This is a genomic window from Beutenbergia cavernae DSM 12333, assembly GCF_000023105.1.
In the GTDB taxonomy this organism is placed as follows: Bacteria; Actinomycetota; Actinomycetes; order Actinomycetales; family Beutenbergiaceae; genus Beutenbergia; species Beutenbergia cavernae.
The window spans coordinates 971,348-1,202,033 of the sequence record NC_012669.1; the positions used below are offsets into that span (position 1 = coordinate 971,348).

The 230,686-nt window shown below is 73.3% G+C and carries 195 protein-coding genes, 4 tRNA genes and 1 riboswitch (2 of these 200 cut by a window edge); of the genes, 126 read left to right on the forward strand and 73 right to left on the reverse strand.

From position 1 onward, the window contains the following. Positions 1–103: the start of a 4-hydroxyphenylacetate 3-monooxygenase, oxygenase component gene (gene hpaB, locus BCAV_RS04365; protein ID WP_012725911.1), read on the reverse strand. The gene continues 1,355 nt to the left of window position 1, outside the view; only the first 103 of its 1,458 coding nucleotides appear in the window; the start codon lies at positions 101–103; its stop codon lies beyond the left edge, outside the window. 21 nt (positions 104–124) lie between these two features. Beyond that, entirely contained in the window at positions 125–652 is a 528-nt protein-coding gene (locus BCAV_RS04370) for a flavin reductase family protein (RefSeq protein ID WP_012725912.1), read from the reverse strand. 121 nt (positions 653–773) lie between these two features. Between BCAV_RS04370 and BCAV_RS04375 the strand changes: the two genes are divergently transcribed. The 8 genes from BCAV_RS04375 (at position 774) to BCAV_RS04410 (ending at position 7,705) form a co-directional block, all read left to right on the forward strand. Next, on the forward strand, positions 774–1,502 hold the full coding sequence (locus BCAV_RS04375; protein WP_012725913.1) for an IclR family transcriptional regulator: 729 nt from the start codon (positions 774–776) through the stop codon (positions 1,500–1,502). A gap of 319 nt (positions 1,503–1,821) precedes the next feature. Beyond that, positions 1,822–3,474 (forward strand): thiamine pyrophosphate-binding protein, encoded by a 1,653-nt coding sequence (locus BCAV_RS04380; protein WP_012725914.1) that lies wholly within the window; start codon positions 1,822–1,824, stop codon positions 3,472–3,474. 81 nt (positions 3,475–3,555) lie between these two features. Beyond that, on the forward strand, positions 3,556–4,032 hold the full coding sequence (locus tag BCAV_RS04385; protein ID WP_012725915.1) for a MarR family transcriptional regulator: 477 nt from the start codon (positions 3,556–3,558) through the stop codon (positions 4,030–4,032). Further along, positions 4,029–5,354: an MFS transporter gene (locus tag BCAV_RS04390; RefSeq protein ID WP_012725916.1), complete on the forward strand. Its 1,326-nt coding sequence runs from the start codon at positions 4,029–4,031 to the stop codon at positions 5,352–5,354. The genes BCAV_RS04385 and BCAV_RS04390 overlap by 4 nt, the downstream gene beginning before the upstream one ends. A gap of 81 nt (positions 5,355–5,435) precedes the next feature. Next, the gene (locus tag BCAV_RS04395) at positions 5,436–5,747 is read left to right on the forward strand and encodes a type VII secretion target (RefSeq protein ID WP_012725917.1); all 312 of its coding nucleotides are present in this window, start codon (positions 5,436–5,438) and stop codon (positions 5,745–5,747) included. Then, positions 5,744–6,844: an HNH/ENDO VII family nuclease gene (locus BCAV_RS04400; protein ID WP_012725918.1), complete on the forward strand. Its 1,101-nt coding sequence runs from the start codon at positions 5,744–5,746 to the stop codon at positions 6,842–6,844. The genes BCAV_RS04395 and BCAV_RS04400 overlap by 4 nt, the downstream gene beginning before the upstream one ends. Positions 6,845–6,867: 23 nt before the next feature. Beyond that, complete coding sequence (locus tag BCAV_RS21410; protein WP_012725919.1) at positions 6,868–7,389, forward strand: ankyrin repeat domain-containing protein; 522 nt, start codon at positions 6,868–6,870, stop codon at positions 7,387–7,389. Beyond that, the gene (locus BCAV_RS04410) at positions 7,373–7,705 is read left to right on the forward strand and encodes a DUF2185 domain-containing protein (protein WP_012725920.1); all 333 of its coding nucleotides are present in this window, start codon (positions 7,373–7,375) and stop codon (positions 7,703–7,705) included. The genes BCAV_RS21410 and BCAV_RS04410 overlap by 17 nt, the downstream gene beginning before the upstream one ends. Positions 7,706–7,711: 6 nt before the next feature. Here BCAV_RS04410 and serC read toward each other — a convergent pair whose 3' ends face one another. Continuing rightward, positions 7,712–8,836 carry a phosphoserine transaminase gene (serC, locus tag BCAV_RS04415; protein ID WP_050761631.1) on the reverse strand — a complete coding sequence of 375 codons (1,125 nt, stop codon included), beginning with the start codon at positions 8,834–8,836 and terminating at the stop codon, positions 7,712–7,714. A gap of 8 nt (positions 8,837–8,844) precedes the next feature. Next, the gene (locus BCAV_RS04420) at positions 8,845–9,900 is read right to left on the reverse strand and encodes a citrate synthase (protein WP_012725922.1); all 1,056 of its coding nucleotides are present in this window, start codon (positions 9,898–9,900) and stop codon (positions 8,845–8,847) included. A 124-nt stretch (positions 9,901–10,024) separates the two neighbouring features. Between BCAV_RS04420 and BCAV_RS04425 the strand changes: the two genes are divergently transcribed. From BCAV_RS04425 to BCAV_RS04445, 5 genes are all read left to right on the forward strand, one after another. Beyond that, positions 10,025–10,735, forward strand: a complete 711-nt coding sequence (locus tag BCAV_RS04425) for an iron-dependent transcriptional repressor DtxR (protein WP_012725923.1) — start codon at positions 10,025–10,027, stop codon at positions 10,733–10,735. Between the two features lie 105 nt (positions 10,736–10,840). After that, positions 10,841–11,007, forward strand: a riboswitch (cyclic di-AMP (ydaO/yuaA leader). 3 nt (positions 11,008–11,010) lie between these two features. Continuing rightward, positions 11,011–11,784: a C40 family peptidase gene (locus BCAV_RS04430; RefSeq protein WP_012725924.1), complete on the forward strand. Its 774-nt coding sequence runs from the start codon at positions 11,011–11,013 to the stop codon at positions 11,782–11,784. A 219-nt stretch (positions 11,785–12,003) separates the two neighbouring features. Continuing rightward, positions 12,004–12,936, forward strand: coding sequence for a universal stress protein (locus tag BCAV_RS04435; RefSeq protein WP_012725925.1), 933 nt, complete (start codon positions 12,004–12,006; stop codon positions 12,934–12,936). A gap of 135 nt (positions 12,937–13,071) precedes the next feature. Then, positions 13,072–13,512 carry a hypothetical protein gene (locus BCAV_RS04440; protein WP_144016707.1) on the forward strand — a complete coding sequence of 147 codons (441 nt, stop codon included), beginning with the start codon at positions 13,072–13,074 and terminating at the stop codon, positions 13,510–13,512. A gap of 91 nt (positions 13,513–13,603) precedes the next feature. Next, positions 13,604–14,215, forward strand: coding sequence for a DUF305 domain-containing protein (locus BCAV_RS04445; RefSeq protein WP_012725926.1), 612 nt, complete (start codon positions 13,604–13,606; stop codon positions 14,213–14,215). 43 nt (positions 14,216–14,258) lie between these two features. Here BCAV_RS04445 and rocD read toward each other — a convergent pair whose 3' ends face one another. Genes rocD through BCAV_RS21415 form a run of 3 tightly spaced genes read right to left on the reverse strand, consistent with a single transcriptional unit; the run spans position 14,259 to position 16,838 of the window. Next, entirely contained in the window at positions 14,259–15,479 is a 1,221-nt protein-coding gene (gene rocD / locus BCAV_RS04450) for an ornithine--oxo-acid transaminase (RefSeq protein ID WP_012725927.1), read from the reverse strand. After that, a complete protein-coding gene (gene ddaH / locus BCAV_RS04455; protein WP_012725928.1) occupies positions 15,476–16,294 on the reverse strand; it encodes a dimethylargininase in 819 nt (272 codons plus the stop codon). The genes rocD and ddaH overlap by 4 nt, the downstream gene beginning before the upstream one ends. Before the next feature lie 31 nt (positions 16,295–16,325). Next, positions 16,326–16,838, reverse strand: a complete 513-nt coding sequence (locus BCAV_RS21415) for an SRPBCC family protein (RefSeq protein ID WP_012725929.1) — start codon at positions 16,836–16,838, stop codon at positions 16,326–16,328. 73 nt (positions 16,839–16,911) lie between these two features. Between BCAV_RS21415 and BCAV_RS04465 the strand changes: the two genes are divergently transcribed. Both BCAV_RS04465 and BCAV_RS04470 read left to right on the forward strand, forming a co-directional pair. Continuing rightward, a tRNA-Arg gene (locus BCAV_RS04465) sits at positions 16,912–16,984 on the forward strand. A 61-nt stretch (positions 16,985–17,045) separates the two neighbouring features. Beyond that, a complete protein-coding gene (locus tag BCAV_RS04470; protein ID WP_012725930.1) occupies positions 17,046–17,711 on the forward strand; it encodes an HAD family hydrolase in 666 nt (221 codons plus the stop codon). 13 nt (positions 17,712–17,724) lie between these two features. Here the strand turns inward: BCAV_RS04470 and BCAV_RS04475 are convergent, their stop codons facing one another. Beyond that, entirely contained in the window at positions 17,725–18,435 is a 711-nt protein-coding gene (locus BCAV_RS04475) for a DUF8017 domain-containing protein (RefSeq protein ID WP_144016708.1), read from the reverse strand. A gap of 210 nt (positions 18,436–18,645) precedes the next feature. Between BCAV_RS04475 and BCAV_RS04480 the strand changes: the two genes are divergently transcribed. Then, positions 18,646–20,394, forward strand: a complete 1,749-nt coding sequence (locus BCAV_RS04480) for an exo-alpha-sialidase (protein ID WP_012725932.1) — start codon at positions 18,646–18,648, stop codon at positions 20,392–20,394. A 9-nt stretch (positions 20,395–20,403) separates the two neighbouring features. Beyond that, positions 20,404–21,450, forward strand: a complete 1,047-nt coding sequence (locus tag BCAV_RS04485; protein ID WP_012725933.1) for a LacI family DNA-binding transcriptional regulator — start codon at positions 20,404–20,406, stop codon at positions 21,448–21,450. A 34-nt stretch (positions 21,451–21,484) separates the two neighbouring features. Here BCAV_RS04485 and BCAV_RS04490 read toward each other — a convergent pair whose 3' ends face one another. The 6 genes from BCAV_RS04490 to BCAV_RS23500 all read right to left on the reverse strand — a co-directional run bounded on the left by BCAV_RS04490 (position 21,485) and on the right by BCAV_RS23500 (position 31,049). Further along, the gene (locus BCAV_RS04490; RefSeq protein ID WP_012725934.1) at positions 21,485–22,222 is read right to left on the reverse strand and encodes a glycerophosphodiester phosphodiesterase; all 738 of its coding nucleotides are present in this window, start codon (positions 22,220–22,222) and stop codon (positions 21,485–21,487) included. Further along, positions 22,219–23,631 (reverse strand): ABC transporter substrate-binding protein, encoded by a 1,413-nt coding sequence (locus BCAV_RS04495; protein WP_012725935.1) that lies wholly within the window; start codon positions 23,629–23,631, stop codon positions 22,219–22,221. The genes BCAV_RS04490 and BCAV_RS04495 overlap by 4 nt, the downstream gene beginning before the upstream one ends. 37 nt (positions 23,632–23,668) lie before the next feature. After that, entirely contained in the window at positions 23,669–24,571 is a 903-nt protein-coding gene (locus BCAV_RS04500) for a carbohydrate ABC transporter permease (RefSeq protein ID WP_012725936.1), read from the reverse strand. Continuing rightward, positions 24,568–25,512: a carbohydrate ABC transporter permease gene (locus BCAV_RS04505; protein WP_012725937.1), complete on the reverse strand. Its 945-nt coding sequence runs from the start codon at positions 25,510–25,512 to the stop codon at positions 24,568–24,570. Before BCAV_RS04505 ends, BCAV_RS04500 begins: the two co-directional genes overlap by 4 nt. A 378-nt stretch (positions 25,513–25,890) precedes the next feature. Beyond that, positions 25,891–27,234: an MFS transporter gene (locus BCAV_RS04510; protein ID WP_012725938.1), complete on the reverse strand. Its 1,344-nt coding sequence runs from the start codon at positions 27,232–27,234 to the stop codon at positions 25,891–25,893. A 110-nt stretch (positions 27,235–27,344) separates the two neighbouring features. Further along, positions 27,345–31,049 carry a S8 family serine peptidase gene (locus BCAV_RS23500; protein WP_012725939.1) on the reverse strand — a complete coding sequence of 1,235 codons (3,705 nt, stop codon included), beginning with the start codon at positions 31,047–31,049 and terminating at the stop codon, positions 27,345–27,347. A gap of 280 nt (positions 31,050–31,329) precedes the next feature. Here BCAV_RS23500 and BCAV_RS04520 point away from each other — a divergent pair, with 280 nt between their 5' ends. Continuing rightward, positions 31,330–35,631, forward strand: coding sequence for a hypothetical protein (locus tag BCAV_RS04520; RefSeq protein ID WP_144016710.1), 4,302 nt, complete (start codon positions 31,330–31,332; stop codon positions 35,629–35,631). Positions 35,632–35,658: 27 nt separating this feature from the next. On the opposite strand, the gene mscL is transcribed toward BCAV_RS04520, so the two are convergent. The 3 genes from mscL to BCAV_RS04535 form a co-directional block, all read right to left on the reverse strand. Beyond that, a complete protein-coding gene (gene mscL / locus BCAV_RS04525; RefSeq protein WP_280956286.1) occupies positions 35,659–36,228 on the reverse strand; it encodes a large conductance mechanosensitive channel protein MscL in 570 nt (189 codons plus the stop codon). A gap of 21 nt (positions 36,229–36,249) precedes the next feature. Then, positions 36,250–36,930 carry an SAF domain-containing protein gene (locus tag BCAV_RS04530; protein WP_043346577.1) on the reverse strand — a complete coding sequence of 227 codons (681 nt, stop codon included), beginning with the start codon at positions 36,928–36,930 and terminating at the stop codon, positions 36,250–36,252. 98 nt (positions 36,931–37,028) lie between these two features. Beyond that, positions 37,029–37,364, reverse strand: a complete 336-nt coding sequence (locus BCAV_RS04535; protein WP_012725943.1) for an FmdB family zinc ribbon protein — start codon at positions 37,362–37,364, stop codon at positions 37,029–37,031. Positions 37,365–37,513: 149 nt separating this feature from the next. Here BCAV_RS04535 and BCAV_RS04540 point away from each other — a divergent pair, with 149 nt between their 5' ends. Further along, a complete protein-coding gene (locus tag BCAV_RS04540) occupies positions 37,514–40,108 on the forward strand; it encodes a penicillin acylase family protein (RefSeq protein WP_012725944.1) in 2,595 nt (864 codons plus the stop codon). A gap of 17 nt (positions 40,109–40,125) precedes the next feature. Here BCAV_RS04540 and BCAV_RS04545 read toward each other — a convergent pair whose 3' ends face one another. Beyond that, positions 40,126–40,752, reverse strand: a complete 627-nt coding sequence (locus tag BCAV_RS04545) for a 5-formyltetrahydrofolate cyclo-ligase (protein WP_012725945.1) — start codon at positions 40,750–40,752, stop codon at positions 40,126–40,128. A 183-nt stretch (positions 40,753–40,935) separates the two neighbouring features. On the opposite strand from BCAV_RS04545, the gene BCAV_RS04550 reads away from it, so the two are divergent. The 8 genes from BCAV_RS04550 (at position 40,936) to BCAV_RS04585 (ending at position 49,868) form a co-directional block, all read left to right on the forward strand. Beyond that, a complete protein-coding gene (locus BCAV_RS04550; RefSeq protein WP_012725946.1) occupies positions 40,936–42,150 on the forward strand; it encodes a molybdopterin molybdotransferase MoeA in 1,215 nt (404 codons plus the stop codon). Beyond that, on the forward strand, positions 42,150–42,743 hold the full coding sequence (locus tag BCAV_RS04555) for a GNAT family N-acetyltransferase (protein ID WP_012725947.1): 594 nt from the start codon (positions 42,150–42,152) through the stop codon (positions 42,741–42,743). Before BCAV_RS04550 ends, BCAV_RS04555 begins: the two co-directional genes overlap by 1 nt. A gap of 138 nt (positions 42,744–42,881) precedes the next feature. Then, entirely contained in the window at positions 42,882–43,922 is a 1,041-nt protein-coding gene (locus BCAV_RS04560; RefSeq protein WP_012725948.1) for a hypothetical protein, read from the forward strand. Between the two features lie 155 nt (positions 43,923–44,077). Then, positions 44,078–45,022 carry an NAD-dependent epimerase/dehydratase family protein gene (locus BCAV_RS04565; RefSeq protein ID WP_012725949.1) on the forward strand — a complete coding sequence of 315 codons (945 nt, stop codon included), beginning with the start codon at positions 44,078–44,080 and terminating at the stop codon, positions 45,020–45,022. After that, positions 45,019–46,320 carry an enolase C-terminal domain-like protein gene (locus tag BCAV_RS04570; RefSeq protein ID WP_012725950.1) on the forward strand — a complete coding sequence of 434 codons (1,302 nt, stop codon included), beginning with the start codon at positions 45,019–45,021 and terminating at the stop codon, positions 46,318–46,320. The genes BCAV_RS04565 and BCAV_RS04570 overlap by 4 nt, the downstream gene beginning before the upstream one ends. A 168-nt stretch (positions 46,321–46,488) precedes the next feature. Beyond that, positions 46,489–47,889: an ABC transporter substrate-binding protein gene (locus BCAV_RS04575; protein ID WP_012725951.1), complete on the forward strand. Its 1,401-nt coding sequence runs from the start codon at positions 46,489–46,491 to the stop codon at positions 47,887–47,889. Positions 47,890–47,958: 69 nt separating this feature from the next. Next, positions 47,959–48,906: a carbohydrate ABC transporter permease gene (locus BCAV_RS04580; protein ID WP_012725952.1), complete on the forward strand. Its 948-nt coding sequence runs from the start codon at positions 47,959–47,961 to the stop codon at positions 48,904–48,906. A 110-nt stretch (positions 48,907–49,016) separates the two neighbouring features. Further along, complete coding sequence (locus BCAV_RS04585; RefSeq protein ID WP_012725953.1) at positions 49,017–49,868, forward strand: carbohydrate ABC transporter permease; 852 nt, start codon at positions 49,017–49,019, stop codon at positions 49,866–49,868. A gap of 7 nt (positions 49,869–49,875) precedes the next feature. Here the strand turns inward: BCAV_RS04585 and BCAV_RS04590 are convergent, their stop codons facing one another. Next, the gene (locus BCAV_RS04590) at positions 49,876–50,883 is read right to left on the reverse strand and encodes a LacI family DNA-binding transcriptional regulator (RefSeq protein ID WP_012725954.1); all 1,008 of its coding nucleotides are present in this window, start codon (positions 50,881–50,883) and stop codon (positions 49,876–49,878) included. An 83-nt stretch (positions 50,884–50,966) separates the two neighbouring features. On the opposite strand from BCAV_RS04590, the gene BCAV_RS04595 reads away from it, so the two are divergent. After that, entirely contained in the window at positions 50,967–54,278 is a 3,312-nt protein-coding gene (locus BCAV_RS04595; protein ID WP_144016713.1) for a sugar-binding protein, read from the forward strand. A 167-nt stretch (positions 54,279–54,445) separates the two neighbouring features. After that, positions 54,446–54,518: transfer RNA gene (locus BCAV_RS04600), tRNA-Ala, on the forward strand. 96 nt (positions 54,519–54,614) lie between these two features. Here the strand turns inward: BCAV_RS04600 and BCAV_RS04605 are convergent. The 4 genes from BCAV_RS04605 to BCAV_RS04620 all read right to left on the reverse strand — a co-directional run bounded on the left by BCAV_RS04605 (position 54,615) and on the right by BCAV_RS04620 (position 59,793). Continuing rightward, positions 54,615–56,858, reverse strand: a complete 2,244-nt coding sequence (locus BCAV_RS04605; RefSeq protein WP_043346588.1) for a hypothetical protein — start codon at positions 56,856–56,858, stop codon at positions 54,615–54,617. Then, a complete protein-coding gene (locus tag BCAV_RS04610) occupies positions 56,846–57,640 on the reverse strand; it encodes a sugar phosphate isomerase/epimerase family protein (RefSeq protein WP_012725957.1) in 795 nt (264 codons plus the stop codon). The genes BCAV_RS04605 and BCAV_RS04610 overlap by 13 nt, the downstream gene beginning before the upstream one ends. Next, positions 57,637–58,605: a hydroxyacid dehydrogenase gene (locus BCAV_RS04615; protein WP_222836671.1), complete on the reverse strand. Its 969-nt coding sequence runs from the start codon at positions 58,603–58,605 to the stop codon at positions 57,637–57,639. Before BCAV_RS04615 ends, BCAV_RS04610 begins: the two co-directional genes overlap by 4 nt. A 168-nt stretch (positions 58,606–58,773) precedes the next feature. After that, positions 58,774–59,793, reverse strand: a complete 1,020-nt coding sequence (locus tag BCAV_RS04620; protein WP_187292847.1) for a LacI family DNA-binding transcriptional regulator — start codon at positions 59,791–59,793, stop codon at positions 58,774–58,776. A 360-nt stretch (positions 59,794–60,153) separates the two neighbouring features. On the opposite strand from BCAV_RS04620, the gene BCAV_RS04625 reads away from it, so the two are divergent. The 4 genes from BCAV_RS04625 (at position 60,154) to BCAV_RS04640 (ending at position 64,425) form a co-directional block, all read left to right on the forward strand. Next, positions 60,154–61,359 (forward strand): ABC transporter substrate-binding protein, encoded by a 1,206-nt coding sequence (locus tag BCAV_RS04625; protein WP_043346592.1) that lies wholly within the window; start codon positions 60,154–60,156, stop codon positions 61,357–61,359. Then, a complete protein-coding gene (locus BCAV_RS04630) occupies positions 61,359–62,318 on the forward strand; it encodes a carbohydrate ABC transporter permease (RefSeq protein WP_012725961.1) in 960 nt (319 codons plus the stop codon). The genes BCAV_RS04625 and BCAV_RS04630 overlap by 1 nt, the downstream gene beginning before the upstream one ends. Beyond that, positions 62,315–63,169, forward strand: a complete 855-nt coding sequence (locus tag BCAV_RS04635) for a carbohydrate ABC transporter permease (RefSeq protein ID WP_012725962.1) — start codon at positions 62,315–62,317, stop codon at positions 63,167–63,169. The genes BCAV_RS04630 and BCAV_RS04635 overlap by 4 nt, the downstream gene beginning before the upstream one ends. Positions 63,170–63,315: 146 nt before the next feature. After that, complete coding sequence (locus tag BCAV_RS04640) at positions 63,316–64,425, forward strand: helix-turn-helix transcriptional regulator (protein WP_187292848.1); 1,110 nt, start codon at positions 63,316–63,318, stop codon at positions 64,423–64,425. A 3-nt stretch (positions 64,426–64,428) separates the two neighbouring features. Here BCAV_RS04640 and BCAV_RS04645 read toward each other — a convergent pair whose 3' ends face one another. The 4 genes from BCAV_RS04645 to BCAV_RS04660 form a co-directional block, all read right to left on the reverse strand. Beyond that, a complete protein-coding gene (locus BCAV_RS04645; protein WP_012725964.1) occupies positions 64,429–65,628 on the reverse strand; it encodes a flavin-containing monooxygenase in 1,200 nt (399 codons plus the stop codon). A gap of 123 nt (positions 65,629–65,751) precedes the next feature. After that, positions 65,752–66,708 (reverse strand): intradiol ring-cleavage dioxygenase, encoded by a 957-nt coding sequence (locus BCAV_RS04650; protein WP_012725965.1) that lies wholly within the window; start codon positions 66,706–66,708, stop codon positions 65,752–65,754. Between the two features lie 93 nt (positions 66,709–66,801). Beyond that, entirely contained in the window at positions 66,802–68,664 is a 1,863-nt protein-coding gene (locus BCAV_RS21420) for a glycosyltransferase family 2 protein (protein ID WP_050761636.1), read from the reverse strand. An 89-nt stretch (positions 68,665–68,753) separates the two neighbouring features. After that, positions 68,754–71,048: an LLM class flavin-dependent oxidoreductase gene (locus BCAV_RS04660; protein WP_012725967.1), complete on the reverse strand. Its 2,295-nt coding sequence runs from the start codon at positions 71,046–71,048 to the stop codon at positions 68,754–68,756. 85 nt (positions 71,049–71,133) lie between these two features. Here BCAV_RS04660 and BCAV_RS04665 point away from each other — a divergent pair, with 85 nt between their 5' ends. Then, positions 71,134–71,664 carry a MarR family winged helix-turn-helix transcriptional regulator gene (locus BCAV_RS04665; RefSeq protein ID WP_012725968.1) on the forward strand — a complete coding sequence of 177 codons (531 nt, stop codon included), beginning with the start codon at positions 71,134–71,136 and terminating at the stop codon, positions 71,662–71,664. A 4-nt stretch (positions 71,665–71,668) separates the two neighbouring features. Here the strand turns inward: BCAV_RS04665 and BCAV_RS21425 are convergent, their stop codons facing one another. Next, positions 71,669–72,238: a TetR/AcrR family transcriptional regulator gene (locus BCAV_RS21425; RefSeq protein ID WP_083769948.1), complete on the reverse strand. Its 570-nt coding sequence runs from the start codon at positions 72,236–72,238 to the stop codon at positions 71,669–71,671. A gap of 87 nt (positions 72,239–72,325) precedes the next feature. Between BCAV_RS21425 and BCAV_RS04675 the strand changes: the two genes are divergently transcribed. From BCAV_RS04675 to BCAV_RS04695, 5 genes are all read left to right on the forward strand, one after another. After that, entirely contained in the window at positions 72,326–73,330 is a 1,005-nt protein-coding gene (locus BCAV_RS04675; RefSeq protein ID WP_012725970.1) for an aldo/keto reductase, read from the forward strand. Between the two features lie 87 nt (positions 73,331–73,417). Continuing rightward, a complete protein-coding gene (locus tag BCAV_RS04680) occupies positions 73,418–73,804 on the forward strand; it encodes a nitroreductase family deazaflavin-dependent oxidoreductase (protein WP_012725971.1) in 387 nt (128 codons plus the stop codon). A gap of 42 nt (positions 73,805–73,846) precedes the next feature. Beyond that, on the forward strand, positions 73,847–74,506 hold the full coding sequence (locus tag BCAV_RS04685) for a hypothetical protein (RefSeq protein ID WP_043346600.1): 660 nt from the start codon (positions 73,847–73,849) through the stop codon (positions 74,504–74,506). Continuing rightward, positions 74,503–74,733: a DUF6186 family protein gene (locus BCAV_RS04690; protein WP_012725973.1), complete on the forward strand. Its 231-nt coding sequence runs from the start codon at positions 74,503–74,505 to the stop codon at positions 74,731–74,733. Before BCAV_RS04685 ends, BCAV_RS04690 begins: the two co-directional genes overlap by 4 nt. Positions 74,734–74,743: 10 nt before the next feature. Beyond that, positions 74,744–75,799: an aminotransferase class V-fold PLP-dependent enzyme gene (locus tag BCAV_RS04695; protein ID WP_012725974.1), complete on the forward strand. Its 1,056-nt coding sequence runs from the start codon at positions 74,744–74,746 to the stop codon at positions 75,797–75,799. Positions 75,800–75,919: 120 nt separating this feature from the next. Here BCAV_RS04695 and BCAV_RS04700 read toward each other — a convergent pair whose 3' ends face one another. Then, positions 75,920–76,960 (reverse strand): glutathione S-transferase family protein, encoded by a 1,041-nt coding sequence (locus BCAV_RS04700; RefSeq protein WP_012725975.1) that lies wholly within the window; start codon positions 76,958–76,960, stop codon positions 75,920–75,922. 179 nt (positions 76,961–77,139) lie between these two features. Between BCAV_RS04700 and BCAV_RS04705 the strand changes: the two genes are divergently transcribed. Together BCAV_RS04705 and BCAV_RS21430 are read left to right on the forward strand one after the other, a co-directional pair. Beyond that, on the forward strand, positions 77,140–78,081 hold the full coding sequence (locus BCAV_RS04705) for a phytanoyl-CoA dioxygenase family protein (protein WP_012725976.1): 942 nt from the start codon (positions 77,140–77,142) through the stop codon (positions 78,079–78,081). An 11-nt stretch (positions 78,082–78,092) separates the two neighbouring features. Next, positions 78,093–78,962, forward strand: a complete 870-nt coding sequence (locus BCAV_RS21430; RefSeq protein ID WP_012725977.1) for a helix-turn-helix transcriptional regulator — start codon at positions 78,093–78,095, stop codon at positions 78,960–78,962. A 24-nt stretch (positions 78,963–78,986) separates the two neighbouring features. Here BCAV_RS21430 and BCAV_RS04715 read toward each other — a convergent pair whose 3' ends face one another. Continuing rightward, complete coding sequence (locus BCAV_RS04715) at positions 78,987–79,862, reverse strand: AraC family transcriptional regulator (protein WP_012725978.1); 876 nt, start codon at positions 79,860–79,862, stop codon at positions 78,987–78,989. Between the two features lie 108 nt (positions 79,863–79,970). Between BCAV_RS04715 and BCAV_RS04720 the strand changes: the two genes are divergently transcribed. From BCAV_RS04720 to BCAV_RS04765, 10 genes are all read left to right on the forward strand, one after another. After that, positions 79,971–83,426, forward strand: a complete 3,456-nt coding sequence (locus tag BCAV_RS04720) for a DUF5107 domain-containing protein (RefSeq protein ID WP_012725979.1) — start codon at positions 79,971–79,973, stop codon at positions 83,424–83,426. Next, positions 83,423–84,772 carry a cellulase-like family protein gene (locus BCAV_RS04725; protein WP_012725980.1) on the forward strand — a complete coding sequence of 450 codons (1,350 nt, stop codon included), beginning with the start codon at positions 83,423–83,425 and terminating at the stop codon, positions 84,770–84,772. The genes BCAV_RS04720 and BCAV_RS04725 overlap by 4 nt, the downstream gene beginning before the upstream one ends. After that, positions 84,769–86,094 carry an extracellular solute-binding protein gene (locus BCAV_RS04730; protein ID WP_012725981.1) on the forward strand — a complete coding sequence of 442 codons (1,326 nt, stop codon included), beginning with the start codon at positions 84,769–84,771 and terminating at the stop codon, positions 86,092–86,094. Before BCAV_RS04725 ends, BCAV_RS04730 begins: the two co-directional genes overlap by 4 nt. Next, positions 86,058–87,032 (forward strand): carbohydrate ABC transporter permease, encoded by a 975-nt coding sequence (locus BCAV_RS04735; protein WP_245528946.1) that lies wholly within the window; start codon positions 86,058–86,060, stop codon positions 87,030–87,032. The genes BCAV_RS04730 and BCAV_RS04735 overlap by 37 nt, the downstream gene beginning before the upstream one ends. Beyond that, entirely contained in the window at positions 87,032–87,910 is an 879-nt protein-coding gene (locus BCAV_RS04740) for a carbohydrate ABC transporter permease (protein WP_012725983.1), read from the forward strand. Before BCAV_RS04735 ends, BCAV_RS04740 begins: the two co-directional genes overlap by 1 nt. Next, a complete protein-coding gene (locus BCAV_RS04745) occupies positions 87,907–90,063 on the forward strand; it encodes an alpha-galactosidase (protein WP_050761639.1) in 2,157 nt (718 codons plus the stop codon). The genes BCAV_RS04740 and BCAV_RS04745 overlap by 4 nt, the downstream gene beginning before the upstream one ends. After that, on the forward strand, positions 90,060–90,902 hold the full coding sequence (locus BCAV_RS04750; protein WP_012725985.1) for a hypothetical protein: 843 nt from the start codon (positions 90,060–90,062) through the stop codon (positions 90,900–90,902). Before BCAV_RS04745 ends, BCAV_RS04750 begins: the two co-directional genes overlap by 4 nt. A 175-nt stretch (positions 90,903–91,077) precedes the next feature. After that, the gene (locus tag BCAV_RS04755; RefSeq protein WP_245528948.1) at positions 91,078–92,931 is read left to right on the forward strand and encodes a vWA domain-containing protein; all 1,854 of its coding nucleotides are present in this window, start codon (positions 91,078–91,080) and stop codon (positions 92,929–92,931) included. Between the two features lie 19 nt (positions 92,932–92,950). Beyond that, the gene (locus BCAV_RS23505) at positions 92,951–94,198 is read left to right on the forward strand and encodes a transposase (RefSeq protein WP_012725987.1); all 1,248 of its coding nucleotides are present in this window, start codon (positions 92,951–92,953) and stop codon (positions 94,196–94,198) included. Between the two features lie 47 nt (positions 94,199–94,245). Continuing rightward, positions 94,246–95,748 carry a family 20 glycosylhydrolase gene (locus BCAV_RS04765; RefSeq protein WP_012725988.1) on the forward strand — a complete coding sequence of 501 codons (1,503 nt, stop codon included), beginning with the start codon at positions 94,246–94,248 and terminating at the stop codon, positions 95,746–95,748. On the opposite strand, the gene BCAV_RS04770 is transcribed toward BCAV_RS04765, so the two are convergent. From BCAV_RS04770 to BCAV_RS04780, 3 genes are read right to left on the reverse strand one after another with little or no spacing between them, the layout of a single operon-like run. Next, positions 95,738–96,166, reverse strand: a complete 429-nt coding sequence (locus BCAV_RS04770; protein WP_012725989.1) for an MmcQ/YjbR family DNA-binding protein — start codon at positions 96,164–96,166, stop codon at positions 95,738–95,740. The genes BCAV_RS04765 and BCAV_RS04770 overlap by 11 nt on opposite strands. Positions 96,167–96,209: 43 nt before the next feature. Beyond that, positions 96,210–96,644, reverse strand: a complete 435-nt coding sequence (locus BCAV_RS04775) for a phage holin family protein (protein WP_012725990.1) — start codon at positions 96,642–96,644, stop codon at positions 96,210–96,212. Between the two features lie 47 nt (positions 96,645–96,691). Next, positions 96,692–98,383 carry a dolichyl-phosphate-mannose--protein mannosyltransferase gene (locus tag BCAV_RS04780; RefSeq protein ID WP_012725991.1) on the reverse strand — a complete coding sequence of 564 codons (1,692 nt, stop codon included), beginning with the start codon at positions 98,381–98,383 and terminating at the stop codon, positions 96,692–96,694. Between the two features lie 31 nt (positions 98,384–98,414). Here BCAV_RS04780 and rsmI point away from each other — a divergent pair, with 31 nt between their 5' ends. Continuing rightward, on the forward strand, positions 98,415–99,380 hold the full coding sequence (gene rsmI, locus BCAV_RS04785) for a 16S rRNA (cytidine(1402)-2'-O)-methyltransferase (protein ID WP_012725992.1): 966 nt from the start codon (positions 98,415–98,417) through the stop codon (positions 99,378–99,380). Between the two features lie 40 nt (positions 99,381–99,420). Here rsmI and BCAV_RS04790 read toward each other — a convergent pair whose 3' ends face one another. Next, entirely contained in the window at positions 99,421–100,899 is a 1,479-nt protein-coding gene (locus BCAV_RS04790) for a tyrosine-protein kinase domain-containing protein (RefSeq protein WP_012725993.1), read from the reverse strand. Positions 100,900–101,196: 297 nt separating this feature from the next. On the opposite strand from BCAV_RS04790, the gene BCAV_RS04795 reads away from it, so the two are divergent. From BCAV_RS04795 to BCAV_RS22890, 5 genes are read left to right on the forward strand one after another with little or no spacing between them, the layout of a single operon-like run. Continuing rightward, the gene (locus tag BCAV_RS04795; RefSeq protein ID WP_187292849.1) at positions 101,197–102,291 is read left to right on the forward strand and encodes a glycosyltransferase; all 1,095 of its coding nucleotides are present in this window, start codon (positions 101,197–101,199) and stop codon (positions 102,289–102,291) included. Then, on the forward strand, positions 102,288–103,430 hold the full coding sequence (locus BCAV_RS04800) for a hypothetical protein (protein WP_012725995.1): 1,143 nt from the start codon (positions 102,288–102,290) through the stop codon (positions 103,428–103,430). Before BCAV_RS04795 ends, BCAV_RS04800 begins: the two co-directional genes overlap by 4 nt. Beyond that, positions 103,427–104,521 carry a glycosyltransferase family 4 protein gene (locus BCAV_RS04805; protein ID WP_012725996.1) on the forward strand — a complete coding sequence of 365 codons (1,095 nt, stop codon included), beginning with the start codon at positions 103,427–103,429 and terminating at the stop codon, positions 104,519–104,521. Before BCAV_RS04800 ends, BCAV_RS04805 begins: the two co-directional genes overlap by 4 nt. After that, positions 104,518–105,942, forward strand: a complete 1,425-nt coding sequence (locus tag BCAV_RS22885) for a hypothetical protein (protein WP_012725997.1) — start codon at positions 104,518–104,520, stop codon at positions 105,940–105,942. Before BCAV_RS04805 ends, BCAV_RS22885 begins: the two co-directional genes overlap by 4 nt. After that, positions 105,939–117,347 (forward strand): PA14 domain-containing protein, encoded by an 11,409-nt coding sequence (locus tag BCAV_RS22890; protein ID WP_012725998.1) that lies wholly within the window; start codon positions 105,939–105,941, stop codon positions 117,345–117,347. Before BCAV_RS22885 ends, BCAV_RS22890 begins: the two co-directional genes overlap by 4 nt. A 238-nt stretch (positions 117,348–117,585) precedes the next feature. Here BCAV_RS22890 and BCAV_RS04820 read toward each other — a convergent pair whose 3' ends face one another. Next, the gene (locus BCAV_RS04820) at positions 117,586–118,170 is read right to left on the reverse strand and encodes an isochorismatase family protein (protein ID WP_012725999.1); all 585 of its coding nucleotides are present in this window, start codon (positions 118,168–118,170) and stop codon (positions 117,586–117,588) included. Between the two features lie 69 nt (positions 118,171–118,239). Here BCAV_RS04820 and BCAV_RS04825 point away from each other — a divergent pair, with 69 nt between their 5' ends. From BCAV_RS04825 to BCAV_RS04855, 7 genes are all read left to right on the forward strand, one after another. Continuing rightward, positions 118,240–119,427: an aminotransferase class I/II-fold pyridoxal phosphate-dependent enzyme gene (locus tag BCAV_RS04825; protein WP_012726000.1), complete on the forward strand. Its 1,188-nt coding sequence runs from the start codon at positions 118,240–118,242 to the stop codon at positions 119,425–119,427. 65 nt (positions 119,428–119,492) lie between these two features. Next, complete coding sequence (locus BCAV_RS04830; protein ID WP_012726001.1) at positions 119,493–120,602, forward strand: tryptophan 2,3-dioxygenase family protein; 1,110 nt, start codon at positions 119,493–119,495, stop codon at positions 120,600–120,602. After that, positions 120,599–121,777, forward strand: coding sequence for an aminotransferase class V-fold PLP-dependent enzyme (locus BCAV_RS04835; protein WP_012726002.1), 1,179 nt, complete (start codon positions 120,599–120,601; stop codon positions 121,775–121,777). The genes BCAV_RS04830 and BCAV_RS04835 overlap by 4 nt, the downstream gene beginning before the upstream one ends. A gap of 79 nt (positions 121,778–121,856) precedes the next feature. Continuing rightward, positions 121,857–123,968, forward strand: a complete 2,112-nt coding sequence (locus tag BCAV_RS04840; RefSeq protein ID WP_012726003.1) for a HelD family protein — start codon at positions 121,857–121,859, stop codon at positions 123,966–123,968. A gap of 28 nt (positions 123,969–123,996) precedes the next feature. Beyond that, a complete protein-coding gene (locus tag BCAV_RS04845; protein WP_012726004.1) occupies positions 123,997–124,596 on the forward strand; it encodes a GNAT family N-acetyltransferase in 600 nt (199 codons plus the stop codon). Positions 124,597–124,600: 4 nt separating this feature from the next. Beyond that, on the forward strand, positions 124,601–125,080 hold the full coding sequence (locus tag BCAV_RS04850) for a GNAT family N-acetyltransferase (protein ID WP_012726005.1): 480 nt from the start codon (positions 124,601–124,603) through the stop codon (positions 125,078–125,080). A 77-nt stretch (positions 125,081–125,157) separates the two neighbouring features. Next, positions 125,158–126,372, forward strand: coding sequence for a PQQ-dependent sugar dehydrogenase (locus BCAV_RS04855; protein WP_012726006.1), 1,215 nt, complete (start codon positions 125,158–125,160; stop codon positions 126,370–126,372). Between the two features lie 11 nt (positions 126,373–126,383). Here BCAV_RS04855 and BCAV_RS04860 read toward each other — a convergent pair whose 3' ends face one another. Further along, positions 126,384–126,944: a hypothetical protein gene (locus tag BCAV_RS04860; protein ID WP_012726007.1), complete on the reverse strand. Its 561-nt coding sequence runs from the start codon at positions 126,942–126,944 to the stop codon at positions 126,384–126,386. A 429-nt stretch (positions 126,945–127,373) separates the two neighbouring features. On the opposite strand from BCAV_RS04860, the gene BCAV_RS04865 reads away from it, so the two are divergent. Then, complete coding sequence (locus BCAV_RS04865) at positions 127,374–129,221, forward strand: MMPL family transporter (RefSeq protein ID WP_083769952.1); 1,848 nt, start codon at positions 127,374–127,376, stop codon at positions 129,219–129,221. On the opposite strand, the gene BCAV_RS04870 is transcribed toward BCAV_RS04865, so the two are convergent. Then, positions 129,207–129,818 carry a MarR family winged helix-turn-helix transcriptional regulator gene (locus BCAV_RS04870; protein ID WP_012726009.1) on the reverse strand — a complete coding sequence of 204 codons (612 nt, stop codon included), beginning with the start codon at positions 129,816–129,818 and terminating at the stop codon, positions 129,207–129,209. The genes BCAV_RS04865 and BCAV_RS04870 overlap by 15 nt on opposite strands. 61 nt (positions 129,819–129,879) lie before the next feature. Here BCAV_RS04870 and idi point away from each other — a divergent pair, with 61 nt between their 5' ends. From idi to BCAV_RS04910, 8 genes are all read left to right on the forward strand, one after another. Beyond that, entirely contained in the window at positions 129,880–130,455 is a 576-nt protein-coding gene (gene idi, locus BCAV_RS04875) for an isopentenyl-diphosphate Delta-isomerase (RefSeq protein ID WP_012726010.1), read from the forward strand. Positions 130,456–130,472: 17 nt separating this feature from the next. Further along, complete coding sequence (locus BCAV_RS04880; protein WP_187292850.1) at positions 130,473–131,552, forward strand: polyprenyl synthetase family protein; 1,080 nt, start codon at positions 130,473–130,475, stop codon at positions 131,550–131,552. Positions 131,553–131,620: 68 nt separating this feature from the next. Beyond that, positions 131,621–133,465 (forward strand): methionine--tRNA ligase, encoded by a 1,845-nt coding sequence (metG, locus tag BCAV_RS04885; RefSeq protein ID WP_012726012.1) that lies wholly within the window; start codon positions 131,621–131,623, stop codon positions 133,463–133,465. Positions 133,466–133,483: 18 nt separating this feature from the next. Further along, entirely contained in the window at positions 133,484–134,395 is a 912-nt protein-coding gene (locus tag BCAV_RS04890; RefSeq protein ID WP_012726013.1) for a TatD family hydrolase, read from the forward strand. A 100-nt stretch (positions 134,396–134,495) separates the two neighbouring features. Then, entirely contained in the window at positions 134,496–135,575 is a 1,080-nt protein-coding gene (locus BCAV_RS04895) for a resuscitation-promoting factor (RefSeq protein ID WP_012726014.1), read from the forward strand. A 183-nt stretch (positions 135,576–135,758) separates the two neighbouring features. Continuing rightward, positions 135,759–137,186, forward strand: a complete 1,428-nt coding sequence (locus BCAV_RS23510) for a resuscitation-promoting factor (RefSeq protein WP_050761645.1) — start codon at positions 135,759–135,761, stop codon at positions 137,184–137,186. Positions 137,187–137,324: 138 nt separating this feature from the next. Further along, positions 137,325–138,224 (forward strand): 16S rRNA (adenine(1518)-N(6)/adenine(1519)-N(6))-dimethyltransferase RsmA, encoded by a 900-nt coding sequence (gene rsmA / locus BCAV_RS04905; RefSeq protein WP_050761812.1) that lies wholly within the window; start codon positions 137,325–137,327, stop codon positions 138,222–138,224. Continuing rightward, positions 138,221–139,150, forward strand: a complete 930-nt coding sequence (locus tag BCAV_RS04910) for a 4-(cytidine 5'-diphospho)-2-C-methyl-D-erythritol kinase (RefSeq protein ID WP_012726017.1) — start codon at positions 138,221–138,223, stop codon at positions 139,148–139,150. Before rsmA ends, BCAV_RS04910 begins: the two co-directional genes overlap by 4 nt. A 31-nt stretch (positions 139,151–139,181) precedes the next feature. Here BCAV_RS04910 and BCAV_RS04915 read toward each other — a convergent pair whose 3' ends face one another. From BCAV_RS04915 to BCAV_RS04950, 8 genes are all read right to left on the reverse strand, one after another. Next, positions 139,182–141,032: an ABC-F family ATP-binding cassette domain-containing protein gene (locus BCAV_RS04915; protein WP_012726018.1), complete on the reverse strand. Its 1,851-nt coding sequence runs from the start codon at positions 141,030–141,032 to the stop codon at positions 139,182–139,184. A 55-nt stretch (positions 141,033–141,087) separates the two neighbouring features. Further along, the gene (locus BCAV_RS04920) at positions 141,088–141,654 is read right to left on the reverse strand and encodes an arsenate reductase/protein-tyrosine-phosphatase family protein (RefSeq protein WP_012726019.1); all 567 of its coding nucleotides are present in this window, start codon (positions 141,652–141,654) and stop codon (positions 141,088–141,090) included. After that, positions 141,651–142,202: a gamma carbonic anhydrase family protein gene (locus BCAV_RS04925; RefSeq protein WP_012726020.1), complete on the reverse strand. Its 552-nt coding sequence runs from the start codon at positions 142,200–142,202 to the stop codon at positions 141,651–141,653. Before BCAV_RS04925 ends, BCAV_RS04920 begins: the two co-directional genes overlap by 4 nt. Further along, a complete protein-coding gene (locus tag BCAV_RS04930) occupies positions 142,199–142,738 on the reverse strand; it encodes a MarR family winged helix-turn-helix transcriptional regulator (protein ID WP_012726021.1) in 540 nt (179 codons plus the stop codon). Before BCAV_RS04930 ends, BCAV_RS04925 begins: the two co-directional genes overlap by 4 nt. A gap of 50 nt (positions 142,739–142,788) precedes the next feature. After that, the gene (locus tag BCAV_RS04935; protein ID WP_012726022.1) at positions 142,789–143,733 is read right to left on the reverse strand and encodes an ABC transporter permease subunit; all 945 of its coding nucleotides are present in this window, start codon (positions 143,731–143,733) and stop codon (positions 142,789–142,791) included. Further along, entirely contained in the window at positions 143,730–144,617 is an 888-nt protein-coding gene (locus tag BCAV_RS04940) for an ABC transporter ATP-binding protein (protein WP_012726023.1), read from the reverse strand. Before BCAV_RS04940 ends, BCAV_RS04935 begins: the two co-directional genes overlap by 4 nt. Before the next feature lie 16 nt (positions 144,618–144,633). Continuing rightward, positions 144,634–145,029, reverse strand: a complete 396-nt coding sequence (locus BCAV_RS04945; RefSeq protein ID WP_012726024.1) for a GntR family transcriptional regulator — start codon at positions 145,027–145,029, stop codon at positions 144,634–144,636. 103 nt (positions 145,030–145,132) lie between these two features. After that, positions 145,133–145,756, reverse strand: a complete 624-nt coding sequence (locus BCAV_RS04950) for a TetR/AcrR family transcriptional regulator (RefSeq protein WP_043348593.1) — start codon at positions 145,754–145,756, stop codon at positions 145,133–145,135. Between the two features lie 163 nt (positions 145,757–145,919). On the opposite strand from BCAV_RS04950, the gene BCAV_RS04955 reads away from it, so the two are divergent. The 4 genes from BCAV_RS04955 (at position 145,920) to BCAV_RS04970 (ending at position 150,330) form a co-directional block, all read left to right on the forward strand. Beyond that, positions 145,920–145,991, forward strand: a tRNA-Gln gene (locus tag BCAV_RS04955). A 144-nt stretch (positions 145,992–146,135) separates the two neighbouring features. Beyond that, the gene (locus tag BCAV_RS04960) at positions 146,136–147,584 is read left to right on the forward strand and encodes a glycosyltransferase family 2 protein (protein WP_012726026.1); all 1,449 of its coding nucleotides are present in this window, start codon (positions 146,136–146,138) and stop codon (positions 147,582–147,584) included. A gap of 121 nt (positions 147,585–147,705) precedes the next feature. Beyond that, complete coding sequence (gene glmU / locus BCAV_RS04965) at positions 147,706–149,274, forward strand: bifunctional UDP-N-acetylglucosamine diphosphorylase/glucosamine-1-phosphate N-acetyltransferase GlmU (RefSeq protein ID WP_012726027.1); 1,569 nt, start codon at positions 147,706–147,708, stop codon at positions 149,272–149,274. 75 nt (positions 149,275–149,349) lie between these two features. After that, the gene (locus tag BCAV_RS04970; protein WP_012726028.1) at positions 149,350–150,330 is read left to right on the forward strand and encodes a ribose-phosphate diphosphokinase; all 981 of its coding nucleotides are present in this window, start codon (positions 149,350–149,352) and stop codon (positions 150,328–150,330) included. Between the two features lie 22 nt (positions 150,331–150,352). Here the strand turns inward: BCAV_RS04970 and BCAV_RS04975 are convergent, their stop codons facing one another. After that, on the reverse strand, positions 150,353–150,928 hold the full coding sequence (locus BCAV_RS04975) for a Uma2 family endonuclease (protein ID WP_012726029.1): 576 nt from the start codon (positions 150,926–150,928) through the stop codon (positions 150,353–150,355). A gap of 290 nt (positions 150,929–151,218) precedes the next feature. Between BCAV_RS04975 and BCAV_RS04980 the strand changes: the two genes are divergently transcribed. The 10 genes from BCAV_RS04980 (at position 151,219) to BCAV_RS05025 (ending at position 162,976) form a co-directional block, all read left to right on the forward strand. Beyond that, complete coding sequence (locus BCAV_RS04980) at positions 151,219–151,863, forward strand: 50S ribosomal protein L25/general stress protein Ctc (protein WP_012726030.1); 645 nt, start codon at positions 151,219–151,221, stop codon at positions 151,861–151,863. 60 nt (positions 151,864–151,923) lie between these two features. After that, positions 151,924–152,523, forward strand: coding sequence for an aminoacyl-tRNA hydrolase (pth, locus tag BCAV_RS04985; protein ID WP_012726031.1), 600 nt, complete (start codon positions 151,924–151,926; stop codon positions 152,521–152,523). Positions 152,524–152,567: 44 nt separating this feature from the next. Further along, positions 152,568–154,265: a hypothetical protein gene (locus BCAV_RS04990; RefSeq protein WP_012726032.1), complete on the forward strand. Its 1,698-nt coding sequence runs from the start codon at positions 152,568–152,570 to the stop codon at positions 154,263–154,265. A gap of 186 nt (positions 154,266–154,451) precedes the next feature. Next, positions 154,452–154,913: an FAD synthase family protein gene (locus tag BCAV_RS04995; RefSeq protein ID WP_012726033.1), complete on the forward strand. Its 462-nt coding sequence runs from the start codon at positions 154,452–154,454 to the stop codon at positions 154,911–154,913. A 15-nt stretch (positions 154,914–154,928) separates the two neighbouring features. Further along, positions 154,929–155,834 (forward strand): glycosyltransferase family 2 protein, encoded by a 906-nt coding sequence (locus BCAV_RS05000; RefSeq protein ID WP_012726034.1) that lies wholly within the window; start codon positions 154,929–154,931, stop codon positions 155,832–155,834. After that, a complete protein-coding gene (locus BCAV_RS05005; protein WP_012726035.1) occupies positions 155,827–156,612 on the forward strand; it encodes a CDP-alcohol phosphatidyltransferase family protein in 786 nt (261 codons plus the stop codon). Before BCAV_RS05000 ends, BCAV_RS05005 begins: the two co-directional genes overlap by 8 nt. Further along, positions 156,609–157,751: a DUF1972 domain-containing protein gene (locus BCAV_RS05010; protein ID WP_012726036.1), complete on the forward strand. Its 1,143-nt coding sequence runs from the start codon at positions 156,609–156,611 to the stop codon at positions 157,749–157,751. Before BCAV_RS05005 ends, BCAV_RS05010 begins: the two co-directional genes overlap by 4 nt. Then, a complete protein-coding gene (locus tag BCAV_RS21445) occupies positions 157,748–158,446 on the forward strand; it encodes a hypothetical protein (protein WP_012726037.1) in 699 nt (232 codons plus the stop codon). Before BCAV_RS05010 ends, BCAV_RS21445 begins: the two co-directional genes overlap by 4 nt. A 142-nt stretch (positions 158,447–158,588) precedes the next feature. Beyond that, entirely contained in the window at positions 158,589–162,041 is a 3,453-nt protein-coding gene (locus BCAV_RS05020; protein ID WP_012726038.1) for a PKD domain-containing protein, read from the forward strand. Beyond that, positions 162,038–162,976, forward strand: coding sequence for a glycosyltransferase family 2 protein (locus BCAV_RS05025; RefSeq protein ID WP_012726039.1), 939 nt, complete (start codon positions 162,038–162,040; stop codon positions 162,974–162,976). The genes BCAV_RS05020 and BCAV_RS05025 overlap by 4 nt, the downstream gene beginning before the upstream one ends. Before the next feature lie 20 nt (positions 162,977–162,996). Here the strand turns inward: BCAV_RS05025 and BCAV_RS05030 are convergent, their stop codons facing one another. Beyond that, positions 162,997–163,998, reverse strand: coding sequence for a DUF6492 family protein (locus BCAV_RS05030; RefSeq protein WP_012726040.1), 1,002 nt, complete (start codon positions 163,996–163,998; stop codon positions 162,997–162,999). A 313-nt stretch (positions 163,999–164,311) separates the two neighbouring features. On the opposite strand from BCAV_RS05030, the gene BCAV_RS22895 reads away from it, so the two are divergent. After that, entirely contained in the window at positions 164,312–166,444 is a 2,133-nt protein-coding gene (locus tag BCAV_RS22895) for a right-handed parallel beta-helix repeat-containing protein (protein ID WP_012726041.1), read from the forward strand. Between the two features lie 37 nt (positions 166,445–166,481). Further along, the gene (locus BCAV_RS05040; protein ID WP_012726042.1) at positions 166,482–167,660 is read left to right on the forward strand and encodes a glycosyltransferase family 4 protein; all 1,179 of its coding nucleotides are present in this window, start codon (positions 166,482–166,484) and stop codon (positions 167,658–167,660) included. Here BCAV_RS05040 and BCAV_RS05045 read toward each other — a convergent pair. Together BCAV_RS05045 and BCAV_RS05050 are read right to left on the reverse strand one after the other, a co-directional pair. Next, positions 167,612–168,979, reverse strand: a complete 1,368-nt coding sequence (locus tag BCAV_RS05045) for a hypothetical protein (RefSeq protein ID WP_012726043.1) — start codon at positions 168,977–168,979, stop codon at positions 167,612–167,614. The two genes, BCAV_RS05040 and BCAV_RS05045, sit on opposite strands and share 49 nt — an antisense overlap. Then, the gene (locus tag BCAV_RS05050) at positions 168,976–170,409 is read right to left on the reverse strand and encodes a tyrosine-protein kinase domain-containing protein (RefSeq protein WP_012726044.1); all 1,434 of its coding nucleotides are present in this window, start codon (positions 170,407–170,409) and stop codon (positions 168,976–168,978) included. Before BCAV_RS05050 ends, BCAV_RS05045 begins: the two co-directional genes overlap by 4 nt. Positions 170,410–170,644: 235 nt before the next feature. Between BCAV_RS05050 and BCAV_RS05055 the strand changes: the two genes are divergently transcribed. Beyond that, positions 170,645–172,189 carry a lipopolysaccharide biosynthesis protein gene (locus BCAV_RS05055; protein ID WP_012726045.1) on the forward strand — a complete coding sequence of 515 codons (1,545 nt, stop codon included), beginning with the start codon at positions 170,645–170,647 and terminating at the stop codon, positions 172,187–172,189. Further along, positions 172,182–173,153: a glycosyltransferase family 2 protein gene (locus tag BCAV_RS05060; protein ID WP_012726046.1), complete on the forward strand. Its 972-nt coding sequence runs from the start codon at positions 172,182–172,184 to the stop codon at positions 173,151–173,153. Before BCAV_RS05055 ends, BCAV_RS05060 begins: the two co-directional genes overlap by 8 nt. Positions 173,154–173,180: 27 nt before the next feature. Here the strand turns inward: BCAV_RS05060 and BCAV_RS05065 are convergent, their stop codons facing one another. Continuing rightward, entirely contained in the window at positions 173,181–174,488 is a 1,308-nt protein-coding gene (locus BCAV_RS05065; RefSeq protein ID WP_012726047.1) for a UDP-glucose dehydrogenase family protein, read from the reverse strand. 195 nt (positions 174,489–174,683) lie between these two features. On the opposite strand from BCAV_RS05065, the gene BCAV_RS05070 reads away from it, so the two are divergent. Continuing rightward, positions 174,684–175,907 (forward strand): glycosyltransferase, encoded by a 1,224-nt coding sequence (locus tag BCAV_RS05070; RefSeq protein WP_012726048.1) that lies wholly within the window; start codon positions 174,684–174,686, stop codon positions 175,905–175,907. Positions 175,908–175,943: 36 nt separating this feature from the next. After that, positions 175,944–177,440 (forward strand): hypothetical protein, encoded by a 1,497-nt coding sequence (locus BCAV_RS21450; protein ID WP_050761650.1) that lies wholly within the window; start codon positions 175,944–175,946, stop codon positions 177,438–177,440. Here BCAV_RS21450 and BCAV_RS23325 read toward each other — a convergent pair. Next, positions 177,424–177,699 (reverse strand): hypothetical protein, encoded by a 276-nt coding sequence (locus tag BCAV_RS23325; RefSeq protein WP_245528952.1) that lies wholly within the window; start codon positions 177,697–177,699, stop codon positions 177,424–177,426. The two genes, BCAV_RS21450 and BCAV_RS23325, sit on opposite strands and share 17 nt — an antisense overlap. Here BCAV_RS23325 and BCAV_RS05080 point away from each other — a divergent pair. The 3 genes from BCAV_RS05080 (at position 177,694) to BCAV_RS05090 (ending at position 181,819) form a co-directional block, all read left to right on the forward strand. After that, positions 177,694–178,854 (forward strand): acyltransferase family protein, encoded by a 1,161-nt coding sequence (locus BCAV_RS05080; RefSeq protein ID WP_245528954.1) that lies wholly within the window; start codon positions 177,694–177,696, stop codon positions 178,852–178,854. The two genes, BCAV_RS23325 and BCAV_RS05080, sit on opposite strands and share 6 nt — an antisense overlap. A gap of 93 nt (positions 178,855–178,947) precedes the next feature. Next, entirely contained in the window at positions 178,948–180,867 is a 1,920-nt protein-coding gene (locus BCAV_RS05085) for an ABC transporter ATP-binding protein (RefSeq protein ID WP_012726051.1), read from the forward strand. Positions 180,868–180,955: 88 nt separating this feature from the next. Beyond that, positions 180,956–181,819 (forward strand): hypothetical protein, encoded by an 864-nt coding sequence (locus BCAV_RS05090; RefSeq protein WP_012726052.1) that lies wholly within the window; start codon positions 180,956–180,958, stop codon positions 181,817–181,819. Here the strand turns inward: BCAV_RS05090 and BCAV_RS05095 are convergent. Beyond that, entirely contained in the window at positions 181,801–182,163 is a 363-nt protein-coding gene (locus tag BCAV_RS05095; protein ID WP_012726053.1) for a gamma-glutamylcyclotransferase family protein, read from the reverse strand. The two genes, BCAV_RS05090 and BCAV_RS05095, sit on opposite strands and share 19 nt — an antisense overlap. A 188-nt stretch (positions 182,164–182,351) precedes the next feature. Here BCAV_RS05095 and mfd point away from each other — a divergent pair, with 188 nt between their 5' ends. From mfd to BCAV_RS05135, 8 genes are all read left to right on the forward strand, one after another. Further along, the gene (mfd, locus tag BCAV_RS05100; RefSeq protein WP_012726054.1) at positions 182,352–185,969 is read left to right on the forward strand and encodes a transcription-repair coupling factor; all 3,618 of its coding nucleotides are present in this window, start codon (positions 182,352–182,354) and stop codon (positions 185,967–185,969) included. Positions 185,970–186,081: 112 nt separating this feature from the next. Continuing rightward, on the forward strand, positions 186,082–188,754 hold the full coding sequence (locus BCAV_RS22465) for a metallophosphoesterase (protein ID WP_015881515.1): 2,673 nt from the start codon (positions 186,082–186,084) through the stop codon (positions 188,752–188,754). Positions 188,755–188,833: 79 nt separating this feature from the next. Beyond that, positions 188,834–189,397 carry a hypothetical protein gene (locus BCAV_RS05110; RefSeq protein ID WP_015881516.1) on the forward strand — a complete coding sequence of 188 codons (564 nt, stop codon included), beginning with the start codon at positions 188,834–188,836 and terminating at the stop codon, positions 189,395–189,397. A gap of 4 nt (positions 189,398–189,401) precedes the next feature. Further along, the gene (locus BCAV_RS05115) at positions 189,402–190,049 is read left to right on the forward strand and encodes a histidine phosphatase family protein (RefSeq protein ID WP_015881517.1); all 648 of its coding nucleotides are present in this window, start codon (positions 189,402–189,404) and stop codon (positions 190,047–190,049) included. After that, complete coding sequence (locus BCAV_RS05120; protein ID WP_015881518.1) at positions 190,046–190,756, forward strand: MazG nucleotide pyrophosphohydrolase domain-containing protein; 711 nt, start codon at positions 190,046–190,048, stop codon at positions 190,754–190,756. Before BCAV_RS05115 ends, BCAV_RS05120 begins: the two co-directional genes overlap by 4 nt. A gap of 189 nt (positions 190,757–190,945) precedes the next feature. Beyond that, entirely contained in the window at positions 190,946–192,226 is a 1,281-nt protein-coding gene (gene eno / locus BCAV_RS05125; RefSeq protein ID WP_015881519.1) for a phosphopyruvate hydratase, read from the forward strand. A 132-nt stretch (positions 192,227–192,358) separates the two neighbouring features. Continuing rightward, the gene (locus tag BCAV_RS21455; protein ID WP_050761654.1) at positions 192,359–193,015 is read left to right on the forward strand and encodes an FtsB family cell division protein; all 657 of its coding nucleotides are present in this window, start codon (positions 192,359–192,361) and stop codon (positions 193,013–193,015) included. 71 nt (positions 193,016–193,086) lie between these two features. Further along, the gene (locus BCAV_RS05135) at positions 193,087–193,722 is read left to right on the forward strand and encodes a DUF501 domain-containing protein (RefSeq protein WP_015881521.1); all 636 of its coding nucleotides are present in this window, start codon (positions 193,087–193,089) and stop codon (positions 193,720–193,722) included. 33 nt (positions 193,723–193,755) lie between these two features. On the opposite strand, the gene dinB is transcribed toward BCAV_RS05135, so the two are convergent. After that, positions 193,756–194,961, reverse strand: coding sequence for a DNA polymerase IV (dinB, locus tag BCAV_RS05140; RefSeq protein WP_015881522.1), 1,206 nt, complete (start codon positions 194,959–194,961; stop codon positions 193,756–193,758). Positions 194,962–195,030: 69 nt separating this feature from the next. On the opposite strand from dinB, the gene BCAV_RS05145 reads away from it, so the two are divergent. Continuing rightward, positions 195,031–195,990 carry a Ppx/GppA phosphatase family protein gene (locus BCAV_RS05145; RefSeq protein ID WP_015881523.1) on the forward strand — a complete coding sequence of 320 codons (960 nt, stop codon included), beginning with the start codon at positions 195,031–195,033 and terminating at the stop codon, positions 195,988–195,990. Between the two features lie 126 nt (positions 195,991–196,116). Here the strand turns inward: BCAV_RS05145 and BCAV_RS05150 are convergent, their stop codons facing one another. Further along, the gene (locus BCAV_RS05150) at positions 196,117–196,941 is read right to left on the reverse strand and encodes an alpha/beta hydrolase (RefSeq protein WP_015881524.1); all 825 of its coding nucleotides are present in this window, start codon (positions 196,939–196,941) and stop codon (positions 196,117–196,119) included. A 57-nt stretch (positions 196,942–196,998) separates the two neighbouring features. Next, the gene (locus tag BCAV_RS23330) at positions 196,999–197,412 is read right to left on the reverse strand and encodes a VOC family protein (protein WP_245528956.1); all 414 of its coding nucleotides are present in this window, start codon (positions 197,410–197,412) and stop codon (positions 196,999–197,001) included. A 256-nt stretch (positions 197,413–197,668) separates the two neighbouring features. Between BCAV_RS23330 and BCAV_RS05160 the strand changes: the two genes are divergently transcribed. The 5 genes from BCAV_RS05160 (at position 197,669) to BCAV_RS05180 (ending at position 202,140) form a co-directional block, all read left to right on the forward strand. Then, a complete protein-coding gene (locus BCAV_RS05160) occupies positions 197,669–197,998 on the forward strand; it encodes a PadR family transcriptional regulator (protein ID WP_015881526.1) in 330 nt (109 codons plus the stop codon). Continuing rightward, entirely contained in the window at positions 197,998–199,215 is a 1,218-nt protein-coding gene (locus BCAV_RS05165) for a hypothetical protein (protein WP_015881527.1), read from the forward strand. The genes BCAV_RS05160 and BCAV_RS05165 overlap by 1 nt, the downstream gene beginning before the upstream one ends. A gap of 111 nt (positions 199,216–199,326) precedes the next feature. Further along, positions 199,327–199,830 carry an aminoacyl-tRNA deacylase gene (locus BCAV_RS05170; RefSeq protein ID WP_015881528.1) on the forward strand — a complete coding sequence of 168 codons (504 nt, stop codon included), beginning with the start codon at positions 199,327–199,329 and terminating at the stop codon, positions 199,828–199,830. 6 nt (positions 199,831–199,836) lie between these two features. Continuing rightward, a complete protein-coding gene (locus BCAV_RS05175) occupies positions 199,837–200,721 on the forward strand; it encodes a uracil-DNA glycosylase (protein ID WP_015881529.1) in 885 nt (294 codons plus the stop codon). A 9-nt stretch (positions 200,722–200,730) separates the two neighbouring features. Continuing rightward, positions 200,731–202,140, forward strand: coding sequence for an NAD(P)/FAD-dependent oxidoreductase (locus BCAV_RS05180; RefSeq protein WP_015881530.1), 1,410 nt, complete (start codon positions 200,731–200,733; stop codon positions 202,138–202,140). A gap of 9 nt (positions 202,141–202,149) precedes the next feature. On the opposite strand, the gene BCAV_RS05185 is transcribed toward BCAV_RS05180, so the two are convergent. Beyond that, the gene (locus tag BCAV_RS05185) at positions 202,150–203,016 is read right to left on the reverse strand and encodes a hypothetical protein (protein ID WP_015881531.1); all 867 of its coding nucleotides are present in this window, start codon (positions 203,014–203,016) and stop codon (positions 202,150–202,152) included. Positions 203,017–203,109: 93 nt separating this feature from the next. Here BCAV_RS05185 and BCAV_RS05190 point away from each other — a divergent pair. The 7 genes from BCAV_RS05190 (at position 203,110) to BCAV_RS05215 (ending at position 207,188) form a co-directional block, all read left to right on the forward strand. Next, positions 203,110–203,183, forward strand: a tRNA-Leu gene (locus BCAV_RS05190). 265 nt (positions 203,184–203,448) lie between these two features. Continuing rightward, positions 203,449–203,799, forward strand: a complete 351-nt coding sequence (locus BCAV_RS05195) for a PadR family transcriptional regulator (RefSeq protein WP_015881532.1) — start codon at positions 203,449–203,451, stop codon at positions 203,797–203,799. Beyond that, a complete protein-coding gene (locus tag BCAV_RS05200) occupies positions 203,796–204,161 on the forward strand; it encodes a DUF1048 domain-containing protein (protein WP_015881533.1) in 366 nt (121 codons plus the stop codon). The genes BCAV_RS05195 and BCAV_RS05200 overlap by 4 nt, the downstream gene beginning before the upstream one ends. Further along, on the forward strand, positions 204,158–204,973 hold the full coding sequence (locus BCAV_RS05205; RefSeq protein WP_015881534.1) for an ABC transporter ATP-binding protein: 816 nt from the start codon (positions 204,158–204,160) through the stop codon (positions 204,971–204,973). Before BCAV_RS05200 ends, BCAV_RS05205 begins: the two co-directional genes overlap by 4 nt. Next, positions 204,970–205,734, forward strand: a complete 765-nt coding sequence (locus BCAV_RS05210; RefSeq protein WP_015881535.1) for an ABC transporter permease — start codon at positions 204,970–204,972, stop codon at positions 205,732–205,734. The genes BCAV_RS05205 and BCAV_RS05210 overlap by 4 nt, the downstream gene beginning before the upstream one ends. Before the next feature lie 120 nt (positions 205,735–205,854). Next, positions 205,855–206,028 (forward strand): hypothetical protein, encoded by a 174-nt coding sequence (locus tag BCAV_RS22900; protein ID WP_015881536.1) that lies wholly within the window; start codon positions 205,855–205,857, stop codon positions 206,026–206,028. A gap of 98 nt (positions 206,029–206,126) precedes the next feature. Further along, positions 206,127–207,188, forward strand: coding sequence for a DNA polymerase IV (locus BCAV_RS05215; protein ID WP_015881537.1), 1,062 nt, complete (start codon positions 206,127–206,129; stop codon positions 207,186–207,188). Between the two features lie 10 nt (positions 207,189–207,198). Here BCAV_RS05215 and BCAV_RS22025 read toward each other — a convergent pair whose 3' ends face one another. Continuing rightward, positions 207,199–207,585, reverse strand: coding sequence for a hypothetical protein (locus BCAV_RS22025; protein WP_083769955.1), 387 nt, complete (start codon positions 207,583–207,585; stop codon positions 207,199–207,201). A 176-nt stretch (positions 207,586–207,761) separates the two neighbouring features. On the opposite strand from BCAV_RS22025, the gene BCAV_RS05225 reads away from it, so the two are divergent. Then, positions 207,762–208,241 carry a hypothetical protein gene (locus tag BCAV_RS05225; RefSeq protein ID WP_015881539.1) on the forward strand — a complete coding sequence of 160 codons (480 nt, stop codon included), beginning with the start codon at positions 207,762–207,764 and terminating at the stop codon, positions 208,239–208,241. On the opposite strand, the gene BCAV_RS05230 is transcribed toward BCAV_RS05225, so the two are convergent. Beyond that, entirely contained in the window at positions 208,183–209,115 is a 933-nt protein-coding gene (locus BCAV_RS05230; protein WP_015881540.1) for an NAD-dependent epimerase/dehydratase family protein, read from the reverse strand. The two genes, BCAV_RS05225 and BCAV_RS05230, sit on opposite strands and share 59 nt — an antisense overlap. 86 nt (positions 209,116–209,201) lie before the next feature. Between BCAV_RS05230 and BCAV_RS05235 the strand changes: the two genes are divergently transcribed. The 3 genes from BCAV_RS05235 to BCAV_RS05245 all read left to right on the forward strand — a co-directional run bounded on the left by BCAV_RS05235 (position 209,202) and on the right by BCAV_RS05245 (position 212,685). Then, positions 209,202–209,621, forward strand: a complete 420-nt coding sequence (locus BCAV_RS05235; RefSeq protein ID WP_015881541.1) for a PPOX class F420-dependent oxidoreductase — start codon at positions 209,202–209,204, stop codon at positions 209,619–209,621. A gap of 77 nt (positions 209,622–209,698) precedes the next feature. After that, on the forward strand, positions 209,699–211,456 hold the full coding sequence (locus tag BCAV_RS05240) for a bifunctional 3'-5' exonuclease/DNA polymerase (RefSeq protein ID WP_015881542.1): 1,758 nt from the start codon (positions 209,699–209,701) through the stop codon (positions 211,454–211,456). Between the two features lie 92 nt (positions 211,457–211,548). Further along, positions 211,549–212,685, forward strand: coding sequence for an NYN domain-containing protein (locus BCAV_RS05245; protein WP_015881543.1), 1,137 nt, complete (start codon positions 211,549–211,551; stop codon positions 212,683–212,685). Here BCAV_RS05245 and BCAV_RS05250 read toward each other — a convergent pair. The 10 genes from BCAV_RS05250 to BCAV_RS05300 all read right to left on the reverse strand — a co-directional run bounded on the left by BCAV_RS05250 (position 212,667) and on the right by BCAV_RS05300 (position 222,003). Beyond that, entirely contained in the window at positions 212,667–214,904 is a 2,238-nt protein-coding gene (locus tag BCAV_RS05250; protein ID WP_015881544.1) for a heavy metal translocating P-type ATPase, read from the reverse strand. The genes BCAV_RS05245 and BCAV_RS05250 overlap by 19 nt on opposite strands. Positions 214,905–215,258: 354 nt before the next feature. After that, on the reverse strand, positions 215,259–215,498 hold the full coding sequence (locus BCAV_RS05260) for a hypothetical protein (RefSeq protein ID WP_015881545.1): 240 nt from the start codon (positions 215,496–215,498) through the stop codon (positions 215,259–215,261). Further along, a complete protein-coding gene (locus tag BCAV_RS05265; protein ID WP_015881546.1) occupies positions 215,498–216,736 on the reverse strand; it encodes a hypothetical protein in 1,239 nt (412 codons plus the stop codon). The genes BCAV_RS05260 and BCAV_RS05265 overlap by 1 nt, the downstream gene beginning before the upstream one ends. Continuing rightward, positions 216,733–217,056: a type VII secretion target gene (locus BCAV_RS05270; RefSeq protein ID WP_015881547.1), complete on the reverse strand. Its 324-nt coding sequence runs from the start codon at positions 217,054–217,056 to the stop codon at positions 216,733–216,735. Before BCAV_RS05270 ends, BCAV_RS05265 begins: the two co-directional genes overlap by 4 nt. A 32-nt stretch (positions 217,057–217,088) precedes the next feature. Further along, positions 217,089–217,457 (reverse strand): YbaB/EbfC family nucleoid-associated protein, encoded by a 369-nt coding sequence (locus BCAV_RS05275; RefSeq protein WP_050761657.1) that lies wholly within the window; start codon positions 217,455–217,457, stop codon positions 217,089–217,091. A 60-nt stretch (positions 217,458–217,517) separates the two neighbouring features. Next, positions 217,518–218,030, reverse strand: coding sequence for a GNAT family N-acetyltransferase (locus BCAV_RS05280; RefSeq protein ID WP_015881549.1), 513 nt, complete (start codon positions 218,028–218,030; stop codon positions 217,518–217,520). A 58-nt stretch (positions 218,031–218,088) separates the two neighbouring features. Continuing rightward, positions 218,089–218,757, reverse strand: coding sequence for a response regulator (locus BCAV_RS05285; protein ID WP_015881550.1), 669 nt, complete (start codon positions 218,755–218,757; stop codon positions 218,089–218,091). Beyond that, complete coding sequence (locus tag BCAV_RS05290) at positions 218,754–220,019, reverse strand: sensor histidine kinase (RefSeq protein WP_015881551.1); 1,266 nt, start codon at positions 220,017–220,019, stop codon at positions 218,754–218,756. Before BCAV_RS05290 ends, BCAV_RS05285 begins: the two co-directional genes overlap by 4 nt. 155 nt (positions 220,020–220,174) lie before the next feature. Then, positions 220,175–221,059: an ABC-2 transporter permease gene (locus tag BCAV_RS05295; protein WP_015881552.1), complete on the reverse strand. Its 885-nt coding sequence runs from the start codon at positions 221,057–221,059 to the stop codon at positions 220,175–220,177. Further along, positions 221,056–222,003, reverse strand: a complete 948-nt coding sequence (locus BCAV_RS05300; protein ID WP_015881553.1) for an ABC transporter ATP-binding protein — start codon at positions 222,001–222,003, stop codon at positions 221,056–221,058. The genes BCAV_RS05295 and BCAV_RS05300 overlap by 4 nt, the downstream gene beginning before the upstream one ends. 363 nt (positions 222,004–222,366) lie before the next feature. Between BCAV_RS05300 and BCAV_RS05305 the strand changes: the two genes are divergently transcribed. The 3 genes from BCAV_RS05305 (at position 222,367) to BCAV_RS05315 (ending at position 226,117) form a co-directional block, all read left to right on the forward strand. Further along, entirely contained in the window at positions 222,367–223,263 is an 897-nt protein-coding gene (locus tag BCAV_RS05305; RefSeq protein WP_015881554.1) for a Bax inhibitor-1/YccA family protein, read from the forward strand. A gap of 136 nt (positions 223,264–223,399) precedes the next feature. Next, positions 223,400–224,797 (forward strand): cystathionine beta-synthase, encoded by a 1,398-nt coding sequence (locus BCAV_RS05310; RefSeq protein ID WP_015881555.1) that lies wholly within the window; start codon positions 223,400–223,402, stop codon positions 224,795–224,797. 96 nt (positions 224,798–224,893) lie between these two features. Beyond that, entirely contained in the window at positions 224,894–226,117 is a 1,224-nt protein-coding gene (locus BCAV_RS05315) for a cystathionine gamma-synthase (protein WP_043346643.1), read from the forward strand. A 38-nt stretch (positions 226,118–226,155) separates the two neighbouring features. Here BCAV_RS05315 and BCAV_RS05320 read toward each other — a convergent pair whose 3' ends face one another. Next, the gene (locus tag BCAV_RS05320) at positions 226,156–226,581 is read right to left on the reverse strand and encodes an SRPBCC family protein (protein ID WP_015881557.1); all 426 of its coding nucleotides are present in this window, start codon (positions 226,579–226,581) and stop codon (positions 226,156–226,158) included. Beyond that, entirely contained in the window at positions 226,578–226,913 is a 336-nt protein-coding gene (locus tag BCAV_RS05325) for an ArsR/SmtB family transcription factor (protein WP_015881558.1), read from the reverse strand. Before BCAV_RS05325 ends, BCAV_RS05320 begins: the two co-directional genes overlap by 4 nt. 99 nt (positions 226,914–227,012) lie before the next feature. On the opposite strand from BCAV_RS05325, the gene BCAV_RS05330 reads away from it, so the two are divergent. Next, a complete protein-coding gene (locus BCAV_RS05330) occupies positions 227,013–227,984 on the forward strand; it encodes an acetylxylan esterase (RefSeq protein ID WP_015881559.1) in 972 nt (323 codons plus the stop codon). Between the two features lie 28 nt (positions 227,985–228,012). On the opposite strand, the gene BCAV_RS05335 is transcribed toward BCAV_RS05330, so the two are convergent. Beyond that, the gene (locus tag BCAV_RS05335; protein WP_187292851.1) at positions 228,013–229,386 is read right to left on the reverse strand and encodes an MFS transporter; all 1,374 of its coding nucleotides are present in this window, start codon (positions 229,384–229,386) and stop codon (positions 228,013–228,015) included. A gap of 136 nt (positions 229,387–229,522) precedes the next feature. Between BCAV_RS05335 and BCAV_RS05340 the strand changes: the two genes are divergently transcribed. Further along, positions 229,523–229,924 (forward strand): FKBP-type peptidyl-prolyl cis-trans isomerase, encoded by a 402-nt coding sequence (locus BCAV_RS05340; RefSeq protein ID WP_015881561.1) that lies wholly within the window; start codon positions 229,523–229,525, stop codon positions 229,922–229,924. Positions 229,925–229,979: 55 nt separating this feature from the next. Here the strand turns inward: BCAV_RS05340 and BCAV_RS05345 are convergent, their stop codons facing one another. After that, the gene (locus tag BCAV_RS05345) at positions 229,980–230,489 is read right to left on the reverse strand and encodes a DinB family protein (protein WP_015881562.1); all 510 of its coding nucleotides are present in this window, start codon (positions 230,487–230,489) and stop codon (positions 229,980–229,982) included. A 75-nt stretch (positions 230,490–230,564) separates the two neighbouring features. Beyond that, a protein-coding gene (locus BCAV_RS22470) for an SRPBCC domain-containing protein (RefSeq protein WP_015881563.1) crosses the window boundary here: on the reverse strand, positions 230,565–230,686 show its final stretch. 880 nt of this gene lie beyond the right edge of the window; 122 of the gene's 1,002 nt are visible here — the last part of the coding sequence; its start codon lies beyond the right edge, outside the window — the gene reads right to left on this strand; its stop codon occupies positions 230,565–230,567.

A 230,686-nucleotide genomic window follows, 5' to 3' on the forward strand; every position in this document is an offset into this window, starting at 1 on the left:
GGTGGTCGGCGACGCCGGAGGTCACCTTCTCGCCGGCCACGTAGATCTCCGGCGTCATGGCGTTCAACGACTCGAGGTACTGCGCTCCCGTGCGGGCTCCCATGGTGCTCCCTCTCTCCTGGCTCTACAGCAGCGACTCGTGACCGGGGACGTACTCGGTCACGGTGGTGAACTGCCCGTTGACGAAGCCGAGGGCGTCGCCCGAGCGGTAGTCGAACTCCTGGACCTCGCCGAGGAACAGGGTGTGGTCGCCCGCGGGGTGCTCCGCCCACGGTGTGCACTCGAACCAGCTGAGGACGCCGGCGAGGCGCGGCGCGCGTTCACCCTCGATCCAGCGCGGCTCGGCACACGGCTTCCCGGCGAAGTGCATCGCGAGGTCTGCCTGCTCGGCGCCGAGCACGTTGACGGTGAACGGGCGCCCGCGGAGCAGTTCGTGCGCGGCGACCGTGCGCTGGAGCGAGACGAGGACCAGCGGGGGATCCATGGACACGGACGTGAACGAGTTCACCGTGAGGCCGTGCCGCTTGGCCGGGGCGTCGACCGTGACGACGGCGACGCCGGTCGCGAAGCGGGCCAGCCCGCCCCGGAAGAAGTGGTCCGGCGGGCGGTAGAGCGCGGACGACGGCGTGAAGCCGGGCTCCCGGTCCCTCATCCGCGTCTCCCTCGCAACGTTGCGTGGACACTGCCGACTCGCCGTCGTCGTCTGACGATGTGCGATAATCGAACATTGCGTTCGTTAATCGAACCTACGCCTGGTCTGGGAGGCTGTCAACGTGTCCGATCCCGTGCCTGCAGGCGGTCCCGGGCTGAGCGCCGCGCCTCGCCCCGACGCCTCGAGCCGGTCCCAGACGCTCTCGCGCGGCATCCGGACCCTCGAGGTGCTCGCCGACGCCGCCCGACCGCTCACGATCGCGGAGATCGCGACGGCGCTCGGCGTCCACCGCTCGATCGCGTACCGGATCCTGCGCACGCTGGAGGACCACGGGCTCGTCGTCCGCGACAGCGGCGGCGCCGTCGCGCTCGGTCCCCGCATGGCGGCGTTGGCGCGGGGTGTCGCGCGCGGCCTCCAGTCGGCGGCGCTGCCGGAGCTGACCGCCGTCGCCAACGAGCTCGGCATGACCGCGTTCGTCACCGTCCTCGACCACGACGAGGTCGTGACGCTCGTCAGCGTGGAGCCGCGCCACGCGGCCGCGGCCGTCGCCCGGCGCCCCGGGACCCGTCACCCGCTCGCGCTCGGCGCTCCGGGGATCGCGATCCAGGCCCTGCTCGACGGCACTGGGGGCGCGCCGCTGCGGCCGGAGGTCGCCGACGTGCACGACCGCGGGTACGCGCACAGTCAGGGCGAGGTCATCCCGGGCCTGAGCTCGGTGGCCGTCCCGCTGGACGTGCCCGACCAGCGCGCCTCGCTGGCGGTCGTGTACGTCGCGGGCGGCGAGGACGTCGCCGCGATCGGGGCGCGGCTCGGCTCCGCCGCACGGGCCATCGCGGCCGAGCTGCGCTGAGGCCGCTCCGGCTCCGCGGCCACCTCGGGTGGCGACCGTGTGGTTGGTCCCGCGAGGGAGCGTTTTCGGGGGACCAAGCGCACGGTCGGGCCACACATGGGTGAGAGCTGCACGAGCCCGGACGGCGCTCGCCGTGACGCCGGTCACACCGAGGTGGCTAGAGTGGGACGTGTCCGGCGCCGACCATGGCGCCCGGTGCTCGAAAAAGGGGCACTGAGCGGGCGACGCAGCCCACGTGCACGTCAGCACGACTCGCTGCCGCACCACGCGAGACACATACGGAAGCTCCTCGCACCGTCCATGTCTCGAGGTCAGCGCCATGCCGTCCGTCTCCGCCCACGTCGCCCACGCTCTCGCCGCCCACGTCACCGAGGCGTTCGGCGTGATGGGCCACGGGAACGCCCACCTCATCGACGCCCTCGCCGGCTGCGGCGTGCGGTACACGGCGCTCCGGCACGAGGCCGGGGCCGTCGTCGCCGCCGACGCGTACGCCAGGACCACCGGCCGCCTCGCCCTCGCGACGGCGACGTTCGGCGCGGGCTTCACCAACACGCTGACGGCGCTCGCCGAGGCGGTGCAGGCGCACACGCCGCTCGTGCTCGCCGTCGGCGACGCCCCCGACGCCGGGCCGCGACCCTGGGACGTCGACCAGGAGGCGCTCGCGGCGGCGGTCGGCGCGCGGACCTACCGGGTCCGCCGGCACGGCGCGGCAGGGGTGACCCTCGCCGCGGTCAGCCACGCGCTCGAGGCGCGCACCGCCGTCGTCCTGGCGATCCCGGCCGATCTCGTCGCCGTCGACGCCGGCCCGCTCCCCGTGCTGCCCGAGCTGGGGCGCATCGAGCCGCAGGCTGCCGACGGAGCCCAGATCGAGGCTGCCGCCGAGCTCCTCGCCTCGGCGCGTCGGCCGTTCGTGCTGGTCGGCCGCGGCGCCTGGCTCGCCGGCGCGGGCGAGGAGCTCGGCCGGCTCGCGGAGGCGCTGGGCGCCGTCACCGGCAGCACCGCGCTCGGCCGCGGTGTGCTGCCGGAGGAGAAGTACGACGTCGGCGTCGTCGGCGGGTTCGGCGCGCCGCGCGCGATGGAGCTCGTCCGCCAGGCCGACGTCGCTCTCGTGGTGGGGGCCGGGCTCAACCAGTTCACGACCAGGTTCGGCGAGCTCCTCGCACCCGACGCGCGGGTCGTCCGCGTCGACGACCGGCCGGTCGACCCCGGCACCGGACCCGAGGACTCCCTTCTGGTTCAGGGTGACGCCCGACTCGTCGCCGGCGCGCTCGCCGCCGCCCTCGCCCGGCGCGAGGTCGCGCCGAGCGGCTGGCGCGAGTCCGAGGGCGACCTGGCCGACGGCGCGCTGCTCGAGCGTGAGGCGGGCGTCGGCGTGTGCGCGGACGGGCGTCTCGACCCGCGGAGCGTCGCGAGCCGGCTGGCGGAGATCCTTCCGGTCGACCGCGTGGTCGTCTCCGACGGCGGGCACTTCATCGGGTGGGCGAACACGTACTGGCCGGTGACGTCGCCGGACCGGATGGTCATGGTCGGGACGGCGTTCCAGTCCATCGGGATGGGCCTGCCGAGCGCCGTCGGCGCCGGCGTCGGGCGACCGGACGCGACGGTGGTCCTCACCACCGGGGACGGGGGAGCCCTCATGGCGCTGGCCGACCTCGAGAGCGCCGTCCGGACCGTGCGCCGCGGCGTCGTCGTCGTGTGGAACGACGCCGCGTACGGGGCGGAGGCGCACGTCTACGGCCCGCGCGGGCTGGACTCCGCGCCGATGCTGATCCCGGAGGTCGACTTCGCGGCGCTCGCCCGCTCGGTCGGCGCCCTCGGCACGAGCGTCCGGACGCTCGCCGACCTGGACGCGCTCGCCGCGTGGCTGAGCACCGGTGACGACGGCGTGCACCTCGTCGACTGCCGCGTCTCGCGGAGCGTGGTGGCGCCGTTCCAGCGGGAGATCGTCGACGCGCTCGAGCGCAGGCGCTAGACCTCCCTGGTCCCGATCGGCGCGCCGACTCAGGCCCCCGGGTCTTTACTTTCGCTAACTAATCACTTATACTGGTTGCTCGTGACACGCACCTCCACCGCGCCGGCCCGTCCGGACACCCCTGACGCGCCCAAGCGCCCCGCGACGCAGGCCGACCTGGCCTCGCAGCTGCGGATGGGGATCCTTCGCGTCTCGCGGCGGCTGCGGGCCGAGCGGAGCGGGCGGCTCACCGAGGCGCAGTACTGCGTGCTCGCCGACCTCAAGACGCAGGGTCCGATGACCCCGTCCGAGCTGGCCGAACGCGAGCAGGTCCAGCCGCCGTCGATGACCCGTACCGTCGCCGGGCTCGCCGACGCGGGTCTGGTCTCGCGGAGCGAGCACCCGGAGGACCGCCGCCAGGTGCTCGTCTCGCTGTCCGACGCCGGCCGCGAGGTCGTCGTCGCGACCCGCCGCCGCCGCGATGCGTGGCTCGCCCGCCGCATCGCCGCCCTGTCCGCCGACGAGCGCCGCACGCTCGCCGACGCCGCCGTCATCCTGAGGAGGATCGCCGCCGAGTGAGTCCCACGTTCAGCTCGCTGAGGTACTACAACTACCGCCTGTGGTTCGCCGCCGCGCTGGTGGCGAACATCGGTACCTGGATGCAGCGGGTCGCGCAGGACTGGGTCGTGCTCACGGACCTCAGCGACAACTCGGGTCTCGCCGTCGGCATCGTGACGGCGCTGCAGTTCCTCCCGGTGCTCCTCGTGAGCCCGTACGCGGGCGTCCTCGCGGACCGCCTGCCCCGCCGTCAGACGCTCATGGCGACGCAGGGTGCGATGGGTCTGCTCGCGGCGGGCCTTGGCGTGCTCGTCCTCTCCGGCCACGCCGAGCTGTGGCACGTGTACGTGTTCGCGCTGCTGCTCGGCGTCGTGACGGCGCTCGACAACCCCGTCCGCCAGACGTTCGTCGCCGAGATGGTGCCGCCGGACGGCCTGCCGAACGCCGTCGGTCTCAACAGCGCGTCGTTCAACGCGGCCCGCCTCGTCGGGCCGGGCGTCGCGGGCCTGCTCATCGCCGTCGTCGGCTCGGGCTGGCTGTTCGTCATCAACGCGGTGACGTTCGCGCTCACGGTATTCGTGCTCACGCGCATGCGGACGGCGGAGCTCACGCCGATGCCGCTCGCGAAGCGAGGGAAGGGTCAGATCCGGGAGGGCCTGCGCTACGTGCGCCGACGCTCGGACATCCTCGTGATCATGGCCGTGGTCTCGGTGATCAGCGCGTTCGGCCTCAACTTCCAGCTGACGAGCGCCGTCATGGCGCGCAACGAGTTCGGGATGGGCGCCGGCGAGTACGGCATCCTCGGCTCGATCCTCGCGATCGGGTCGCTGACCGGGGCGCTGCTCGCGGCCCGGCGCAAGCAGCCGCGCGTGCGGCTCGTGGTCGGGTCCGCGCTGGGCTTCGGGATCGCGTCCGGGGCGATGGCGCTCATGCCGACGTACTGGACCTACGCGATCTCCGCGATCCCGGTGGGCTTCTTCACGCTAACGATGATCACGGCCGCGAACACGGCGATCCAGATGTCCACGGACCCGATCGTGCGCGGACGCGTGATGAGCCTGTACCTCATGGTGTTCCTCGGGGCGACGCCGATCGGCTCGCCCATCGTCGGCTGGATCGCGGAGCACTGGGGGCCCCGCTGGTCGATCGGCGTCGGCTCGATCGCCGCGATCGTCGTCGCGCTCGGTGCCGCTGCCTACGCGATGCGCGCATGGAAGGTCCGCGTGACGTACGAGTCCGAGCCGCGCCGCCGTTTCGTGCTGTCGCGCGCCGCGCAGGAACGCCTCGCCACCCGCGACGCTCTGGAGCTCGACGACGCCGGCGAGCGCGCCAGCGCGGCCTGAGCCGGTCGGGGAGTTCTCCCCATTCCCGTGACCTGCGTCACCTCCTAACGTGGCTCGCATCCCACGACCGAGGGAGGCAGCATGTCCGAGAGCTTCCACATCGACGACGACGTCCTGCGGGCCCATGCACGCAAGGTCGACATGGTCGCCGACGACGTCGCCGAAGCGGGTTCTGCCGCCACGTCCGTCGATCTCGATGGCGGGGCGTTCGGCCTGCTCTGCGCGTTCCTTCCGCCCATCGTGAGCGAGAGCGAGGCCTCCACCGGCGACGCCGTCGGCGCGGCCGCGCGGCTGCTCGCCGACACCGCCACGCGCGTCACCGAGATGGCCCGCGACTACGCGGCCATGGATGACGACCTGAGCGGCCGCTTGGCGCGGATGGAGCCGTCATGACCGGGAACTCGCTCGTCGTCAGCCCCACCGAGTCGTCCCCGCTCGCCGGCACCCTGCTCGTCGAGAGCGTCTCCGACCTGTCGACGTCGCTCGCCAACGGCGACTGGCTCGCCGCCGGGATGGCGGGTGCGTCGACCGCCCTGGACACCGTCGCGACGGCGATGGACCCGCTCGGCTCGCTGCTGGGCGCCGGGCTCGGGTGGCTGATGGAGCACCTCGAGCCGCTGAAGGGCTGGCTCAACGACCTCACCGGCGACCCCGGCGCCGTCGGCGGCTTCGCCGGGACGTGGGAGAACATCGCCACGCGGATGTCCGAGAGCGCGGAGTCGCTGCGCACCGCCGTCTCGAGCGACCTCGAGTCGCTCGAGGGTGCGGCCGTCACGTCGTACGCGAGCTTCTCCGACGACGTCGCGGCGATGCTGGCGGCGCTCGGCGGCTCGTCCGGCGCCGTCGCCGGCGCGCTGCGCACGTGCGCCACGATCGTGCAGGTCGTCCACGACCTCGTGCGGGACGCGCTCGCGCAGCTCGTCGGCTCGGCGATCTCCTGGGCGGCCCAGATCACGTTCACCCTCGGGCTCGGCACCCCGTGGGTGATCAGCCAGGTCAGCACGCGTGTGTCGTCGCTCGCGGCTCGGGTCGGCAGCAAGGTGACGGCGCTCGTCACCTCGGTGCGCAACCTGCGCGGCGTCATCGACTCGCTCGTCGCGCTGCTGCGCCGCACCCGCGGCACGCTCGACGACGTCACGGCCCGTCCGGACGCCGTCGCCCCGACCCCGCGCACCGACCTGCCGTACTCGAACCCGCGGCGTCGGCCGTCCTACCGCCAGGGTGTCCCCGAGGAGGTCTGGGACAACGCCCGCGGCCCGGACGGCGTGGTCCGCGACCCCAACACCGGCGACGTCATCGACTGGACCCCCGGCACGCCCCGCCGGGACGTGTGGGACATGGGGCACGTGCCCGGCGAGCGGTACCACGACGTCTGGGAGCGGTACATGCGCGGCGAGATGACCCCGGCGGAGTTCCGCGACTGGTTCAACGACCCCGCGAACTACCGGCCGGAGCTCCCGGGCAACAACCGGGGCCATCGCTACGAGTAGCCCCCCACGCATAGGCTCGGACGATGCAGATCGACATGCTCGCGAAGAGGTCGTCGTACGACGAGCTCGTCGCCGCGTTCCGCCCCGGCGACGAGTCGGCGGACTTCCACGGGACGACGCTGCTGCACCAGGCGCTCGGGAACGGCGACCTGGACGCGAGGTACGCCATCGCGGCGTTCCTGCTCGACGCCGGCGCCGACCCCGCGCGACTCGGACCGGACGGCTACGGCGTGCTCCACGTCCTCTTCGGCCAGAACAAGCACGACCTGCCCCGAACCGTCGAGCTCACGCGCCGCCTGCTCGACGGCGGCGCCCGCCTGGACGTCGTCGACGACCGCCGGCACACCGTGCCGTTGCACGAGCTCGTGACCATGAAGCTCACCGATGCCGACCTCGCGCCGCTGTACGACGTCGTCCTCGCCCACCGGGACCTCGGGCTCGACGTCCGCAACGCCGCGGGGCTCACCCCGCTCGACCTCGCCCGGAACCTGCCCTATCGCGCCGACCTCGTGCGACGTCTGGAGAGCCATGACACAGCGACCTGAGTACCTCGAGGGCGCCGGGGGCGTCATCGCCTCGCGCCGGATCCTCGACGGCACCGCCCGGCTGGCGTGGGCGGTGCGCGAGCGCAGCGTCAACCCGCAGGACAACGGGTGGCGGTTCTTCTCCGACGCCGACGACGACGAGTACCTCAACGACGCGTCGAACCTCGCCGTCGCCGACTTCAACACCGTGGCCAGGATCGAGCCTGCGGTGATCGGGATCTACTCCCTGCCCGTGGGCGCGGACCTGCAGCTGGTGCGCGACGGCGACCGGCGGCGCTGGGTGGACAACCACACCGGCGCGGAGGTCGCGCTGTAGCCCACGTCAGGCGAGGCGCTCGACCACGTGGTCCACGCAGGCCGTGAGCGCCTCGACGTCGGCCGGGTCGACGGCGGGGTACATCCCCACGCGCAGCTGGTTGCGGCCGAGCTTGCGGTACGGGTCGACGTCGACGATCCCGTTGTCGCGCAAGGCAGCGATGACGGCGCGGGCGTCGACGGCGTCGTCCAGGTCGATCGTGCCGACCACGGGGGAGCGCAGCGCCTCCTCGGCGACGAACGGCGTCGCCCACTCCCGGCTCTGGGCCCACGAGTACAGCACCCGCGCGCTGGCCGCGCTGCGCGCCGCCGCCCACTCCAGTCCGCCCGCCTCGCGCAACCAGTCGAGCTGTTCGACGAGCAGGACGAGCGTCGCGATCGCCGGCGTGTTGAGCGTCTGGTCCAGGCGCGAGTTCGCCAGCGCCGTCGTGAACGAGAGCGACTCCGGGATCCACCGGTCGGACGCCGCGACCGTCGCGGCGCGCTCCACCGCGGACGGCGAGACGACGGCGAACCACAGGCCGCCGTCGGAGGCGAGGACCTTCTGCGGGGCAAGGTAGTAGACGTCGGTCTCGGCGAGGTCCACGGGCACCGCACCGGCCGCGGAGGTGGCGTCGACGACGACGAGGGCTGCGTCCCCGCCCACGCGCCGCACGGGTGCGACGACGCCGGTCGAGGTCTCGTTCTGGGGCCAGGCGTACGTGTCGACGCCGTCGGTCGCCTCCGGGAGCGCGAGCCGGCCGGGCGGCACCTCGCGCACGTCCGGCTCGTCCAGGAACGGGGCGGCGCGGGTCGCGGCGGCGAACTTCGCGCCGAACTCGCCGAAGGTGGCGTGCTGGGCACGGCGAGCGACGAGCGAGCACGTGGCGACGTCCCAGAACGTGGTGCTGCCGCCGTTGCCCAGCACGACCTCGTAGCCCGCCGGGGCGCCGAGCAGGTCGAGCAGCCCCTCCTTGGCGCGGGCCACCAGCCGGCGCACGGGCGCCTGGCGGTGGGACGTCCCGAGGACCGTGCGGCCGAGCGCCGCCAGCATGTCGACCTGGGCGGGACGGACCTTGCTGGGACCGGAGCCGAACCGACCGTCCGCGGGGAGCAGGTGCGGCGGGATCGTGATCGCGTCCGACGTGGGCATGCCCGGGATCATCCCACCGTCGGCGCCCCGCCGGAGGTGCCGTCTCGGCCGGTGCGAGCCAGGAGCTCGGCGTGCGCGGCGAGCAGGTGGGCGGACCACCCGGCGCCGCGCCCGCAGCTGTACATGGCGGTGAACATGCGGGGGGCGACCCCGGCGGCGTCGAGCAGGATCCCGGCCCAGAACATGACGTTCGCCGTGTACGGCACGCCGCGCTCGGCCAGCGCCGCGGTCCCGGCCGCCTCGACCGCCTCCGCCGCCTCGAGCAGCGGTGCGCCGATCCGCGCGCACTCCGCGTGGAGGAGGGTCGCGCGCGGGTCGCGCCCGCGGTAGGACGGATGGCCGAACCCCATGAGGGGTCCCCGGGTCAGTGCGTGCGCGACGACGCCGGCCGGGTCGCCGGTGCGGTCGGCCTCCGTCACGAGGGCGAACGCGCGAGCGGCGGCGCCGGCGGCCAGGGGGCCGCTGGTCGCCGCCACGGCCCCTGCGAGGCACGCTGCGGCGTCGGCCCCGGTGCCGGCCATGAGCCGGGCCGCACGCGTCGACGGCGAGATGCCGTGCTCCGCGACGGCCACCCAGCAGGCGTCCAGGGCGCGCGCGTGCGCCGGGTCGGCCTCGCCGCGCCAGCGCACGAGGAACCGCTCCGCCGTCGTCGGGGCGAGCATGACCTCGCGCTGCGGGACCGCGGGAAGGTCGTCGCCGCGCGCGGACTGGGCGACGAACGACAGCGCCATGACGCTGGCCCGGGCGAGGTCCTGACGGAGCCTCGCCGCATCGAGGTCGAGCATCGGGCGGAACGCCCAGACCGGGGCCAGCTGCGCGAGGGCGCTCTGGACGTCGACGCGGGCGTCGCCCGTGCGGACCGGCAGCGGGAACGGCTCGGCCGGTGGGAGCGCGCTCCCGGTCCGGCCGTCGACGAGCAGCGCCCACACGTCCTGGAACCCGACCCGCCCGACGAGCGTCGCGAGGTCGTGGCCGCGATAGGCGAGGGACGGCAGGTCGGGATCGATCGCGGAGATCGGCGCGATCGGAAGGGCCGACTGCGGCGGTGGGTCGGGCTCGGTCATCGCAGCAGAGCCTACGGGCGCCCGGCATCGCCGCAGCCCGACCGTCGGTGAGGGGCCATAGGGTAGGACCCGGATGGCCGGCTGTGAAGGCCGGACAGGGGACGTTAGGGAAGGTGCCGCGCGCGTGAGTGACCTCATCGACACCACTGAGATGTACCTGAAGACCGTGTACGAGCTCCTCGAGGAGGGCATCGTCCCGCTCCGCGCCCGGATCGCGGAGCGGCTCGGGCACTCGGGGCCCACGGTCTCGCAGACGGTCGCCCGGATGGAGCGGGACGGCCTCGTCGTCGTGAGCGGCGACCGCCACCTCGAGCTCACCGACGAGGGCATGGCGAAGGCCACTCACGTGATGCGCAAGCACCGCCTCGCGGAGCGGCTGCTCACCGACGTCATCGGCCTCGACTGGGCGCACGTCCACGAGGAGGCGTGCCGGTGGGAGCACGTGATGAGCCAGCAGGTCGAGGAGCGGCTGGTCGGGCTGCTCGACCACCCGCACTTCGACCCGTACGGCAACCCGATCCCCGGGCTCGACGAGCTGGGCGAGCGCGGGTCGGAGTCGTTCCTCGCCGGGGTGCGTCCGGTGCTGGACGTCGCCGGCGACGACGCGCGCGAGGTGGTCGTCAAGCGGATCGGGGAGCCGTTGCAGGTGGACGTCGAGCTGCTCGCCCGGTTCGACGAGAGCGGCGTGCGCCCCGGCGCGCGGGTCACCGTGCAGCGGGACACGTCCACGTTGACGGTGCGGGCCGCCGGGTCCGACCTGGTGCTGGACCTGCCGGTCGAGCTCGCCAAGCACGTGTTCGTGGCCGACGGCGCGGCGGCAGCCAGCACTCCGTGACCGGAACGTGACATCTGCCGAGATCTTCGGGTAGTCTCCCAAACGCTCGTCGGAACCCTCCTCCGAAGAGCCCTCACGCGGTACGCCGAGCCCTGCCGCCGCACGAGGTCCAGAACGACAGACGGCAGGGACGGGGGACCCAGGTGTGACCGGGGTCCGGGCAACCGGACTCCTTGGGGTGAAGTCCCGGGTGCGGACGTACCGCACACGGGGCCGGGCGAATCCACAGTCCGAACCCGACAGCTCACCTCGCAGGCGTGTGGAGAGGCTTGCTCGTGACCAACAGTTCGACAGGCGCGCGTCATCGCGCGGCGCGCCGCCCTTCGACTCCGCTCGACGCCTTCGGCGCCACGATCACGGAGTCGATCACCGGCCCCGTCGGACGTCGCACCGCTGTCGCCGTGGCGTCCTCCGGTCTGATCCTCGGTATCGCTGCCCCGTCGGCGAGCGCAGCACCGCAGGAGACCGTCGCTCTTCCCGAGGTGAACGTCGCCTCCCTCACGCAGGACGCTCGCGACGCCCTCGCCACGGCGCCCACCGTCTCCGTCGACGCCGAGGCATCCTTCAGCTTCGCCGCCGTCGAGGTGAGCTCGGAGGCTCCGCCGGAGCCTGAGCCGGAGCCCGAGCCCGTCCGCACCGACGACACCGCGTCCCGCGGCGGCGACCGGTCGGCCGAGGCCGCCCCGGCGGCCCCCGCGGCGCCGATCGCGTCCGCGACGGCGGCTGCGGTCATCGAGATCGCCTACCGGTACATCGGCACGCCGTACGTCCACGGCGGTGCAGCCCCGGGTGGGTTCGACTGCTCGGGCTTCACCTCGTACGTGTTCGCACAGGTGGGTGTCAGCCTGCCGCGCTCGTCCTCGGCGCAGCGTTACGCGGGCACGGTCGTCTCCGCCGCCGAGGCGCAGCCGGGCGACCTCATCTGGTCCCCGGGCCACGTCGGCATCTACCTGGGCAACGGCCAGCACATCGCGGCGCGCAACTACAGCACGCCGCTTTCGGCCGGTCCGATCTACATGTCGAACCCGGTGTTCATCCGCGTTCTGTAGCACCAGGCAGCGGCGACGGCGCCTCTGCACGCACGACGGCCCGTTCCCTCAGGGAGCGGGCCGTCGTCGTCCCTGCCCGCATCGCGCGTGCACGTGCGCGCGGCAGCCCTCGCGCGTCGTCTCATCGGCGACACGTCGGCCGCGAGTCGCTAGCGACGGTGCTTGCGGAGGGGCACACTGGTGGTCAAGGAACGACCAAGACGGTGAAGGAGTTCGGTCATGAGCCACGAACCGGTCGTGCTCGTCGGCGTCGACGGCTCCGCACCGAGCCTGCATGCCCTGGACTGGGCTGCGGCCGAGGCCGTGCAGCGGCGCTGGCGGCTCCACGTCGTCTGCGCGTACTCGCTGCCGTCGTTCACGGCGGCGTCTCTCGACGGCGGATATGCGGCGCTCGACGACGGCGCCATCCGGGACGGCGCCCGGGCGGTGCTCGACGAGTCGGTGGCCCGGGTCGCCGGCTGCGGCGTCGAGGTCACGCACGCGCTCGAGACGGGTGACGCCGCCGGCGTCCTCATCGACCTGTCCCGGCAGGCGGGCCTCGCCGTGGTCGGCACGCGCGGGGGCGGTGGGTTCGCGGACCGGCTGCTGGGCACCGTGTCGTCGGCCCTGCCGGCGCACGCGCACTGCCCTGTCGTCGTCGTCCCGCACCGCGAGGACGACGCTGCGCTGCTCATGCCGCCCAAGCGGATGGTGGTCGGCGTCGACGGGTCGCCCAGCGCGCGGTGCGCGCTCGAGCGGGCCGTCGAGGAGGCGGCGTTGTGGGAGGCGGAGCTGACCGCTGTCGTCGGGGTCCCCCTCGCGAGCGGCGCCGGCATGCTCGCCTGGCTCCCGGCCGCCGTCGACCGCGACCAGGTGCTCGCCGACGTCACGGAAGGGCTCAACGTCGCCGTCGAGCAGGCCACGCAGGGCACGTCCGTCACCGTCAAGCGGCACGCCCTCGACGGCAGCGGCGCCGAGCTGCTCACGGAGTTCTCGACGGCGGTGGACCTGGTGATCGTGGGATCGCGCGGCCGCGGCGGGTTCGCCGGGATGCTGCTGGGCTCGACGAGCCAGGCGGTGCTGCACCACGCGGCCTGCCCCGTGCTCGTGGTCCCGAACCGGTCCAAGGACGAGGGCATCCCGCCGGCGCGCGTGCCCTGGACGCGTCGCTGACGCGTCCGGTCTCGGCTGCGGGCGGAGTGCCTGACCATCGATCGGCCGAGCGGGCACGTGTGCCCGATCCGCCAGCGTTCGTGCGCGGGGGCACCACGCCTTCGGCCCGCAGCGGGGACTGGCTACCCTGACAGGGTGAGGCGCATGCTGACGAGTGCCGGCGAGCTTCTCGCCGGGAGCCGGCGCTGGCGTGCGGGTGCGCTCATCGTCGCCGCGCTCATCCTCGGCGTCGTGACCATGCATGCGATGAGCGGATCGTCGAACGCTCACCTCCCACCGGCTGCCGCGGTGATCGCCACGAGCGACCACCACCACCTCATCCCCGCCCCGGTCGAAGGAGAACACGCCTCGGCGGCGACGTCGGCCGAGTGCGCCGACGGAAGCTGCGCCGGCCATGAGCTGGTCACGGCGATGTGCCTGATGGTGCTTGTTGCGCTCCTTGCGCTCGCGATCCCGGGAGCGCGAGCCATCGCGGCTTCGGGGAGTTCCTGGGCGCACGTCCTGCACCGGGCCCCACCCTGTTCGCGCCCGACCGCCGGGCCGTCGCTGCACGCGCTGGGCATCTCTCGGACGTAGAGCCACGCCGTCGTCGACGCGCTAAGGCGTCGACCGTTACGCGAACCCGAGGGGTTCGCGCGTGGTTCCCTCCGAATGTGAAAGGCCCAATATGAATAGCAAGCGCATGCTTCTGCCCGCCATCGTCCTCGCGACCGCTGTGAGCGTGGCGGCGTGCTCGAACGGCGAGGAGCCGTCTCATGACATGTCGGACATGTCGAGTGCTCCCGCGAGCTCCGGAGAGACAGCCGGCCAGGAGCAGGACGTCAACGACGCGGACGTGGTGTTCGCGCAGATGATGATCCCGCACCACGCCCAGGCGATCGAGATGGCCGACCTCATCCTCGGCAAGGCGGACATCCGACCCGAGGTCACCGACCTGGCTCTTGAGATCAAGGAGGCACAGGGGCCAGAGATCTCCCAGCTCGCTCAGTGGCTGGGGGAGTGGGGGGCGGAGGAGACCGCTCCCGAAGAGATGGATCACGGGCCGATGGACGGGATGATGAGCGAGGAGGACATGCAAGCCCTCGAGAGCGCCCAAGGCGCGGAAGCCGAGCGGCTCTTCCTCGAGCAGATGATCGTCCACCACGAGGGCGCCATCGAGATGGCTGAGACCCAGCTCGAGGACGGTCTGCACGAGCCCGTCCACAGGATGGCCCAGGACATCGTCGACACCCAGCAGGCTGAGATCTCCACCATGGAGCAGCTGCTCGCCACGACGTGACGCACGGGCCGGGGACACGCCGAGCGTGTCCCCGGCCCCGAGCTCAAGCGCGCAGCGCGTCCTCCAGGGCGTCCAGGCCGGTGTGCAGGTCCGCCTCGGAGACGACCAGGGGCGGTGCGAGCCGGATCGTCGCCCCGTGCGTGTCCTTCGCGAGCACGCCCCGGGCGAGCAGGCGCTCGCACAGGCCGCGACCGGTGATCCCGGCGTCCGCCGGCACGTCGATCCCGGCCCACAGCCCGGCGGTCCGCACCGCGGCGAGCAGCCCGGCGCGCTGCATCTCCTCGAGCCGGGCCGCCATCACTGCGCCGAGCTCAGCGGCCCGCGCCTGCAGGTCGCCCGGCTCCAGGAGCCGGCACACGGCGATCCCGACGGCGCAGGCCAGCGGGTTCCCCCCGAACGTCGAGCCGTGGGTGCCCGGCGTGAGCACGCCGAGGACGTCCGCGCGTCCCACGACCGCCGACACGGGCAGCACCCCGCCGCCGAGCGCCTTCCCGAGCGTCACCAGGTCCGCGCGGACGCCGACGCGGTCGGCGGCCAGCGTGGTGCCGGTCCGCCCGAGCCCCGACTGGATCTCGTCGAGCACGAGCAGGACTCCGGCCGCCGCCGTGACGTCGCGGACGCGGGGGAGGTAGTCGGCGGGCGGGACGACGACGCCGGACTCGCCCTGGATCGGCTCGAGCAGGACCGCCACGGTGTGCTCGTCGATCGCGGCGGCGACGGCGTCGGCGTCGCCGTACGGGACGACGCGGAACCCCGGTGTGTACGGGCCGAACCCGTCGCGGGCGTCCGGATCCGTCGAGAACGAGACGATCGTCGTCGTCCGCCCGTGGAACGCGCCGGCGGCGACCACGATCGTCGCGCGTTCTGGGGCCACCCCGCGCACGTCGTACCCCCACTTGCGGGACACCTTGATCGCGGTCTCGACCGCCTCCGCCCCGGTGTTCATCGGCAGCAGCATCTGGGTCCCCGTGAGAGCCGTGACGGCGTCGGCGAACGGGACGAGCAGGTCGTGGTCGAAGGCCCGCGAGGTCAGGGTCAGGCGGTCCAGCTGGTCGTGGGCGGCCGCGAGCAGGGCGGGGTGGCCGTGACCGAAGTTGAGCGCCGAGTACCCGGCGAGGAAGTCCAGGTAGGCGCGGCCCTGCGCATCGCGCACCCAGGCGCCGTCGCCGGAGTGCAGCGTGACCGGCAGGGGTGCGTAGTTGTGGGCGAGGACCTCCCGGCCGGGGGCCGTGGACCCCGTGGCGAGGCGCACGTCGGCGGTCATGCGGGCACCCCCGCCTCGCGGATCTCGAGCGTGCAGCACTTCGCACCGCCGCCGCCCTTGAGGAGCTCCGAGGTGTCGACGGCGATCGGCGTCAGGCCGCGCTCGCGCAGCTGCTCCGCGAACGTCGAGGCGCCGGGGGCGTGGACCACGTGCTCGCCGTCGCTGACGGCGTTGAGCCCGAGGTGCGCCGCGTCGTCGTCGCCGACGATGATCGCGTCCGGGAAGAGGCGGTGCAGGACCGCCCGGCTGCCGGGGGAGAACGCGGGTGGGTGGTACGCGACGAGGTCGTCGTCGAGCACCGTGAGCGCCGTGTCCAGGTGGTAGAAGCGCGGGTCGACGAGCTGCAGCGAGATGACCGGGAGGCCGAACACCTCCTGCGCCTCGGCGTGCGCCGCGCGGTCCGTGCGGAAGCCGGTGCCGGCCAGGATGTAGCGGCCGGCCAGGAGGAGGTCGCCCTCGCCCTCGTTGGTCAGCTGGGCGCGCACGGTGCGGAACCCGGCGTCGGCGAACCACTTCTCGTAGGCGGGCCCCTCGGCCGCGCGTTCGGCGTAGTGGAATCGTGCGGTGTAGCAGACCCCGTCGATGACGGTGGCGCCGTTCGCGGCGTAGACCATGTCCGGGCACCCGGGTAGCGGCTCGATGACGTCGACCCGGTGGCCGAGCTCGAGATAGAGGTCGCGCAGGCGTTCCCACTGGGCGAGCGCTGTGGCCGGATCGGTCGGCACGCCGGCGTGCATCCAGGGGTTGATCTCGTAGCTGACCGTGTAGTGCGTGGGTGGGCACATCAGGTAGCGGCGAGAGCGGACTCGGGGCATGGGTGACCTCCTCGTCGTTCGTGAGCCGATGCTAAGCCGCCGGACGCGTCAGCGCGCGGATCCTTCGGCAAACCTGTGGCGCGGCGCGCCAGGGCAGGCGGCCGGAGCTCACGGCGCGGCCCATCCGGGCGAGAGCGAGGGCGGCCATCGCGCGGCCGGACGCGCTCGTCGCACGACGCGTCGCGCGGGGCGGGAGAACGGCGAGCCACGCGTCGTACGACCAGGTCACGAGCGACGACGACGGCGCCGCGTCCGTGCCGTGCGGTCGCACCGTCAGGGTGGAGGTGCCCAGGAGCACCGGGCCGTGCTTGACGTACGTGGCCACCCCGACGGCGTCGTCGTCCGGCTCCCGCCAGACTGTGAGCTCCATCCGGTCGCGCAGCACGCCGAGCGAGAGCGCGCTGTACCGGGCTCCCGGGTGGGGGCGTCGCGGGCCCTGGACCCGGGTGAACGGGATCCATCTGTCGTGCCGGGGCAGGTCGGTCACCAGCGCGAACGCGTCGGCGGGCGGCAGGGCCAGGACGCGGCTGACGGCGGCGGGCACCGCGCCATTCTCGCCCGGTAGGCTGGCCCTCGCCCAGCGGCAGACCGCGCGGCGTCACCGGCGCCCGTGATCCGCCCCCGTAGCTCAGGGGATAGAGCAACCGCCTCCTAAGCGGTAGGTCGCGCGTTCGAATCGCGCCGGGGGCACGGGCCGGGGTGAGTCAGGTGGTCCACGGTGACCACGACGCCGTCCGAGCCCGGAGGTCCCATGCCGACGACGAGCCCGTGCCTCCTCATCGATCTCGACGACACGCTCGTCGAGCGGACCGCCGCGTTCACGCGCTGGGCGCGCGACGTCGTCGGCGAGGTCGACGGCAGCCCCGCCGACCTCGCCTGGCTCGTCGAGGCGGACGCCTCCGGGTACACGCCCCGGGCGGACCTCGCCGGGCGGATGCGCGACCGGTTCGCCCTGGAGGAGCCGGTCGACGCGCTCGTCGACCGGCTGCTGTACGAGCACGTCCGCTACGTCACGCCCGCCGACGGCGTCGTCGCCCGGCTCGACGCGCTGCGCTCCGCGGGCTGGCGCGTCGTCGTGGTCACGAACGGGACCGAGCGCCAGCAGGCGATGAAGCTGGACGGGACGGGGCTCGGCGAGCTGGTCGACGGGGTCGTCGTGTCCGAGGCGGTCGGCGTGGCCAAGCCGGACGCGCGGATCTTCACGCGCGCTCTCGAGGTCGCTGGCGCAGCGACCGAGGGCGGCTGGATGGTGGGGGACCATCCGCGCGCCGACGTCGAGGGCGGCCGGGCCGCCGGGCTGCTGACGGGCTGGGTGAGCCGGGGCCGCGAGTGGGTCGGCGGCTCGGAGCCGACGGTGACGGCGCGCACGACGGCGCTCGTGCTCGACGCCGTCGCCGACGCCGTCGCGGCGGCGTGAGGCGGTCGGTCGGTCACGTCCGCAGGCTGCTGGCGATCCGGACGAGGTCGTCCTCGGGCGGCGACCCGGGCAGCCCGAGCTCGCCGAGCACGAGGAAGAGGAACGTCCCTGAGCCGTCGGGGTACGGCACACCCCGGACGATGAGCATTGCCTCCGGGGCGTCGCACGGGTCGTCCGACGGGCGCATCGCGACCCCGGCGAAGACGGTGGCCCACTCGCCGCCGTCGTCCACCTCGTCGAGCGTGAGCCGCGGCGAGCGTCCGGGGTAGAAGTGTTGGGCGGCGCGCTCCGCCTCGGCGGCGACCGCCTCGTGGGCGTCGGTGGTCTCGTCCGTCCACGTGACGAGCGCGAGCGCCGTCACGAGCGAGGGATCGTCCGGGCAGAAGCCGCGTCCGTGGACGGGACGCGGGGTCTCGGCGTCGCCCTCGCCGACGATGTCGATCTCCCACGACGGCGGCACCGAGAACGTGCCGTTGCCGAACGACACGTCCTGCCAGGCGCCGTCGTCGGGACCGGCGGAGGGCGACTCGGACGGCGTCGTCGTCATCTCCTCTCCGGAGCCGGCCGACGGCTCGCCGGGCGGGTCCTGAGACACCGAGGACTCCTCGCCGCCCGGGGCCTCCGGCGACCCCGCACCGCCCGCGCATCCGGCGAGCAGGGCCGCCCCGAGCGCTGCGGCCACCGCGACCGTCCCGCCCGCACGTCGTCGTCGTCGTCGCCCCACCGTGTTCTCCCCGCTCTCGCGCCGTTCGCGGTCCGACCGAGCCGCGCTGCAGGCACGGTACGAGTGCGCGGTTGCGCGTCCCTTGCACGAGACGCGCCACCCTGCCGGGCGACGCAGCGCGCGTGCAGCGCCCTCTTCCGCAGGGGCAGGACCGCTGCTACGGTCGCGTTTGCAACGTGGCAATACTCATCGATCAGGGGAGCGACGACGATGTCGTGGACACGGAGCAGGACGATCCTCGCGGCGCTGGCGGCCGCGACGGTCAGCGGGTTGATGGCCGCCGCGCCGGCGGCGGCCGACGCACCGGGGGAGTACGTGCACACCCCGGCGGGCCCGGACGAGAGCAACATCTACGCCCGCACGATCGCGCTGGAGCACGCCGGCGAGCTGAACGGCCGGCTGCTCATGACGTTCGAGCGCGACAACCCGACCGGCGGTCCGATCGAGCTGATCGTCAAGAGCAGCGACGACGACGGCGCCACCTGGGAGACGCTCAGCACCGTGGCGGACGAGCGCGACGCCACGCCCGTCTCGCGCATGTGGCAGCCCGAGCTGTTCGAGTTCCCGACCGCTCTGGGCGAGCATCCCGCCGGGACGCTCATGCTCGTCGCGAACCTGGTGCCGGCCGACGGCTCCGTCACCGAGTTCTTCTCCTGGTACTCCCACGACCACGGCGCCACGTGGGAGCCCGGCGCCGTCGTCCAGACGGGCGGTACGTTCGGCCGCGGCATCTGGGAGCCGCACCTCGTGCTCGACCGGCGCGGCGCCCTCCAGATGTACTTCGCCGACGAACGCTCGGCGCCGGAGCACAGCCAGATGATCGTGCACGTCACGTCGCGCGACGGTGGCGCGACGTGGAGCGACGTCACGCGGGACGTCGCCAGCGCGTTGCCGGGCGACCGCCCCGGGATGCCGAGCGTGACGCGGATGGGCGCACGGGGCGACTACGTGCTGTCCTACGAGATCTGCGGCCGCGCGCACTGCAACGTGCACGTCAAGACCTCGCGCGACGGCGCCCGCTGGGGCGACCCGGCCGACGTCGGGCCTCAGGTCCGCACCGAGGACGGTCGCTACCCGGGCCACAGCCCGTTCGTCACGTGGGTCCCGAACGCGGACGGCGGTCAGCTCGTGCTGTCGGCGCAGCGCGTGTTCTCCGAGGTGGGCGACGCCCCCGCACCGGAGGACTACCGCGCGCTCTTCCTCAACGACGGCGACGTCGACGGCCCGTGGGACTGGGCCCCCGCGCCGTGGACCGTGAGCAACGCCTCGCCGGGCTGCAACGCCAACTACAGCCCGCACGTCATGCCGGCCGGAGCGCCGGGCGACGTCCGCCTCACCGCACCGACCAGCTTCGGTGCGGCGGGACCGTGCGCGGAGGCCACCGGCGTCGCACAGGTCGGGACGATGCCGTTCGCGTCGGCGTTCGGGGAACGTGGGGAGGCCGGCTGGATCACGTACGGCGGCAGCTGGCAGGTCGACGGCGACGTGTACCGGCAGACGGACGCGAGCGGCTTCCCCAAGGCGGTCACCGGGTCGACCGGGTGGACCGACTACACGGTCCGCACCGAGATCATGGTCGGCCCGCAGACCGTCGACGCCGGACTCCTCGCCCGGGTGAGCGACCCGGCGGAAGGGCCGGACTCGCACCACGGCTACTACGCCGGCGTCGACCCGGTCGGGGGGCGGATCTTCCTCGCGCGCCAGGACTACGCGTACATGGAGCTGGCGGGCGTGAGCGTGCCCGGCGGCATCGCCCGCGAGACGTGGCACGAGCTGGAGCTCACGGTCGTCGACACCCGCCGCGGCGTGCGACTCGAGGCGACCTGGCGCCCGGCGAGCGGCGAGGAGGTCACGGTCACGGCGCTCGACCCCTACGACTCGTTCACCAGCGGCATGGTCGGGCTCCGCAGCCATGACGGCGAGGTCGCGTTCCGCTCCGTCACCGTCGAGCCCGCCTGACACCGGAGGATGGTCACCGTCCGCGACGTCGCCGCTCGGGCCGGCGTCTCGCCGCGGACGGTGTCCAACGTCGTCAACGAGCATCCCCACGTGAGCGCCGAGACCCGGCGGCGGGTCGAGCTCGCCATCTCCGAGACCGGCTACCGGCCGAACCTGACGGCGCGCTCGCTGCGCCAGGGGCGGTCCGGCCTCATCGGCCTGGTGGTCCCCGAGGTCGACGTCCCGTACTTCGCGGAGCTCACGCGGGCGTTCATCGACGTGCTCGGCGAGGAGTACACGCTCGTCGTCGACCAGACCGACGGACGCCCCGAGCGGGAGCGGGACGTCGTGTTCCACCGCGGGCGCGCCGGGCTCTTCGACGGCCTGATCCTCAACCCGCTCCAGCTGGGCGCGGACGAGCTCGCCCGCCGGGGACCCGGTACGCCGCTCGTCCTCATCGGCGAGCAGGTCACGTCCGAGCTGTTCGACCACGTCGTCATCGACAACGTGGAGGCCGCCCGGGAGGCCGTGCGCCACCTCACGTCCCAGGGGCGGCGACGGATCGCCGTCGTCGGCGGCGAGCGCGAGTCCTGGACGCACACGACGATGCTGCGTGCCCAGGGCTACCGGGAGGCCCTGGAGGAGGCCGGGCTGCCGTACCGGGACGGGCTCGACGCGCGGACCGGGGCGCTCCACCGCGCCGACGGCGCCCGCGCGATGGCGCACCTGCTGAGCTCGGGCGAGCGGCCGGACGCCGTGTTCTGCCTCAACGACCTCGTCGCGCTCGGCGCGTTGCGCACGCTGGCGACCGCGGGCGTGCGGGTGCCCGACGACGTCGCCGTGGTCGGGTTCGACGACGTCGAGGACGGCCGGTTCAGCACGCCGACGCTCACCACCGTCGCTCCGGACAAGGCGCAGATCGCACGCCTCGCGGTCGAGCGGCTCCGGCTGCGGATGGCGGGCGACACCTCGCCCGGCGCCACGATCGTCGCCGACCATCGGCTCGTCGTCCGGGAGAGCACGGCCGGCCCGGCACGGGCGGAGCAGGAACGACGACGGCGCCCGCCACCCTCGTGAGGTGACGGGCGCCGTCGTCGTCGTTCGAGCGCGCTCAGCCCTGCGCGCTGAGCCAGCCGGCGAGCCGGTCCGGCCGGTCGGTGATGATGCCGTCCACGCCGATCTCGAGGAGCTGCGCCCACTCGTGCGGCTCGTTCGGCGTCCACACCATGCACTGCATGCCGGCTGCCCGGATCTTCCCCGGCAGCTCCGGACGCTCGAGCACGAGCGGGAACTGCGGGTTGAGGGCAGTGACGCCGAGCTCGGCCGCGAGGGCGAGCACCTCGTCGTCGATCCTCTGCACGAGGAAGCCGCGCGGCTCGTTCGGGACGATCTCACCGAGCATCCGCAGGATGTCCGGGTAGAACGTCTGGGCGAGCACCCGGTCCGCGATGCCCGCCTCGGCGACCTGCGTGAGCAGGCGCTCCAGCGGCTCGCGGTCCCACGGCGCCTTGATCTCCAGCAGCATCCCCACCTCGGGGTGGCTGACGAAGAAGTCCACCGTCTCGGCCCACATCGGCATGCGCGTCCCGGCGAACGACGCGTCGAACCACGCCCCGGCGTCGATCCGGCCGATCTCCTCCGTGTCCAGGTCAGCGACCAGACCCTGCGCGTTGCTCGTCCGGTCGACGGTGGTGTCGTGGACGAGCACACCCTCGCCGTCCGCGGTCATCCGGACGTCGACCTCGATCATGGCGACCTCGGCTCGCGCGGCCGCCGCGTAGGCGACGAGCGTGTTCTCCGGCGCGACCGACGAGTTCCCGCGGTGCGCGATGACGAGCGGAGCACTCACAGGTACGGCTCGATGTTCTCGGAGTACGCCCGCTCGAGCTTCGTCGTGACGTCCGGCCACACGTCCTCGGCGTTCGCGCCGTTGAGGACGAGCTGCTCGATGCCGTCGGTGATGATCTGGTCACCGCCCGGCGTGAACACGCGCACCCAGTCCTGCGTCCGCGTCTTCTCCTGCAGCTGGTCGACAGACGTGCGGAACTGCGGCGTCTCCTCGTAGAGGGCACCCATGACGTCGCCGTCGATGGCGGAGGTCCGCACCGGCATGTACCCAGTCGCCGAGGAGAACTCGGCGGTGCGGTCGGTGTCGGACAGGAACGCCAGGAACATCGCCGCCGCGAGCTGCTGCTCCGGGGTGCGGTCCTTAGCGATCGCGACGCCGGTGCCACCGGTCGGCACGTTCGGGCCGGCGACCGGACCGTCCGGCAGGTACGCCGTGCCGAGCTCGAACTGCGCGAGCTCGAGGTGCCCGGTCAGCGAGCCGGTCGACCCGATGAGCGAGGCGAAGATGCCCGCCTGGAAGTCCGCGTTGGTGTCCGTCCCGAAGCCGGCGAACGCGTTCTCGCCGTGGTACATCTCCGCGACGAAGTTGCCGGCCGCGAGCGACTCCTCCGAGTCCAGCGTGACCGTCCACTCGTCGCTCATCTGGGCGCCGAGGCCCCAGCTGATGTTCGAGTACCACCAGCCGGACCAGGACGGACCGATGCTCAGGCCGAGCGGGGCGCCGTCGGCCGGGATGTGCGCCCGGATCGCGGGGCCCCACTCCTGCAGCTCCTCCCACGTCTCCGGACCGCGGTCGGGCAGGCCGGCCGCAGCCCAGACGTCCTTGTTGTAGTAGAAGAGCGGCGTCGACCGGGCGTAGGGCGCGGCGTAGTGCAGGCCCTCGTACTCGTAGTCGCTGTAGAGCGTCTCCACGAAGTCGGACGTGTCCACCTCGAGGAACTCGAAGACGTCGTCGACGGGGATGATCTGGCCGTTGACGAAGTAGCGGAACCACCACACGTCGCTGGCGCCCACGAGGTCAGGGATCTCGTCGGTGCCCGCGGCGGCCTGGAACCGCTGCGCGATCTCGTCGTAGTTCGCACCCGCGGTGACGAGCTCGACCTCGATGTCCGGGTGCTCCTCGTTGAACGCAGCGATGAAGGACTCCTCGAGCTCCTTCGTGTTCCCGGGGTGGTTGCTCCACCACGTGATCTTCGAGGCGGGCTCGACGCTCGACCAGTCGGTCGCGTCCGACGTCGCGGTCCCGTCGTCGCCGCCGACGCTCGGCCCGCCGCACGCCGCGACGAGGCCGCCGGCAGCGCCGACACCCCCGATGCGGAGCACGTCACGGCGGGAGGGGGTCCAGGTCGCCCGCGCTCCACGGGACGGCGTCCACAGCCCGGACGGGCGGCGGGAGGTGGGGGACGGCATGGTGGTGCTCCTTCGGTGTGGGTGAGGTCGTTCGGGGTCAGCCGGTGACGGCGCCGGCGGTGAGACCGGCGACGAGACGGCGCTGCAGGATGAGGAAGATGAGGAGGATCGGGACGGTCACGAGTGCGCTCGCCGCCATCAGCACGCCCCAGTTCTGCTGCCCGTCGAGGCTCTGCAGCAGGGTGAGACCGACGGGCAGCGTCATCGTCCGCGTGTTGTCGGTGACGAGCATCGGCCAGAGGTACTCGTTCCATTCCGCGACGATCGACACGAGGCTCACGGCGGCGATCGTCGGCACGGACATCGGGACGACGAACCGCCACAGACGGCGCCAGTGGCCAGCGCCGTCGACCTCTGCGGCCTCCATCACGGAGATCGGGAGCGACAGGAAGTGCTGGCGGAACAGGAACGTGCCGAACGCGCTGGCCAGGCCCGGCACGAGGATGCCCTGGTAGGTGTTGAGCCAGCCGAGATCCGCGATGAGCGTGTAGTTCGGGATGATCGTGATCTGGCCCGGGATCAGGAGAGCGAAGAGGACGAGGTAGAAGACCGTCTTCTTGAACGGCACATCGATGAAGACGATGGCGTAGGCGCACGCCAGGCCGAGGATCACCTTGAGGCCGGCGCCGAGGATCGTGATCATGACGCTGTTGAGGAACATCCGCCCGATCGGGATGCTCGACGCGACCTGGGCGAAGTTCGAGAAGTCGAACGACTCCGGGAGCCACTGGAGCGGGATCTGCGCGAACTCGGGGAGCTCCTTGAAGCTCGCGAGGAACATCCAGATGAGCGGCACGGACATCACGAGGATCGCCAGGATCATCGTCAGGTACAGGGCGCCGTCGATCGGGAGCCGGGTCAGGAGCCGCCGCTGCCGACGGCGTCCGGGCGGCGTGGCCACCGGCGTCGGGGTGGGCGTGCGTTCGAGGGTCGTGCTCACGAGTAGTGCACCTTCCGCTCCAGGACCTTGAGCTGCAGGCCCGTGATCGCGAGGAGGATGATGAAGAGGACAGTGGCGCTCGCCGACGCGTAGCCCGCCCGGCCGGTCTGGAAGCCTTCGACGTAGATCTGGTACATGAGCGTCGTCGTCGAGCCGAGCGGCCCGCCGTCGGTCATGGCGCGGATGAGGTCGAACGACTGCAGCGAGCTGAGCATCGTGGTGATGAGCAGGAAGAACGTCACCGGGCCGAGCAGCGGGAAGACCACGGAGCGGAACGTCCGGGAGCGGCCGGCGCCGTCGAGCGCCGCCGCGTCACGCAGGTCCTGCGGGACTGCCTGGAGGCCGGCCAGGTAGATGAGCGCCACGTACCCGATGTGCTTCCAGAGGTACACGATGATGATCATGATCAGCGCCCACGGGCTGGTCGTGTACCACTGGGGCGAGCCCACGCCGAACCAGCCGAGCGCCACGGAGAGCAGCCCGTTGCGCGGGTCGAAGATGTAGAGCCAGAGCATCCCGACGGCGATGCCGGAGAGCACGTACGGCGCGAACGCGAACGTGCGGGCGATCCCGCGGCCGACCAGCTTCTGGTTCAGCAGCAGCGCCAGGGCGAGCCCGATCAGGAGCCCGCCGCCGACGGTCGTCACGGCGAAGATCGCCGTGGTCAGGAGGACCTGGGGCGTGTCGGGGTTCGTGAACCACTCGACGTAGTTGCCGAACCCGACGAACCGCGCGATGTTCGAGCCGAGGTTCCACTGGAGCATCGAGTAGTAGAAGCTCAGCACCAGCGGGCGGTACACGAACAGCAGCAGCAGCGCCACGTTGGGGCCGGCGAGAAGCAGGAACAGCAGGAGGTTGCGGGGGCGCACTCGTCGTCGGGAGCGCGAGCGGGGGGCTGAGGCCGTCGCGGAGGCGGCGGCGGAGGGGGTGAACGCGGTCATCGTGCGCTGAGGGTCCGATCGTCAGGGTGGGTCCGATTGGCGAGGCTAGCGCCGCCGGAGAGCCTCCGTTGCCGCTTTGCACGAATACCCGGCGCGGGGGTAATCGCTTGCACGGATGTGCCGCACGCCACATACGGTCGAACCGCCGCGGGCACACGGCTCGGCCCCGGGGACGGTGGCCTGAGACGGCGCCGGCGAACGCGCTGGTCAGGGCGATTCGGCGGGTGTCGCGGGCCGTGCCCGCGGGCCTCGGAGCTCCGCGCCCGACCGACCCGCAGAGACGCGATGCGACCGGCCGGCGCCGGGTCCGCGCGCCCGCGCGTCACCCGAGGTTGGCCGAACGTTCGAGCAGTCGCGGCCGGGCGTTCCCGCGGCGTCTCAGCTCTCGAGAGCCGCCCCGGCGCGTTCGGGCAGGGCGGTGGTGGCCGCCGCGGCGACGGCGAACGCGGCCGCGAACACGGCGAAGAGCAGCCCGACGCCCCGGGGCTGCAGCCACGCCACGAGGAACGGCGCGAGGATCGACGCGACGCGTCCGGCGCCGGCCGCCCAGCCGGCACCCGTGCCGCGCAGCGCCGTCGGGTACACCTCGGGTGTCACGGCGTACAGCGCACCCCACGCGCCGAGGTTGAAGAACGACAGGAGCGAACCGAACACGAGGATCGCCGTCGTCGAGCCGGCCGTCCCGAAGCCGACGGCCGCGAGCGCCGAGCCCACGAGGAAGACCGCCAGGGTCCGACGTCGTCCCCACCGCTCGATCAGCCAGGCCGCGACGGCGTACCCGGGCAGCTGGGCCAGCGTGATGATCAGCGTGTACTCGAACGACTTCGTGAGCGTGTGTCCGGCGGCGACGAGCAGGGTCGGGATCCAGATGAACGCGCCGTAGTACGACAGGTTGACGAAGAACCACACCGTCCAGAGCCCGCCGGTGGCGCGGCGCAGCCGGGGACGCCACAGCGACCGGACGCCCTGCCACGCGCTGCCGCGCTCCCGCGCCCCGGGCGGTTCATCGGCCGGCAGCGGCCCGACCGTCTCGACGCCTGACGCGCGCTCGAACCGGCGGACCGTCAGCTCGGCCTCCCGATGGCGTCCGCGCAGCTCGAGGAAGCGCACGGACTCGGGCAGGCCGAGGCGGACGACGATCGCGTAGACGGCCGGGACGGCGCCGATCGCGAGCGCCCAGCGCCACCCGTCGTCGCCGCGGGGGACGACGAGGAAGCCGACCACGGCGGCGAGCAGCCAGCCGAGCGCCCAGAACGACTCGAGCCACACGACGGCGCGGCCGCGCACGCGCCGCGGGGCGAACTCGCTGACGAGCGTCGACGCCACGGGCAGCTCGGCACCGAGCCCGAGACCGACGACGACGCGCAGTGCCGCGAGAGCCGCGACGGACCAGGCCAGGGCGGAGACGCCGGTCGCGACCCCGTAGACCAGCAGCGTCAGGGCGAAGACCGTGCGCCGGCCGACGCGGTCCGCGAGCAGACCTCCGAGCGCGGCGCCGACGGCCATCCCGACGAAGCCCAGCGAGGCGATCCACGACAGCTCGCCCGGGCTCGCCTGCCACGTCACGGCGAGCTGCGCGAGCACGAACGAGATGAGCCCGACGTCGAACGCGTCCAGCGCCCACCCGATCCCCGAGCCCCACACCAGCCGGACGTGCTCGCGGGAGACCGGCAGGTCGTCGAGGCGTTCGGTGCGGCTGCTGCGGACGGCGGACGTGCTCATGCTGACCTCACGGCACCATCGTCCCGCGGACCGGCCACAGGGTCGATCGCCGAGACGACGACGGGGCGGTGACCAGCAGGTCACCGCCCCGTCGTCACCTCACCTCGGCGTCAGCTGATCGACCACGAGCCGCGCTGGCACGTGATGCCCTCGTAGGCGACGTCGTAGACGCTCTCGCGCACCTCGCCGTCGACGGTCGCCGTCCCCGTCACCGTGACGGTGCCCGGGGCGATCGACCGCTGGAACGTCGTGACGACGTCGTAGACGGACCGGTCCGGACGCACCCGCGGGTACGTCACGTCCAGGAACGGCGTGTCGATGCTCACCCGCGCCGTGACCTCGTCCGTGTTCGTGACCTTCACGAGCACGTACGCGAAGCCGGCGAGGCAGCCCGGCCGCGTCGTCGTCTCCAGGCTCACGCCCGCGGGCGGCTCCGGCTCCGTCACCTGCTCGACCGGGATGACCTGGAACTGGGCGCCGACGGCGTTGTGCAGGTTGAGCAGGAGCACCGAGTCGTCGGTGGGCGTGACGTCGGACGCCGCCGCCGGGAACGGCGGTGCGTCCGGGTTGCCCGGACGGCTCACCGTGATCCCGGTGTCGGGCTGCGCCACGTACAGCGGTGACGTGCCGTCCCCGAACTCCAGCGTGTCGGCCGCGTCGTACGACAGGCCCTCGATCGTGTCCAGGACGAGGCCCTGGTCCTCGCTCGGCGGCTCCGCGTACCAGGAGAGGCCGCTCACGGAGTAGGAGAACGCGACCTCGTCCGCGGCGACCTGCTCGGGCGTGAACCCGAGCGCCGCCAGCTCCACCGGCAGGTACGCGACCGACGTGTCGAACGTGTTGGTGTCCGTGTCCCCGAGCACGTTGTTCAGGAACTCGAGGCCGGTGTTGGTGCCGGCCGCGTCGAACACCGCGACGATCGTGATGTCGTGCGGGTCGCCCACGGAGTCCGTGAGCTTCTGCACCTCGACGGTGTACGGGCCGGCGTTGTCGCCCGTGTCGACCTCCACGGCGAACGACGTGGCGCGACCGAGCGTCGTCCACGGCGCGTGCGTCGCGATGCCGAAGCCGACGTAGCCGTGGTCGACGCCACCCGAGTCGGTGAACGTAAACGGAGCCGTGCCGACGGCCGCGAGGTCCGCCCCGGCCGCTGACGGGTTCTGCAGCTCGTCCGCCGGGATCTGCTCCGACGTCGCAGCCAGCTCGAGCGGGACGACCGCCGAGGTGTACCCGTCCTGGGCGAGGCCACGACCCGTGAGCGGCAGCGTCGTCGTCGTGGCGGCCTCGTCACCGAAGACCACGTCACCGCCGGCGATGTCCGCCACCGGCTTCACGGCCGCCGAGACCGAGACCCGCAGCGGGCCCTCGACGTTCGGCGCACCGGTCAGCTCGAGCCACCCGGTCGCCGTCGAGAGGAACTCCCGCGGGAGCCCGTACGTGGCGTCGACGGCGCTCACCGTCGGGTCGATGTCCTTCGCGAGCGCTGCCGGGTCGGCCACGGTGAGCGTGACGTCGACGGACGCGGTGCCGCCGGCCGGCACGCTCACCTCGGACGCGGAGAGCGTGTACTCGACGCCGGCCACCGGCGACTGCGGCCGGTAGGAGGCACCGAGCGTCACGTCGGCCGTGCCGTGGTTGGCGACCTCGACGGTGCGGGTGAGGGACACGGCGTCCGCGCCGACCTCGACCACGCCGAAGTTCGCCGAGACGCCGAGCGGGTTCTCCGCGTCGTACGCGAGCACGGTGTCGAGCGTGGCCTGCAGGGCGTCGACACGGCCCGTGCCGACCCGCTGCGGGCCGAACGGGGTCTCGCCCAGCCGCACGTCGTGGTTGGCGGTGTTGATGACAGCCGTCTTGACCTGCAGGGCGCTCCAGTCGGGGTGCGCCTGCACGGTCAGGGCAGCGATGCCGGCGACGTGCGGCGACGCCATCGACGTCCCCGACTTCACCGACGCGCCGTTGCCCGTGCCGACGGCGACCGACGAGATCGACGTGCCTGGTGCGGCCACGTCGGGCTTGACGATGCCGCGGGAGCCGTGGACGCCGCGCGAGGACGACGCGTTGAGCGTGTCCGCGACGGACGGCGCAGGCGCCGTGACCGACAGGCTCGGGTCGAACCGGACGCTCAGCGTCTCCGACAGGATGTCGACGACGCCGGTGGCCGGGTCGAACGCGAACAGCTCGTCCGTCGCCGGGCCGGTCAGCTGGATGCCCGGGATGACCGCGTTGCCGGCGATCCCGGCCTCGAAGGCCTCGTCGGTGCTGGTCAGCACGACGCCCGCGGCGCCCGCGTTGGACGCGTTGGTGAAGCGGGCGGCCGAGCCGCACGGCAGGGCGACGGAGTTGTCCCACGCCAGGGTGACGACCTTGCCGGCCACGCGCGCGGCGTCGTCGGCGGTGAACGGCTCACAGCCCGAGTTGTACGGCAGCGTGCCCGGGGTCAGCGTGACGACCTCGATCGGGTCCGGCGGGTAGGTGCCCGTGAAGTTCACCGAGTACTGGCCCGGGAGGACGAGCGGCTCGGTCGCGCCGTCCACGTACGCCTCGACGCCCTCGAACAGGAACGTGTTGCCCAGGGAGTTCGCGACGGCGAGGGAGCCGTTCGCGTTCCCGGGCGAACCGCCGACGTCGTACACGTCGCCCGAGTTGCCGGCGGACGTGACGACGACGATGCCCGCCGCGACGAGCGCGTCGATGAGCAGGTTCTCGGGGTCGTCCACCAGCGAGAACTCCGAGCCGACGGAGAGGTTGACGACGTCGACCTCCGGCGCGTCCGGCGCGAGCAGCCAGTCGAGCGCGGCGCCGACGTACGCCGTCGACCCTGCGCAGCCGAAGACCTTGAGCGCGACGAGGTCCGCCTCCGGTGCCGAGCCGGGGCCCACCTGGAACGTGTTCAGCTCGTCGTCGGTGAGGGCCGCGTAGTCGCCGGCGAACGTCTCGCCCTCGGCGTCGACGCCGTAGCCGGCCGCGGTGCCCGCGACGTGCGAGCCGTGCCCGCTGCCCGGCGGCACACCCTCCGGGGGCGTGCACAGAGCCGCGCTCTCGTCGATCGGGTTGGAGTCCGGCACCGCCGGGTCGTCCGAGTACCCGCCGTTGTAGGCGTGGCCCACGAAGTCCCAGCCGTCCGTGATCTTGCCCTGCGGCCACGCGACGTCGTCGTCGAAGCCGTCCGCGGACGTCGGGTACGTGAGGGCGGAGTCGCCGAACGACGCATGCGTGTAGTCGATGCCGGTGTCGATGACGGCGATCGTCGTGTCCTCGCCGGTCACGCCCGCGAACTCCCACGAGTCGGCGGCGCCGGTGAAGATGTCGGTGCCCGAGTTCGACGCCGGAGTCTTCGGGACGATCGGAAGGATCGCGACGACGTCGTCGCGGGCGGCCAGATCGCGCAACGCCTCGGCGTCGGCACGCACGGCGACGCCGGCCACGCCGTTCGTCGTCGTGTAGAGGACGTCGGCGTCGCCGAGGGCGGCGACGACGGTGTCGGCGTCCGCCTCGACCTGCGCAGCCGCGTCCGCAGCCACGTCGTCCTGGGCCTGCGCGGATCTCGCGCCGGAGGCGTCGAGCGCCTCGAGGACGGGTGTGCTCGCCAGCTGGACGAACACCTCGGTCGGGCCCTCGAGCCCGACGAGCCCAGAGACATCAACGCCGCCACCACGTCCGGTGGCGGCGGCGAAGGAATCGGCGGAGGGAAGGTCGGCCGCTGTGCCGGCCGGTTCCGCATGGGCTGCTGTGACGAAGCCTGTGGTCGCAAGCGCACCGGTGAGCGCGCCGGCCATCAGGGCTCGCGTGACGCGCGAGCGGACGTGGGACATGGTGGACTCCCGTGTTCTCCATGGGCGGTGAGGAGGGTTCACCGCACGGCAACCCTCGCAAACTAGTGCTTGCGGGCCGTTGACAACACCCCCCACCGAGGCCGAGACCCGGAAGTTGTGTGCTCAACCGGTCGAGGTGCATACTGGATTTCGACGATGCGCGCCGCCTGCCCCCTGCGCGGTGCGCATCGTCTTTTTCGTGCCCGCACGCCCGCGTCCGACCCGTGCGAGCCGGGCGCGTCTGCCCGACGATGGAGCGCAGGATCGTTAGCGTGGCAGGGTGAGTGCTGCCATCCACGCCGGTCCGGGCGGGACAACGGCGCACGAGGAGGTTCCGACGTCGATGACGGGTGAGGCGGGCGAACCCACCGAGCCGGGTGCCGGCCGGGACCACGAGGCCGAGGCGGCCACGCGAGCGGCGGCGGTCTCGGACGCCGTGGCGCGCTGGCGCGAGGCGCTGACCGCCCTCGGTGGGGACAGTGCACTGGCCGACATCGACGCCCTGGGCGACGCCGGCCTCGACCTGTCCGCCGCCCACCCCGGCGGCATCGCGCAGCTGTTCGCGGGCCGCCCGACCCGGCTGTCCAACCTCGTCCGCGAGCCGGGTGCGCTGGGGACCGCCCGCCGTCGGGCGCGTCTCGTGCTGGCCCGGTCCGACGAGCTGGCGCAGCGTTACGGACTGGCCGCCACCTCCGTCGCGCTCGGCGTGGCGACGTGGACGCCGGCGGACCCGGAAGGTCGGGCGGCGTCGGAGGGCGAGGGCGAGCTCGCCGCCGCAGGGTCGGAGCCCTGGCGGGCGCCGGTGCTGCTGCGGCCCGTCCACCTCTCGGTGCCTGCGCACGGCACCGACGCCGAGGTGGAGCTGGCGCTGTCGCCCCGCATCGAGATCAACCCGGTGCTCGCGCGGGCGCTCGGTGGCGGCGCCGGCCGGCTCGAGCGGCTCGTCGTCGAGCGGACGCAGCGCGGCGCCCTCGACCTGCGGGCGCTGCTCGCCGAGGTCGACGAGATCCTCGCGACGGCACTTCCCGGAGTCCGCGTCGACGAGCGGGTGGTGCTCGGCTCGTTCGCCCACCCGGGGCAGCTCCTCGCGGAGGACCTGGACGCGGAGCGGCTCGCCGGGCACGACGTCGTCGCGGCGCTCGCGGGCGACGACGAGGCGGCCGCGGCACTCGAGTCGGCGCTCCCGCCCGCCGCCGACGGCGACCGTGATCCCGCCCAGGAACGGGGCGTCGGTGACCTCGACGCCGGCCAGCGTCGGGTGCTCGACGCCGTGGCGATGGGTGGGCACCTGTTCGTGGACGCGCCGCCGGGCGCCGACGTCGTCGGCACCATCACGGCGATCATCGCCGACGCCGCCGCGTCCGGGCGGTCCGTGCTGCACGTGCCGGGCACGCGTCGGGCCGGTGCGGCGCTCGCCGAGACCGTCGCCGCCGTCGGCATCGGCGAGCTCGTGCTCGACCTCACGTCCGACGCCGACCGCTCCCGCGTGGCCGCGGAGGCCTTCGGCGCACGGATGGCGGCACCGGTCCCCGAGGTGGACGACGACGCCGTCGCCGCGCTGCGTCTCGAGCTGGGGCAGGTGCACCGGAGCCTCGTCGCCCACGTGCGCGCCCTGCACGAGGTCCGGAGCAGGTGGGGCGTCTCCGCCTACGACGCGCTCCAAGCGCTCGCCGCGCTGACGGCCCAGCGACCGGGGCCACGCACCGAGGTGCGGCTCGACGCCGCGATCCTCGAACGACTCGACGCGCCGGCCCGGAAGCAGGCCGGCGAGGAGCTCGCGCGAGCCGGTGCGCTCGGCGCGTTCCAGCTGCGGAGGGCCGACAGCCCCTGGTACGGCGTCCGTCTCGCCAGCGCCGAGGAGGCCACCCGCGCCGTCGAGACGGTCAACCGTCTCGCGGCCCGCACGCTGCCCGGTCTGAGGCGCCAGATCGCGGCGGCCGCCGCGCAGACGGGGCTCGCTCCGGCGTCCAGCCTCGCGCAGTGGCGCGAGCAGCTGACGATGCTCGAGGGTGTGCGGCGCGCGCTCGACGTGTTCCAGCCGATGGTCTTCGAACGTTCCGCTGCTGACCTCGTCGCGGCGACAGCCCCACGGGCGGAGCGGGCGCAGCACGGTGCGCCGCTGCCCTGGCGCACGCGCCGCCGCCTGCGCCGCCAGGCGAAGGACCTGCTGCGACCGGGGCGGCACGTCACCGACCTGCACGCAGAGCTCGTGCACGTCCAGGCGCAGCGGGACGTCTGGCGCCTGCACTGCCCCGCGGGCGGATGGCCGCGGCTGCCGGAGTCGCTCGACGCGCTGGAGACGGCCACGCAGGACGTGAGCGACGCCGTCGCGTCGGTCGAGGAGGTCCTCGCGCCCACGCTGCCCGCGGGAGACGGGGCGACCTCGCTCGTCACCCTGCCCCTCGCCGGGCTGGAGGACCACCTCCTCGCGCTCGCGGCCGACGAGTCGGTCGCCCGCGCCCTGCCCGAGCGGACGGCCGCGCTCGCCCGCCTCATCGACGTCGGACTCGGTGACCTCGTCGACGACCTGGCGGACCGCCGGGTGCCGACGTCGTTGGTGGGTGCCGAGCTCGACCTCGCGTGGTGGGCGAGCGTGCTCGACGTCGTGCTCGCCTCCGACTCCGCGCTGGCGAATGCCGGTGGCGAGGACTTCCTCGCCCTCACCGACCGCTGGCGTGCGCTCGACCGGGGCCAGGTCGCGAGCCTGGTCGGCCCGGTCCGCCGTGCCACCGTGCGGCACCTGCGGGGCGTCATGCGCGAGCACGAGGAGCAGGCGCAGGGTCTGTACGCGCTGGCCCGGGAGGCTCGCCGCGGGAGCGGTGACACGTTCGACCTGCGGGAGATGGCGCGCGTGTTCGCCCCGGTGGCCGGGGCCGTCGTGCCGTGCTGGAGCGTGCCGCCGATGCTCGTGCCGCAGGTGCTCGAGCCGGGTGCGCGCGTCGATCTGCTCGTGCTCGACAACGTGCAGAACCTGCCCACCGAACAGGCCGTCGCGGCCATCGGCCGGGCCCGTCAGGTCGTCGTGCTGGGCGACTCCCGGCGTGCCGGTGGCGGCGTCGTCGACGCCCTCGCCCCGCTGCTGCCGCGGCTCACGCTGCCCACCGACCGGGGCGAGGAGGACGAGCACCTGACGGCGTTCCTGGTCCGCCACGGCTACGCCGAGGTGCTCGTCCCGGTCCCCGCACCGCCGGGGCCGAGCCGGATCCGGCTCGACCTCGTCGACGGCCGCGGCCTCGCCGCCCCGGGCGCTGACGCCGTCGAGAGCGTGGCCGAGGAGGTCGCACGGGTGGTCGACGTGGTCGTGGACCACGCGCTCACGCGCCCGGAGGAGTCCCTCGCCGTCGTCGCCCTCAACGCCCGCCACGCCGATCGCGTCCGCGAGGCGGTCGCCGGCACCGTGGCCCACAGTCCTGCGGTGGCCGAGTTCTTCGACGCCGCCCGGCCCGAGCCGTTCACCGTGGTGGACGTGGAGGCGGCGTCCGGGCTGCGCCGCGACGCCGTCGTGCTCACGCTCGGGTTCGGCAAGACGCCGCACGGGAGGGTGCTGCACCGGTTCGGTGCCGTGAGCGGCCCGCGTGGCGCGTCGCTGCTCGTGGAGGCGATCGCCGCGAGCCGCAGCAGGCTCGTCGTCGTCAGCTGCATCGCGCCGGACGAGTTCGACCGCGGGCGCCTGCGCTCCGAGGGTCCGCTGCTGCTCCACGACCTGCTCGAGTTCGCCGCGCTGGACGGCGCGTTGCCCCCGTCCACCGACGACGCGCCCCCCGACCCCCTGCTGGTCGACCTGGCCGAGCGGCTCTGGCGGATGGGGCTCACGGTCGTGCCGCAGTACGGACCGGCGGGCGGGGTCCGCGTCCCGCTCGCGATCGGCCACCCGGAGCTTCCGGGGCGGCTGCTGCTCGCCGTCCTCACCGACGACGCGGAGTACGTGGCCTCGCCGAGCCTGCGCACCCGGGACAGACACCGCATCGAGCGGCTCGAGCGTCGCGGCTGGACGGTGCGGATGCTCCCGTCGACCGCCGTGTTCATGGACCCGCAGGGTGAGGCTCAACGCATCTGCGACCTGGTCACCGAGCTGGTCCGGTCCCGCCGCACGACCGGTTCCGTGCACGTTCCGGTCGTCGGGCCGCCGGAGCGGCTCGACGACGAGGAAGGCCCCGACGAGGACGTGCCCGACGTCGCCGACCCCGCCCAGACCGGGACGTCGGCGGCGCCCGCCCGGCCGGACCTCGAGGCCGGCCTGCCGATCGGCGCCTACACCGACGACCAGCTCGACGAGCTGCTCCGGTGGCTCGACGAGGGTGAGCCACGCGAGGACGAGGACCTGCTCGCCGCCGTGCGCACCGAGCTCGGCATCGCCCGCCGCGGTGGGCGGGTGGACGCCGTGCTCGGAGCAGCGCTCGCGCGCTTGCGCACGGGCGAGCGCCGCCGTCCGACGACGCCCGCGGCTCCTGCGACGCCGGCATCCACGGAGCCGCCGGTCATCCCGGACCGCGCCTGGGAGGACGTCGACCGGGCTTGGGGAGACGACGACGCGGACGACGACGACCGGTTGCGCCGCGAGCGCCCACCGCACTGGGGCTGACGCCGGGCAGCGCCTGCGGCGCGCAGGTCAGACCGAGCCGGGCCCGCTGGGCGGCTGCGGCGGGTACGACGGTGCGGACGGTGCTGCGCCGCCGCCACCGGCCGGACCGCCGGCCGGAGCCTGGCGCGCGAGCAGGTCGCGGATCTCGGTGAGCAGCTGGATGTCCTCCGCGGGGATCGCCGGCTCCGGTTCCTGCCCGGTAGCCCGGCGGCGCGCCAGGGCGTTGAGCGGCGCGACGACGAGGAAGTAGATCGCTGCCGCGACGAGCACGAAGTTGACGAGAGCGGTCAGCACCATGCCGACCTTCATCTCGGACGGCGGGATGCCCGCGGCGGGATCACCCTCGTTGAGCGTCCACACCCAGATGTTGTCGAGGTTGGGCTGGCCGAAGATGCCGCCGATGAGCGGGTTGAGGACACCCTCGACCACCGCCGTGATGACGGCGGTGAACGCCGCGCCGATGACGATCCCGACCGCCAGCTCGACGGCATTCCCGCGGGCGATGAACTCCTTGAAGCCGCTGAGCATGCCGCCGGCCTTCGCGGCGGCGGCCCTTCGTTGCGCCGCGGCTCCTGCGGCCGGTCCTTGCTGCGACATGCGTGTCTCCTCGGGTCGGCGTCAGGGCGAGGGCACGAGGACCACCGTGAGCGTGCCGCGGGCGCTCGCCTCGACGACGAGCGTAGCCACGTCGGGGCGAACCGCGACCAGGAGCAGAGGTGCGTCGGGGGCCGACGACGTGAGTCCGCCGATGCCGCCGCCCGCCTCGCCATCCACTCGCGCGAGCACGACGGCGTCCGTCGCCAGGACGTGGGCTCCCGCCTCCTGGTCGCCGGCGGCGACCAGGTCGACGGTCGCGCCCGGCTCGAGCACCGACGTCAGGAGGGGGTCGGCGAACCGCACGGGCACCACCGTCGTGCCTCGCGGCGCGCCGTCGGCGAGTCCGGGACCGAGCACCATGCCCGGCCCGAGCGGGTATCCGGCCGGGAGGGCGTGCGCCAGCTGCCGACCGACGACGTCGTCGGCCGCGTCCAGCGCGTCGGGCGGGACGGCGTCGGCGGGCAGCGCCACGACCCGGACGTCGGCCGGGACGATCTCCTGTGCGGCGGCGATGTCGTGCGCGGCGACCAGGACGTCGACGCTCGGGGGATCGGGTGGTCGCAGCGTCGCGAGCGCCATCGTCGCAGCCACGGCGAGGGCGAGCGCCGCCACGACGTGCCGAGCGCGCCAGAGCGCGACGCGCACATGCCGTGACGTCCGGGACGGCGCCCGGGGAGGACTGTCGCTGGGGAGGCGTGCCATCCCACGGACGCTAGGTCCGGCGCCCGCGACCACGGGCCCGCCCCTGGGGACGCACGGGCCGAGGCGGCCCCGGTCTCACACCGGGGACAACCGGCGGCTCAGGATGCCGCGGCGGCCGCGGGCTTCGTCGCCGTGGTGGTCGAGGACGTGCCGGACGAGGTGCTCGAGCTCGACGTGGAGTCGGACCCGGACGACGTGGACGGCGTCGACGCGCTCTCCGTGCCGCCGCCGGACGCCGTCGCCGCGCCCGCCGTGCCGCCCCGGGCGTCGTTCCGGTAGAACCCGGAGCCCTTGAAGACGACGCCGACGGCGGAGAACACCTTGCGGAGCGAGCCGCCGCACTCGGGGCACTCGGTCAGGGCGTCGTCGGAGAACGACTGGTGCACGTCGAACGCGTGCTGGCACGCGGTGCACCGGTAGGCGTAGGTCGGCACGGATCCTCCTCGGCGACGGATGCGGATGACGCCGCCGCTAGCACTTGTCACTACCGAGTGCCAACTCTACTGCCCTTCTCGTCGGCCCCGATCCTGCCCGCTGGCGCCGCCTCCGGAGTCCTCGCTCGGGGACGGATACGCTCGAGCCCGTGTCAGCCTCGCTCGTCCGCCGCGTCGTCACCGCCGTGGCCGTCGTCCTCGTCGTGGTGCTCGCGGCGTCGACCGTCACAGCCGCGATCGTCATCCGCCGGCCCCTGCCGACCACGTCCGGCGAGACCCGGATCCCGGGTCTCGGCAACGACGTCGACGTGGTCCGCGACGATCTCGGCATCCCGCAGATCTACGCCGACGACCCGCACGACCTGTTCTTCGCGCAGGGCTATGTCCACGCGCAGGACCGCTTCTTCGAGATGGACTATCGGCGCCACGTCACCTCCGGCCGGGTCGCGGAGCTGGTGGGCGACCAGGAGGCGGCGATCCAGGCCGACTCCGTGATCCGCACGTTCGGGTGGCGGCGGGTCGCCGAGCAGGAGTGGGACCTGCTGAGTCAGCAGACCCGCGACCACCTCACGGCGTACGCCGACGGCGTGAACGCCTATCTCGACCGGCGGACGCCCAGCGCCGCGGCCATCGAGTACACGGTGCTCGGCACGCAGGTCAGCGTCGAGGCGATCGAGCCCTGGGACCCCATCGACTCCGTCGCGTGGCTCAAGGCGATGGCCTGGGACCTGCGGGGGAACTACGACGACGAGCTGCTGCGCGCGGCCGCGTACGGCAGCACCCAGGACACCTCGCTCGTCGGCGACCTCTTCCCGCCGTACCCCGCCGAGACGAACCCGCCCATCATCACGGACGGGACGCCGTCGTCGCCGCCCCCCGACCCCGGCACGCCCGACGTCGACGACGCCTCGCTGCCGGCGGGCAGCGAGGACGCGCTCGCGGGGGTCGTCGAGGCGCTCGGGGCAGTCCCGCACCTGCTCGGCGAGGGCGACGGCATCGGCTCGAACTCGTGGGTCGTCGGCGGCGAGCACACCGCCTCGGGGGATCCCCTCCTCGCGAACGACCCCCACCTCGGGATCACGGCGCCGGGCCTGTGGTACCAGGCCGGCCTCCACTGCCGCGACGTCGGCGACGAGTGCCCGTTCGACGTCGCCGGGTACACGTTCGCGGGGTTCCCGGGCGTGATCATCGGGCACAACGACGCACTGGCCTGGGGCCTCACGAACCTCGGCGCCGACGTCACCGACTTCTACCTCGAACGACTCTTCACCGACGGGACGTACCTGCGGGACGGTGAGCGCGTCCCCGTGGTCGAACGCACCGAGACCATCGAGGTCAACGGGGCCGACCCGATCCAGCTGACGGTGCGGTCGACGGAGCACGGGCCGCTCGTCGACGAAGTGCTGCCCGATCTCGAGCTCGCCACCGAGGCGCCGCTGCCGGAGGGGTCGCCGCGGCCGGCCCGGGAGGGGTACGGCGTCGCGCTCGCGTGGACGGCGCTGGAGCCCGGCCGCTCGGCCGACGCGGTGTTCGCGATGAACCTGGCGCAGGACGCGGACGACGTCGCCGCGGCGGCCGCGCTCTTCGAGGTTCCCTCACAGAACATCGTGTTCGCCACGACGGACGGCACGATCGGCTACCAGGCGCCGGGCCGGATCCCGGTGCGCGCCGTCGTGTCCGGGGGCACGCCGTCGAACGGGACCTGGCCGCAGCCGGGCTGGGACTCCCGGTACGACTGGCAGGGCACGGTGCCGGCCGAGGAGATGCCGGCCGAGACCGACCCCGAGGAGGGCTTCATCGTCGCGGCGAACCAGGCCGTGACCGAGCCCGGTGTCGGTCCGTTCCTCACGAACGACTGGGACTACGGGTTCCGGTCCGCGCGGATCCGCGCGCTGCTGCAGGCGGAGATCGACGCCGGGCGCCCGATCACGGCCGAGACGATGTCCCGGATCCAGAACGACACGCTCGACCCTGCCGCCGACGTCCTCCTGCCCTCGCTGCTCGACCTCGAGGTCGACGACTTCACCGGCGAGGCGAGCGCGCTGCTCGCCGACTGGGACCAGCGCACCGACCCCGACTCGGCGGGGGCCGTGCTCTTCGCCACCGTGTGGGCGAACGTGCTCCGCCGCACGTTCGCCGACCAGCTCCCGGAGGCCGTCGCGCCGTCGGGCGGTGCGCAGTGGATCGAGGTCGTCCGCCGCCTCCTCGAGGAGCCCGAGAACCTGTGGTGGGACGACGCCACGACCGTCGCGCTCGTGGAGACGAGGGACGAGGTGCTGCACGACGCGCTGGTCGACGCCCGCCGGCAGCTGACGGCGGCGCTCGGCGCCGACCCGACCCGGTGGCGGTGGGGGAACCTGCACCGGGCCGCGCCGGAGCACGCGGTGCTCGGGGGCGACGGCGTGCCCGGCCCGGTGCGCCGTCTCATGAACCCGAGCGCGATCGAGGTCGGCGGCGGGTCGTCGATCGTCGACGCGACGGGCTGGGATGCGACGCAGTGGGGCGAGGCGGCGCCGGACTTCACCGTGACGGCGATCCCGTCGATGCGGATGGTGGTCGACCTGGGCGACCTCGACGCGTCCACCTGGGTGAACTTCACCGGGAACTCCGGGCACCCGGCGTCCCCGCACTACACCGACCAGCTGCGGGCGTGGGCCGAGGGTGACACGTACCCGTGGCCGTTCACGCGCGACGCCGTGGCCGCCGCCGAGGAGGAGACGCTGCGGCTGCTCGCCCCCGGCTGAGGCGGGCGGGACGTTCGTCAGCGGGGCACGAGCCACCACGACGACGGCGTCAGCACCGCGTGGACGGGGACGTCGTGCTCCTCGCGGGGCAGCGCGTCGTCGTGCACCTCGTCGTCGAACACGACCGCCACGACGAGCGCGTCCGGAGCGGCGTGGTGGAGCGCCCGGTCGTACCAGCCGCCGCCCTGGCCGAGGCGGATGCCGGCGTCGTCGACGCCCAGAGCCGGCGCGAAGACCACCGCCGCCGCACCGAGCGCCTCCGCCTCCGACGCCGGCCCAGACGGTTCCGGCGGTCGGCCCGGCGCGCGGACCGCCAGGTCGTCGGCGTCCGCGTACTCCGCCCACCCGCGGGCGAGCCCCGGCCCGAGGACCGGCAGCAGCACGCGCACGCCGCGCTGGTCGAGCAGGTCGAGGAGGGGCGCCGTCCCCGGTTCGGCGGGACGGGAGGCGTACGCGGCGACGCACGTGACTCCGTCGGCACGCGCCTCGAGCAGCTCGGCAGCACGATCGGCGATCCCGGCGGCGGCACTCACGCGGGCCTTGGACGATCGGCCGGTGCGCCTGGCCCTTGCCTCCACCCGGAGCTGGTCCTTCGTCCGCTCCGCGCCGTGCGGACCCGCCGTGAAGTTCGCCGCTGAACTCATGCGTCCACTCTGGCACACCTGGGATGGCGCGTGGGACGACCCGGCCGCGTCGTCGCGACTCCGCCGTCGACATCGGGCGGCGGCGCGGAACGCGCGGACACCCCGGTGCCCAGCCCGCCCGAGCGGCCGCGCGCTGGGTAGTGTTCCGACCATGTCCTGCACCGGCGACGGCGTGGCCCCCGCGTGAGATCCGTCTCGGACCAGCTGGCGGCCGTGCTCGGCGCCGTCGGGCCGCTGCCCCCTCTCGAGGTCGTCCTGCACGACGCCGCCGGCTGCGTCCTCGCCGAGGACGTGCGCGCCGGGGCGGACCTGCCCCAGGCCGACCTCGCGGCCCTCGACGGCTACGCGGTGCGGGCGTCCGACGTCGTCACCGCGGCGCCGGACGGTGACCTCACGCTGCGGGTCAGCGACGACGTCCGCGCCGGAGCGCCGGACGCGCCGACGCTCGTGGTCGGGGCGGCCGCACGGATCGCGAGCGGCGCGCCGATGCCCGGCGGGGCCGACGCCGTCGTCCCGCTCGCCCGCACCGATGCCGGCGACGCGCGGGTCCGCATCCGGGCTGCCGTCCGGGCGGGCGACGGTGTGCGGGCCCGGGCCGTCGACGTGCGCTCGGGGGAGATCGCGCTCGCGCGCGGAACCCGGGTCGGCGCCGCCCAGATCGCGCTGCTCGCGGCGCTCGGCCGGCCGCGCGCGCGGGTGCACCCGAAGCCGCGCGTCGTCGTCGTCTCCGTGGGGGACGAGCTCGTGGAGCCCGGCAAGCCCGTGCACGTCGGCCAGGCCTACGACGCGAACGGCCACGCGCTCGCGAGCGCCGTCCACGACGCGGGCGGCACGACGTTCCGCGCGGGCGCCGTGCCGGACGACCACTCCCGCCTGCGCGAGCTGCTCGAGGACCAGCTCGTGCGCGCCGACCTCGTCATCACGACCGGCGGCCTCAGCTACGGCGCCGGCGACACCGTGCGCGACGTCCTCGCCGGCGTCGGGACCGTGCGCTTCGACGCCCTCGCGATGTGGCCCACCCGGCAGATGGGACTGGGCGAGATCGGCGACGGCGTCCCGATCCTCGCGCTGCCCGGCGACCCGGTGGCGGCGCTCGTCGCGTTCGAGGTGTTCGTGCGCCCGGCGCTGCTGGCGATGGCCGGGTACGCGGACGTGCACCGTCCCACGATCCGGGCACGCACCACGAGCGAGCTCGCCTCCCACAGCGGCTTCCGCGAGTTCGTCCGCGGCCGGCTCGTGGGGTCACCGGCCCACGGCTACACGTTCTCGCCGGTGGGTTCGCCCGACGCGCTCCAGCTGAGCGCGTTCGCCCGGGCGAACGCGCTCGCCGTCGTCGGCGAGGAGGACGACAGCGTGGCCGCCGGCACCGAGCTGCCGTGCCTCGTGCTGGAGGACTGATGTGGCCCGTGCGGCTCACCGAGGGTGAGGTCGTGCTTCGGCCCCTCCGGCACCGCGACTCGGCGGAGTGGGCGCGGCTGCGTGCCGCCAACGGCGCCTGGCTGGCACCGTGGGAGGCGACGTCGCCGCGCCCGTGGGTGTCCCGACCGCCGACGTTCCCGGAGTACGTGCGTGACCTGAACCGGCAGGCGAGGTCGGGCTCGGCGCTGCCGTTCGCGATCACGTGGCGGGGTGCGATCGTCGGGCAGCTGACGGTCTCCGGGATCGTGCTGGGGTCGCTCTGCTCGGCGTCCGTCGGCTACTGGGTGGGGCGCGACGCCGCCGGCCGGGGCATCACGCCGCTCGCCGTCGCGATGGCGAGCGACTACTGCTGGTTCGTGCTCGGGCTGCACCGGATCGAGGTCAACATCCGGCCCGAGAACGCCGCCAGCCTGCGGGTGGTCGAGAAGCTCGGGTTCCGGGACGAGGGGGTGCGCGTGCGGTACCTGCACATCCAAGGCGACTGGGCTGACCACCGCACGTTCGCGTTGACCGTCGAGGAGGTGCCTGGCGGGCTGCTTCCGCGCGCCCGTCAGCTGCCGTCCCGGCTCTGACCCGGGACGGAGCTCGGTCCGCCACTCCGGTGCGCCGAGTGCGGAGGTTCGGTTGCCGGTGCGGCAACTGACCTTCCGCACCGCGACACGCCCGCCCGCCTCACGGCCCGCCCGGCGGGTCGCGCCTACCGTCGTCGTGTGAGCCCCGCCGGATATGTGCTGTTGGCGGTGTTCCTGCTGTGTTTCGTGTACTTGGTCCCGGCGCTCGTCCGCCGTCGGCAGGTCGCACTCGACTCCCGGGTCGACGACCGGTTCTCGACGGACCTGCGCCTCGTCGCCACCGCCGGGCAGGGCGCCCGCCCGGCGACCCGGCACCCGCGCGCGGCGCCGTCCGCACCAGCACTGCACACGAGGCGAGCGATCGCCGCCGGATCGACCCGAGGAGAGTCCGTCGTGAACCGACCCGCCGGGATGACGGAGCGCCTCGTCGCGGTCGAGGCCCGACGCGTCGCCGCCACCAGGGCAGCCGCCGCTGCCGCTCGCGCCGAGCGTGCCGCCGCGGCCCGCCGCCGACTCGTGCTGACCCTCGCGCTGATCGTGACCGGCGCCGTCGCCTGGAGCGCCGTCGCGATCGCCGACTTCTCCTACCTGCTCGCCCTGGTGCCGACGGTGATCCTCGCCGTCGTGCTCGTGCTCGGTCGGCGGGCGGCAGCGGCATCGTCGAGGGCCGATGCGCGGGACGCCGCCCGCGAGCTGTCGATGTCGAGGAACCGGGATCGCCGCACCGCTCCGGCGAACTCCGCTGCCCAGCTCCGGGCCCGGCTCGGTGACGGTGGCGCCGTCGCCGAGAAGGAGTCCGCGGCCGCCCGGGAGGCCGTGCCCGGCCTGGGCATGCGCTGGGACGCCGTGGGCGCCGACACCTCCGACGGCGGCCCTGTGGACCGACCCGCCGGGCGGCAGCGCCCGGAGAGCCGGATCGAGGACGACGGCGCCGGGTGGACGCCCGTCCCCGTGCCCGTCCCGACCTACACGCTCAAGCCGACGGCGCCGCGGCGCCAGCCCGAGCCGTGGGCCGCTCCGGCAGCGGCGACGGGTGCGGACGCCGCCGAGGCACGTGCGGCCGAGACCCCCGACCCGCTCGCCGCGGAGACTCGCGCGGGCGAGCCCGAGCCCGTGAGCCCGGGCGCGGGGATCGACCTCAGCGCCGTCCTGGCTCGCCGCCGCGCGGCAGGGCAGTAGCAGCCCGTCAGCCGCCCGGTGCGTGGCACGCACCGACATACCGCTTTCTCTCCGAACGCCTCAACCCTTGACAGCACTCCGGGTACGGGGGCACACTGCGGTGCGAAAGCGGTTTCGCTTCGCGTGGCTGAGAGACGACGACGTCGGAGGTTCGTGTGACGGATGGGTTCGCGGGCGCGATCAACGGCGCCGGCCGCCTCCCACTGCCGCGTCACGTCCTCGTGACGGGCGCGGACGGCAGGATCGGGCGCTCCGTCGTGGACGTCCTCGCCGGCGCCGGCGTGACGACCACGGGTCTCTCACCCGGGTGGGAGGCGGCGAGCCGCGCGACGCGGATCGTCACGGGCGACGCCACGTCCGAGGCCGACGTCGCCGACGCGCTCGAGGGCGTGGACGCCGTGGTCCACCTGGCGGCGATCGCGCACCGGGACCTGGGGCGGCCGTACGACGTCTATCGGACGAACACGGACGCGACGTTCAACGTGCTCGCCCAGGCCGGCGAGCGCGGCATCGGCCGGGCGGTCATCGCCTCGAGCATCAACGCGTTCGGCGTACCCATGAACCATCACGACCTCCTCCCGGCGTACTTCCCGATCGACGAGGACATCCCCGAGCACCTCGACGACTGGTACTCGCTGTCCAAGCGCAGCGACGAGCTGACGGCCGAGATGGTGGCGAGCCACTGGGGCATGACCGTCGTGGCGGTGCGGTTTCCGCACGTCAGCACGTGGGAAGCGCTGCGCTCCCACGCGGCGCGCGTGGCCGGTGCGCCGGGCGGTGGGCAGGAGGTCAGGGAGGGGTGGTCCTACCTCGACCTGCGTGACGCCGCAGCATTCGTCCTCGCGGCGCTCACCGCTCCCATCTCCGGCGCCCACGTCGTCGGCGCGTCTGCGCCGGACACGCTCCTCGCCGTCGACTCCGCCGAGCTGCTCGACGCGCACGCCCCCTCCGTGCCGCGCCGCCGTCCGATCGTGGGCCGCGAGAGCCTCGTCGACGTGGCCCGGGCGCGCACCCTCCTCGGGTTCGAAGCCCGCTACTCCCTGCACGAACCCGCGCACGACCCGAACCGGGCACCAACCACCGCCGGAGTGATCCCGTGAGCATCAGCACCGTCACCCCCGAGCTCGACCGCGACCGCGCGGCGGTCCCCGAGCTCGCCCAGCCCTGGTCCGCACCGAGTGACGTCCGGATCACGGGCGTCCGCGCGATCGTCACGGCGCCCGAGGGCATCCCGCTCGTCGTCGTCCGCGTCGACACGTCCGACGACGGGCTGTACGGCCTGGGCTGCGCGACGTTCACGCAGCGGTGGAAGGCCGTGGTCACGTTCGTCGAGGAGCACCTGGCGCGGCTCGTCGTCGGGCGCTACCCCGGTGACATCGAGGACCTCACCCGGCTCGCCCGCTTCTCGGCGTACTGGCGCGAGGGGCCGGTCGGGAACAACGCGATCTCGGGTCTCGACCAGGCGCTGTGGGACATCGCCGGCAAGCGCGCCGGCCGGCCCGTGCACGAGCTGCTCGGCGGGCGGGTCCGGGCCGCAGCTGACACGTACATCCACGCCGGTGGGGCCGACGTCGCCGAGACGCTCGACCGCGCGGAGGAGTTCGTCGGACGCGGCTGGCGGCACGTCCGGCTGCAGGTGGCGCAGCCCGGGCTCGGCTCCTACGGCGCGCCGCGACTCGACGGCGAGACGGTACCCGGGGCGCCCTTCCCGCGCGGGTGGCGGGTGGGGGAGTACCTCACGCGCACGTCGGCCCTGTTCGAGGCGGCGCGGGACCGCCTGGGGGAGGACGTCGAGCTCCTCCACGACGTCCACTCGCGACTGACGCCGAAGCAGGCGGTGGTGCTCGCGCGATCGCTCGAGCCGTACCGACTGTTCTTCCTCGAGGACGTCCTGCCGCCCGAGCACTGGGACGCGCTGCCGGGCGTGCGCGCCGCGTCGCCCGTGCCGATCGCCGTCGGCGAGCTGACGACGTCGATGACCGACGCGGCACGCCTCGTGCTGGGGGGCGGCGTCGACCTCATCCGCTCCCACATCTCGGCGATCGGCGGGCTCACGCCGGCGAGGAAGCTCGCGGCCGCCGCCGAGCTGGTCGGCGTCCGCACGGCCTGGCACGCCCCCGGCGACACGTCGCCCGTGGGTGCCGCGGCGAACGTCGCGCTCGATGTGACGTCACCCGCGTTCGGGATCCAGGAGGGGCACGTCTACTCCGAGGCCGTGCACGAGGTGTTCCCGGGCACGCTCCGGATCGCCGACGGGTGGCTCACGCCGAACGAGGCACCGGGCTGGGGGATCGACATCGACGAGCGTGCCGCGGCCCGGCATCCCGCCGGACTCTCCGGGCACGATGCGTGGGCCGCCGGTGTCCGCGGGATCGACGGGGGGCTGATCGCCCCATGACCTGCGTGAACAGGAATCTGCGGCCGAGGATCGACGTTGTGCCGAAGCGGTTTCGCCTCATCTGGACAGGAGGTGAACACGGGGGTGAATACACTCCCGGAATGCCCTGACAGCACGATCATGAAATCGCCCGGATACCGACGCCCGGGCTCGATCGAAGGAGTTTCAATGACGAGACGCATTCTGCGGCGATCCGCACCCGGCGCGGTGACGCTCGTCGCCGCCCTGACGTTGACCCTGGCTGCGTGCAGCAGTGGGAGCGACCCCGAGGCCGGCGGTACCGAACCGGCCGAGATCGATACGGACGCCCCCGTGACCATCAGCGTCGGTGGCAAGCCGACCACCGAGAATCCCGAGCAGCTCGCGGACTTCGAGCGACAGGTCGAGGACTTCACCGCCGCCTACCCGAACATCACGATCGAGGCCGAGGAGACTGAGTGGGAAGCGGACACGTTCCAGGCCATGCTCGCGGGTGGCACGATGCCGACCACGATGAACGTCCCGTTCACCGAGATCGGCGCTCTCATCGAGCGTGGTCAGGTCGCTGACGTCACCGACTACCTCGCCGGGAGCGAGGTGCTCGAGCAGCTCAACCCGACGGTGATGGACGTCGTCACGGACGACGAGGAGCGCGTCTGGGGCGTACCCATCGCCGCGTACACCATGGGGCTGCTGTACAACCGGGCCCTCTTCGAGCAGGCGGGGCTCGATCCCGACGACCCGCCTCAGACATGGGACGACGTGCGGTCCGCTGCCCAAGCGATCGACGAGGCGACCGATGCGCAGGGCTTCGCAACCATGACGCTCGACAACACCGGCGGCTGGGTCCTGACGACGACCTCCTACGGCTTCGGCAGCACGATCCAGAGCGACGACGGGGCCACCGCGACGCTCGACAACCCGGCCACGGCGGAAGTGCTCGAGCTCTACCGCACGCTGCGGTGGGAGGACAACACGATGGGGTCGAACTTCCTGCTCAACTACGACGACGCCGTCAACGCGTTCGCGTCCGGGCAGATCGGGATGTTCATCCAGGGCGCGGACAACTACGGGAACATGGTCACGAACCGCGGGATGGCGCCTGAGGACTTCGGCGTGGCGCCACTTCCGCAGACTGAGGACGGGATCGGCACCCTCGGAGGCGGGACGATCTCGATCGTCAACCCGGAGGCGACACCCGAGGAGATCGCCGCCGCGCTCGCGTGGATCGAGTTCAAGAGCTTCCGGCAGTACACCGACGAGGAGATCGCCGTCGCGAACGCGGAGGCTCGTGTGGCGGACGGGCTCCCGGTCGGTGCACCAGGCCTCCGGGTGGTGAACGAAGAGGTCTACGAGCAGTACAGCGAGTGGGTCACGCCGTTGATCAACGTGCCTCGGGAGAACTGGGAGCTGTATCTCTCCACGGTGGAGGAGATCCCGCTCATCCCCGAGCCCGCGACGAAGGCCCAGGAGCTGTACGCGCTCCTCGACCCAGTGGTCCAGGCGGTGCTCACGCGGGAGGACGCCGACATCGAGCAGCTGCTCGCCGACGCGCAGGGCTCGGCTCAAGCGGCCATCGACGCCGGTTGACATCCCCGGTGGTGCGGCCGGGGAGCCCGGCCGCACCACCGCCGATCGCGAAGGAGCGAAGGAACGCGCATGGTTGCACTCGACACCGAATCCCGGCCTGTCGCCCGCGCACCCGGGACCCGCCGGAGAGGGAGTCGCACCCCGGCCTCATGGGTCAGGCGCGGCGGTCTGACGACCCTGATCTTCTTTGTCCCACTACTCCTGAGCTTCTCGTACTTCTCGTGGTGGCCGATCCTCCGCAGCGTCGTCCTGAGTCTGCAGCAGACGAACTTCATCGTCACGGAGTGGGTCGGACTGGCCAACTTCCAGCGAGTCCTGGCCGATCCGCTCCTCGCCACCGCGGTGTGGAACACGACCTACTTCACGTTGCTCGCGCTCCTGATCGGCTTCCCCGTCCCGATCCTCATGGCTGTCGTCGTCGCGGAGATGCGTCGCACGCGTGGCCTCGCGTCCGTGCTCGCGTACCTGCCCGTGATCATCCCTCCCGTCGTCGCAGTTCTGCTCTGGAAGACGTTCTACCGACCCGACGAGGCTGGTCTCTTCAACACCGTCCTCGGGTGGTTCGGCCTCGGGCCGTTCCAGTGGCTCAACGACCCGAGCATGGTGATCCCCGCGATCGTCGTTCAGGCGACGTGGGCAAGCTTCGGCACCGCCGTCATCATCTACCTCGCCACCCTCATGACGATCCGTACCGAGCTGTACGAGGCGGCGGAGATCGACGGGGCAAAGATCCTGCGTCGGTTCTGGCACGTGACGTTGCCCCAGATGCGCGGGATCCTCCTGATCATGCTGCTCCTCCAGGTGATCGGGACGTTCCAGGTATTCACGGAGCCATACATCATGACGGGTGGCGGACCGGAGAACCACAGCGTCACGATCCTCATGCTCATCTACCGCTATGCATTCATCTCGGGCGACTACGGGCGCGCCACGGCGCTCAGCCTGATCCTCGCGGTCGCACTCTCCGCGCTGTCCGCGATCTACCTCTGGGCGACCCGGCGTTGGAGCACCTCATGAGCGCACAGCTCGGCGCGCAGGGCGCGCCTCTCGCACCGACATCGGGTCCGCAGCGGAACCGTCGTCGCCGTCGCTCTGACGCGGACGGAGAGCGGAGCATCATCTCGACGATGGACCAGAAGTCGCCGTTCGTGCGCGGCGCCGTCCTGGTCGCTGGCCTAATCGTCCTGGTCGCCCTCGTTGTGACGTGCGCCGGCCCGTTGTTCTGGCTCTTCAAGGCCGCGACGTCGACGTCGACGGAGACGCTCGCCCAGCCGTTCGCGCTCTGGCCGAGCGGACTCCACTGGGAGAACCTCGTGGAGGCGTGGAGCTCCGTGCGGTTCGGTACGTACCTGCGGAACACGCTGGTCGTGTGCGTCGGCACCTGGTTCTTCGGGCTCCTCGTGGCGACCACGGGCGGCTACGGACTGGCGGTGCTCCGTCCCGCGTACGCGAAGGTCGTGTCGGCCGCTGTGCTCGCCACGCTCTTCATTCCCGGCGTCATCTCGCTGGTGTCGCTTTACCTGACCGTTGTCAACGTGCCGTTGTTCAACGTGAACCTGCTGAACACGTTCTGGGCCGTGTGGCTCCCGGCGTCCGCGAGCGCGTTCAACGTCCTGCTCATGTCGCGCTTCTTCCAGGCGATTCCACGCGATCTGTTCGACGCCGCTCGGATCGACGGTGCGGGCGCCTACCGGGTGTTCTGGAGCCTGGTCCTGCCGCTCGCCCGACCCATCCTCGGCGTCGTCTCGCTGCTGACACTCATCGGGGCGTACAAGGACTTCCTGTGGCCTCTCCTGGTGCTCCCCAACCCGGACCTGCAGCCGATCTCCGTGGCACTGCCGCGTGTGGAGTCGTCGACGGATCTCGGAGTCTTCATGGCCGCGTTGTTCATCTCCGTCGTGATACCGGTGCTGCTGTTCCTCGCGTTCCAGCGCCAGTTCCTCCGCGCAGCCGGAAGTGCGGGAGCGATCAAGGAGTAGGCCGTGCTCAGGACGCCGTTGAACGGCCGACGAAGAGGGTCGGTCGCTGGCGGCGCTGCCCCGGCGCAAGGTCGCCGGCGACGACGTGCGCAGCGGCAGCCTCGCCCATCCCAGCGAGACCGACGTCGATCGTCGTGAGATGCCGCGCCGCGGTGCTCTGGTCGACGATCAGCCCCTCCCAGTTGTCGACGCCTACGAGCGCGACATCCTCCGGCACGCGTCGTCCGGCCCTCGTGAGCACGTCCTCGACGCCGCGCGCGATGTGGTCATTGCCGCAGAAGACGGCGTCGATGTCCCGACCCTCTGCCAGCATGCGCTCGGCGGCCTCGCGCCCCCACTGCTCGACCCACGTCCCGTGGAGCGTCTCGCCAGCCTGCTCGAGACCCGCGGCGTCCAGAGCTTCTCGCAAGCCGTCGAGACGGAGAAGCGCCGCGATGTCGTCGGACCCTGCCGTGATGCACGCGATGCGGCGGCGGCCCCGGTCGACGAGGTGTTCGCCGGCGAGTCGCCCGATGCCCACGTTGTCGGGGACGAACATGGTGTCCGTCGGGTCGTCCGAGAGCGTGAAGGCGTACGACACCGGGACCGCGAACTCGGAGGTGACCGACCGGGTGCGGTGGGACAGGCCGTCGCCGATCACGACGACGCCGTCGATCCGCCGTGCGTTGAGCTGACGGATGCTCTCCGCAATGTCGTGCCGCCCCATGCGTGCGTCGTAGAGGAGGACCGCCTGTTCGTGGGAGCCGAGGTAGGTCGCAGCCGCGATGATCACCGGTCGGGCGAACGTGCTCTCGGCCCGGTCGGTGAGGATCGCGACGGTCCGGCTCCGCCCGAGAGCGAAGGACTGGGCGAGGGCGTTCGGCCGGAAGTCCAGGCGACGAGCCGCCTCCTCGATGCGTGCCCGCGTCTCGGCGGAGATGCGTCCTCCGCCGTTGAGCGCCTTCGACGCGGTCGAGAGGGACACTCCGGCGACGGCGGCGACGTCGCTGAGCGTCACGTTCTTCTTCGCAGCCATGTGGTGATCGTAGTGCGTGGCTCGTAAAGGGGTCGCGATGGGGGTTGACAGTCACGCGTCGACCCGACCAGACTCGAGCACGGTTGCGAAAGCGGTTGCTCACTATGTCGATGAGGACGCGCAAGGAGCTCAGCATGTCGCCCAGAACCTCATTCCCTCTCCGCATGCTCGCCGCAGCCGTGGGGGTTTTCGTCATTGCGGGGGCCTTCGTCCCGCCCGCGACGGCCGACCCACCGCTCGAGGACTTCGTGCTCGGAGACTTCGAGTCACCGTCCGAAGGGTGGTCGGTCGTGCCGGCGGCGGGTGGCGCCGGCTCGTACGAGATCGTCACAGGAGATGCCCGCGCGGGCGACGCCTCGGCGCAGGTCCAGGTCGACCTCAGCAACGGGGGCTACGTCGAGTTCCGGCGTCATCTCGACGAGATCGATGTGCTCTCGTTCCAGTTCTCCGTTCGCACGGCCGACGTCAACGAGCTCTCAGTTCGTCTCACCGATGCGACTGGCCAGTCGTTCCAGCAGCGCGTCACCGTCGCCGCCGACAGTGCGTGGCAGGACATCGTCGTCGCTGACCTCGACGGCGGGACGTTCCCGGAGCACTGGGGTGGTGCGAACGACGGCGTCTGGCGGGGGCCGGCCACGGAGATCGCCATCATCGTCAACCACTGGCAGATCGTCGCCGGAACCGAGGCGACCCTCGACGTCGACGCCGTGTCAGCGCACCTCGCGCCGCCGGCTCTCGATCTTCAGCTGGCGACGCTCGGCAACGTGTTCGTGACGCCCGCCGCACCCGAGGTGAACTTCACCGGCGCCGCCGGCTCCACGGTGGAGTACCGGGTGTACGACGTCGGCAACAACCAGGTCACCACTGGCGCCGTCACCAACACCGAAGGCGCGGGGACGATCGAGATCGGGGCGCTGCCCGAGGGCTACTACCGTCTGCAGGCCACCCAGACGATCGACGGGCAACCGGCCTCGTCGTCCGCCACGACCCTCGCCGTCGTCGGCCCGCATCCGGATCCCGCGAGCTCACCGTTCGCCGCCGCCGTCTCGCACCGCCAGCTCCCCGCGGGGAGTGCCCCGCTGGCCGCGCTGGCGGGCGACTCGTACTACCGACCGTCGTTGGACTGGACGGCCATGGAGCGCACCGCCGGCGTTTACACGTTCAACGCGTCGTGGCAGAACCAGACCATCGAGGCGCGCGACGCGGGCCTGACGCCGCTGCCGATCTGCGCGTACACGAACCCGCTGTACGACAACAACGCGACACCGCATACGGACGCCGGCCGCGATGCGTTCGCCAACTACTGTGCCGCACTGGTCCAGGGCTACGCCGACATCGGCAACCCGGCCCCCGCCGTCGAGGTCTACAACGAGTTCAACGCGAGGTTCGGCGACCTGGGAGACGGGCCGGCCAACTCCACCCCGGAGTACTACTACCCGCTGCTCCAGGCCACCTACGAGGCGGTCAAGGCGGCCAACCCGGAGACCCTCGTCGTCGGACCCGCGGTGAGCTGGCCGGACCTGGGCTGGCTGGAGACGCTCTTCGCCCTGGGAGCCCTGGAGTACATGGACGTCGTGTCCGTGCACTACCCCGGCGACCCGCCGGAGGCGGCGATCGCGAACCTCGAGGCCGTGGACGCGTTGGTCCGCGAGTACAACGACGGTCAGAGCAAGCCGATCTACGTCACCGAGTGGGGCTGGTCGAGCCGCACCGGAAGCGTCGACGAGCACACCCAGGCCTCCTACGCTGCGCGTTCGGGCATCATCGGCCTGAGTCAGGGTGTGGAGCGGAACTTCTGGTACGACTTCAACAACGACGGGCTCGACCCGGCGGACCACGAGAGCAACTTCGGTCTGCTGCGCAACGCGGCCGACCCGCTCGGCGCTCTCACCCCGAAGCCGTCCTATGCATCGCACGCCACGATGAGCCGACTGCTCACCGGTACGACGTTCGCCGGCTCGCGGGAGGTCGCCGAGGGGGTGACCCTGTACAGGTTCCACGAGGCCGGCGCCACGACAGCCGCGCTGTGGTCCACAGCCGGCGCGCGGACCGTCAGCATCACGACACCGGAGCCGGTGACCGTCGTCGAGATGACGGGCCGATCCCGCATCCTCGAGCCGTACGGAGGCAGGGTCGAGCTGACGGTCACCGGCGACCCCGTCTACGTGATCGGGCAGACCGGCACGTACAGCGTGGCCGACGGCGGTCGGTTCACCCTGACCGCAGCCAGCCCGTCGCTCGCCGGCGACGACATCCAGCTGAGCCTGGACGTCGACAAGGTCGGCCCGGCGACGGACCTGGCCATCACCGTCAACGGGATCACCGTCCCGGTGCAGGTCCGCGCGGGGCGGGCGGCGGCGCAGATCCCCATCACCGTCCCTGACACCGGTCTGCTCGGTACCCGCAACCTCGTCGGCATCATCACCTCGAACGGGACCCCGGTCGCGCGGCTGAGCGCCGACGTCGAGGTCCTGTCCACACCGGTCACGGTCAGCGCCGTCCACGCGTTGCGGGAGGACGCTGACGTGCTGTCTGTGGAAGTTGCCAACGAGGTCGCCACGGACCAGCCGGTCGGGGATCTGACTTGGCAGCTCGGTGGGAGCAGCGGAACGGAGACGATCGGGACGGTGCCCGCCGGCCAGACCGTCACGCTCGACGTTCCGACCACCGGACTCGCCGCCCCGGGCACGCATCCGTGGTCCGTCGAGCTGGCCATGCCGGACGGGGAGGCGATTGCCGCCAGCGGGAGGTTGGTCCTGGTCGATCCCGCCGCAGTGAGCGCATTGCACCAGCAGACGATCACCGTGGACGGCGTCCCCGATGATCTGAGCGGGATCACGCCGATCGACCTGGATGTCGACGGTGAGGTGAGGCAGATCCCCGACTGGGGTGGCGCCGCGGACCTGGGTGGCGACGTCTGGTGGACCTGGGACGACGAGAACCTCTACCTGACGGCGGCGATCACGGACAACGTGCACGCCCAGCCGGGTCTCAACGACACGATCTGGACCGGTGACAGCATCCAGTTCTCCGCCGTGGCCGGCACACCAGGAGAGGACCTGACCGGCTACTACGAGTACGGCCTCGCGCTCACGAGTCAAGGCCCGCAGGTCTTCCGATGGAACGGCGGCGGCGGCATCCTGCCTAACGGACCGGTCGCCGCCGTCGACCTCGCGGCCAGCCGTGACGAGGCCACGCAGACCACGGTCTACGAGATGGCGATGCCGTGGAGCGAGCTGGCTCCGTTCGACCCTGCCGATCGGCTGCTTGCGCTGTCGTTCCTCGTCAACGAGAACGACGGCGCCATCCGCCGGGGGTGGGTGGAGTGGGGGTCCGGGATCGGGTCGGGCAAGAACCCCGCTCTCTACCAGAGCACCAGGCTCGACCCCCAGTAGCCGTATCGGGCCGGATGGAGGTCACTCAGCGGGCTGGGAACGGCCCGACCCACGACGGCGAGGGGCCCGGGACTGCAACCACCCGGGCCCCTCGCTCCCCGGTTGGATCGGTGTGATCACACGCCGCACGAGGTGTTAATCTGGTCCCCGCTCTTCCAGAACATCCTGGGGCTGTGGCGCAATTGGTAGCGCACCTCGGTCGCATCGAGGGGGTTAGGGGTTCGAGTCCCCTCAGCTCCACAGACGGAAGGCCCTGGTCCACACGGACCAGGGCCTTCGTCATGTTCGGGAGCGCCGCGAGCGGTGCGGCTCGCGATCCGGGTGGGTCCTTGCGAGCTACGGCGAAGCGCTGGGCCGTACCTGCACCTCATCGACGACCGAGACCGCGATCTCACCAGGCGAGAGGGCGCCCGACTCAGATCCGGATACGAGCGGGCTTCCGGCCGAGGGCGCCCGCACGCGCGACGTCCCGAGGTTGGCTGCGATGAAGTACCTCCGCCCGTCGGCGCCTGTCACCCAGATTGCTCGGACGCCCTCAGAACGCACCTCTGTATCCTCCTTCGCAGCGCCGGCGACGGCCGCCGTCTCCGACGCGTCGGCGTCGGACACCACGATCCAGCCGATGTCGAGCAGGTCAGAGCCGGGCGTCGCTCGGAATGGTCCGTGACGCAGCGGGAAGGCCACTTCGTCCACGTGGAGCGATCCGAAGCGGCCGCCGAGTCGACCCCGATGGCGGACCAGCTGCAGCTCGGGAGCCCCGTAGACCCCGACGAGGCCGAGCACTCCGTCAATGCATGCCCACTGCCCGAGCGAGCGGACATCGTCCTCTCCGGCTGAGGCCGCCCACATTCCTTGGGCCGTGCTGATCTGACGGGTCGAGGGCGAGAAGATGTCGTTCGGGACCCCCAGATGAAGCCCCTGCAGCTCCGCGACGATCGGGCTCCACGTGCCGACCGTGCAGCGATGGAATCCGACGACCGTGCGCTCGTCCGGCAGCGCGACGAACGCGAGGCGAGACAGCGCGGCATGCTCTCCGGTCCAGCTCTCGTCGAGCGCGAGAGATCGGCCTTCGACAACCTCACCGCTCGTGGCGAACCCGCCGTCGAACTCCTGCGTCCGGTAGGCGACGAGTTCTCGCGACAGTCTTCCGTCTGGTGCGGAGTCGCCGGCGAACCTCACCCGCCCGCCGAGATTCTGATCCCACTCCGCGAGGTCACCGCGCCCAGGTGGGAGGGCGAGCCCAGCGGCGAGCCCGTGCGCGCGCCAGGCGAACGACGTGAACCGACGGGGCGAGCGGTGGAGCACGACGCCGTGGTCGGGCTCGCTCCAGCTTCCCCCCACCGCCTCTTCAAGGGTCTCCGCCGGGCGCTCGATGGGCGCGAGCACAGGAAGGTGGACGGCGACCAGGCTGAGCGCATTCGCCCGGTCGCCCTCGAGCCGTGTCGAGTAGTACGGGTTGCGCATTGCGAGCCCAGCGAGCCGTTCACCGAAGAAGCTCCCGTTCTCACTGGCGTCTTGATCGCGCTGCAGCGTCGCGAGCATCCGATCGAGGACAGGGATCGCGTGGGGGTCGCCGAACTCGCCCGCGGCGTACATCAGCGCCGGTGCGAGATACTCCTGGCAGTACGTATACCGCGTCCGGCTGTCGCCGCCGACTCGCGCGAGGCGGCCGTCGCCGAAGATCATCCGGCGCAGAACAGCCCAGAGGCCGCGCTGCCCATGGACGAGCAGCGGTGGCGCCGACCAGCCCTCGACGTTCGCATCGAGCTGCGCGATCGCGGCGTTGCTCACGCAGATCGCCATGTAGCCCACGTTCAGGTAGCCGTGGTGATCGAACGCGAAGTGCGGGAAGAAGTTCGCGCCCCGATGGCGTGTCCGGATCTCGGGGTCCGCGGTCTCCAGGTCACTGGCTCGGCTGACGCCGTTGGCAAGGAACGTGAGGCTCGTGTCCCTCCAGCGGGCGGCGTGCGGGTGCTGCGGATAGCGCTCGGCCGTTCGCCAGAGGAACGCACCGTTCCAGATGTTCGACTCGGCGTGATTGCGCGCGGAGGCGTCCCACAGGTCGGCCACGATCCCGACGACGGCACCCCGTTGATAATCGCTGGAGAGCCAGTCCGCCTCCGCGCACATCACCGCGTGCAGGGCGGCGTGGTCCTCGTCCGTCAGGTGGGGGCGGAGGCTGGCGATTCCGTGCATCATCCGCTCGAGCCCGAGGACGCTGATCCAGGTCAGACCCCATGGCTTCCCGTCGGCACACACACCTCCCCGCGCGACATGGCTGTCGAGCCCCGCACGCAGGCTGCCGAGCGCGCGGTCGAGCGCCCACTCGCGGTCGACGCCGGCCGGGGTCCGGGCGTGGGTCGCCAGCGTAGCCATCGCCGCCGTGTACTTCTGATTGGTCTGGACTCCCCACACGGTGTACCCGCTGCCGAACCATCCGGTGCCCGGCCGGGGCGCGGGGATCCACGCGGACTCGGACCACGACGCCCATCGTGCGAGCGAGTCGAGAGCCGCGTCGACGATCTCGTCGGTCGTTCGTGGTGACGCGACTGCTGGTGCGAGACCGTTCACGAGAGCCACGCTCTCATCCCGGAAGCTGCTCGTTCCAGTGGCGAGAGCTCGGAGTGCCAGCGGCGTTCCCACTCGAGGACGACGAGGGTGTCGGCGTCCAGCGCGCTGCAGCACTCCCCGATGGGGAACGACCCGGCTCCCAGGGCAACGGGTGCCGGGTCCGAGATTCTCCGGACGTCCTTCACCTGCACCCAGGCCAGCCATCCCGCTAGCCCCGCTCGTGTGGCGCCAAAGCCTTCTCCCGCTGCCCAGCTGTGGACCGCGTCCCAGATCACACCGACGCGTCGGCGGCCTACCGGAGACTCCAACGCGTCGAGAATCCGCCTGACGCGGGCCGCCGTCGGATGGCTGTCGTGGGTCTCCAGCAGCAGATCCACGCCCGCGTGATCGGCCGACTCGGCCCCGCCGTCGAGAAGCCGCACGCTGCGCCGCTCGCCGGGACTCAAGCCGCCGCCGTCGTACGGTTCGTCGCCGACGAAGAGTCTCACGCCCCCGGCGCCGACATCGTGTGCGAGCTGGATGCTCGCCTCGAGATCGACCATGAGATCGGGACGGGTTGAGCTCGTCGCGAGATAGGTGTTGACCGAGAGGATCCGCACCCCCGCGCCATCGAAGGCGTCCCGCCACTGCGCGCGCTCGGCGGTGCTCGAATGCAAGCCGATCTGCTCATCGTCACCGATCCGGAGCTCCACCGCATCGAACCCGACGCGCGTCGCGAGCGCCACGATGTCGCCGGCGGACGCCCCCGGAACACCGAGCGTCGAGAAGCCCAGCGGGCGACGGACGCTCACGCGGAGACCTCCAGTCGCCCCGGATCCACGAGCCCCACGAGCGGCATCCCTGCGCAGTAGCGCTCGAGCTCGTCGGCGACGAAGTGGCCGATGAGCTCCGCATCGGCTCCGTTCGCGCCGGCGATATGCGGCGTCACGAGCACGTTGGGCATCCTCAGCAGCGGATGCTCGGGCGGAAGGGGCTCCGGGTCCGTGACGTCGAGAACGGCGTCGATGCGGCCGGTCGCGCACTCCGCAGTGAGGGCATCCGTGTCGATCAGCCTGCCACGCGCGGTGTTGATGACGATCGAGCCGTCCGCAAGGAGGGCTAGACGCCGGGCATCGAGGAGGCGGTGGGTGCTGGGCAGGCTCGGCGCGTGGACCGTGACGATGTCGGAGCGTCGGCACAGATCATCGATGCCGACCGACGTCGCACCGAGGCGTCCCGCCTCGGCCGGCTCGAGGAGCGGGTCATACACGAGGACCTCCAGTCCCAGCTCAGTGAGTTCACGGATGACATCGCGCCCGATCCTCGATGCGCCGACGACGCCGACTGTGCGGTCGAAGACGCTCGAGCCGATCTTTTCCCTCCGTGTGCCGAAGCCGTGCTCAGAATATTGCCGCGCGAGCGGAAGGGCGCGCTTCGCTGCGAGGATGATCGCCGCGACCGTGAACTTGCTCACCGGCGAGTTGACGATCGTGGCCGCGGAACTCACCCGGATGCCTCGCTCCCAGACGTCGATCGCGAGATGATCCTTGACCGTCCCTGCGGCGTGGACCACGAGCTCCAGGTTCGGCATGGAATCCAGCAGTTCGACGTCGACGGGCGGCGAGCCCCAGCCCGTGATGAGGACCGCGACTCCGCCGAGCCGCGGATGCGGTGGCCACTCCGCGGCGATCGGAACCGGACCCACGAGTTCGACCAGGCCCGCGATGCGTTCGCGAGCCCCGGCGGTGATCACTTCGTCGAACGCCTCCGCCCGCATGGCAAGCATGGCGAGTGGGCGCTGTGGGAGCACGGCCCCGCTCGGGGCTGTAAGACTTACGCAAGACATACCGGAGAGTAGGCACCGCTGACCGTCGGGCGCAAGCCACCGGCTCTCGACGGCCGCCGCACCTCCGACGCGGGTCGGCGTGTGGGAGTGCCCCGAGCGTCAGAGCTGGGCGACCGAGTCCCGGACGACCAGGTGCGTGCCGAGCACGACGCGCTCGAACCCCGAGCCACGCCCTGGGCGTCGCGTCGCCAGACGCACGGCCTCGGTTCCGAGCTCCTCGTGCGGGAGGTGCACACTCGTCAGCGACGGGCTCAGTGCGACCGCCAACGGGCTGTCGTCGTAACCGACGAGCGACACGTCGTCGGGAACCCGCAGGCCCGCACCCCGAAGGACCGTCAGCGCGCCGGCCGCCATCTCGTCGTTGCCCGCGAAGACGGCGGTGAAGTCGTGACCGCGCGCGAGCAGCTCGCGGACCGCGCCATTGCCCCCCGCGCGATCCTGACCGGCGCTCCAGACGATCAGCTGCTCGTCGATCTCGACGCCCGCCGCGGCCATCGCCTTCCGGTATCCCGAGAGACGCTGTTCGCCCGTCGTCATCCCGGGCATGCCGGGGAGCAGTGCGATACGCCGGTGACCGCGCGAGATGAGGTGACTCGTCGCGGAGTACGCGCCGCCCTCGTTCTCGTACTCGACGACGAGCTGTGGTACCGACTCGTCGATCGGCGGGCGTCCGGCGAAGACCAGGACACCTCCACGGTTCGTCAGAAGTCTCTCGACGTCCACCATGCGGCGGGCGTACTCGGCGGTGGGGCGGACTCCTCCGACCACGATCACGGCCCCGATGTCCTGGCGGTTCGCGAGCATGGAGAGAATCTCGATCTCGCGCTCTGCGGAGTACGACGTCGTGCAGACGACCGTGAGGAGCTCGGACGCGGTCGCGGTCCGCTCTGCGCCACGGATGACATCCACCAGCAGGCCGCTGCCGAGATCGTTCACCACGACGGCGATCAGGTCCGAGTCGGTGTGATCGGGGCTCTTCGGCGGCCGATAGCCGGTGTCGGCCACGGCCCGCAGGACGCGGGCCTCGACCTCCGGCGAGACGTAGCCACTGCCGCGCAGCACCCGAGACACGGATGCGGAGGACACCCCAGCGGCACCGGCGACGTCCTGCAGAGTCACGTCCCGCCGCTTGGGCCTCGTCCTTGCCATGGTCGTCCGATCATCCCGGCGTCGGTCGGTTCACGCCGCGCGAGGACCGAACCTAGCACGCGGTGTTCGCGGGCCTTCCGGTGCTCGGGGCGATGGCGTGCGGGCTGGGGATTGACTCGAAGCGCCCGCCTGGCTACCGTGTGTATGGCTTACGTACGGCTTACTCGCCGTGGCGACGGACCACTTCGTTCTACTCGATGAGGAGCACTCATGAACGACACCCGACGAGTTGGTCGCTCGACGACAGCCGCCTTCGCGGCGATCGCCGTGAGCGCTGCGCTCGCGGCTTGCGGAGGGACCGCTCCCGAAGCCGCCCCGACAGTCGGGCCCGTGCCCGATGCGGAACTGCGCATCGTCTGGTGGGGGGCGGAGGACCGGGCCGACGCGATCAACGCGGCGCTCGACGTGGTCACCGAGCGGGAGCCCGGCCTGACGTTCGTCAGCGAGTACAGCGGCTTCGACGGCTACTTCCCGAAGCTCACGACGCAGATCGCCGGCGGCAATGCCCCCGACATCGCTGCCGTGAACTTCGTCCCGGAACGCGTGGACTACGCGCAACGGGGCGCACTCCTGGACCTGACTCCGTACGTCGAGTCCGGGGCGCTGGATCTGTCCGGCTACGACGACGCGACGATCGACTACGGCCGCACCGGTGACGGGCTCTACGGCTTGCCAACCTCGATCTCGACCCAGGCGGTGCTCGTCAACACAGATGTCTTCGACGAATATGGGCTCGAGGTACCCGCGGACGACTGGACGTGGGACGAGTTCATCGCGTTGAGCAACGGGGTCACCGAGGCGACAGGCGGGGCCGTCCATGGCACGGAAGACGTCTCCGCGCTTCACTGGGTGTACGAGACCTGGTACTTCGGCAAGACGGGGGATCTCATCTACGAGGACGACTCGGGCGCCCGCACCGACGACGTCGAGGATGTCACCGAGTGGTTCGAGATGTGGGCCGATCTGCGTGAGAGCGGCGGAACCGTCCCCGCTGACGTCCAGGCAGCACACACGATCGGCGACTACCCGACGAGCCCGCTGGTGACGGGCGATGCGGCGATGAGCTTCCAGTTCACCTCCGCGGCATCCAGCTTCCGCCCACTGTCGCCGAGCCCGCTCGCCCTCGTCGCGCAGCCGTCCGCCGGCGACAACCCGCACCAGTACATCCGCCCGTCGACGATGTGGGCGATCACCGCTGACACCGCTCACCCGGACAGCGCGGTCGCGGCAGTGAACGTCCTCGTCAACGACGAGGACGCGCTCCTCGCCGTCGGGCTCAGCACAGGCATGCCTGCGTCGGCGAGGGCGCGGGAGGTGCTCGAGCCGACGCTCGCCCCGGAGGACGCCGAGGTCATCGACTTCGTGAGCCGCATCTCGGAGCTGCCGACGACCGCGGCGCCGTCCATCGTCCCCGGCGGTGCCCGTGACGTCGAGGACCTCTTCATCCGCATCGCTCAGGAGGTTTCGTTCGGGCAGCTCACGCCGGCGGAAGGCGCTCAGGCGTTCTTCGACGAGGCTGAGGGGCTCCTCGGCTGATGGTGTCGCTCTCGTCTGCCGCCCTGAGCGCACGGCTCGGAAGGCGAGGCGGACGCGTCCCGGCCGGCCGTCGTGTGGGACGGCATCCGGGAGCGGCGTTCACGCTCCTCTCGCCATGGCTGATCGGCATCGTGGGTCTCACGCTGGGGCCGATGATCGCCAGCCTCGTCCTCTCGTTCACCGACTACGACCTGCTCTCGGCCCCCACGTTCGTCGGAGGCGCGAACTATGCGCGGATGCTCGACGATCCGCGTCTCGCTCAGAGCCTGGGGGTCACGTCCACCTACGTCGCGATCGCCGTACCGCTGAAGACGACCTGCGCGTTGCTCATCGCCGTCGTGCTCGCCCGAGGCGTGCGGTTGATCGGCGTCTATCGTGCCGCGTTCTACCTGCCGTCCCTCCTCGGCGCGAGCGTCGCCATCGCGATCTTGTGGCGCTTGGTCTTCGGATCGGACGGGATCTTCAACGCCTTCCTGGGGATGTTCGGCGTCGAGGGCCAGAGCTGGGTCTCGACGCCGGACACCGCGCTCTTCACGCTCATCGCCCTGTCGGTGTGGCAGTTCGGAGGACCGATGGTGATCTTCCTGGCGGCCCTGCTGCAGGTGCCGGCGGAGCTGCAGGAGGCGGCAGCCATCGACGGCGCCGGTCCGGTCCGTCGCTTCGCGCGGATCACGGTGCCCCTCATCACACCGGTCATCTTCTTCAATCTCGTCCTTGAGATGATCAACTCGTTCCAGACCTTTACCCCGTCCTACATCATCAGCGGTGGCACGGGCGGACCCGCGGACTCGACCCTCCTGTATTCGCTCTACCTCTACCTGGAGGCGTTCACAAAGTTCCGGATGGGCTATGCGTCCGCGATGGCCTGGGTTCTGTTGCTCATCATCGGGCTCGTCACGGCGCTGCTGTTCTGGACGTCCAGGCGCTGGGTCTTCTATGCCGACTCGGGGGAGCGATGACCGACGCCAGCCCGTTGTACCGACCGACGGCTTGGCGGTGGATGCGCTATGTCGTACTGACCGCAGCTGCCCTGCTGCTGCTGTACCCGGTGCTGTGGATGGTCATGGCGAGCCTCAAGCCCGAGGACGAGATCTTCTCCCAGCCGGCGGCGCTGCCCGGATCGCTCGACTGGGCGAACTACGTCGAGGGGTGGACCGGCACCGGCCGATCGTTCGGCGTCTACCTGCTCAACTCGGCCCTCGTGTCCACGCTGTCCGTGGTGGGCAACGTGCTCGCCTGCTCGATGGCCGCGTACGTGTTCGCTCGACTTGACTTCCCGTTCAGACGCACACTCTTCGCCGTCATGCTCGTGACCATCATGCTGCCGTTCCAGGTCACGCTCATTCCGCAATACACCCTGTTCCGCGAGCTCGGGTGGTTGGACACGTACCTGCCCCTCGTGGTCCCGAAGTTCCTCGCGGTCGATGCGTTCTTCATCTTCCTCATGGTCCAGTTCATTCGAGGTATTCCACGCGAGCTCGACGAGGCGGCCCGCATCGACGGATGCGGGCCGATTCGCACGTTCCGGCGAGTGATTTTTCCCTTGTTGACGCCCGCCCTCGTCACGACGGCGATCTTCACGTTCATCTGGACCTTCGACGACTTCTTCGGTCAGCTCGTGTACATCAGCTCCCCCAGTCTGTTCACGGTGCCTCTGGGCCTGCGGGTCTTCATCGACACGACGGGACAGTCAGCATACGGACCGATGCTCGCGATGGCGGTGCTCGCCCTCATTCCGGTCGTCGTGTTCTTCCTGTTCTTCCAGAAGCGACTGGTCTCCGGGTTGGCCACCTCGGGGCTCAAGGGGTAGCCGGACGAGCGTCCGTGCGGCGACGGATCGCCTCCGGCGGAGCCGTGCTCAGTGCCGAGAGGCGGTCGTTCACCTGCTGCGTTGTTGGTTCCTCCGGCGTGGCCTCGTCCTTGCGGCCCATGGTGCCCGCGCGGATGATGGACGTCATGTCACGGCGCAGTGTCGCGCGCGGCGGACTGCAGGAGCGGGTGCGCCGCGTGTGCGTGCGGGCGCAGGAGCCCCTCGAGCTGCTCGAGAATGTCGCTTCGGAGGTCCACGCCGAGATCCCCTACGACGCCTCGGGCTGGATGATCGTCGACCCCGACACGATGCTCATCACCGGGATCTACGCCGAGAACGTCGAGCGTGAGCGCAATCTCGCGCTGGTCGAGTGCGAGCTGGCCGAGGACGACGTGAACAAGTTCTGGGAGATCGCGAGTCGCGAGTCGCCCGCGGCATCCCTGAGCTCGTCGACCGACGGTGACCTGCGGCGCAGCGTCCGGTGGCGGCGATGCTACGAGCCCGCCGGATACGGCGACGAGCTGCGTGCGGTATTCGCCTCGGCCGGCGCGGTATGGGGCAACGTCTGCATCAGCCGCCTGTCGGAGCGACAGGACTTCTCGCCGGACGAGGTCGATGTGGTAGCCCGGCTTGCCCCGCACATCGGCTCCGGGATTCGGGCGTGCATCCTCCTGGCAGAGACGGCCGACAGGCATCGCCCGGCGGGCGGGGGGACCGAGTCACAGCCCGGGCTCATGGTTGTGGCCGACGACGGCAGCGTTGAATCGATGACGCCGGAGGCCGCTCGCTGGGTCGGCTCGGTCGAGGACGAGGCGCTCGACACGTCCATCGTTCTGCACGAGGTCGTCCACCGCGCCAGGGCGCTGGCGGACGATGGAGACGCCGGGCCGCCGGCGTGCGCCCATGTGCGGGCGCGCTCCGGTGAGTGGATCGTCGTCCGCGGCGCCCGGCTCGCCGACCGGCCGGCCGGGAGGGGAGGGACCGCCCTCGTCCTCGAGCCGGCCAGGAGGTCCGACATCGCACCGATGCTGCTCCGGCTTCACCAGCTCACGCGGCGGGAGCAGGAGGTCACCCAGCTGCTGCTGCTGGGGATGGCGACCGGGGAGATCGCGCACCGGCTGTGGATCACTCCGGAGACGCTGCGCGGTCACGTGAAGGCGGTCTTCGCGAAGCTCGGGGTCGGCAGTCGGCCCGAGCTCGCCGCGCTGCTGTCCGCGCAGCCGGTGGTACGCGTTCCCGCGGCTGTGAGGCGGTGACGCTCACGCCACCGGCCGATCGTGCTCCGGGTCCAGCGGCGCGGTCCGGCGCGGCGGGGCGGACGTGGTGCCCCGGGCGATTCCCCGTGCGACACGTCGCGCCATCCGGCCGACGTACCCGGTGAGCCCGGGTCGGTAGACGTAGCCCACGAATCGCAGGCCCGGCGCGACCTCGGCGCCGGTTCGGTCGAGTGGCATCCCGTCAGGGTCGAGGACCCCCAGATGGCCGACGAGGTCGTCCAGCCCCGTGCGGTAGCCGGTCGCCAGGACGACTGCGGACACCCGGTGGTGCGACCCATCCGCAAGCTGCGCGCCGTCGGGTGTCAGTGAGCGGACAGCAGGGACCACCCGGACAGCACCCTGGCGGATCGCCTCCAGCGCCTCGTCGTCGACGATCGCCGTGCCGACCCCGCGGCGGCGAAGCTGCGTCATGGGTCCCTCGTCCGGGAGGGGAAGCCCGTACGGTGCGAGGTCGCCGATGACCCGGCGCCGCATCGCGAGCAGCAGCCGGTCGACCGGGGCCGCAGGTAGATGGAGAAAGAGCGGGACGGGGAGGTCGCCGGGGAGCCCGCCCATCTCGCGCAGCAGGAGGTTCGGCGGCGTGCGCACCGAGAGGAGTACGGCGCCGGCACCGGCGTGTGCGAGCTCATACGCGATTTCCAAGCCCGTCGACCCGGTGCCGACGACGAGGACCGGTCGTTCGGTGAGCTCGGCGGCGTTCCGGTACGCAGACGAGTGCAGCACAGGTCCCTCGAAGGGTGGCGACGTCGCCCACGCCGGGATCGCCGGCACGTTGAAGACTCCTGTGGCGACGACCACCTGGCGAGCCCGCCGAGCACCGTCGCCGGTTTCGAGGACCCAGCCGCCGCCGTCGTCGGTGTCGATGCTGCTCACGAGGCACCCGGTCTCCACCCGGATCCCCGCCGCTGCGGCGTAGGTCCGCAGGTATTCGACGTACTGGTCCCGTGAGGGGAACTGGCCGAACGAGCGCGGGAACGGCCTCCCGGGGAGGGCTGAGTAGCGGCGGCTCGTGTTGAATCGCAGCCCGTCGTACCGCGCAGCCCAGGCGGCCCCGATCACCGGACCGCGCTCGAGGACCGTGACCGCGACCCCGCGAGCGGCGAGGTGCGCCGCCGTGGCCAGTCCCGCCGGTCCGCTGCCGATCACCATGACGGTGTCGGAGTCCACGTCGTGCCCGCTCACGGTCCCTCCCGGTGTCGTCGCATCCAGCACCGAGCGTCGCGCCGGTGCTCCGCCGTCACCACCCCCCGATCGGGGGGTCTTCGCGGCGAGCAGGGACGGCCGGCCGAGCGGTTGGGCTCGCTCCTAGCGTCCGCCTGGCCCGCCCGACGGCGGCTCGCCGCCGGGTCCGCCGCCGGCCGGGGCGCTACCGCCGGTCGGCTGCGTCGTCGTGTCGACGCCGACAGTGAGGGCGACCGCGTAGCCACCGCTCACGTCGCCGGTGACGCTCGCGAGCTGGCTCGAGCCGCCGTCGTCGCCGAACACGTTGTCGCTGGTGAGCGTGACCTGCGCCAGGTTCGCCACCGACCGGTCGTAGCCGCTGGTCGCGTAGACCGCCTCGCACACGTCCTGGGGGAGGGCCACCTGCGAGGTGGCGACGGCCGAGGCCGAGTCGGTGATGCTCGCCTGGTCGGGGTAGACCTCGAAGTGAATGTGCGGCCAGCGTCCGGAGTAGCAGGCGGGGAAGATGCTCGTGAACCGCACGACGCCGTCGTCGTCGGCGATCTGCACCCCGCGCAGGTAGTTCTCCCCGGTGATGCCGTCCGTGTACATCGAGTAGCCGCCTTCGCGTGTGCAGTGCCACACGTACACCGCCACGCCGGCGAACGGCACGCCGCCACCGGCCAGGTCGACGACCGTGAGCTGGAGGTCCATCGGCACGCCCTCGGCCGTGCCGCTCGCTGTCCCGAAGCTGGACCGGATGTCGCTGCGCACGATGCCGCTCTGCTCGAGGACGTCGGGGCCGTTGGAGCCGTCGCCGGGGTAGGGGCCGGCGGTCTCGTCCGGGACCTCGGTGAGGGTGGAGGAGGCGCTCGGCGACGGCGTCCCGGACGAGGTCGGCGAGGCGGGGCTCTCAGGGTCGACGCCGCACGCCGCGAGCCCGAGGCCAGCTGCTCCGACCCCGAGGATCGACAGCATGCCGCGCCGCGTCAGGAGCGTGCCGATGTCGAAGCCGAGCCCCTGATCGACGACCTCCTCGTCCGGTCTCGGAAGTCGTCGGCCCTCGAAGACGGGTTCGAGGTCGCGGTGCTCCTGCTGCATGGGTGTCCTCCCGGGCGTGCTCCAGATGTACGACGGGAGGTTCGCCGACGCCGCTGGGCGCCGGACGAACGAGCGCTGGACGTTTCCTGATCTCTACCGTGCCAGGGGCTCGTGATCGAGGGAAGTGCCCGCCGCAGGGAGATCTCGCTGCGACCAGGTGGCGTCGTCGATCAGGAGCGGATCGCTCACGGGCGGTGCCGGCAGAGCCACGCCGGCGCCGGGGCGCGACGGGACCTCCGCATCGCGGCGTCGTCCATGCCGGCGTTCGACGGCGCCGAGCACCCGGCCGTCGGCGTCGCCGTAGAAGTACCCGAGCCAGGCGACGGCGGTGGCCAGCGCCGCTGCACCGAGCGCGGGCCACCAGAGGGCGTGGACGGCGAACACCACCGCCCAGGTGAGCTGGTACGCCGCGAAGAATGCCTCGGCGAGGACGTACGGCGCGTGGATGCGCACCGGCGACCTGCGCGCGGTGGCCGGCCCGCCGGCCTCGCCGCCGACCGACGCCGTCTTCGGCGTCCGCTCGAACTCGCTGTGCAAGGGACCGAGCCAGCCCTCGACGAACGCGCTGAACTGGTGCGGGAGCATCGCCGTCGCGATGCCCGCGTACGGAACCGCCCGAGCGAGCCGCCGGACCACGGCCCGCGCGTGGGGCGTCCCGCCGTCGCCGTCGCGGGTCTCGACGGACGCGAGGACGGCGCACGTCACCAGCCACACCGTGGGCGGCAGCAGGTAGCCGATCACGCCGTGCGGAACGCCGAGGACGCCGACCCACAGGTCCAGGTGGATGAGGACGGGCAGCATCAGCACCCACGTCGCCCACGCGGGCCACTGCCACGGGATGAGCATGTGGTAGACGAGGTGGAGGTGCCGGGCGGGCGTCGTCCGGAACGTTGTGACCAACGTCCGGAGGTGGAGCCGCTGGACCTGCGCCCAGCCCTGGGTCCACCTCTTCTGCTGGGCCTTGTACGCCGTGAACGTGGCCGGCAGCTCCGCCGGAGCGACCACCTCCTTGACGAACGTCGTGCGGTACCCGGCGAAGAGGTGCCGGAAGCTCAGCTCGCAGTCCTCGACGAGACTCGCCGCGCGCCAGCCGCCGACCGCCTCGATGCTCGATGCGCGCCACACCCCCGCGGTCCCCGTGAAGTTGACGAACTGCCACCTGGCGGACCGCCACGACATCTGGAGCACGTGGTGGTCGTCGACCCACAGCGACTGCGCCCGCGTGAGCGCCGACTCGTCGTCGTTGAGGTGCCCCCAGCGCGCCTGGACGAGGGCCAGCCCGTCGTCCGGTTCCCCGGACGGGCGGTAGAAGTGCTCCACGGTGCGCCGGAGGAAGTCGCCTGGCGGGACGAAGTCGGCGTCGAAGATCGCCAGCAGCTCGGCGCCCGTCCGCGCGCGTCCCTCCTCGAGCGCGCCCGCCTTGTACCCGTGTCTCTCCGCCCGGCGCAGTACGGTGCACGTCACGCCGGACGCGGCGACGTCGGCGCACGCCTGGTCGACGACCGCCCGCGCGTCGGGGTCCGTCGAGTCGTCGAGGACCTGGATCTCCAGGCGGTCGGCTGGCCAGTCCAGCGCCGCGGCCGCAAGGATCGCGCGCCGTGCCACCGCGAGCTCGTTGAACATCGGCAGCTGTACGCAGACGCTCGGCAGCAGGTCGGGGAGCCGACCGGCACGCCGCGGTGCGCGACCCGCCCGGAGGTAGCCGAGGCGTTCGACCATCCCGCCCGCGAGGAAGAGCACGATGACTCCGAACGGCAGGTGGCCCAGCGTCCCGAGCGCCCACCACGCCGCACTCCCGGGCTCCGGTGCGACGAGAACACCCCCGAGAGCCAGGGCGGACGCCGTGAGGAACACCGCCCCGGTGGCCAGGCAGACGCTCCACCACGGCGGACGCCACCCGGAACCGGCGCGAGCGGTGGGTGCGTCGCTGGCGCGGGTGCTCCGGGTGCTCGTCACGTCGGCGACGCTAGGTCGAGCCGATGAACCGGGGATGACGCCGGGATGAGAGTCCTCTCATGCCCGGCGCACGACAGACGCCCTCGTGCTCAGGCGGCGTCGTCGTCGGAGATGGCGAGCGGCGGGATCGGGAAGTTGGTGCCGAACACCTCGTCCGGGTCGACGTGGGCCTTGAGGCGGCGCAGCCGGGTCAGGGTGGGCTCCGGGAACGCGGCGGCCAGCACCTCCGGTCCGGTGCCGGTCTCGAAGCTCAGGTACATGCCGTCGAACGCCGTCGCGACCTCGGCCCAGTGCTCCCGGGCGCGCCCGACGAGGGCAGGCGACAGGGTCGCGTTCAGCGAGAACGCGGCCGAGCGGTGCGCATACGCGGTCGCGTCGGGGGCGACGTCGGCGACGGCGCCTCCGACGGCGCGCAGCTGCACGAAGAACGCCTCGCCGGCAGCGAGCATGGCCGCGAGCCGCTCGGCGGTGGTCGCATCGACCGTCGGGAGGAACCCGCTCCGCATCTCCGCCGAGCTCGAGCCCTGATGGTGGTGCTCCCGCGCGGCCGGGACGAGCGCCGCGTACGGCGCGACCTGTGCACGCCGGTCGAGCACCGGCGCGAGGTCGAGGAAGGGTGCGAGCGCCGCCTGGGCGGCATCGACGTCGTCGTCCGCCCACACCACCATCGCGAGCGCCATCGGCGGCTGGCCGGCGCGCCCCGGGAACAGGGTGAGGAAGCTGGTGAGCTCACGCGGGGCGTTCTCGACGGCGGAGCCCCAGCCCTCCAGGAGCGGCGCGGCGTCCGAGGCGTCGAACAGGAACTGGCCGAGGACGACGTCGCCCACCTCGTCGGCGACGAACTCGAACCTCGTCACGATGCCGAAGTTCGCGCCGGCGCCGCGGATGCCCCAGAACAGCTCAGGGTCGTGCGTGGCGTCGACGTGCCGGACGGTGCCGTCGGCCAGCACGACCTCCGCGGCGACCAGGTGGTCGATGGTCAGGCCGTGCGCCCGCCCGAGGAATCCGATCCCACCGGTCGTCGCGAGCCCGCCCACGCCGACGTCGCCCGAGTCGCCCGAGCTCAGCGCGAGGCCGTGCGGCGTGAGCTCCGCGGCGACGTCGCCCCAGCGGGCGCCCGGCTCGACCAGCACGCGTCGCGTCGCGCGGTCGAGCAGCTCCACCCCGTTCATCGCTCCGAGGTCGACGACGATCCCGCCGTCGTTCGTCGAGCGGCCGCTGATGCCGTGCCCGCCGCTGCGCACGGCGATCGGCACGTCCTGGCGACGGGCGTACGCGACGGCTGCGACGACGTCGTCGGTCGTTCGCGGCCGCAGCACGAGGCCCGGCGCGCCGGAGTGCACGTAGGTGTGACGGACGCTGCCGTACGCGCGATCACCGGGCTCGACGGCGTCGGGCGCCAGGGCTACCGGCACGCCGTCGTAGTCGATCCCCGGGCGGCGGAGCTCGAGCGCGCGCGGGGGGCGGACGCGGCCGGTCGCCGTCCCGGCGGTGCGGCGCTCGGCCGCGACGGCCTCGCGCAGCGCCGGAGCGACCTCCTGTCCGAACCGCGCGAACGTCTCGGGGTCGTCGCCACCGAGGATGAACGCGCTGAAGCCGTGCTCGAGGACGTACGGGAGCAGGTCGTCCACCCACTGCTCGGCCGGACCCTCGAGGAAGCCACGGCCCAGCGTCGCGAACCGGCCGCCGAACAGGTTGAGGAGCCGGCGGATCTCGCGCGGATCGCGCCCGGCCTCCGCGGCGGCGTCGTCGATCGTGGCGTTGGCGGGGGCGATGCCCTGCTCGGTCAGGTAGCTGAGCGACGGGAGCCAGCCGTCCGCCTGCCGGCCGACGAGTCGCAGCATCCGCGGCTTGAGAGCCCCGACCCAGATCGGGATGTCGTGGGCGGGCGCCGGGCCGCGCTTCGCGCCCTCGACGCGATGGAACTCACCGGGCACGCGCGCGCCACCCCGGGTGTCGGCGTCCCATAGCTTACGGATGATCTCGATGGCCTCGCCGAGGGCGTCGACGCTCTGGCCAGGCGTCAGGCGGTCGCCGCCCATCGCGACGATCGGGTCCCAGAAGCCGCCCGCGCCGAGCGCCAGGTCGACCCGCCCCCCGGAGAGCCGGTCGAGGCTCGCAGCGGCGCGCGCGAGCACCGCCGGCTGGCGCAAGGGCACGTTGAGCACGTTGCCGGCGACCCGCAGCGTCGTCGTCCGTGCCGCGACCCAGCTCAGCAGCGTCCAGGTGTCGAGGAACTGCGGGTTGTACGGGTGGTCCTGGAACGTGGCGAGATCCAGCCCCGCCGACTCGGTCAGCTCCGCGAGCTGCACGACCCGCTCGGGGTCGTCCGCCGTCGGCGTGATGAACGTGCCGAACAGCAGATCGTGGCCGTAGTCGGGCATCAGGGGCTCCTCGCCAGAGTGGGTACGCAGATAGTATGCATGACAACTCATATTGGGCGCCGACGATTCCGGGTAGAGTGGGTCGATGACCGCAACCCCGCCCCTCGCCTCGGCGTCAGGCGCCTCGGCGACGACGCCGCCGGCCGAGCCGGTGAACCTCGGATGGTCGCTGGCGATGGTTCTGCGCAGCTGGCAGGAGCACGCGGATCACGCCGTCGCCGACGTCCCCCACGGCACCCGCGGCTTCCACGTGCTGTGCGTGGTCACGAGCGGCGAACCGCCCACCCAGGTCGCCCTCGCCGCGGCGCTCGCCATCGACCGCACGGTCATGACCTACCTCCTCGACGACCTGGAGTCCGCCGGGCTCGTCGAACGGCGCGCCGACCCGCGTGACCGACGGGCGCGCCGCATCGCGCCGACCGCCCACGGGCGCCGCGTGCTGGCCGCCGCGCGCCGACGTGTGCAGGCCGCCGAGGAGGTCGTGCTCGGCGGGATCTCCCCGGCGGACCGGGCCGCCCTGCGCGAGGCCCTCGGCGCCGCATCGCTGGCGATCCGTGCCGCCGCGCCGGGCACCGAGCCGTGCCTCGCCGTCGAGAGCGTGCTGCCGTCCCGGTGAGGGCTCAGCTCTCCTGGGCGGCAGCGCCGTCCAGGAACAGCGCCGTGGTCGTGGCGCTCGCGTCCTCGACGCCGAGGCCCTGCTCCAGGACGAGGCGGAGGCCCAGCTCGAGCATGCCGGTGAAGAGAGTGACCACGGCCTGCGCCGGCAGGTCTCGCCTGAGCGTGCCGTCGGCGACGCCGCGTTCGAGGAGGGCGCGGACGGGCGTCACGACACGAGTCTCCAGGTCGACGGGGTCCTTCCAGTCCTCGCGGCCGATGCGGGCGAGCGCCGCCCAGGTGGCCCCAGCGGTGACGAAGGCTCGGACGGTGCGCGCGACGGCCTCCCGGACCGGGACCTGGTCGAGAGCGGCCGCGTCGATCCTGCCCGCGAGGTCGTCGATCGCCGCCGAGCTGAGACCGCGGACCAGCGCCTCCCGGGTAGGGAAGTAGCGGTACAGCGTGGCGCGACCGACTCCGGCCGACGCCGCGATCTGGGCCATGCTCGCGGAGTCGCCCTCCTCCGCGAGCAGCGTGGCAGCAGCGTCGAGGATGCTCGCGCTCACGCGGTCGCGCATCATCGGGCTTCTGGCCATCGCTCGATGGTACGCGATGCCCCAAGGCTAGACATGGACGCCTTGATTTGAGACTGTGATGTCTCACATCGGCGACAGGGAGGCATCATGCGGTCACGACCACTCGGATCGACCTCGACGGAGATCAGCCCCATCGGGCTCGGCTGCATGCAGTTCGCGGGCCCGGGGATGAGCACGGGCTTCTACCAGCCGCTCGCGCAGGAGACCGTCACATCCATCGTCAGGACGTCGCTCGAGGGCGGCGTCACGTGGTTCGACACGGCGGAGATGTACGGCCGCGGACACTCCGAGCGGGCCCTGTCGACCGCGCTGCACTCTCTCGACGTGGCGCCGGGCGACGTCGTCGTCGCCTCCAAGTGGACACCGATCGGACGTCCGGCGTCGAGCATCGTCCGCACGATCGGGGCGCGGCGCGCATCGCTGGCGCCGTATCCGCTCGACCTGCACCAGATCCACATGGCCCACGGCTCCCTGTCGACCCAGCGCCGGCAGGTCGAGGCCATGGCGGCTCTGCAGACGGCGGGCCGGATCGGCGCCGTCGGCGTCAGCGGCTTCTCGGCGGCCCAGATGGAGCGGGCCGACGCCGTGCTGCGTGGCCACGGTCTGCGGCTCGCCTCGAACCAGGTCGAGATCAGCCTGCTGCGGCGTTCGATCGAGACGAACGGCGTGCTGGCGGCGGCCCGGCGGCTCGGTGTCACGCTGATCGCGTTCTCGCCGCTGAAGAGCGGCTTCCTGACGGGCAAGTTCCACGACGACCCCGCCAGGGCCGCCTCGCTGCCCTGGCCGCGCCGCACGCTCGGTCGCTTCACTCGGGCGAACCTCGACCGCACTCGTCCGCTGATCGACGAGCAGAGGGCGATCGGCCGCGCTCACGGGGTGGGTGCGGCCCAGGTGGCACTGTCCTGGCTCATCCGGTTCTACGGCGACACGGTCGTCGCGATCCCCGGCGCGTCGAGACCCAGGCATGCCGCGGAGAGTGTCGAGGCGATGCACGTCCAGCTGACGGACCGAGAGCTGGAACGGCTCGACGCTGTGTCGCGGCCGTTCGCACGCGGTGCCCGATCGCCTGACGCGACCGCAGCACTTCGGTGACGGCGCCGTCGGCGGCAGGCGCCGTCGTCGTCCGTCCTCCTCCGGTTCGCTAGCGTGGGACTCCCCGGAGGAGAGCGAGCTCGAGCCATGGTCCTGTCGCGGCGCGTCGCCGAGCTCAACAAGAAGGCGCTCAACCGGGTCATGGTGCACGTGGCGCCGCGACTGCCCGGCTTCGCCGTCCTGCACCACCGGGGGCGGACATCCGGAGCGCGCTACGACCTGCCGATCAACGTGTTCGTGCGCGGCGACCGGTACGTCTTCGCGCTCACCTACGGGTCCGACACCGACTGGCTGAAGAACGTGCTCGCCCAGGGCGGCGCCGCGATCACCACGCGCGGCCGCGTCGTGGCACTCACCAGGCCTCGTGTGTACACGGACGTCGAGCGGCGTGACGTCCCCGCGGTACCACGCTGGATCCTCGGCCGGGTGGGAGTGACCGAGTTCCTCGAGATGTGGCGGGTCCCGACGGCCTGAGCCGGTCGGGCGCCCGCCAGCGACCACTCCTACGATGACGGGGTGGAGGGTCCGGCCGCCGTCGGGTCCGGCCCGCGACCGCGCCGCCGGGCGGACCACCGCGCGCGAGGTACCGGCGGCTCGGCGACCCGCGTCGCGACCGGGGTGTGCCTCGGCATCCTGGTGACCATCGCGCTCACGCAGGTGCTGCGGCCCTCCCCGCGCGACGCCGCGCTCTTCGCCGTCGTGGCCGCCGTGCTCGTGGTGGACCGCATCCGCCCCGTCCGCCTGGCCGTGCTGCCGTTCCCACGGGCCGCCGTCGTCGTCGTGCTGGGTCTGGCGATCTGGCCGGCGCTCGCGCTCGGCGAGCGGTACGGGGCCGTGGACGTGGTGCTGCTGTCCGCCGTCGGGATCGCCGCGTTCCTCGTGACGTGGCGCCGCGAGGACGACCTCGACGCCGCGATCCTCCGCCTCCCCGACGCGCGCCGCGCCGCGGTGGGCCGGGCCGCGCGCGGGTGGGCCGCCGTCGTCGTCTGCCTCGGGCTGTGGGAGCTGACGGCCTTCACCGTCATCCGCCGCTCGGCGCCCGGCGGCGACGTGCCGCCGTCGATCAGCGACGTGCTCTCCCCGGTGTTCGACTCCGCGGCCGGGCGTGCCGTGCTCGTGGGTGCGTGGCTGCTCGCCGGCTACGCGCTGCTGCGCCGAGCGGGGGAGCGTCGATGAGCGCGGGCGCCGGCGTGCTCGTGGCCGGGTACGCCGTGCTGGCGGCAGCAGCCGTGGTGCTGGCGTGGGTGGGACGACGGCGCCCGGACCGTGTCGCGCCGGCCGGTGAGCTGCTCGACGTGCTCCTCGCCAGCCGGGCGGCGCGCGTGCTGCTCGTCGTGTTCTGGTGGTGGCTCGGCTGGCACTTCCTCGTGGGGCCGACGCTCGACACCCGGATCACCTCCTAGTCTCGGACCCGTGACGAGCTGGCCCTGGGCGCGGGAGTTCGCCCCCGAGACGACCTACCTCAACACCGCATCGATGGGGCTGCCGCCGGCCCGGACGACGGCGGCGCTCTCCGAGTCGCTCGAACGCTGGCGGCTCGGGCGTGCGCAGGCGGCCGACTACGACGCCGTCGTCGAGGAGTGTCGACGCGCCTACGCCACGCTGCTCGGCGTCGACGCCCGCACCGTCGCGATCGGCAGCCAGGCCTCGGCGATGGCCGGGCTCGTCGCGGCCTCGCTGCCCGGCTCGGCGCGCGTGCTCGTGGCGGCCGGCGACTTCACGTCCGTCACGTTCCCGTTCTTCGCCCAGGCGCCCCGCGGGATCGACGTGCGCGAGGTGCCCCTCGACCGGCTGGCTGACGCCGTCGAACCGGGCGTCGCGCTCGTCGCCGTGTCGGCCGTCCAGTCGGCGGACGGCGCACTGCTGGACCTCGACCGCCTCCGCCGCGCGTGTCGCGCCGTGGGCGCGGAGATCCTGCTGGACCTCACGCAGGCCGCCGGCTGGTGGCGCGGCGACGTCACCGATGTCGCCTACACGGTCTGCTCGGGATACAAGTGGCTCCTCGCGCCCCGGGGCACGGGGTACCTGACCGTCCGCGCCGACCTGACGGACGCCGTCGTCCCGCACCAGGCAGGCTGGTTCGCCGGCGAGGACCGGTGGTCGTCGATCTACGGCGCGCCGTTGCGGCTCGCTGCCGATGCCCGCCGGTTCGACGTGTCGCCGGCGTGGCACTCGTGGGTCGGGGCCGCGGCGTCGCTGGAGGTGCTGGCGGAGATCGGCCCGGCGGCGCGGCACTCCCACGCGACCGGGCTCGCCGCGCGGTTCTGCGCCGGCCTGGGCGTGGCTCACGACGGGTCGGCGATCGTGTCGGTGACGGTGGACGACGACGGCGTGGCGGCCCTCGCGGCGGCGGACGTCGTCGTCGCGGCACGAGCCGGACGGACCCGGTTCTCGTTCTACGTCAACAACACGGAGGCCGACGTCGACCGGGCTCTCGACGTCCTGGACGGCCACGTCCTCCCCGACTGACTCGCGAGAGGTTTTCTGCGCGACCGCGAGAGGATCTCTGCGCAGAGATCCTCTCGCGGTCGCGCAGAAAACCTCTCGCGGTCGCGCAGAAAACCTCTCGCGAAGGGGGAGTGGGGTCGGTCAGGGCGGGGGGAGGGGCGAGTGGTCGGGCGGCACGCGCTCGGACTCCGGCGGCGGAGGCGGCGGCGTGCCGTCGCCGAACGGGCGCCCGCCGAGCTCCTCGCGGAAGTGCGGCAGCAGCCAGCTCGCGAGGTCCGGCCCGGCGGGGACGATCTGCGTCGGGTTGATGTCCTCGTGCACCACGTAGTAGTGCTCCTTGATCTGCGCGACGTCGATCGTGTCGCCGAACCCCGGCGTCGTGAACAGGTCGCGGGCGTACGCCCAGAGCACCGGCATCTCCGAGAGCTTCTCCCGGTTGCACTTGAAGTGGCCGTGGTACACGGCGTCGAACCGCGCAAGCGTCGTGAAGAGCCGCACGTCCGCCTCGGTGATCGTGTCGCCCACCAGGTAGCGCTGCTCCGCCAGGCGCTCCGAGAGCCAGTCGAGCGCGTCGAAGAGGCGCGCGTAGGCGCGGTCGTACGCCCGCTGCGACCCGGCGAACCCGCAGCGGTAGACGCCGTTGTTGACGTCGCGGAACACGCGGGCGTTCACGGCGTCGATCTCGTCGCGGAGTGCCTCGGGGTACAGCTCCGGGGCGCCCTCGCGGTGGAAGGCGGTCCACTCGAGCTCGAGGTCGAGCGTCATCTGGGCGTAGTCGTTCGTGACGACGGCGCCGCTCGGCACGTCCACGATCGCCGGCACGGTGATCCCGCGCGGGTAGCCCGGGAAGCGCCGGAAGTACGCCTCCTGGAGCCGCTCGATCCCGAGCACCGGGTCCCGCGCGCCGGGGTCGAGGTCGAAGGTCCAGCTGCGCGCGTCGTGCACCGGGCCGCACAGCCCGAGCGAGAGCGCGTCCTCGAGGCCGAGCAGCCGACGCACGATGACCACGCGGTTCGCCCACGGGCACGCCCTCGCCGCGACGAGCCGGTAGCGCCCCGCCTCGACGGGGAAGCCGTCCCGCCCGTCTGCGGTGATCCGCGTGGTGATGTAGGTGGTGTCGCGGCTGAACTCCTCGCCGGCCGTGACGTAGCTGCCCTGCGTCGAGTGCGCCTGCTCGGTCATCGGAGGCCTTCCTTGCCGCGTCGCGCGTGCGCACGCCCGCCAGGCGTGCTTCGTTCACCTTAGGTCTGCGCGCGGATGTGCGCGGATCGTCCAGGTGATGCGCTCCCGGTGCATGGTCGCGGCGCCGGGTCTGCCCCACAGTGGAGGCGAAGGTCCCACCGACGAGGGGAACGCCGACGATGACGACGACGAGCGCCACGAACCCGACTGTCGAGCTGGTCGACTCCAGCCCGCTGCTCGGAGACCCCGCGGCTCTGCGCGAGCGGGCTGACGAGCACGGCTACCTGTTCTTCCGGGGGCTCCTGGACCGCGACCGCGTACTGGGGCTGCGCCGCCAGATGATGGACGTCATCGGCTCCTACGGGTGGCTCGCGGACGGGACGGACCCGATGGACGGCATCGCTGATGTCGCCGCCTTCGAGAAGGTGCCACCGGCGGAGGCCGGCTTCTGCGGGACGGGGGTGCCGCTCGCCGCCTACCAGGACATCAACCGCCTGCAGGAGTTCCACTCGATCGGGCACGACCCCGCGCTCCTGGACCTGTACGCCGGGCTGCTCGGCGGCACGGTGATCCGGCACCCCATGTCGATCGCGCGGATCATGATCCCGAGCGCGCAGATGCCACCGACGCCGGCGCACCAGGACTTCATCCACATCCAGGGCAGCAAGAACGTGTGGACGGCATGGTTCCCGCTCGGCGACTGCCCCGTGGAGCTCGGCGGGCTGAGCGTGCTCGTGGGGTCGCAGGCGGACGGGCTGCTCACGTACCACGCCGCGGCCGGTCCGGGCGAGCTCGAGGCGTACATCTGCTCCTCCGGCTACCCGTGGGCGGTGACGGACTTCCGAGCCGGCGACGTCCTGACGTTCTCGAGCCTGACCGTGCACCGCGGGACCCGCAACGTCGACGGGGAGCGGGTCCGGCTGTCCCTCGACCTGCGGTATCAGCGCGTGGACGAGCCGATGACGCCGGGCAACCTCACGACCCACTGCAAGGTGCTGCCCTGGGAGGACGTGTACCGCGACTGGAAGGGCGACGAGCTGCAGTACTACTGGCGCGAGCACGAGCTGCTCATGACCGAGTGGTCCGAGGAGCTGCGCTGGCAGAAGCACAAGATCTGTTGACACGATGAGGTGTGGCCGACCTGGAGGACGCGACGGCGTTCCCGCTCGTCGCGTTCGCCTCGACGGTGCAGTTCGCGCCGGGTGAGCGTCCGGCGTTCCCGCGGGTCTCGTCCCGGATGATCCTGGCCTCCGCCGGCGGTGCCGGCCGGGTGGAGGTCGACGGGACGCTCCTGGACGTCGTCCCCGGCACGATCCTCGTCCTGCCCTGGAACCACGCGGTGCGGTACCTGCCCGACCCGGACGACCCGTACGTCGTGTACGGCGCGCACCTGATCCCGCACCACGACGCCGACGTCCCGGTCGAGCTCGCCGTCCCTCACGACGGTGCCCACCCGTTGTCGGGGGCGTCCTGGCGGTCGGACGCCGTGCTCGGCATCGGGTCGGGTCTCGTGGTGACCGACGACGGCGCCCGGCCCGTCCTCATGACGCTCGCGAAGCTGGTGGCGCAGGTGTGGGACCGCGGCGAGCCGAGCGTCGACGTCGCGCGGGCGCTCGGCGTGCTGCTCGTGGCGGAGCTCGACGCCAGGGGCGTCCTGCCGCAGCACGACCGGGACCTGCCCCTGCGCCTGCGGCGTGCGCTGACCTGGATCACCGCCGACCTGAGCCGCGAGATCGGGCTCCCCGAGCTGGCCGCTGCCGCCGACTGCAGTCCGTCCACGGTCACGCGCCTCTTCCGCACCCACCTGGGCTGCTCGCCGATGTCGTGGGTGCTGGACCGGCGCATGGACGAGGCGCGCCGGCTGCTGTCCACGACGACGCTCCCGGTGCAGCAGGTGGCGCGGCGGGTGGGTGTGGCCGACGGGTTCTACTTCTCCCGGGTGTTCCACCAGCGGACCGGGCTCTCGCCCACGCAGTGGCGGGAGCGCCGGAGCGCGCCGTGACGGGGTCGCCGGCCGCGCGGCCGCTCAGAGGCCGTCGCGGTGGAACGCGCGCCGGTACTCGGTGGGGCTGACCCCGGCCACCCGCCGGAACTGCCGGGAGAAGTAGAACGCATCCGGGTAGCCGACGGTCGTGGCGACCTCCGCCACCGTCCGGTCCGACGTGAGCAGGAGCTCGCGGGCGCGCGACATCCGCAGGCGCTTCACGTACTCGCTGACGCCGCTCCCGGTGGCCGCCCGGAAGAGCGCGGCGAAGTGCGACGTCGACAGCCCGGCGATCCGCGCCAGCTCGGGCACGCTCACCGGCAGGTGGAAGTGGAGGCGCAGGTACTCCTGGGCGGCACGCACGGGCTCCGCCTGGTCGGCGCCGCCGGACAGGTGGTCGGCCGTGAGCTGGGCGAGCACCGACCACGCCGCCCCGGCCGCCGTCACGAGGCTGGGCAGGGTCTCGTCCTGCTCCATCGCGCGGACGACGTCCTCGATGCCACCCGTGGCGCGGAACACGTCGTGCACCCCGACGACGCGCGCGGCGTTCGTGCAGACCATGGCCTCGAGGAAGGGCGTCACGTCCTCCCCGACGGCGTGGAACCACCAGATCGTCCAGGGCTGATGCATGTCGGCCCAGTACAGGTGCGGGAGGCCCGGCGGGATGACGAGCACCTGTCCGGCGCCGACCTCCGTGACGCGACCACCGGCCTCGCAGCGGCCGACGCCGTCGGTGCACAGGATGACGACGGCTTCCCGGGTGCCGCGCGTGCGCCGTCGTCCATGGTTCATTGCGTGCGGAAAGTACCCGGCGTCGGTGACGAGGAGCCGCGACGTCGGGGGTCGCCCCAGCGCGGTGTGCACGAGGGGACGCGGGAGCACTCGGAGACGCTGGCCGGGGAAGCCGTCAGGCAGCATGCCGTCATCGTGGCACGGTGCCCGAGGCCCGTCGATCATCGAAATGTCCAGGCATATCGTCGATGTGCGCATTCCGTCGACCCGCGTCGGGCTCGTAGCGTCGGGGCCATGCTCGTCGAGGAGCCCCGGCTCGTCCTCCCGGAACGCCCGGCCGACCAGGTCGGCGCCGAGGTGGCCGTCTGGCGCGAACCGGTGGTCATGGCCACCTACCGGCCGGTGGTGCCGGACCCGTATCCCGCGTTCCTCGACGGGCGGGTGTACCAGGGCTCGTCGGGGCGTGTGTACCCGCTCCCGTTCCACGACCGGATCTCCGCGGAGCCGGAGCCCGTGGCCTGGGACGCGGTCCACCTCGAGAACCGCTGGCTGCGCCTCATGGTGCTGCCGGGCCTCGGCGGGCGGATCCACGTGGCGCAGGACCGCACGAACGGCTACGACTTCGTCTACCGCAACGACGTCATCAAGCCGGCGCTCGTGGGGCTCGCCGGCCCGTGGCTCGCGGGCGGCATCGAGCTCAACTGGCCCCAGCACCACCGGCCCGCGACGTTCCTGCCGACGGACGTCGAGATCACGCACGACGACGACGGCTCGGTCACCGTGTGGTGCTCGGACCACGACCCGTTCACCCGGATGAAGGGGATGCACGGGGTGCGGCTCGCGCCGGACCGCGCCGTCGTCGAGCTGAGGGTCCGCCTGTACAACCGGCACGAGGAGCCGCAGTCGTTCCTGTGGTGGGCGAACGTCGCCGCCCGCGCGCACGACGACTACCAGGCGTTCTTCCCCACCGACGTCCACGTCGTCGCCGATCACGCCCGGCGCGCCATCACCGCCTTCCCGGCCGCGGACCGGCCGTACTACGACATCGACTACCCGTCCCGCCGGGCCGAGGGGTTCGTCGCGGCGGACGGCACCGCCGTCGCCGGCGACCGTCTCGACTGGTACCGGAACATCCCGGTCCCGACGTCGTACATGGCGCTCGGGAGCCGCGAGGACTTCTTCGGCGGGTACGACCACCGGGCCGACGCCGGGTTCGTGCACGTCGCCGACCACCGGATCGCCGTCGGCAAGAAGCTGTGGACGTGGGGGAACGCCGAGTTCGGGCGTGCCTGGTGCCGGAACCTCGCCGACGACGGCGCCCAGTACGTCGAGCTCATGGCCGGCGTCTACTCGGACAACCAGCCGGACTTCGCGACGATCATGCCCGGCGAGACGACGTCGTTCTCGCAGTACTGGTACCCGCTGCGGGGGAGCGGGCCGGTGCACGCCGCCACCACCGAGGCCGCGCTGCACGCGGACGTCCGGGAGGCGAGCGACGGGACGACGACGGCGGAGCTCGCCGTCGTCGTCACGCGGGAGCGTGGCGCGGCGCGGGTCGAGCTGAGCGTCGACGGCGTGGCGTGGCGCGCCTGGGCTGTCGGCCTCGCGCCGGGCGCGGCGTGGCGGGAGTCGGTCGAGGTGCCGGCGGGTTCGACGTCCGTCGACGTGCGGGTCGTCGACGGTGACGAGGAGCTCGTGCGCCGCACCTGGACGCGGCCGGACCCGGCTGTCGCGGCGACCGGGGTCGCGGACGTCGCCGGGGCGTCGCCGGCCCGGGAGCCGGCCGACCCGGCCGAGATCGGCACCGTCGAGGAGCTCGCCCTCGTCGCGGCGCACCTCACGCAGTACCGGCACGCCACGCGGCGCCCGGAGCCGTACTGGCGGGAGGCGCTCCGCCGCGACCCGGGGCACATCGCCTCCCTCGCGGGCCTCGCGGTGCAGCACTACCGGGCGGGTGAGTACCCGCGGAGCGAGGAGCTGCTGCGGGCGGCGCTGGGGCGCGCGACGACGTACGAGCCGCATCCGGTCGACGGCGCCCCCCACTACTACCTCGGGCTCGTGCTGGAGCGCACCGGGCGGTCCGACGAGGCCGACGCGGCGTTCGCGCAGGCCGCGTGGACGCGTGCCTGGCGCGGAGCGGCCGGCTACCGGCTCGCCCGGCTCGACGCGGCCGCGGGTCGCGACGCGCAGGCGCTGGCCCGCGTCGACGAGGCGCTGCGCGCGGAGCCGGAGCACCTGCAGGCGCACGCGCTGCGGGCGATCGTGCTCCGCCGCCTGGGCCGCGCCGCCGACGCCGAGGCCCAGCTCGCGGCCACGCTCGCGCTCGACCCGCTCCACGCGTGGGCACGGGACCTCGCCGGACGCCCGCTGGCCACCGACGCCCAGACCTGGCTCGACGTCGGGCTCGAGCACGCGCGTGCCGGCGAGCATCGTGCCGCCGTCCGGGCGTACGGCGCCGCGTGGGACGCCGACGCCGCGCGCGACACCGGGGCGCCCGCGGCACGACCGCTCGCCGCCGCGCACGAGGCCCTCGCCCGGGCCGCGCTGGGCGACGCGGCCGGGGCCGACCGCGCCCGCGCACGCGCCGTGACGACCGACCGGGCGTGGTGCTTCCCCGGCCGGCTGGACGACCACGATGCCCTCGCCCGGCTCGCCGCCGAGCGCCCGGAGGCGGCCGCGCTCCTCGGCACGTGGCTGTACAGCCACGACCGGGCGCGCGACGCCGTCGTCGCCTGGTCGACGGCCGTGGCCGTCGACGCGCAGGACGCGGTGACGTGGCGCAACCTCGGCATCGCCGCGTACCGCGAGGACAACGACCTCGACGCCGCGCGCCGCGCCTACGACCGGGCGCTGGCGGCCGCGCCGCACGACACCCGCCTCGCCGTCGAGAGCGATGCGCTCGACCGTCGGCGGGCGGTGTCCCCCGCCGACCGGCTCGCCGCGCTCCTCGCCTCGGGTGCGGCGCGCGAGCGGGACGAGGCGGCCGTCGCCGTCGCCCACCTCCGCGTCACGCTCGACGACCCGGCCGCCGCGCTGGAGGAGCTCCGCGCGCGCTCGTTCCACCCGTGGGAGGGCGGCGAGGGGCAGGTGCTCGCCGCGTGGGAGCGAGCCTCGCTCGCCTCGGCCGCCCAGCTCGACGACGCGGCGGCGCTGGAGGTGCTGGACGGCGCGCTCCTCCCGCCCCAGAGCCTCGGCGAGGCGCGGCACCCGCTCGCGACGACGGCGCGGCTCGACCTCGCGCGCGGGGACGTGCTCGCCCGCCTCGGCCGCACCGAGGACGCCGCGGCGGCATGGCGCTCCGCGGCTGCCGCGACGGCCGACTTCCTTCAGATGAGCGCCCAGCGCTTCGGCGCGGCCACCTACGTCTCGGTGCTGGCGCTGCACCGGCTCGGCCGCGCCGACGACGCCCAGGTCCTCACCGACGACCTCGCCGCGTACGGCGAGGAGCTGGAGCGGGCGCCGCTCGCCGTCGACTACTTCGCGACGTCGCTGCCCGACCTGCTCCTGTTCGCCCCGGATCCCGAGACCGCGCGGCGGGTGCGCGTGGAGCTGCTGCGCGCGCAGGTCGACTCCCTGCGCGGGGCGTCGGACCGCGCCCGCGAGCGGCTGCGCGCCCTGCTCGCCGTCGAGCCGGACCATGCCGACGCCGTCGACCTCGAACGTGCGCTGGCACGCGGCGGACGCCTCGACGCCCGGGCGGACACCACCGACCGCGAGCCCCCCCGAGCAGCCGAGGAGAACCGACGATGAGCCGCCTCGCCCCGCATCTCCCGAACGCCCTGACCATCACGCTCTGGGACTTCACGTGGTACACCCGCACCGGCCCGGGGGAGCCGTTCGAGGACCTCGACGCCGCGTTCGCCGCCGCCGTCGCGCGCGGCTACAACACGGTGCGGGTGTGCGCGATGCCGTTCCTCCTGTTCCGGTCCGGGGTCCCGACCGGGAGCCTGCGGCTGGGTCCGCTCGGCGGCGACGTCGGTCAGGGCATGCGCTGGTACGACGTCAAGGAGGAGACGACGATCGACGCGCGGGAGCACCTGCTGGAGCTGTTCCGCGCCGCCGACCGGCACGACTGCTACGTCATCGCCTCGTCCTGGGAGTACCAGCAGAGCGCCTCGTTCGCCCTGGAGAAGGCGTGGTGGGAGGCGCTCGCGGCGGTCGATCCCGAGGAGCGTGCGGAGCTGCTGGCCGAGGCGCAGGCGGACCTCGTCGACCTGCTCGTCGCCGAGGGTCTCGACCACCGGCTGGCGTTCACGGAGCTCCACAACGAGGTGCAGGTCGGGTACCTGACGGACGGGTTGCCCGCCGCGCGAGGCGATGCCGCGGCGCGCGAGCTGCGGCCGCGGCTGGAGCGCGGCGTCGCCGCCTTCCGGGCCCGGCACCCCGAGCGGCCCGTCGGCATCTCCTACGGCGGGGTCCCGGCCGGGGCGATGAGCGGCATCCCGGAGGACCTCGACGTGCTCGTCGTCCACCCGTACGTGTACGGGACGCTCGGTGAGCTCGTCGAGACGTACGGGCTCCGACGGCCGGTCGCCGAGTTCGACGAGGCGCTCGTCCGGCGGGACCTGCTCCGTCCGGGCGCGCCCGGGATCGGGAGCTGGGATCTCCCGGCCCAGGACGCGTGGCGGCTCGACGCCACGATCGTCCAGCGGGCGGAGATGTACGTGCACGACTGGGCGGACGCCGAGGCGTTCGACAGGTGGCTGTACGAGCACTACGGCGAGCACCGGCGCGCGATGGCGGACCGGCTCACGCTGTGGTGCGACGTCGCGGCGGACTGGGCGCGAGCCCACGACGCCGCTCTCGTGCTCGGGGAGGGGTGGGTGGGATACACCCCGCTCGCGGGCACGTTCGAGGAAGGCCCCGTCGGGGCCGAGATCTGCCGGGACGCGATCGCGACGGCGTCGCGGGTCGGCGCGTGGGGAACCGTCGTGTGCTCCAACGCGGCGCCCCACCATCCGATGTGGTCCGACGTCGAGCTCCAGCAGGACTGCACGGCGGCGTTCGTGGCCGGCGGCTCTCGCGGCAGCGACGGCGGTGACGGCACGGAGTCCCACACAACAGCGCCAAAGGCGGCGCGGAGGGAGACATCATGAGCACGAGCAGACTGACCCGTCGCACGTTCATGGCGGGTGTGGCCGGCGCGGGAGCGGCCGGCATGCTGACCGGCTGCGTCACGGGCGGTGGCGACGGCGGCGGCAACGGAGGCGAGGGCGAGGGGGGCGGCACCGGCGAGGACTCGGGCGACCCGTCCGGCCCGGTCACGATGCAGATCTCGTTCACGGAGCCGATCACGCGCGACTCGCTCGAGACGGTGGTCGAGTCGTACGAGGGGGGCGACGTCACCGTCAACGCCATCGCGACGGAGCAGTTCCGCGCGCAGCTGTCGACGTACCTGACGTCGTCGACCCCGCCGGACGTCATCGGCTGGCTCGCCGGCTCCGTCGCCCGCGACTACGCGGAGCAGGGGCTCCTCCTCGACGTGGGCGACCTGTGGACGGGCGACGGCGCGTGCGCGAACTTCTCCGACGCGCTGCGCAGCCTGTCCTCGACCGAGGACGGCACGCAGATCTTCGTGCCGACCAGCTACTACTGGTGGTCGGTCTTCTACTTCAAGTCCGCCTTCGAGGAGTGGGGGGTGGAGCCGCCGACCACCTGGGACGACTTCATCGCCCTGTGCGAGAACCTCCAGGGCCAGGGGGTGAACCCGCTGACGAACGGCACCGGGTCCACGCCGTGGATGGCCTCGGGCTGGTTCGACTACCTGAACATGCGCATCAACGGTGCGCCGTACCACCGGGAGCTGCTCGCCGGCGAGCACGCGTTCACGGATCCCGAGGTCGTGGCGGTGATGGAGGAGTACCGCCGACTCATCCCGTTCTTCGACCCGAACAGCTCGTCGTACGCCGTGCAGGAGGCGGTGACGCCGCTCGTCCAGAAGACCGCAGGGATGTACCTGGTCGGGGCGTTCATCACGACGTCGATCCCCGAGGACATGCTCGACGACCTCGACTTCTTCTCGGTGCCGCCCATCAACCCGGATGTGGCGAGCGCGGAGGAGGCGCCGACGGACGGGTACATGGGCAGCGCGAACGCGCCGAACGTCGCAGGGGCGAAGGCGCTCATGTCGTACCTGGCGTCGCCCGAGGCGCAGCAGGAGTACATCGAGCTGTCCGGATCCTCCAACCTCCCGACGTCGCCCGACGTCGACACCTCGAGCTTCTCGCCGCTCGTCCAGAAGGGTCTGGCGCTCCTGGAGGAGACGGAGGAGATCACCCAGTTCTTCAACCGCGACTCGAGCGACGAGCTGCAGCTCACCGCCGACGACGCGCTCACCCGGTTCCTCGACGACCCGTCCGACATCCCGGCGATCCTCGAGGGGTGGCAGACCGCCGCCGAGCGCGTCTGGGGATCATGACGCTCGCGCCGGCGGCGCCGCAGGGCGCCACCGTGTCGCCGCCCCGTCCGAGGCAGACCCTCGGACGGCGGCTGCGGCGCGTGCCGCTGGTCGTGTGGGTGTTCCTCGCGGTGCCGCTCGTCGTCGAGCTCGCCTGGGTGTTCTGGCCGGCGATCAACAGCTTCTGGCTCTCGACCACGAGCTGGCGCGGGGTCGGCGTCCCGGAGTCGGTGGGGCTCGGCAACTACCGGGCCCTGCTCGAGGACCCGATCTTCGCGACGGCGCTGCGCAACAACGCGATCTGGGTCGTCCTGTTCGGCGGGGCGTCCGTCGTGGGCGGGCTCGCTCTCGCCGTCGCGCTCAACCGGCCCCGCCCCGGCGTCGGGATCTACCGCAGCGCGATCTACCTGCCGATGGTGTTCTCGCTGGCCGTCACCGGCCTGTTCTGGCGGGTGATGTACCAGCCGGGTGGATCGGTCAACACGGCGCTCGAGCTCGTCGGGCTCGGCTCGCTCACGCGGCCCTGGCTCGCCGATCCCGAGACCGCGCTGTACGCCGTCCTCATCGCCGCGGTGTGGCGCCAGGTCGGCTACATCATGGTGCTGTACCTGGCCGGGCTGAAGAGCTGCGACCCCACGCTCGAGGAGGCGGCCTCCGTCGACGGCGCGAGCGCGTGGCAGCGGTTCTGGCACGTGGTCATGCCGCAGCTGCGTGGCGTGAACACGGTGGTGTTCGCCGTCACCGTGATCGACTCGCTGCGGACGTTCGACATCGTCTGGGCGATGACGCGAGGCGGGCCGTACAACAGCAGCCAGCTGCTCAGCACCTACATGTTCCAGCAGGGGTTCACGATCGTGAACCTGGGCTACGGGTCGGCGGTCGCCGTCGTGATCTTCGTGCTCGCGATCGCCTTCATCATCACGTATCTCGCCCGCGCGTCCCGGCAGGAGGAGGACTGATGGCCACGCTCGCAGCCCCGGCCCGGCAGCCTGGCGGCGTCGGACAGCGAGGCCCGCGCGGCCCACGCCGTCGCAGCCCGTGGTTCCACGTGGCGATGATCCCGTTCACGCTGCTGTACATCAGCCCGCTCGTGTTCGTGGTGACCGTCGCGTTCCGCTCGTTCGACGACATCGTGACGCGCGGGCTGGGCGCCCTCCCGGCGTCGTTCACGTTCGACGGCTTCACGACGGCGTTCGGCGCCGGCACCCGGAACGCGCTGCTCAACAGCGCGATCGTCACCGTCACGACCGTCCTGCTGACGCTGCTGCTGGCGTCGATGGCCGCATACGCCCTGAGCCGGTTCGCGATCCCGTACCGGCGGACGATCCTGCTCGTCATGCTCGCGGGCAACCTCCTGCCGCCGCAGATCCTGCTCATCCCGGTGTCGAAGATCAGCGAGGCGCTCGGGATCTACGACACGCTCACGGCCCTCATCGTCGTGCAGCTCGGGTTCGGGCTCGGGTTCTACACGTTCGTGCTCCACGGGTTCATGCGCGGCATCCCGCGGGAGGTGTTCGAGGCGGCGATCGTCGACGGCGCCGGCGCGGGCCGGACCTACCTGCGGATCGTGCTGCCGCTGTGCCGGCCGGCGCTCGCGGCGCTCGGCGCGCTGGCGACGACGTGGGTGTTCAACGACCTGATCTGGGCGATGACCGTGCTGCGCACGGAGACGAAGTTCCCGATCACGGCCGCGCTGCTCAACCTGCAGGGCTCGTTCGTGAGCGAGTGGAACGTCGTCGCCGCCGGAGCGATCATCGCGGCCGTACCCCCGGCGATCGTGTTCTTCCTGTTCCAGAAGCACTTCGTCTCCGGGTTGCTCGTCGGGGCGAACAAGTGAGCGGCGACGCGGTGGACCGCCCGGCGTGGCGGTTGCGGACGGCGTCGACGACGCTGGAGCTCGCCGCGGCGCCGGACGAGCTCGGCCCGGTGCTCGTGGACTGGTACCCGGATCCGGCGTCTCCCGGCGAGGCGCGGGCGGTCCCCGGCGCCGAGGGACACGGCGTGGGCGGCTTCGCGACTCCGGCGGACCGGCTCCCGCTGCTCTACACGGCACTCGGGACCCGCCACACCCGGGCCGCGGAGCTCGCGGTCGACCACGGCTCCGGGCTCGTCGGCGCGCGGCTGCGGTGCACGGACGTCGCGAGCGCGTCGCTGCCGGACGGCGGCGACGAGCTGCGCGCGTCGTTCGTGGACTCGACGGGTCACGTGGCGGTCGAGCTCGACGTCGTCACGCACCCGGAGCACGACGTCGTGGAGCTGCGGTCCCGCGTGACGAACACCGGCGACGCGCCGCTCGTGCTCGACCGAGCGCTCACCGCTGCGCTGGCGCTGCCGGTCGGGCCGGGCGCCGTCGTCGACCTCCTCGGCGGTCACTGGTCGCGCGAGTTCTCGCCCTTCCGGGTGGACCTGCCGGCGGGGGAGCTGGCGATCGGGAGCCGCCAGGGGATCACGTCGCACACGTACTCGCCAGTCGTCACCGTCACGTCGCGCGACCCGTCCGAGCGAGGACTCCGGACCGAGGGACGAGCGCAGGAGGATCGCGACCGAGAACACCACCGTGCGTACGGCGTCGCACTGGCGTGGAGCGGATCGTGGCGGATGGTCGTCGACGCCGCGCCGTTCCGGCCCGACGTCCGGGTGAGCGGCGGCGCGGGCGACGACGCGACGCGGATCCTGCTCGAGGCGGGAGCCTCCTTCGAGGCGCCGCCGCTGCTCGCAGTGTGCGGCCGCACCGCCGAGCACGTGACCGCCGCATGGCACGACCACGCCAGGACCGTCCTGGCGCGGGACCTCACGCCGGCCCACCGGCCGATCGTCTACAACTCCTGGTACGCGACGACGTTCGACGTGACGCCCGCCCACCAGCTGAGCCTCGCGGAGGCGGCGGCGTCGCTCGGCGTCGAGGTGTTCGTCGTCGACGACGGCTGGTTCCGTGGACGCGACCACGACCGCGCCGGCCTCGGCGACTGGACGCCCGACCCGCACGCGTTCCCCGACGGCCTGGACCCCCTGGTCAGCGGCGTGACGGCGCTGGGGATGCGCTTCGGGATCTGGATGGAGCCCGAGGCGGTCAACCCGGACAGCGACCTGTACCGGGAGCACCCGGACTGGGTGTACCGCGCGGGAGACCGACCGCTCGTGACGCTGCGCCACCAGTACGTGCTCGACCTCGGCCGCCCCGAGGTCGAGTCCTTCGTGCTCGACGCGGTCCGCGCCGTGCTGGCCGACGAGCGGATCAGCTACCTCAAGTGGGACATGAACCGGCCGGTCAGCGACGGCGGCCGGCCGGGTGACCCGCACGGGCGGGAGTGGGCGCTGCAGCACACGCACGCCTACTACCGGATCCTGCGCGCGATCCGCGCCGAGTTCCCGCACGTGACCGTCGAGGCGTGCTCGGGCGGCGGCGGCCGGGTCGACCTCGCGGTGCTGGCCCTGACCGACGTGGTGTGGCCGAGCGACGAGACCGGCCCGCGGGACCGGCTCGCGATCCAGCACGGATTCCTCTCGGCGTACCCGCCGTCCGTCATGAGCTCGTGGGTCACCGACGCGCCGGACATCCTCGACACGGATCCCGCGAGCCTCGAGCTCCGGTTCGTCGTCGCGATGGCGGGGGTGCTCGGCGTCGGGTCGGACCTGCTCGCGTGGGACGCCGCGACGCGGGAACGGGCGCGCGAGCTGGTGGCGCTGTACGCCGACGTGCGCGACGTCGTCCACACGGGCCACGTCGTCAGGCACGGCTCGCCGGCCGACGACGTCTACGCCGTCGAGTACGGACCGACGGCGGCCGGGAGGCCTGTGGTGCTCCTGGTGTACGGACGGCCGGGTCGCGCGGCGGACGTCGCGCTGCCGCTCGCGACGCCGGATCCCGGGGCCAGGTACCGGGTGCGCTCGTCGGGCGAGGTGGTCTCCGGGGCCGACGCCCGGGCCGGGCTGAGCGTCCCGTTCGCGCTCGCGGACGACGCGGACGTCGTCGTGCTCGAGCCGCTGTGAGCGTGCCCCCCGACCCGCCCGGTACCGGATGGCGAGCGACGCCGCTGGAGCTCGCCACGGACGACCGGTTCGGCGGCCGCTGGACGTCCCTGCGGTCCGCGAGTCGCGAGTGGCTGTGGACGAACGAGGGCGCCGCCGCGCTGCGCCGCGGAGTGCGCCCCGGAGACCCGTTCGTGGACGCCGGGGGCGTCGAGGAGTGCTTCCCGACGGTGCGAGGCACGCCGGATCACGGGGACGCCTGGAGCCGTCCGTGGAGCGAGGCTCCGGGCGACATGGTGTCGGAGGTCGAGGTACCGGCGGGGCGGCTGCGGCGCCGGCTGACCGGCGGCGGCCCGACGATCGTCGTGGAGTACACGATCACCGGGCGGCCGGGGCAGCCCTTCGTCCACGCGGTCCACGCGCTGCTCGACGTGAGCGTCGCCGCCCGCATCGTCACCGGTGAACCGGACGCCGCCGTCGTCGTCGACGGCACGGCGGGCGGGCGACCGTTCGCGTGGCCGGTGCTCGAGGGCGAGGACCTCAGCACGTTCGGGCGCGAGGACGGGACCGCGATCTGCGCGGTGCTCCGGGGCTGTGCGGGCGCGGTGGTCGTCGACGGCGATCACGCGCTCGGGCTCGCCTGGGCGGCGGGCGAGACCTCGCCGCAGCTCCCGCTCGGCCTCATGGTGTGGCGCAACCTGGGCGGCTGGCCGGTGGGCGCACCGTACCGCTCGATCGGGATCGAGCCGATGGTCGGCACGGCAGCCGACGTGGCCGACACCGCGGGCGCCGCGCGCCTCGACGCGTCCGGCGAGGCGGCGTGGACGTTGCGCCTCGCGGCGTGGTCCCGGCACCGGTGACGAGGGCCGAAGTGCGGGCACGGGCTTCTCGCGGTATGGCACGTCCCGCTAGGCTCCCGCAGGGCAGGGGGGCCACGGAGGTTGCATGAGCTCGGCCACCCCTCGCAGCAGAGGCGGAGCACGACGTCGTCGCGAGCAGGTCAGGCGCCGTCGCCGCCGCCGCACCCTGGCCGCAGTGCTCGGCTTCGTGCTGGTCGTCGGAGTCGGTGCGACGGCGACGGCGTTCATGCTGAGCCGGGCCGACGTCGAGCCGCCGGCAGGAGCCAGCCCCGGCGCGTCTCAGAGCGCTGATCCGGGTGACGGCGCCACCGGGGAGCCGACGGCCGAGCAGATCGACTTCCAGGACGACGAACCCGCCGCGGCCCCGGGCGCCGAGCCGTGCACCACGGTCTCCGTCCTGTCCTCCTTCGAGAACGCCGAGATGGTGGGGAACCTCGCCGCGGCGTACAACGCCCAGCCGCGCGACGTCGCCGGCAGGTGCGTCACGGTCGTCGCCGGCAAGGACAAGTCCGGGATCGCTGCCGAGGAGGCGGCGGCCGGGTTCCCGGATCTCGGCGCGGACGAGCGTCCGTCGGTGTGGATCCCCGACGCCTCGACCTGGCTCTCGATCGCACACGCCGGGGGCGGGGTCGCCGTGGTCCCCGAGGACGGCGTCAGCGTGGGCTCGTCGAACATCGTCCTCGCGATGCCGCAGCCGCTCGCCGACGCGGTCGGCTGGGCCGACTCCCCACCCAGCTGGGGCGAGGTCTTCGAGGCCGCCGACGACGGGCAGCTCTGGGCGGATCTCGGTCACCCCGAGTGGGGCGACTTCAAGCTCGGCAAGACGAGCCCGCTGATCGCCAGCTCGGGCCAGGCGGCCATGCTCTCCTCGTACGCGACGTCGTCGGGAAGCGCCAACCTCTCCGTCGCGGACATCATCACCCCGGCCGTCGCCGCCGAGGTCGCCGCGCACGAGCTGTCGGTCAGCCACTACATGGCGACGCCGGAGCACTTCCTCTGGCACGCGCGCGAGTCGGAGGTCCAGGGCTCGTCAGCGGACTTCCTCTCCGCCGTCATCGTCGACGAGACGTCGGTGTGGTCCTACAACCGGGGGATCACGAGCCGCGACGGCGTGACCCGCGTCGCCGGCGACCCTCCGGTCGATCCGCTCGTGCCGATCTACCCGACGGACGGGTTCTACGTCGCCGACAATCCCGCCGTCGTGCTCAACGGCAGCTGGGTCGACGACGTCGAGCGGGCGGCGGCGGAGGACTTCCTGCGCTTCAGCACCACCGCCCAGGGCCAGCAGGTGGTGCGCGAGTCCGGGTACCGCGACCTCAACGGCTCCCTCGACGACGCGGTCGCCGAGCTCACGAGCGCCGAGTCCGCGCCGAGCGGTGCCCTCGCGTTCCCGGACCGCAACGTCGTGGCAGCGGTCGCGGAGGCGTTCCCGGAGGTCCGCAAGGACGCCCAGGTGCTCTTCCTGGTGGACCTGTCCGCGTCCATGGGGTACGACAACACGGCCGGCCAGACCCGGCTCGAGGGCGCGCAGCACGCCATCACCGCCGCGCTCGACCACTTCACCGCCGGCGACAGGGTCGGGCTGGCCGGGTTCACGACGACCGACGGCACGATCACGCCCGGCCTGGTCGCGCCGGTCGCCGACATCGCTGACAACCGTGGCGCGCTGGTCGAAGGCGTGAACTCGCTCGAGCCCGTGGCCCACACGCCGCTGTACCAGGCCGTCGCCGACTTCGCGCAGCAGCAGGCGGCCATGTGGGACCCCGATCGGATCAACGCCATCGTGCTGCTCAGCGACGGGGTCAACGCCACCGGGGACATCGAGACCATCGGGCAGGACGACATGATCCACGTGCTGCACGGGCTCCACGCCGAGACACCCGTGCTCGTCTTCACGCTCGGGTACAGCCCGGACGCGGACGTCGAGACGCTCCAGGCCATCTCGAGCGCGACCGGCGCGCACTACTACGACGCCACCGATCCCACCGAGGTCGAGGCCGTGCTCGGCGACCTCGTCACGAGCTTCTAGCGCGCGGGCGGGACGGGACATGGGTGGACAGCGGTACCCGGCCGAGCTCAGGACGGCTGTGGTCGAGCAGGCGCTGACGACCGGGCAGGCGGCGAGCGTCGTCGCCCGCGAACGCGGGATCTCCCCGAACACGCTGCGGCGCTGGATCCGGGAGCACCAGGAGCAGGAGCGAGCGGGCGAGCGGGAGCCGGGGCCGCAGGACGCCGCGCCGGCGCAGGTCACCTCGTCGCCGGCGCCCGTGCCGGCTGAGGCGGAACCCGTGGTGGCCGAGCCGGAGGCTGCGGTGGCGGAGCCCACGGTGGTCGAGGCGGGGCCCGTGGTCGCGGAGCCAACCCCGGCGGTGCCAGACCCGACGCCGGCACCGGTGCCGTGGCAGCCGGAGCGTGCCATGGCGGTGCGGAGGCGGCTCGCCGCGATGGCCCTGCGCGAGCCGGGCCCCACCCCGCTCGTGCGGGAGCCGGTTCAGGTCCCCGTGGTGGCGGAGCCGGAGCGCGCACCGGTCGTGCTCGAAGCCGAACCGGAGCCGGAACGAGTGCCGGACCCGATCGTCCCGGAGCCGGAACCGGCGCCGGACCCGATCGTCCCGGACCCGATCGTCCCGGAGCCGGAGCCGGAGCTGAACCCTGGCCCGGGCCCGGCCGCCGTCGTCCAGGACCAGCCGGCGCCGGGACCGACCCCGGCGGATCCCGCGCCCGCTTCACCGCCCGCGTCCCCGCCCGCCGTCCGTGCACCCGTCCGCGCGGTCCTGCCGGGGTGGGCCCGCGCGTGGATGGGCGCCGTCGTCGTCGCGTGGGTCGTGAGCCTGGTCGTCGCAGCGACGGTCACGGCCTCCTCCTCGCTCTGGAACGCGGCGTTCGTCGCCCACGCGCTGTTCCTCGTGGTCGGCCTGGGCGCCGTCGTCGCCCTCGACTGGCACGGTCTGCTCTGGCTCGTCGGACGGCGCGACCTGGGCGAGACGCTCCGGCTCGCCGACGCGGTCACGCCACTCATCTGGATCGGCGTCGGCGGCCTGATGGTCAGCGGTTCGCTCCTCGGGCCGGATCTCTCCAGTCCGATGACGTGGGCGAAGCTCGTGCTCGTGCTGGTCGTCGCTCTCAACGGGGTCCTGACGCCTGCGACGGCGGCCCAGCTGCGAGCGCTGCCCCCGTCGGTCCGGCCGCTCCGGGTGCCGCGGCGCGTGTTCGGGCGCCTCGTGCTGGCCACGGGCGTGTCGCAGGCCGGATGGCTCGGTGCGGCGGCGATCGGGTTCGCCAACGCACTGACCTGAGTTCGGTAGCGTTCGCCGGACACCCGAAGCGACCTGGAGGTTCTTCCGTGCCCGCAGTCATCCCCGTCCCGAGCCGCACCGAGGCGCGCGAGGGCTGGTTCGACCTTGCCCGAGCAGTCCGGCTCGTCGTTCCCGACGCGGCGGCGCCGGAGGCGGAGCGCGCACGCGAGGCGCTCGCCCGGGTCGGCGCCCAGCGGGTCGAGGTCGTGACGCACGACGACGGCGCGCCGGGCGCGATCGTCCTCACGCTCGGCGACGCGACGCTGCAGCCGCCCGCGGGGGTCACGCGGCCGGACGGCGTCCGGCCGTCGGCGCCGCCGGCCGAGGAGTACTCGCTGAGCGTCGACCCCGACCGGGTGGTGGCGGAAGCCTCGACCCCGGAAGGGCTGCTGCGGGCGCTCGCGACGCTCGAGCAGCTCGCGAGCGTGCGCGACGGCGGAGCGGGCCTCGAGGCCGTCCACGTCACCGACGCTCCGCGGTACTCCTGGCGCGGCCTCATGGTCGACATCTCGCGCCACTTCTTCGGCGTCCCCGTGCTCAAGGACGTCGTCGACCTGCTCGCGCTGTACAAGCTCAACGTGCTGCACCTGCACCTCAGCGACGACCAGGGCTGGCGCCTGGACATCGGCTCCCGTCCGGAGCTCGCCAAGCGCTCGGGCGACACGGAGGTCGGCGGCGGGGCGGGCGGCTTCCTCACCGCTGACGACTACGTGACGCTCGTGACCTACGCGGCGGAGCGCGGCGTCGTCGTCGTCCCCGAGATCGATCTGCCCGGGCACACGAACGCCGCGCTGCACGCGGTGCCGGAGCTCAACCCGTCGGGCGAGGCGACGGCCGTCTACACGGGCACCGAGGTCGGGTTCTCCGCGCTCGACCTCGAGCTGCCCGCCACGGAGCCGTTCCTGCGCGACGTGCTCGGCGAGGTCGCCGCGCTCACGCCCGGCGACTACCTCCACATCGGTGGCGACGAGGTCAAGACCATGACCCCGGAGGCGTACGCCGCCTTCGTCGAGAAGGCCGCGGAGATCGTCGTCGAGGCCGGCAAGCGGCCGGTCGTGTGGCAGGAGGGCGGCAAGGCGCAGCTGCCGGACGGCGCCGTCGTGCAGCTGTGGGAGTCGAACAGCTCGCCGGAGGCCGTGCTCGAAGCAGCGGCCCGCGGCGCTCGGGTGGTGCTCTCACCCGGCAAGCACGTGTACCTCGACATGAAGTACCACGCGGACTATTCCCTGGGCCTGGCCTGGGCTGGCCTCGTCGACGTGCGCGAGAGCTACGACTGGGACCCGGACGCGTACACGCCCGGGCTCGACCCCGCGGCGATCGACGGCGTCGAAGCGGCGCTCTGGACGGAGACGGTGACGACGCGCGAGGAGCTGTTCACGATGCTGCTCCCGCGGCTCGCCGCCGTCGCGGAGGTCGCGTGGTCGGCGCAGGACGCTCGCGCGCTCGACGACGTGGCACGGCGTCTGGCCGATCACGCGGCCCTGTGGCAGGAGCGCGACTGGGCGTTCCACCCGAGCGACCAGGTGCCGTGGCCGAGCCTCACCCGGTGAACCAGGCGGCCGGGCTGCCCGCGGCGTCGAGCTGCCCGACGAGCCGGGGCCCCGACACCTCGCGGTAGGAGGCGTCGACCAGCTCGGCGATCTCCCGCCAGTCCGGCTCGGCGGCGTCGAGGTCGATCCCGCGCCAGCCGTACGGTCCGTAGTACGCGGGGACGAAGAACCGAGGGTCGTCGTCCAGCGCCCGCTGCTCGGTCTCGTCGACCTTGACGAGCACCGCGTGCGGGCGCTGCACGCCGACGCGCCCGTCGCTCGTGCGATCCGGCCCGCCGTAGACGGCGAACGCGACCCGGGTGCGGAACGTCGGGCGGCCGTGCGACACGCGTTCGTCAGTGCCCGGGAACGCGAGCGCGAGGCGACGCAGGACCGCGAGGTGCGGGTCGTCGTCGTCGAACATCAGCGGGTGCGGCATGCCTCATCCTCGCGCGGAGCACCGACAGGCGCCGTCGCACCGCTCACGCAGTCGGCGCGGCCGGGTCCTTCTTGCCCTTCCCGCCCTTGGCGCCCTGCCGGTCGTCGAGCCGGTTGCGCAGGAAGATCAGCGGCAGGACGAGGGTCGCGATCGCGGTCACGAGCCAGACGACGAGCGTCGCGAGGATCCAGGTGACGACGCCGCCGGTGATCTCGAGGCCGCTCCCGATGAGGCTCGCGATCCACAGGCAGAGGAACGTCGAGACGAGGCCGACGCCACCGATGAAGGCGTTGGCGTACTGCCGCGTCATCTTGAGCACGAACGGCGTGAGGATCCACTGCGCGAGCGCGAAGACGACGACGGCCACGATGAAGCCCGAGGCCGTGAGATGGACGTCCTCGATGAGCAGGGACGCCACCCAGAGACCGAGCGCGGCCGAGCCGAGGAAGATCGCCGACCGGATGAGGAAGACCACCATGGGCGTCAACCTAGACCCGAGCCGCCTCGCCCGCCCGCCAGCGTGCGTCAGATCCAGCCGATCCGCCACTCCGTGAGGTTCCCGATCCACATGTGCGCCTTCCAGTACCAGTACGGCACCGGCTGCCCGGTCCAGATCGGCCAGAAGAAGGCGGCGACGAGGAGCGCGAGGGCCACGACGACGACGCCGAACCGCGCGCCCGTCGTCCGGAGGCCCCGGGGGGCGCCGCGCGGCCCGAGCAGGAGTCCGAGCCCGTACGTGAGGGCGAGGGCGACGTAGGGAGCGAACGCGACGGCGTAGAACGTGAAGATCGTGCGGTCCGCGAACGGCGCGGAGTAGGTGAACCACGGCAGGTACATCGCCGCGTACCCGACGCAGATCGCCCAGGCCCGCCAGTCGCGCCGCACGATCGCCATCCAGAGGACGGCGACGAGCGCGATCGCGCCACCCCACCAGACGATCGGGTTCCCGACGGCGAGGACCGCCTCGATCCACCGCTCCGTGTGCCCGGGTGGTGCCGCGACGTCCTGCCACGCGAACGACGTCGGCCGCAGCTGCAGGAGCCAGCCGATCGGGTGCGACGAGTACGTGTGCTCCGACGACAGGTTCGTGTGGAAGTCCCACATCGTGAGGTGGTACTGCCACCACGAGTTGAGCGTGTCGGGGAGCCAGGTGCGAACCGGCTCGTCGGCGACGGCGTTCACGTCGCGCGCCCAGTGCCGGTAGTACGAGTCGTTCGAGACGAACCACGACGCCCAGCTCGCGACGTACGCCGCGACGGCGACGGGCACGAGCGTGAGGAACGAGGGGACGCCGTCGCGCAGGAAGCCCCCGCCGAACCAGAGCCGGACGCCGATGGCGCGGCGCGCCGTCGTCGACCACACGACGGCGGCGATGCCGAACACCGCGACGGCGTAGATCCCCGACCACTTCACGCCGCACGCGAGGCCGAGCAGCACGCCCGTCGCGAGCAGCCACCAGCGCATGCCGATCCGCGGACCCCAGGGGTCGGCGAGGCCACCGTCCGCGAGCTGCGGCGCGGCCCGGGCAGCGAGCCGGCGTCGGGACTGCTCCCGGTCGAGCAGCAGCGTGCCGAACGCCGCGAGCACGAAGAAGCTGACGAAGATGTCGAGGATCCCGGTGCGGCTGAGCACGAGGTGCATCCCGTCGACGGCGAGGAGCAGCCCCGCCGTCGTGCCGAGGAGCGTCGAGGCGAAGAGCCGCCGCCCGATCCGCGCCACCAGCAGCACCGAGAGCGCCCCCAGGACGGCGCCGGCGATCCGCCAGCCCACGACCGACTCCTGCCCGAGGAGCCGGATGCCGATCGCGATGAGCCACTTGCCCAGGGGTGGGTGCACGACGTAGTCGGCGTCCGTCAGGAGTCCGGAGGTGTCGCCGGCGGCGAACGCCTCGTCGACGTCCTCGTCCCACCGGCCCTCGAACCCGAGGGCGAGCAGCGAGTAGGCCTGCTTGACGTAGTACGTCTCGTCGAAGATGAGGCGCGCCGGCCGGTCCAGTCCCACGATCCGCAGGACGGCGGCGATCGCCGTGACGGCGAGCGGCCCGATCCAGCCCCAGGCGCGGCTGCCGGGCACGGCGGTGACCAGGCGGGCGAGCAGGCGCTGCTCGATGCGCCGAACCCGTTCGCCGCGCGGGAGCGCGTCGTCCGCGGGGGTGGCCGGTGCTCCGGGGAGACCCGCCCAGCGCGGCAGCGTCGGCTCGGCGTCGGGCTGGGTCACCGCAGCAGTGTAGGTGGGCCAGACTGGGGGGATGCCGAGCGAGGACTCCGGAGCGAGGGACGAGCGCAGGAGGATCGCGACCGACGAGCAACCGCGCGACGCTGACGATCCCGCGGACGAGCGCGCCCCGGCCGAGCTCGGGGCGGCCGCCGGGAGGTGGTCGGGCCGGGCGCGCATCGTCCTGGCCGCGACGCCGATCGGGAACGCACAGGACGCGACGCCCAACCTGCTGGCGCTGCTCGCGGAGGCTGACGTCGTGGCGGCGGAGGACACCCGCCGGCTGAGGACGCTCCTCGCGCGGCTCGGGATCCGGACCGCCGGGCGGGTCGTCAGCTACCACGAGCACAACGAGTCGGAGCGCGCCGCCGAGCTGGTCGAGCTCGCGCGCGAGGGCGCGACGGTGGCGGTGGTGTCCGACGCCGGGATGCCGTCGGTCTCCGATCCGGGCTTCCGCGTGGTGCGGGCCGCCGCGGAGGCCGGCGTCCGCGTGAGCGCGCTCCCGGGGCCGAGCGCCGTGCTGACGGCGCTCGCCGTCTCGGGGCTCGCCTCGGACCGGTTCTGCTTCGAGGGCTTCGCGCCGCGGCGGGCGGGCGAACGCCGTCGGGCGCTCGAGGCCCTGGCCGCCGAGCCGCGCACGCTCGTGTTCTTCGAGAGTCCGCACCGGCTGGCGGCCACGCTCGAGGCGATGGCGACCGCGTTCGGCCACGACCGGGCCGCCGCCGTGTGCCGCGAGCTGACCAAGACGTACGAGGAGGTGCGGCGCGGCCCGCTCGGCGAGCTCGCGGCGTGGGCGTCGGAGGGGGTGCGCGGCGAGATCACCGTCGTCGTCGCCGGCGCCCCGCCGGTGAGCGCCGAACCCGGCGACCACGTGGCCGAGGTCCTCGCGCGCGTCGCGGCGGGGGAGCGGCTCAAGGACGTGTCGGGCGACGTCGCGGCCCGCGTCGGCGTGTCGCGGCGGGAGCTCTACGACGCGGCGCTCGCCGCCCGGGAGGGCTGAGGCCGGGCTCCGACCAGCGCGGCGCCGGGCTCGGGCACCGTCAGCGTCTCGGGGACAGCCGCGCCGCTTCCTCCGCCACCCGGTGGTCGCGCAGGAGCTCGTCGAACGTCGTGTCGCCGGAGCCCGCGGCGAGGTCCTCGGACGCGTCGTCGTCGGGTCGCGCGCGTCGCCGGGGCTCGGCCGGGCTGTCGTAGGGCGACGCATCCGCGGCCGTGCGCCGCACCCGGTTCAGCACGATCCCGAGCCGGCGGGCGCCGACGGCGGACAGCGCCGCGGCGGCGTCGGTGAGTGCGGCTCGACTCGTGCGTCCCGCGGCCGCGACGAGCAGCACCCCGTCCACCTCAGCGGCCAGGGCGGTGGTGTCGGCGACGGGAAGCAGCGGAGCGGAGTCCAGGACCACGACGTCGTACCGGGAGGTCAGGTCGGCGAGGAGGTCGGTCATCGCCGACGAGCCGAGGAGGTCGCCCGGGTTGGGCGGCGTCGGGCCTGCGGCCAGGACGTCGAGGTCCCCCTCGCCCCAGGTCTGCACGACGTCCTCGAGCCGCGCTGCGCCGATGAGGCACGTCGTGAGCCCGACGGAGTCCACGAGTCCCATCGCGGCCGCGACGGCCGAGCGCCGCAGGTCGGCGTCGACGAGCAGCACCGTCCGCCCGCCGGCGCGCAGCGCGAGGGCGAGGTTCACGGCCGTGGTGGTCTTCCCCTCCCCGGAGACCGACGACGTGACGAGCAGCGTCCGCGGCGGGTGGGGCACCCGCATGAACTCCAGGTTCGACCGGAGTCGGCGGAACGCCTCCGCCTGCGGGCCGCGCGGGCGGTCGAGGAGCGCGCGTGAGGACGTGACGCCCTTGACAGCCGGGACGGCCGCGAGCACGGCCATCCCGTGCGTGGCGTCCCGCACGTGGGCCTCGGTCCGCACGCGGGTGTCCAGCGCCTCGCGCAGCGCCACTCCCGCGACCCCGCACGCGAGGCCGGCCACGAGGCCGAGCCCGAGGGCGAGCGGCACGTTCGGGGAGTCCGGCGTCGACGGAACCGCGGCGGCCCTGGTCGCCGACACGGTCACGGGGGACGGTCCGCCGTCGGCCGCCGGCTCGAACCGGGCCACGGTCTCGGCGAGGCTCGCGGCGGCGGCGTCGGCGATCCGCGCGGCGGTGGCGGCGTCGGTGGAGGAGGCGCTGATGTCGATGAGGGACGTGTCGACGACGGCGCGTCCGACGACGGCGCGGCCGAGCTCCTCGGCGGTGAGGGCCAGGCCGAGCTCCTCGATCACGGGGTCGAGCACGGCCGGGGTCGAGACCATCGCGGCGTAGGAGGCGACGCGCTGCTGGGCGAACGTCGATCCCTGGACGAGGGCGGCTGTGTCGCTGTCGCCGCGCACGGAGACGTAGACCTGGCTCGAGGCGAGGTAGGTCGGTGTCGCGATGGCCACCCAGGCGCAGGCGGCGCCGAGCGCGACGAGGACGGTGACCAGCACGGTGCGCCATCGCGTCCGCACGGTCCCGAGCAGTGCTGCCACGTCCATGTCCCCACCTACCGCGGTCCCAGGGGCGCGCCCACCGCGTCGACCCCGACGGGCCATGGTGGCACCGGTCACCCCGCCTCCGGTGGCCCGGCCGTGGGCGAGATGCCGGTGGCCCGGGGTGAAGTTCTCCGGGGTTCACCGCCGGCCGGGGTGAACGTTCTCACGGCTCGGGTGAATGTCGCCCACAGGCCCGCGGCGCCCCGTCCGGCGCTGGTACCAAGAGCCCGTCACGTCGAGCATGCGACGTCGGAAAGATGCCGGAGGCGGCCATGAACGGGCATGTCCAGCTGGGAAGGGATGGCTAGCGCACGAGCAGGGGGGCGTGTGCTGCACGTGACGGCGTGCTACGACGGGGGCGTCAGGAGCGCCATCGACCGTCTCGTCGAGCTGACACCTGAGTGGGACCACCATCTGCTGTTCGGTGGCGGGGCGAGGCGTGAGGCGCCGTCGGAGGACCTGGCCTCCGTCGAACGGCTGAGGCCGAGCTCGGTCTCGCGGGTCGCCGACGTCCGGGCCGCCGTCCGCCGCGTGGGCGCGGACGTCGTCCACGCCCACTCCAGCCTCGCGGGGATCTACGCCCGCCTCGGGGTCGTCCCGGGGACGCCCGTGCTCTACCAGCCGCACGGGTTCGCGTTCGAGGATCACCGACGCTCGCCGCTCGGCCGGGGTGCGATCCGCGCCGTCGAGAGCGTGCTCGCACCGCTGGCCGCAGCGGTGGTGACGGTGAGCGACCACGAGCGTCGCCTCGCGACTCGGCTGGGCACGACGCGTGCGGTCCGGACCGTGCACAACGTGCCGTCGGTGCGGATCCGGGCGGGCCGGCCGGGCCGTGTGGCCGGGGAGCCTCCCCTCGTCGTGACGCTCGGGCGAGTCTGCCCGCAGAAGGACCCGGCGTTCTTCGCGGGCGTGGCCGACGCCGTGCGGGACCTCGCGCCGGCGGTGCGGTTCGCATGGATCGGCGACGGCGACGCCGACCTCCGAGAGCGCCTCGAGGCGTCCGGCGTCACCGTCCTCGGGTGGCGCAGCGGCCGCGACCTGGAGGCCGCGCTCGACGCGGCGGACGTCTACCTGCACCCCGCGGCGTACGAGGGCTTCCCGATCGCCGTGCTCGACGCCGCGGCCCGGGCTCTGCCCGTCGTCGTCCGGGACATCCCGCCGTTCGACGGCACCGGGCTGGCCACGGTGCGGACACCGGCGGAGGCCGCCCGCTCGATCGTCGGGCTGCTGACGGACGCCGCCGCGGCGGATCGCGTGCACCGGGCGACCCAGCGCGTGCTCGACGTCATGAACACCGACACGGCCCGCGCGGCAGCGGTCCGGCTCTACGCCGAAGTCACGGCGAGCCCGCAGCTCGTGCCCGTCGAACCGCCGGTCCTCGCGGGTGACGCATGAGCGCGTCGACGGCGGTGAGCCCGCGCGTCGGGCACGGTGCTGTGCCGCAGGCAGGGCCGACGGCGGGCGGGAACCTCACCGCCGCGGTGCTCGCCGCGGCCTGCGGCGCCGGTGTCCTCCTCACGCTCCTGCGCGACGAGATCCTCCCCGCGCGCTACTCCTACGACGAGCTGAAGATCCAGCAGATCGCCCAGGGCTACGGCGGGTTCGCCGAGGACCGGTCCTTCCACCTCGTCGGGACCCTGTACCGGCTCCTGGGTCTGGCGGACTCGCCGGCCCTGGCGGGCGTGCTGGGCGTCCTGGCGTTCTTCGCCGTGGTGCTCCTGGCGGGCCGGGGCTGGCTGACCCGCCCGGTGCGGGTGCTCGACGTCGCCGTCGTCACGGGTGCGCTCCTGCTCGGCAGCCTGTACCTGGGCCACTTCTCGAAGGACGTCTTCGTGCTGCCCGTGGTCGCGCTGGCGGTCTCGCGGCTGCGCGGCATGCGCGGCGAGCTGCTGCTGGTCGCGGCGATGGTCGGGTACGGCGTCGGGTTCCGCAGCTACTGGCTCCTGGTGGCGGCGCTGTACGTCGCCGCCCGGTGCGCCCTCGCGCTGCGGCCGCGGCTGAGCACCCTCGTCGTCGGTTCGCTGGTCGCTCTGGGCGTGCTCGCTGTCGCGTTCCACGTGCTGTACGGCTGGCGCCTCGACCACTTCCGCACCGCCGTCAACGTCGGGCGACTGGACGGCGTCGACGCCGCCACGATGATCACGCCGGCGTTCGGCCTCGGGGGCGTGGCCGGCGGCTGGCTCGACGTCGTCGTCGTGCTCGTCTCGTTCGTCGTCCCCGTGCTCCTGGCCGCCAAAGGCGGCGCCCTGTACCTCGCGGCGTCCGCCTACCTGGCCGTGATGTGGTGGACCGTCGCGGCACGCTCCGCTCGCGGGCTCCGCGCCCCGCGTCGCGACGAGCGCGTGGTGCGCGTCCTCGCGCTGCTCGTGGCGTTCACCCTCGTGCAGAGCATGTTCGAGCCCGACTACGGCTCCTACCTGCGCCACCTCGCGCCGCTCCTGCCCGCGGTGGTCTTCCTCGTCGTCAACCGCGCGACGGCGCAGCCCGCCTCGCCGGGAGCGGCGCGGCTCGCGGAGTCGGGGAGGTCCCGATGACGCAGTCGGCACTCGTGGTCCACTGGGGCCGGACGGGCGGCGGCCCGGCGTTCACGCTCGAGCTCGTCCGGGCGATGCGCGCCGGCGATCCGGGCGTCGGGGCGCAGTACAACGCCGACGCGGACGTCGCCGGCGAGCTGAGCGCGGCGGCGCCGGGGTCGATGGCGGTGCGGACGTACCGCGACAGGCTGACGTTCGTCACGCACTCCTGGCGGCTCCTGGTCAACGGGATCGCCACGCGGCGCCACGTCCGTCGCCACCGGGTCGACCGGGTCGTCACCGCGATGGAGAGCGTCTACCAGTCCCTCGTGGTGCCGTGGGTGCTCCCGCGTGGCGTCACGTACGTCGTCGTGGTGCACGACGCGCAGGAGCACCCGGGCGACGAGCACGTCCTCAAGCGGGTCGGACGCCGCTTCGAGCTGCGCCGGGCCGACGTCGTCGTCACGTTGTCGCAGAGCGTCACCGACGCGCTGGTGCGCGACCACGGGGTCGACGCCTCCCGGATCCGCACGCTCTTCCACCCGGCCGCGGCGGTGTCCATCGCGGCCGGGCGTCCGGGCCCGCGGGCGACGCCGGTGGTCGGGTTCGTCGGCCGGCTCCTGCCGTACAAGGGGTTGGACACGTTCGTCGACGCCGCACGGCTCGTCCGCCAGGCGGAGCCGAGCGCACGTTTCGGCATCTGGGGCGACGGGCCGGAGGGTGCCGCCCCGCGCGGGACCGACCTCGTCGACTGGAACGTCGGGTGGGTGGCGCCGGAGCGGCTCCTCGCCGTCATCGACTCGCTCGACGTCGTCGTGCTCCCGTACGCGGAGGCCAGCCAGTCGGGGATCGTCGGGCTGGCGATGGCGCGCGGTGTGCCGTGCGTCGTCACGCCGGTCGGCGGTCTGAGCGAGCAGGTGGCCTCCGGCGGGTGCGGGATCGTGGCCGAGGACGTCGGTGCCGAGGCCGTCGCCGCGGCGGTGCTGGACGTGCTGCGCGACCGCGGCACGTACGCGGCGCTCTCGCACGGCGGGCTCGCGGCGTCGCGGACGACGCGGTCGTGGTCGGCGTTCGCGGCGGCGATCGCGGCCGTCTCCCCGGAGGCGGCGTGACCGGCGCTCGCGGCATCCGCGCGCGGAGCTCCCGGCTGCGGAGCCCCGCCGCGTGGGCGACGCTCCGGTCCGGGGCGCTCGGCGTCGGCTCGCAGGGGCTGACGATGCTCGCCGCTCTCCTGCCCGCCCTGGTGGGGCAGGTCGACGTGCTCGTCGGCCTCGTGCCGCTCATCGCCGTCGCGGCGCTGGTCGTCCCGTTCGTCACGCTCGCGGTGCCGATGCGGATGCCCGTCGCCACCCCGGACGCGGCCGAGGCGATGCGCCGCGCGGCGATCCGGGTCGCGCTGGCCACCGGCCTCGTGGGGCTCGCACTCGCCGGCGTCGCCGCGGCGGGGGGCGCCGCGTGGGCCGGAGCCGTGGCGGGCGTGAGCGTGCTCGTGCTGGGCCAGTCGGCCTACGTCGTCGCGCAGGCGTCGTTCACGACCGCCGGCGACTACGCGCGGCTCATGCGCCTCCGCGTGGGGTACGCGAGCGCGGTGCTCGTGGCCACCGTCGGCTGCGCCGCGCTGCACGTGGGACCGGCCGTCTTCGCGGTGGGCAACGGCGTCGCCTACGCGCTCGCGGCGCTCCTGCTCGGCGCGGGCCGCGGCGGCCCGTTCCGAGGGTTCTCGCGCTCCGGGACGGACCCCTCGGCGGTGCGGGTCCTCGCCGAGGCGCGCGCCGGCGCCCCGCTCGCCGCGGCGATGTCGTTGTCGGCCTCCGCGAGCCTGCTCGGAGCGCTCGCCGTGCCGGCGATGGGCGCGTTCGCGCCGACGTGGGCCGTCGTCACCCGGGTCGCCAACGGCTTCGAGACGTTGGGCGGCCACGTCGTGGGTCCCGCCGTCGAGGTGGCGTTCGCTCGCGCCCGACGCCGCGGTGACGTGCCCGGGATGCGGCGCGTGGCGCTGGCCACCGCCGCGGCGGCCGCGGCGCTGGCCGCCGTGTTCGTGGGACTGACGCTCGCCGTGCTGGCCGTGGTCGACACGTCGGCGGGGCGGGGCGCCGCCTCCCTCAGCCTGGCGTTGCTGTTCTACGGCGCGCTGGTCGTCCTCGCACCCCTGTCCCGGCTGTGGGGGATGGTCGGCAGCGCCCGGGGGCGGCTCGCCTGGGACGCCGGCCGGGCGGCGACGGCGGCCCTCGTCGTGCTCACCCTCACCGGACCCGCCCTCGTCGCGGGCCTCGCGGTCGTCGCCGTCGGCTCGCTCGCCGTCTATCTCGCCGGGCTGAGCCGCGCCGTCGGCAGCCACGGGAAGCGTTCACCCGAGGTCGTCGACGCGGTTCACCCCGGCGTCGGGACGATTCACCCCGCTTCACCCTGTGCCGCCCGGAAAGAACCCGGAAGAGTCTCAACAGCAGGCCACGTATGGAACTGGCGTTCGCCCCACGGTGGTGCGGCGCTCGGCGTCCCGCAACGGTCGCCCGGACGAGAGAGGTCCTCATGAGTGCTCGCGTTCCCCAGCAGGCAGACCCCGGGCGTCGACGCCGTGCGATCGGTGCCCTCCTCGCGGCGGTGATAGCGATCCCGCTCGGGATCGGCCAGGCACTGCCGGCGTCGGCGCTGACGGCGGCCGAGATCCCGGCGGACCCCGCGGAGTGGGCGACCGCCCCGTACTCGCCGCTCCCGGCGGCGGAGATCGCGGCACCGGGCAACTCCCTGGTGCTGGACTTCGACGGCACCGAGGGGGGCCTCCCGGCCTCCGGTGACGTGGCGACGGGCTTCACGATGGTGCAGCCGTCGACGGCGGACGCGACCGCCTACGTGCCCGGGGCGATCAGCGTCAGCGGCGGCTCTCTCCAGATCGCGGCGTCGAAGGGGATCGCCTACCTGCACAACGACCCGGCCGTGACGAACGGAGGGACCCGCAACCAGCAGGACAACACGCTCGGTGTCGGCCTGGACGCCGACGACGGCCGGCTCCGTCTCGCGACCGCCGTGACCGTGCCGGCCGACGCGAACCAGTCGGCGCAGGGCGGCCTCTGGTTCGGGCCGGACGACGACAACTACGTCAAGCTCGTGGTGATCGGGAACGCGGCGAACCAGCGTCAGATCCAGCTCTCCCGCGAGATCAGCGCCGTCACGGCGACCACCAACCCCAACCCCGACCAGCGCACCGTCTCGGTGACCTCGGCGGCACTCGGGTCCGGGCCCGTCCGGCTCGTCCTCGAGATCGACCCCGTCTCGGGCACCGCGAGCGGCTGGTACCAGATCGGGTCGGGCGCGCTCACCTCCCTCGGCGCGCCGCTCCAGATCCCCGCCTCGTTCGTCGACGGCTCGCTGCTCGACGCCGAGGTCCCCGGCACGACCTCGTTCGGCGGCGTGTTCGCGACGAAGCGGAACCTGCCCGAGGCGACGGCGCAGGTGTTCTCGTTCGCCGACTTCTCGGTGGAGGCCATCGACACGACGCCGCCGGCCGCCCCGACGGGCCTGCTCGTGGAGGTCGGCAACGACGTCGACCTGGCGTGGACGGCACCCGCCGACGGCGACGTCGTGGGCTACCGGGTGTACCGCTCGAGCACGGTGCCCGTCGACACCCAGGGCACGCCGATCTCCGGCGACACGCCCCTCACCGAGCCGGCATTCACGGACAGCACCACGTTCACCGGATCGACGTACGCCTACGCCGTCGTCGCCGTCGACGCAGCCGGCAACGCCTCCGAGCCCGTGACGAGCGCCGTCGTGGCGCCCGCGCCGCCGGCGGGCGACCTCGTCGCGCGCATCGACTTCACGACGCCCACGGGCACCGCCGCCGACGGGTACACGGCCGACACGGGGCTGCCCTACGACGACACCCGCGGGTTCGGCTGGCTGGCCCGCTCGACCGGCGAACCGTTCGACATGTCGCTCAACACGAGGGTGCGCACCAACACGGGCGTGACGTCGGACGCGCGCCTGGCGAGCATCATCCACCTCGAGTACGGCGACACCACGAACCCGAACCCGGCCAACGGCATCGTGGGCGAGGACGGCGTCTGGGAGTACGCCCTCGAGGACGGCGAGTACGCGGTCGTCGTGGGGGTCGGCGACTCCGCGACCGGCAACTACGACTCCTCCCACGTGGTCCGCGCCGAGGAGCAGGTCGTCCTCGGGCCGTTCGACGGGAACGCGGCACGGGAGTACGACGAGGCCGTCGGGATCGTCGAGGTGACGGACGGGGCGCTCACCCTCGACGCCGGCGACGGCACGAACACGAAGCTCACGCACGTCGAGATCTACCGGGTCTCCGCCGGCGAGCCCGAGGCGCCGGCGGCGCCGACGGACGTGGTCGGCGTGGCGGGCGACGCCGGTGTCGAGCTCACCTGGCAGGGCGTCGAGGGCGCGACCGGGTACTCGGTCTACCGCGGCGAGACGGCCGACGTCGACGTCGACGGCGCGCCGCTCAACGCGGAGCCGCTGACGGAGCTGTCGTTCGTCGACGCCGACGTCACGCCCGGCACCACCTACTTCTACGCCGTGGTCGCGCACGGCGAGGCCGGCCTGCGCTCCGCGCCGTCCGCCGTCGCCGAGGTCACGGTGCCCGAGGACGAGCCCGAGGCGCCGAGCGCGCCGGCGGGGCTCGCGGCGGAGGTCGTCGACGGCGACGTCGTCCTCACGTGGGACGAGGTCGACGGCGCGACCGGGTACCGCGTGTACCGCGGCGCCGAGGCGCCTGTCGCGGTGGACGGCGACGGCCTCACGAGCGAGGCGCTCACAGGCACCACGTACACGGACACCGGTGCGGAGTGGGAGTCCTCCTACGCCTACGTCGTGGTCGCGATCGGTGCGGGCGGCGCGTCAGCGCCGAGCGAGGCCGTGGAGGTCACGCTGCCCGCCGACCCGGAGGGCCCCCAGGAGCCGGGCGAGTGTGTGGCTGGTGAGTGGTCGCGTGAGGTGTTCGCGGCGGTGGATCTGTCGGGTGAGGCTGCGGCGACGGACTGTGTGGCTGCGGTGGATGAGGACTGGGGCTGGCAGCGGCCGGCGGGGATCGACAACAACGACGACTTCTCGGTCCGGTTCTCCTCGACGCTGGACGTGGCGGAGGCCGGGACGTACCGGTTCACCGCGCGGGCGGACGACGGGGTGCGGGTGCTGGTCGACGGTGTCGCGGTGATCGACGAGTGGCACGCCTCCTCCGGTGGTGAGGACTACGTGGGTGAGGTCTCGCTCGCGGCTGGTGCTCACGCGGTGGTGGTCGAGTACTACGAGGGCGGTGGGACGGCGTCGGTGTCGGCGTCGTACGAGCGGCTCGACGTGGAGCAGTGTGCGGCCGGTGCGTGGCAGCGCACGGTGTACGTCGGGACGGAGCTCGCCGGTGAGGCAGTGGTCACGGACTGCGTGAACGCGGTCGAGGAGGACTGGGGCTGGCAGCGGCCGGCGGGTTCGGAGCACAACGACAACTTCTCGGTGCGGTATGCGACGTCGATCGACTCCGGTGCGGGGACGTACCGGTTCACGGCTCAGGCCGACGACGCCGTGCGGGTGCTGGTCGACGGTGTCGCGGTGATCGACGAGTGGCACGACTCCTCCGGTGACGTCGAGCACGTGGCCCAGGTCGCGCTGACCGAGGGCCCGCACACCGTGGTCGTGGAGTACTACGAGGCCGGCGGCACCGCCTCCGTCTCCGCCACCGTCACCAAGCTCGCCGAGGGGTGCGTGGCGGGTGAGTGGTCGCGTGAGGTGTTCGCGGCGGTGGATCTGTCGGGTGAGGCTGCGGCGACGGACTGTGTGGCTGCGGTGGATGAGGACTGGGGCTGGCAGCGGCCGGCGGGGATCGACAACAACGACGACTTCTCGGTCCGGTTCTCCTCGACGCTGGACGTGGCGGAGGCCGGGACGTACCGGTTCACCGCGCGGGCGGACGACGGGGTGCGGGTGCTGGTCGACGGTGTCGCGGTGATCGACGAGTGGCACGCCTCCTCCGGTGGTGAGGACTACGTGGGTGAGGTCTCGCTCGCGGCTGGTGCCCACGCGGTGGTGGTCGAGTACTACGAGGGCGGTGGGACGGCGTCGGTGTCGGCGTCGTACGAGCGGCTCGACGTGGAGCAGTGTGCGGCCGGTGCGTGGCAGCGCACGGTGTACGTCGGGACGGAGCTCGCCGGTGAGGCAGTGGTCACGGACTGCGTGAACGCGGTCGAGGAGGACTGGGGCTGGCAGCGGCCGGCGGGTTCGGAGCACAACGACAACTTCTCGGTGCGGTATGCGACGTCGATCGACTCCGGTGCGGGGACGTACCGGTTCACGGCTCAGGCCGACGACGCCGTGCGGGTGCTGGTCGACGGTGTCGCGGTGATCGACGAGTGGCACGACTCCTCCGGTGACGTCGAGCACGTGGCCCAGGTCGCGCTGACCGAGGGCCCGCACACCGTGGTCGTGGAGTACTACGAGGCCGGCGGCACCGCCTCCGTCTCCGCCACCGTCACCAAGCTCGGTGCGGACACCGAGGCACCGGCGGTGCCGGCGGAGATCGGCGTGGCGGCCGACGGCGAGACCCTCGTCGTCACCTGGTCGCCGAGCGTGTCCACGGACACCGTCGGCTACCGCCTCTACCGCGGCACGGAACCCGGCGTGGACGTGGAGGGCACCCCGGTGCTCGGCGCCGCGAGCCCGGCGGACGTCACGACGTACACCGACACGGACGTCGAGCCCGGCACCTCGTACTACTACGTGGTGACGGCCGTGGACGCCGCGGGCAACACGTCCGCGCCGTCGGCCGAGGCCGTGGGCATGGTCCCGGCCGAGCCCGACACGCAGGCGCCCGAGGCGGCGACGGAGCTCACCGCCGCGGGCGGCGACACCGAGGTCACGCTGGGCTGGACGGCCTCCACGAGCGACGACGTCGCCGGGTACCGCGTGTACCGCGGGCTCGAGCCCGCCGTCGGCGTCCAGGGGTCGGAGCCGATCACCGGCGTCGGCCTCGTGGCGGAGCCCGCCTACACCGATGCCGGCGTGACGAACGGCACGACGTACTTCTACGTCGTCACCGCCGTGGACCTCGCGGGCAACGAGTCGGTCGTCTCGAACGAGGTCGTCGCCGTCCCGCGGGTGCCGAACGACACCGACGTCCGGGTCGACTTCACCGCCACGAACGGCGTCCCGGCCACGGGCTACGTGGCGGACTGGGGCCAGTCGTACGGGCTGCGCTCGAGCGCCGGTCAGGGCACCGGTCTCACGTACGGCTGGCTCGACGTCGACGGTCACCCGCTCGCGCTCGTGGGCAACGGCCGGGACCGCGAGCGCGTCGGCGTCGACGAGCGGCTCGACTCGATGATCCACATGCAGTACGGCGACGTCGACGGCGGCACCGGCACGAACGGCGTCCTCGCCGAGGGCGTGTGGGAGCTGGCCGTGGCTCCCGGGCTGTACGAGGTGACGGTCGCCGTCGGCGACCAAGCGGGCGCGCTCGACGTGTACGACTCGCAGCACGCGATCAACGTCGAGGGGACGGCGGCTCTCGAGTCGTTCGTCGGCTCGGCAGGGGCGGAGTACGACACGCTGACCACCACGGTCGGGGTGTGGGACGGCCGGCTGACGATCGACGCCGACGGCGGCTTCAACACGAAGCTCGCGTACGTCGACGTGGCCGGCGTCGAGCAGGTGCCGCACGTCGACACCGTGCTCCCCGAGAACCGGGCGAGCGACCACGACGTCAACGCCGGCGTCTCGGCGACGATCCGGATCCCGTACGCCGGCATCGGCGTCGACCCGGCGTCGCTCCCCGGCAACGTGCACCTGTACGAGCTCCCGCTCGGGGTGGAGGTGCCCACCACCGTCGGGACCTCGGGCGGCAACGACGTCATCTCGCTCGCGCCGGACGCGCCGCTCAAGCCGGAGACGTCCTACCGGTTCGTCGTGACGGCCGGGGTGCAGGACAACCTCGGCGAGGCGTTCCTCCCGTTCACGTCGGTCTTCACGACGGGCTCGGGCGACGTCGTGGTCGGCGACGAGTTCACCCCGCTGACGAACATCGAGTTCGAGAAGGTCGAGCTCCCGATCGGGGCCGGCACGTACTGGGCGTCGTTCGCCTTCGGTCCCGACGGCAAGCTGTACGGCACCTCGGTGGGCGAGGGCCTGTACCGGTTCACGGTGAACGAGGACGGGACGCTCGCCGACAAGGAGTACCTCGGGTACGCCGGCATGACGATGATCGGGCTCGTCTTCGACGAGGCGGCCACGGCCGACGACCTGCGCCTCTGGGTCACGACGACGACCGCGAACTTCAACGAGTCGGGCCAATGGGTCAGCGGCATCAGCCTGCTCACGGGTCCGGCCCTCGGCACCCGCAACCAGGTCTTCAGCGAGCTGCCGAGGTCGCTGTCCGACCACCTCACGAACTCGATGACGTACGGCCCGGACGGACGCATCTACTTCATGCAGGGGTCGAACCAGGCGGCCGGCGATCTGGACAACTCGTGGGGTCAGCGCGGTGAGCAGCTGCTCACGGCCGCGGTGCTCGTGTTCGACCCGCACCACCCGCAGGTCGAGGCGGCGGCTGCCGGCGGTGGCGCCATCTCGGTCAAGACGGCGCAGGGTGGGACGTACGACCCGTACGCCACGAACGCACCCCTGCGGATCCACGCGACGGGCATCCGGAACGCGTACGACCTGGTCTGGCACTCGAACGGGCACCTGTACGTCCCGACGAACGGCACGGCCGGCGGCGCCAACACCCCGGGCGTGACGGCGAACGCGAACGGTACGTTCACGCGCGTCGCCGCGGCCGGGATCCCCGGGTACGCGTCGGTCAACGGTCAGGACGTCACGGCCCAGTGCCAGAGGCGCGGCTACACGGGCGGGTCGGTCCCGCCGATCGCGAACCAGCCCACGCAGCGCGACCTGCTCTTCGACGTCGAGGAGGGCGGCTACTACGGGCACCCGAACCCGACCCGCTGCGAGTGGGTGCTCAACGAGGGCAACGACCCGGCGAGCCCGCCCCAGTCCCCGGGCCAGGGTGGGTCGCGCTACCCGGTCGGCACGGCCGCGGACCCGAACTACCGCGGCATCGCGTACGACTTCGAGTTCAACAAGTCGCCGAACGGTGCGCTCGAGTACTCCAGTGCCGCGTTCGGTGGACAGCTCCAGGGCCGCCTGGTCGTGACCCGGTTCTCCAACAACAACGACCTGATCTTCCTGCAGCCGGACTCGGCGTCGGGTGAGATCCTCGGCGCCCAGACCGAGGTCGGGATCACCGGCGTGCCGAACTCGACGATGCAGGGAGTGGGCGGCTTCAACGACCCCCTCGAGGTCGTCGAGGACACGCGCACCGGCAACCTGTACGTCAACCAGTACGACCGCAGCGGCAGCGACCAGCGCCTGTACCTGCTCCGCGTGCCCGCCGACCAGCGGCCGGACGCGGTCACGGTCTCGGCGAGCGAGCTCGTCTTCTCCGCGGTGAAGAACACCGACTCCGCGGCGAAGACGGTCACGGTCACCAACTCCGGGTCGGAGGCGGTGACGCTCGACGTCGCCGCGGCCGGCCCGAACGGCGGCGAGTTCGAGATCCTCGCCGGCGACGGTGCGGTGCTCGCTCCGGGTGCCTCGACCACGGTGAGCGTCCGGTTCTCGCCGGGATCCGTCGTCGGGCAGCGGAGCGGGGAGCTGCGCATCGCCGCGGGTGACAGCCTCGTGACGCTCGGGCTGTACGGCCTCACGATGAACGGCATCGAGGGTGGCAACGAGCCGCCGCTGCAGGCGGTGCTGAACACGGTCGGCCACCCGGTCGACGTGGGCTGGACGTCGCTCGCCGACGGGATGTCGCCGTCGGCCAAGGGCGACGAGGTGCTCGAGCCGCTGTTCGTCCGGAGCGGGACGGGCCCGGTCCGGGTGACGCCGCTGGCGCACTACGCGCCGCTCGAGAACATCCCGTTCGGGTGGTACACGGGCGACGGCGTCGCTGCCGACCGGCACCAGGTGGGGGCGATCTCCTCGACCGGCTACCAGTCGGTGCTGCCCCCGGTCACGGCGGGCTCGGCGTCGTCGTTCGACCCCGGTGCCGAGGAGTTCGGCTTCTACTACTACTCCGGCGTGTTCCAGCGGTACGGGTTCACCGAGGACCGGCTCAACAGCCCGGCCGCGGACGCCCACCGGGCGCGCGTGTACCCGGCGGTCAACCGTTCCGGCGTCGTGATCCCGAACTCCTACGTCGTGGCGTTCGAGGACGCGAGCAACGGCGACTACCAGGACTACGTGTTCCTGCTGCAGGGGCTCAAGCCCGTGACGGACACGGGCTCGGGCGACGGTGCCGTCCGGGTGGACTTCACGTCCGCGGCGGGCCGGCTCGCCGGGGGCTACCTGCGGGACTACGGGCAGGCGTACGGGCCACGGAGCGGCGCCGACCAGGGCAGCGGCCTGACGTACGGCTGGAAGGAGCTCGCCACGGAGAACAACGTCGACCTGTCCGTCGGCGGGACGATGCCCGGCAACGGCCGTGACCGGTCGACGACGTCGCAGCAGGACGTGCGCCTGGCGACGCTGATGCACATGCAGGGCGACGACGTGCCGACGTTCAACGGGACGCCGGTCGAGGCGTTCTGGGAGATCGCCCTGCCGGACGGTGAGTACGACGTGACGATCGCCGTCGGCGACGCCTCGGTGAACACCGACCCGGAGTCGCACGTGATCAACGTCGAGGGTGAGCGTGCGGTCGGGCCGTTCGTGCCGACGGGCGCTGCGGGGTCCGCCACGCACCACGCCACCGCCACGGTGCGGGTGGACCTGGAGGACGGCTTCCTGACGCTCGACCCGATCGGCGGGGTGAACACGAAGATCAACTACGTGGACATCGTGCCGGTCGAGCCGCAGGGGCCGGACGACCCGTCCGACGGCGCCCAGGTGAAGGTCAGCTTCGGCCCGGCCGGCGCGCCGACGCCGGCGGGGTGGACCCTGGAGACCGGTGGTGCGTTCTCGGACGCCCGCGGCTACGGCTGGCTCGACGCCGGCACGGGCGAGCCGGTCGACCGGACGGTCGCCACGCGCCACCGGACGGCGGCGGTGAGCGGGATCGCCTACCCGAGCGACGTCCTGCTGCAGAGCTTCGCGTTCCTCGACAACGCCTCGCAGCCCACGTACACGAACGGCGTGTGGGAGTACGAGGTGCCGAACGGCGAGTACGAGGTGGCGGTCGCCGTCGGCGACGCCGCGTACCTGGACTCGACGCACGGCGTCACCGTCGAGGGTCAGCCGGTCGTCGCCTCGTTCGTCCCGACCGGGTCCACACCGTTCCAGGTCGGGGTGCGGGACGTCGTCGTCACGGACGGCAGGCTCACCGTCGCCAACAGCGGCACGAACACGAAGATCGACTGGCTGTCGATCCGCGGTGACGGACTCGGCGAGCCCCCGGTCACGCCGAGCGTCAGCGTCAACTTCCAGACCGAGGCGGCTCCGACGCCGACGGGCTGGCTGGCCGACACGGGCGGGCAGTTCTCCGAGGCGACCGGGTACGGCTGGTTCGTGGACGGTGCCCCGGCCGACCGGAGCGGGGCGACCCGCTACCGGACGACGCCGACGAGCGGGATCGCGTACCCGACCGGGGACGTGAGCCGGCAGTCGCTGATCCTCATGCAGGGCACGACCCTGACGGGCGGACCGATCGCCGGGGTCGAGGACGGCACGTGGGAGTACGCCGTGGCGAACGGCACCTACACGGTGACGGCGTCGGTGGGCGACCCCGGGTACCTCGACTCCAACCACGGCCTCAGCGCCGAGGGCGCGTCCGTCATCGCCGGGTTCACCCCGACGGGCACGGCGCCGTTCACGACCGGTACCGCGACAGTGACCGTCACGGACGGGCGGCTCACGCTCGTCCCGACGGGCATCAACACGAAGCTGAACTGGGTCCGGATCGAGGGTGCGAGCCTCGCCGCCCCGGCCGTCGAGGTGACGGTCAACGGGGTCGCTGTCGGCGACACCTACGCGGGCGGCTCGGCGGTGCTCGACGTGAGCGCGACGGCGTCCGCCGGGACGACGATCGCCTCGCTGACGTACGCGGTGAACGGCGGCGCGGCCCAGGCGTGGGACGGCCCGGTGACGTTCGAGGCGGTCGGGACGTACGTCGTCGAGATCGTGGCGACGGACGGCGCGGGCCGCACCACCACGCGTGAGGTGACGCTCGACGTCGCGGACATCGGTGGCACGCTCACGCTGTTCAACGAGCAGGCCACGCGGCGTCCGAACGGGCAGGTCCTGCCGGGGCTGTCGGAGAGCACGGTGGTGCTGCACCGCATCAACTCGGGCACCACGACGCACACGACGACCGAGACCGGCACGGTGCAGCTGCGGAACACCGGGTCCAAGGACCTGCGCATCACGTCGCTGGCGCTCGGCGGGCCGCAGGCCGCGCAGTTCCAGATCGTCGACGGGCCGGAGCTGCCGCTCGACATCGCCCCTGGCGAGACGATCGACCTCACGGTGCAGTTCGTCGGCGCATCGGGCAGCAAGGGGATCCGGACGGCACACGTCCTGGTCACGTCCAGCGACCCGGCGTCGCCGCAGACCACCGTGAACCTCCGGGCCGGGTACATGAGCTCGCCGGAGGGCAACTCGGAGCTGACGCTGCCGCAGATCGTGAGCCTCTTCGGCTGGACGACCGACGTCGGCCCGCTCGTGGGCGGGGCGTCGCTCGGCAACGGCTCGGAGAACCCGGGCTCGCCGCTGAACGGTGAGGAGATCCGGTCGGGCCAGTGGAGCAGGATGGACCCGTCGCAGCCGGTGCAGGCGCGGCAGCTCGCAGCGTTCCACGGCTGCTGCACGGCGACGGAGACGATCAACGTCGCCGGCACGTCGGCGACGCACGCGACGCCGTACGGCCAGTCGATCTGGCCGCTCACCGGTGGCGGCAACCCCGTGCAGCTCAGCACGAGCCCGGGTGGGAACTTCTCGATCGCGGTCGCGGGCCAGTCGACGAACAACCCCAGCTACATGGCGGTGAAGACCTGGCCGGTCCGGGATGCCTCGGGGGCGGTCGTTCCCGGGTCGTGGATCGTCGGGCACGACTACATCAGCTCACCGAGCCAGTGCGGGATCGGGGCGACGAACTGCGACTTCCAGGACAACGTCTACCTGCTCACGAACGCGTTCCCGGTGACGCCGAACGACACGTCGGCGCCAGCCGCTCCGACCGGGTTGGCGGGCACCGCTGACGCCGGTGGGGTCGACCTGACGTGGGAGCCGTCCGCAGCCGTGGACATCGCCGGGTACCGCGTGGAGCGCTCGACCGGCCCGATCGGGACCTGGTCGCTCATCAGCGGGGCGACGCCGGTCCGGACGACTGCGTTCCGGGACGCGGCCGTGCCGTTCGCGAGCACGGTGGCCTACCGCGTCACGGCCGTGGACGCTGCCGGGAACGCGTCGCCGGTCAGCGCGGTGGCGAACGTCGACGTGTCGGCGGTCGAGGGTCGGGCGATCCGGATCAATGCGGGCGGCCCCGCGGTCACGGTGGACGGTGTCAGCTGGGCTGCGGACACGTACTTCGTGGGAGGCAAGACCTACGCGAACGCGCAGGTCACGCAGATCGCCGGCACCACCCAGGACGTCCTCTACCTCACGGAACGCAGCGCGACGGCGAACCTCGGCACGTTCGGCTACGACATCCCGGTGCCGGACGGCACGTACGAGGTGACCCTGCACTACGCCGAGATCTACCACGGGGCGACCGGTGGCGGTGCCGGAGGGACGGGGAAGCGGGTCTTCAGCGTGAATCTCGAGGGCGGGGGAGTCGAGGTCGCGAACCTCGACCTCAACGCCGTGGTCGCGCCGATGACCGCCTACACGACGACGCACACGGTCACCGTTACTGGGGGCAACCTCGACATCGACCTCTCGGCGAGCGTCAACCAGCCGAAGATCTCGGCGATCGAGGTCGTGCCGGCACCCTGAGCCCGGGCGCCCGGCCGGGAACCCCGACCCGGCCGGGCGCCCGACCATCCCGCCGGGATGCCCTGGCCCTGTAGGGCAGGGTTCGGGGGAGGGTCCGCACGGTGGGCCTGCTGTGGTGACGGGGCCGGGGATCGACCGTGTGGTCGGTCCTCTGGAGGGCAGGGTTCGGGGGAGGATCCGCACGGTGGGCCCGCCGAGAGGCACGGAGGCGCGGAGGCCTCTCGCGGAACGAGGGGCGTCAGAGCACGGCGGCGGGCTTGAGCACGACGCCGGCGAGCACCAGCTCCTCGCGAGCCCGCCGGCCCTGCTCCTCGTCCACGGGCACCGTCAGATCGGACACGACCGTCACGTCGAGCCCGAGCCGCCGCGCGTCGAGCGCCGTCTGCTTCACGCAGTGCGACTCAGCGATCCCGACCACCTCGACCGACGTGACCCCCGACTCGGCGAGCAGCTCCGCGAGCGGCCGACCGGCGTCGTCGACCCCCTCGAAACCCGAGTACGCGGCGGCGTACGCGCCCTTCTTCACGCTGACGTCGGGGGCGAGGTCGGCGAGCGCCGGGTGCAGCTCCGCCTCGGCCGTGCCGGCGACGCCGTGCGGCGGCCACGTGTCGACGAAGTCCGGCGTCTCCGAGAAGTGCTCACCGGGGTCGACGTGCCAGTCCTGCGTGGTCGCGACGACGCCGTACCGCTCGCGGTGCGTGCGGGCGAAGGTGGCGATGCGCTCGGCGACGGCGTTCCCGCCCTCGACGGCGAGCGCCCCGCCCTCGCAGAACGTCGGCTGCACGTCGACCACGAGCAGGGCGCGATGCGTGGCCGCTGTCATGCCGCCACGGTACGCCGAGGCGCGGACCGCTGCCGCGCACGCCCCGCGGCGCGAGTACCGTGCACCCGCATGGAGTTCCGGCGCATCGAGGGGCTGCCGCCCTACGTCTTCACGATCATCGACAGCCTGAAGCTCGAGGCGCGTCGAGCCGGCCGCGACGTGGTCGACCTCGGCTTCGGCAACCCCGACCTCCCGAGCCCGGAGATCGCCGTCGAGAAGCTCGCCGAGGCCGCGCACAACACGCGCAACCACCGGTACTCCTCCTCGCGCGGGATCCCCAAGCTGCGCGAGGCCGTCGCGTCCCTGTACCTGCGTCGGTTCGGCGTCGTGCTCGATCCGGGCACCCAGGTCATCTCCACGATCGGGGCGAAGGAGGGCTTCAGCCACCTCATGTGGGTGCTGCTGCAGTCCGGCGACGCGGCCATCGTGCCGACGCCGAGCTACCCGATCCACATCTGGGGTCCCTACTTCGCCGGGGCGGACGCGCGCCAGGTGCCGATCGGGGACGGCGACGACGGCGCCGGGTACGTCGACCGCGTCATGGAGGCCTGGGACTACGGCTGGCCGAAGCCGCGCGTCGTCGTCCTCTCCTTCCCGCACAACCCGACGACGACGACCGTGGAGCTCGCCGACCTGCAGCGGCTCGTGGACTGGGCCCGGGAGCGGGACGTCGTGCTCGTGCACGACCTGGCCTACGCGGACATGTGCTTCGACGGCTGGACCCCGCCGTCGATCATGCAGTGCGAGGGCGGCGACGAGGTCGCCGTCGAGCTGTACTCGATGACGAAGTCGTTCTCGATGGCGGGCTGGCGGGTGGCGTTCATGGTGGGGCGCTCCGACGTCATCGCTGCGCTCGCCCAGCTGAAGAGCTACCTCGACTACGGCACCTTCCAGCCGATCCAGATCGCCGCGACGGTCACGCTCAACGAGGCGCAGGACTACCCGGCCGAGCTGAGCGCCGTGTACGAGTCGCGGCGCAACGCTCTCGTCGACGGCCTGGCGCGCATCGGGTGGGACATCCACCGCCCCCGCGGCACGATGTTCGCCTGGGCGCGCATCCCCGAGCCCTACCGCGACCTGGGCTCGATCGACTTCGCGCGGCTGCTCGTCAACGAGTGCGACGTCGCCGTCTCGCCCGGGGTCGGCTTCGGCCCCGGCGGCGACGGGCACGTCCGGTTCGCGCTCATCGAGAACGAGCAGCGGATCGGTCAGGCGGTGCGGCAGCTGCGGCGGGGACTCACGCGCCTCGATGCCTGAGCGCCGTCGACGTGCCCTAACCTCGCCATGACGGGGGCCGACCACGGCACGAACAGGCGGATGCGATGACTGAGAGGCGACCCTCGGCGGAGGCCGGGGCGCTGTACTACTGGGACTACCTGGGCCTCGACGCCCTGCTGAGCGCCCAGCAGCCCCGGAGCGACCTCGACGGCGAGCCGGCGCACGACGAGCTGCTCTTCATCGTCGTGCACCAGGCGTACGAGCTGTGGTTCAAGCAGATCCTCCACGAGCTCGACGAGGTGGTCGCCATCTTCAGCGCCGACGTCGTGCCGGCGAAGGAGATGGGCCGGGTGGTCGATCGCCTCCGCCGGGTCGTCGCGATCCAGCGGCTCCTGCTCGAGCAGCTCACCGTGCTGGAGACGATGACACCGCTGGACTTCCTGGACTTCCGCGACGCCCTCGTGCCGGCCTCCGGCTTCCAGAGCGTGCAGTTCCGGCTCATCGAGAACCGGCTCGGGCTGGACGCGGCACGCCGGCTGCAGATCCACGGCGCGCCCTACACGGCGGTGCTCTCTGCGGAGCACGCGGCACTGCTCGCGGACTCCGAGGCTGCGCCGTCCCTGCGCACGTGCGTGGATCGCTGGCTCTCCCGCACCCCGTACCTGCGGTTCGGGACGTTCGACTTCTGGTCCTCCTACGCCGGGTCGGTCGAGGCGATGCTGGACGGCGAGCGTGCCACGGTCCGGCAGCTGGCGAGCCTCACCGACGCGGGCCGCGCCGAGCAGCTCGAGGCGCTGGACCGGACCGCCGACGAGTTCGCCACGCTGTTCGACGCCGAGCGGTACGAGGAGCTGCGGAGCCGGGGGCAGCGGCACCTGTCGCAGGACGCCTTCCTCGCGGCGCTGCTCCTCAGCCTGTACCGGGACGAGCCGCTGTTCCAGCTGCCGTTCCGCCTGCTCACCGCCCTGGTCGAGATCGACGAGGGCTTCACGACGTGGCGGCAGCGGCACGCCCTCATGGTGCACCGGATGATCGGGGGTCGGACCGGCACCGGCGGGACGTCGGGGCACGCGTACCTGGCGGCGGCCGCGCGGCGGCACCGCGTCTTCGGTGACCTGTTCGACCTGCCGACGTTCCTCCTGCCCCGCTCCGCGCTGCCCGCGCTGCCCGACGCCGTCGCGCACCAGCTGCGATTCGCGAGCGAGGCGGGATGACGGGCGGCGCGGCGGCGCTCAAGGCCCACTTCGGGCGCGCCCTCGCGTCCGACGATCGGCTGCACGTCGCGGCGCACAGCCACCATCCGTGGCCCGACGTCACCCGCGACGCGCACCTGGCGGCCTGGGACCTGGCGGCCGCGCAGCTGGACGACAAGTGGGACACGATCCTGCGCACCGTGGTCCCGGAGGCGCAGGGGCACGTGGCGCGCAGGCTGGGCCTGCGCGACCCCGCCACCGTGGCGTTCGCCCCGAACACCCACGAGCTGCTCGTCCGCATCACCTCGGCCCTTCCGCGCCCGTTCCGCGTGCTCACGACGGACGCGGAGTTCCACAGCGCCGCGCGACAGCTCGCGCGGTGGGAGGAGGCCGGCGTCGCGCACGTGGACCGCGTCCCGGCCGAGTCCTTCGCGACGTTCCCGGAGCGGTTCGTCGCCGCCATGCGCCCGGAGCACGGCCTGGTGCTCGTCAGCCACGTGTTCTTCGACTCCGGGTACGTGGTGCCCGACCTCGCCCAGCTCGTGGACGCGGTGCCGAGCCCGGACGCGCTCGTCGTCGTCGACGGGTACCACGCGTTCATGGCCGTGCCCACCGACCTCGGCGCGATCGCCTCCCGCGCCTTCTACCTCGCCGGCGGGTACAAGTACGCGATGGCCGGCGAGGGGGCGTGCTTCGCCCACGCGCCCGCCGGGTACGCGACCCGGCCGGTGGACACCGGGTGGTTCGCGGCGTTCGGCGCCCTGGCCGACGCCGGGGACGGGCGGGTCGGGTACCCGGCCGACGCCGGTCGGCTCGCCGGCTCGACCACCGACCCGTCCGGGCTGTTCCGGTTCAACGCGGTGCAGCGCTGGCTGGACGGGCTCGGCGTCGACGTGCCGGCGATCCATGCCCACGTCGGCGCGCTCCAGACGAGGCTCCTCGCGGCGCTCGACGCCGAGCCGCTCGCCGCCCTGCCGGTCACGAGCCTCGTCCCGGGGCGCCAGGTGCCCGATCGCGGCCACTTCCTCACGTTCCGCACCGACCGCGCGCCCGAGGTGGAGGCGGCGCTGGCGGCGCGCGGCGTCGTCGCCGACCGGCGCGGGGAACGGCTGCGCCTCGGGTTCGGCGTGTATCACGACGACGACGACGTCGACCGGCTCGCCGCCGAGCTCGCCATCGTCGCGCGGCACGCGTAGGCAGCGCCGGGAACAACCGCGGTCGGCCGGGCGTTGGTGCTTCCTGCCGCCCGCCGTACAACGTACGAAATGAGGTTCCGTGCGCCCCGAGCACACCACGACCACCCGCGCCGTCGCCGAGGAGCAGTCGTTCCTGGACCGCGCCGCCGACCGCCACCGGCAGCTGCTGATCCGCCTCGACGGCGAGCTGACCCACGCCTCGTCGCGTGATGCGACGGAGCGAGCTCGCCACGCCGTGCTGCGCAGGCGCCGGGCCGAGCTCGCCGGCGGCGAGCGCGGACTCGTGTTCGGCCGGCTCGACGGGCTCGACGGGACCTCGCGCCGCATCGGCCGGGTCGGGCTGCCGGGCGTGGACGACGACGAGCCGCTCGTCGTCGACTGGCGCGCCCCCGCGGCGCACGCGTTCTACACCGCCACTCCGCTCGACCCGCAGGGACTCACCCGCCGCCGGCACATCCGCACCGAGGGTGCTCGCGTGGTCGCGGTCGACGACGAGGAGCTCGCCGGTGCGGCAGGCGCCGACGGCGGCGACCTCGTGGGCGAGGGTGCGCTGCTCGCCGCGCTCGACGAGCGGCGCACGGGACGGATGGGGACCGCCGTCGCCACCCTCCAGCGGGAGCAGGACGCGATCGTGCGGGCGGGCGCGGAGGGCCCGCTCGTCGTCCAGGGAGGACCCGGCACCGGCAAGACGGTGGTCGCGCTGCACCGGGTCGCCTACCTGCTGTTCACGCAGCCCCAGCTCGCCGAGCGCGGTGTCCTCGTGCTCGGGCCGTCCCGGCGGTTCCTCGACTACATCGGGCAGGTGCTTCCGGCGCTCGGGGAGACCGCCGTCGTGTCCGCGACCTGCGAGACCCTGCTCGCCGGCGTCCGGGTCGAGCGCGCGGAGTCCCGGGAGCTCGCCGAGATCAAGGGTCGGGCCGTGTGGCAGGGCGCGCTGACGGCGTACGTCGAGCAGCTCGTGCCCGAGGCCGGTGACCTCTCGCTGACGTTCGACGGCGAGACGTACGTCCTCCCGGAGGCCCAGATCGGTGCGGCGCTGCGTGCCGCCCGCAGCGGAGGGCAGCCGTATCACGCCGCGCGCCGGCACGTCGTCGAGACGGTGCTCGGCCTGCTCGCCGACGCCGTCGCCGACCGGAGTGCGCAGCTGCTCGCTCAGGCGGAGGAGGGGTTCGAGGACGTGCTGGGCCGGCTGGATGCCCAGCTCGCCCGCGCCGACGACCGCGGCGCACGCAGCGGCGTGACGGGGTCGGAGGTCGACGGCGTGATGTCGGACGACGACGTCGACGAGCTGCGCGAGCGCCTGGGCGAGGACCGCGCCGTCGCGGCGGCCCTGGCGGTGTGGTGGCCGACGCTGGACGCCGGTCGCACGCTCGCCCGGTTCCTGCACGACGAGGCCCTGCTCGGCGAGCTCGTCCGCGGCCTCAGCGACGCGGAGCGGCGCGCCGTCGCGGCGGAGCCCGGTGGCTGGTCCGCCGGGGACGTCGCGCTGCTCGACGCCGTCGCTGACCTGCTCGGGGACGTGGCGGAGCCGGACGAGCAGGGCGAGTTCCTGGCGGACACCGCCGCCGCGCGCCGCGACTGGGCGTACGGCCACGTCGTCGTCGACGAGGCCCAGGAGCTGTCCGCGATGCAGTGGCACATGGTCCTGCGCCGCTGCCCGACCCGGTCGATCACCGCCGTGGGCGACATCGACCAGGCCGAGGCGCCGCACCGGCACACCACCTGGGTCGAGGCCGTGGCGGTGCTCGGCGAGCGGTGCCGGCGCGCCGACCTCACGATCTGCTACCGCACCCCGCGCGAGGTGATGGCGCTCGTCGAGCCGGTGCTGCGTGCCGCCGGCAGCGCCACCGCGCCGCCGCGGGCCGTCCGGTCCTCCGGGCGGGAGCCGTGGCAGGTCCAGGCGCGTGAGGATGCGCTGGTCGACGTCGTCGCGGCGCGGGCGGGCGAGCTCGCCGAGCGGTACGCCGGCGGGCGCGTGGGCGTCGTCGCACCGGCGTCCCGGGCCTTGGAGCTGCGCCGCGCCCTCGACGGCGTCCCGGTGCTCACGGCTCTCGAGGCGAAGGGGCTGGAGTGGGACGCCGCGCTCGTCGTCGACCCGGACGGCATCGCCGCGCAGCCGCGGGGGTGGAACGGCCTCTACGTCGCCCTGACGCGCTGCACGCAGGAGCTCGGGCAGGTCGTGGTGCGCTGAGCGGGCGGTGGTGCGGCAGGCTGGACGCGTGAGCGACGGGGGATGGCAGCGGGTCGACGCCGGCGACGGCGTCCTGCTGCGGCGGGTGCGCGCCGCCGACGCCCCCGGTGTGCTCGCCGTGCACGGCGATCCGCGGGTGTACGCGCTCGACCCCCACGAGACGCACCGCGACCTCGCCCACTCGCGACGGTTCCTCGAGCCGATGCTCCGGCACTGGGCGCGTCACGGGTTCGGGTACTGGGCGGTGCTCGTCCCGCTGGACTGGTGGCCGGACGGGGTTCCCGGGACCAGGGCCGAGGAGGCGCCGGACGACGGGACGAGGGTGCACGCCGGTCTCGGCGGCCTGCAGCACTACCTGATGGCCGGCGAGCAGGTGCTCAACGTGTACGTGCGGTTCGCGCCGGCCACGCAGGGCCGCGGCCTCGCCAGGCGGGTGATCAACACGGCGGTACGGATGGCGCCGACGGTCGCACCCGGTCTCGACCTCGTGGTGCGGACCCGGCCGGCGAACGCGGCGACCCGTCGCGTGGCGGAGCGCGCCGGCTTCGTGGACGAGGGTCTCGAGCCGGGCACGACCGACATGGCCCTGCTGCGCCTGTCGGCACCCGTCGTCGATCCGGCCGGGTAGCGGGATGAGCCTCCAGATCACTCCGGCGAGCGCCGACGACGTCCCCGCGATGGCCGACCTCGCCGAGCGGCGTCGAGCGCGGTACGCGACCTACCAGCCGCGGTTCTGGAACCCGGCGCCCGACGCCCGCGAGCGGCACGAGCCGTTCCTGGCGTCGCTCGTGGCGGCCGACGACGGCGCGATCGTCCGCGTGGCTCGGCGCGGCCAGGAGGTGGCCGGGTTCGCGGTGGGGACCCTCGTGCCGCCACCGCCGGTGTACGCGCCGGGCGGTCCGGCGTGCCTCGTGGACGACTTCGCTGTCGCTGACGACGGGGAGTGGCCGACGGTGGGCGTGGACCTGCTGCGAGCGGTGACAACCGAGGCGCGGGCGCGCGGGGCCGTGCAGGTCGTGGTCGTGACGGCGCACCTGGACGAGCCGCGACGCGAGGCGCTGAGGGCGGCGGGCCTCACGCTGGGGTCCGAGTGGTGGGTCGGCGCCCTCTGACGCCTCGCCCGCCGAGCCGCAGGAGGCGCGGAGCGGCGACCCGATGCGGGCAGCACCGTCATGGGAGAGCCTGGGGCATGGGTGGTGCGCGGCTCGTCGACGTGCGGCGTGACCGGCGCGGACGCGCCGGGGCCTTCGGCAGGCGACGCCGCGCCGTCGTCAGCTCCGCCCTGATCGCCGTCGCGCTCACCGCGTGCGGCCCCCTCGCGCCCGGCCCGGGCGGCGACCCGGTGACCCCGGAGGCCACGACGTCGCAAGCAGAGCCGCCGTCGACCACTGCCGAGGCGCCGCCGCCCGTGGGCGACGTCGGCACGCCCGTCGACGTCGTCACCGGCCTCGACGCCCCGTGGGGAGTCGCGCTCCTGCCCGGCGGCGACGCCCTCGTCACGCTGCGCGACGAGGCCCGCGTGGTGCGCCTCGCTGCCGACGGCACCATGACCCGCCTCGACGCCGGCGGCCCGGACGGCACGGTCCCCGGCGTCGCCCCGCGCAGCGAGGCCGGCCTCCTCGGGATCGCCGTCGCCCCCGACGATCCGACCGACGTCTTCCTCTACCTCACGGCCACCGACGAGAACCGGGTCGTGCGCGCCCGGCTCGACGGCGACGCTCTCACCGACCTCACCACGATCGTCGACGGCATCCCGGCCGACTCGACCCACAACGGCGGCCGCCTCGCGTTCGGCCCGGACGGCTTCCTGTACGTCACCACCGGCGACGCGCAGATCCGCCCGAACGCGCAGGACCTCGACTCCCTCGGCGGCAAGATCCTGCGCGTCACGCACGACGGCGCCGCCGCGCCGGGCAACCCGTTCGACACCCGCGTGTGGAGCTACGGGCATCGCAACGTCCAGGGCATCGGGTGGACCGACGGCGGCGTCATGTACGCCAGCGAGTTCGGCCAGAACGCGCTCGACGAGGTGAACCGCATCGAGCCCGGCGGCAACTACGGCTGGCCCGAGGTCGAGGGCGGCGGGGGCACCGACCGAGGATTCGTCGACCCGGTGGTGACGTGGCCGACGTCCGACGCCTCACCGAGCGGTCTCGCCGTCACCGCCCACGGGGTGTGGGTCGCCGCGCTGCGTGGCGAACGCCTGTGGTTCCTTCCCTTCACGGGGGCCGACGACGACGGCGTGGGTCCGCCGCGGGAGCTCCTCACCTCGGAGCTGGGTCGGCTCCGGCACGTGCTGGCCGTCGACCCCGACACGCTCTGGCTCGTCACGAACAACACGGACGGCCGCGGCGACCCGCGCGCCGGGGACGACCGGATCGCCGCCGTCGACCTCGGGCCTTGAGCGCGATCGCGTCACGGCGCCCCGAGGATCGGTGCCGCTGGCGCCCACGCGACCTCGACCACGTCCGTGAGGTCGTCCGGCCCCGCCACGATGGCCAGCGCTCCCTCGCGTGTGCTGACGAACGCGGCACACCCGTCGACCCGGGCGACGGCGCGCCGCTGCGGCGAGTCGCCGACGTCGAGCTCCGCGCCCTCGGCGAGCTCCCACGCATGGTCGACGACGGTGCCGCTCACCGCGTTGAGCAGCGTCTCGCCGGCGCGGCGCGTCAGGGCGTCGGCAAGGTGCTGCCGGAGCAGGAACACGACTCCGATCCGGTGCGCAGCGACGGCGAACATCGTCTCCACGGCGATGACGCCGGGCACGAGCATCGCCTCGTAGCAGCGCCGCACGCCGAGCGTCTCCTGCTGCTCCACGCCGTCGACGACGTCGGGCCCGAGGAACGAGTCCTCGAGGAGGTTGAGGACGAGCCAGTCGGGCCCGGCGAGATGTGCCGCGGGAACGGTGAACCGCGCGCAGAGGTCCTGCACGCGGCGCCGGTCGTCGTCGGCGTCCGCTCCGGATCTGGCCTGCACCCTCGCCTCCGGCCGGGCCGTCGCGGCACGCCGACGTGCCGCGGGTGCCGACCATCATCCCGTGCGACGCGCCGTCACGAAAGGGCATGCTTGCTCCTCCGACCGCGTCGCGGCAGAGCCCCCGAACCAGCTAGGCTCCTCTCTAACCTGGTGTGCAAGTAACGAAGCGAAGGATTTCTGTGGCTCTCATCGCGCGTCTCGTCAGCGGAGCTCGCGCCAGCTGGCTCGTCATCGTCGCCGGACTGCTGCTGACCGGGGCGGTGTTCGCTCTCACCCCGGCGTCGGAGTCAGAGGCGTACCCCGAGTCCGGACTCCCGGAGGACGTGGAGTCCGCCCGGGTAGCCGAGCTTCTCGAAGGCTTCCCGTCAGCCGAGACGACCGTCGCCGTCGTCGTCTACTCGAGCGACGACCCCCCTCGACGAGGGCCTCCTGGTCGACCGCGCTGCCGCCCTCGCCGACCTCTCGACGACGCCCCAGGCTGTCGTCCCGCAGCCGTCCGAGGACTCCACGGCCGCGCTCGTCGCCGTCCCGCTCGAGGCCGCGGCCGTGGAGGAGGACCTCTCCGGGACAGCGGACGAGCTCCGGACGACGGCCTCGGACGGCGTTCCGGAGGGTGTCGACGTCTACCTCACGGGTGCCGTCGGATTCCAGGACGACATCACGAACGCCTTCGCCGGAGCTGACGTCCGCCTGCTCGTCATCACCGCGAGCATCGTGGCCCTGCTCCTCATCGTCACCTACCGCAGCCCGGTCCTCTGGCTCGTGCCGCTCGCCGTCGTCGGGACCGCCGACGGCATCGCGCGCGTCGGCGCCGTCGCCGCGGCAGAGGCGCTCGGGTTCATTGTGGACGCCTCGATCGGCGGGATCCTCTCGGTGCTGGTCTTCGGGGCAGGCACGAACTACGCGCTCCTGCTCGTCGCGCGCTACCGCGAGGAGCTGCACCGCACCGACGACCGCTTCGAGGCCATGGGGGTCGCCGTCCGGCGCGCCGGGCCGGCGATCCTGGCGAGCGGGAGCACCGTCATCCTCAGCCTGCTCGCCCTGATGCTGGCGGACCTCGGGGGGACGAGGGCGCTGGGCGTCACCTGCGCGATCGGCATCGCGGTCGCCATGCTCTTCGCCCTCACCGTGCTCCCGGCGGCGCTCGTCGTGTGCGGGCGCGGGCTGTTCTGGCCGTTCGTCCCCCGGGTCGTCGACGGCGCCGACGAGAAGGGCGGCGTGTGGGACCGCATCGCACGGTCCGTCGCGCGCCGGCCCGCGCTCGTGGCCACGGTCGCCGGACTCGGAGTGGCGGTCCTGGGTCTTGGCCTCGTCGGGTCGAGCGTCGGGCTGTCGCAGACGCAGCAGCTCGTCGGCGACCCGGAGTCCGTGCAGGGCCAGGAGGTCATCGAGGAGAACTTCTCGCCCGGCACGACGTCTCGCACGACGGTTCTCGCACCCGACGCCGCGGCCGACGACGCCCTCGCCGTCGCCGAGTCCGTTCCCGGCGTCATCGACCCAGCTCCCGGAGAGAGTGCCGACGGGTGGACGCAGATCACGCTCGCCGTCGACGCCGCACCCCAGAGCGACGAGGCGTTCGCGGTGATCACCGACCTGCGCGAGGCCTATGCAGGGGCGCCGGAGCCGACGTCGGACTCTCTCGTCGGCGGTCCCGACGCCACGGCGCTCGACACGACGACGACGGCGGAGCGCGACCAGCGCACCGTGATCCCGGTGATCTTCGGCATCGTCTTCCTGATCCTCGTGGTGCTCCTGCGCGCGCTCGTCGCGCCGGTGCTGCTCATCGCGACGGTGCTGCTCACGTACGTCGGGAGCATGGGCCTGGGGAGCCTCGTGTTCCGGTACGTCCTGGACATCCCGGCGTTCGACACGACAGTCGTGCTCTACGCGTTCCTGTTCCTCGTGGCGCTCGGGGTGGACTACAACATCTTCCTCGTCACGCGGGCGCGCGAGGAGGCGCGCGCGAGCGGCACGCGGGAGGGCATGATCCGCGCGGTGAGCTCCACCGGTGGCGTGATCACGAGCGCCGGAATCCTGCTCGCCGCCGTGTTCGCCGTCCTGGGCGTGCTGCCCGTGATCGCGCTGCTGCAGATCGGGATCATCGTGTGCGTCGGCGTGCTGCTCGACACGCTCGTGGTCCGCACGCTGCTCGTCCCGGCCCTGGCCGGGGTTCTCGGCGAGCGGTTCTGGTGGCCGGGCCGGGTCGGCGAGCGCGGGTCTGGGCGGGAGGGACGCGTGGGAGCCCACGCGATGGCCGAGGGCTCAGCGGGTCGGTGACGAAGGCGGCTGTGCGCCGTGCTGGTCCGGACCCGCGTCGGGTGCGTCCGCGGTCGTCGGGGGATCGTCGCCGCTGAGGTCGCGCAGGAACCGGACGACCGTCTCCCGCTCGTCGGGAGTGAGGCGTGCCGCGGCCTCGAACCGCCGGGCGTGGGTGCGCCCGACCGTGTCGCGGACCTGTTCGTGCGTGCTCTGCGTGATGGTGACGACGAGCGCGCGCCGGTCGGTCGGGTGCGGGCCCCGCTCCACGTGGCCGGCGGCCGAGAGGCGGTCCAGCAGCTTCGTGGTCGCCGCCGACGAGATGTTGAGGTGCTCGGCCAGCATCCCGGGCGTCACGGCGATGCCCTGGTTCTTCGCGGCGACGAGGAAGCGCAGGGCGCGCATGTCCGTCTCGCCGAGCTTCATGTGGTCACGCGAGGCGAGGCTGATCCGCTGCTCGGTCTCCCGCCAGCCGCGGATCGCCGTCAGCACGCGGACGACCTGGGTGATCTCGGCCTCGTCCATCCCGGCATGGCTCACGACCTCCTGCCCTGGGTCGATCACACGCGGATCGAGCAGGGCGGAGGGAGGGATGTCGTCGCGGCGGCCGTCAGCCATGTCGGTAGCGTAGCCAGTCGGCTAAATGCATACTTGTCTACTAACTCGCTCAGTTAGATAGATGGGATGCCACGTGGCCACAGACGACGACGTCGTCCTCCTCGACGCGACCGGCGCACCCTCGGGGTCGGCTCCTCGGAGCGCGGTGCACGGTGCGGCGACCCCGCTCCATCTGGCCTTCTCGTGCCACGTCCAGGACGCCGCGGGGCGCGTGCTCGTGACCCGGCGCGCGCTGGGCAAGCGGACGTGGCCCGGCGTCTGGACCAACGCCGTCTGCGGGCACCCCCGTCCGGGTGAGCGCGTGGGCGACGCGGTGGTCCGGCGCGCCCGTGAGGAGCTCGGGGCGCATCTCGGGGGCCTACGACTCGTGCTGCCGGAGTTCCGCTATCGCGCGGTGGACGCCTCCGGCGTGGTCGAGAACGAGGTCTGCCCGGTGTACGTCGCACGGCTCGAGGGCGACCTGCGCCCGGACCCCGCCGAGGTGATGGAGGTGACCTGGGCCGAGCCCACGGAGCTCGGCGAGGCGATCCGGCTCGCGCCGTGGGCGTTCAGCCCGTGGCTCGTGCTCCAGGCGCGGGAGCTGGAGCTCCTGGGCGGGAGGGTCGACGTCGGCGCGTCGGCGGGTGGTCGCTCGTGACGGCGGCGGCGCCCTCGTTGACCGGGTCGGTGGATCTCGCGGCGGTCGAGGCTCACCTGGACGGTGCCCTCGCCGAGCGGGCGGCGCTGACGTCCGACGGCGGCGCAGCGGTCGGGAGCTGGTGGCGTGCCGTGCGCGAGGCCTGTCGCGGCGGGAAGCGCGTGCGCCCTGCGCTGGTGCTCGCGGCGTTCCACGGGCTGCGCGACGACGCCGGCCCCGGTCACGAGGAGGGCGATCCCGACGGCGGCGCGGCGGTGCAGGTGGCCGCCGCGTTCGAGCTCCTGCACGCGGCGTTCCTCCTGCACGACGACGTCATCGACGGTGATCTCGTCCGCCGGGGCCGACCGAATCTCATCGCCGAGCTCGCCGAGGCCGCGCACACGGACGGCGTCGGGTCGTCTCCCGCGCACGAGTGGGGGACGGCGGCGGCCGTGCTCGCCGGCGACGTCCTCATCCACGCCGCGCTCCATGCCGTCGCGACGGCCGACGTCCCGGCCGAGCCGCGTCGTGAGCTGCTCGAGCTCGTCGACAGGTGCCTCGTGCGGACGGTGGCCGGCGAGGTGGCCGACGTCGCCTACGCCGCGCGCGTCGAGGTTCCCCGGCTGCCCGACGTCCTGCGGATGACGAGCTGGAAGACGGCCGCCTACTCGTGCGAGGCGCCGCTCGTGGCGGGGGCGATCCTCGCCGGGGCGGCCCCGGGCGCGCGGGCGGCGCTCGCCGACGTCGGTCGAGCCGTCGGCGCCGCCTACCAGCTGCGCGACGACGTGCTGGGCACGTTCGGGGACGAGCTGGTGACGGGCAAGAGCACCTCGAGCGACCTTCGCGGCGGCAAGGTCACCGCCCTCGTCGCCTACGCGCGCCACACCGACCACGCGGCCGAGCTGGACGCCCTGCTGGCCCTTCCGGCACCGGGCGCCGCCGAGATCGAGGCGATGCGCACGGTCCTCGTGCGCAGCGGGGCGCTGGACCTCGTGGAACAGCTCATCGACGACCTGCTGCGGTCCGCGCTGGAGGCGCTCGCCGGGGCGGAGCTGCCCCCCGAGCTGCGGGAGTACCTCGGCTCCGTCGCGCGGACGGCCGCGGCGCCGCAGCGCTAGCCGGACGCGCACCCTGGGCGCCGCCCGGCTGCGAAGCGGGATCGTGGCGCTCACTAGACTCGGGCCCCGTGAGCCACATCCTCTCCGCTGTCGCCTGGCCGTACACGAACGGCCCGCGGCACATCGGTCACGTCGCCGGGTTCGGCGTTCCCTCCGACGTCTTCAGCCGGTACATGCGGATGGCGGGCCACGACGTGCTCATGGTGTCGGGCACCGACGAGCACGGGACGCCGATCCTCGTGCTCGCCGAGCAGGAGGGGGTGACGCCGCAGGAGCTCACGGACCGTTACAACCGGGTCATCGTCGACGACCTCGCGAACCTGGGCCTGTCCTACGACCTGTTCACCCGGACGACGACGCGCAACCACTACGCCGTCGTGCAGGAGATGTTCCGCACGGTCCACAAGAACGGCTACATGGTCGAGCAGACCACGATGGGCGCCATCTCGCCGTCGACCGGGCGCACGCTCCCGGACCGGTACATCGAGGGCACGTGTCCGATCTGCGGCTACGACGGCGCTCGCGGCGACCAGTGCGACAACTGCGGCAACCAGCTCGACGCCGTCGACCTCATCAACCCACGGAGCCGGATCAACGGCGAGAAGCCGACGTTCATCGAGACGCAGCACTTCTTCCTCGACCTGCCCGCCCTCGCTGACGCGCTCGGTGCGTGGTTGCGCACCCGCACGCACTGGCGCCCGAACGTCCTCAACTTCTCGCTGAACCTCCTCGACGACCTCCGTCCCCGGGCCATGACCCGCGACATCGACTGGGGCATCCCGGTCCCGCTCCCGGGCTGGGAGGACAACCCCGCCAAGCGGCTGTACGTGTGGTTCGACGCCGTCATCGGCTACCTCTCGGCGAGCATCGAGTGGGCGCGCCGCCAGGAGCTCGCCGCCGGCGGCGCTGGCACGCCGGACGCCGAGGCGTGGCGTGCGTGGTGGAACCCAACGCCCGGGCTCGACCAGCAGTCGTACTACTTCATGGGCAAGGACAACATCACGTTCCACTCGCAGATCTGGCCGGCGGAGCTCCTCGGCTACGCGGGGAAGGGCAGCCGCGGCGGCGAGCCCGGCATCTACGGGGAGCTGAACCTCCCGACCGAGGTGGTCTCCAGCGAGTTCCTGACGACGGAGGGCAAGCAGTTCTCGACGTCGCGCGGCGTCGTCGTCTACGTGCGGGACATGCTCGCCCGCTACCAGCCCGACGCCCTGCGCTACTTCATCGCCGTCGCCGGCCCGGAGAGCTCCGACTCCGACTTCACCTGGTCGGAGTTCAAGCGACGCACGAACGACGAGCTCGTCGCCGGCTGGGGCAACCTCGTCAACCGGACCGCGACGATGGTCCACAAGAACTTCGGTGCCGTCCCCGAGCCGGGGGAGCGCCTCGCCGTCGACGAGGCGGTGCTGGCGACGACGCGCGCCGGCTTCGCGCAGGTCGGCCGGCTCCTCGAGACGCAACGGCAGCGGGCCGCCGTCACCGAGGCGATGCGGGTCGTCGGCGAGGTCAACAAGTACGTCTCGGAGACCGAGCCGTGGAAGCTGAAGACCGACCGCGACCGGCTCGCCACCGTGCTGCACACCGCCACGCAGGCCGTGGCGGACTGCAACGTGCTCCTCGCCCCGTTCCTGCCGCACGCCGCGCAGGAGATCCACTCCGCGCTCGGCGGCACGGGAACGCTCGCGCCGCAGCCGCGCGTGGACGAGGTGACGGATCTCGACGACGCGAGCCGCAGCTACCCGATCATCACGGGGGACTACGTGCGGGGCGAGACGCTCGCTCCCTGGGAGAGCGCCGCCGTCGTGGCCGGGACCCCGATCGAGAAGCCTTCGCCGGTCTTCACGAAGCTCGACGACGCGATCGTCGAGGAGGAGCTCGAGCGGATGCGCGCCGGCGCCGCCGAGCGGGCGTGAGGACCGCGTGACGTCGTCGTGAGCACGAGACCGCGCGAGCGCGGCTGGCCGCCCGCGCCCGGGCCGCTGCGGGTGGCCGTCGTGGACAACCACACGCACCTCGACGCGATCGCCGGCGTGCTCCCGGCGGGGGAGGCGGCGCCGTCCGTCGCGGACGAGCTCGCCCGCGCGGCGGCCGTCGGCGTCGACGCCCTGGTCCAGATCGGGTGCGACCTCGACGCCGCGCCGTGGTCGGTCGACGTCGCGCGCGCGCACCGGGCCGTCGTCGCCGGCGTCGCGATCCACCCGAACGAGGCGGTGCTGCACGCGGGCGTCCGCGAGGTGGCACCCGACGGGCTGGAACCCGACCCGCAGCCGCGCCACGAGGTCGGCCTGGACGAGGCGATCGCCCGGATCGCCGACCTCGCACGGGACGCGCGGGTGCGGGTCGTGGGCGAGACAGGGCTGGACTTCTTCCGCGCCGGTGACGCGGGCCGCGCCGCGCAACGGGAGTCGTTCCGCGCGCACATCGCTCTCGCGAAGGAGCTCGGCCTGCCCCTGCAGATCCACGACCGCGACGCGCACCAGGACGTGCTCGACGTGCTGGACGCCGACGGCGCCCCGGACGTCACCGTCTTCCACTGCTTCTCCGGCGACGCCGCGTTCGCGCGGGTCTGCGCGGAGCGGGGCTGGTACCTCTCGTTCGCCGGGCCGGTCACGTTCCGGGCGAACGACGCCCTGCGCGACGCCGTCGCGAGCGTGCCGCTGCGCCAGATCCTCGTCGAGACGGATGCGCCGTTCCTCACACCGCACCCGTACCGCGGACGTCCGAACGCCCCCTACCTGCTGCCGCACACCGTGCGGATGATCGCGCAGGTCAGGCGGGAGGAGGCGGACGACGTCGCGGCGGCCGTGGCGGCGACCTCCGCCCGGCTGTACGGCCCGTGGTGAGCGCGCGGGACGCCGTCGACGTTTCCGCTGAGGTCACGGATCGGTTACGGTCGAGGCTCCGTGGGTCGATCGACCCGCGTGGGAGACGGATGGAGCGCCGGTGACGTCAGGGATCGAGCGGGACGAGGCCGTGTTCGACGACGGCGCCGCCACCGCCGATCCGGGCCGGCGCCTGACCCGGCGCCAGCGGCGCGAGCAGACAGCGGCCCGCGGCCGGCGTCGTGTGCGCCACGCGGTCAACGGGGCCGTCGTCCTCGCGCTCGTCGGGGGCACGGGTGCCTTCGCGCTCGTCCAGGACGACGTCGCGCCCGAGGACGTCACGTCCGCGCTGTTCGCGGCGGACGACGTCCCCGCCGACGCCGCCGCCCTCACCCACCTCTCGCCGTGGGCCTCTCGTGGTGACGAGCGCCCCGACCTCGAGGCCGGCGAAGGCGTCGCTCTGACGATCGTCGCCGACGGCGAGACCCTCGAGCTGCGCACGGCGGCGGACACCGTCGGCGAGGCGCTCGCACAGGCGGGCATCGTCGTCGGCTGGGAGGACGAGGTCTCCGTCGAGCTGGCGTCCGCCCCCGTCGACGGCGGCGAGGTGCGGGTGGTCCGCGTCACGTACGAGTCGGTGACGGCCGAGGAGGCGACGGCGTTCGAGACCGAGGAGCGTGAGGACTCGGGTCTCGCGAGCGGGAACCGCGAGGTCGTGCAGGAGGGGGCCGACGGGCTCGCCCGCACCACCTACCGCGTGCGCTACGTCGACGGCGTCGAGGAGAGCCGCGAGATCCAGGTCCAGGCCACGCTCACCGAGCCCGTCACGGAGATCGTGCGGGTCGGCACGGGCAGCAGCGGCTCCGGCGGGACGACGTCGCCCCCGGTGGTCTACGACGGCACGGACCCGCGCGCGATCGCCCTCGAGATGGTCGCCGCGCGTGGCTGGAGCGACGCCGAGTTCCAGTGCCTCGACGCCCTGTGGACGCGCGAGAGCAACTGGAACCCGTACGCCCAGAACCCGAGCTCCGGCGCGTACGGCATCCCGCAGTCGCTGCCCGGCTCGAAGATGGCCACGGCCGGCGCCGACTGGCAGACCAACCCGGCGACCCAGATCACGTGGGGCCTGAACTACATCGCCGGCAGGTACGGCACGCCGTGCGGGGCCTGGGGTCACTCGGAGTCCGTCGGCTGGTACTGACGGGCCGCATACCTCGCCGCATCGCCGGCGGTCAAGACGGCTCGCCTGGACCATAGGTCACGAATCGGTTACAGTCGTCGGCGGCCCGTGGGCCACGTGGTTCGACGACCGGGGGGTGCCCGGCCGCCGGACCAGCATCAGCCGGATCGATGTCGGTGTGCCGCAGGGTATGTGCCCGTTGCGGTGAAGGGGCTGCCACCGCTCGTGCCCGGGCCCCGCGACGTCTGGACGACTGTGACGACACCCCGCGACAACGACCTGCCCGAACCCGACGCCCCTGACGCAGGCGGCGACATCCCGGCGATTCCCGAGAACACCGACGCGCGCCCGCTCGGCCAGCTGAGCCTCTTCGCGGCGCCCGGCGCCGCAGACGGCGCCGCCCCCACCTTCGACGCCCCCGTGGCGAGCGAGCCCGCCCCGGCCACCGGCCTCGGTGGCGCGTGGCAGCGCGCCCGGGCGCGCTTCCCGCGGCTGGCGACGCCGCTGGTCGCCTCGGTGGCCGCGTTCGTGCTCGTCGGCGGCGCCGGCGCAGCCGTCGCGGCGACGTCGCACAAGACCGTCGACCTCGACGTCGACGGCGAGCAGGTGGCGATCTCGACGTTCGCCGGCTCCGTCGAAGGTCTCCTCGAGCAGCAGGGGATCGAGCTCGGGGAGCACGACCTCGTCGAGCCCGCCCTCGACGTCGCCCTGGCCTCGGGCGACGAGATCGTCGTGCGGCACGCGCAGCAGGTCGCCGTCGTCGTCGACGGCGAGGAGCAGAGCGTCTGGACCACGGCGCTCGACGCCGGCGAGGCGGTCGCCGACCTGGCCGGGTCCGGGCGCGACGTCACGATGGTGGCGTCCCGAGCGGGCACCCGCGCCGAGCTCGACCTGCCGCTGGTCGTCGACGGTCGCGTCGTCATCTCCGTCGACGGCGAGGTGCAGGAGGTGCTGGTGCGCGGCGCCGCCACGGTGCACGACGTCCTCGAGCAGGCGGGCGTCGAGCTCCGTCGCGCCGACACGGTCGAGGTCGGGGCACGCGAGGACGGCACGCCGCTCGTCACGATCGCGCGGGTGGACGTCACGCGGCGCGTGACCACGGAGGCGATCCCGTTCTCCTCGAGCGAGGTCTCCAGCGACGACTACTACGAGGGCACCTCCCGGGTGACCACCGAGGGCGTGGACGGCGCGATCGAGCGCCGCTACACCGTGACGACGATCGACGGCGTCGAGGTCTCGGCGGAGCTGACGCTCGAGTTCGTGAGCCAGCGGCCCGTCGACGAGGTCGTGACGGTCGGCACGGCCGCCCGCCCGGCGCCCCAGCCCTCGACTCCCGCACCCGCTCCTGGCGGCGGGGGTGGCGGCGGTGGTGGCGGTGGCGGCACCGTCCCGGTCGGCGACGTCTGGGCCGCTCTCGCGCAGTGCGAGTCCGGCGGCAACCCCGCGACGAACACCGGCAACGGCTACTACGGCCTGTACCAGTTCTCGCTGGGCACGTGGCAGTCGGTGGGCGGCTCCGGCCTCCCGTCGGACGCCTCTGCCGAGGAGCAGACGATGCGCGCCCAGATCCTCCAGCAGCGCTCCGGCTGGGGCCAGTGGCCGGCCTGCGCACGCAAGCTGGGGCTGCTCTGAGCCTGAGCTGAGCCGGCCGTCACCGGCCGAGTCCGAGATCGCCCGAGGCCCTACGCTCGTCGGGTGAGTGAGGACGAGCAGCACGACGGCGCCCGGTCGCCCGACGAGGTCGGGCGGCCGGGCGTCGCCGTACCCGACGTGAGACTGCTGGGCCCGTCGGACGTGCGAGCGCTCGCCGCCGGTCTCGGGATCCGTCCCACGAAGACGCTCGGCCAGAACTTCGTGACGGACGCCGGAACGGTGCGGCGCATCGTCCGGGCGGCAGGGGTGACGGCGGGCGACGTCGTGGTCGAGGTCGGGCCCGGCCTCGGCTCCCTCACTCTCGGGCTGCTCGAGGCGGGCGCCACGGTGGTCGCTGTGGAGATCGACCCCGTGCTCGCGGGTGCGCTGCCCGGCACGATCGCCGAGCACGCGCCGGACGTCGCGGACCGCCTCACGGTGATCACCGCCGACGCGCTCGACGTCACCGAGCTGCCCGGTCGCCCCAGCGCGATGGTCGCGAACCTCCCGTACAACGTCGCGGTGCCGGTGCTGCTGACGATGCTCGAACGGTTCCCCGAGCTCGCCCGGGTGCTCGTCATGGTCCAGGCCGAGGTCGCTGACCGGCTCGTTGCCCCGCCCGGCTCACGGACGTACGGGGTGCCGTCGGTGAAGGCTGCCTGGTACGCGGCGGCCGCGCGGGCCGGGAGCATCGGCCGCACCGTCTTCTGGCCGGTGCCCAACGTCGACTCCGCGCTCGTCCGGCTCGAACGGCGTCCGGCGCCGGCGCCCGAGGACCTGCGCGCGGAGGTGTTCGGATGCGTGGATGCCGCGTTCGCGCAGCGCCGCAAGACGCTGCGGGCGGCGCTCGCCGGCTGGGCCGGTTCGCCGTCCGACGCGGAGTCGATCCTGCGCGCGGCGGGCGTCGACCCCACGCTGCGCGGCGAGCGGCTCGACGTCGAGGCGTTCGCGCGCGTCGCCAGCGTCCGCGCCGGGCTCCGGGCAGGCGGCGTTCCCACCGAGCGGGCCGGGGACTCCTCTGGCACGGTGGCCCCGTGAGCGCCGCGCCCGACTCCGCGCCGCGGGTCCACGTGCGCGCGCCGGGAAAGATCAACCTCGTCCTGCGGTGCGGCGCGCCCGGTGAGGACGGCTACCACCGCCTTGCGACGGTGTTCCAGGCGGTCTCGCTCTACGAGGACGTCGTCGCCGAGCTCGCTGACGACGTGACGGTGACGGTCACGGGGCGGCAGGCCGACGTCGTCCCCACCGACGGGGAGAACCTCGCCGTGCGGGCGGCTCGTCTCCTCGCCGACTCGACCGGGACGGCAGAGGGCGTGCGGCTGCACGTCACGAAGAACGTGCCGGTCTCCGGCGGGATGGGCGGAGGGTCGGCCGACGCGGCCGCGACCCTCCTCGCGTGCGACCTGCTGTGGGGGACGGGCCTGGCGCGCGACGAGCTCGCGGAGCTGGCCGCCGAGCTGGGCGCCGACGTGCCGTTCGCGCTCACCGGGCAGACGGCGGTCGGCACCGGCCGTGGCGACGTGCTCGCGCCGGCGCTGGCCCGGGGGACGCACCACTGGGTGCTCGCGACGCAGTCGTGGGGCCTGCCGACCCCCGAGGTCTACGCCCGGTTCGACGAGCTGCGGCCGGACCCCGCGCCGCCGCGGCTCGAGGACGGGCTCATGGCGGCCCTCGTGGGTGGGTCGAGCGCCGACCTGGCCGACTACGTCGCGAACGACCTCGCCGACGCCGCCGTCGCGCTGCGCCCGGAGCTCGCCGGCGTCCTCGATGCCTTCGACGCCGCGGGCGCCCTCGCCCGCACGGTCTCCGGGTCGGGCCCGACGGTGTTCGGGCTCGCCGCCGACCTCGCCGATGCGCAGGACGTCGCCGCGTCCGTCCGGGACGCCGGCGTGGCGGACGACGTCCTCCTCGTCACGGGGCCGGTCAGCGGTGCCCGCGCGCTGGAGTCGATGCGCGGCGTCTGACGCGGCACGCGCGGGGCATGCCCGCGGCGGGTCAGCCCAGCAGCTCGGCGAGCTCGAGCCAGCGGGCCTCGAGCTGGTCGACCTCCGCGGTCGTCTCCCGCAGCCGCTCCGTGAGCGCCGTCAGGCCCGCGAAGTCGGTGGGGTCGTGGGCGGCCATCTCGGCGTGCAACGACGCGGTCCGCTCGGCGTGGGCGGCGAGCCGGCGCTCCAGCGCGGCCAGCTCCTTGCGGGCGGCGCGCTCCTCGGCCCCGCCGAGCGCCGGTGCCTGCGTGGGCGCGGCAGGGTCGGGCGCGGACGCGGCGGGCGCCGGCACCGGGGTGGCCGACGGCGCGGGTCGGGCGCTGTCGCCCATCGCGCCTCCCGCGCGGCGCAGGTCGAGGTACTCGTCCACGCCGCCGGGCAGGTGCCGCACGGCCCCACCGAGCACGGCGTACTGCGTGTCGGTCGCCCGTTCCAGCAGGTACCGGTCGTGCGAGACCACGAGCAGCGTCCCCGCCCAGCCGTCGAGGAGGTCCTCCATCGCGGCGAGCATGTCGGTGTCCATGTCGTTCGTCGGCTCGTCGAGCACCAGCACGTTCGGCTCGGCGAGCAGCACGAGCAGCAGCTGCAGCCGACGGCGCTGACCGCCGGACAGGTCGCGCACGGGTGTCGCGAGGTGCGCGTTCGTGAACCCCAGGCTCTCGAGCAGCTGCCCGGGCGTGAGCTCGGCGCCTCCCGCCGTCGTGTACGTGGTGCGGTACGGGGCGACGACGTCGCTCACGCGCTCCGACTCGTGCGCGGAGAGCTCCTGCAGGTCCTGGCTCAGGTGGGCGACGCGCACGGTGACGCCCCGCTTCACGCGGCCCGACGTCGGCTCCGCGGCGCCGGTGACGAGCGCCAGCAGCGTCGACTTCCCCGCACCGTTCGGGCCGAGGATCCCGATCCGGTCTCCCGGCCCGAGGTGCCAGGTGACGTCCGTCAGGACGGGGGTGCCGGCCGTGCCGGGCTCGGCGGGGTAGGCGAACGACACGTCGCGGAGCTCGACGACGTCCCGTCCGAGCCGAGCCGTGGCCATCCGGGTGAGGCTCACGCTGTCGCGCGGCGGCGGCTCGTCGGCGATGAGCCGGTTCGCTGCCTCGATCCGGAACTTCGGCTTCGCCGTGCGCGCGGGGGCTCCGCGGCGCAGCCACGCCAGCTCCTTGCGCATGAGGTTCGCGCGCCGCGACTCGGCAGCGGCGGCGATGCGGTCGCGCTCGACCCGCTGCAGCACGTACGCGGCGTACCCGCCCTCGAACGGCTCGACGACGCCGTCGTGCACCTCCCACGTCGTGGTGCTGACCTCGTCGAGGAACCAGCGGTCGTGCGTGACGACGACGAGCGCTCCGGACGCTCCCGGCCAGCGGGAGCGCAGGTGCGTCGCGAGCCAGGTGATCCCCTCGAGGTCGAGGTGGTTCGTGGGCTCGTCCAGGAACAGCACGTCGTGCTCGCCGACCAGCAGGGCGGCCAGCGCGACCCGGCGGCGCTGCCCGCCGGAGAGGTCCCGGACGCGCTGGTCCCACGGGATGTCCGAGGCGAGGCCCGCGAGGACGTCCCGGATGCGGGCGTCGCCCGCCCACGTGTGCTCGGGGGCGTCGCCCACGATGGTACCCGCGACGGTGGCGTCCTCCTCGAGCGAGTCCGTCTGGTCGAGGATGCCCACGCGGGTGCCGCGGCGCCGCGTGACGCGGCCCGAGTCCGGGGTCAACGTGCCGGCCAGCAGCGCCATCAACGTGGACTTGCCGTCGCCGTTGCGGCCGACCACCCCCACCCGCATGCCGTCGGTGAGGCCGAGCGTGACGCCGTCGAGCACCACACGGTTGGGGTACGCGAGACGGAGCGCCTCGGCGCCGAGCAGGTGGGCCACGTGCCGACAGCCTAGGCGAGATGGGGAGAGGTCCCCGCCGCCCGGCTCGGCCCGCTCAGCGGTGCGGGGCCTGGGCCGTCAGCGCACGCGCGACGGCGGCGGTGGCGCCGTCGATCGCCCGGTAGGCGCGCGTGTACGCCGCCTCGCCGCGGCCGATCGGGTCCTCGATGTCGTCCTGGTCCGCGCGCGCCGGCGTCCCCCGGTGGGCGGCCGCCAGGGCGATCAGCTCGCGGGGGTCACCGGGCGCGTGCGGCCGGCGGCCGGCGGCTCCGAGCGCCCGCGCCAGCTCCGGCAGGGTGAACGTTCGCCGGACGGCGGACGGCACGAGTCGGAGCACCTCGCGCCGGTGCTCCCGGGTCATCGTGACGACGACGTCGTGAGCCTGCACGAGCTCGGCCGTGAGCTGTCGGCTGCGGTGGCCCGCGTGCGGGACCCCCGCCTCGGCCAGCCGGCGCACCATCGCCCCCTCCATCGGGACGCCGACCTCCGCGCGCGTCCCGGCGCTGGAGACGTCGAACTGCGCGGGAAGGCGATCCGCGAGCAGGAACTGCGCCGTCGGCGACCGGCCGATGTTCCCGGTGCAGACGACGAGGATGCGGACCGGGACCACGTCGCTCGTCACGACCCACCCCGGCCGGCGTCGGCGTCCAGGGCGGCGAGCGCGGCGCGGTGCTCCCGCGCCAGCTCGACGTAGTGCGCGGCGTTCGCGGTGAGGTAGCGGCGCTCGTCGTCGGTGACCTCGCGCCGGACCTTCGCCGGCACGCCGGCGACCAGCGACCCCGGCGGGACCTCGGTCCCGGCGACGACGAGCGCACCCGCGGCGACCAGCGAGCCGGCGCCGATCACGGCGTCGTTCATCACCGTCGCGCTCATGCCGATGAGGCACCCGTCCTCGACGGTGCATCCGTGGAGGACGGCGCGGTGCCCGACGGTCACGTCCGTCCCGACGAGCGTGGGGTGGCCGGCGTCGACGTGGACGACGACGCCGTCCTGGAGGTTCGTGCGGGCACCGATCGTGATCGCGTCGGAGTCCCCGCGCAGCACGGCGCCGTAGAAGACGCCGACGTCGTCGCCCAGCGTCACGTCGCCCGCCACGGTCGCGGACGGCGCGAGCCAGGCGGTCGCGGCGACGCGCGGTGCGCGCGGGCCGATCGGCAGCACGAGCGTCACGAGGGGTGTCCTTCCGGTCGGGTCGCGGCAGGTGCGTCGAACGGCCGCAGGACGGCGCGCAGCATCTCGGCGAGCGAGTCGCGCTCCCCGGCGCTCAGCCCGGCGAGCAGAGCCCGCTCCCGGTCGAGGAGCCCGGCCATCGCGGCGTCGACGCGCTCCTTGCCGTCGGACGTCAGGCTGACGAGCACGATGCGGCGGTCGTCGTCCGAGCTCCGCCGCGCGACGAGACGGCGGGCGCTCATGCGGTCGATGCGGTTCGTCATGGTCCCGGACGAGACGAGCGTCTCGGCGATGAGCCGCCCTGGCGTCAGCTCGTACGGCGCCCCCGCGCGGCGCAGCGCCGAGAGCACGTCGAACTCCCACAGCTCGAGGTCGTGCGCCTCGAAGGCGCGACGCCGCGCCCGGTCGAGGTGCCGAGCCAGGCGGTGCACCCGGGAGAAGATCCGCAGCGGCTCGACGTCGAGGTCGGGCCGCTCGGCCTCCCAGGCGTCGACGATCCGGTCGACCTCGTCGGGCGCCGCGTCTGGCCGATCCATGAGGTGAGATTAACTGACATCTCGACGTCGAGACTCTCGACGGCGGCGCATCACCAGCGGCGCACCCGCCAGATCGCCAGCAGCACGAACGTCAGCGCGAGAAGCCAGAACAGCCCTGCCTCGACGAGCTGGAACTCCCAGAAGCGGCTCCCCGGCTGGTACGTCACGCCCTGCCGCAGGCCTTCCGCGGCGAGCACCGACGGATCGTCGACGCCACCGCCGAACAGCTCGTACTCCGCCGAGTCGTCGAGCCTGGCACCGCCTGAGTCGACGAGGAAGGTGTCGAGCACCCAGTTGTCGCCGTCGAGGATGCCCTGCGTGACCTCGCCCTCGCCGACCACGGGGTCGATCGTCGTGACCGGAGTCCGGTACCGGGGTCGCAGCGCGTACTCGGCGAACAGGCGAACCGAGAGGAACACGACGAGCGTGGCCACCATCGCCGGGACCGTCCGTCGGATGACAGCGCCGGCGAGGATGCCCGTCGCGACCGCGAGCACGAAGTATCCCGACAGCACGGGAGCCGCATAGTTGAACCGCTCGACGCTGAACGACGACGCGCCGAGCGGCCGCCACCACCAGCTCAGCAGCGCGCTGAGCAGCAGGGCCGCCGCCGTCGTCGCCACCAGGATCAGGCCGAGCTTGACGATCGCCCAGCGCGTCCGCGGCACCGCCTGGGTCCACGCGACCTGCCAGGTCCCGTGCTCGTACTCACGCGCGAGGATCGGCGCTCCGATGAGGACGCCCACGAGGACGGGGAGGAGATTGAGCTGACCGGCCAGCTGCTCGGGGACCCCGGCGAACCGAGCGCCGAAGCTCTCGACGACCGCGCTGCAGTCGGACGTCGGCGGCGGCGTCCGGCACGCGGCGACTCTCTCCTGCACGTAGGCCCGGTGCATCGGGATCCCCGTGAGGAGTGCGACGCCGGTCAGCACGAGCAGGACGCCCGCGAGCCCCATCGCCTCGCCGCGATGCTGCCGCCAGGTGAACCAGATCATGACACCAGCTCCTGGATCTCCGATCCGGGCGACGCCGCACGTCTCAGGTAGGCCAGGGCGAGCTCCTCGAGCCCCACGGGATGGGACTCCCAGCCGAGGAGGTCGACCCCGTCGTCGGTGCGCACGACGGCGTCGGATCGACGGTCTCCCGTGGTCACGTGGATGACGCCCGGCATGGAGTCGACGAGGGCGCCCGGGGGGCCGCTCAGCAGACGGTGCGTGGCGAGAAGGCCGTCGATCTCGCCGGCGACCTGGACGTGCCCGGCGGCCAGCAGGATCAGGTAGTCGCAGACGCGTTCGAGCTCCGCCAGGACGTGGGACGACAGCAGCACGGTGACGTCGTGCTCGGCCACCGAACCCATCAGCGTCTGCATGAAGGCCTGGCGGGCCAGCGGATCGAGGCTGGCGACGGGTTCGTCGAGGATCAGGAGCCGAGGGCGTTTCGCGAGTGCGAGCGTGAGGGCGACCTGGGCACGCTGACCGCCGGAGAGCGCGCCGGCGCGCTGTTCGAGCGGGATGCCGAGACGCCGCAGCCGGTCCTCGGCAAACCCCTGGTCCCACCGCAGGTTGAGCTCGTCCCCCATCCGGAGCAGCTCCCGCACGCGGAATCGTCGGTACAGCGGGTGCTCCTGCGCGACGAAGCCGATCTCGGCGAGCGTCGCCGGAGACGACCCGTCCGCCGGTGCCCCGAGGACGTGGAGCTCGCCGACGGTCGGTCGCAGCAGTCCCGCGATGATCCGCAGCAGGGTGGTCTTCCCTGCGCCGTTCGGGCCGACCAGCGCGATGACGCGACCCGTCGGAAGGTCGAGGTCGCAGTCGCGCAACGCCCACGCGGACCGGTACCGCTTACCGAGGCCGGCGGTCCAGAGGACCGACTCGTTCACCGGTGCACCTCCCTGCTCATGCCACACCCTCCTGGGCAAGGTCTCGGTTGGTCGTCGCCAGCAGCGCCAGGATCGCCTCGTCGTCCAGGCCGGCGGCGTGGGCCTCCCGGAGCCAGCTCTGCAGACCGCGGCGCAGCGACGCGTACGTCGCGGGCGGCACGGCCTCCGGCGGTGCGCCGACGACGAACGTGCCGATCCCCGGGCGGGAACGGACCAGCCCTTCCTGCTCGAGCTGCCGGTACGCCTTCGAGACGGTGTTGGGGTTGATCGCGAGCTGCTCGACGACCTCGCGGATCAGCGGCACCTGGTCGCCCTGCCGGAGCTCGCCCAGGAGCAAGGCGTGCCGGATCTGGTGCACCAGCTGCAGGTAGGGCGGCACTCCCGAACGCGGGTCGAGGCGGAACACGAACACGGCAACCTCCAGAGACGTTCCACTAAGAAGATAGTACAAGTCGGCCCGCGTCGGAAGGGGCTGGCGAGCGAAGGAGCCCAGGGCGCCGAGGTAGAGCCTGACCTCAGTCCCGGCGGGCGGCGGCGGCCTTGCCGCGCGGGGTCAGCTGGGGATCCGCCTCGAGCCCGTGCAGGCCGTTCCACGCGAGGTTGACGAGGTGGGCGGCGACCACCGACTTGTCCGGGGTCCGCGCCTCGAGCCACCACTGGCCCGTCAGCGCGATCATGCCCACGAGCATCTGCGCGTACATCGGCGCTGTCGCAGGATCGAACCCGCGCCGGTCGAACTGGTCCGCCAGGAGGTGCTCGACCTGCGTCGCCACGTCGCCGATGAGCGAGGAGAACGTACCGGTCGCCTGCGCCACCGGCGAGTCGCGCACGAGGATCCGGAAGCCGTCGGTGTTCTGCTCGATGTAGTCGAGGAGCGCGAGCGTCGTCGCCTCCACGATCACCTTCGGGTGCCGCTCCGGCTCGAGGGAGCCCGTGAGCATGCCCGTGAGGCGTTCGACCTCGCGGTCGACGATGACCGCGTACATCCCCTCCTTGCCGCCGAAGTGCTCGTAGACCACAGGCTTCGAGACCTGGGCTCGTGCGGCGATCTCCTCGACGCTCGTGCCGTCGAACCCCTTGGCGGCGAACAGGGCCCGCCCGACGTCGAGCAGCTGGGCACGCCGCTCGCGGCCCGTCATGCGGGCGCGGGACGTGCTGCGCGCCCGGGCACGACGTGCGGTCGGCGCCCCGGATGCGGCACCGCCGACGCCCGTCTGCGCCGCGTCGTCCTCGCCGTCCGCCTGCTGGGTCACCCGACCATCATGCCGTGCGGCAGACTTGACGATCGGCGCACGTCGCCGGTCCGCCCTGGTGTAACGGCAGCACGCCGGCCTTTGGAGCCGTGAGGACTGGGTTCGAATCCCGGGGGCGGAGCCCATGGTGTGCCGGGGGATTCCTGAGGTGACCTTGCGCTGACACCCACCGATTCCTGAAGGTCCGGGCCTCACGATTCTCGTCGGCGCCCATCGGCGCCGATCGGGAACCGCGCGATCGCGCAACGGGGCCAAGGGGAACACCATGACGACAGTGCTCGACGCTGCCACCACGGCGGAGCGTCTCTTCGGGTCCGAGCTGGACCGGTTCACGTTCGGCAGCTCGGAGATCGTCATCGAGCCGAGCCGGACGACGACGACGATCGGGTGCGTCATCCCCGCCTACAACGAGGCCGGGACGATCAAGCGCGTGCTCAAGGCACTCCTGGCCCAGACCCGGCTTCCCGACGTCATCCACGTCATCGTGAACAACACGACGGACAAGACGTTCAAGATCGCGCGCCGGTTCGCCGGCGAGCACTCCGTCACGCGGCGCGGCACCCAGCAGACGACGCGGGTGTTCGTGCACGACCTCGGCCGCGTGCCGGACAAGAAGGTCGGCGCGCTCAACTATGGGTTCCGCCTGGTGCGCGGCGCCGACTACCTGCTGGGCGTCGACGGCGACACGGTCCTCGCGAAGGACGCCGTCGCCCGGCTCGAGGAGGAGATGACCGCCGACCCGCGGATCGGCGGGATCTCGGCCGTGTACACGGTCGACAACACGCGTGCACCGGGTCCGGTCGCCTCGTTCCTGCTGACCGGGCAGCGTGCGCAGTTCGCGGCGTTCAACCTGCACAACATGGTCCGCGGCCGGAACATGGCCGTGCTCGGCGGGCAGGCGAGCCTGTTCCGGATGGCCGCGCTCGAGCACGTCATGGTCGCCAACCACCAAGGGACGCCGTGGGTGAGCGACTCCGAGGTCGAGGACTCGCTCCTCAGCCTCCAGATCAAGAACCTCGGGTACTCGACGAAGATCAGCGCGACGGCGCGCGCCGAGGTCGGCGGCATGGAGACGCTGCGGGCTCTCGACGGCCAGCAGGTGAAGTGGAACTACGGCGCGATCGACCTCATGTGGCCCGGCCAGCGGGGCGACACCCGCGGGCAGCCGTTCCACCCGAACCTGCGCGTGCGGTGGCTCGAGAACGTCTCGATGCTCGTCAACGTGCTCACGCGGCTGGCGTTCGTGCTGCTGCTCGCCGGGTCGCTGAGCATCGACGCCTGGGTGTTCTCTCCCGTGTGGCTCGTGCCCCCGCTCGCGTCCGTCGCGCTCAACCTCCGCACCGCGCTGTCGATGCGGCGGCCGAACTGGCGCGACGTGCTGTTCGCCCTCACGCTCGTCCCGGCCGAGGTGTACATGTGGATCCAGGTGGGGCACTTCGTCCGGGCCTGGGCGAAGTTCCTCTCCGCGGCGCGCACCGACAACTGGGCCGCGCAGGCACGCGCCGAGGGCGGGCGCGGCTGGGGGCACCTCGCGCCGTACGCGACGGGGGCCTTCGTGCTCGTCGCCGTGGTGTGGTTGTGGACGACGCTGCCGGTCGGCGTGCAGTCGACGGTGCTCGGCCTCGGCTGGCCGGTGCTCGGACTGGTCACCGTGCTCCAGGTCCTGGTGATGGTGCGGCGTCTCGTGCGGCGGCAGTACGGCTTCCGGGCGTAGGCGGCGGCGAGCGCCGACGACGGCGTCACCGCGCGACGGGGCGAGAGGGCGCCGTCGGCGTCGGTACAGTAGAGCGTGCTCGGCGCGAGCCGGAGCCAGTCTCGAAGCCAGGGAGCCCTCAGTGAGCCATCCCCGTCCTGCCGCCGCCGTCGTCCTCGCCGCCGGCGAGGGCACCCGGATGCGGTCGTCAGTCCCGAAGATGCTGCACGAGATCGGCGGTCGATCCCTCGTCGGGCACGCGCTCACCGCAGCGCAGGGCATCGCGCCCGAGCGCATCGCCGTGGTGGTCCGGCACGGGCGGGACGCCGTCGCCGCGCACGTCACCCAGCTCGACCCGAGCGTGCTCGTGGTCGACCAGGACGAGATCCCGGGCACGGGTCGAGCCGTGCAGTGCGCGCTCGCCGACCTGGACGCCGCTGCCCAGGCGCAGCTCGCCCGGAGCGGGAGCCCCGCCCAGGACGGCAAGGTGACGGGCGCCGTCGTCGTCCTCGCCGGCGACGTCCCGCTGCTCGACGCCGCCACGCTCGACCAGCTGCTCGAGGCGCACCACGCCGACGGCAACGCCGTGACGGTGCTGACCACGCACGTTCCGGATCCCACCGGGTACGGGCGGATCCTGCGCGAGGAGGGCACCGGCGACGTGCTCGGCATCGTGGAGGAGGCCGACGCGGACGCCGACCAGCGCGCCCTCGACGAGATCAACACCGCCGTGTACGTGTTCGACGCCACGGCGCTGCGCGACGCGCTGCGCACGCTGGACGGCGACGACGCCCGCCGGAACGCGCAAGGCGAGGTCTACCTGACCGACGTGCTGGCCCTCGCGCGGGACGCGGGTGGCCTGGTGCGCGCCGTCGCGACGGAGGACACCCCGAGCGTCGAAGGCGTGAACGACCGCACGCAGCTCGCCGCGCTCGGCGCGGAGCTGAACCGGCGCATCCTCGACGGCTGGATGCGTGAGGGCGTCACGGTCGTCGACCCGGCCACGACGTGGGTCGACGTCGACGTCGAGCTCTCCCGCGACGTCACGCTGCTGCCGGGGGTGCAGCTGCGGGGCACGACGCGCGTGGCCGAGGGCGCCACGATCGGACCCGACACCACGCTGCTCGACGTCGAGGTCGGCGAGGGCGCCACAGTCGTACGGACGCACGGCTCCGAGGCGCGGATCGGCGCCGGCGCGAAGGTCGGCCCGTTCGCGTACCTGCGCCCGGGCACGCACCTGGGGGAGCACGGGAAGATCGGGACGTTCGTCGAGACCAAGAACGCGGAGATCGCCGACGGCGCGAAGGTGCCTCACCTCACCTACGTGGGCGACGCGACGATCGGCGCGGGCTCGAACATCGGGGCCGGCGTCGTGTTCGCGAACTACGACGGCGTCGCCAAGCACCGCACCGACGTCGGCGAGCACTCGTTCGTCGGCAGCGACTCGGTGCTCGTCGCGCCGATCCGGCTGGCGGACGGCACGTACGTCGCGGCGGGCTCGACGATCACGCGCGACGTCGGACCCGGTGAGCTCGCCGTCGCTCGCGGCATCCAGCGCAACGTCGCCGGCTGGGTGCAGCGCCGGCGCGCCGGGTCGCGGTCCGCGGAGGCGGCACAGGCGGCGCTCGAGACCGAGGACCGGTCGGACCTGTCGCCGCAGGCTCGCGCCGAGCTGGCGCGCCTGGCCAAGGAGAAGGAGTCCGGTGCCTGAGACCCTGTCCGCGCCCGCAGCTTCGCGCCCGGACACAGGGCACCGAACCACCGCCCCTGAGGAGACCTTCCGCGCATGACCGGTATCACGACCTACGGCGAGAAGCGGCTGGTGCTGATCTCGGGCCGCGCACACCCCGAGCTCGCGGCGAACGTGGCTTCCGAGCTCGACGTCGAGATCGTGCCGACCACCGCGTACGACTTCGCGAACGGTGAGGTCTACGTCCGCTTCGCGGAGAGCGTCCGCGGCGCCGACGCGTTCGTGCTGCAGAGCCACACGGCGCCGATCAACCAGTGGATCATGGAGCAGCTCATCATGGTGGACGCGCTCAAGCGCGCCTCCGTCAAGCAGATCACCGCGATCCTCCCGTTCTACGGGTATGCCCGGCAGGACAAGAAGCACCGGGGCCGCGAGCCGATCTCCGCGCGGCTCGTCGCCGACCTGTTCAAGACGGCGGGCGCCGACCGGCTCATGTCGGTGGACCTTCACGCGGCGCAGACGCAGGGCTTCTTCGACGGCCCGGTCGACCACCTGTGGGCGATGCCGATCCTCGTGGACTACGTGCGCGGCCGGGTGAACACCGAGAACGTCACCGTCGTGTCGCCCGACGCCGGCCGCATCCGCGTCGCCGAGCAGTGGGCGGCGAAGCTCGGCGGCGGACCGCTCGCGTTCGTGCACAAGACGCGCGACATCCACCGGCCGAACCAGGCGGTCGCGAACCGCGTCGTCGGCGAGGTCGAGGGCCGCGACTGCGTGCTGGTCGACGACCTCATCGACACCGGGGGCACGATCGCGGAGGCGGTGCGCGTCCTGCTGCACCAGGGCGCGAACTCGGTGATCGTGGCCGCGACGCACGGCGTGCTCTCCGACCCGGCGTCCCAGCGGCTCGCCGAGTGCGGTGCGAGCGAGGTCGTCGTCACGGACACGCTGCCGATCCCGCCCGAGAAGCGGTTCGCCCAGCTCAAGGTGCTCTCGATCGCGCCGCTGCTAGCGCGGGCGATCCGCGAGGTGTTCGACGACGGGTCGGTCACCTCGCTGTTCGACGGCAACGCCTGACCGGTCGGATCGGTCGGCGCTCTCAGTCGTCGAGGAGGGCCGACGGCGTGAGCGTCACCGCGAACGGCTCCTCGAGCGCGAGCGTATCGTCGCCGGTGGCGTGGCCGGTCTCACGATAGGCGTCGCCGTCGAGGGTCCAGGCCTGGACCTCGGGCACGTCCGGGTCGACGACCCAGTAGTGCCGGCACCCGGCGCGGGCGAGTCGGTCGCGCTTGAGGATGAGGTCGATGCTGCGCGTGGACGGCGAGAGGATCTCGACGGCGAGCAGCGGCGCCGTCGGGAGGTTGCGCTCCGTGAAGGCGTCTCTCGGCGCGACCAGAAGGTCGGGCTGAAGCACGGTGTCGTCGGCAAGCACCACGTCCGTTGGAGCGAGGAGGACCTTCAGATGCGAGGGAACTGCAGCTCGCAGGGCGAGGTGCACGCCACCGACGACGTCCTGGTGACGGATCCGCGGCGCCGGCGTCACGATGAGCGTCCCGTCGATGAGCTCATACCGATGCCCGTCGTCGGGCATGCGTTCGAGATCCGCGGCGGTCAGCGGCCGGCCGCGGGGGAGTCCCAGCACGTCCGGACTCTTCGCCGTGCTCACGGCACTCATCGTAGGCACCTTCCGTCGTGGGCTCCATGGTGGAAGGTTCACCGGTGCACGGCTTCGCTGCTCGCGGCCTGTGGAAGGGAACGGCGTCCGGGGGTACGTGACCGCTGTGGGGACAATTCGTCGTCGCGGCCCATCGGGTAGACTCCACCGGTTGCCTCGGCGAGGGACGTCGTACGGCTGGTACGTAGACGGACGTCCGTGATCGACGCGGTGGTGCTCGTGCGCCATCCGCCCGATGTCCCGCGCCGAGGACCATCGCGTCCAACGTCACGTCAGCTCCTGGAGGATCAGTGCCCGAGTCCATCACCGCCACGCGCCGCACCGAGTTCGGCAAGGGCGCCGCCCGCCGGTTGCGCCGGGCGAACCAGATCCCGGCCGTCCTGTACGGCCACGGCACCGACCCGGTGCACCTGTCCCTGCCGTGGCACGAGACGTTCCTAGCGCTCAAGGGCAGCGCCAACGCCCTGCTGGAGCTGTCGTTCGACGACGCCTCGGAGCTCGCACTCGCCAAGGACGTCCAGCGCGACCCGGTCAAGGGCCGCATCGAGCACCTCGACCTGCTGCTGGTGCGCCGCGGTGAGCGCGTGACCGTCGAGGTGCCGATCCACGTCGTCGGCGAGTCCGCGCCCGGCACGATCCACACGGTCGACATGCAGACGCTCACGGTGCACGCCGAGGCGACCCACCTGCCCGAGCAGATCACCGTCGACGTCGAGGGCCTCGAGGACGGCACCGTCGTGCGCGTGTCCGACCTCGTGCTCCCGTCCGGCACCGACACGGACGTCGACGGCGAGGTTCCCGTCGTCGCGATCTCGACGCCGCGCGCGAGCGCCGACGACATCGCGGCCGACGAGGCCGCGGCCGAGGCCGGCGCCGAGGCGGGCGCCACGGCCGAGGGCGAGGACGAGGGCGCCGAGGCGTCCGACGAGGACTGATCCGACCACCGGCGCCCGCGTGCTCTGCGCGCGGGCGCCGTCGTCTTCCCGGGAGGGGACATGAGCACGTCGCCGTGGCTCGTCGTCGGCATCGGCAACCCCGGGCCCCAGTACGCGGGGAACCGCCACAACGCCGGTGCGATGGCCGCCGACGTCCTCGCGAGCCGGATCGGGTCGGCGTTCACCACGCACAAGGCGAGGGCCGCCGTCGTCGACGGCCGGCTCGGCACGCTCCCCGGCGGGGTCCCCGGCCCGCGGGTGATCGTCGCGAAGCCAGCGACGTACGTGAACCTCTCCGGCGGGCCGGTCGCCGCGCTGTCGACGTTCTACGACATCCCGGCCGAGCGGCTGCTCGTCGTCTACGACGAGCTCGACCTCCCCGCCCACACGCTCCGGCTCAAGCTCGGTGGCGGGGAGGGCGGGCACAACGGCCTGCGCTCGATCTCCGCGGCCCTCGGGACGCGCGACTACGTGCGCCTGCGCATCGGCATCGGGCGCCCGCCCGGTCGGCAGGACCCTGCGGACTTCGTGCTGCGTGACTTCTCGGCCGCCGAACGGGTCGAGCTGGGCGTCACGCTCGAGCAGGCCGCCGACGCCGTCGAGGACGTCGTCGTGCACGGGCACCTCGCGGCGCAGGGCCGGCTGCACACGTCCGTCTAGGGCCGCAAGGGGCGTGTAAGCGGGGCGCGCTAGCCTGCCGCCCCATGAGCGCGACGCCGCACGGACCGGCACCTCAGCAGCCCACGCCCTATGGCCCGACGCCGCCCGGCGGCGCCGCCGCGTACCCGGAGCCTCCCGCCGCGACCGCGTGGCAGGCGTCGCCCGCCGTCGGCGCTACGCCCGGGCGGCCGTGGGACGCCGAGGCGCCGTACCGGCCGCTCCTCGGCTGGGTCCTGCTGGTTCCGGCCGTCGTCCTCCTCGTGTGGCAGCTGGCCATCCCGACGCTGCGCACGCAGGCCCTCGCGACCCAGGACGTCCAGATGGTCCCCCTCGGCGGGTCCCAGGGCGAGTTCGTCGGGCTCGACAACTACGTCGAGGTGCTGGCGCTCACCGGGCTCGGGCCCTGGTTCGGGGCCGTCGTGATGGGGGTTCTCCCCACGCTGGTCGGCCTCGGCATCGGCGTCGTCGTGGGCCTGGCGCAGGCGCGGACCGGGGCGAGCGCCGGCCGCCTCGCGTACGTGCTGCTCGGCGTCTCGCTCGCGTTCGTGGCCCCGCTCAGCGCCGCCCTCGCGTACCTCGGCCCGGCCGGCCTGATCGGCCGGGTCGGCGGGGGGTCGTCGTTGGGGCTCGGCCCGGCGATCGTCGTGGCGCTGCTGGTCTGGTTCGTGCTGCCCGCGGTGCTCGCCGCCGTCGTCACGTCCGCGAGCCTGCGCGGCGACGGCGTCGGCGGCACCCAGCTCGTCGTGCTCGGGATCGTCACGCTCCTCGGCGGCGTCGCCTGGGGCGCGCAGTCCTTCGTCGTGCCGTTCCTGGCGAACGCGGAGACGCCGGCCTTCGTCGCGTACCGGACGGGATTCATCATGGCCGACCTCGGGCTTGGGGCGGCCGCGTCCGCGATGATCGGCGCGATCGCCACCGTGTGCGGCGTCGTCGCGATGATCGTGCTCGTCGCGTCCCGGCTGCGGCTCGAGATCGCGCCCGAGGTCGCCGGCGCGGACGGTGCTGCGGGGTACGACGGCGTCACCGCCGGCGCCGCGCCCACCCCCCAGCGTTCCGGCGTGGCGGGTGCGGTCGCGGCCGGGGCGCTCCTGCTCGTCGCCGTCGTCGTCGCGCTCCCGTGGCTGACACAGCTCGGCAACACGGCCGGCGGGCAACCCGCCTCGGCAGTGACCACCTGGCTGCCCTCCGCCCTCGGTGGCGTCCTCGCCCTCGGCGTCGCCGGGCTCGCCGGCGCCGGGATCGGCTACCTCCGACCGCTCGGGCGGGGCAGCGAGTGGCTGCTGCTCGTGTTCTCGCCGGGGCTGTTCTTCGGGTTCGCGCCGGTGATGACCGTGGCGTTCCTCGACGCGCGCGACCTCGAGATGCTCGGCACGTTCTGGAGCCTCGTGCCGACGATCCTCGTGGTGCCGTTCGTCGTGCTCGCGACGTACGTCGGCGCTGCTGTGCGACGTGCGGGCAGCGGCGCCGCTCGCGCGCTCGTCCGTCCGGTCGGGGCCGTGGCGCTGGCCGCCCTGACGACGTTCGTCTGGCTCTCCGTCCAGTCGTTGCTGCGTGACCTCATCATGACGGTCCCGCCGAACCTGCCGCCGGCGTCCGTCGTCGTCCTGCAGGGGATGTTCGAGGCACGGGGCTCGCTGCCGCTGGGCCTCCTCACGCCACTCCCGGTGCTGGTGGTCGTCGCCGGACTGCTCGGCGTCGCGTTCGCCGGCCTCACCCGGTGGCGCGTGGTCCGCGCGCGCTGAAACCCACCCAGGGTGACCCCTGGGCGGGCAGGGGTGATTTGCCGTCGCTCATGGGTGAACTCCCGCCGTCACCCTGTCCCGCCGTCGATCCGCGTAGTTCCATCGATCCAGGTGCTCGCGTTCGACGCGAGCCGACTCGGCACGGACCACGTGCCGGGACACCGGTCGCGGCGAACGGGGAGGCCGATGTCGGAGGTCATGGGGCGGGGCCAACGCGTCGTCGGATACGTGCCGGGCGGATTCGACATGCTCCACGTCGGGCATCTCAACATCCTGCGGGCCGCCCGCGAGCGCTGCGACCGCCTGATCGTCGGCGTCGCGCTGGACTCGTCGCTCGTCGCGATGAAGGGCCGGCCACCGGTCGTCCCGCACCACGAGCGCATGGAGCTCGTCGCCAGCCTGCGGTTCGTCGACGACGTCGTCAGCGACTACGCGCAGGACAAGCGCGTGGCGTGGCGCCACCACCCGTTCGACGTCCTGTTCAAGGGCGACGACTGGAAGGGCACCCCCAAGGGGGACCGGCTCGAGGCGGAGATGGCAGAGGTCGGCGCGCGCGTCGTCTACCTGCCGTACACACCGTCGACGTCGTCGACGATGCTGCGCGACTTCCTCACCGCCGGCATCGCCGCGGAGGCCGCGGCTCGCTGAGCCGCGGACTGAGACATGGTCGAGAACACCACCCCGCCCTCCGCCGTCGTCGTCGTGAGCTTCGGCTCGAGCGCGCTGCTCGAGGCGAACCTCGGCCCGCTCGAGGCGGCGGCGGGCAGGCCCGACGTCGTCGTCGTCGACAACTTCTCCGGAGCCGCCGAGCGGGCCACCATCACCCGGCTCGCCGCCGAGCGGGGCTGGGAGCTCGTGGCGCCGGAGCGCAACCTCGGGTTCGGGGACGGCGTCAACCTCGGCGCCGAGCGCGCGTTCGCCCGCGGCGCCGAGGTCGTGTGCGTGCTCAACCCGGACGCGCGGCTGAGCGCCGACGGCTTCGACCGTCTCGTGCGGGCGGCCCATGACGCACCGCGCGCGCTGGTCGCCCCACGCATGGTCGACGGCGAGGGGCGGGTCTCGTTCGAGGGTGCGGAGGTGCGGCTCCACGACGGGACGACGACGCGGGCCGACGTCACGACCGCCCGGCACCCGTGGCTGTCGGGGGCGTGCCTGGCGTTCGGCCGGGAGGCCTGGGATCTCGTCGGCGGGTTCAGCAGCGAGTACTTCCTCTACTGGGAGGACGTCGACCTGTCGTGGCGGATGCGCGAGGCCGGGGGAGAGCTGCGGTTCCTCGGCGACGTGACGGCCGTCCATGACGTCGGCGGGACCCAGAACCGGTCCCGGTGGTCGACCCGGTCGACCACGTACGTCTACTTCAACTGCCGGAACCGGCTCGTGTTCGCGGCGCACCACCTGGAACCCCGGGCGGGTCGCACATGGCTGCGCCGCAGCCCGCGGTACGCACGCGACGTGCTGCTGCGCGGCGGGAGCCGGCTCGCGCTGCTGTCGCCGCGCGCCGTCTGGGCGGCGGTGTCCGGGACGCTCTCCGGAGCGCAGGTCCTCGTCCGAGGGGCGCGGCATGCCTGAGACGACGCTGCCCGCGACCCCCGCCGCGCCTCTCGCCCGCTCGTTCGGCGGGGCGGTCCGCCAGCTCCGCGACGCCCAGAAGAGCAACCGCGGCGCGGCCGGCTACTCGCGCTGGGTCAACCGCCCGCTCGGCCGCGTGCTCGCCGCGGCCGCGTTCACGCTCGGCCTGACGCCGAACGCCGTGACGGCGCTCAGCGCCGTCGCGACGTTCTCCGGGATCGCCGTCATCGCCCTGGTGCCACCGTCCGTCGTCGCCGGGATCGGCGCCGCGGCCCTGCTCGTGCTCGGGTACGCGCTCGACTCCGCCGACGGCCAGCTCGCGCGCCTCACGCGCACCGGATCGGTGACGGGCGAGTGGCTCGACCACGTCGTCGACTCCGTGAAGATCGCCTCGATCCATCTCGCCGTCCTGATCTCCTGGGCGCGCTTCGTCGACCTGCCGGACGAGCGGTTCCTGCTCGCGCCGATCGCGTTCGCGATCGAGGCCAACGTCTTCTTCTTCACGATCATCCTCACCGAGCAGATGCGCCGCGCCGCAGGCGGCCCGAGCTCCCAGGTGGCCGCGGGCGGTGCCGCGCCGGTGGGCCGTTCCCTGCTCGTGCTGCCGACGGACTACGGCCTGCTGTGCCTCGTGGTGGCGCTGTCCGGCGCGTCGATGGTGTTCGTGGGCGTGTACACGGCCCTCGCCGCGCTCAACTGGCTCTACCTGGGGGCGGCGCTGGTCCGCTGGTACCGCGAGGTCCGCACGATGGGACGAGGCGTGGGAGGCGCGACATGAGGATCGCCATGATCGGGACCAGGGGCGTGCCGGCGCGCTACGGCGGGTTCGAGACGTGCGTCGAGGAGGTGGGGCGCCGGCTGGCGGACGCCGGGCACGACGTCGTCGTCTACTGCCGGGGTACCGACGGTTCCGACGCCGGGCCGCGTCACCTGGGCATGCGGCGCGTGGTGCTGCCCGCCGTCCGGCACCGGACGCTGGAGACGCTCAGCCACTCCGGGCTCTCGGTGGCCCATCTCGTCGGGCACCGCACGGACGTCGCGCTGGTGTTCAACGCCGCGAACGCGCCGTGGCTGCCCGTCGTGCGGGCGGCCGGCATCCCGGTGGCCACGCACGTCGACGGCCTCGAGTGGAAGCGCGCGAAGTGGGGTGGCGCCGGGCGCCGGTACTACCGGTGGGCCGAGCGCCGGGCCGTGGCGTGGTCCCACGCGCTCATCGCCGACGCCCAGGGGATCGCCGACTACTACCGCGACGAGCACGACGCCGCGACCCACCTCATCGCGTACGGCGCGCCACGCCTGCAGGGGGTCGGCACGGGCCGGCTCGCCGAGCTCGACCTCGAGGACGGGTCGTACCACCTCGTCGTCGCCCGCTTCGAGCCGGAGAACCACGTGCTCGAGATCGTCCGCGGCTACGTGCGCAGCGACGCGACCCGGCCGCTCGTCGTCGTCGGGTCGGCCCCGTACGCACACGCGTACGTCCAGCAGGTGCGGGCCGCCGCCGATCCGCGCGTCCGGCTCCTCGGCGGCGTCTGGGACCAGGATCTGCTCGACCAGCTCTACGCCGGGGCGTACACCTATCTCCACGGCCACAGCGTCGGCGGCACGAACCCGTCGCTGCTGCGGGCGATCGGCGCGGGCACCGCGACCATCGCGTACGACGTCGGCTTCAACCGTGAGGTGCTCGGCGACGCCGGCCGCTACTTCACCGGGCCGGCGGACCTCGCGGAGCGGCTGCACGCCGCCGAGGCCGACCCGCAGGGGACGCGGCGGCGGGCGACGGCGCTCGCCGTGCGCGCCGGCGACTACGACTGGGACCGTGTCGCGGCGCAGTACGAGGACCTGTGCCGCGAGCTGGCCGGGAAGGGCGCGAGCGTGCCCCGGCCGTCGCGGCAGCGTGTGGTGGAGGTGTCACGATGACCGGTTCGCACACCCCGGAGGCCCCGGTCCGGGGTCATCGCCTGCGCTGGATCGTGCTGATCGCGCTCGTGGTCCTGCTCGGCACCGTGATCGTGGTGCGTGGCCTCGACGGTCGTTCCGGCACCGCCGGCGCCGAGGGGAGCCCGACGTCGACGGCCGGTGAGGAGGGCACGGAGACCCCGTCCGCGGACCCGACGCAGGACGGGACGCCGGATGCGGCCGACCCGGCCGACCCGGCCTCGCCGGAACCCGCCGACGAGCCGACGCCCGAGGAGGTGGACGGCCGAGCCGTCATGCCGCCCGCCGAGGTCGACGCCGCCGTGACGCCGGCCGGCTCCGCGCTCGTGGTCCGGCTCGAGAACCCGGTCGCTGTCACCGCGTCCGACCCGATCCCCGGCCAGCTCGGCGGGCCGGCCGTGCAGTTCGACGTCGTCGTCGTCAACGAGGGCGACGACGAGCTGCCGCTGGACTTCGCCGTCGTCAACGTGGCGTACGGCGCCGAGAGCGCGCCCGCGTCCGACGTCGCGACCGGCGAGACGACGCCGTTGGGCGGCAGCCTCGAGGCCGGTGAGACGGCGCGGGGGACGTACGTGTTCCTCGTGCCCGACGACCAGCGGCAGGACGTGCGGGTGAGTGTCGACATCGACGTCGGCACGCCCATCGCGGTCTTCGCGGGAGCGATGCCGACGGCGTGAGCGCACCCCCGCTCACCCCACCAGATTCACCCCTGGACGAGCAGCCTTTCACCCCTCTGGCACCTGCCTGCACCGGGCGCCCGTCCCTAGTGTCGGGACCGGGGCCAGGGGACACCCGTACCACCCGAGGAGCCGAGGAACGATGAAGCACTCCACACGCCGGAGCAGCGTGCTGGCGATGGCCGCCGCGCTCGCGACAGCCGTGACGGCGTTCGTCGTCGCGCCCGCGGCCCAGGCGGCTCCGCCGTTCGACGACCTGCCCGAGACCGTCAGCGCCGACGCCCTCGCCGCCCCGCAGATGAACGGCGTCGTGTGGCGGCAGGTGGTGGCCGGCTCGACGGTGTTCGCGGTCGGCGAGTTCACCCGGGCGCGCCCGTACGGCTCGGCCGCCGGCCAGAACGAGGTCGTGCGCTCCCACGTCCTCGCCTACAACATCGACACCGGCGCCATGACGTCGTTCGCCCCCACGATCAACGCGCAGGTGATGGACGCCGCTGTCTCGCCCGACGGCAACACGCTCTACCTGGTGGGCCAGTTCACGCAGGTCAACGGGCAGTCGCGCTACCGGATCGCGGCGTTCGACGTCGCCTCGGGAGCCCTGCTGCCGTTCCGGCCGGTCGTCAACACGCGCATCACGTCGGTCACCGCGACGAGCTCGACCGTCTACTTCGGCGGCCCGTTCACCACGGTCAACGGGCAGCAGCGCACGCGGGTGGCCGCCGTCAACGCCGGCACCGGCACCACGAACACGCCCCTGTCGGCGTCGATCCCGGACGGCGACGTCCGCGGCGTCGCGCTCGCGCCCGACGGGAACGCGCTGGTGATCGCCGGCAGCTTCACGAGCGTCAACGGCTCCAACAACCCCGGCTACGGGCTGGCCCGCCTCGCGACGTCGAACGGTGCCTCGCTCTCCTTCCCGGTCAACGCCATCGTGCGCAACGCCACCGTGAACGCGGCGATCTACTCGCTGAAGTCCGACGAGAACGGCGTGTACGGCACCGGCTACGACTACTACGGTCCCGGGAACCTCGAAGGCTCGTTCCACGCGGACTGGGAGGGCAACCTCGAGTGGATCGACGGGTGCATGGGCGACACGTACGACGTGTGGCCCGACGGCGACGTCGTGTACCAGGCGTCCCACAAGCACAACTGCTCCCAGATCGGCGGCTTCCCGCAGGAGCAGCCGTGGACGTACCACAACGCCACAGCGATGACGAACTACGCGACGGGGACGAACGTCGGCGGGCTGCAGCCGGGCCAGCCGGCTCCGAAGATGCTGGCGTTCAAGCCGGAGTTCCAGGGCGGCACGTACACGCCGTCCCGCCAGGCGGTCTGGACCGTCACGGGGAACGACGACTACATCCTGTACGCCGGTGAGTTCGTCCGGGTCAACGGCGTGCTCCAGCAGGGCCTCACCCGGTTCGCGCGGCGCGACGTCGCCCCGAACGACCAGGGCCCGCGCATCCGCGACGCGGCCACGAACCCGACCGTCGCCGCCGTGCCGTTCGCCGGGCTGCGGGTCTCCTGGACCGCCAACTGGGACCGCGACGACGACCACCTGCGCTACCAGGTCTACCGGAACGACATGAACACGCTCGTGTACGACCAGGTGCTCCGCGCCGACTACTGGTCGCTGCCCACGTTCGGCTTCATCGACTCCGACCTGGCCCAGGGTCAGAGCGCTCAGTACCGGCTCCGCACCACGGACCCGTCGGGCAACTCGACGATCTCCGCCTGGGTGTCGGGCACCGCGGGGACCGTGGGCACGTCGACGACCTACTCCGAGGAGGTCCGGGCGGACGCGCCGGCCCACTACTGGCCGCTCGGCGAGCCCAGCGGCACGCGCGCCTACGACTGGGGCGGTGGCGCTGACCTCACGCTGACGTCGCAGGTCGCCCGCAACGTCGAGGGTGCGATCACCGGCGACGCCGGGTCGCGGTTCACCGGATCGACGAACTCGTACGGCTCCACGACGGCACGCGAGGGCGGGCCTCAGGAGTTCTCCGTCGAGGCGTGGTTCCGCCGGACGGGTTCCGGCGGCGGGAAGATCGTCGGCTTCGGCAGCTCCTCGTCCGGGAACAGCTCGAACTACGACCGCCACATCTACATGGACGCCGGCGGCCGCGTGATCTTCGGTGTCTACCCGGGCACGGAACGGACGATCAGCACGAGCGGCGCGTACAACGACGGCGAGTGGCACCACGTCGTCGGCACGCTCAGCCCGACGGGCATGCGGTTCTACCTCGACGGCGAGCTCGTCGGGGAGCGGACCGACACGACGTCGGCCCAGCCGTACACGGGGTACTGGCGCGTCGGCGGCGACTCCACGTGGTCGGGGAACCGGTACTTCAACGGGTCCATCGACGAGGTCGCCGTGTACTCGCGAGCTCTCGACGCCGCGACCGTGGCGCACCACTACACGGTCGGCAGCACGGGCGTGGTGCCGAACCAGGCGCCGACCGCGTCGTTCACGGCCGGCGTCACGGGCCTCGGGGTCTCCGTCGACGCGTCCGCGTCGTCCGACCCGGACGGCTCGATCGCGTCGTACGCCTGGACGTTCGGTGACGGGCAGAGCGGGACGGGGGCGACGGCGTCGCACACGTATGCGGCCGCCGGCACCTACACGGTCACGCTGACGGTGACGGACGACGACGGCGCGCCCGCGTCGACGACCCGGCAGGTCACGGTGACGGCGCCGCCCCCGAACGTCGCACCGACCGCCTCCTTCACGTCGTCCGCGACGCACCTGGCCGCGTCGTTCAACGCCTCGGCGTCGTCCGACCCGGACGGCACGATCGCCGCGTACGCGTGGGACTTCGATGACGGGCAGACCGGGACCGGCGCGACGCCGTCGCACACGTACGCGGCCGCCGGCACCTACACGGTGACGCTGACGGTGACGGACGACGACGGCGCGACCGACTCGGTCAGCGGCGACGTCACGGTGACGGCGCCCCCGGCGAACGCGCCGATCGCGATCGACACGTTCGGCCGCACGCAGGCGAACGGGTGGGGCACGGCCACGACGGGCGGCGCGTGGACGCCGACCGCGGGCACGGCTGCTCGGTTCCTCACGGACGGCGACCGAGGGGTGCAGGTCCTGCACGCCCCGGGTGCCACCACCGGGATCCAGCTCGCGGGCGTGAGCCAGACGAACGTCGAGGTCCGGGCGACGCTCTCCGCGGACGTGGTCCCGACGGGCGGCGGCGCGTACCTCATGGTCACCGGACGGCGGGTCGGCACGGCCGAGTACACGGCTCGCCTCCACGTGCAGGCGAGCGGCGCGGTGGCGGTCCACCTGCTGCGGGCCGGGACACCGGTCGTCGGCGGGGTGGTGCCCGGCCTGAGCTTCGCGGGCGGTGACGAGATCAACGTCGCGTTCCAGGTCGTCGGCACGTCACCGACCCAGCTGAGGGTGCGCGTCTGGGAGGGCGGCACGCCCGAACCGGCCGGATGGACGTACTCGACCACGGACTCCACCGCGAGCCTGCAGGCCGCGGGCAGCATCGGCTTCGGCGCCTACCTCAGCGGGTCGGCGACGAACGCGCCGGTGCGGGTCTCCGTGGACGACCTCGACGCGAGCCCGGTCCAGTGACCACGGCGCAGCGGACGAGGCTCCGGGTCTCGATCTGCACCCTCACGTTCCGGCGAGCCGAGGACCTGCGGCGGGCCCTGCCGATGCTCGTCGAGCAGGCCCGGAGCGTGGCGCACGACGTCGAGGTGCTCGTCATCGACAACGACACGGCGGCGAGCGCCGTCGACGTCGTCCTCGAGGACGGGTCGGGGCTCGTGCGGTACGTCCACGAGCCCAGGCCCGGCATCGCGGCGGCGCGCAACCGCGCGCTGGCGGAGACGCTCGGACGCGACCTCGTCGTCTTCATCGACGACGACGAGCGCCCCGTGCAGGACTGGCTCGCCCAGCTCCTGGCGACGTACCTGCGCACGCGACCGGCCGGCGTCGTCGGCCCGGTGGTGTCGGAGTTCGACGAGGCGCCGGAGCCGTGGATCGTGGACGGGCAGTTCTTCACCCGGCTGCGCCACCCCACCGGGACCCGCGTCGCCGTCGCCGCGACGAACAACCTGCTGCTCGACCGCGCGTTCCTCGCCCGGCACGGCCTCACCTTCGACGAGCGGTTCGGCCTCAGCGGTGGGTCGGACTCGCTGCTCACCCGGCGGCTGACGCAGGCCGGTGGCGTGCTCGTCTGGTGCGACGAGGCCGGTGTCGTCGACGTCGTCCCCGCAGCCCGGGCGACCCGCTCGTGGGTGATGCGGCGCGCGTTCCGGATGGGCAACACGGCCACGCGCGTCGAGCTCGAGGTCGCCGCGCGTCCGGCCGGTCGCGCGGCGGGTCGCGTCCGCATGGCGACCCGCGGGGCGGTGCGCATCGCCGGCGGGGCCGCCCGGGCCGCCGTCGGCGCCGTCACCGTGTCGCGCGGGCGCCGTGCCCGCGGCTGGCGCACCGTGGCGCGCGGGGCCGGGATGCTCGCCGGGACCACCGGCTACGTCTACCACGAGTACCGCCGCGCCTAGCGGGCTGCTTCCGCCCTCGCTCAGAGCGTGCGCCGCCCGGCGAGGCGGTCCCGGGTGCGCCGCAGCAGCGTGCGCGCGCGGTGCGGCAAGTCCCGTACCTGCTGGCGCCGGGCCTGCGCAGCGTGCGACGCGCGCATCCGCGCCAGGACGGCTTCGCCGTCGGCCCGGTCGTCGACCAGCCCGCGCTCGGCCCAGTAGTCGGCCAGCACGGCGACGGCCCCGCCGTCCAGCACCGGGACGGCGTTGCGGTGCACGGAGAAGTACGGCAGATCCCCCTCCCGAGCGCGGCGCACGGTGTCGGCGACGCCGGACGACGACGCCGTCCGGGGCCAGACGACCGGGCACGCGGCGGCGCTCGCGTCCACATGAGCGGCGACGGTGCCGTCCCGGCGGATCAGCCACCCCGCGTACAGGAAATACTCGGTGAGGTCGTTGGCCAGGAACTCCGCGGCGAATGTCCGGCCGGAACGCTCCGCCAGGTCGGCCATGAGCTCCCGGACGAGCCCGGTCTCGAGGACGTACGGCGTCGTCGTCGCCGTGAAGTGGTCGACGTACCGCCCGGGATCGAGCTCCAGGTATCGCAGCACGTGCTCGAGCGACGGGCGCAACGGGTGGTCGGCGAACGAGTACGCGGGCACGCGCGCCCGCCCGTCGGGTGCGACGTAGAAGGAGGCGTCCGGCGGGGCGACGAGGTGGTTCTTCGCGTCGAGGGTCACGTAGTGCGGGGTGCGCACCAGGTGCGCCGCCGCGAGCTTGAGCACCTGCTGCGACCGCCAGCCGGTCGCCCCCGGGATGTGAGCGATCTCACGCGGGCGCAGGATCCGGACGGCGGGAGCGTGGGGTCCGTACGCCTCGTGCAGTCGATCGCGGGTCGGGGACGTCAGGCCGCGGGCGGTGTTGTCGAGCACGAGCACCTCGGCCAGCGACGCCGACGACGCGTGTCGCGCCAACGATCGCGCCTGGAGCGCGAGCAGCTCGACCTCGGCCTCGAACACCGGCGTGACGTAGGTGATCGCTGCCATCGTCCTCCCTCGAGCTCCCGGCGGATCAGCCCATTCTCCGGCCGGCTCCTGGCCCAGCCGGACCACGTGCGCCGATCCTATGGGCGACGTCGTCGGCACGGCCGAGGGCGCGGCGGCGGGTGGGCGGCGGCACGGACAACGCACTCCTCGGGCCCGTCCGCAGCACATCGGAGCCGGCGACGAGGGCTGCGACACCCGTCGTGACCTGATCGTGACCTTTGTGTTAGTGTCGCGCCCGTCCTCGGCTCCCCAGCGAGACGAGGACTGTCAGCCATCGGGGCTCGTCATCTCTTGTCTGCCAAGGAGCACCCGTATGGCACGTCTCCCGCACCTGTCCACCAGCCTCCGGGCGCTGTCCGTCGGCGTCGTCGCCGGGTTCGCGCTCGCCGCAGTGGGCTTCCAGGTCGCCGCGTACGCGGACGACGGCGGGCTGTTCGCGCCGGCCGAGACGACGCGTGTGCTGCCCGGGACTGACGTCGCAGCGGCGTCCTCGGTCGGGATCGACCTCGGGGAGGTCCCCGAGGGCGCGAGCGAGGCGTGGCTCCAGGTCACGGCACGGCCCTCGGACGGCGCCGGCGAGCTCCGGCTGTGCGGCGACGGTGCGACGTGCGCCGACCCAGCGGTCGTGGCCACGTCGCCCGACCGGACGGCGGCGGACCTCGTCCGTGTCCCGGTCGGTGACGACCTGACGCTCTCGGCGACGTCCGCGACGCGGGTGTACGCCGATCTGGTCGGCTTCACCGTGGGCCCGGGCGCGGACGACGGCGCGAGCTTCGTCTCCCAGGTGCCGACGAGGGCCGCCGAGGGCCTGGAGCTCGGGGAACGGTCCTCGGCGGTCGTGCCGCTGGAGGGCGTGCCGGCAGGGAGCGTCGCCGCAGCCGTGACGCTCACCGTCTCCGACGCGGCCGCTCCCACCTACGTGGCGCTGTGCGCCGCCGGCGGCGAGGACTCGACGTGCTCGCGGACGTCGGCGATCAGCGTGGACGACGCCGAGGAGCGGACGGTCTCGACGATCGTGCCCGTCGACTCCTCGGGCGAGGTCCTCGTGTACAACAACGGCGGCGCGGCGCGCGTCGACCTCGACGTCACCGGCTGGTTCGTCCCCGGGACGGACGGCGCGACGTACGTCCCGAGCAGTGCGCGCGCGCAGGGGACGGCCACCGTGTGGGCCCCGCGGACGTTCGACCTCGACGTCCCCGAGGGCACCACCGCCGCCCTGGCGCAGGTCACCCTGTCCGGCGCCTGGCGTCCCGCCCAGCTCGCCGCCTGCCCGGGCGACGCCATCCAGGGAGCGTGCGCGGACAGCCGCGTCGCGTCGACGCACGCGACACCGGGCCGCGGGGCGACGACGACAGCCGTGCTGCCCGTGGACGACCAGGGGCGCGTCACGGTCCAGGCGCACGACGCGAGCGTCCGGGTGCGGATCGACGTGCTCGCCGTCTTCGCCGGAGGTCCCGTGACCCCAGCGCCCGAGCCGACCCCGACACCCGAGCCGACCCCGACGCCGAAGCCGACCCCGACGCCGGAACCCAGCCCGGAGCCCACGCCGGCCCCGGAGCCGACTCCGACACCGGAACCGAGCCCGGAGCCCACCCCCGAGCCCACGCCGGAGCCGACCCCGGAGCCCACGCCGGAGCCGACGCCCACGCCGTCGCCGGAGCCGCCGGCCGGCGGGCAGCCCGGTCCGTCGAACACGGGCGTCCCTGCCGGTACCCAGCTCCAGGTCCACCAGGGTGACCTCACGGTCACGCAGCCCGGCACCGTCATCGACGGGCTGGACGTCCGGGGGATCGTGCGGGTCAGGGCAGCCGACGTCACGATCCGGAACTCGATCGTGCGCGGCAACGGTGCGATCACGTTCTCGACGGGCCTCGTGCACAACTACTCGACGGGCCTGGAGATCATCGACACCGAGATCGCGGCAGACGTGCGCACGTCGTCGGTGAACGGCGTGATGGGGTCGAACATGACACTGACGCGCGTCGACATCCACAACGTCGTCGACCAGGTCCACGTGTACGGCGCCGGGAACGTCGTGGTCCGCGACTCGTGGCTGCACGACAACTTCCACGACGAGGACGACCCGAACTGGGGCGGCGGGCCGAGCCACGACGACAACGTCCAGATCGTCTCCGGTCGCGGGATCCGCGTGACCGGGAACACGCTCGAGGGCGCGTACAACGCCGGCGTGCAGGTGACGCAGGACGGCGGGCGGGTCTCCGACGTCGTCGTGAGCGGCAACTGGGCGAGCGACGGCGGCTGCACGATCAACCTCGCCGAGAGCGGCGTGGGGGCGCTGACCGGGATCTCGGTCACCGACAACGTGTTCGGTACCGGCCAGCGCGTGCCCGGCTGCGCGATCGTGCGTCCCGCGAGCTCCCCGGTGACGCTCGACGGCAACACGTGGGCCGCGAGCGGCGAGGAGGTCGTGGCGAAGCGCGGCTGAGCGCGGGCCCGACCGCCGGCGCGCCTACGATTCCCGTATGCGCCCCCGCGGTCCCGCCGAGGCCGACGTGCCACCGGCAGCCCGCCGCGTCGTCGTCGCCCACCCGTCACCCGACGTGTACGGGTCCGACCGTCAGCTGCTGGAGACCGTCGGCGCGCTGGTGGACGCCGCCTGGGACGTCGACGTGTACCTGCCGCACGCGGGACCCCTGTGCCGGCTCCTGGTGCAGCGCGGCGCCCGGGTGCGCGTGCACGCGTTCCCCGTCCTGCGCAAGGCACTCCTGCGACCCGCCGCCCTGGTGCGGCACCTCCGCGAGACGGCGAGTGCCGCCCTCGCCCTGCGGCGGCACCTGCGCTCCGACCCGCCGGCGCTCGTGCTCGTCAACACGATCACGATCCCGGTGTGGCTCGCCGGGGCGCGCCTCGCCCGGGTGCCGGCCCTCGTCCACGTGCACGAGGCGGAGGACTCCGGGAACCGCCTGATGCGGGTGGCGCTGGCGGCGCCCAACGTGCTCGCCCGCGCGGTGATCGCCAACTCCCGCGCCGCGGCGGCGGCTCTCGGCGTCGTCCCGGGCCTCGGCGCGCGGACCGAGGTGATCCACAACGGCGTCCCCGGCCCTCCCGACGGAGCTGCTCCCGCCCGTGACCGCGACACCGGCGACCCGCTCGAGCTGGTCGTCGTCGGGCGCCTCTCGCCGCGCAAGGGCATCGACGTCGCGCTCGAGGCCGCCGCGCTGCTCCGGGCACGCGGCGTGGACGCCCGGCTCCGCGTGTGCGGCTCCGTGTTCCCCGGCTACGAGTGGTACGAGGACGAGCTCCGTGCGCGGGCCGCGCGCGACGACCTCGCGGGGGCCGTCGCGCTCGCCGGGTACGTCCACCCGACGTGGCCGGCCCTCGCGGACGCCGACGTCGTGCTCGTCCCGTCCCGCGTGGAGCCATTCGGGAACACAGCAGTCGAGGCCATGCACGCGCGCCGACCGGTCGTAGCCTCCGGCGTGCAGGGGCTGCGCGAGGTGGTGACCGACGGCGTCACCGGGCTGCTGGTGGAGCCGGACGACGCGGTGTCCCTCGCTGATGCCGTGGAGCTGCTCGCCCAGGACCCCCCGCTCGCGCACCGGCTCGCGCGCGCGGCCGCCGACGACGCCGCGCGTCGCTTCTCGGTGGCGACCTACGCGGACCGCGTCGTCGACGCCGTGCGGCGGGCAGCGTCCCGCTGAGCGGAGGTGACCGGTCGGCCCGCGGCCCGGGGACCTTGCGTCACGTCCGGATCCCACGCCGGCCCCTCGCGGGGCAGCATCGTGAGGCCGAGCGCCAGCACGATCAGGGGCGCCGTGCCGTAGATCGGCCCGAAGAGCATGTTCCAGAGCATCGTGCACGTCGCGAACACGGCGATCCCGCTGGCGGTGCCGGAGGCCAGCCGGACGACGAGGGCGCGCAGCGCGATGCCGATGATGAGCAGTGCCAGGGCGATGCCGGGGATCCCGAACTGCGCCCAGAGGTCGCCCACGACGGAGTGCAGGCGGATCGTGCCGCCGAACATGTACTCCTCGACGTAGCCGTTGTCCGGCTGGTAGTTGATCGACCACATCCCCGACTTCGCGACGAGGATGTCGCCGAGCGTCGGCAGCGTCCCCGCCCCGAAGCCCCACGGCCGGTGCAGGAACAGCGCCCACGTCGCCGCCATCTCCGGGCGGCCGCCGACGATGATCGAGCCGCTCGTCGTCGCCTGCGCGATCGACCGCTCCTGCGCCTCGGCGCCGAGATACCCGAGGAGGAGCAGCCGCGACCCGACGGCGTAGAGGACGGCGGCGGAGGCGACGACGACGAGCGCGATCGCGGCGGCGCGGCCGCGGACCGACGAACGCAGGCCGGGCCGTGCCCACACCGCCTGCGCTGCGACGAGGAACGCCGAGAGCAGGTAGATGGCGAACGCCGAGCGGGAGTCGAACGCGATGCTGACCCCGGCGAGCGCGAGGAGGACGACGACCTCCCATGCCCGCCGGCCGGACCGGTTCACGACCGAGAGCAGCAGCACCGACAGGGGAACGGCGATCCCGAACTTCCAGGGGTTCTCCGCCGTGCGGGGGTCGTTCTTGAGCACGAGCTCGACGAGGAGGCCGGCACCGTACGCGAGCCCGATGAGCCTCTCGCTGACCACCGTCCGTGACCACAGCAACGCTCCGACCCCGCACACGATCCCGACGAGGAGCATCGTGTTGGCCACGAGGTTGGGCCGCGAGACGGGATGCGTGGCCTGCGCGAACGCCGTGAGCCACACCCCGGACACGCCGCATGCCAGGCCCACCACGGCGAGCAGTCGGGCGCCCACGAAGCGCTTCAGCGTCGGGACCCAGACGGGGGCCAGTGCGACGCTGAGGACCTGGCCTACCGTCACGCTCATCGCGACGACGAACCGGCTCGCGATCGCGGCGGGCACCCCGACCGCGAGGACCCAGGACAACGCCTGCGCCCCCGGCCGCGCCGCTGGCGCCGTCGTCGTCGGGGGCGCGGCGGTGCGAGTCGCCGTCGAGGTCACGGCACCCCGGCCGCGTGCCCGGCCGGGTGCCCGACCGCCTCCGGCTCTCGCTGGGGGCGCACGAGGCGCTCGGGCAGAAACCCGCGCCGCGTGGTCGCCGGTCCGTAGTAGCCGAGCCCGTCGCTGTGCCCGACGCCGACCACGACGACGCCGAGCGCCACGGCGTCGACGGCCGCGAGGTTCGACAGGCTCTGCTGGAGCTGGTGCCGCGTGGTCGCGCGGCTGTTGACGACGACGAGTGCGCCGTCGGCGTGCCGCGCCATGATCGCGGGATCCGCGACCGGGAGCGACGGCGGGGCGTCGATGACGACGTAGTCGTACCGGGCCCGCGCATCCGCGAGAACCTCGACCATCGCCTCCGAGTCGATGAGCTGGCTGGGGTTCGGCGGCGCCTCTCCGGAGGCCAGGACGTCGAGGTTCGGCACCCCGAAGCTCTGGATGACCTCGTCCATCGTCGCCTGGCCGATGAGCACGGTGGTGAGCCCGACGGCGTCGACGATCCCCGTCTGCGCCGCCACGCTGGGGCGCCGGAGGTCCGCGTCGATGAGCAGGACGCGCTCGTTCGTCTCGGCGAGCGCGAGTGCGAGGTTGAGGGCGGTCGTGCTCTTGCCCTCGCGCGCCATGGACGACGTCACGACGATGCTCTTGACGTGCTGGCCGGCGTCGAGGAACTGCAGGTTCGTGCGCAGCTTGCGGTACGCCTCGGCGCCGGTGCTGAGCGGCTCGTCGGAGACCACCATCGGTCCGCGCGCGCCGCGGCGGATCCGCGGGATCGTGCCGAGCACGGGTGTGTCGGTGACGCGAGCGATGTCGTCGGCCCGGCGCAGGCGCGTGTCGAGCACGGCGCGGGCGAGCGCCAGCACGAGGCCGACGGCCGCGCCGATCGCGAACCACGTGGCGACGGTGAGCCGCGTGTTCGGCGAGAACGGGTAGCCGGGCGGCGTCGCCGGGGTGACCGTCTCGAGCCGGACGGCCTGTGCGCCCTCGGCGGTCTGAGGGGACAGGCGCGCGACGGTCGTCGCGAGGTTCGCGGCCACGGAGTTCGAGATCGCCGCGGCCTCCTCGGCGTCGTCGCTCACCGACGTGATCTCGATGACGTAGGAGTTCAGGGGGATGTCGGCGGTCACGGAGCCCGCGAGCAGGCGGGGCGTGGTCTCCAGCCCGAGATCGTCGATGACGAGGTCGAGGACGGCGGGGGTGCGGGCGAGCAGCGCGTAGGACTGGATGAGGTTCTGGGTGTACGTGGTGCCCTGCACGAGCTCGCCCACGTTCTCCGCGGCGGAGAGGGTCACGTACACGCTGGAGCTCGACCGGTAGAGCGGCACGCTCGTCGTTGCCTGGTAGAAGCCGAAGGCCCCGAACAGCGCGGCGAGCAGGGCGATGACGTACCACCGCTTGCGCAGGGCGTCGAGATACTCGACGGGTTCCATGCACCAGGCCCTTCTCGGTCGTGGATACCGGGTGGGCCGGCGACACGTGGCGCAGGGCCTTCCCCGAAGGTCGTCCTCGATGGTAGGCAGCGGGACCCGGCCGGCGGACGCCTGGACGGGGGTGAAATCCCGGGCTTCCGGGGTGATTCCCCGCTGTTCGTCCGTCTCGGTCTTCTCGCGGGCGCCGGCCGGACCCATGATCGTCTCCACGACGGCGGAAAGGGATTCGGGGACGATGACGCACGCCACGCGGGCGCGCACGGACGACGGCCGGGGAGCCGGCCCGCCCGGCGGGTCGCTGCGCACGCGTGCGGCCCGTGGGGCGCTCGTGACGCTCGCGGCACAGGCCCTGCGCATCGTCCTGCAGCTGGCCGGCGTCGTCCTGCTCGCACGGCTCCTGCTCCCGTCCGACTACGGACTCGTGGCGATGGTGATGGCGCTCATCGGCGTCGCCGAGATCTTCCGCGACCTCGGCCTGTCGTCGGCGGCCGTGCAGGCCGAGCACCTCAGCCGGGCGCAGCGCGACAACCTGTTCTGGGTCAACACCGCCGCGGGTGGTGTGCTGGCCCTCCTCGTGGTCGCCGTCGCCCCGCTCATCGCGCGGTGGTACGCGGAGCCCGAGCTGGTGGACCTGGCGAGAGCGCTCGCGCCCGTCTTCCTCCTGAACGGGCTCGCCACGCAGTTCCGGGCCGACCTCACCCGGCGGATGCGGTTCTCGCGGATCGCGACGGCCGACGTCCTGGCCCCGTGCCTCGCGCTCGGCGCCGCCATCGCCGTCGCCGCGGCGGGCGGCGGCTACTGGGCGCTCGTCACCCAGCAGCTGACGACGGCGGTCGTGCTGCTCGTGGTGCTCGCCGTCTCCGCGCGGTGGTGGCCGCGCTGGTACACGCGGGACGCCCCGATGCGCGAGCTGCTGTCGTACGGCTGGCACCTCGCCGGTTCGCAGCTCATCGGGTACGTCGCCCGGAACATCGACTCCGTGACGATCGGGACGCGGTTCGGCGCCACCCCGCTCGGCTTGTACAACCGCGCGTTCCAGCTGCTCATGACGCCGCTCGCGCAGCTGCGCAACCCGACGGTGACCGTGGCGTTGCCCGTGCTCTCGCGCATCCGGGAGTCCCGGTCCGAGACGGACGCGTTCGTCCGCCGGGGGCAGCTCGCGCTCGGCCTCACGCTCGTGGCGGGCCTCGGCGTCGTCGCCGGGGCGGCGGCGCCGCTGACCGCCATCATGCTCGGACCGGCGTGGGAGGCCGCCGAGCCGTACCTGCGGCTGCTCGCCGCGGCGGGGGCCTTCCAGACGCTGGCCTACGTCGGGTACTGGGTGTACCTGGCGCACGGACTCACCAAGGAGCTGCTGCGGTACTCGATCGTGAGCGCGGCGCTGACGGTGACGTGCGTGCTCGTCGGGAGCATCGGCGGTCCGGTGGGTGTGGCCTGGGGCTTCCTGGCGGCGACGGCGCTCGAGTGGCCGATCTCGTTCTGGTGGCTCTCGCGCAAGGCGAACGTGTCCGTGCGGCCGCTCGTGATCGGCGCCCTGCGCATCGTCGCGCTCGCGGCGGTGCTCGGCGTGGCCGCGTGGGCGGCGTGCACGCTCGTCGGGCCGTCGGCGCCGTGGGTCCAGCTCGCGGCAGCGGTCGGAGCGGCGGGTGTCGTGTACGTCGTGGCGCTCGCGCTGCCGTCCTACCGGCGGGACGTGCGCGACGTCGTGGCCGTCGTGCGCGCGGGCCTGGCGGCCCGGCAGAGCCGTGCGCCGGAACCGGTGGGAGCGAGCGATGGGTGAGCTCGACGTGCGCGACACTCGCGCGAGCGTGGCGATCGCGATCCTCACGTTCCGTCGACCCGACGCGCTGGCCCCTCTGGTCGAGGCGGTGCGGGCGCAGACCTCCGGGCTGAGGCACCCGGCCCGGGTCGTCGTCGTCGACAACGACCCGGGTGCCTCCGCCCGCGCCGTCGTCGCCCGCCTAGGCGGGCCGGACCTGACCTACGTCCACGAGCCCCGGCCCGGCATCGCCGCGGCGCGCAACGCCGCGCTCGACGCGGCCGCCGCCGACCGGGTCCTCGTGTTCATCGACGACGACGAGCTGCCCGAGCCGCGCTGGCTGGCGCGGCTGCTCGAGGCGTGGCGGGACTGGCCGTGCGACGCGGTGAGCGCGCCGACGGTCAAGGTGCTCCCCGACGACGCCGAGGGCTGGGTGGTGGCGTCGCGGTTCTTCGCGCGGGCCCACCGGGCGACGGGCGTGCGGGTGGAGGGCGCGGCGGCGGGCAACCTGCTGCTTGACCTCGACGCCGTGCGCTCCCGCGGCGTGCGCTTCGACGAGCGGTTCGGGCTCACCGGCGGCGAGGACAGCCTCTTCTCGCGGCAGCTCACCGCGCGCGGCGGGGTCATCCGATGGCGCGACGACGCCGTGACCAGCGAGCCGGTGGTGCCCGAGCGCGCCACGCGCTCGTGGGTGCTGCGCCGGGAGCGGCGGACGGGCAGCACGTGGAGCCGGGTGCACCTCGTGCTCGCCGCCGGGGCCGGGGCGCGTGTGCGAGTCGGCGCGCGCCTGGCCATGACGGCGGCAGTCCTGGTGGTGCGGGGTGTGGCCCGCGTGCTGCTCGGCGCTCTCACGCGGGACCTCGGCAGGCGCGCTCACGGGCAGCGCGAGCTCGCGCGTGCCGCGGGTGTGCTGACCGGGCTGGTCGGCGGGCACGTCGAGGAGTACGCGCGGGCCGAGCCGGTCGCGCTCGCGGTCAGGGCCTGAGGTCGAGGCCCGAGTCCGAGCCTGAGGTCAGGGCCGCCCGAGCGCGCGGTAGGTCCACCCCGCGCCCCGCCACCGCGCCGGGTCGAGGACGTTGCGCCCGTCGACCATGCGACGTCCGTGCACCACCGCGCCCAGGTCGTCGGGGTCGAGCTCGCGGAACTCGCGCCACTCCGTGAGGAGGAGCACGACGTCGGCGTCCCGGCACGCCTCGAGCGCGTTGGTCGTGTACCTCAGCTCGGGGCGCACCGCCGCGGCGTTCGCCGTCGCCTGCGGGTCGGCGACGACGACGTGCGCCCCGCGGGCCGCCAGCGTCGCCGCCACGTCGAGCGCGGGAGAGTCCCGCACGTCGTCGCTCTCCGGCTTGAACGCGGCCCCGAGCACGCCGATCGTGCGCCCGGCGACGCTCCCGCCGCAGACCTCCTCGGTCACCTCGACCATGCGCGCACGCCGGCGGAGGTTGATCGCGTCCACCTCGCGCAGGAACGCCACGGCGTTCTCCGCTCCCAGCTCGTCGGCCCGGGCGACGAACGCCCGGATGTCCTTCGGCAGGCAGCCGCCGCCGAAGCCCAGTCCGGCGCCGAGGAACCGCCGGCCGATCCGCTCGTCGTGGCCGATGGCGTCGGCGAGCGCGACGACGTCGCCGCCCGCCGTCTCGCACAGCTCGGCCATGGCGTTGATGAACGAGATCTTCGTGGCGAGGAACGAGTTGGCCGCGACCTTGACGAGCTCGGCCGTCGCGAAGTCGGTGACGATCCGCGGCGTGCCGGCGGCGAGGACCGACGCGTACACCGCGTCGAGCGCCTCCGTCGCGGCGGGTGCGGCCCCGTCGACGCCGTACACCACGCGGTCGGGGGACAGCGTGTCGCCGACGGCGAACCCCTCGCGCAGGAACTCGGGGTTCCAGACGAGGTGCGCGCCCGGCACGGCCTCGGCGAGCTCCGCCGCGAGCCGAGCCGCCGTCCCGACCGGCACCGTCGACTTGCCCACGACGACGTCGCCGGGCGCGACGATCTCGTGGAGCGCCGTGAACGCGGCGTCGACGAACGTGAGGTCGGCCCCGGGTCCGTCCGGGCGCTGTGGGGTGCCCACGCACACGAAGTGGACGGCGGCGCCCTTCGCCTCCCGCAGGTTGGTGCTGAACGTGAGAGCGCCGCGCTCGACGCCGGACCTCAGCAGCTCGGGCAGCCCCGGTTCGTAGAACGGTGGCAGCCCTGCCGCGAGCGACGCGACGCGCGACGCGTCGACGTCGACGCCGACGACCTCGTGGCCGAGCGACGCCATCGCCGCGGCGTGCACGGCTCCCAGGTAGCCGCAGCCGATCACGGAAATCTTCACTCTCGCCTCCTGACGGACGACTCGACGATAGGAGCGCGCGTGCGCCCGGTGGGCGGGTGACCCCGGAGTTCACCCCTGGCCCCGGGCATTTCACCCCGCCCCGCGCTTGGCCTGCCCGCGCCACGTCGCGACCCTGGTGGGACGGGCCGGACCCGTCGTCGCCGACGACGGCCGACCATCCGCGGGGAGGACGAGATGACCGAGCAGGACCGGGCGCGCGGGGCCGCGCCGGAGGTCACGATCGTCGTGCCCACGTTCAACGAGGCGCCGAACGTCGCGCTCCTCGTGCAGCGGGTGACAGCGGCGGTGCGCGGCATCGACGCCGAGGTCGTGTTCGTGGACGACTCGACCGACGCCACGCCCGACGTCGTCCGCGCCGTGGCGGCGACGTCGTCGATCCCCGTCCGGCTCATCCACCGGGACGCGCCCGTGGGCGGGCTCGGGGGCGCCGTCGTGGAGGGCATCGCCTCCTCCGGGGCGCGCTGGTGCGTCGTCATGGACGGCGACCTGCAGCACCCGCCGGAGCTCGTGCCCGAGCTCGTCGAGAGGGCACGCGAGGGGGGAGCCGACGTCGTCGTCGCCTCCCGCTACGTGGGCGACGGCAGCAGCGAAGGCCTCTCGAACGTCGTCCGCCAGGCCGTCTCCTCGGTGTCGACGGCCGTGACGCGAGCCATGTTCCCGGTCCGCCTGCGGGACTGCTCCGACCCGATGACCGGCTTCTTCCTCGTCCGCCGCGAGGCGATCGACCTCGCGGCGCTGGAGCCTCGGGGATTCAAGATCCTGCTCGAGATCCTCGCCCGGCACCGGCTCGCCGTCGCGGAGGTGCCGTTCGTGTTCGGCGAGCGGCACGCGGGGGAGTCGAAGGCGTCGCTCGCCCAGGGCACCCGGTTCCTGCACCAGCTGGCGGCGCTGCGGTTCGGCCGCATGTCGCGCTTCGCCGTGATCGGCGGCATCGGGGCCGTGGTCAACATCGCGATCGTCGCGCTGATGACGTGGCTCGGCGCCGGGTACCTCCTGGCGGCGATCGTCGCGGCGGAGACGACGATCGTCGGGAACTTCCTGCTCCAGGAGCGGTTCGTCTTCGCCGACCTGCGGCACGAGGGCAAGCGCGGCTGGCAGAGGTTCGCGCAGTCGTTCACGTTCAACAACGTCGAGACGGCGCTGCGCCTGCCGGTCATGGCCCTGCTCGTGGAGACGATGCACGTGGCGGCTGTCCTCGCCACCGCCATCACGCTGCTCGTCGCGTTCGTCGTCCGGTTCACGTTCCACTCGCGGGTCGTGTACCGGCCCCGCGCCAGCACGCGGCGCGCCCGGCTCGAGGCGCCGGCCGCGCCGGCCACGTCGGCCACGTCGGCCACGTCGCAGCCGGCGGCGGCCGAGCCGGCCCGCCCGCGCACCGTCCCCGCCGACGCGCGCTGACGACCACCGGAGGCACGCGTGGGGCAGGAGTGGCAGATGGTCACCACCCGTGACCGGGTCGACGCGCCGGCGCGCGCGGTGCCGCCGAGCGCGCTCGTGCGGTTCGCCCCGCTCCTCGCGGGCCTGGCGGCGACGGCGCTCGCCGCCGCGCGCTCGTTCGTGCCGTCGCCCTGGACGGACGAGGTCGTCACGCTGACGCTGCTGCGCCGCCCGCTGGGCGACCTGCTCGCGATGCTCGGCGACGTCGACGCGGTCCACGGCCTCTACTACGTCGTGCTCCGCGCCTGGGCGGTGCTGGCCGGCGACGGGATCGTGGCCGCCCGGATGCTCAGCGCGCTCGCGATCGGCGTGGCGGCCGCCGGCGTCGTCGTGCTCGCCCGTGCGCTGGGTGCCCCCGCCGCGGCGCCGTGGGCCGGAGCCGTCTTCGTGGCGCTGCCCGTGACGACGTGGGTCGGGTCGGAGGCCCGGTCGACGGCGCTCGTCGCGGCCGGGGCGGTCTGGGCCGGCGTCGCCCTGGTGCGCGCCATCGAGCGCGGCGGCTGGTGGTGGCTCGGCTACGCGGCGCTCATGACGGTGACGGTCGGGCTGTTCGTCCAGGCGTCGCTGCTGTTCCTGGCGCACGGGCTCGCCGTGCTGTGGGCGGGTGGCGCCTCGCGCCGGCTGCTGGCGTGGGCGGCGTCCGCGGCCGGCGTCGCCGTGGTGCTCGCACCGTTCGTGCTCCTCGTCCTCGGCCAGCGCGGGCAGGTGAGCTGGCTGACGCGCCCGGAGCCCGTGTGGGTCGCGCGGCGCATCGTCGCGCTCTGGTTCGGCGGATCGCCGGTGGTGGCGCTCGTCGTCGTCGGCCTCGCCGTGCTGGCCGTCGTGGCCGCGTGGCGCGCCGGCGGAGCGCGGACGACGGCGCTCGTGCGCCTGACGCTCCCGTGGCTGCTCGTGCCCGGCGCCGTGCTGGTGGCCGTCAGCTGGGTGCTCGAGCCGATGTTCCACCCCCGCTACCTCGTCCACTGCTGCGCGGCGATGGCGCTGCTCGCCGGCGCGGGCCTCGCCGCGATCGGCCGGAGGACGTGGCGGATCGTCGTCGCCGCCGTCCTCGGCGTGGCGTGCGCCGTGGCGATCGCCGTCACGAGCGGGCCGTACGCGCGCGACCTCGCCGACTGGCGCAGCGCCGCCGACGTGGTGGCGGAGCGCGCGGAGCCCTCCGACGTCGTCCTGTTCGCCCCCGACCGGGTGAGCGACGAGCGCGGTCCGCGGCGCGCGATGGACGCCTTCCCCGGCGCGTTCGACGACCTCGACGACCCGGGCTCGCTGCCCGGCGACGGCGACGGGCACCCGATCTGGGACGGCGGTCTGCCCGTCGAGGACGTCCCCGCGTCCGACCTCGAGGGCGAGGACCGGGTGTGGCTCCTCGTGGGGATGCGCGAGTATCCCGCCGAGAGCGCTGGCGCGCTGGACGCCCTGGAGGCCGAGGGGTACGACGGCGAGCTGATCTGGTCGGGGCCGTCGACCGAGGTCTACCTCTTCAGCCGCGATGGCTGAACCGGGGGCCGCGAGGAGCGAGGACTCCGACAGCGAGGAACGAGCGCAGGAGGATCGCGACCGACCGGCGAGGAGCGAGGACTCCGACAGCGAGGAACGAGCGCAGGAGGATCGCGACCGACCGGCGAGGAGCGAGGACTCCGACAGCGAGGAACGAGCGCAGGAGGATCGCGACCGACCGGCGGGGGGCGGGGCGCCGGCGCGCCTGCACGCGCTCGACGGCCTGCGCGGCCTCGCCGCCCTCGTCGTCGCCGTGCATCACGTCCTGCTGACGATCCCCGCGCTCGCGCTCGCCTACCTCGGGCTCGACGGGGCCGTCAGCCCCGAGGCGGGGACGGCGGCGTGGTGGCTGTTCCGGACGCCCGCGCGCGTGGTCTGGGCCGGGCCGGAGGCGGTGTTCGTGTTCTTCGCCCTGAGCGGGTTCGTGCTGACGATCCTCGCCGAGCGGCGGTCCGGCGCCGGGCGCTGGGTGGGCGCCTACGCGGCCCAGCGGTTCGTCCGCCTGTACGTCCCGGTCTGGGGAGCGGTGGTGCTCGCCGTGCTGCTGGCGCTCGTGGTGCCGCGGGTCGTGACGTCCGGCAACCCGTGGCTCGCCGCGCACGAGGGGGCGGGGCCGGGCGCCGTCGTCCGCGACTTCACGCTCGTGGTCGAGACGTCCTCGCTCAACACCGCGCTGTGGTCCCTGCGCTGGGAGGTCTGGTTCTCGGCGCTCCTCCCGGTGGCGTGGTGGGCGTTGCGGCGTCTCCCGGTCCGGGGGCACGCGCTCGCCTGGGTGTCGGCGATGATCGCGTTGTCCGCGGCCGGCCGGCTCGATGCCGTGACCTCGGTGCTGCCGGCGTCGGCGCTGTCGGGCGGTTTCCTCGTGTTCCTGCCGATCTTCGGGATCGGGATGGTGCTGGCCCGCGACCGGGTCGCCGTCGCCCGCCTGGGTGATCGGCTCGCGACGACGAGGATCCGGTGGGCCTGGCCCGTCGTCGTCGCCCTGGCGATCCTCGCGCTCGTCTCGCCGACCTACCTCGGCGCGCGCGTGCCGGGGTCGGTGGCGGACGCCGCGACGCATGCCGCGTCGCTCGTCGGTGTGACGGTGCTCCTCGTCGCGGCGCTCGAGTGGCGGGCGTTCGCCGCGCTCCTGGAGCGCCCGGCGCTGCAGTGGCTGGGCGTGCGGTCGTTCAGCCTGTATCTCGTGCACGAGCCGATCGTCGTCGCCGCGGCGCTCGCGCTCGGGATCGGCGCGTGGGGCCACCTGCCGGTGATGGCCGCGACCGTGGTGGTCGCGGTGATCGTGGCGGCGCTCTTCTACCGGTTCCTCGAGGCACCCTCGATCCGGCTCTCCCACCAGGCTCGGCGCCTCGTCGAGGGCGCCGGGAAGCGCGGTCGGAGGGTCGACGAGGCGAACCTGCCAGCGGTTCGCTGAGCGCGAACCCGCCCTCCTGCGGGAACATCGGGCGCGTCCCTGTGCTTCCCCAGGCAGGGGTCGACGACGGGTGGCGTGAGCATGAGCGAGTGGATGACGTATCGATCCCTGTCGCGCGACCGGAGCGTGACGAGGCAGAAGCTCGCGCCCGGCACCGTGCGCCGCATCCTGCGCTACGCACGGCCGTACCGCTTCCTCGTGGCCGGGTTCCTCGTGCTCGTCGTCCTCGGCGCCCTGCTCATCGTCGCGACGCCGCTGCTGCTGCAGCGGATCGTCGACGACGGCGTGGCCCAGGGGAACCGCGGCCTGGTGATCGGGCTCGCCGGCGCCGTCGCCGTCGTCGCCCTCCTCGAGGCGGGGCTCGGCGTCCTGCAACGCTGGCTCTCCGTGCGCATCGGGGAGGGGCTGATCTTCGACCTGCGCACCGACGTCTTCGCCCACGTGCAGCGACAGTCGGTCCAGTTCTTCACCCGCACGCAGACCGGGTCGCTGGTGACCCGCCTGAACTCCGACGTGATCGGGGCGCAGCAGGCGTTCACGTCGACGCTCTCGGGCGTCGTCTCGAACCTCATCTCGGTGGTTGTGGTGCTCGTCACGATGTTCACGCTGTCGTGGCAGATCACGCTGCTCTCCCTCGTCGTCGTCCCGTTCCTGCTGCTGCCCGCGCGGCGCGTCGGGCGCCGGCTCGCCGGTCTGACCCGTGAGGGGATGCAGCTCAACGCCGAGCTCGGCAACCGGATGACGGAGCGCTTCAACGTCGCGGGCGCCATGCTCGTCAAGCTGTTCGGCTCGCCGGACCGCGAGGACGCCGAGTACGCGGACCGCGCGGGCCGGGTACGGGACATCGGCGTCCGGACGGCGATGAGCAGCCGCGTGTTCTTCGCGGCGCTGGGCGCGATGGCCGCGCTCGCGACGGCGGCCGTCTACGGCGTCGGCGGCGTGCTCGCGATCGCCGGTTCGCTGACCATCGGCGCGCTCGTCGCGTTCGCGGGGCTGCTCGGGCGCCTGTACGGTCCGGTCGCGTCGCTGAGCAACGTGCAGGTCGACGTCATGACGGCGCTCGTCTCGTTCGAGCGGGTCTTCGAGGTGCTGGACCTCCAACCGGCGATCGAGGACCGTCCGGACGCCGTCGACCTCCCCGACGGGCCGCTGCGGGTGGAGCTGGCGGACGTCCGGTTCGCCTACCCGTCGGCGGCGACGGCGTCCCTCGCCTCGCTCGAGGCGCCCGGGGACGCCGACGACGGCGCCGCGCCCGTCGCGCCGTCGTCGTGGGGTGCCGAGGGGGAGGCGGAGATCCTGCACGGGGTCTCGCTCGCCGTCGACCCGGGCCACGTCCTGGCGCTCGTCGGACCGTCGGGCGCCGGGAAGACGACCATCGCGAACCTCGTGGTGCGCCTGAACGACCCGACGTCCGGCGTCGTGCGCATCGGCGGTCACGACCTGCGCGACGTGCGGCAGGGCGCCGTCCACGAGGCCGTCGGCATGGTCACGCAGGACGCGCACATGTTCCACGACACCGTGCGCGCGAACCTGGCGTACGCGCGGCCGGACGCGTCCGAGGCCCAGATGTGGGACGCGCTGCGGGGAGCCCACGTGGACGACGTCGTCACGCGCCTGCCGCAGGGGCTCGAGACGGTCGTGGGGGAGCGGGGTCACCGCCTGTCCGGCGGCGAGAAGCAGCGGCTCGCGATCGCGCGACTGCTGCTCCGCGCCCCTCGGGTGGTCGTGCTCGACGAGGCGACGGCGCACCTGGACTCCGAGTCGGAGGCGGCCGTCCAGCGCGCCCTCGACGCGGCGATGACGGGGCGGACGTCGATCGTCATCGCGCACCGGCTCTCCACGGTGCGGCGCGCGGACGAGATCGTCGTCGTCGACGCGGGGGTCGTCGTCGAGCGCGGGACGCACGCGGAGCTGCTGGCGGCGCGCGGCCTGTACGCGGAGCTGTACGCGACGCAGTTCGCCGGGGCCGACGTCGCGCCCGCGGGCGCCGGCGGCGCGACGCCGACCGACTGAGGGGTCATCACCCGCACGATCCACCGGCGTCGCGGCCTCGCCTCTGCCACGATGGCCGCGACACGACGCGGTGCGGCGGAGGTGGATCATGCGGGAGTCCTGGTGGTGGCGGGCCGGTGGCCTCGTCACGATCGCCGTTCTCGCGCTCGCGGTCCTGGGTCTCGTCGTCGGCATCTTCGTGATGACGGCCCTCGGCCAGAGGCTCGACGCCACGGCTCAGGAGTGGACCGATGGCGCCGGGTGGACCGACAACGCGGCGCTCGAGCTCTGGCGCTCGTATCTCGCCGTCCCGATCGGTGGGTTCGCCGCGCTCGCCGCGCTGACCCTGTTCGTGCGCGCGCGGCGGTGGTGGCAGCTCGTGGCCATGGCGCTCGTCGTCGGCACGGTGATGCTCGCAGCCACACTCCTCCGGGACCGTCTCGACCGCCCGTGGCACGGCCATCCCCCGCTGGAGCAGACGTTGCCGGGTGCGGCGATCGCGTTCGTCGCCGCCGCCGCGTTCGCGCTGGTGGTGGCCGTGCCGCCCGCCTGGCGGTCCGTGGCGGCGGTGAGCTCGACCGGCGTCGTCGCCCTCACGGGCCTCGCGATCACCGCGGGCGGCGAGCGCGTCAGCGACGGCGTCGCCGCGCTGCTGGTCGTGGCCGTGCCGGGGACGATCGCGCTGGCCGTCCTCCGGGCGCTGCCGCCGGAGACCTCGCGGCGCCGCACGCGGTTCGCGGACGGGCCGTGGCTGCTGGCGTGGCTCGCCGCGACGTTCGCCGGCCTCGCACTCATCGGGACGGGCCTCGTCGGCACGGGGATGACCGACATCGCGGAGGGCATGGCTCCGCCGGTCGCCGCTGGGGCCGGGTTCTCCGCCTTCCTCTCGATCGCGTGCCTGCTGTTCACGACGGCGGATCTCGGGTCCCGCGCGCTCCCGCCGCGGGAGGGCGGTCACGACCGCGCGAGGTAGACCCAGGCGTGCCCGCCCCCGGCGAGCGGGGCGCTGATGCGCCGGTAGTCGGCGGACTCGTACGCGTCCGCCGCCTCGAGCTCGGAGGCCGTGAGCTCGAGCACGGTGCCGGCGACGCGGTCGGCGTCGTCACCCGTGGCGACGAGCACCGGGTGCACGGCTGCCCCGCTGACGGCGACGACGGCCGGGTCAGTGATCCTCAGCCGGCCGAGCCGGAACCCGACGACGGCGTCCTCGCAGCCGTCCAGCGTCCGGCCGAACGTCGCGAGCTGCACCGCCGGGTCGCGCAGCGTGCCGTACGAGAAGACGGGCTCGGGCGCGGGGACGGCGGACGCGTGAGGCATCACGTGACGCAGTATCCCGCGGCCCCGGGTGGTGCCACGGGACCGCCACGAGGGGGCGATGTCGGCGCGCGGACGTATGCTGGACGACGCTCCCCACCACCCGCCTCCGGCCAGTGGTGGGCCCGTCGTGCTGCCCGCGCGCCGTCCCCGCCGTCTCGAACCCGCCGCCCCCACCCCGCGAAGGACGCATGAAACTCACCGGACTCCTACCCGTCCTGGGCTCGGACGCGGCCGTCGCGCGCCTCGTCGAGGAGCTGCCCGCCCGCGGATCGCTCGACGCGATCGCGTCGGCCGGCGTGCGGCCCGCCCTGCTCGCGCAGCTGCTCGGTGCGGATCACCCGCGGCCGCTCGTCGTCGTCACGGCAACGGGCCGCGAGGCCGACGAGCTGGCGGCGGCGCTGCGCTGCTACGTGCCGGACGACGACGTCGCCGTGCTCCCCGCGTGGGAGACGCTGCCGCACGAGCGCCTCAGCCCGCGCAGCGACACCGTGGCGCGGCGCCTCGCCGTCCTGCGCCGGCTCGCGCACCCGGCCACCGGTGCCGACGCGCAGCCGCACACGGGCCCGATCCGCGCGCTCGTGCTGCCGGTGCGCGCCATGCTGCAGCCGGTCGTGACCGGTCTCGGGGACCTCGAACCGGTGAGCGTCCAGGTGGGCGAGACCGTCGACCTCGAGGACCTCGCGGCGAGGCTGACGGCGGCGGCGTACACGCGCACCGACATGGTGGAGCGGCGCGGCGACTTCGCCGTCCGCGGCGGCATCCTCGACGTCTTCCCGCCCACGGAGGACCACCCCCTGCGGCTCGACTTCTGGGGCGATGAGGTCGAGGAGATCCGCTGGTTCGCCGTCGCCGACCAGCGCAGCCTCGAGATCGCGCCCGGCGGGCTGTGGGCTCCGCCCTGCCGCGAGCTGCTCCTCACACCCGAGGTGCGAGCGCGGGCGCTGGAGCTGCGCGCGCAGCTGCCGGGCGCCGTCGACATGCTCGAGAAGATGTCCGAGGGCATCGCCGTGGAGGGGATGGAGTCGCTGGCCCCGGCGCTCGTGGACGGCATGGAGCAGGTGCTCGAGCTCGTGCCCGACGACGCCCTGCTCGTCCTCGCCGACCCGGAGCGCGTGCGCCGGCGCGCGCACGACCTCGTCGCCACGACCGAGGAGTTCCTGGCGGCGGCGTGGACCTCCGCGGCCGCCGGTGGCGCGACGCCGCTCGACCTGTCGGCGGCGAGCTTCGCCACGATCGCCGATGCGCGCGACGTCGCCCTGCGCCGCGGCCTCGGCTGGTGGACGCTCACCCCGTTCACGGCCGACGCCGAGCTCGCCGACTTCATGGAGGAGGACGCCGACGGCGGCGGCTCGACCACCGTCGTCACGATCCCCACCCGCGACGTCGAGGGCTACCACGGCGAGATCTCCCGCGCCGTCGCGGACCTCCAGGGGCTCACGCACGACGGCTGGCGCCTCGTGCTCACCACCGAGGGCGCCGGCCCGGCGCGCCGCATGGTGGAGCAGCTGCTCGCCGCGGACGTCCCGGCCCGCCTGGAACCCGACGTCGAGGACGAGCCCGAGACGGGCGTCGTCCACGTGACGACGGCGGTCATCGGCAAGGGCTTCGTGGCGCCGGAGCTGCGCCTCGCCCTGTTCTCCGAGGCCGACCTCACCGGTCGCGCCGGCACGTCCACGAAAGACATGCGCGCGCTCGCTCCGAAGCGGCGCAACGTCGTCGACCCGCTCGCGCTGCGAACCGGCGACCACGTGGTGCACGAGCAGCACGGCGTCGGGCGGTTCGTGGAGCTCGTGCAGCGCTCCATCGGGTCGGGTCCCGCCGCGGCGACCCGCGAGTACCTCGTCATCGAGTACGCGGCCTCGAAGCGGGGCCAGCCCGGCGACCGGCTCTACGTGCCGACCGACGCGCTCGACCAGGTCACGAAGTACACCGGCGGGGAGTCGCCGTCGCTCAACAAGATGGGCGGCTCCGACTGGGCGAAGACGAAGGGCCGCGCCCGCAAGGCGGTCCGGGAGATCGCCGGCGAGCTCATCCGCCTGTACTCGGCGCGGATGGCGACGCAGGGCTTCGCGTTCTCCCCGGACACGCCGTGGCAGCGCGAGCTCGAGGACGCGTTCCCGCACATCGAGACGCCGGACCAGGTCGTCACGATCGACGAGGTGAAGGCGGACATGGAGAAGTCGGTCCCGATGGACCGCCTCGTGTGCGGCGACGTCGGCTACGGCAAGACGGAGATCGCGATCCGTGCGGCGTTCAAGGCCGTCCAGGACGGCAAGCAGGTGGCCGTGCTCGTGCCCACCACGCTGCTCGTGCAGCAGCACTTCGAGACGTTCTCCGAGCGGTACGCCGGGTTCCCGGTGACGGTGAAGGCGCTGTCCCGGTTCCAGACCGACGCCGAGGCGACGGCGGTGCGCGAGGGGGTGCAGGACGGCTCGGTCGACGTCGTCATCGGTACCCACCGGCTCCTCACCGGCGAGGTGCGGTTCAAGGACCTGGGGCTCGTCGTCGTCGACGAGGAGCAGCGGTTCGGCGTCGAGCACAAGGAGACGCTCAAGCAGCTGCGGACGAACGTGGACGTGCTCGCGATGAGCGCGACGCCGATCCCGCGGACGCTCGAGATGGCGGTGACGGGCATCCGGGAGATGTCCACGCTGGCGACGCCGCCCGAGGAGCGCCATCCGGTGCTCACGTTCGTCGGGGCGTACGAGGAGAAGCAGATCGCCGCGGCGATCCGGCGGGAGCTGCTCCGCGAGGGGCAGGTGTTCTACGTCCACAACCGGGTGGAGTCGATCGAGCGGGCGGCCGCCCGGCTGCAGGAGCTCGTGCCCGAGGCGAGGATCGCCGTCGCCCACGGGAAGATGAACGAGCACCAGCTCGAGCGCGTCATCGTCGACTTCTGGGAGAAGCGGTTCGACGTGCTGGTGTGCACCACGATCATCGAGACCGGCCTCGACATCTCGAACGCGAACACGCTCATCCTCGAGCGGGCCGACGTGCTGGGGCTCTCGCAGCTGCACCAGCTCCGGGGCCGGGTCGGGCGCGGCCGGGAGCGTGCCTACTCGTACTTCCTGTACCCGCCGGAGAAGCCGCTCACGGAGACCGCGCACGACCGGCTCGCGACCATCGCCGCCAACACCGACCTGGGCTCCGGCATGCAGGTGGCGCTCAAGGACCTCGAGATCCGGGGTGCCGGCAACCTGCTCGGTGGCGAGCAGTCGGGTCACATCGCCGGGGTCGGCTTCGACCTCTACGTGCGGATGGTGTCCGAGGCCGTGGCGCGGTTCCGCGGCGAGGAGACGGAAGACATCACGGACGTCACGATCGAGCTGCCGATCGACGCCCACGTCCCGCACGACTACATCGCGCACGAGCGTCTGCGGCTCGAGGCGTACGCGAAGGTCGCCGCCGCCCGTGACGAGACGGCGATCGCGGCGGTGCGCGACGAGCTGGCCGACCGCTACGGACCGGTTCCCGAACCGGTGGAGCGGCTGTTCGCCGTCGCCGCCCTGCGGGCCAAGGCGCGCGCGCACGGACTCACGGACGTCACCGTGCAGGGGCAGTTCGTGCGGTTCGCCCCGGTGGAGCTCCCGGAGTCCGCACAGCTGCGCCTCAAGCGGCTGTACCCGCGATCGGTGCTCAAGCCGGGCGTGCGCACGATCCTCGTGCCGCGGCCGACGACGGCGCTGATCGGCGGGCAGCCGCTGCGGGACTCCGAGCTGCTCACGTGGGTGAGCGAGGTCATCGACGCGATCCTCGGCGGGTCGGTCGAGGCGGCGGCAGCGCTCGCGACGGCGTCGCGCGGCTGAGGGCGCTCACGGATCACCCCGCGACGGGGCCGATCTCACCCGGCGGCCCACTTCCTGGCGCGCGAGCGGCGGTCTAGCGTCGGATCGTCGGGGCCGAGCGAGGAGTCCGCCCATGCCGCGACGTCGCAGTCCCGTCCTCCTCGCCGGCGCGCTCGCCGCGGCGGCCGCGCTCGCCGTCGCCCCTCTCGCGCTCCCCGCGCACGCCGCGGGGCAGCCGCCGGCGACGCCGGTGCTCGTCTCGCCCGCGGACGGCGCGAGCGGCGTCGCCACGTCCGGTCCGCTCGCGGTGCGCGCGAGCGACCCCGAGGGTGACGCGCTCGACGTCACGTTCCACGCGCGCGAGCGGGGTGCCCCGGGCGGCGAGGACTTCACGCTGCTCGTCATCCCCGACACGCAGAACTACGTGAGCAACGCCGCGTACCGCGCCACGATGGGCCAGCAGACCCAGTGGATCGTCGAGCAGCGTGACGCGCTCGACGTCGCCCTCGTGGCCCACCTGGGCGACATCGTCGGGCTCGACGACCACGAGGGCCAGTTCCAGTTCGCCTCGCAGTACCTGCGCACGCTGGACGACGCGGGTGTGCCGAACACCGTGCTGCCGGGCAACCACGACATGGACGTCGCGACCGGCGAGGCGCCGCTGTACCACCAGTACTTCCCGGTCAGCCGGTACGCCGGCGCCTCGTGGAACTCGCCGGCCGTGCGGTACGGCGGGTACTACGGCCAGAGCCAGTTCGGGCCGGACCCGGCGAACCGGCAGAACATGAACAGCTACGTGCTCCTGACCGCCGGCGGGATGGACCTCGTGGTCCTCAACCTCGAGTTCAACGCACCCGACGACGTGCTGGCCTGGGCCGACCGGGTGCTGGCCGCCCACCCGCAGCGCCGCGCGATCCTCGTGACGCACAACTTCATCAACGAGGACGGCGAGTTCGGGCGATCCGTGACGAGGCCGGGCGGGAACTTTCCCGAGGACATGTGGAACGAGCTCGTCCGGACGAACTGCAGCATCTTCCTCGTGCTCAACGGCCACAACAGCGACGCGACCCGCGCCGAGGCCCGCCGGACGATGACCAACAGCTGCGGGCGGCCGGTGCACATGGCCCTGAGCGACTACCAGGACCGCCCGAACGGCGGTGACGGGTGGTTGCGCTACTACCGGTTCCGCCCCTCCGCCGACGTGATCGAGGCCGTCACCTACTCGCCGAAGTTCGGCCAGTTCGAGACCGACGCCGACAGCGCGTTCACGTTCCCGTACGACATGCCGTCGCCACCGACGGCGTTCGCCGAGCTGGGGACGGTCCCGGTCGCCTCCGGAGGCACGGCCACCCTGCCGACCACCGCCCTCGAACCCGGCACGGAGTACGAGTGGTTCGTACGGGCCGGCGACGGGACGTCCACCGTCCAGAGCCCGACGTGGACGTTCCGCACGGCCGAGGCCGTCGCCCCGATCGCTGCCGACGCGTTCGGACGCACGAGCACGGCGGGCTGGGGCACCGCTGACGTCGGGGGAGCATGGAGCGTCAGCGGGAGCGCCGCGCGGTACACGGTGCAGGGCGGCGCGGGTCACATCGCGATCCCGGTCGGCTGGACCCAGAACGCGACGCTCGGTGCCGTCTCGGCGACGAGCACGGACACCACGGCCCGGCTCGCGCTGGGCGCGCTCCCGACCGGGACCACGTACCTCTGCCTGGCCGGGCGGCGCGTCGGGAACGCCGACTACTCTGCACGGCTCCGGATCGCCCCCACCGGCGCCGTCGCGCTCTCCCTCACCCGCTCGGGGACGGTGCTGGCGAACGGGACGATCCCCGCGCTCACGCTCGGAGGGGGCCAGCAGGTCAACGTCCGCGTCCAGGTCGAGGGGACGTCGCCGACGACGATCCGCGCGCGCGTGTGGCCGATCGGCGCGGCCGAGCCGACCGCGTGGCAGGTGACCGCCACGGACTCGACGGCAGCCCTCCAGGCCGTGGGCGCCGTCGGCCTCATCGGCTACCTCAGCTCGTCCGCGACCGGCGGGCCGCTGGACCTCGTGGTCGACGACGTCGCTGTCCGGTCCGTCGGCGCGCCGCCGCCGCCGCCGCCTCCGCCTCCGCCTCCGCCTCCGCCTCCGCCGCCTCCGCCTCCGCCTCCGCCTCCGCCTCCGCCGCCGCCGCCTCCGCCTCCGGACGTGCTGGCCGCCGACGCGTTCGACCGGACGGTCGCCGCCGGCTGGGGCAGCGCGCCGACGGGCGGAGCGTGGACCCACGCCGGGAGCGCGTCGAGGTACGCCGCGAGCGCCGGCGCCGGCATCCACCGCATGGGACCGGGCGTCACGACGACGTCGACGCTGCGTGCCGTGTCCGCGACGTCGACCGACACCACGCTCGAGCTGAGCCTGTCGGCCGTGCCGAACGGGCCGGTGCATCTCGTGGTCGCCGGCCGCCGGGTCGATGCCCAGGAGTACGCAGCGCGCGTGCGCACCGCCGCGGACGGGAGCCTGGCGCTCCATCTCATGCGTTCGTCGACGGCGATCGGCGGCGGAACCGTGCCGGGCCTGCGGATCGGCGCGGGGGACGTGCTGCACGTGCGCGTCCAGGTGCAGGGGACCGCCCCGACGACCGTGCGGGCTCGGGTGTGGGCAGCCGGCACCGCCGAGCCGACGACGTGGACCGCCGCCGCGACCGACTCGACGGCCGCGCTCCAGCGCACCGGCGCCGTCGGCGTCACCGCGTACCTGAGCTCGTCGACGACGTCCGGTGCGATCGAGGTGCGGTGGGACGACCTGGAGGTGCGGACGGTGCCGTGACTCGGGCCTCCGGGCTCCCCCTAGGATGGTCGCGCTGGTCCCTCGGCCTGCCGGCCGACGCCCTGGAGGAGGTTCATCGGTGAGGTCTCAGGCTCGTTCGGTACGCACGCTCGGCATCGTGGCCGTCGCGCTCACGCTCGGCTCCGCCGTCGTCGGGTGCGCCCAGCGACCCGGAACAGCGGCCACCGTGGACGACTGGCGGATCACCGAGTCCTACCTCGCCGACACCGTGCGCGAGATCGCCCCGCTCTCCGCGGAGCCGCCGACGGCGCAGGGCACCCTGTCGTCGCTCATCAGCGCGCCGAGCTACCTCGAGGTGGCCGAGGACAACGGGGCCGGGGTCTCCACCCAGGAGGCGGAGACGTTCCTCGCGTCGATCGCCGAGCAGGTGGGGATCGACCCCGACACCGAGTTCGCCGACGGCGTCGTGCTGATCGCGCAGGTCCAGGTCGCCCAGGGGAAGCTGCAGCAGTCGGGCGCGCTGGACGCCGCCGAGCAGATCACGGAGCGCGTGACCGAGGCGGACGTGGCCCTCAACCCGCGGTACGGCGAGTGGACGGACGGCCAGATCCAGCCGACCGTCTTCCCGTGGCTCATCACGCCGGAGGCCGACTCCGAGACCGACGCCCCCGAGCCCAGCTGACGCCGTGAGCGGAGCCCGGGAACCGCAGCTCGTCCTCGTCCGGCACGGGGAGACGGAGTGGAGCGCCGCCGGGAAGCACACCGGGCGCACCGACCTCCCGCTGACACCGGCGGGCGAGGGGCACGCGCGTCTCGCCGCGCGCGCGATCGCGGGTCGCACCTTCGGACTCGTCCTCGCGAGCCCGCTGCAGCGGTCCCGCCGCACGGCCGAGCTGCTCGGCTTCCCGGACGCCGTCGTCGACGAGGACGTGGCGGAGTGGGACTACGGACCGGCCGAGGGGCGCACGTCCGCGGAGATCTCCGCCGAGCTGGGCCGGCGCTGGACGGTGTTCGGTGACGGCGTCGGCTCGCTGCCGGTGCCCGCCGACGGGCCGGGGGCGCACGCCGGACCGGGGGAGACTCTCGACGACGTCGCGCGGCGAGCGGCCGCCGTCGTCGCCCGCGTGGAGCCGGTGCTGGACGCCGGCCAGGACGTGCTGGTCGTCGGGCACGGCCACCTCCTGCGGGTGCTCGCGGCGGTCTGGGTCGAGGCCGATCCGGCGTTCGGGTCTCGGCTCGAGCTCGCCACGGCGGCCGTGTGCCTCCTCGGGTACGGGCACGAGCTGCGCACGATCGAGGGGTGGAACGTCGGCGCCCCGGAGGGCGCGCGGTGAACGCCCGCGCGACCGATTCCGAGCGGGCCGCCGCGGCATTCGCCGAGCTCGTCGTCACGATGGACCGGCTCCGCTCGCCGGGCGGGTGCCCGTGGGACGCCGAGCAGACCCACGCCTCGCTCGCGCCGTACGCGATCGAGGAGGCGTACGAGGTGGCGGAAGCCGCCGAGTCGGGCGCGGGCGCCGCCCTGCGCGAGGAGCTCGGAGACCTCCTGTTCCAGCCGGTGTTCCAGGCGCGCATCGCCCAGGAGGGCGACGACCCGTGGGACATCGCCGACGTCGTCGAGGGTCTCGTCGCGAAGCTGCGGTTCCGCCACCCGCACGTGTTCGGGCGTGACGGGGACGACGACGACGCGGAGCCCGCTGTCGATGCGGCGGCGGTCCGCGGGATGTGGGACGAGCTCAAGGCGGCCGAGCACGAGGCGAAGGGGAACGGTCGGCGCGGCGTGCTCGACGGGATCCCGGCGTCGCTGCCCGCCCTCGCGCGCGCTCAGAAGGTGATGAGCCGGGCGCGGAAGGCGGGGTACGCCGTCGGCCCCGATCCCGACGCCCCTGCTGACGACCTGACGGCGGAGATCGGTGCCGACGTGCTCGCCGTCGTCGCTCGAGCGGCGGCGCTGGGCGTCGACGCGGAGGCGGCGCTGCGCGGGCAGGTCCGCGCCGTGGAGCGCCAGGTGCTCGAGGCCGAGGCCGCCGCCGGGGGCTGACCCGACCAGGACCTCGCACCTCGCATCCGCGGCCGACGAGGGCCGCACCCGCTGCGCCGGCTGGACGCCCGGCGGTGCGAGGTCGGACGTCCGGCTAGGCTGAGGCACGGGCGCTGCGCCCGAACTCCCGACGCTGGGCGCCCCGGATCGGTCGTCCGATCCTCACAGACCTACGTCGAAGGAGCACCTGTGGCCATCATCGAGGCCGTCGGAGCACGCGAGATCCTGGACTCGCGCGGTAACCCCACCATCGAGGTCGAGGTCGCGCTCGACGACGGGACGACGGCGCGCGCCGGCGTCCCGTCGGGCGCGTCCACCGGCGCGTTCGAGGCGGTCGAGCGCCGCGACGGTGACAAGACCCGGTACGGCGGCAAGGGCGTCGAGGACGCCGTGCACACCGTGATCGACACGATCGCCCCCGAGGTGCTCGGCTTCGACGCCAGCGAGCAGCGGCTGCTCGACACGACACTCATCGACCTGGACGGCTCGTCGAACAAGGGCAAGCTCGGCGCGAACGCGATCCTCGGCGTCTCGCTCGCCGTGGCGCGCGCGGCCGCTGACAGCGCCGACCTGCCGCTCTTCCGGTACGTGGGCGGCCCGAACGCCCACCTGCTGCCGGTGCCGATGATGAACATCCTCAACGGCGGCTCGCACGCGGACTCCAACGTCGACGTGCAGGAGTTCATGGTGGCGCCGATCGGCGCGCCGTCGTTCCGTGAGGCGCTGCGCCGGGGCGCCGAGGTGTACCACGCGCTGAAGTCCGTGCTCAAGGAGCGCGGCCTCGCCACCGGCCTCGGCGACGAGGGCGGGTTCGCCCCGAACCTCCCGAGCAACCGCGACGCCCTCGACCTCATCCTCGTGGCTGTCGAGAAGGCCGGGTACTCCGCCGGCACCGACGTGGCGCTCGCGCTGGACGTCGCCTCCACGGAGTTCTTCTCCGACGGCGCCTACCAGTTCGAGGGCCGGCCGCACACGCCGGAGGAGATGGTCGCGTACTACACGCAGCTCATCGCGGACTACCCGATGGTCTCGATCGAGGACCCGCTGAGCGAGGACGAGTGGGACTCCTGGGCGCACCTCGTGTCCGAGACGGGCGACCGGGTCCAGATCGTCGGCGACGACCTGTTCGTCACGAACCCGGAGCGCCTCGCCAAGGGCATCGAGCTCAAGGCGGCGAACTCGCTGCTCGTCAAGGTCAACCAGATCGGCACGCTGACCGAGACGCTCGACGCCGTGACCCTCGCCCAGCGGTCGGGCTTCACCGCGATGGTGTCGCACCGCTCGGGCGAGACCGAGGACACGACGATCGCCGACCTGTCGGTCGCCGTCAACGCCGGGCAGATCAAGACCGGGGCGCCGGCGCGCGGCGAGCGGATCAACAAGTACAACCAGCTGCTGCGCATCGAGGACGAGCTGGGCGACGCCGCTGTGTACGCGGGCCGCACGGCGTTCCCGCGACTGCAGGGCTGAGCTTCACCCGCCACGGCCACGGCCGCGTCCCCGCCCGGGGCGCGGCCGTCGTCGTCCGTCCCACGCGTCGCCCTCGCGACTCGCGACCGGCGGCTACCCGGATCCGGCGCCGTCGTGAGCGACGATGACGGCATGAGTGCCCGCCGTCCGACCGCCCCGCGCGGCAGCTCCGCGCGCCCGGCGACGGCGGGCCAGGGCGCCCGTCCGGTGTCCCAGACCGGCGGTCGCGCCCGCACGTCGCCGGCTCGGCCGCGAGCAGCGCGCCGCGCCCCAGCCGCAGCTCCGGCCCCGGCCGCCACCGAGACGCCGGTCGCCCGTGCGCCGCGCGAGGCGACCCCGCCGGCGAGCCCGGACCGCGCGCCCCGAGAGCCGCGCCACGTGACGCTCCGCGCGCTCGTGCTGTTCGTCGTCGCGCTCGTGGCGTTCATCGTGCTGATGCCGACCCTGCGCGCGTACGTCGCGCAGCAGGAGCAGCTGCGTGACGTGAACGCCCAGCTCGCCGATGCGCAGGCGCGCACGGAGTCGCTGCAGGCGGAGTACGACCGGTGGCAGGACCCGACGTACGTCCAGTCGCAGGCGCGCGAGCGGTTCCACATGGTGATGCCGGGCGAGACGATGTACCGCGTGCTCGACCCGGAGACGGTGACCGGGGAGGACCCCATCGGCGACGTGACCGAGGAGGCGGCGCAGGAGGACGGCGCACTGGTGCCCGATCCCGATCGCGCACCCTGGTACGTGACCGTCTGGGACTCGGTGCAGGTGGCCGGCGGCGCTGGTTCGACCGACTGACCGCCTCGGCACCGGCACGTCGTGCGATCGGGCCGGACGGCGTCATCGTCGTCCTGAGGGACACTGGGCGCGTGGAGGATTCGACTCAGGAGCCGTCGGGCGCCGCGGCCCACCGCGACCGGCCCGGCCGGTCGGCGGGTACCCCGGCACCGAGGCACGCCGCCAGCGGCCGCCACGCCGGGCGCATCAGCGGCACGGGGATCCCGAGCGCCGTCGGCAGCAACACCGTCGACGACGTCGACCTCGCGGTGGTCGCGGAGCAGCTGGGCCGAGGTCCCCGCGGAGTCGTCGGGATCGCGGCCCGGTGCGTGTGCGGCCGGCCGACGGTCGTCCGCACGGCACCGCGGCTCGAGGACGGCACGCCGTTCCCCACGACGTACTACCTCACGCACCCGCGGGCGGTCGCGGCGATCTCGACGCTCGAGGCGGGCGGCGTCATGGCGGAGATGACGCGCCGCCTCGCCGAGGATCCTGACCTCGCCGCCGCCCATCGGGCCGCCCATGAGGACTACCTGCGCCGCCGCGCGGAGCTCGGCGACGTGCCGGAGATCGCGAACATCTCCGCCGGGGGGATGCCCGCGCGGGTGAAGTGCCTGCACGTGCTCGCGGCGCACGCCCTCGCCGTCGGCCCGGGCGTCAACGTGCTCGGCGACGAGACGCTCGCCCTGATCGAGCCGGAGTGGCGTCCCACGCGCTGCACCTGCTGAGGCGCTCGTCCGATCGCGGCCGCGGGGCCTGTCTCAGTCCGGAAGCAGCGGCACGGACAGCCCCTGATCGCGCCCCAGCAGCACGGCGCGGGTGAGCGAGTTGCTGCCGAACCTGTCGTGGACGCCGTCGAGCGCGACGTCGAGCGCGCCCCCGACGGCGTGCACGCCCGGGGTGTCGAACGGCAGGGGAGGCTGGGTCACGTCGTCGTCGTCGAGGTTCGCCACGGAGATCCCGACGAGCGTCAGCCCTCGCTCCCCGACCAGCGGCGCCACCGACGCCAGCAGCATCCGCACCGCCGCGAGCACCTCCGCGGTGCTCGCGGTCGCGTGCGGGAACGTGTGCGACCGCGTGGCGCGCGTGTAGTCGGTGAAGCGCAGCCGCAGCACGACGGTGCGGCCGACGCGGTGCGCCGTCCGCATGCGCCGCGTCACCCGGTCGACGATCGCGCAGACCGTCGCGTCGACGCTCTCGGACGTGTGCGGTCCCCGACCGATCGCCCGCTGGGACCCGATCGACCCGCGCCGCCGGCCGACCACCACCCGCTCCGGGGAGCGCGCGTGGGACAGGGCGTGCAGCACGCGGCCCTGGGCGCGCCCCAGCACGGAGACCAGGATGCCCTCGGGCAGGGACGCGACCTCGCCGACGGTGAAGATCCCGTACGAGCGCAGCTTCTCGGCCGTGATGGCGCCGACGCCCCACAGCTTGTCCACCGCGAGCGGGTGCAGGAACGCCAGCTCGCCGTCGGGCGCGACCTCCAGCAGGCCGTCGGGCTTCGCGACGCCGCTCGCGACCTTCGCGAGGAACTTCGTGCGTGCGACGCCGACGGTGATCGGCAGCCCCACCTCCTCGCGCACGCGGCGGCGCAGCCGCTCCGCGATCTCTACCGGCGGTCCGTCGATGCGGTGCAGGCCGGCGACGTCGAGGAACGCCTCGTCGATCGAGATGCCCTCGACCATCGGCGTCGTGTCGCGGAACACGTCGAACACGGCCTTCGACGCCTCCGAGTACGCGGACATCCGCGGCGGGACGACGATCGCCTGAGGGCAGAGGGCGAGCGCCTGCCGGCCGCCCATCGCCGTCGCGACGCCGAGCCGCTTGGCCTCGTAGCTCGCCGCGAGGACGACGCCGCCCCCGACGATCACCGGCCGGCCGCGCAGCCGGGGGTCGTCGCGCTGCTCGACGGAGGCGTAGAACGCGTCGAGGTCGGCATGGAGGATGGACGCCGTGACCACGAACACATGTTCGCCCCGGGCGCCGACATCCGGCCACCGCGGCGGGAGCCGGCGCGCGCCTCCTAGGGTGGGCGCGTGACTCGTGTGGCCGCCATCGACTGCGGGACCAACTCCATCCGCCTCCTCGTCGCCGACGTCGCCGGACGGGACGACGGCAGCCCGCGTCTCGTGGAGGTGGCGCGCGAGATGGAGGTCGTGCGCCTCGGGCAGGGGGTCGACCGGACCGGCGAGCTCGCCCCGGAGGCGCTCGCGCGGACGCTCGCCGCGACGCGACGGTACGCGGCGATCTGCGCGGACGCCGGAGTGGACCGCGTGCGGTTCGTGGCGACGTCGGCCACCCGCGACGCGCGCAACCGGGCCGAGTTCGTCGAGGGCGTGCGGGCAGCGATCGGCGTCGAGCCGGAGGTCGTCAGCGGCGCCGAGGAGGCGGCGCTGTCGTTCGCCGGCGCCGCGAGCGCGCTGGTCCCGGGCGAGGGACCGGCGCTCGTCGTCGACCTCGGCGGCGGATCCACCGAGCTCGTGCTGGGGGCGACGTCCGCCGGCGCGCCGTCGTCGATCTCCCTCGACGTCGGGTCCGTCCGCCTGACCGAGCGCCACCTCGTGAGCGATCCCCCGACGCAGGCCGAGATCGACGCCGCCGCCTCGGACGTGCGGGCAGCGCTCGACGACGCCGCCGCCGTCGTGCCCCTCGGTGAGACCGGCACGCTGATCGGCGTCGCCGGCTCGATCACCACCGTCGCCGCGCACGCGATGCGCCTCGAGGCGTACGACCGCACGCGGATCGACGGCGCCCGCATCCCCGTCGGCATCGTGCTCGCGGCGTGTCAGGACCTCCTGGCGATGACGCGCGAGGAGCGCGCCGCGCTGCCGTACATGCACCCCGGCCGGGTCGACGTCATCGGTGCCGGCGCGCTCGTCTGGTTCGAGATCGTGACCCGGGTGCACGCCGCGGTCGCGGCTCGCGGGGGACAGCTGCGGGACGTCGTCACGAGCGAGCACGACATCCTCGACGGGATCGCGCTCAGCCTCGCCTGACGACGGCTCCCGACGCCCGGTGCGTGACGTCTCCCGCTCCGCCTCGGCGTGTCGCGAGAGGGATCACGCACTCGGCGGTCGGCTGTGGAGGGGCGGGGCGGCGGCGCCGATCGTCAGCCGCGACCGTCAGCCGCAGTCCGCGGCTCCCGCCGAGCGCGCGAGTCCGAGCGCCGCCTCGATCAGAGCCTGCCCCTGCGCGAGGTCGGCGTCGTTGTGGTCGGCGCCCGGCACCACGCTCACGGTGACGTCGAGCCCGGCCGAGCCCGCGACGTCGGCCACCTCCCGTGACTGGGCCGGCGGCACGATGTGGTCGGCGTCGCCGTAGACGACCGCCAGCGGTGCGTCGACGCGGACGACGGCGCCCCGCACGTCGAACCGGTCGCGCAGCAGCCAGCCGACGGGCACGCCGTAGGCCGCCCTCCCGGCGTCGGCGAGCGACGTGAACGGGGAGCGCAGCAGCAGACCGTCGGGGGGCTCGCCGGCCGCGAGATCGGTGGCGACGGCGGCGCCGAGACTCTCGCCGACGTACAGGAGGCTGCCGGTGGTGCCGTCGCGCAGGTGGGCGAGCGCGGCCCGCGCGTCGCGCCGCAGCCCGGACTCGGACGGCGAGCCGGGGTTGCCGCCGTAGCCGCGGTACTCCACGAGCAGCACGCCCATCCCGCGCTCTGCGAGCGCGCGCACGAGGCCGGCGCGGTCGGCCCGGTTCCCGCCGTTGCCGGGCAGCACGAGCGCCGTGACCCCGCAGGCCGGGTCGGCCGGCACCTCCCACGCGGTGAGCTCGAGCCCGTCGGACGTGTGCAGGAGGACGTCACGAGCGCCGTCGACGACGTCGGACGACGCCGGCGGCGGCGTCGTCCGGTCGGGCAGGAAGACGAGCGACCGCTGGAAGACCCAGGCCGCGCCGATCGCCAGGGCGAGGACGCCGACCACCACCGCGACCGCCGTCGTCATCCCTCGCCGCCTGCGACCCACACCTCAGCGTGCGGCGTGGCCGCCGCGCTCACAACCTCAGCCCGGACCGCCCTCGACCGGCTCGGCCACGATCTCCACCTCGAACCCGCCGTCGTTCTCGAGGTAGCAGGCGTAGTGGTCGGGCCCGCCCGCGTACGGGTAGCGGTCGGTGAACAGGAGGCGCCACCCGTGGTTCGGAGCCTCGCGGCAGAGCGCGTCGACCTCGGCGCGGGTGCCGCCCCAGAACGCGAGGTGGTTGAGGCCCGGGAGCTGCCGGTCGTGGACGCCGGGGCGCCGGTCGGGTCCGGCCTCGACCACCACGTAGGCGTCGCCGAGCCGCCAGCTGGCGCCGTCGGCCCACGTGTCGTAGGCGCTGTATCCGAGGCGTCCCAGCAGCCACCCCCACGATGCCGTGGCCTCCGGGAGGTCCTCCACCCATAGCTCCACGTGGTGGATCGCCCCTGTGCGCACGCCGCTGATTGTGGCAGCGAGGCGGGAAACGCGCGACACGCCGACCCTCCGGTGGTGCGATCCGCGCACTACTCCGCATGGCGCGCTAGTGTGCGTGACGAGACGGAGTGCCGCAGGGGGCACGCCGTCCAGCGGTCGGGTGGGAGCGGGGAGGGTCCTCTTCCACCCGACCGGACACCGGCAGATCGAGCGAGGACTCCGGAGCGAGGGACGAGCGGAGCATCGCGACCGAGGACATCGCACGGGAAGGACGCGCATGGACACCACCCAGCTGCTGAAAGGGGTGCTCGACCTGGCCGTGCTGGCCGTGGTCGAGCGGGAGGACTCGTACGGGTACGACGTCGTGCGTCGGCTCCGGTCGGCGGGCCTCGCCGAGGTGGGGGACGCCTCGGTGTACGGCACGCTCCGGCGTCTGTACGCCGCCGGGGCGCTCACGAGCTACGTGGTGCCGTCCGACTCCGGGCCGCACCGCAAGTACTACGGCGTGACGGCGCAGGGCCGTGCCGCCCTCGACGCGCAGACCAAGCAGTGGCACGAGTTCGCCGTGACGATGACCGACCTTCTCGACCTGGCGGAGGCCTCCTGATGTCCACGATCGCTCGCCTCGACGGCGTCGCCGCGTACGCCGCGGCCGTCCGTGACCACCTCCGCGCGCTCGACGCGGAGACGCTCGACGACCTCACCGGCGGACTCGAGGCCGACCTCGCCGACGCCCTCGCGGACCACCTCGCCGAGGAGGGGGCCGACGCCACGGCGGTGTCCGACGCCGACATCCACGACCTGACGGCGCGATTCGGCCCCGCCGTCGCGTACGCCGAGGAGCTGCGCGCCGCGGCCGGGATCGAGCTGCCCGACGCCGAGCCGCGCCGCTCGCGACGCCGGTTGCGTGAGGTCCTGACCGATGCGGGCCGGGGCGTGCGCGACGACGTCACCGCGTTCGCCGACCGGCACCGCTGGTTCGCCGCGACGCTCGACCTGCTCGTCGCCCTGCGGCCCGTCTGGTGGGTGGCTCGGGGCTGGGTGCTGTTCTGCCTCGCGCAGGCGACGCTGCTCGGCACCGTGACCGTGGGCGTCCCCCGACGGTTCGTCGACTGGGTCGTGTTCGTGGGCCTCGTCGTCGTGAGCACGCAGTGGGGGCGGGGGCGGTTCGCGCAGGGCCGTGCGTGGCGCAAGCTCGCGCTCGTGGCGAGCGGCGTGATCGCCGTGGCGTTCCCGTTCGTGCTCCAGAGCGCGTTCGGCAGCTCGTACGGCGGCTCCTACGAGCGGGCCTACGGGGACGGATACAACCAAGGCATGAGCGACGCCACGAACCCGGGGGCGCAGGATCCGGACGGCCCGGTCGGCGTCGTCGGTTCGGACGTGACGAACCTGTTCGTGTACGGCCCGGACGGCGAGCCGGTCGACGGCGCGCAGATCGTCGACCAGGACGGACGGCCGCTTGTCCTCATGGACCCGATCTTCGGCGGACCGTTCACCGAGGACCTGCTCCCGGACTACCTGCACAACGGGGTCCGTATCCCGGTCGGACTCGTCGACCCCGACGTGCCCTTGAACGTCTTCCCGTATCGCGTGATCGACCCCGACGACGTGAGCTGGGCGCAGGACGAGCCGCGGCTCGACCCGGACGTCGCGATCGAGCCACGCTGGCCCGCGGGGTCGCTGTTCCCGGTGCCGGGCTTCGACGTGACGGCCGAGGTCGACGGCGGCGCTCCCGCGACTGACGACGGCGGCGCTCCCGTGGACGAGGGCGGCGCTCCGGTCGAGCCCACTCCGGGCGCCACCGAGTCCGCGGACGATCTCTGACGCCGCCCCTGCCGCCGAGTCAGACCCCAGCGGTCGAGTCAGACCCTCGCGAGGGTCTGACTCGACCGCTGGGGTCTGACTCGGCGAGCCGGGAGGCCCGGATACGGTGACGTGGTGAGCGACGCACCCGAGGAGCAGCGACCCGAGTCACCCGGCGAGGCCCGCGCCCGCGCGGCGATCGAGGCGAGCGGCGTCGAGCACGTGATCGTCCGGCACGGCCCGGCCCGCTCCCTGGCGGAGGCGGCAGCCGCCCGGGGTGTCGCGCCGTCGTCGCTCATCAAGACGATGGTCGTGCGGCGCGGCGAGGGCGACTACCTCTTCGTGCTCGTGCCCGGCGACCGCACGATCTCCTGGCCCAAGCTGCGCGCCCTGCTCGGCGTGAGTCGCCTCTCGATGCCGGATGCCGCCACGGCCCTCGACGTCACGGGCTTCGAGCGCGGCACCATCACGCCGTTCGGCGCGACGCACGCGTGGCCGGTCGTGGCGGACGAACGCGTGCACGGCGTGGTGTCCATCGGCGCCGGCGGGCACGGCGTCGGCATCCGCCTGGACGGTGCCGCGCTGACGACGGCGCTCGCCGCGCAGGTCGCGGACGTCACCGAGCCCGAGGCGTAGGTCCGGGTGGACGGCACGTCGTCGTCGGCCCGGAGCCTGCCGCACCCGGTCACCGGCGCGGTGTTCGCGTCGCCGGTCCCGCCGGGCGCCGGTTGGCCGGACGACGTCGCGACGGCGCGCACCCCCCGCGCGCGGGACGCGGCCGCCGTCGAGCGCCTCGCCGCGACCTCCCGCACGCTGACGCAGCTCGACGCGCGCTCCAGCGTGTGCCGCGCCTGCCCGCGACTCGTCGCGTGGCGGGAGGACGTCGCGCACACGAAGCGGCGCGCGTTCGCCGCCGAGCCGTACTGGGGTCGGCCCGCACCTGGGCTCGGGGACCCCGCCGCACACCTCGTGATCGTCGGCCTCGCCCCGGCGGCGCACGGCGCCAACCGCACCGGCCGCCTGTTCACGGGCGACCGCTCCGGCGACTGGATCGTCGCCGCCCTGCACCGGGCCGGATACGCCAACCAGCCCACCACCGAGGCCGCCGGCGACGGACTCGAGCTGCGCGGTGCGCGGATCGTGGCAGCCGTGCGCTGCGCCCCGCCGGACAACGCCCCGACCCCGGACGAGCGCGCGACGTGCGCCGGCTGGCTGCGTCGCGAGCTCCAGCTCCTCGCGCCCACGACGACGGCGCTCCTCGCCCTCGGGCAGGTGGCGTGGCAGGCCACGTTCGCCGCCCTCAAGGACCTCGGCTGGTCGGTGCCGAGGCCGCGCCCGGCGTTCGGGCACGGCGCCCGCGCGTCGGTGCGGGCGCCGGACGGGCGCGAGGTGCTCGTCGTCGCGAGCTACCACGTGTCGCAGCAGAACACGTTCACGGGGCGGCTCACGGAGGCCATGCTCGACGACGTCCTCGCTGTGTGCAGAGCCACAGGCCCCGGCTGGGCCGACGCCGAAACCCGGTCCTAGCATGGATGCATGAGCTCTTCCATCGCTCCGACGCACGTCGCCGCCCGGCCCCGCAAGGCACCGCGCGTGCTCATCCTCGGTGGCGGGTACGTCGGCCTGTACACGGCGATGCAGCTGCGCAAGCGGATGGGCCGGCGGGACGCGGCGATCGTCGTCGTCGACCCCCGCTCCTACATGACGTACCAGCCGTTCCTCCCCGAGGCCGCGGCGGGCTCGCTCGAGCCGCGGCACGTCGTCGCCCCCCACCGCCGCGAGCTGCGCGGCACCACGGTGCTCACCGGCCGGGTCACCGCCGTCCGGCACGCCGAGAAGACGGCGCAGGTCACCCCGATCGAGGGCGAGTCCTACTGGGTCCGCTACGACCACCTCGTGGTGGCGCTCGGCGCCGTCGCCCGCACGCTGCCGATCCCGGGCCTCGCCGACGTCGGCATCGGGTTCAAGCAGATCGAGGAAGCGATCGCGCTCCGCAACCAGGTGCTCAACAAGATGGACGTGGCGGCGTCGACCTGGGATCCCGAGGCCCGACGGCGGATGCTCACCTTCACGTTCGTGGGCGGCGGTTTCGCGGGGATCGAGGCGCTCGCCGAGGTCGAGGACATGGCGCGGGCCGCGTGCAAGGACTTCGACTCGATCGACCCGGAGGACCTGCGGTTCGTCCTCGTGGAGGCGTCGCCGCGCATCCTGCCCGAGCTGGGCGAGGAGCTCGGTGGGTACGCGCTCGAGCAGCTGCGCGCCCGAGGCATCGACATCAAGCTGTCCACGTTCCTCAACTCGTGCGAGGCGGGCCACGTCAAGCTCTCCACGGGTGAGGAGTTCTTCTCCGACACGATCGTCTGGACGGCCGGGGTCAAGGCCAACCCCGTGCTGCAGCAGACCGACCTGCCGCTCGACGAGGTCGGTCGCGTGCGCGCGAACGCGAACCTGCAAGTGGTCGACGCCGACGGGGTCGTCGTCGACGGCGCGTGGGCGGCGGGCGACTGCGCGGCGGTCCCGGACCTGGCGCGCGGCGAGGGTCAGTTCTGCGCCCCGACGGCGCAGCACGCCGTCCGGCAGGCGAAGCACCTCGGCGAGAACCTGGCTCTCGCGCTCCGCGGCGAGGAGCCGCTCGAGTACCGGCACGCCAACCTCGGCACCGTGGCGACGCTCGGGCTCGGCAAGGGGGTCGCCCAGATCATGGGCGTGAAGTTCCGTGGCCCGGTGGCGTGGTTCTTCCACCGGACCTACCACATGTGGGCGATGCCGACCTTCAACCGAAAGGTGCGCATCGTCCTGGACTGGACCACCGCGCTGCTCTTCCACCGCGAGCTCGTGGCGCTCGGGTCGCTGCAGTCGCCGCGGGCGGAGTTCATCGCCGCGTCGGCACCGCCCCGGCCGCACGAGGCTCTGCCCACGCCGCCGCAGGCACGCGCGACGCGCTGAGGTCCGCGCTCAGCCGGCCGCCGGCGCACGGCCTCCGACGGCGCGCACGAGGTCGCCGATCTCGGGAACGTCGGGCGTCTCGGCGACGACGGCGAACGTCTCGCCCGCACGCCCGTATAGCCCCGCGCGGGGCGGGATCCCCGGCTCGCGGTGGTGGTCGATGACGAGGAGATGGCCGCCGTCGACGAGGGAGGCGTGCAGGGCCTCGAGGGCGCGGCGGATGTCGTCGTCGCCGAAGTACAGGCGCCGGAGCAGGTTGGCCACCCGGACGACGTCGACGGGTGGGGCGAGCGGCGCGAACACGTCGTGCTGGCGGTACGTCACGCGCGGGTCGCCGGCGACGACGGCGAGCGTCTCCGGGTTCAGGAGCGTCACCGTGCGTCGCGGCGCACGGCGCGCTCGCCGGATGACCGGCCCGTACAGGGCGCGGACCGCCCGGGACTGGCCCGGCCACGCGAGCAGGCGCCGCCCGACGACGAGCACGCACTCGCCGTCGTCGTCGGTGAAGACGATGTGCCGCCGCGTGCGCGCCCACCGGAGCTCGAGGTAGCGGTCGGTGATGGTGAAGGAGGCGAACTCGCCCGCGCGCTCGATGAGGTCGACGGACGTCGAGCCGTCCGACGCCCCCACGTCCACCAGGTGCGCTCCGGTCGTGTCGACGTGCTCGAGCAGCATCGCGTCCGCGAACGCGTGACGGTCGTCGCGCGTGATCTTGTACGTGCCGCCCACGTGGATCGCGTCCATCGCCCGCCGGAAGCTCGCGGCGTCGCAGTCCGGGCGGACGATCACGCTCGGGTCGTGCCAGAAAAACCGGTCCGCACGTCGCTCGAGCCACGCCGGCCAGGCACCCCGCAGGGGACGGATCGGTGCTCTCATCTCAGCATCGTCGCGTGATGCCACCGAGGCGGCGACCGCCCCGAGGGTGAACTTGGGCGGCCGCGGGGGTGAGCGCGGCCGTAGGCTCGCTGTGCCCCCGTAGCCCAATCGGCAGAGGCAGCCGACTTAAACTCGGCGCAGTGCGGGTTCGAGTCCCGCCGGGGGCACCTCTCGTCGTCGTGCGGTCCGCACCCGGGCGCCTCCCTGCCGCGCCGCACCAGCGCTGAGGCTGTCGCCGCCGCAGCCCTGTCGGGACCACCGCCGCTGCCCTCAAGGAGCGCCGCGGCCGCCCTCATGGGACCGCCGCCACCGGCGCTGACGTGCAGCAACGCGCGCACCACAGCTGCCTCGACGAGGTACTTGCGCGTCAGCTACTCAGTGCTACTATCTACCGGTAGCTAGCACTGCTGAGTAGAGGGGAGGTGGAGTCCGATGGGCAAGCAGCTGACGGAGATGCTCAAGGGCACGCTCGAGGGCATCGTCCTCGCGATCCTGTCCGTGCGGTCTGCGTACGGGTACGAGATCACGGCGTGGTTGCGGGAGCAGGGATTCTCCGACATCGCGGAAGGCACCGTGTACGCGCTGCTCGTGCGGATCGAGCAGAAGGGCTTCGTCGACGTGGAGAAAGTTCCCTCCGAGAAGGGACCCCCGCGCAAGGTGTACGCGCTCAACGCGCAGGGGCGGGAGCAGCTCGCCGAGTTCTGGAGCACGTGGAGCTTCCTCGCCCAGCGCCTGGAGCAGCTTCACGACACCGAGACCAGCCAGCAAGGAGACAACCGATGACGAAGTGGTACGAGACCCTCACGGGGTCGCTCGAGCAGAAGAGGCAGTACAAGCAGGCCAAGGCGCGCATGGACGGCCTCCCGGCGCCGTACGCCGCCGCCGCCAACGCCGTCCAGCGGTACCTCATGTACTCGGGCGACGTCACCGACGGCGACACCACCGTGCAGATGATCGTCGACCTGGCAGATCTGTGGGAGCGCGCCGCGCTGGACGGAACACCTGTCCGCGCGATCGTCGGCGACGACCCGGTCGAGTTCACCGAGACGTTCGCCCGGGCCTACGACGCCAAGCGGTGGATCGACAAGGAACGCGCTCGCCTGAACAAGGCGATCGACGACGCAGAACGAGAGGAGCAGAAGTGAGTACCGAAGCAGCCATCCGGGTGCAGGGAATCGAGAAGGCGTACGGGGAGCTCTCCGTGCTACGGGGCGTGGACTTCGACGTCGCGCGGGGCAGCATCTTCGCCCTGCTGGGGTCGAACGGCGCGGGCAAGACCACGCTCGTGCGCATCCTGTCCACGCTGCTCAAGGCGGACGCCGGGGCGGCGAGCGTGCACGGGTTCGACGTCGCCTCGCAGGCCGGCGACGTGCGCGAGTCCATCAGCCTGACGGGCCAGTTCGCGGCCGTCGACGAGGTGCTCACCGGGCGGGAGAACCTCGTGCTGATCGCGAAGCTGCGGCACCTGAAGAACCCGGGCGCGATCGCCGACGACCTGCTCGGCCGCTTCTCGCTGACCGACGCCGGGAGCCGCCCGGCGTCGACGTACTCCGGTGGCATGCGGCGTCGGCTCGACATCGCGATGAGCCTGATCGGCAACCCGCCGATCATCTTCCTCGACGAGCCGACGACGGGTCTGGACCCGCAGGCGCGCATCGACGTCTGGCAGACCGTGAAGCAGCTCGCCCACGGCGGCACCACGGTGCTGCTCACCACGCAGTACCTCGACGAGGCCGAGCAGCTCGCCGACCGCATCGCGATCCTCCACCGGGGCACGATCATCCAGAACGGCACGCTGGCGGAGCTCAAGGCGCTGCTCCCGGCCGCGAAGGTCGAGTACGTCGAGAAGCAGCCGACCCTCGAAGAGGTCTTCCTCACCCTCGTCGGCGAGACCGGCGAGACGGACACGACCGCCGGCACGGACGCCGCTGCAGCGGCAGGAAAGGAATCCCGATGACCACGCACGTCCTGGCCGACACCCGCGTCCTCACCGGCCGCTCGCTGACGCACATCGTCCGCAGCCCCGACACGATCATCACCACTGCTGTCACGCCGATCGCGCTGATGCTGATCTTCGTCTACGTGTTCGGCGGCGCCATCGACACGGGGTCCGGCGGTTCGTACATCAACTACATGCTGCCCGGCATCCTGCTCATCACCATCGCGTCGGGGATCGCCTACACGTCGTACCGGCTGTTCCTCGACCTGCAGGGCGGCATCGTCGACCGGTTCCAGTCGATGCCGATCGCCAGATCGAGCGTGCTCTGGGCGCACGTGCTCACGTCCCTGGTGGCGAACCTCGTCTCGATCGCCATCGTCATCGGCGTCGCGCTGCTCATGGGATTCCGCACCGGGGCGTCGGTGGTGGCCTGGCTCGCCGTCGCCGGGATCCTCGCCCTGTTCACCCTCGCACTGACGTGGGTCGCCGTGATCGCCGGGCTCTCGGCGAAGACCGTCGACGGCGCGAGCGCGTTCAGCTACCCGCTGATCTTCCTGCCGTTCATCAGCTCGGCGTTCGTGCCGACCGACACGATGCCCGGCCCGGTCGCCTGGTTCGCCGAGAACCAGCCGGTGACGTCGATCGTCAACACCATCCGGGCGCTGTTCGCCCAGGAACCCGTCGGCAACGACATCTGGATCGCCCTGGCCTGGCTGGTCGGGATCCTCGTCGTGGCCTACGTCTTCGCGGTCCGCATCTACCGCCGCAAGATCTCGTAGGGAGCGACCGAGACGTCGCCATCGGGCGCGGCAGGTGACCAGAACGGTCACCTGCCGCGCCCGATGTCGTCGCGTCTCGGCGCAGCGCGTGAGGAAGCCCGTTTCGAGTGCGGGCGGTACATGACCATCCCGGAGAACAGGCCCGAGATCCGATACGACCCAGACCTGCTGCGCGTGTGGTGCCTCGGTTCGGACGAGCAGTGGCACCTCACCTGGGACGGGAGCGCGTACCTCGTGGTCGCGCGCTGGGTGACGGCGGGTGCCATCGGCCTCGGCAGTGCCCTGGCGCTGTGACGATGGCTGGTGATCTCGCGGCTTCATCGCCTGGACCGCGCCTGACGCTCGGGCGCCCTCCGTTGGGCACGCCGGGGGATCTCTGGTTGTCTGCTGGCGTGGACGCCACCGACGGCGAGATCGAGCGCACGGCCTGGGTGCTCCACCTCGACCTCGACCAGTTCATCGCCGCGGTGGAGGTGCTGCGCCGGCCCGAGCTCGCCGGGAAGCCGGTCGTCGTCGGCGGGTCGGGAGACCCGACACAGCGGCGGCAGGTCGTCGCGACGGCGTCCTACGAGGCGCGAGAGTTCGGCGTGCACTCCGGCATGCCGCTCACCGTGGCGCACCGGCGTTGCCCCGATGCCGTGTTCCTGCCGTCCGACCACGCCGCGTACGACGAGGCGTCGCTGCACGTCTGGGCGACCGTGCGCACGTTCCCGGTCCTCGTGGAGGAGCTCGGCTGGGACGAGGGGTTCATCGGTGCACGAACTGCCGACCCGGAGGCTCTGGCTCGCGCGGTCCAGGCGGCGGTGCTCGAGGCGACCGGACTGCACTGCTCGATCGGGGTCGGGGACAGCCGCCTGCGCGCGAAGACGGCCACGGGCTTCGCGAAGCCGCGCGGCGTGCACCGGCTGACTGCCGAGACGTGGATGCCGGTGATGGGTCAGCGGCCGACGCGCGACCTGTGGGGCGTGGGCCCGCGCATCTCGGAGCGACTCGCGGGGCTCGGGATCCGTACGGTCGCGGATCTCGCGGCGGCCGACGAAGCCGCTCTCGTCGCCGAGTTCGGGCCCACGAACGGGCCGTACGTGCTCGACCTCGGCCGCGGCGGCAGCGACGCCCGCGTCGCGAGCGGGCCGCCGCCGCGGATGGGGCGCAGCCGGGAGGTGACGTTCCCGATCGACCTGACGGACGCCGTCGACGTCCTCGGGCACGTGCTCGAGATGGCGCGGGAACTGACGACGGCGACGCTCGCCGACTCGCGTCTCGTCGCCAGGGTCGCGGTGAAGGTGCGCGAGGCGCCGTTCTTCACGTCGACCAAGATCGCGAAGGTCCTCCCGGGGCCGACGGCGGAGGTGGCGGTCGTGGAGGAGACGGCGGCCCGGGTGCTCGAACGCTTCGGCGAGCTGCGGCCGGTGCGGCTGCTCGGCGTCCGCGTGGAGTACGACCGGCCCGCCTGACGTGACGGCGTCAGGTCAGCTGGGACGTCGCGCCGAGCTCGTGGGCGACGTCGGCGAGCGTCCCGGCGAACGACTCCCTGGTCCGCGCGGCGAAGCCCACGAAGAACCCGTTCGCGAGGCCGACGCCCCAGCGCGCGCGGTTCGCCACGTTCCGCACGCGGTGCTCGACGAGCGTGCCGTCGGGATGCGTGCTCACCGTCCACTCGCCGCGATACCACCAGCCGCCCTGGATCGCGAGGTGGTCGGCGGCAAGCTCGACCGTGGACCGGTGCCCCGGGGTGTCCTCGACGACGAACGTGCCCTCCGGGTGGGGACCGCCGGGCAGCAGCGACGCGACGAGGGCGTCCCGGACGCGGTCCGGCGGTGCGGTCACGACGCCCGACACCTCGGTGATCATGCGGGCCACTCGACGTCCCTCCCGTGCGGGGCGACGGCGTGATCGCCGTCGTCCGCATGCGATCCTGCCACTCGCGTCCGCTGGCGCGTGCTGCGGTCCGGTGCGTCGCTGGCAGCTGATCCGTGTGTCAGTGCCTCCGGGTCACCGGTGTCGGAGGCGTCTGGCAGCGTCCGGGCATGACACAGCAGACGAAGATCGACCGGGTGCTCGAGGAGTTCCTCGACGCCCAGTCACGGGGCCGCTCGCCGGCCACCGGCGAACGGTACGCGCGGGTGATCGCGCAGCTGCGGGAGTTCCTCGACGTCGTCGAGGTGGACGCGATGCTCGGCACGGATCCCGGCACGATGCTGCGCGCCGAGCGGGAGTTCGGAGCCTCCGGTGCGTTCGCCAGGGTGTTCGATCCTGCCGAGCTCGCCGTGTGCCTGCGCGCGTTCCTCGCACCCGAGTGGCGGCTCGAGCCGCGGGCGCTGTGGGTCACGCAGGTCAGCCTGGTCGGCCGGTTCGTCACCTGGCTCCGCCGGCACGGCTGGATCGACATGCGTGTGTGGGCGTGCGCCGTGTGGGACGTCGAGGCGGAGGTCGTGCGGCAGCGCGAGCTCATCCGCGCGGTCGCGGCACAGGGCGGGCGGTCCGCCACCGGTGCTCCGGGTCCGTGACGGAGCCAGTGGCGTGGCCGGGCCTCAGCCGACGTGGCTCGCTGCCCTGGCCCCGAGCGCGGCGAACCCGTCCCGCCAGGTGGGGTGGTCGAGGCGGAACCCGAGCTCGCGGAGGCGGGCGTTGCTCACCGCGCGGCCCGGCGGGACGTCGTCGGGCGCCGGTGGCGGCGGGAGGCCGACGGCGGAGGCGAACGCCGCCCATCCACTCGCCGAGCGGCGCGGGATCGTCGTCGACGACGTTGACGACGCCGGCCGGCCAGTCGAGAGCGGCTGCGGCGGCGCGTGCGGCGTCGGCGACGTGGACGAAGCTCGTGATCGCGGAGCGACGGTCGGCGAGCCGGCCGCCGCGGGCGTCCTCGACGGCCGCGCCGTCGACGTCGAACCAGGTGCCCGGCCCGTACACCAGCCCGTACCGCAGCACGACGCCGAGCGGGACCTCGGCCACCGCGGTCTCGAGGGCGCCGACACCTGAGGAGTCCGTCGACACCGGTTCGTCCTCGCCGGCCCGCCCGGGCCCGGGCAGGTACGTCCAGGCGACGCTCTGCGCCACGACCCGCTCGACTCCGTGGGCCGCCGCGGCGTCGACGATCGCGCGGGTGGCGAGGGTCCGCAGGCGCGCGTTCGCGGTGTAGTCCCGCGCGCCCAGGTCCGTGAGCTGGTGCACGATCGCGTCCGGCGCGGCTTCCGCGACGGCCGCTTCGACGTCGTCCGCCCGACGAGCGTCGGCGACGACGGCGCCGAGTCCGGTCTCGCGCCACGCCTGCGCCGTCCGCTCGGACCGCGTCGCGCCCGTCACGCTGTGCCCGGCGGCGACGAGCCGGGGGAGCAGCTGCCGGCCGATCGCGCCGCTGCCGCCGAACACCAGGATCCGCACGCCCACCATCCTGCCGCACCGGCTCGACACGCGGACGCAAGGGCCGCCGTCGTCGTCGCCGGGACCTGAGTTCGTACGCTGGCGCCATGGCTTCCACCATCCCGGCCGGCTTCGCCGACCTGCTCGAGCGTCCCCTGTTCGCCCACCTCGCGACCGTCCACCCGGACGGGTCGCCGCAGAGCAGCGTCATGTGGTTCGTCTGGGAGGGCGACGTCATCCGCTTCACGCACACGTCCCGGCGGCAGAAGTACCGGAACGTCGCGCACGAGCCGCGCGTCGCGCTCTCGATCGTCGACCCGGACGACACCGGCCGCTACCTGGAGATCCGCGGTCAGGTGATCTCCGTGGAGCCCGACGACGCGGAGGCGTCCTTCTACCGTTCCCTCCAGGAGCGCTACGGCGACGTCTACCCGATCACCGACGCCGACGTCCGCGTGGTGATCACCGTGCTGCCCGAGTACGCCCGCGGACGCGGCGAGGGCGACACCTCCTCCGTCGTGTCCTGACCGCTGACGCCGGCGACGCCGGGCGGGCCACCACGCCCGTCCGGGTCGTCGTCGGCGCCCGGTGCCAGGATGAGCCGGTGAACGTCGTGGTGGCCGAGGGGGACGACGAGGTCGTGCACCTCGAGGTCGTCGGCGAAGGGGACGACGATGGCCCCGCCGCGGGGACGGCGGCCCGCACGGTGTCGCGCGACGACTGGCCGGGCGAGGTCGCGCGGACGGAGGCTGCGGCGCACCTCGACGGCGGCCACGTGCGCTGGGTGTGGGACGACACGTCCCGCTGGTACCCAGAACTGCTCCGGGCCGGGGTGCGGGTCGAGCGGTGCCACGACCTGCGGCTCGCCCACACGATCCTGCGGCGCTCCACCTCCTCGGCGTCCTCCGATCTCGCGCGGGCCGACCCGGGCCCGTGGGACGTCGCCCCGGAGGTGGGCGAGGGCGCCGAGGAGGCGTCGCCGTCGTCCACGCCGAGTCTCTTCGAGCAGTGGGAGGCGCCGCCGCCACGGCCGGAACGCCCGGATCCTCTGGCGGAGCTGGCGCTGCAGGAGGCGGCGCTGCGGTCCGCAGGAGACGACGCCGGCCGGCTCCGTCTTCTCATCGCCGCCGAGTCGAGCGGCGCACTCGTGGCCTCGGAGCTGCAGCACGACGGGCTCCCGTTCCGGGTCGACGTGCACGACGCGACCCTCACCCGCATGCTCGGCCCACGCCCCGCACGGGTGGGGCAGCGGCCGGCGCTGCTCGAGGCCCTCGCCGCCCAGGTCCGCGACGCGCTCGACGTCCCCACGCTCAACCCGGACTCCCAGCCGGACCTGCTGCGCGCGCTCCGCCGGAGCGGGCTCGACGTGACCTCGACCAGCAAGTGGGAGCTGCAACGCTCCGAGCATCCCGCGGTCGCGCCCCTCCTGGAGTACAAGAAGCTGTACCGCCTGCTCTCCGCGAACGGATGGGCGTGGATGGACCAGTGGGTGACGGACGGGAGGTTCCGCGCCGAGTGGGTGCCCGGCGGCGTCGTCACCGGGCGCTGGGCCACCCGCGGTGGCGGCGCGTTGCAGCTGCCGAAGGGGATCAGGTCGGCGGTGCGTGCCGACGACGGCTGGCTGCTCGTCATCGCGGACGCGGCGCAGCTCGAGCCGCGGATCCTCGCCGCGATGTCCGGCGACGACGCGATGGTCGCCGCCGGCGCTCGGGGCGACCTGTACGCCGGGCTGGTGGAGGCCGGCGTCGTCGACACGCGTGCGCACGCCAAGGTCGCCATGCTGGCCGCGCTGTACGGCGCGACCACCGGCCAGGCGGCGATGCTCGTGCCGCGGCTCGCCCGGGCGTACCCGCGCGCGGTCGGGCTGGTCGACGCGGCGGCCCGGGTGGGGGAGAACGGCGGCGTCGTCAGCACGTGGCTCGGGCGCTCGTCCGTGCCGCCCGGGGAGGCGTGGCACGCGGCGCAGTCGGCGGCCTCGGCCCCGGACGCCACGCCCGACGACGAGCGCCGCGCCCGGTCGCGCGCCCGCGACTGGGGCCGGTTCACCCGCAACTTCGTGGTGCAGGGGACCGCCGCGGAGTGGGCGCTGTGCTGGATGGCGGCGCTGCGCCGCCGGCTGGCGTCGCTCGAGGGCGACGCCGGCGTCCCGCGCCTCGCGTTCTTCCTGCACGACGAGCTCATCGTCCACACGCCGGGGGCCGTGGCCGACGACGTCGCCGCGGCGGTGCGCGACGCCGGCCGCGAGGCGTCGCGGCTGCTGTTCGGGCCAGGCGCGCCGGAGGTGCCCCTCGACGTGGTCGTCGCCGAGGACTACGGGGAGGGCGGGGACGCCGACGCCCTTCCCGTCATCGACGACGAGTAGCCGCCGCGGCGCGGGGGAGACCGGGTCTGGGCCGGGAGACGCTGACGGACGGGCTGGGAGCGGCGGCCGCTGCCCGGCCCTACGCTGGCCGGATGGATGCCGACGAGCGCTTGGCCGTGTTCCTGGACTACGAGAACCTCGCGCTCGGTGCGCGCGAGCACCTCGGGGGGATGGCGTTCGACTTCGGGCCGATCGCCGACGCTCTCGCTGTGCGAGGACGCGTGGTCGTGCGGCGCGCGTACGCGGACTGGTCGTACTTCGACGACGACCGGCGCGCCCTCACCCGGCACCAGGTCGAGCTCATCGAGATGCCGCAGCGCATGGGCGCGTCGCGGAAGAACGCCGCCGACATCAAGATGGTCGTGGACGCGATCGAGATGGCGTTCGAGCGGGAGTACATCTCGACGTTCGTCATGTGTACAGGGGACAGCGACTTCTCGCCGCTCGTGCACAAGCTCCGCGAGCTGAACAAGCGCGTGATCGGGGTCGGCGTCGAGAACTCCACGTCCCGGCTGCTGCCGCCGGCCTGCGACGAGTTCTTGTTCTACGACCGGCTCGAGGGTGTCGACGTCCCGGACGAGCCGGCACCGACCACGCGTCGCGGCTCGGGCCGCCGGGCGGCGGCGGCGCCGGCCCCTGCCGAGCCGGCGCCCGGCGCGGGGCAGCCGGTCGTCGTCGACCCGGCCACGGCCACGGATCAGGAGGCGCCGGACGCCGCGGCCGCGCGCCAGGACGCCGACGGCGCGGAGCCCGCCGAGGAGCAGCCCGAGCTCGCGGTGCGGATCGCCCAGACGTTGAGCGACCTCGAGGCCTCGGCCGGCGGCACGGTCACGGCGTCACTGCTCAAGCGGACGCTGCTGCGCAAGGACCCGACGTTCAGCGAGGCCGACTACGGCTACCGCGCGTTCGGGGAGCTGCTGCGCCATCTCGCCGACGACGGCGTCGTCGAGCTGTCCGCCGGCCCGGCCGCCGGCGACCCGCAGATCGCGCTGCCCGAGCAGGGCGACCGCGCCGAGGCGTTCGCCCTGGTGCGGTCGGTGGTCGCCGAGGCGGGCGGCCGGGCGGCCCTGTCCGGCCTCAAGAACAAGCTGCGCAAGGCGCGCCCCGCGTTCAGCGAGAAGTCGCTCGGCTTCCGCGGGTTCCTGCAGTTCTGCAAGGCGGCACAGGAGGCCGGCGTCGTCGCCCTCGCATGGGACGACGACGCCGACGACTACCTCGTCACCGTGTGAGCCTCGCGCTCCCGCGGCGACGTGGCTGAGCCCGCCACGACCGCCTCGGGGCGCAGGTCCAGGCGGCGCAGCGTCTGGGCGTTGAGCGCCACGATCACCGTCGAGGCCGACATGAGCAGCGCCCCGGCCGCCATCGGCATCACGAACCCCCACGGTGCGAGCACGCCCGCCGCGAGGGGGACGGCGACGATGTTGTAGCCCGCCGCCCACCACAGGTTCTGCTTCATCTTGCGGTAGGACGCCCGGGACAGGTCGACGACGGAGAGCACGCTCCGCGGGTCGTCGCTGGCCAGCACGACGCCGGCGCTCGCGATCGCGACGTCGGTCCCGGCGCCGATCGCGAGCCCCACGTCGGCCTGGGCGAGCGCCGGGGCGTCGTTGACGCCGTCGCCGACCATCGCGACGGTGCGGCCCCCGGCCTGCAGTCGCCCGACCTCCGCGCCCTTGTCCTGCGGCTTGACGCCGGCCAGGACCCGGTCGATGCCGAGCTCCGCCGCGACCGCCTTCGCCACGGGCTCCGCGTCCCCGGTGATCATCGCCACCTCGATGCCGCGCGCGTGCAGGGCGTCCACGGCCTCGCGGGCCTGCGGCCGGACGGCGTCGGCCAGAGCCAGTGCGCCGATGACGACGCCGTCCGCCAGCACGTGCAGGACCGTCGCCCCCGCCCACTCGTGCGTCCCGTCGAGCGGCGCCGCGCCGTGCGCCTCCAGCAGGGCCGGACCACCCACGGCGACCCGGACGCCGTCGACCTCCGCCTCGACGCCGACACCGGACGTGGACGTGAAGTCGCGAGACGCCGGGAGGTCGAGTCCGCGCTCCTGCGCACTCCGCACGATGGCGGCGGCGAGCGGGTGCTCGCTGTCCGCCTCGGCGGCGGCAGCTCGGGCCAGCACGTCGTCCTCCGTGCCGAGCGCGGCCAGCACGTGGGTCACGGCCGGTCGCCCCTCGGTGAGCGTGCCGGTCTTGTCGAACAGGACGACGTCGACGGTGCGCATGCGCTCGAGCGCCAGCCGGTCCGTGACGAGGATCCCGGCCTTGGCCGCGCGCTCGGTGGAGATCGCGACGACCAGCGGGATCGCCAGGCCGAGCGCGTGGGGGCAGGCGATGACGAGCACGGTGATGAGCCGGATGAGGCCGGCGTCCGGTTCCCCGATCGCCGACCAGACGGCGATCGTGATCGCGGCGGCGCCCAGGGCGTACCAGAACAGCCAGGCGGCCGCCCGGTCCGCGAGCCGCTGGGCCCGGGACGTGGACGCCTGCGCCTCGGCCACGAGGCGCGAGATCCCCGCGAGCGCCGTGTCCTCGCCGACGGCGTCGACCCGCACCCGCAGGCCGGAGTCCGTCGCGACCGTCCCGGCCACGACGCGGTCGCCGACGCCGCGCCGCACCGGCACCGACTCCCCGGTGATCATCGACTCGTCGAGGTGCGCGGCGCCGTCGGTCACCTCGCCGTCGGCGGGCACGCGCCCACCGGGACGGACGACGACGACGTCGCCCACCCCGAGCGCGGCCGGTGCCACCGTCTCGACGCCGCCGTCCGCGGTGACCCGCTCGGCCTCGTCGGGCAGGAGCGCCGCCAGCTGGTCGAGCGCCGACGACGACGCCGCGAGCGACCGCATCTCGATCCAGTGCCCGAGCAGCATGATGACGACGAGCAGCGCGAGCTCCCACCAGGCGTCGAGGTCCATGGGGAGCAGGCCGAGCGTGGCCCCCCACGAGGAGAAGAACGCCACAGTGATCGCGAGCGCGATGAGCAGCATCATCCCCGGCTTGCGGGCGCGCAACTCATCGACGGCGCCGCTCAGGAAGGGCCGGCCGCCCCAGACGTACACGAGCGTGCCGAGCACGGGGGACACCCAGCGGACCCAGGTGGCGTCGGGCAGGTGGTAGCCGAGCAGATCGGCGAACATCGGGCTGAAGGCCACGACCGGGACCGCGACCGCGAGCATGACCCAGAACAGGGTGCGGAACTGCGCGACGTGGCCCGCATGGCCGCCGTGACCGGCGTGTCCTGCGTGGCCCGCGTGGCCCTCGTGTCCTGCGTGGCCCGCGTGGCCGCCGTGACCCGCGTGTCCTGCATGGACCTCGTGCCCCGCGTGCGCGCTCGGCTCGACTCCGACGTCGTGCGACACCTCGCCCGCGTGCTCGGCGTGCGACCCGTGGTCGGGTTCGGCGGTCGTCGGCATGCGGTGGGAGTCGTGGCCGTGCGGCGTGCTCATCGTGGCTCCAGATCGTCGCGACGAGGCGGCGTGCCCGCCCGTCGACCTGGCCAACTCTATACCCCCTAGGGGTATTCCGCCGGAGCGGGTGGCGGAGATGCCCGCGTCCGTGCTCCTCACGCGCCGAGCGCACCACCCGCGCGGCGAGGGCGGGGCCTCCGCCGTCGTTCTCGAGGTGCCAATCGGAAGGGTCATGGACGGCGATGACGACGACGTGCGGCTCGGGATCGTGCTCGTCACGTCCCACGAGATAGCGCACATGCTCCTGACCCTCGGAGACCTTGCGGCCGTACACGAAGATGGCCATCCCGCGGCACCGTGGGACGAGGGCTGTGCTGCAGCTTTCGCTCGTGCTCACGCGTAGAAGCTCACGTGCTCCGGCCAGCTGCCGGAGTCGACCCACAGGCGGCGAGCCTTCCCGTGAATCGCCTGCTCGTCGATGTTCAGGTCCGGACCGGACCCCTCGCTGGAGGCCGACCGACCGTCCGGACCGATGGCGAGCACGGAGACGTTCGGGTGATCCGGTGACGACACCCGGTACCGCACGCCTTGCGGATCCTCGGAGATCTTGTCGCCGTACACGATCCGGGCCATCAGGATCCTTCCCTCATCCGGGCTGAGTGCCAGTCCGCGATGGAGTTCGCGTGCTCGTGCGCTTCAAGATACGTCGCGCCCGGGTGGTCACGAACGTAGGCCGATTCGGCGATCTCGTGGCGCAGCAGCAGGTGGTCGGTCGGTGTGCCCTCGCCGTTCCGAAGTCGGTAGAAGGCCTCCGCCTGCGGGGAGTCAGGATCGAACCGTCCGGTGGTGATCGGCTCGACGCTCCCGTCCGGGAACGTTCGGCCACCCAGGAGGTGCTCGTCGCGGAAGACGTGGTCGAGCGCGCGGCGAATGTCGGCTGGGTCCATGTCGGGGTTCGCTCGTGCGAGGTCGTCGGCAAAGTTCGGGTCGGCTCGGATGTCGTCGTACGCGCGTTCCGCCCACTCGTCCGGGAGCTCGCCACGCCGTCGCCCAGGACCGTAGCTGCCTCCCGCGAAGTGGCCAGGCACGTCGCGGGTGCCCGGCGCACCCGGGGTGCGGGGCTGGTTGCTGCGGAGGTTCCGGGCGAGGCCGCTGATCGCCTCCTTGAGCGTGTCGACGAGACCGCGCAACGACGACGCCGACCGGATGACCGCCGTCACGGAACCGCCGACGCGAGCCGCGAGCGACGACACCCGCGTCGTCACCTGGCCGATCACCCACGGCGTCCCGAGTCCGACGGTGAACACGATCTGCGCCGCCCACGAGATCGCCGCGCCGACCAGCTCGGCGATCGCGTCGCGCACCATGTCGTGCACGATCTGCACGACCATCCCGCACTTCTCGATCGCTGCTGCGACTCCCGCGGACGAGCCGCTCAGCCCCTTCAGGTGCGCGGCGACGTCGTCGGCGTATCGCGCGTACGCCTCCACGCCCTGACCCGTCATCGCCTCGAGGTCCGAGCGGACCACCTGCCGGAGGTCCTCCGACGCCGTCCCCAGGTGCCCCGCGACGTTCGTCCAGGTGGCGGCGAAGCCGGCGACGGCGTTCGCGTCGCCCGTCAGGTCGTTGAGCCACCCCTTGAGCGGCTCGACGTGCTCCATGAGCCAGCCGAGACCGGCGGCGATGAGCTGCCCGAGCGGGTCCATGACCGCCGCTGCGGTGTCCAGCGCGGTCGACAGCCCAGCGAGCCCGACGTCGAGCCAGCTGCCGCTCTCCAGCGACGTCGACAGGTCGGCGAGCGACTCGATGAGCATCGTGCCGCCGAGGGCCGAGGACTCGGTGGGCCCTGCGACCAGCGCGTTCTCGCTCACGGCAGCGCCGCCCGGAGGCGGTCGAGCCGACCCTGCTCGCCCTCGTCCGCAGCTGCGTAGTCGGCGGCCATGTCACGAACGCCCTGGGCCATCGCCGTCAGCGTCTCGCCCGCCGCCGCGATCGCGTCCTCGGTCTCGGCCTCGGACTGAAGGACGATCGGCGGGAGGAAGGCGCACAGCACGCCGAACGATCCGTCGCTCAGGTCCACCTGCCCCGCCGCGTCCGCTGCGAGGTCGACGGCGTCCCGCACCGCCTCGAGGCGCCCCGCGTGCGCGGTCAGCACCTCCGTCGAGACCTCGAAGCCTGCCCCCGTGCCCATCCCCGTCCCCCGTTCCGCTTCCCTGTGTGGGATCAGCGCATGCGCTGATCGAGCTCGTCCTGCAGCTGGCGGCTCACGGCCGAGCCAGCGCCGAACGCGTCGTCCATGATCGCGACCGCCTGGCGCGACGCGTCCTGCATCGCCGCGCGCACGGTGCGCACGATGAGCGTCGAGAGCGCGTCGGCGCGCAGGCGCGTCGCGGCGTCGCTCAGCTCGAGGTCGCGCAGCAGGCCGGTCGGGTCGACCTGGGCGACGACCTCACCGCGTTCGCTCCGGGCGACCCCCCGCACCTCGTCGATCTTGGCGCGGACCTCCTGGGCGGCCGAGGCGCGCTCCTGCGCCGCGGCGATGTCTGCCTCGACCCTGGCCAGGGCCTCGTCCGGGTCGTAGAACGCGCTCATGGGCATCGACGGTATGACAGTCGGGGCGGCATGCGCCAGGCGGCCGCCCGGCGTGCTGGCTCAGAGGTCGAGCGCCAGCGTGTCGGAGTCCCCGCTGCGCCCGACCGACGTGAACCCGAGCTGCTCGTACAGCGCCCGGGCGCGGTTGCCGTCCTCCACGGACAGGCTGACCCGGCCGATCCCCAGCTCCCGCGCGCGGGCCAGCAACGCCGTCAGCAGCGCGCGGCCGATGCCCCGGCCCCGGAACCCCGGGACGATGGCGATCGTCACCTCCGGGACGTCGTCGGCCACGTAGCCGTATCCCGGGTCCGCCGACGTGAACTGGCGCAGCCAGGCCGCCCCGACCGGGATCTGCAGCCCGGCCGGCCCGCCGAGGTCGACGGCGACGAGCCCGAAGTCGCCCGGCCTGCCCCAGCCGGTGACGTAGTGCGCGATCTCGGGCTTCGCGAGGGCCTGCTTGCGGTTCATCCGGTCGCCCGACCAGTTCACCGACTCGAGCAGCATGTCGACGAGGAAGTCGGCATCGGACGGCGCGACCTCGCGCACCGCGATCTGCGGCGGGCTGTCGCTCATCGCGTGCCTCCTCCCTGCCTCGACGAGCTCGTCGGCTCGTGATTCCCGTCGGAGCAGGCTACCCGGGTCGCACGAGTCCCGTCTCGTAGGCCAGCACCACGGCCTGCACGCGGTCCCGCAGGCCCAGCTTCGCGAGCACGCGGCCGACGTGCGTCTTGACCGTCGCCTCGCTGACCACGAACCGGTCGGCGATCTCGAGGTTCGACAGCCCTTCCGCGACGGCGACGAGCACCTCGAGCTCGCGCGGCGTCAGCTCCGCGAGCCGCGGGTCGCTGGCCGAGGTGTCCCGGTCGCCGCCCTGCGGCAGGTACTCGCCGAACAGCTCGAGCATCCGCCGGGTGATCCGCGGCGAGACGACGGCGTCCCCGCTCGCCACCGTCCGGATCGCGTCCACGAGATCCGCGGGCCGCGTGTCCTTGAGGAGGAAGCCGCTCGCGCCGGCCCGCAGGCCGGAGAACGCGTACTCGTCGAGGTCGAACGTCGTGAGGATGAGCACGCGGACCGCGGGCATCGCGGCCACGATGCTCGCCGTGGCCTCGATGCCGTTGCGTACGGGCATCCGCACGTCCATGAGCACGACGTCCGGGTGGAGCGAGCGCGCCATCTGCTCCGCGACCACGCCGTCGGCGGCCTCACCGACGACCTCGATGTCCGTCTCCGCCTCCAGCACGAGCCGGAACCCGGTGCGCAGGAGCGCCTGGTCGTCGACGAGCAGCACACGGATCACACCTCATCCTCCCGCCACGGCAGCAGCGCGCGCACCTGCCAGCCGGACAGGGTCGGCCCGGCCTCGATCGAGCCGCCGAACACGGCCACCCGCTCACGCATGCCGATGAGCCCCTTCCCGGAGCCCTGGCGTCCCTCGCCGGGGATCGACCCACCGCCGTTGGAGACACGGACGACGACGCCGTCGGGCGTCGTCGCGACAGCCGCCTCGATCCACGGGGCGAGCGGCGCGTACCGCAGCACGTTGGTCAACGCCTCCTGGAGGATGCGGTAGACGGCGAGCCGGAGGCCGGCGTCCGCGGGGAGCGCCACGCCGGACGTGGTGAGGTGGACCGGCAGCCCGGCCGCGCGGAAGCGGTCGACGAGCTCCCCGATCCCCTCGGTCGGCTGCGGTTCGAGCATGGCGCCGGTGGCCTCGTCGTCCCGGAGCGCGCCGAGCACGCGTCGCATGTCGCCGAGGGCGGAGCGCCCGGTCTCGGCGACGTCGTCCATCGCCGTGCGCGCCCGGTCGGGGCTCTTCTCGAGGATCGCCTGGGCGCCGTCGGCCAGTGTGATCATCACGGAGAGGGAGTGGGCGACGACGTCGTGCATCTCGCGCGCGATCCTCGCCCGCTCGGCGGCGACGGCGAGCTGCTCGCGCTGGTCGCGCTCGAGCGCCAGCTGGTTGGCGCGGTCGATGAGAGCACCGATGTGCAGGCGCCGGTTGCGGACGCCGATGCCGATGGCCAGGGCGATGACCGCCCAGAGGACGATCGCCGTGACGCTCGTGACGCGGAACACGTCCCAGTCGGTCGGGTCGGGGGAGGCGGCGGCGACCGCCTCGAGGTTCGTCGGCGCGTCGACGAGCACCTGGGTGGTGCCCAGGGTGGCGACGCTCGCGCCGAGCGCCAGCCAGGCCACGTGCGCCGGTCGCGAGGCGGCGACGGCGTACACCCCGAGCGCGACGGCGAGCTCGAAGCCGGCGGTCTGCGACATCGCGACCGTCGTGACGACACCGAGGACCGTGACGACGGCGAGCGTCGCGAGGGGACGTCGACGCCGGAACCACAGAGCCGCCGTCGCGAGCACCGAGGCGATCGCGCCGACGACGACGCCGCGGGGAGTCCCCTCCGGCACCAGGACGACGGTGAGGAACGAGGGGATCCCGAACCACGCCATGACCAGGAGGTCCATCGCCACGGGGTGACGGACGAAGTAGCGCCGGACCGGGCCGAGCCGTCGCGCGTTGAGCTCGGTGAACTCCGGCGCCGAGGACGAGGACACGTTCGCTCCTCCCGACGCTCCTGACGACGACGAGCCGGGGGCCGGCGTCGGCCCTCTCGCGCCGGCGGCCGGCGCGTCCGAGGGCGCACGCGAGAACGGCGACGCCGGCGGTTCCCCCGCCGGCGTCGCCCCCTCGGTGTGCTGCGGAACGTCGATCAGACGTCCCTCCTCCGCAGCAGCACGCACGCAGCGGCAAAGATCGCCGCGACGTAGGCACCCAGCAGGCCGATGCCCTGCCAGGGGGTCAGAGGCGGCTCGCCGCCGGGCGGTTCGCCTTCGATCGCACTCATCCCGCCGTCGATCGCCATGATGCGCTCGCCTGCCGCCGAGGGCAGGTAGGGAGCGAGGTTCGCCACCCACTCGAGGTTCATGCTCGCGATGCTCACCACGATCGGGATGAGCAGGACGATGCCGAGCACGGCGGCGATGGCCCCGGCGGAGTTGCGCAGCAGGGCGCCGATCCCGAACGCGAGCAGGGCGATCGCCATGACGTACAGACCGGCACCGAGGAACACGCGCCAGGTCTCGGAGTCGCCGAGGTCCGCCTGCATGTCGTACTGCGACAGGATCGGCAGGGTCACCAGGTACGACGCGAAGACGCCCACGCTCGCGGTGACGAACGTGACGATGGCGAGCACGACACCCTTCGCGAACAGCGCGGGGAGCCGCTTCGGAACGGCCGTCATCGTCGACCGGATCATGCCGGTCGTGTACTCGCCGGTGATGATGAGCGCTCCGAGGACCGCCACCGTGATCTGCCCGGCGAGGTACCCGAACGTCGCGACGGTGACACCGAACCCGCTGAGGTCGGCGCCCTCGGAGCTCTCCGCGATGAACGACGCGCCGCTGGCCATCATCAGCGCGAACAGGACCATCCCGACGACGGTCAGGCCGAGCGTCCAGTACGTCGAGCGCAGCGTGAAGAACTTGATCCACTCGGACTTCATCACGTGGGGGAACGAGACGCGGCCGGCGCCGCTGACGGGCGCACCGGCGTGGCGGCCCACCTCGGTGGCGGCGCCGTTGGTGATCGCGGTCATGCCTGCGCTCCTTCCGTTGCGTGCGACGCGTGGGGTGACCCGGACGCGGAGTGGAACTCGACGTCGTCGGCGGTGAGGGTCATGAACGCCTCCTCGAGCGAGGCCCGGACGGGCGTGAGCTCGTGCAGCACGAGACCCTCGCGCGCGGCGACCTCACCGACCTGGGCTGCCTCGAGCCCGCGCACGGCGAGGTGCCCCGGCTCGATGACGGTGATGGCGACGTCCTCGCCGGCGAGGCGCTCCGCGAGCTGCGCCGCCTGCGGCGAGCGGACGGTGACGGACGTGCCGGACGTGCGGTCGATGACCTCCTGCACGGGCCCGGACGTGATGATCCTGCCCCGGCCGATGACGATGAGCTGGTCGGCGGTGATCGCCATCTCGCTCATGAGGTGCGACGACAGGAAGACCGTGCGTCCCTCGTCCGCCAGGTACCGGACCATCGTGCGGACCCACTTGACGCCCTCGGGGTCGAGGCCGTTCACCGGCTCGTCGAGGATGAGCGTGCGGGGGTCGCCGAGCATGGCCACGGCGATGCCGAGTCGCTGGCCCATGCCGAGCGAGAAGCCGCCGACGCGCTTCTTCGCCACCGCGGCGAGGCCGGTCATCTCGATGACCTCGTCGACGCGCTTGCCGGGCAGACCGTGGGTGGCGGCGAGGGCGCGCAGGTGGTTGCGGGCGTTGCGGCCGGTGTGGACCGCCTTCGCCTCGAGCAGCGAGCCGACCTCGTGCATCGGCGCGTGATGCTGGGCGTACGGCTTGCCGTTGACCTCGACGTGCCCGGCGGTGGGGCGGTCGAGACCGACGATCATCCGCATCGTCGTCGACTTCCCGGCGCCGTTCGGGCCGAGGAAGCCGGTCACCTGGCCCGGCTCGACGCGGAACGAGACGTGGTCCACCGCGAGCTTGGTGCCGTACCTCTTCGTGAGGCCTTCAGCCTCGATCATGAGCAGCTCCTTCGTGGGGTCCGGGCGGACTCACCCGGCTGCGCTCCACGCTAGGCCGCGCACCGGCGCGCCGCCGCTCGCGATGGGTGGATCTTCGGCTCGGGAGACGTCGGTCGAAGGAGTGACGACGTCATCCTCCAGGCGGACTCCCTCGGCCTCGAGCCTCAGGGGTCCGCGGGAGGCCCTCACACGCGCACCGGCCGGCGGGAACACGGGGACGGCGTCGGTCGTTCCTCGGATACGGCACACGCATGAGCCATGCCCGGTCGCCGCTCGCCGCATAGGATGGGCGCAGCGGTCCGGCGCAGTCCCAGGCGATCGGCCGGCCAAGAGCATCCACCCGCCGCGACCAGGAGGCAGCGCGTGAGCAACCCGTACTTCAACAACGATCCGTTCTTCGGGGACGGCAAGGGCCAGCAGCGGCGCGGAGGCCAGCCGGGTGCGTACCCGGGTGCCGCCGGGCAGCAGGGCTACCCGGGCGTGCCGCAGGCCGGGCAGTCGGCGGCCGGTGCGACCGGCACGATGGCGCCGGCATACGACCTGGAGCAGGCGTACAACATGCCGGCCGCGGGTCCCGCGCAGACCGGCCGCATGACGTATGACGACGTCATCATCCGCACGGGTTCGCTGCTCGGGATCATCGTCGTCACCGGTGCGCTCGCGTGGTTCGGCCCGCAGGCGCTCGGCGCCCCGCAGCTCGTCTGGCCGCTCATGCTCGTCGGTGCGATCGGCGGCCTCGTGCTCGGCCTGGTGAACTCGTTCAAGCGCGAGCCGTCGCCGGCGCTCATCGTCGGGTATGCCGCCCTCGAGGGTCTGTTCCTCGGCGGCATCTCCGGCATCTTCGAGACGATGTACCCCGGGATCGTCGTGCAGGCGGTGCTTGCGACGTTCGCCACGTTCGGCGCGACGCTCCTGCTGTTCCGGAGCGGCAAGATCCGGGTCACGCCCAAGTTCCAGCGGATCGTGCTCGTGGCGCTCGTGGGGTACGCGTTCTTCTCGCTGATCAACCTCGGCCTCATGCTGTTCGGCGTCATGGACGGCTGGGGGATGCGCGAGGGCCCGATCGGCATCCTCATCGGCGTCGCCGCGGTCATCCTCGCCGCGGCCTGCCTCGTGATCGACTTCGACGCGATCAAGCGCGGCATCGAGCGCGGCGCACCGGCCAAGTACGCCTGGGCGGCCGCGTTCGGCCTCACCGTCACGCTCGTCTGGATGTACCTCGAGTTCCTGCGGCTCCTGGCGATCCTCCGCGGCGACTGAGCCACGGCGCGACGCGCGCTGCACGACAGCGACGGCGGCCCTCACCCTCGGTGGTGAGGGCCGCCGTCGTCGTTCCCTCGAGAGGTCGCGTCGCAAGGGCGGGGCGTGACCCACCGACGCGTCCTACCCTGGGCCGATGAGATACGCCGCACACATCAGCGAGCTCGTGGGATCCACGCCGCTCGTGCGCCTGTCGTCCGTGACCGACGGACTGAGCGCAGTCGTCCTCGCCAAGATCGAGTACCTCAACCCCGGTGGGTCGATCAAGGACCGCATCGCCGCCCGCATCATCGACGCCGCCGAGGCGGAGGGAAAGCTGCGTCCGGGCGGCACGATCGTCGAACCCACGTCGGGCAACACCGGCGTCGGCCTCGCGCTCATCGCCCAGCAGCGCGGCTACCGCTGCATCTTCGTCTGCCCGGACAAGGTCGCGCAGGACAAGCGCGACGTCCTCACGGCCTACGGGGCGCAGGTGGTGGTGACCCCCACCGCCGTCCCGCCGGACCACCCGGACTCCTACTACTCCGTGTCCGACCGGCTCGCGTCGGAGATCGACGGCGCGTTCAAACCCGACCAGTACTCGAACCCGAACGGGCCGGCGAGCCACTACGCCTCCACCGGCCCCGAGATCTGGGCCGACACCGACGGGCGCGTCACGCACCTCGTCGCCGGCATCGGGACGGGCGGCACGATCACGGGCACCGGTCGCTACCTGCACGACGCGTCAGCCGACCGGGAGAGCGGCCCGGTGCGGGTCGTGGGTGTCGACCCGGACGGGTCCGTGTACTCCGGCGGCAGCGGACGGCCGTACCTCGTGGAGGGCGTGGGCGAGGACTTCTGGCCGGGCGCGTACGACCCGGCGGTGCCGGACGAGGTGCTCGCCGTGACGGACGCCGACTCGTTCGAGATGACCCGGCGCCTCGCCCGCGAGGAGGGCCTGCTCGTCGGCGGGTCGAGCGGGATGGCCGCGGTCGCGGCTCTGCGCGTGGCGCGCCGGCTCGAGGAGGAGGACCCGGCTGCCGCAGCCGACGCCGTCGTCGTCGTGATCCTGCCCGACGGCGGGCGCGGCTACCTCTCGAAGGTGTTCAACGACGCGTGGATGCGCTCGTACGGGTTCCTCGACGCCGGCGAGGGTGCGACGGCAGCCGACGTGCTGCGCACCAAGTCGGGGGAGCTGCCGGCGCTCGTGCACACGCACCCGGGCGAGACGGTGCGGGACGCCGTCGAGATCCTCCACGAGTACGGCGTCTCGCAGATGCCGGTGGTCGGTGCGGAGCCGCCGGTCGTCGTCGGCGAGGTCGCCGGCTCGGTCAGCGAGCGCGACCTGCTCGACGCCGTCTTCGCCGGCCAGGCGTCGCTCGCCGACCGCGTCGAGGCGCACATGGGCCCGCCGCTGCCGTACATCGGGGCGGGGGAGAGCGTCGTCGCCGTCCAGAAGGCGCTCGTGGACTCCGACGCTCTCGTGGTCACCGACGACGGCCGCCCGATCGGGGTGCTGACGCGCGCGGACCTGCTCGGGTACCTGGCCCGCTGAGGGCGTCGCGCGCCGAGTGCGTGAGCTCTCGCGGCGTCGGCGGCGTGTCGGCGGGAGGGATCACGCACTCGGCGGCGGATGGCTAGCCTGACGACCATGACCCACCACGACGCCGGCGACGCGACCGAGGCCCCCGACTGGTCGAAGCACGGACCGGCCACCCGGGCGATCCACGCCGGCTCCGAACCGGACGCGGCCACGGGCGCCGTCGTCCCGCCCGTGTACCTGACGTCGACGTACAAGCAGGACGGCGTCGGCGGACTGCGCGGCGGGTACGAGTACTCGCGCTCCGCGAACCCCACGAGGACCGCGCTCGAGACGGCGCTCGCCGCCGCCGAGCTCGGCGAGCGGGCGTTCGCGTTCGCGTCCGGCCTGGCGGCGGAGGACGTGCTGCTCCGGTCGGTGCTCGCGCCCGGCGACCACCTCGTCATCCCCGACGACGCCTACGGCGGCACGTACCGCCTGATCGCGCGCGTGCTCGCGCCCTGGGGGATCGAGCACACGGCCGTCGACACGACGTCGCCAGCGGCGGTCGCAGCCGCGGTGCGACCGACGACCCGCGCGATCTGGGTCGAGACGCCGTCGAACCCGCTGCTGGGGATCTCACCCCTGACCCTGCTCGCCGGGATCGCGCGCGACGCCGACGCGCTCCTCGTCGTCGACAACACGTTCGCCAGTCCCGCGCTGCAGCTCCCGCTGACGCTGGGCGCCGACGCCGTCGTCCACTCGACCACGAAGTACATCGGGGGGCACTCCGACGTCGTGGGTGGCGCGCTCGTGCTGCGTGAAGGCGTCCGCCTGCCGGGCGGGAACCCGGGTCCGACCGGCTCCGGCTCGCTCCTCGACGCCGTGGCGTTCCACCAGAACGCCGCAGGCGCCGTCGCCGGCCCGTTCGACGCGTGGCTCACGCTCCGCGGGCTGAAGACGCTCGGCGTGCGCATGGCCCAGCACAGCCGGAACGCCGCGGCCGTGGCCGAGTTCCTCGCCGCGCATCCCGTCGTCGAGCACGTGATCTACCCGGGACTGCCGGACCACCCCGGCCACGACGTCGCGGCCACCCAGATGAGCGGGTTCGGCGGGATGGTCAGCATGCGGGTCGGGTCCGAGGCGCGGGCGCTCGAGGTGTGCGACAGGACCCGCGTGTTCACGCTCGGGGAGTCGCTGGGCGGCGTGGAGTCGCTCATCGAGCACCCCGCGCGGATGACGCACGCGTCGGTCGCCGGGTCGGCGCTCGAGGTGCCGGCGGACCTCGTGCGGCTGTCCGTGGGCATCGAGGACGTCGCCGACCTGCTGGCGGACCTCGAGCGCGCCCTGGCCTGAGGCGACTCTCCCGCCGAGCGCAGCCTGCGGTGCCCGGGTCAGGCTGTCCGCTGTCCGACCTCGACCAGCCGGTCGAGGCAGTCGTTCCAGCCCTGCGCGTGATTCGCGGCGTCCTCCTCGGACGTGAACCGCTCGTGGAGGACGACGACATCCGTCCCGCCGTCGGCGGCGGCGAACGTGACGGTCACGAGGGTCTCGTCGTCCTCGCCGTCCCAACGCCAGGTCAGGACGAGCCGATGCGGCTCCTCGAGCGCGACGACGTCGCCGCTCACGGCCATGCCGCGGGCTGTCGACTCGACGCGGTAGGTGCCGCCGACGCGCAGGTCGACCCGCGCCGTCGTCCCGAACGACGGCGGCCAGAACCAGGCGGCGAGCTCGTCGGCGTCGGTCCACGCTCGCCACACGCGGGCGGGCGCGGCGGCGACGTGTCGGGTGAGCCTCACGGTGGTGGGTGCCTCGGTCACGGGTTCTCCTCCAGGTAGTCCTCGAGCGAGTCGAGGCGGTCGGCCCAGAACCGGCGGTAGCCGTCCATCCACTCCGCGGCGGGGCGCAGCGCGCCGGCGCGCAGTGTGCAGTGGCGGCTGCGGCCGACCTTGCGGGTGGTGATCAGGCCGGTCCGTTCCAGGACGGCGAGGTGCTTCGCCATCGCGGGGAGCGTGGCGCCGAGCGGCGCCGCGAGCTCGGTCACGGTGGCTGGGCCGGCGCGCAGGTGAGCGAGCATGGCGCGCCGGGTGGGGTCGGTGAGCGCCGCGAAGACCTCGTCGAGCGAGGGGTCCGCCTTCGAATACTTCACCATGTGGTTAAGTGTTGCCCTCCGCGCATGCAGGTGTCAAGGCGCCGAGCGCGGCACGGACGACGCTTCCCGCGGGCGCCGCGCATCCCTAGGATCGCGGCCGTGCCGTTCTTCGACATCGCCGCCGATGCCCTGCCCGACTACCGACCCGCTCTCGCGATCCCCGACGACCTCGACGCGTTCTGGGCGGCCACGCTCGCCGAGACCCGCGAGCACGACCTCGACGTCCGGGTCGAGCCCGTCGATGCCGGGCTCGAGCTCGTCGAGGCGTTCGACGTCACGTTCGCCGGGTTCGGGGGCCACCCGGTCAAGGCGTGGTACCTGCGGCCGCGCGGGGCGACGGCGCTGCCCGCCGTCGTCCAGTACGTCGGCTACGGGGGAGGGCGCGGGCTCCCGCACGAGCACCTGGCGTGGCCGAGCGCCGGGTACGCGTTCCTCGTCATGGACACGCGCGGGCAGGGGGCACGGTGGGGGACCGGTGGCGACACCCCGGACCCGGCCGGCACCGGCTCCTCGGTCCCCGGCTTCATGACGCGTGGCATCGACGACCCGGCGGACCACTACTACCGCCGCGTGTTCACGGACGGTGTGCGCGCCGTGGAGGCGGTCCGCACGCTCGACGGCGTCGACCCCGCCCGCGTCGCCGTCACCGGCGGCAGCCAGGGCGGCGGCATCTCGCTCGCCGTCGCCGGCCTCGTGCCGGACCTCGTGGCCGTCATGCCGGACGTGCCGTTCCTGTGCCACATGCGGCGGGCGATCACGATCACCGCCGCGCACCCGTACGGCGAGGTCGTCGCCTATCTCGCCGTGCACCGCGGACGCGAGGAGCAGGTGCTGCGCACGCTGTCCTACGTCGACGCGGCGCACCTCGCCACGCGTGCGAGCGCGCCGGCGCTGTTCTCCGTCGGGCTCATGGACACCATCTGCCCGCCGTCCACCGTGTACGCCGCGTTCAACGCGTACGGTCACCCCGCCGGCTCGCGCATCGACGTGTACCGGTACAACGAGCACGAGGGCGGTGGCGGGTTCCGCTGGCCCGAGCAGCGGGCCTGGCTCGCCGCCCTGCTCGGCTGAGTCAGGCAGCCCTGCTCGCGCCCGGACCTCAGGACGGCTGTGTGCGCCGGCCGAGCGTGAAGGCGAGGGCCGCCCCGAGCACGAGCAGCGCCGCGCTCACCATGAGCCCAGGGCCGGCGCTCGTCGCCGGCGGGACCAGCGAGAGCGCGGTGAGGACCGCCAGTCCCGACGCGCCGCCGACGTTCTGCGCGGTGGTGAGCAGCGCCGCCGTCGTCCCCCTCGCGGACGGCGGGGCGCCGTCGACGGCCCAGATCGACGCGGCCGGGTAGGCGAGCGCGAGGCCGACGCCGATGCCGGCCATCGCGGGCAGGACGACGGCGGTCGGCAGGCCCGGGGCGAGGCTCAGCGCCGCCAGGGCCGCGAGCACGGCGCCGATCCCCGCGGCGAGCGCGCGCGGCGCTCCCCACCGGCCGACGGCGCGAGCGCCGACGCGGGCGACCAGCGCGAACGCGAGCGGCTGCGGCAGGAGCAGGAGGCCGACGTCGAACGCGTCGAGGTCGCGACCGGTCTGCAGGGCCAGGCTGACCACGAACAGCGAGGCGAGAACGCCCGCGAACAGGGCGGCCAGGGAGACGCTCGCCGCGCGGACGGACGGGAGGCGAAGCAGCTCGGGCGGCACGAGACGGCGCCCCGGAGCGAGCGCGAGCGCGACGGCGCCGGCGAGGGCCGCTGCGCCGACCCCAGCGACGACGCTTGCGGGTAGCGTGCCGATGCCGCCGAGCGCGACGAGCACCGCCGCGAGGACCGCCGTGAGCACGACGGCCCGCGCCCCGCCCACGCGCTCACGCGTCGGTGCCGCGCCGCGCTCGATGTGCCACGTCGCGACCGCGAGCGCGATCCCGACCGGTGCGAGGACGGCGAAGCTCGCCCGCCAGCCCGCGTGCGCCACGACGAAACCCGGGACCACGAGCCCGAGGGAGAAGCCGGCGGCGCCCATCGCGCCGTACGTCGCGACGGCACGGTCCCGGAGGCTCCCGGCTCCCAGGCCGGAGGTGACGAGGGCCAGGGCGGCGGGGGCACTCAGCGCCGCGCCGACTCCCTGCACGGCGCGGCCGGCGACGAGCGCCCAGCCGTCCCACGCACCCGCGCACAGGAGCGAGCCGAGCACGAACAGCGCCACGCCGAGCCGGAACGCGCCCCGCGCGCCGCGCGAGTCGACCAGTCGTCCGGCGATCGGCAGCAGCCCGGCGTACAGCACGAGGAACGCGCTGGCGACGAGCTGGAGCTCAACCGGCCCGAGGCCGAGGTCCACGCGCACGGGCTCGACCTGGACGTTGATGCTCGACGACGCCATGCCCTCGAGCAGGAGCGCGAGGCACACCAGCACGCGGACGGCGCCGAGGCGGCCACCGCGGGCGGCTGCGTGGCGTCGGGTACTCGCCGGCGCCGAGGAAGCTGGCATGCGTCGAGGATGCGCGGGCGGCCTTACACACGGCTTACGTGCGCGTGCCGGAGGCCCGCGGGGGCCGCATAGGCTGGAGCTCACGGCTGGGCCCCTGGGCCCTCGCCGACCGGTTCTCGACGAGAAGGGCACGACCATGGCCGATCTTCCTGCGGCGTCCGGCACGTTCGGCGACAAGCCGCAGCTGACCTTCCCCGACTCCGCGGCCCCCGCGGACCTCGCCGTCACCGTCCTCGAGCAGGGCAGCGGCGAGGAGGTGGAGGCGGGTCGCACGATCGACGTCCACTACCTCGGGCAGACGTGGGGTGGGCAGATCTTCGACAACTCCTACGACCGCGGCACCTCCATCCAGTTCCCGATCGGCGTCGGCGCCGTCATCTCGGGGTGGGACGACGCGCTCGTCGGGCAGCAGGTCGGCTCGCGCGTGCTCGTCTCGGTCCCGCCGCACCTCGGCTACGGCCCGCGCGGCATGCCGGCCGCGGGCATCAACGGCGACGACACCCTCGTGTTCGTCGTCGACATCGTCGGCGTGCGCTGAACCCCAACCTCTCGCGAGAGGTTCGTGGTTCTACCGCGAGAGGTTCGTGGGGCCGTCATTCGCCGACGGCGCCGTCGATCCGCTCGCGGATGAGGTCGGCGTGGCCGTTGTGCCGGGCGTACTCCTCGACCACCTTGAGCACGCACCAGCGGACCGTGCTGCCGCCGCTCGCGGTGGGGTCGTCGAGCGTGAGTTCCGCGAGCAGCGCGTCGACCGACGCGATCTCGGCGTACCAGTGGTCGAACGAGTCGTCGACCATCGATGCGTCCAGCCCGACGATGTCGGCGGCGTCGTCCTCCGGCGTGCAATAGAGATCCGGCAGGTCGCGGCCAGAGAGCGACGCGGTGAGGTACCACCGCTCCATCTCGGTCAGGTGCCGCACGAGGCCGAGCAGCGTGAGGTCCGACGGCGGGGCGCTCTCGAGCACGAGCTGGTCCGGCGAGAGGCCGGCGCAGTTGCGGGCGAGCGCGTCCCGGTGGAACGCGAGCCAGCCGAGGACGACGTCCCTCTCGTCGGCGTCCTCCGCCGGTTCCGCCTGTCCGGACTGCTTCGTCGCGCGGTCCATCCGACGACGCTACGCCCGGTGGGCGCCGCCGGCGAGGGGCGAGCACCGCGTCAGCGTCCTCCGGGCCGGGAGCCGCTAGTGATCGGCGACGACGGCGACCCGGACGCCGTGCTCGAGGTACGCCTTCGCCGCGGTGAGGACCTGGGTGAAGCCGATGGTGGAGTCCAGGGCCGCGGCGACCATCTCGTCCGCCGTGC

Excerpts from the sequence above, each read along its gene's own strand:
- BCAV_RS04370 (WP_012725912.1), bottom strand. The coding sequence starts at position 652 with ATGAGGGACCGGGAGCCCGGCTTCACGCCGTCGTCCGCGCTCTACCGC.
- BCAV_RS04380 (WP_012725914.1), top strand. The coding sequence starts at position 1,822 with ATGCCGTCCGTCTCCGCCCACGTCGCCCACGCTCTCGCCGCCCACGTC.
- BCAV_RS04395 (WP_012725917.1), top strand. The coding sequence starts at position 5,436 with ATGTCCGAGAGCTTCCACATCGACGACGACGTCCTGCGGGCCCATGCA.
- BCAV_RS04400 (WP_012725918.1), top strand. The coding sequence starts at position 5,744 with ATGACCGGGAACTCGCTCGTCGTCAGCCCCACCGAGTCGTCCCCGCTC.
- BCAV_RS21410 (WP_012725919.1), top strand. The coding sequence starts at position 6,868 with ATGCAGATCGACATGCTCGCGAAGAGGTCGTCGTACGACGAGCTCGTC.
- BCAV_RS04410 (WP_012725920.1), top strand. The coding sequence starts at position 7,373 with ATGACACAGCGACCTGAGTACCTCGAGGGCGCCGGGGGCGTCATCGCC.
- serC (WP_050761631.1), bottom strand. The coding sequence starts at position 8,836 with ATGCCCACGTCGGACGCGATCACGATCCCGCCGCACCTGCTCCCCGCG.
- BCAV_RS04420 (WP_012725922.1), bottom strand. The coding sequence starts at position 9,900 with ATGACCGAGCCCGACCCACCGCCGCAGTCGGCCCTTCCGATCGCGCCG.
- BCAV_RS04435 (WP_012725925.1), top strand. The coding sequence starts at position 12,004 with ATGAGCCACGAACCGGTCGTGCTCGTCGGCGTCGACGGCTCCGCACCG.
- BCAV_RS04445 (WP_012725926.1), top strand. The coding sequence starts at position 13,604 with ATGAATAGCAAGCGCATGCTTCTGCCCGCCATCGTCCTCGCGACCGCT.
- rocD (WP_012725927.1), bottom strand. The coding sequence starts at position 15,479 with ATGACCGCCGACGTGCGCCTCGCCACGGGGTCCACGGCCCCCGGCCGG.
- ddaH (WP_012725928.1), bottom strand. The coding sequence starts at position 16,294 with ATGCCCCGAGTCCGCTCTCGCCGCTACCTGATGTGCCCACCCACGCAC.
- BCAV_RS04470 (WP_012725930.1), top strand. The coding sequence starts at position 17,046 with ATGCCGACGACGAGCCCGTGCCTCCTCATCGATCTCGACGACACGCTC.
- BCAV_RS04480 (WP_012725932.1), top strand. The coding sequence starts at position 18,646 with ATGTCGTGGACACGGAGCAGGACGATCCTCGCGGCGCTGGCGGCCGCG.
- BCAV_RS04485 (WP_012725933.1), top strand. The coding sequence starts at position 20,404 with ATGGTCACCGTCCGCGACGTCGCCGCTCGGGCCGGCGTCTCGCCGCGG.
- BCAV_RS04495 (WP_012725935.1), bottom strand. The coding sequence starts at position 23,631 with ATGCCGTCCCCCACCTCCCGCCGCCCGTCCGGGCTGTGGACGCCGTCC.
- BCAV_RS04505 (WP_012725937.1), bottom strand. The coding sequence starts at position 25,512 with ATGACCGCGTTCACCCCCTCCGCCGCCGCCTCCGCGACGGCCTCAGCC.
- BCAV_RS04510 (WP_012725938.1), bottom strand. The coding sequence starts at position 27,234 with ATGAGCACGTCCGCCGTCCGCAGCAGCCGCACCGAACGCCTCGACGAC.
- BCAV_RS23500 (WP_012725939.1), bottom strand. The coding sequence starts at position 31,049 with ATGTCCCACGTCCGCTCGCGCGTCACGCGAGCCCTGATGGCCGGCGCG.
- mscL (WP_280956286.1), bottom strand. The coding sequence starts at position 36,228 with ATGTCGCAGCAAGGACCGGCCGCAGGAGCCGCGGCGCAACGAAGGGCC.
- BCAV_RS04530 (WP_043346577.1), bottom strand. The coding sequence starts at position 36,930 with ATGGCACGCCTCCCCAGCGACAGTCCTCCCCGGGCGCCGTCCCGGACG.
- BCAV_RS04545 (WP_012725945.1), bottom strand. The coding sequence starts at position 40,752 with ATGAGTTCAGCGGCGAACTTCACGGCGGGTCCGCACGGCGCGGAGCGG.
- BCAV_RS04555 (WP_012725947.1), top strand. The coding sequence starts at position 42,150 with ATGTGGCCCGTGCGGCTCACCGAGGGTGAGGTCGTGCTTCGGCCCCTC.
- BCAV_RS04575 (WP_012725951.1), top strand. The coding sequence starts at position 46,489 with ATGACGAGACGCATTCTGCGGCGATCCGCACCCGGCGCGGTGACGCTC.
- BCAV_RS04580 (WP_012725952.1), top strand. The coding sequence starts at position 47,959 with ATGGTTGCACTCGACACCGAATCCCGGCCTGTCGCCCGCGCACCCGGG.
- BCAV_RS04585 (WP_012725953.1), top strand. The coding sequence starts at position 49,017 with ATGGACCAGAAGTCGCCGTTCGTGCGCGGCGCCGTCCTGGTCGCTGGC.
- BCAV_RS04590 (WP_012725954.1), bottom strand. The coding sequence starts at position 50,883 with ATGGCTGCGAAGAAGAACGTGACGCTCAGCGACGTCGCCGCCGTCGCC.
- BCAV_RS04615 (WP_222836671.1), bottom strand. The coding sequence starts at position 58,605 with ATGCGGGCGGAGGCGTTCGACGAAGTGATCACCGCCGGGGCTCGCGAA.
- BCAV_RS04630 (WP_012725961.1), top strand. The coding sequence starts at position 61,359 with ATGGTGTCGCTCTCGTCTGCCGCCCTGAGCGCACGGCTCGGAAGGCGA.
- BCAV_RS04635 (WP_012725962.1), top strand. The coding sequence starts at position 62,315 with ATGACCGACGCCAGCCCGTTGTACCGACCGACGGCTTGGCGGTGGATG.
- BCAV_RS04640 (WP_187292848.1), top strand. The coding sequence starts at position 63,316 with ATGTCACGGCGCAGTGTCGCGCGCGGCGGACTGCAGGAGCGGGTGCGC.
- BCAV_RS04650 (WP_012725965.1), bottom strand. The coding sequence starts at position 66,708 with ATGCAGCAGGAGCACCGCGACCTCGAACCCGTCTTCGAGGGCCGACGA.
- BCAV_RS04660 (WP_012725967.1), bottom strand. The coding sequence starts at position 71,048 with ATGCCCGACTACGGCCACGATCTGCTGTTCGGCACGTTCATCACGCCG.
- BCAV_RS04665 (WP_012725968.1), top strand. The coding sequence starts at position 71,134 with ATGACCGCAACCCCGCCCCTCGCCTCGGCGTCAGGCGCCTCGGCGACG.
- BCAV_RS21425 (WP_083769948.1), bottom strand. The coding sequence starts at position 72,238 with ATGGCCAGAAGCCCGATGATGCGCGACCGCGTGAGCGCGAGCATCCTC.
- BCAV_RS04675 (WP_012725970.1), top strand. The coding sequence starts at position 72,326 with ATGCGGTCACGACCACTCGGATCGACCTCGACGGAGATCAGCCCCATC.
- BCAV_RS04680 (WP_012725971.1), top strand. The coding sequence starts at position 73,418 with ATGGTCCTGTCGCGGCGCGTCGCCGAGCTCAACAAGAAGGCGCTCAAC.
- BCAV_RS04690 (WP_012725973.1), top strand. The coding sequence starts at position 74,503 with ATGAGCGCGGGCGCCGGCGTGCTCGTGGCCGGGTACGCCGTGCTGGCG.
- BCAV_RS04700 (WP_012725975.1), bottom strand. The coding sequence starts at position 76,960 with ATGACCGAGCAGGCGCACTCGACGCAGGGCAGCTACGTCACGGCCGGC.
- BCAV_RS04705 (WP_012725976.1), top strand. The coding sequence starts at position 77,140 with ATGACGACGACGAGCGCCACGAACCCGACTGTCGAGCTGGTCGACTCC.
- BCAV_RS04715 (WP_012725978.1), bottom strand. The coding sequence starts at position 79,862 with ATGCTGCCTGACGGCTTCCCCGGCCAGCGTCTCCGAGTGCTCCCGCGT.
- BCAV_RS04720 (WP_012725979.1), top strand. The coding sequence starts at position 79,971 with ATGCTCGTCGAGGAGCCCCGGCTCGTCCTCCCGGAACGCCCGGCCGAC.
- BCAV_RS04725 (WP_012725980.1), top strand. The coding sequence starts at position 83,423 with ATGAGCCGCCTCGCCCCGCATCTCCCGAACGCCCTGACCATCACGCTC.
- BCAV_RS04730 (WP_012725981.1), top strand. The coding sequence starts at position 84,769 with ATGAGCACGAGCAGACTGACCCGTCGCACGTTCATGGCGGGTGTGGCC.
- BCAV_RS04740 (WP_012725983.1), top strand. The coding sequence starts at position 87,032 with ATGGCCACGCTCGCAGCCCCGGCCCGGCAGCCTGGCGGCGTCGGACAG.
- BCAV_RS23505 (WP_012725987.1), top strand. The coding sequence starts at position 92,951 with ATGGGTGGACAGCGGTACCCGGCCGAGCTCAGGACGGCTGTGGTCGAG.
- BCAV_RS04770 (WP_012725989.1), bottom strand. The coding sequence starts at position 96,166 with ATGCCGCACCCGCTGATGTTCGACGACGACGACCCGCACCTCGCGGTC.
- BCAV_RS04775 (WP_012725990.1), bottom strand. The coding sequence starts at position 96,644 with ATGGTGGTCTTCCTCATCCGGTCGGCGATCTTCCTCGGCTCGGCCGCG.
- rsmI (WP_012725992.1), top strand. The coding sequence starts at position 98,415 with ATGCCGAGCGAGGACTCCGGAGCGAGGGACGAGCGCAGGAGGATCGCG.
- BCAV_RS04790 (WP_012725993.1), bottom strand. The coding sequence starts at position 100,899 with ATGGACGTGGCAGCACTGCTCGGGACCGTGCGGACGCGATGGCGCACC.
- BCAV_RS04795 (WP_187292849.1), top strand. The coding sequence starts at position 101,197 with ATGGCTAGCGCACGAGCAGGGGGGCGTGTGCTGCACGTGACGGCGTGC.
- BCAV_RS04800 (WP_012725995.1), top strand. The coding sequence starts at position 102,288 with ATGAGCGCGTCGACGGCGGTGAGCCCGCGCGTCGGGCACGGTGCTGTG.
- BCAV_RS04805 (WP_012725996.1), top strand. The coding sequence starts at position 103,427 with ATGACGCAGTCGGCACTCGTGGTCCACTGGGGCCGGACGGGCGGCGGC.
- BCAV_RS22890 (WP_012725998.1), top strand. The coding sequence starts at position 105,939 with ATGAGTGCTCGCGTTCCCCAGCAGGCAGACCCCGGGCGTCGACGCCGT.
- BCAV_RS04820 (WP_012725999.1), bottom strand. The coding sequence starts at position 118,170 with ATGACAGCGGCCACGCATCGCGCCCTGCTCGTGGTCGACGTGCAGCCG.
- BCAV_RS04825 (WP_012726000.1), top strand. The coding sequence starts at position 118,240 with ATGGAGTTCCGGCGCATCGAGGGGCTGCCGCCCTACGTCTTCACGATC.
- BCAV_RS04830 (WP_012726001.1), top strand. The coding sequence starts at position 119,493 with ATGACTGAGAGGCGACCCTCGGCGGAGGCCGGGGCGCTGTACTACTGG.
- BCAV_RS04835 (WP_012726002.1), top strand. The coding sequence starts at position 120,599 with ATGACGGGCGGCGCGGCGGCGCTCAAGGCCCACTTCGGGCGCGCCCTC.
- BCAV_RS04850 (WP_012726005.1), top strand. The coding sequence starts at position 124,601 with ATGAGCCTCCAGATCACTCCGGCGAGCGCCGACGACGTCCCCGCGATG.
- BCAV_RS04855 (WP_012726006.1), top strand. The coding sequence starts at position 125,158 with ATGGGTGGTGCGCGGCTCGTCGACGTGCGGCGTGACCGGCGCGGACGC.
- BCAV_RS04870 (WP_012726009.1), bottom strand. The coding sequence starts at position 129,818 with ATGGCTGACGGCCGCCGCGACGACATCCCTCCCTCCGCCCTGCTCGAT.
- idi (WP_012726010.1), top strand. The coding sequence starts at position 129,880 with ATGGGATGCCACGTGGCCACAGACGACGACGTCGTCCTCCTCGACGCG.
- BCAV_RS04930 (WP_012726021.1), bottom strand. The coding sequence starts at position 142,738 with ATGGATCGGCCAGACGCGGCGCCCGACGAGGTCGACCGGATCGTCGAC.
- BCAV_RS04935 (WP_012726022.1), bottom strand. The coding sequence starts at position 143,733 with ATGATCTGGTTCACCTGGCGGCAGCATCGCGGCGAGGCGATGGGGCTC.
- BCAV_RS04950 (WP_043348593.1), bottom strand. The coding sequence starts at position 145,756 with ATGACGGGCCGCGAGCGGCGTGCCCAGCTGCTCGACGTCGGGCGGGCC.
- BCAV_RS04960 (WP_012726026.1), top strand. The coding sequence starts at position 146,136 with ATGACGACAGTGCTCGACGCTGCCACCACGGCGGAGCGTCTCTTCGGG.
- BCAV_RS04970 (WP_012726028.1), top strand. The coding sequence starts at position 149,350 with ATGACCGGTATCACGACCTACGGCGAGAAGCGGCTGGTGCTGATCTCG.
- BCAV_RS04975 (WP_012726029.1), bottom strand. The coding sequence starts at position 150,928 with ATGAGTGCCGTGAGCACGGCGAAGAGTCCGGACGTGCTGGGACTCCCC.
- pth (WP_012726031.1), top strand. The coding sequence starts at position 151,924 with ATGAGCACGTCGCCGTGGCTCGTCGTCGGCATCGGCAACCCCGGGCCC.
- BCAV_RS04990 (WP_012726032.1), top strand. The coding sequence starts at position 152,568 with ATGAGCGCGACGCCGCACGGACCGGCACCTCAGCAGCCCACGCCCTAT.
- BCAV_RS04995 (WP_012726033.1), top strand. The coding sequence starts at position 154,452 with ATGTCGGAGGTCATGGGGCGGGGCCAACGCGTCGTCGGATACGTGCCG.
- BCAV_RS05000 (WP_012726034.1), top strand. The coding sequence starts at position 154,929 with ATGGTCGAGAACACCACCCCGCCCTCCGCCGTCGTCGTCGTGAGCTTC.
- BCAV_RS05005 (WP_012726035.1), top strand. The coding sequence starts at position 155,827 with ATGCCTGAGACGACGCTGCCCGCGACCCCCGCCGCGCCTCTCGCCCGC.
- BCAV_RS05010 (WP_012726036.1), top strand. The coding sequence starts at position 156,609 with ATGAGGATCGCCATGATCGGGACCAGGGGCGTGCCGGCGCGCTACGGC.
- BCAV_RS21445 (WP_012726037.1), top strand. The coding sequence starts at position 157,748 with ATGACCGGTTCGCACACCCCGGAGGCCCCGGTCCGGGGTCATCGCCTG.
- BCAV_RS05020 (WP_012726038.1), top strand. The coding sequence starts at position 158,589 with ATGAAGCACTCCACACGCCGGAGCAGCGTGCTGGCGATGGCCGCCGCG.
- BCAV_RS05030 (WP_012726040.1), bottom strand. The coding sequence starts at position 163,998 with ATGGCAGCGATCACCTACGTCACGCCGGTGTTCGAGGCCGAGGTCGAG.
- BCAV_RS22895 (WP_012726041.1), top strand. The coding sequence starts at position 164,312 with ATGGCACGTCTCCCGCACCTGTCCACCAGCCTCCGGGCGCTGTCCGTC.
- BCAV_RS05040 (WP_012726042.1), top strand. The coding sequence starts at position 166,482 with ATGCGCCCCCGCGGTCCCGCCGAGGCCGACGTGCCACCGGCAGCCCGC.
- BCAV_RS05050 (WP_012726044.1), bottom strand. The coding sequence starts at position 170,409 with ATGGAACCCGTCGAGTATCTCGACGCCCTGCGCAAGCGGTGGTACGTC.
- BCAV_RS05055 (WP_012726045.1), top strand. The coding sequence starts at position 170,645 with ATGACGCACGCCACGCGGGCGCGCACGGACGACGGCCGGGGAGCCGGC.
- BCAV_RS05060 (WP_012726046.1), top strand. The coding sequence starts at position 172,182 with ATGGGTGAGCTCGACGTGCGCGACACTCGCGCGAGCGTGGCGATCGCG.
- BCAV_RS05070 (WP_012726048.1), top strand. The coding sequence starts at position 174,684 with ATGACCGAGCAGGACCGGGCGCGCGGGGCCGCGCCGGAGGTCACGATC.
- BCAV_RS21450 (WP_050761650.1), top strand. The coding sequence starts at position 175,944 with ATGGTCACCACCCGTGACCGGGTCGACGCGCCGGCGCGCGCGGTGCCG.
- BCAV_RS23325 (WP_245528952.1), bottom strand. The coding sequence starts at position 177,699 with ATGCACGGCGACGACGAGGGCGGCGAGGCCGCGCAGGCCGTCGAGCGC.
- BCAV_RS05085 (WP_012726051.1), top strand. The coding sequence starts at position 178,948 with ATGACGTATCGATCCCTGTCGCGCGACCGGAGCGTGACGAGGCAGAAG.
- BCAV_RS05090 (WP_012726052.1), top strand. The coding sequence starts at position 180,956 with ATGCGGGAGTCCTGGTGGTGGCGGGCCGGTGGCCTCGTCACGATCGCC.
- BCAV_RS05095 (WP_012726053.1), bottom strand. The coding sequence starts at position 182,163 with ATGCCTCACGCGTCCGCCGTCCCCGCGCCCGAGCCCGTCTTCTCGTAC.
- mfd (WP_012726054.1), top strand. The coding sequence starts at position 182,352 with ATGAAACTCACCGGACTCCTACCCGTCCTGGGCTCGGACGCGGCCGTC.
- BCAV_RS22465 (WP_015881515.1), top strand. The coding sequence starts at position 186,082 with ATGCCGCGACGTCGCAGTCCCGTCCTCCTCGCCGGCGCGCTCGCCGCG.
- BCAV_RS21455 (WP_050761654.1), top strand. The coding sequence starts at position 192,359 with ATGAGTGCCCGCCGTCCGACCGCCCCGCGCGGCAGCTCCGCGCGCCCG.
- BCAV_RS05150 (WP_015881524.1), bottom strand. The coding sequence starts at position 196,941 with ATGACGACGGCGGTCGCGGTGGTGGTCGGCGTCCTCGCCCTGGCGATC.
- BCAV_RS05160 (WP_015881526.1), top strand. The coding sequence starts at position 197,669 with ATGGACACCACCCAGCTGCTGAAAGGGGTGCTCGACCTGGCCGTGCTG.
- BCAV_RS05165 (WP_015881527.1), top strand. The coding sequence starts at position 197,998 with ATGTCCACGATCGCTCGCCTCGACGGCGTCGCCGCGTACGCCGCGGCC.
- BCAV_RS05180 (WP_015881530.1), top strand. The coding sequence starts at position 200,731 with ATGAGCTCTTCCATCGCTCCGACGCACGTCGCCGCCCGGCCCCGCAAG.
- BCAV_RS05185 (WP_015881531.1), bottom strand. The coding sequence starts at position 203,016 with ATGAGAGCACCGATCCGTCCCCTGCGGGGTGCCTGGCCGGCGTGGCTC.
- BCAV_RS05195 (WP_015881532.1), top strand. The coding sequence starts at position 203,449 with ATGGGCAAGCAGCTGACGGAGATGCTCAAGGGCACGCTCGAGGGCATC.
- BCAV_RS05200 (WP_015881533.1), top strand. The coding sequence starts at position 203,796 with ATGACGAAGTGGTACGAGACCCTCACGGGGTCGCTCGAGCAGAAGAGG.
- BCAV_RS05210 (WP_015881535.1), top strand. The coding sequence starts at position 204,970 with ATGACCACGCACGTCCTGGCCGACACCCGCGTCCTCACCGGCCGCTCG.
- BCAV_RS22900 (WP_015881536.1), top strand. The coding sequence starts at position 205,855 with ATGACCATCCCGGAGAACAGGCCCGAGATCCGATACGACCCAGACCTG.
- BCAV_RS22025 (WP_083769955.1), bottom strand. The coding sequence starts at position 207,585 with ATGATCACCGAGGTGTCGGGCGTCGTGACCGCACCGCCGGACCGCGTC.
- BCAV_RS05225 (WP_015881539.1), top strand. The coding sequence starts at position 207,762 with ATGACACAGCAGACGAAGATCGACCGGGTGCTCGAGGAGTTCCTCGAC.
- BCAV_RS05235 (WP_015881541.1), top strand. The coding sequence starts at position 209,202 with ATGGCTTCCACCATCCCGGCCGGCTTCGCCGACCTGCTCGAGCGTCCC.
- BCAV_RS05245 (WP_015881543.1), top strand. The coding sequence starts at position 211,549 with ATGGATGCCGACGAGCGCTTGGCCGTGTTCCTGGACTACGAGAACCTC.
- BCAV_RS05250 (WP_015881544.1), bottom strand. The coding sequence starts at position 214,904 with ATGAGCACGCCGCACGGCCACGACTCCCACCGCATGCCGACGACCGCC.
- BCAV_RS05260 (WP_015881545.1), bottom strand. The coding sequence starts at position 215,498 with ATGGCCCGGATCGTGTACGGCGACAAGATCTCCGAGGATCCGCAAGGC.
- BCAV_RS05270 (WP_015881547.1), bottom strand. The coding sequence starts at position 217,056 with ATGGGCACGGGGGCAGGCTTCGAGGTCTCGACGGAGGTGCTGACCGCG.
- BCAV_RS05275 (WP_050761657.1), bottom strand. The coding sequence starts at position 217,457 with ATGAGCGCGTTCTACGACCCGGACGAGGCCCTGGCCAGGGTCGAGGCA.
- BCAV_RS05280 (WP_015881549.1), bottom strand. The coding sequence starts at position 218,030 with ATGAGCGACAGCCCGCCGCAGATCGCGGTGCGCGAGGTCGCGCCGTCC.
- BCAV_RS05295 (WP_015881552.1), bottom strand. The coding sequence starts at position 221,059 with ATGACCGCGATCACCAACGGCGCCGCCACCGAGGTGGGCCGCCACGCC.
- BCAV_RS05300 (WP_015881553.1), bottom strand. The coding sequence starts at position 222,003 with ATGATCGAGGCTGAAGGCCTCACGAAGAGGTACGGCACCAAGCTCGCG.
- BCAV_RS05310 (WP_015881555.1), top strand. The coding sequence starts at position 223,400 with ATGAGATACGCCGCACACATCAGCGAGCTCGTGGGATCCACGCCGCTC.
- BCAV_RS05315 (WP_043346643.1), top strand. The coding sequence starts at position 224,894 with ATGACCCACCACGACGCCGGCGACGCGACCGAGGCCCCCGACTGGTCG.
- BCAV_RS05325 (WP_015881558.1), bottom strand. The coding sequence starts at position 226,913 with ATGGTGAAGTATTCGAAGGCGGACCCCTCGCTCGACGAGGTCTTCGCG.
- BCAV_RS05335 (WP_187292851.1), bottom strand. The coding sequence starts at position 229,386 with ATGCCAGCTTCCTCGGCGCCGGCGAGTACCCGACGCCACGCAGCCGCC.
- BCAV_RS05340 (WP_015881561.1), top strand. The coding sequence starts at position 229,523 with ATGGCCGATCTTCCTGCGGCGTCCGGCACGTTCGGCGACAAGCCGCAG.
- BCAV_RS05345 (WP_015881562.1), bottom strand. The coding sequence starts at position 230,489 with ATGGACCGCGCGACGAAGCAGTCCGGACAGGCGGAACCGGCGGAGGAC.